This window comes from Streptomyces erythrochromogenes (assembly GCF_036170895.1).
In the GTDB taxonomy this organism is placed as follows: Bacteria; Actinomycetota; Actinomycetes; order Streptomycetales; family Streptomycetaceae; genus Streptomyces; species Streptomyces erythrochromogenes.
The window spans coordinates 7,489,158-7,711,776 of the sequence record NZ_CP108036.1 but is presented as its reverse complement, the minus strand read 5'-3'; the positions used below and the strand labels follow the sequence as shown (position 1 = coordinate 7,711,776).

Below are 222,619 nucleotides of genomic sequence, written 5' to 3'. Positions count from 1 at the left end.
GCTGCGGACGCGCACCACCGTGTGCGCGGGCCAGTACGTACGGGGCCGGAAGTGCAGGGTCGACCCGTCGACCCAGTGCCAGGCGCCCTCCACATGCGGCTCCGAGGTCACCTCCAGCGCCTGCTCCAGCCGGGCGCGCGCCACGGGGTCGTCGGCGGGGACGGGCCTGCTGAGGGCGGCCGTCACGATCTCCCCGGCTCCGTACGTACCGGGGCCCGGCCCGAACTCGACGGTCAGCCTGCCCCCGTCCGCGGGCGGCGCGGTCCGGAAGGCCATGGTCACGCCGACCGGGCTGCCGGCCGCGTCCTGCGCGCCGACCCGCACGGTGTACGTCTCCCCCGCGCGCAGCGACTCGGTGTTCAGCCAGCGGTCACCGTGCGGGCCGAGTTCACCGGAGAGGTGGCGGCCGTGCCCGTCGTGCACGGTCACGTCCGTGATGCGGCCCGGTTCGGTGAGCGTGATCTCCAGGGGCCCGCCGGCGTCGGTGGGCAGCGCCTCCGCCCAGGCGGCGTCGGCGACGGCGGGCTCCGCGAGTACGGATCCCACCCCGCGCGTGGTGGCCCGTACCCGCTGCTCCTGCCAGCCGTCGCACAGCCCGCGCCGGAACACCCGGGCCGCGCACCGCCCTTCACCGGCCCCGTGGGCCCCCTCCAGCACTCTCCCCACCAGCAGGGTGACCGCCGCTTCCCGCGGGCGGCCCCCCGGTTTCGCGTCCGCGGTGTCCGCATCGGGCGCTCTGCCGGGCGCTGCGGCGACGACCAGCATGGCCCCCGTCACCGCAGCCACCGCGCCCCACGCCTTGGTCGGTTGTGTCCGTCGCATTCGTGGCATAGCCGTATCAAACCGATGGAGAGCCAACCTGATGATCATGTGCTCGCCCCTGGGGCCGAACGGGCACCGGAAGTGAACTCGTACGGAGCACACACCGCCGCGACCGGACGGGACCGCGGAAACCCGCGTGCCCCCGGGCGGCTCCGTGCGGACAATGACCGCATGCCTGTACGCGTGGTACATCCGGACGAACTGACCGCCCTCCAGGACATCGAGAGGGAAGCCGGGCGCTGCTTCCGGGACATCGGCATGCCGGAGATCGCCGACGACGAGCCGCTGGCGCTCGGCGAGCTCGCCCCCTACCGGGAGGCGGGGCTCGCCTGGGTGGCGGTGGACGGGGCCGACACCCCGGTCGCCTATCTGATCGCCGAACGCGTGGAGGGCAACCTCCACGTCGAGCAGGTGTCCGTGCACCCGGACCACGCCCGCCGCGGCATCGGCAGGTCCCTGCTGGAGCACCTGGCGACGATCGCGGTGGGCGAGGGCGTGCCCGCGCTGACGCTCACCACCTTCACCGACGTCCCGTGGAACGCCCCGTACTACCTCCGCTGCGGCTTCCGCGCCCTCGGCGAGGACGCGCTCACTCCCGGCCTGCGGGAGATCCGCGCGCGCGAGACCGCACACGGCCTGGACCGGTGGCCCCGCGTGTGCATGCGGCGCGACCTGTGAGGCCGGGGCGGGCCCTCCGTCCTTCGCCGACCGCGAACCGGGGTCGCGGTCGCGGCGACGGTGTGCTGGGGTGGGCGGATGGATCTTCTGATACTGGGCGGGACCGCGTGGCTGGGCCGTGAGATCACTCGGCAGGCGGTGGGACGCGGGCACGACGTGACGTGCCTGGCGCGCGGCGAGAGCGGGGAAGTGGTGCCCGGTGCGCGGCTGGTGGCGGCCGACCGGAAGGACCGGTCCGCCTACGCCGGGCTCGTGGACCGCGACTGGGACGCCGTGCTGGAGGTGTCCTGGCAGCCGGCGTTCGTCCGCGACGCGCTCGTGGCGCTGGCGGATCGGACCCGGCACTGGACGTACGTGTCGTCCGTCAGCGCCTACGCCGACCACGGCGCGGTCGGCGCCGACGAGTCGGCGGCGCTCCTGGCGCCCACCGAGCAACAGTACGTGGGGCGGGAGGAGTACGGGGAGGCCAAGGTAGCCTGCGAGGCCGCGGTGCGCGCGGCGGTCGGCGACCGTCTCGTCGTCGCCCGGGCCGGCCTGATCGGCGGTCCGGGAGACCACACCGGGCGCTCGGGGTACTGGGTGGCCCGTGCCGCCCGCACGGTGGACCAGCCCATGCTCGTACCGCACTCCCCCGGCCTGCCGACACAGGTGGTGGACGTACACGATCTCGCGGGCTGGATGCTGGACCTCGCGCAGGAGGGAACGGTCGGGACCTTCGACGCCGTGGGGCCCGTCGTGCCGTTCGACGAGTGGGTCGACCTGTCGCGCCGCGTGGGTGGCCACACCGGGGACGTCGCGGAGGCTGACCCGCAGTGGCTCCTGGACCGGGAGGTCGCGCCGTTCATGGGGCCGGAGTCGCTGGCCATGTGGATGCCGGACCCGCAGTGGGCGGGCTTCTGCGCCCGCAGCGGAGCCGCGGCGCGCGCGGCCGGGCTGCGGCACCGGCCGCGTGCGGAGATGCTCGCGGACCTCTTGGAGTGGGAGCGCGGCCAGGGCCTGGACCGCTCCCGCCGGGCCGGCCTGAGCACCGGCCGCGAACGCGAACTCCTCGCCGCGCTCGGTCGCTAGGCCGGGCGGGATTCAGCGCCGGGGCCTGGTGGCGACGGCGGCCCCGATGCGGAGGGTCCGGGCGTACGTGCCGCGGGGGTCGTGGTCGAGCAGGGCCCGGCGCAGCTCCGTCTCGAAGGCGGCCATGCGGTCGCCCAGCTGGTCCGGGCCGGACGAGGAGAAGGAGAGCTGGAGGCCGATCACCTCGTCCACGGTGTGGCGGACGGGCTGGTCCCACTGGTGGGTCTCGACGCGGGAGAGCGGCGACTTCGCAAGGCAGTCGACCAGTTCACCCCAGTCGTCCCGGTCGGACTGCCCGGACTGCCCGGGCCGGCCGGGTCCGAGGAAGCGTTCGCGTACCTCCTCCACCACGGTGAGCCAGGCCGCCCGCGGGTCGCCGGGCCGGTACAGGGACTCGACCACGGCGACCCCGCCCCGGGGCGCGAGCACCTCGTCGAGGTCGGCGAGCACCCGCCCGCGGTCCATCCGGCGGAAGGCCCTGCCGATGACGCACAGGTCGATCCGGGGCAGGCACAGCCGGGTGATGCAGGCGTCGTCGCCGCGCAGCCACGAGATGTTCGTGATGCCGCGGTCCGCGGCGAGCCGGGCCCCCTCGGCGAGCATCGCCGGCTCCGGGTCGACGGCGTACACGTGGTCGGCCAGGGGGGCCACGGACAGGCCGAGCGTGCCGGGGCCGGCGCCGAGGTCCAGAACGGTCTGGGAGCCGTCGAGCGCGAAGCGGTCCGCGAGCAGGGTGTGGAACTCCCGCGGGTACGGGGGCCGGTAGCGGGCGTAGTAGGGGGCGGCGGACGCGAACGGGGTGCTCATGGGGTCCTCCCTCCGGGGTTGCACCCGCCGATCGTGGAGCACGCGGCCGGCTTCCGGGTGCGCCGGACGCCCCGAATCCCCCGAACGGATGCCTGCGCGACCCCCCTGGGACGCCGTACTCCCGTCATCCGGCGTTCCGACGGCGTTCGCCCGGCGTTTCCCGGCCTACGCCGGAAGGCGCTTCGGGTCGAGGGCCCGCCGGCGCGAGCTGATCGAGTCGGGGTCCCAGCCCGGGCGGGGCACCGACGCCAGCAGCAGCCGGGTGTACGGGTCGCGGGGCTCGGCGAGGAGTTCGGCGACCGGGCGGTGCTCCAGTGTCCGGCCCCGGTACATGACGAGGGCCTCGTCGCATACGTAGCGGACCACCGCAAGGTCGTGGCTGACGAAGACCAGCCCGATGCCGGTGTCGCGCCGGATGTCCGCCAGCAGGTTGAGGACCTGTGCCTGCACGGACACGTCGAGGGCGGACACCGCCTCGTCGAGCACGAGGACGGCGGGTTCGACCGCGAGGGCCCGGGCGATCGCGGCGCGCTGGCGCTGTCCGCCCGAGAGGTGGCGGGGCAGGGCGGCCGCCTCCCGGTCCCCCAGGCCCACTTGGGCCAGCAGCTCCCGGACCCGGGCCGCCCGGGCGGCGGGGTCGCGGGAGCCGTGCAGCCTCAGCACGCCGTCGATCGTCGCGCCGATGCCCATCCGGGCGTCCAGGGAGAGGTAGGGGTCCTGGAAGACGATCTGAACGGCCTTGGCCCGGGCCAGCCGCGCCGTCTTCCCGCGTACGGAGTCGGCCAGCGGCCGGCCCTGTACGAGGATCCGGCCCGCGTCGGGGCGTTCGAGGCCGATGAGCATTCTGGCGGTGGTGGTCTTCCCGGATCCGGATTCGCCGACGATACCGAGGGCGCCGCCGGGCCGGAGGGTGAAGGAGAGGTCGTCGACGGCGACGACCTCGGTGCCGCCCGTGCGGTAGGCCTTGCGCAGGCCGCTGACCTCGAGGAGTGCGGGGGTGGGGTCGGTGGTCAACGGTCCTCCTTGCAGGACGCGAGGGAAGCCGCCCCAGACGGCGGCTCCGCCCGGGTCGAGGGCAGTTCGGCGGTGCGGTGGCAGGACACCTCGGCCGGCCCGTGCCGCTCCGGCCGGGGTGCGGACCGGTCGCAGCGGCCCGGCTCGGCGAACCGGCAGCGGGGTGCGAAGGCGCATCCCGGGGCGGACTCCAGGAGGCCCATGGGGGCGCCGGGGATGGGGGTGAGGCGGGCGAGCGGACCGTGCAGGGGCGGGGAGGAGCCGAGCAGGCCCGCGGTGTACGGGTGGCGGGGTGCGGCGAAGAGCTCTCCGACGGGCCCCGTCTCGACGATCCTGCCCGCGTACATCACGTAGATCCGGTCGCTGACGGCGGCCGCGAGCTCGATGTCGTGGGTGATCAGGAGCAGGCCGAGGCCGCGTTCGCGCTGGAGCCGGCCCAGGACGGCGAGGATCTCGGCCTGGGTGCTGACGTCGAGGGCGGTGGTGGGTTCGTCGCAGAGCAGGAGCCGTGGTTCGGTGGTGAGGGCGGCGGCGATCACCACGCGCTGCAGCATGCCGCCGGACAGCTCGTGCGGGTACTGGTTCAGGTGCCGGGCAGGGTCGGGCAGGCCGACCGCGTCGAGCAGTTCGGCCGCCCGGGCCGCGGCCCGGGTCCTGGACCAGCCGTGGGCCAGGCGCAGCGGCTCGGTGAGGAAGTCCCCCACGCGGCGTACGGGGTTGATGGCGGCGCGGGGATCCTGGTAGATCATCGCGGCCTTGGCGGTGCGTACGTCGCGCAGGCTCGCGGCGTCGGCGCCGACGAGGCCGGTGCCGGCGACGCTCACCTGGCCCGTGACGTCGGCACCGGCGGGGAACAGGCCGAGGGCGGCGCGGGCGGTGACCGACTTGCCCGAGCCGGACTCGCCGACGAGGGCGACGACTTCGCCGGCGCCGACCCGCAGGTCGATGCCGTCCAGGATCGGCCGGGCCGTGGCGGGCAGGGTGACGCTGAGCGCGTCGTATTCGAGCAGCGGCATCAGGAGTCCCTCCCGGCGAGCCGGTCGCCGAGGCTCTCCCCGACGACGTTGAAGGCGACGACCACCAGGACGACCGCCACGGCCGGGGCGATCGCGGACAGCGGCTGCCCCTGGAGGACGGCGGCCTGGCCCTGGTTGATCATGGCGCCCCAGTCGGGGGTCGGCGGCTGGACGCCGAGCCCGAGGAAGGAGAGGGCGGCGAGGTCGAGCAGGGCGTACCCGAAGTTCACCGTCGACTGGGCGAGCAGGGTCGGGGCGATGTTGGGGAGCATCCTGCGGACCGTCACGAACAGGGCGGAGTGCCCCTGGACCCGGTATGCGGCGATGTAGGGCCGGGCCTTCTCCTGTACCGCCAGGCCGCGCACCAGGCGCGCGGTGTACGGCATGTAGGCGATGGCCATGGCGATGACGGGTGCGGTCATCCCCTTGCCGAAGAGGGCCACCGCGAGGATCGCGAGCAGCAGTGCGGGGAACGCGAACACGATGTCGAGGACCCGGCCGGTCATGGCGTCGATCCAGCCGCCGCGCCAGGCGGTGAACAGGCCGACGGCGATGCCCAGGACGGTGGAGAAGACCACGACGGCGAGGGGTCCGGCGAGGCTGGTGCGGGTGCCGGCGATCAGGGCCGAGAGGGTGTCGCGGCCGCCCTGGTCGGTGCCCAGCCAGTGGTCGGGGCCCGGGCCGAGGAGGGTGTCGCCGAGCCTGCCGAACGTCGGGTCGTGGGGGGTGAGCCACGGCGCCAGCAATGCCACCAGGACGAACAGGATCAGGAGTGCCAGGCAGGCCTGCCGGAGCGGGCCGCCGCCGAGGACGCGCAGCCGGGCCAGGGGGCGGCGGGCCCCGGCCGCCGGTGCGGTGTTCGCGCTCATCGTGCGCTCCCCGCCGCCGCCGTGCGCGGATCGATCAGCGGGTGCACCAGGTCCACGAGGGCGTTGACCACGACGAAGGCGGCCACGACCAGCAGCACGATCGCCTGGACGACCTGGAAGTCGAGCTGGTCCACCGACTGGACGAGCAGGGAGCCCACTCCGGACATCCCGAAGGCGGTCTCGACGATCGCGGTGCTGACCAGCATGCCGGACACCAGGAGGGCGGAGACCGTCACGATCGGGCCCAGTGCGTTGCGCAGGACGTGGCGCCGGATGACGGTCCGGCGGGGTGTTCCGCGGCTCAGGGCGACCTCGACGTGCTCGCGGCGCAGTTCGTCGAGCATCGCGGAGCGGGTCACGCGGGTCACCAGCGCCACGAAGGTCACGGACAGGGCGGCGGCCGGGAGGACGACGTGGTGGAGCCGGTCGAGGAGGCCGGTTCCGTTGCCGATGGTCGGGAACCAGCCCAGCTGCACGCCCAGTACCGACCGGAGCAGGAGGGCCGCGACGAAGGCGGGCGCGGCGGCCCCCACCGTCACCAGCAGCATCAGGGAGCGGTCGGTGCGCGATCCGCGGCGCAGGGCGCCGACGATGCCGGAGCCGATCCCGAAGACCGCGATCATCAGGGCCGATACGCCGATCAGCAGCAGGGACGCGGGCAGCCGCGACCAGATGACCGAGGCGACGTCCTGGTGCAGGAGGTACGAGCGGCCCAGGTCGCCCTGCAGGACGCCCTCCAGCCAGTGCCAGTACCGGACGAGGAACGGCTCGTCGAAGCCGTACTGGCGGCGGATCTCGACGAGTTCCTCGGGCCCGGCGCTGCGCCCCTTCACCAGGAAGGAGGCGGGGTCGCCGGGTGCCAGGAACAGGGAGGCGAAGACGAGGAAGGAGGTGACGAGCAGGGTGGCCGCCATGCCGGCCAGTCTGCGCAGGACGCGTGCGGCCCGTGCCGCCGCGGCCGTCATCCGCTCGCGCCGATCTCGGCGGCCCACGGGTAGTACAGGTAGGCGATGGAGGGCTGGACGCCGGTGATCCGCTTGCCGAGGAAGACGCTCACGGGCTGGGTGTACAGGGGCAGCCAGGGCAGTTCGCGCAGGGCGATGCGCTGGGCCTCGGCGTTGGCGGCGGTGTGCTCGACGGGGTCGTAGCTGGCGACGGCCCGGTCGACGGCCGCGTCGAAGGCGGGGTCGGACCAGCCGCCGTAGTTGCTGAACGCGTCGGTCCGCAGGACCCCGTACATGTCGAGCGGGTCGGTGATGGAGGTGTTCCAGAAGGTCAGGAAGAGGTCGATGCCCTCGCGTGCGGCCGGGTCGGTGAAGAGCGTCGTGTACTTCTCGGCGGAGACGGAGTCGATCTGCGGCTTGAGGCCGATGGCCGTGGCGGCCTGGACGACGGCCTGGGTGATGATCGTCGTCTGGGAGTCCAGCGGGCTCGTCGCGATCACGACCTTCTGGCCGTTCACTCCGGCTTCGGCGGCGAGCGCCTTGGCCTTGGCGGGGTCGTACGGGTAGCGGGGGAGGTCGCGCTGGATCGCCTCGCGGGTCGCGGCGGGCGCGTCGTTCCAGAGGTTGTCGGTGACCAGCGAGTGGGCGACTTCCCCGACGCCGCCGACGCCGGCCTTGAGGATGCCCTCGCGGTCGATGGCCATGAGGAGGGCCTGGCGCACCCGGGCGTCGCCCAGCGGGCCCTTGAGGTTGCTGACCACCTCGTCGGCGACGGTGGTGTTGCGGCCGAAGTAGAGCTTTCCCGCCGCGGTGTCGCGCAGCCCGGCGTACGCGTCCGCGGGGACCATCCAGCCGCCGTCGACCTCGCCGCTCTGGAAGGCGTTGACGCGGGTGGTCGCGTCGGCGAGGAAGACGAACTTCACCTGGCCCGCCCTGGCCTTGAGCGCCGGGTTCCAGTAGTCGTCGAAGCGCTTGAGCGTGAGCGACTGGCCGGAGGTCCACGAGCCGAAGGAGAAGGGGCCGGTGCAGTTCACTCCGGTCTGCGGATTGCCGTAGTCGTTGCCGGACTTGGCGAGGGTGGCGGCGGACTCGACGGTGCCGGGGCCGGCGGCGAGGTACTTGTTGAAGGTGGAGTCGGGCTGCGTCAGGGTGACGGTGACCTCCAGCGGCCCGGTGCGGTCGACCGACTTGACGTTGCGGAAGGGGTTGGCCCAGACGCTCGCCGTCTGCGGGTCGAGGTTGCGGCGCAGGGAGGCCACGACGTCGTCGGCGGTGAGCGTCGTCCCGTCGTGGAAGCGGACGCCGGGGCGGATCTGGTAGACCCAGGTGGTCGGGGTGGGGTTGGTGTACGAGGTCGCGAGGTTCGGCGAGGTCGTCAGGTCGGGGTTCCAGCGCAGCAGGCTCTCGCAGACGTTGGCGAGGATCTGGTTGGGCGGGAAGTCGTAGGCGTGCGCGTAGTCGATGGTGGTCGGCTCCGCGTAGATCGACCAGGTGAACGAGTCCACGTCGCCGACGGCGGCGGGCGTCTTGTCGGTGAGCTGGAAGGCGGTGGCCGGTCCCTTGCCCTGGCCGGTGGTGCCGGATCCGGTGCAGGCGGTGGTGACGAGCAGCATGCCGGCGGCGAGGGCGGCCGCCGCGGCGTTGCGGATCGCGCTGCGTCGGCGCAGCGGCGTTCCCGATGTGGCTGGTGACATCGTCTGGCTCCCTGAGGGGTGAGCATGGAGGGGTGGGTGCGCGGCCGGTGGCGGGCCGGCCGGTGACTGCCCGGGGGCTGCCGGGCAGGTGCGCGGTGTTCAGTCCTTCGCGGTGAAGACGGGTTCGCCGTCGAGGTAGGTCCGCAGCACGCGGGTGTCGGCGATCTCCTCCCCGGGGTGGGCGAAGGGGTCTCGGTCGAGGACGACGAGGTCGGCGTACTTGCCCGCCTCGACGGTGCCGGTGACGTCGTCGAGGTGGTTCACCCAGGCGCTGCCCGCGGTGTAGGCGGTCAGCGCCTGCGCGAGGGTCAGGGCCTGCTCCGGGAAGAACGGCGGCATGGGTCCGCAGGTCCGCACCGGGTCGAGGTCCTCGACGGGGACGGCGCGGTTGACGGCCACGTGGATGCCCCAGAGGGGGTTGGGGCTGCTGACGGACCAGTCGCTGCCGGCGACGAGGCGGGCGCCTGCTCGTCGCAGGTCACCGAACGGGTACTGGAGGGCGGCCCGTTCGGGTCCGAGGAAGGGGATGGTGAGCTCGTCCATCTGCGGTTCGTGGGCGGCCCAGAGCGCCTGGATGTTGGCGGCGGCGCCCAGGGCGGCGAACCTGCCGATGTCGTCGGGGTGGACGAGTTGCAGGTGGGCGAGGTGGTGGCGGTTGTCGTTGGCCCCGTTGGCGGTACGGGCCGCGGCGAGGGCGTCGAGCACCTCGCGCACGGCGCGGTCGCCGAGCGCGTGGAAGTGGAGCTGGAAGCCGGAGCGGTCGAGCCGGGTCACGGCCTCGGTGAGCAGCCCGGGGTCGATGAAGCTCAGACCCGAATTGGCCGTGGCGCAGCCGCAGCGGTCGAGGTAGGGCTCCAGCAGGCCGGCCGTGAAGTTCTCCGCGATGCCGTCCTGCATGATCTTGATGCTGGTGGCGTTGAAGCGGCCGGCCCGGCCGGTGCGGCGGCGTTCCTCCAGCTCGGGGATCTGTTCCAGGCCGCGTTCGCGGTCCCACCACAGGGCGCCGACGACGCGGGCGCGCAGCGAGCCCTCGCGGGCGGCGCGCAGGTAGACGTCGTAGTTGTCGGGGTTCCCGGGGAACGCACCGATCATGGCGTCCTGCCAGCTGGTCACGCCCAGGGAGAAGAGGTGTTCCTGCGCGGCGAGGAGGCCGGCGTGCGCCTCGTCCGGCGTGGCGATGGGCACGTGGCGGGCGACGAGGTCCATGGCGCCCTCCTGGAGGGTGCCGGCCGGGGTTCCGTCCGGCTCGCGCTCGATCCGGCCGTCGACCGGGTCCGGGGTGGTGCGGTCGACGCCGGACAGTTCGAACGCGCGGGTGTTGGCCCAGGCTCCGTGCCCGTCCCGGTTGGTGAGCATCACGGGCCGGTCGGGTACCACGGCGTCGAGCATGGTGCGCGTCGGAGTGCCTCCGGGGAAGGCGTCCATGGACCAGCCGCCGCCGCGGATCCACTCCGCGCCGGGGTGCCGCCGCGCGTGTCCGGCCACGACCGCGAGGTAGCCGTCGATGGTGCGCTCCGCGCTCAGGTCGCAGCCGAGCATCTGCACGCCGGCCACGACCGGGTGGACGTGCGCGTCCTGGAAGCCGGGGGCGAGCAGTCCGCCGCGCAGGTCGACCACCTCGGTGCCCGTGTCCGCGAGGGAGCGCACCTCGTTCTCGCCGGCGACGGCGAGGATCCGTCCGCCGGCCACGGCGACGGCGGCGTCGACCGGGGCCGGACCGGTCCCGGTGAACACCTTTCCGCCCACGAATACGGTGTCGGCCCGCTGCCTGTTCTTGGACATCGACGCATCCTCCGGCTCGGCGGGCGGACCCGCACGGCTTGTTTGTTGAGGAGGAGTGAACGGGAGCGCAACATTGTTGTCAACGGTGTTGCGCTCGCTCCGTTCCAAATCGATACACTGACCGCACCATGCCGAAGTCATCCGACACACCAGCCCGGTCCAAGCGCGCGGGCAGCCAGCTCACACCGGACGCGATCATCGAGGCGAGCCTGCGCATCGCGGCCCGCGGCAGCGAGGACGCCTTCACCGTCCGCCGCCTCGGCGAGGAGCTCGGCGCCGACCCCACGGCGATCTACCGGCACTTCCGCGACAAGGACGAACTCCTGCTGTCCGTCGCCGACCGCACCCTGGGCGAGGTCCTCGACAGCATCCCCGAGGGCCTCGACTGGAAGGGGCGGCTGCGGGCGCTCGCGGACGGCTCGCTGGAGGTCGCGCTGAAGTACCCGGTGGTCGGGTCGACCATGGCCAGCCGGACCACCCGGCGGCCGAACGAGTTCCGGGTGGTCGAGCTCATCCTGGGCGCCGTGATGGAGGCCGGGCTCGACGGCGCCGAGGCGGCCGTCCACTACCGCATGGTCGGCGACTCGCTCCTCGCGTACGTCGGCCAGCGCGCCGCCTACCTGTTGTTCGACCCGGACATCCGGGCGGCCGACGAGGCCTCCTGGAGCCGCGAATACCGCCTGGTCGACGCCGAGGGGTTCCCGAACATCACCCGACTGAGCACGCAGCTGGCCGAGGTGACGGACGATGAGATCTACCGGGCCCGGGTCGAGGCGCTGATCACCGCGATCGAGAAACGGGTCGAGACCCTCCGCACCCCTTAGGGGGTGCCCGTCCGGAGTGCGGTGGTCACGGCCGCGGTGCACGCTGGAGGTGACGAAGCACGGTGGCAGCCCCGGACGCCGCGGACCCTGGCGATCCCGGGCTGTCGCGGCACCGGGACACGGACCGGGAAGGCGCCACCCCGGCCACGTGCCGGATCCGGCCCGAGCGAGGGAGCCACGTGTGAACGCGTACCCGCCCATCGCCGACCACGGAATGGTCGGCGACCTCCAGACCGCCGCGCTCGTGTCCTCGCACGGCACGGTCGACTGGTGGTGCGCACCCCGGTTCGACTCCCCCAGCGTCTTCGGGTCCCTCCTCGACAGCGAGCGCGGCGGCTACTGCCGGCTCGCCGCCGACCTCGCCCACGAGCCCGGAACCGTGGTCCGCCAGCTCTACCAGGCGGACACGGCCGTCCTGGTCACCCGGTACATGGGCCCCGGAGGGGTCGGCGAGGTCGCCGACTTCATGGCTCCGCTGGAGACCACCGCGCCGACACAGCGGCACCGGCTGGTGCGGGTGGTGCGCGTGGTGCGGGGCAGTCTGGACTTCGACCTCGAATGCCGCCCGCGGTTCGACTACGGGCGCGCACCGCACACGTTCGAGGAGCTCGACCGGACGTCGGTCGTCTTCCGGGGTCCGGGCACGAAGCTGCACCTGCAGGTCGCCACGGTCGCCGGCCCCATCGTGCTGCGGCGCGACGGCGAGGACCTCACCTCCCGCTTCACCCTGGCCGCCGGGGAGGTGGCCGCCGTGGTGCTGACCAGCGACGCGGACGACGGCCCCGCGCCGCCTCCGCTGTCGGCCGAGGGGATCAGCGCCGAACTGCAGGCCTGCCGCACCTTCTGGCACACCTGGCTGCGCTCCTGCACCTACCGCGGCCGCTGGCGCGACATCGTGCACCGTTCGGCGATCACCCTCAAGCTGCTCACCTACGCCCCCACCGGCGCGCCGATCGCCGCGCTCACCATGGGGCTGCCCGAACAGGTCGGCGGCGAGCGCAACTGGGACTACCGCTTCACCTGGGTCCGGGACGCCTCCCTCTCCGTCAAGGCCCTGGTCGACCTCGGGTTCGTCGAGGAGGCCGCCGCCTTCCGCCGCTGGCTGCTCGACCGGCTCGCCGCCGGTGGCACCGCCTCGGGCGAGCCCCTGCAGATCATGTACCGCATCGACGGCGAACCCCATCTGACCGAGGAGATCCTGGACCACCTCGACGGCTACGAGGGCTCCAAGCCGGTCCGCGCCGGCAATGCGGCCGCCGACCAGATCCAGCTCGACATCTACGGCGAGGCCTCCGACGCCCTGGCCCAGACCCGCGACATGGGCGGGATCAAGGGATGGATGGCGTACGCCCACGTCCTGGACTGGCTCGCCGAGAACTGGGACCGTCCCGACGAGGGCATCTGGGAGACCCGGGGCGGCCGCCAGAACTTCACCTTCAGCCGCCTCATGACGTGGGTGGCCTTCGAGCGCGGCATCCACCTCGCCTCCGCGTTCGCGCGGCCCGCCGACATCGACCGGTGGAGGAAGGTCCGCGACACCGTCTTCGCGCAGATCGTCGAGCGCGGCTGGAACGCGGACAAGCAGGCCTTCGTCCAGCACTACGACACCGACGTGCTGGACGCCTCGCTCCTGCTCATGCCCCGGGTCGGATTCCTCTCCCCCACCGACCCGATCTGGCTCAGGACCCTTGAGGCCATGGACCGCGAACTGGTCAGCGACAGCCTGGTCTACCGCTACAACCCGGAGGCCTCCCCCGACGGGCTGCGCGGCTCGGAGGGCACCTTCAACCTCTGCAGCTTCCTCTACGTGGAGGCGCTGGCCCGCGCCGGCAAGCCGCAGGAAGCCCGGTACGCCTTCGACAAGATGCTCACCTACGCCAACCACGTCGGCCTGTTCGCCGAGGAGATCGGCCCGTCGGGCGAACAACTGGGCAACTTCCCCCAGGCGTTCACCCACCTCGCACTGATCGCGGCGGCCCTCGCCCTGGACGAGCAGCTCGACAGGGCGGAGGGAGGCGGCGCCGGTGGCTGAAGCCGCCGCTCCGGACCGGCCGCCGGGCGCGCCGCGCGGCGTACTGGCCCCGCTCGCCCTCGCGCAGTTCATCTGCAGCTTCGCCGGTTCCAACATGAACGTGATGATCAACGACATCAGCACGGACCTGGACACGACCGTCCAGGGCGTGCAGATCACCATCACGATCTTCCTCCTGGTGATGGCCGCGCTGATGATCCCGGGAGGCAAACTCACCGACCGCTACGGCCGCAAGCGGTGCTTCCTCGCCGGTCTCACGGTCTACGGCGTCGGCGCCCTGCTCAGCGCTGCCGCCCCGGGCCTGGGCGTCCTCATCCTCGGCAACTCGATCCTGGAGGGCGTCGGCACGGCGCTGCTCATCCCGCCCGTCTACATCCTCACGACGCTGCTCTTCACCGAAGTCTCCTCGCGCGCCCGCGCGTTCGGGACCATCATGGCGCTCGGCGGCGTCGGTGCGGCCGCGGGGCCGCTGATCGGGGGACTCATCACCTCGGGCATCGGCTGGCGGGCCGCCTTCGTCTTCCAGGCCCTGGTGATCGCCGTGATCATCCTGCTGAGCCGACGGATCGAAGACCCGCTGCCACCGGATCCCACGCGCCCCTTCGACACAGGCGGAGCCGTCCTGTCGGCCGTCGGCCTCATTCTCGTCGTCATGGGGATCCTGGCCGCCGACGACAACGTCTGGCTGATGGCCGGGCTGCTCGTCCTCGGTGCGCTGGTGCTGCTGTGGTTCTTCCGGTGGGTGCGCGCCAAGGAGCGGGCGGGGAAGGAGCCGCTCCTGTCGACGAGCCTGTTCCGCGACCGCACCTCCAACCTCGGTCTGGTCACGCAGAACATCCAGTGGCTGCTGCTCATGGGGACGTCGTTCACCGTGGCGGCCTATCTCCAGGTCGTGCGAGGCTACGACGCGATCCGGACCGGCGTGATCTTCACGGCCGCCACCCTGGGCCTGCTCGCCACGTCGCTGGCCGCCGAACGCCTGGCGCAGCGGTACGCGCAGCGCGCCCTCATCATGACGGGCTTCGTCGTGACGATCGCCGGCATCGCCCTGCTACTCGCCATGGTGAGCGGGTCCCCGAACCCCTGGGCGTTCGCACCCGGACTGCTGCTGATCGGCCTGGGCCTCGGCGTGATGCTGACCCCGTCGGTCAACATCGTGCAGTCGAGCTTCCCCGAGGAGCGGCAGGGCGAGATCTCCGGCCTGTCGCGCAGCGTGTCGAACCTGGGCTCCTCCCTCGGCACGGCGGTCGCCGGCACCATCCTCGTCGCCGGTCTCAGCACCCACGCCTACGGCGCCGCCATGGCCACCCTGGCGGTCCTGGGACTCGCCGGTCTCGCCGCCGCGGCCCTCCTCCCCCGGGGCCGGGCCCGGTCCCGGGCCGTCGCTTCCTGATCCTTCCGGGCCTGGCCGGGCACGCGGTGCGCGCGTGCGGGCCCGGCCCGGTGCTCACTTCGGCGGGGTCAGGCGCTCCCACAGGAAGGTGTGGACGAGGGCCTCGTTGAAGGCCGTCTGCCGGTGGTCGGTCGCGCCCGCGTGCCCGCCGCCGATGTGCTCGTGGAAGAACACGGGATGGCCGGCCTCGCGCAGCCGGGCGGCCATCTTGCGGGCGTGCCCCGGGTGGACGCGGTCGTCGCGGGTCGAGGTGAGCAGGAGCAGCGGCGGGTACGCGGGCCCGTCCGCCCGAATCCGGTGGTACGGGGAGATGTCCTGCAGGTGGGGCCGGTCCGCGGGGTCGTCGGGGTCGCCGTACTCGGCGATCCAGCTGGCGCCGGCGAGCAGCTTGTGGAAGCGGAGCATGTCCAGCAGCGGCACGTGCGCGACGACCGCGCCGAACAGTTCCGGTTCGCGGGTGAGCATCGCACCCATGAGGAGGCCGCCGTTGCTGCCGCCCTCGATGCCCAGCTGGGCATGGGTGGTGATGTCCCGGGCGACGAGGTCCCGGGCGACGGCGGCGAAGTCCTCGTACGCCCGGACCCGGTTCGCGCCGAGCGCCGCCCGGTGCCAGGCGGGCCCGTACTCGTGCCCGCCCCGGATGCCGGCGACGACGTAGGTGCCGCCGCGCGCGAGCCAGGCGCGGCCGGTGACCGCGCTGTACGACGGGACCATGGAGATCTCGAAGCCGCCGTACCCGTAGAGCAGGGTGGGGCCGGGGCCGGACCGCTCCCCGGGTCCGACGACGAAGTACGGGACCCGGGTGCCGTCCGCGGAGGTCGCGAAGAACTGGCTCACGGTGAGACCCGCGGTATCGAACAGCGCCGGGCTCTGCTTGACGGGCTCGCTGTCGTCCTCGCCGCCCGCCGTGCCCCGGTAGAGGGTGGAGGGCTGGAGGAAGCCGGTGACGAGGTGGAAGTACTCGTCGCCCACGTCCGGGTCGGTGCAGGTGACGGAGGCGGTGGACAGCGGCGGCAGGCCGGGCAGCGGTGCGCGGTGCCAGCCGTCGGGGCCGGGGGTGAGCAGCTCCAGGCTGGAGGAGACGTCGGCCCGGGTGCCGAGGATGAGGTGGTTGCGGGTCCAGCTGTATCCGCCGAGCGCGGTGCGCTCGTCCGGGGTGAACAGCACCTCGGCCTGCCGCGCTCCCGCCAGGAACGCCGCGAAGTCGAAGGCGAGCAGGCTGCCCGCGGGGTGGCCGAGCCACGGCGTCTTGGTGGTGACGGTCAGCCACTCCCGGTGGACGGAGGCGCTCGCGTCGTCCGGTACGTCGATCTTCACGGGCTCGGCGGAGGCGTCCTCGGGCAGGAGGAACAGCTCCTGGTTCCAGAAGTCGATCTGCCGGTGGACGAAGTCCCGCTCGAAGCCGGGGGTGTCGTCGTGCCAGCCGGAGGCGGACAGGTCGCCGGGGCGGCCCTCGTAGACGAGCTCGGCGGCTTCGAGGGGGGTGCCGCGGTGCCAGCGGCGCACCTGGAGCGGGTAGCCGGACGTGGACATCGAGCCGGCACCGAAGTCGGTGCCGATCCAGACCCGGTCGTGGTCGATCCACCCGATCCGGGTCTTGGCCTCGGCGACCGTGAACCCGTCCGTGACGAACTCCAGGGTCTCCAGGTCGAACTCGCGCACGACGCAGGCGTCGGCGCCGTCCCGGGAGAGCAGGACCAGGGCGCGGCGGTGCTCGGGGGCCAGGACCCTGCTGCCGGCCCACGCCCACTTCTCCCCTTCGGCCTCGGCCAGCGCGTCCAGGTCCAGGAGCACCTCCCAGGCCGGGCGGTCCGTGCGGTACTCCTCCAGCGTGGTGCGCCGCCACAGGCCCCGTACGTGGTCGGCGTCCTGCCAGAAGTTGTAGAGGTGGTGGCCGCGGCGGACGACGTAGGGGATCCGGCCGTCGTCGTCCAGCACCTCGCGCATCTCCTGCTCGAGCACCTTGAAGCCGGGGTCGCCGGTCAGCGCGTCCACGGTCTCGGCGTTGCGCTCCCGGACCCAGGCGAGGGCGTCCTCACCGGATACGTCTTCCAGCCACAGGTAGGGGTCTTCATCGCTCATCAGGCGATTGTGCAGGAAGCGACCGGCGGGGTCACTCGTCGGACGGGCGCCGGTCCTCGCGCAGGGCCTCGCGCCGGTCCTCGCGCCGGGCTTCGCGCAGGGCCGAGTGGACCGACCAGACGACGGAGACCAGCGGGACCGCGACCACGGCGCCGACCACGCCGGCGGCGATCGCGCCCGCGACCACCGAGATCGCGACGACCAACGGGTGGAGGCGGACGGCCCGGCTCATCACCAGCGGATGCAGCAGGTGGCCCTCGATCTGGCCGATGATCACGATCAGCGCGACGACGATCCCCGCGACGAGCGGGCCCTTCGCGGCGAGGGCCACGACCGCGGCGACCGCCAGCGCGACCGGTGACCCGATGAGGGGGATGAAGGCCGCGAAGAACTCCAGCAGCGCCAGCGGGACGGCCAGCGGGACCCCGAGGAGGTAGAGCGCCAGCCCGACGAGGACCGCGTTCGTCGCCGCGACCACGACGATCCCGTGGGTGTATCCGGTGAAGGTGCGCCAGCCCGCGCGCCCTGCGATCGTCACGCGCTCCCGCGCCGTCTCGGGCAGCTGGTCGCAGAACCACGCCCACTGCCGGTCGCCGCCGTGGAGGAAGAAGAACGAGCAGAAGACCGCCAGGGCGAGGACGGTCAGGACGTGGACGAGCCGCCCGGCTCCGCTGACCGCCTGGCTGAGCACCGTGGAGCGGTGGCTGGAGAGGTACTCGCCGATCCGGGACTGGACGTCGGAGAGCGCCTCCGGGTTCAGCCGGAAGGGGGGCTTCTCCAGCCACGCCTCGATGCTGGCCAGTCCCTCGCGGAACTCCCTGGCCAGGGTCGTGCTCTCCCCCGCCACCGCCTCGCCGACCAGGGTCAGCACGCCCAGCAGGATCAGCGCGCTGCCCATGAGGCCCAGGGCGACGGCGATCGTCCGGGGCACGGCCCGGGCCAGGTGCCGCGTGGGCACCCACAGCAGCGCGGTGACGACGAGGCCGAGGAAGACCGCGACCGCGATCTCGTGGAAGCGGCCGAGCAGGGCGAAGACCGCGTAGACGGCGGCGCCGACGACCAGCAGGCGCCAGGCGTACGACGCGGCCGTACGCAGGAACGGTGACACCGGCGGCATGGTCCATGGGTGCCACGGCGGGCCCGCGATGCCACGCACCGCGCCCCGGATTCGCCCGTCCGGGGCGGGCGGCCGGTGGAGGCGCAGGCGGAAGTGCAGGCGGAAGGGTCCGGCGGAGGGTGTCCGGTACGAGTCCGGAAAAACCCTTTGCCGGGGTCGGGGGCAGCCGCGCACGATGGCCTCCCGTGAGCACTTCCCGATGGGCAGCCGTACTGCCCGATCTGGCCCCGTGGCGTTCCAGCCGAGACTTCCGGCTCCTGTTCTACCAGGGGACGGTGACGTACTTCGGCTCCTTCATGGCGATGATCGCGCTGCCGCTGCAGATCAAGCACCTGACGGACTCGCCGCTGGCCGTCGGCGCGATGGGCGCGGTGGAGCTGGTACCGCTGGTGGTCTTCGGGCTGTACGGGGGCGCGCTCGCGGACGCGGTCGACCGGCGGCGGATGATCCTGCTGACCGAGGCGGCGCTCGGGGTGCTGGCCCTGGTGCTGCTGGTGAACGCGCTGCTGCCGGATCCGCTGCTGTGGCCGCTGTACGTGGTCGCGGCGGGCGTGTCGGCGCTGGCCGGGCTGCAGCGCCCGGCTCTGGACTCGCTGATGGCGCGGATCGTGCCGCACGACCAGCTGACCGCCGCGGCCGCGCTCAACGGGCTGCGCTACCAGTTCGGCGCGATCGTCGGCCCGGCGCTGGCCGGCCTGGTCGTCGCCTACGCCGGTCACGCCTCGGCCTATGCCGTCACCGTGGTGGGCTTCCTCGGGTCCGTTCTGCTGTGCGCGCGGCTCAGTCCGGCTCCGCCCGTCGAGGGCGCCGAGCGTCCGTCGCTGCACGGCATCGCCGAAGGTGCCCGCTACGCGTGGAGCAGGCCGGTGCTGCTGGGGACGTACGCCGTGGACCTCGCGGCGATGTTCTTCGCCTTCCCGAACACGATCTTTCCGTTCCTCGCGGACGAGCTGGACGCGGTGTGGGCACTGGGTCTGATGTACGCGGCGGGGGCGGTGGGCTCGCTGGTGCTGGGGCTGACCAGCGGCTGGGTGTCCCGGGTGCGCCGGCACGGGCTGCTGGTGGTGTTCGGTGCCACGGTGTGGGGTCTGGCGATCGCGGCGGGCGGCGTGGTGCCCGGCATCTGGCTGGTGCTGTTCTGCCTCGCCGTGGCGGGCGCCGGCGACATGCTGAGCGGGCTGGCCCGCGCCACGATCTGGAACCAGACGATCCCCGAGGAGCTGCGCGGCCGGCTCGCGGGCATCGAGGTGCTCTCGTACAGCGTGGGCCCGCAGCTCGGCCAGGTCCGTGCGGGCACCATGGCCGGCTGGACCGGGACCCGGCCGGCCTTCTGGAGCGGTGGTCTGGCCTGTGTGGCCTCGGTGGCGGTGCTGGCCGCGCTGCTGCCGAAGCTGATCTCGTACGACGCGGACACCGACGAGGACGCGCTGCGCCGCCGGGCCGCGCGGGAGGCCGAGCCGAGCGGTGCGCAGGCCGGCACGGCCGTGTGACGCGGCCCGGATGCGGGCCCTCAGCCCTCCTTGTCGGCGAGGATCCGGTCGGCCGCGTAGTGCGGGCAGTTCAGGGCGTGCCAGGTCACCGAGAGGGAGCCCGCCCCCGTCCGCAGCGTGCGCACCACCCCGTCGGCGGCGGTGGCCTTGCAGAAGGGGCACATGACGGTTTCCGGGCGTAGTAGATCGAACATGCCCAGTCCTTCCCGCAGGTTTCCAACACCGGACCTGTCCAGAACTATCAAATCCGGCGCCATTCGGCCGCAGTACCCACAAGTACGGATGGGTATTGAGTGACATGGCCGCGTCGGAACGGCCACGGGGAGGCGTCCGCGGCCCTTCCAACAGCGGCCCACCGGGCCGACCGTCACCCCGGCGGAGGGGACGGCGTCGTACGGGTTGCCCGGCATCACCGTGATGACGGCCGGGAGGGACCGCGGTGCAGAGGGGCTACGGTTCGAAAGTCGCGAGCATCTGTTCCAGCGCGGCCTGGTCCGGCCCCGTGAACGGGTCGAGGCCCGGTACCGCGGCGATGGTGTCGATGAGCTGCGGGGTGAGGCCCACCGCGGGTGGCAGGTGCGTGCACAGGACGGTGTGCGGGTCCATCACCCGCAGCGGGTCCACGGTGGCCAGGAACCGGTCCGGGTCCACCATCTGCACCCAGGGGCTGTCCACGCTCGCCCACAGCCGCTGGGACGCCCTCAGCTCCTCGGCCGGCACCTGCGCGACGTCGGTGCTCGTCGCCAGGTCCGCCGTGGGCATGGGCCCGCCGAAGCAGTCGGAGCTGAAACAGGTCCGCGAACGGTCGTCGTAGAAGCCCACGGTCGCCGGGTTGTCGAACAAGGGCGGCCGGAAGGCGTGGAGCGTGCGGTCGCCCACGTCCAGGGTCTGGCCGGGGTTGAGGAAGTACACCCGGTCCATGGGCAGCGGCCGCTCGGTGGACATGATCCCGGCACCGAGGAACGTCGTCACCAGGCGCGCCCCTGGAGCGGCTTCGAGCAGGGCGAACAGCCCTCCGGTGTGGTCGCGGTCGGGGTGGGTCAGCCAGATCCACTTCACGTCGGCGGGATCGATCACCGAACCGAGCGTGTCGAGGAAGTCCCGGTCGGGCAGGCCGAGGCCGGTGTCGACGACCACCGGCTGTTCGGCGTGCAGCACGAACGCGTTGATCGGGAGGAATCCGATGCCCGGAACCTCCAGACAGTCCGCGAGGACGGTGGTTTCGGGTCCCACCTTGTGCGTGCTCATGGCGATCTCCACGGCTGTGCGAGGTTCGGGTCCTCCCTCCATCGTGGCGCCGTCCGGGTGCCCCCGCGCGCGGGCGGCGGGCTCAGTTCGCGCAGTGCGTGTCCCGGGCGGGCCGCCGGCCGATGGTGAGGAACTCGGTGACGGCCCGGTCGCCGCACGCGTTGCCGTTGCCGAGGTAGAGCCCGTGCCCGCCCTGCTCGACGGTCACCATGCGGGCGCGGGCGCCGAGGGCCTCGCGCATCTTCAGGGCACCGGCCAGCGGCGTCGCCGGATCCCGGCGGCTCTGGAGCATGAGGACGTTGGACGGCCCGTCGTCGGTGATACGGGTGGGCGCCTCCTCGGGGGCGGTCTTCCAGAAGGAGCAGGGCAGCACGTTGGCGGGCATGCCGGCCGTGAGCGGGTAGCGGGCGCGGTCCTCCCGCACCGCGGCCCGGTAGCCGTTCGGGGAGGTGTGCGGCCAGGCGACGTCGTTGCAGATGACGCCGACCATGACCGCGGCGTCCTCGTCACGGAAGGGCTGTGCGAGCTCGGGCGGGAGCGCGGGGGTTCCCACCGGGTTCTGGGCGGCCTTGGCCAGTCGGGCGAACGCGGGGAAGGCGGCGTCGGCGTAGAGGGCGTTCTGGAGGACCTGGCGCAGCCCGTTGCCGGTCAGGGGCACCCCGGGCGTCGTCGACGGGCGCGGTTCCCGGTCGAGTCGGGCCGCGAGCGCGACGACCAGCGGTTCGACCTCCTCGGGCCGTGCTGCCAGGCGCAGGCCGTCCCGGTCCCGGTCGGGGTGCGCAGCCCAGGCCGCGAAGTCGGGGAAGCGCTCGTCGGCGCCGCGCGACATGTTCGCCAGCCAGCCGCGGGCGACCCGCTGCGGATCGGGGTCGCCCGTGCTGTCGAGGACCCAGCGGTCGGTGCGCCGCGGGTACTTCTGCGCGTACTCGGCCGCCACGTACGCCCCGTACGAGGTCCCCCAGGCGGAGAGCTTGCGTTCACCGAGGGCCTCGCGGAGGCGGTCGAGGTCCCGGACCTGGTTGGCGGTGGTGAAACTGCGCAGTTCGGTGCCCCCGTGGCGGGCACAGGCCTCGGCTATGCGGCGGGAGCGGGCGGTGTTCTCCGCGATCTCCCCGTCGGGGCCCGGCCAGGACCGCAGGGTGGTCAGGTACCGGTCCCCGGGGGCGAGGCCGCAGCTCGCGGTGGTGCTGGCGCCCACCCCGCGCGGGTCGAAGGCGACCAGGTCGTAGGCGCCGGCCAGCTCCCGCTGGAGGGCGGCGCCCTTCTGGGCCAGGCGCTGCACGCCGGATCCGCCGGGGCCGCCGGGGATAACGACGAGCGTGCCGCGGCGGGCCGCGGGGCGGTCGCTGAGGACGCGGGAGACGGCGACGTGGATCTGCCGGCCGTCGGGGTCGCCGTAGTCGAGCGGGACGGGCAGTACCGCGCACTCCTGGGCGGCCGGTCCGCCGGGTGTGGCGCAGGGCTTCCAGTCGAGCTTGGGGACGGCGGTGGTGGCGGGCCGGGCGACGGCCGGGGCGGCGGTCGCCGTGGGACCCGCCGCCACCGTGGCCGCGGCGAGGGCGAGGAGCAGGGCCTTCTTCGGGTGGGTCGTCATGGCGCAAGCCTTGTCGATCACACGCCGGGGCCCCATCCGGCAGGCCGGTCGGGCCGTGGTGGGGCCAACCCCCTTACGGCGGCGCCGGTTTGCCGGTTTCCGGCTTACGGCAGGGGCACGCCGCGGGCCGTGACCCAGAGCTCGTACCACTCCTCGTGCGTGAGGTCGGGTTCGCGCAGGGCCGCGTCCCGGCAGGCGCGGATCCGGTCCGGGCGGGCGGTGCCGATGACCGGTGCGATCCGCGACGGGTGCCGGATCAGCCACCACAGCAGGACGGTCTCGGGCGTCGTGCCCTTGCGCCGGGCCAGCTCGGCCAGCAGCTCGGCGGTGGCCCGCTCGGCCGGCGTCTGCTGGCGGCCGGTGAAACGGCCCTGGGCCAGCGCGCCCCAGGCCTGGAGGCGGATGCCGTGGTCACGGCAGTGTTCCAAGGTGCCGAAGGGGAATCCGTTGGCCGTGGCGGCGGGGGTGTTGAGCAGCACCCCTGCCTCCACCCAGTCGCGGCTGTGCAGGCTCATCTCCAGCTGGTTGGCCACGAGCGGCTGGTCCAGCCGGGCCTGGAGGTGGGCGATCTGCGCGGCGCCCATGTTGGACACGCCGAAGTGCCGTACGAGGCCCTGCCGGTGCAGGGAGGTCAGCGCCGAGGCGATGGAGTCCACGTCCGCCAGGGGATCGGGGCGGTGCAGCAGCAGGACGTCGATCACGTCGGTCCGCAGCCGGGTCAGGCTCTCCTCCACCCGGCGCGTGACGGTCTCCCCGCGCAGGTCGTACATGCCCGGGCGGTCCCCGTCGCCGAGCCGGATCCCGCACTTGGTCTGGAGCGTGATGCGGTCGCGCAGGCCGGGCGTCCGCGCGAGGACCTCGCCGAACACGGCCTCGGACTTGCCGTGCCGGTAGATGTCGGCGTGGTCGAAGACGGTGATCCCGCTGTCGAGGGCGGCCTCGACGGCCGCCTCGGCGGCATCGATGTCGCCCGGCCCGTACGGTTCCGGATCCCAGCTCCCGCCCAGGCCCATGCACCCGTACAGCACCCGGTCGTCGTCGCTCATGCCCACACCCTCGTTCGTCACCACGCCACCCTAGGCCGTGTCCTGCCGGTCTTGCCGGGCGGGCGGATCCGCGGGCGAACTCCTCGGCGAAGCGTGCTGCGCCGAGGGCCGCGCGGGCGGCAGGCCCGCGGCCCGTTCGGGACTCCCGGCCAGGGTGAGGGCGCACTGGCCTTGCACACCGTCGCCGCCGTTCCGCTTCGTCGTGTTGAAGCGGTCCCTGCAGTGGCCAGGGCCTGGCGGTGTGGTGGTTGCACATGCCGTAACGGCATGTGGTGTCGTCGAGGCACCACAGCACGAAAGGCTCCGTCTGCGATGTACCCCTCCGCCACACCTCCCCGGCAGGTCAAGATCGGCGATGCCGCCGCCTTCGCCGGGACCACCCCGCGCGCCATTCGCCACTACCACGAGATCGGGCTGCTGCCGGAGCCCGAGCGCGGTGGGGACGGCCGCCGCCGCTACGGCTACGACGACATGATCCGCCTCCTGTGGATCCGCAAGATGGCGGGAGTCGGGATCAGCCTGGACGACATGCGGGCCGCCTTCGATGAAGGCCGGGACGTCGAGGAGACCCTTTGCTGGCTGGAGGAAACCCTGGCCGCCCGGGAGGCGGACATCAAACGTCAGCGCGCGGCCGTCCAGCGCCTGCGCACCGTGGGCAGCCCGATGGGTCTGCTCTCCGAACTGGTGACGGACCGGATCAGCCACCTGCCCCCCGGCGCGCTGCGCCCCTCCGATCTGGAAGCCCTGCTGGTCACGGAACGAATCTTCGGGCCGCTGGGCGCCGCCCTCCAAGCCAGCGTGTTCATCGTGCTGGCCGCGCACTCCGACCTGCGTGCCGAGGCGGACCGCCTCGACGCGGCCGATACCGCCCTCGACGACAGCGTCGATCCCGATGACCCGCGCGTCGAAGCACTCGCCGAGCAGCACTGTGCCCACCACAGAGCCCTGCACCAGGCCATCGAGGCAGCCGGGCTGCACGCGGCCGAGGAGAGGCTCTTCGAGACCTACGACGCGGACCTGAAGGGCGAGGAAGACGCCCAGATGAGCGCCTTCGAGGCGGTTGCCAAGATGCCCTACGACTTCTCCCCCGCCCGGATGCGGTGCATGGAACTCACGGCACAGCTCCTCGGCCAGGACCTCTCCACGGACAGCTGATCACGTGCCCGGGGGCCATCATCGCCGGCGCGCATGTCCTGGACGCCTTGGCGATTCCACCGGTTCCGAACAGGAACTGGCCCAGAACCGCCGTCCCGGCCCCGGCCGACGCGCGGTCCAGAGCGTCGACGGCCCCGCGATGCCGGAAACAGTCCGCCTGCCGGGGAGTCACCCCGACCTGCCGTGGCCAGGAGAGCGGCCGCCGGGGTACGGCGTAGTGCGTCACCGAGTCGGCGCGACCGACCACGACGGCGCCACAAATCCGGCTCGACCGTATAGCTGCCGCTTGATCTTCTTGATCCGATTCACGGCGCCCTCGATGCTGCCCGAGCTCCAGTCCAGGGGGAGCCCGGCTGTCACAGCGTCAAGGTCCCGGAGCAGGCGGAGTGCGAAGCCGGTGAGACGCGCTGGCCGGAGCCCCGCGGAGGGTGGCGATGTGGGCGCGGACCATCTGGCAGGTGACGGGCGCGTTGTCGGCGACGAGTTCGCTGTGGCGGTGGGTGACGCTGGTGCAGCCTGCGGCGAAGCGTCGTTCCAGGTAGGGCTTGTAGGGGTCCAGTCTGCTGGGCCTGGCCGGCTTACTCGGATGGTGTTTCATGCCAGCGTGCGGCGTTCGCGTACGGCAGGGCGGTGTTGAGGCCCCAGCCCAGGTGTCGGGCGATCCCCAGAACGAAGAACGCATGTCGGCCGTTGCAGGCAGCGTTGCTGGCCTGAGGTGCCTGGAGATGTCGGTCAGAACCAGGAACGGCTGGAGGGTCAGGCACCGATTCGACGCATCCACCAGGGGAGGTGTTGGGGCGCGAAGGGATTGTTGAGGGTGCGGTCGAGCACGTGCTCGTCTGCGGGACCGATGACTGCGCTCAGCTCGCGTCGCGCCTTGGACTTCAGAGCACGGAGTGTCATCTCCAACAGGGTGGGGACGTGGTGGTCGCCGTTGCGGAGGTCTGTTTTCCTGGGGCGCTACCGACCCGGCCCCGACATCCGCTACCACCAGGCCCCCACCCCATGAACGAAGCGTGCGCCGCTGCGGCCCGGCCCGCTCCGGAGATCTGCCTCACCCGCGGCAGCAGCGCGTGCGGGCGGGCCCGCCGGGGTCAGGAGGCGGCGGACACGTAGTGGTCGGCGTACGCCTGGAGGCGGGGAGCGAGTGGGCTCTCGGCGCCGTCGGAGTGCGCCTGCATCCACAGCTCGTTCTCCACGACGAAGCGGTATGCGAACTCCTCGAAGGTGTCGGCGCACCGCACCATCGAGGAGGCCACCGCGGCCCGGACCTCCTCGGTCGGCTCCCCGTCCGCCCACCAGCCGGCGGACTCCAGCTCCACATGCGAGAAGACCACGAACGCCTCGCCGGAGGGGCGCAGGTACAGGTACCAGATGACGCAGTCCTGCTGGTCGCGCAGGAACCGCAGGAGACGGGCGCCGTCCTCGGCCGGGCTGTGCAGCGGACCGGAAAGGTGGCTCCAGCAGGCTGTCACCGAGACCTCGTCGAAGGTGCGGCAGAGGTGCTCGCTGCCGTAGAAGGCGGCGAAGCCCTCGGGGAGCGCCAGTCCGGCCTCGGTCAGTTCCCGCTCCAAGGCCGCGAGATGCTCCGCGTGCTCCGATCGCGGCCCGCCCGCCCCGCCCAACCAGTCGAACCCGTCATCGAGGTGCGCGGCCTCCAGCGGCGGCAGGCTCTCCAGGGGGTACACCTCGTATGTGGACGCGCAGGGCCGCAAGCTCCCGAGGTCCGTGGCGCACCAGCCGGTGGGGAAGGCGATGGCCGCGGCGTCGGCTGCGGGCCCGGAGACGGAAACGGACATGGAGAACCCTTCGGAAGGTGGCTGGTTCAGCGGTATGCCCGTATCCTCGCGCCCGCCACTGACAACGGCCGGCCGGACATCGCCCGGGGTCACGTACAGGGCTCCGCACCGGCCCTCTGCATCCCCGTGACGCTCCGCCTTCACGGGGGCGGGCTTTCCGTGGGGGCACGGGGTCGGCCGTGCCGACCCCGTGCCCGCGGTAGCGGCGCTTGCCGGTCAGCCCGTAGGTGTCGCCGTCCGCCGTCGCCGCCGCATGATCGAGTCTGAAGCCCCGTCCGCCGGCTTCGGGGTCGAGACGGTAGACGTCCGGCAAGGACGCCGGTGCGGTGATCGGCAGGAGTGCAAGACCGGCATCCTCTCCCCCAGCACCGACAGGTCGTGGACATGGCCCCTCCTGTACGCGTCCACTCCGGTACGGATGATGGTCCACGCTGCGGACGGGTCACGCCGTTCCCGCCGTGTCCGCACCACCCGCTGGCGGGGAGGAGACCGTCAGTGCGCGACGCCGACCAGGCTCGGCACCCGCACGTTTGCCCGGTCATGCCCCCAGGTCCTCCGTCACGGGCAGGCATTCGGCGAGCAGGTCGACGACGTCGCGCCAGGCTCGCTGCGCGTGCCGTCGGTGGTAGCCGACGCCGGGGACCACGGGGTGGTCGACCGGCGGGTGGTGGAAGGCGTGCAAGGCTCCGCCGTAGACCGTGAGGCGCCAGTCGACGCCCGCGGCCTGCATCTCAGTGGTGAACGCGTTTCGTTGCGCGGGCGGCATGATCGGGTCTTCCGACCCGACCCCGGCCCACACCGGGCAGCGAATGCGCGCCGCCTCGCCCGGTCGGCCCGTGGTAGTTGCGTTGACTGTCCCTATCGCGTGCAGGGTGGCGCCGCCTCGCCCGAGTTCCAGCGCGATGGCGCCCCCGGTTCCGTAGCCGATGGCGGCGATCCGGTCGGGGTCGGTCCGGGGCTCTGTGCGCAACACGTCGAGCGCCGCATGGCCGATCCCCCGCATCCGGTCGGGATCAGCGAGCAGTGGCATGCAACGGGCCAGCATCTCCTCGGGGTCTCCCAAATAGCGCCCCCCATGAAGGTCGAAGGCCAGCGCTACATATCCCAGCTCGGCAAGAGCGTCGGCCCGGCGGCGCTCGACATCGCTGAGCCCCATGCCCTCAGGTCCGAGCAGCACCGCGGGCCGGCGGTCGACACCGGCCGGGAGGGCGAGGTGCCCGATCATCGTCAAACCGTCGGCAGGGTACTCGACCGTACGCGTCGCAATCGTCGTCATGAGACTGGACCGTAGTGATCGTCGAGCCCGGTCCGGTCTGTGTTCTGCCGCTGGCAGAACAGCGCGGGTGTCCCGCTGCAGAAAGTGCCGCCACGATTGATCATGATCCGCGAGTTCCCACGGCGGCGATCCCTGCGGCAGGTCCGCACAGCAGGGCGAACACGCCACCGGCCGGGTTCCGACCTTCCTTGCGGGCCTCGCCGGCGGGGCGGCCGGTACCGTCGAAGCAGGCCACGACGTAGCCCGGGTGGCCGCGAGGCCGCCTACGCGGCCAGCGCGCCGCCCTGTGTCGCCTTGCGGTGGCGGGCGGTCAGCCGCGAGCCGGACTCGCGGCGGGCGGCGCGGCGCAGGAGCGGTACCGCGAGGAGGAATCCGAGGACCGCCCAGGCCGTGAGGACCAGGGCGACCATGGGCAGTTCCCATGAGCCGGCCGCCTCGGCGGCCCGTGCCGAATCCGGGAGCAGTGCCGAACGCAGGCCCTGTGCCATCCACTTGAGCGGAAAGACTGCGGCTACCTGCTGGACCGGCACGGGCAGTGCGGTGATCGGAAACACCGTCCCCGAGGTCAGCAGGAGGCCCATCGTCGGCAGCATGATCAACGCCAGGGCCTCGCGGGGGTTGGGCAGTACGGCGCCTATGGCCGCGCCGAGCGGTATGACGGCGAGCAGTCCGAGGGTGGTGACCCACAGCAGCGTCAGCCAGTCGCCCGGCCCGTGCGGCAGTGGCCCGTCCACCAGCAGCGCCCCGGCGATCAGGAGCAGCGCCAGGGTGCCGACGGCCAGGACGACCGTCAGCAGGCACTTGGCGACGAGGTAGGCAGGTATCCCGCCGGGCGTGGCGCGCAGCCGCAGCAGGGCACCCTCCTCCCGCTCGGTCACGAGGACCTGCGGCAGGTTGATCAGCCCGACCTGGAACAGCAGGTAGGCGGCGAAGCCCGCCAGCACCAGATGAGTCATCGGGGTTCGGGTCCCGGGCACGTCGTCGCTGACATAGCCGGCGACGAGCAGCGCGACGACCACGTTGGTCAGATGGCCGGTCATCTCCTTGCCGTTGCGCAGGAGGTGCCGCAGCTCGATTCCGCAGCGCTGGAGTCCGGCACCCCAGCTGTTCGTCCGGTTCGTCATGCGTGTCCCCCTCATGCGGCCGGTACCTCCTCGTCTGCGTCCCCGTCCGTGCCGTCGGCTCCGTCCGTGCCCTCGGCCTCCCGGTGCACCATGTGCAGGTAGGTGTCCTCCAGCGTCGGGCGGCGGACCTCCAGGTCGGCGATCGGGCCGTCCGCGTGCCGGTGGAGTTCCCAGACCAGCCGTGAGGGGTCCGCTGTGCGTTCGCGGCGGGGTGTCCCGTCCTCGGCCGTCCAGCGGACCTCGGCCTGGGCGGCGGCTTCCCGGGCCAGTTCCGCGGGTGTGCCACAGGCCCGGATCCGGCCGCCGACCAGCATGGCGATCCGGTCGGCGAGCCGCTCGGCCTCCGCCAGGTCGTGGGTGGTGAGCAGGACGGTGACGCCCTCGTCGCGGGCCAGCTGCTCGACCAGGAGGTGGAACTCGTGCCGCGCCTGGGGGTCGAAGCCGGTGGTCGGCTCGTCGAGGAAGAGGAGTTCGGGGCGGCCGACGATGCCGAGCGCGACGTCGAGGCGCCGGCGCTGGCCGCCGGACAGCCGGTCCACCTGCCGGCCGGCCTGATCGGTGAGGCCGACCAGGGCCAGCAGTTCGGCCGGGTCGTGCGGGTCGGGGTAGTAGGTCGCGAAGTGGGTCAGCAGCTCGGCGACCCGCCAGCGGCGGTGGTCCCGCCAGGACTGCAGGACCAGCCCGATCCGGGCCCGCCACGCGTCGCCGCCCCGCTCGGGATCCGTGCCGAGGACGCTCACCTCGCCGCCGGAGCGCTGCCGGAAGCCTTCCAGGATCTCGACGGTCGTGGTCTTCCCCGCACCGTTGGGCCCGAGCAGGGCGAAGACCTCGCCGCGGTGGATGTCCAGATCGACGCCGCGCAGGACGTCGGCATCGCCGTACGCCATGGCCAGCTCGCGCACCCGGATCACGGGCTGGACGCCGGTGCGCCCGAACGCCGTCATCGGTCCGCCTCCGCGTGGGGCTGCCGTTGCGCCGCCCCGGTCGCCGGCCCGGCGCTGTCTACGATGGCCCGGAGTGCCGCCACATGTCCCTCGAAGGCGGTGCGACCGCGGTCCGTCAGCCGCACCTTCGTACGGCGGTTGCGGCCGCCGCCCTCCTTCTGGATCTCCAGGTATCCGGCCCCCTCCAAGGTGTGCAGCTGCTTGGACAGCGCGGAGTCGCTGAGCGAGAGGCTGTCGCGGACGAACGCGAAGTCCGCCCACTCGGTGGCGGCCAGCAGCGCGACCACCGACAGTCGGGTGGCGGGGTGGATCAGCTCGTCGAAGCCGACGGGGGTGCTCATCGGCCCGCCGCCTGCTCGGCCGCCGGTTCGCCGCCGCTGCGCACCGAGTCGGCCGCCCAGCGGTTGGCGGGACCGAGGCAGAGCAGGTACACGGCCACCGCGGCCGTGGCCTGGACGGGGCCGGCGCAGATCGGCGCCAGCGGCTCGGTCACATGGTCCGCCAGCACGATCGTCCCGCCGACCAGCACCGCCGCCGCACCGAACGCGGCCCACATACGCCCGGGGCAGCGAGTGTGGTGCAGTTGCATCCGGTTCCTACGGCCGTTCATCACGACCAGCACGCTCAACAGGCCGACGTAGGCGGCCACGAACAGTCCGACGCCCCACCGGGGCAGGTCCATGCCGACGCCGGCAAGGAACACCCACATGAGCGCGGCCGTGCCGTAGGTCATGCCGCGCCCGCCGGACACGGAGCGCTCGAACTCGTCGTACACCCGCTCCTGCGGCACTCGGATGCGCTGGAGATCCTGCCATGCCCGTTCGGCATCCACCGGCATGCTCACGGTCGTCGCTCTCCCGTCCCCGATTACTTTCCTACAAGGAAAGTTACCCTTGGCTTTCCTGATGGGCAAGTCGGAGATTTGCCGGCACGGGGACGGCCTTGGGAACCGACGACCAGCCGTGGCACCGCACTGCGGCCGCACGCCGCCATTGGGCGAAGACTCCGGCCAGCCGGGCACCGGCCCGGCCGGCGAGCGCGAGGCCGACCGCGGCCGACGTCGACCGCAGCCGCTCGGTCCGCCTGCCGTAACGACGGGGCAACCACAAGCGACGGCGTGGGGAGGGCGGTGACGCGAACGGCATTGACGTCCCACTGGCGGACGGGCCGCGGCCGGGGGGAGGTCACTTCGGCGCACTGACTTGCCGCACCGGAAACTCGTCTCTTTCCGTATTGGAAACTAAGCGCTACTCTTTCCGACATGGAAACTGATGCGGTGCGCATGACCCCCGAGCAGGCCCGTTCCGCCCTGGCCGACAACGAGCACGTCCGAGCATCTGCCTCGGCGCTGTCGGCCACGCCGTGGCCGAACTGGTTCTTCCTTACGCTCACGCTCTACGCCGCCGCGTTGCCCGTCATCTACGGAGGCGTCACGGCCGACTCCGACTGGCTGCTGCCGCACTCGGCCTGGCTGGGGATCATGCTGGCGAGCGCCGCGGTGTACTGGGTGCTCTTCGTCGTCGCGGCCAAGGCCTGGCGCGACAAGACCGGGGTGGCCCTGCGGTTCGACGTGCTGCCGAAGCGGGCGACCTTGCCGCTCGCGGTGGGTCTGCCCGTGCTGGTGGTGGGAGCAGGATTCGCGTTCCGCCTCACGGGGCGGCCGGCGTGGCTGATCGCGGCCTCGCTGATCAGTGCGGCCGTGTCCGTCGGCTTCCACCTCGCCTTCGTCCGCCTGCACCGGCAGACCGTGTGAGCGCCGGGACCCCGGACCCGCTGGCGGGTTTCGACACCACCATCCACGCCCCGAACCGGCTGCGCATCTGCGCGCTGCTGGACGCCGCGGGCGAGGCGGAGTTCGTCCTGGTCCAGAGGCAACTCGACGTCTCCGCCTCGGTGCTGAGCAAGCACGTCACCGTGCTGATGGACGCCGACTACGTCGAGCAGCGCAGGGCCGTCCGCGACACCCGGCAACGGGTGTGGCTCCGCCTGACCCGGAAGGGCCGCGAGGCCTACCAGGGGCACCTCGCGGCGCTGCGGGCGATCGTGGGACCGCCGGAGCCGACTCCCTGATCACGGTCAGGGAGAGCTCCAGCAAGAAGACCGTGGCGAGGCGGTCGGGGCGGTCCTGGGCGAGCTGGGCCTGAGCGCCCGTGCCGCTGGAGTACCCGGCCACGTGCACGCGGCCGATACGGAGGTGGTCGAGGAGCGCGACGGCATCGGCCAAGAGCTCGCCGACTTCGCCAGGACCTCGCCTCGCCAGGCGGGAACAGGCCGAGCTCGAACGCGACTTCCTGATCAGCCAACTCTCCCGGGCCGTCGGGCTCGGAGGCCGCGACCGGCACGCCGGCGCGGCCCCGGAACGTGCCCGGGCCGCCGTCACCCAGGCCGCGCGCAAGGCCATCGGCCGTCACCAGCGGGGACCGGCCCTCGTCGGCGAACTGGGCGTAGAAGGCGGCGGAGTCGAACCGGCAGGCCTCAAAGTCGGGCACCCGGGCCCGCAGCGGCCGGTCCAGCTTCCGCAAGGCCTGAAGAGTGGGTTCCCCGGTCGGTGGGAGCTACGGCAGCGCGCCGGGGGCCCCGCGGGCGGCGGCACCCAGGCCGGCCACCTGCCGTAGGGTCCTGGCCCCGCCGGATGCCCGGTCCATGGCTCCGGGAACCGCTCGGTGCGACCGTCGGCACACCCCCTAGGCTGTGCGCGGGTCGGCCCCAGGCGCCGGGTCCCAGGGAGCGGGGAACAGGATGTCCGTAGAACGTCACATAGCGGGGATGCTCCAGCAGATCGCCCGTCAGCAGGGCATCGTCGAGATCGCCCCCCAGGGCTCCACGCCGAAGGCGGCGGCCCTGGCACACGTGGCGGAGCAGTACGGCTACACGTACGGCATGGCCTACAGGACCGGGTTCAAGAACTCGCTCGTCCAGGTCCGGATGTACCGGGACCCGGGGCCCGACGCGCGTGTCCGCGAGGCGGCCACCATCACCGCCCATCCGCAGGCGGGCAACGGCGGGACGGTGCCCGGGCTGGAGCAGGGCTCGCTGACGCCGCTCCCCGAAGCGGTCGGTGCCGTGGCCGTGCTGAAGGACCTCGTCACCTTCGACGTCATGGCCCTGTACGTCGCCGACCGGAGCCAGAAGCTGACGTGCTACCTCGCGTGTGCGGCCCTGACCGGCCTCATGCTCATCGACAGGTCACCGGTCGAAGCGGTCGCCTCCGGCGGGGCGGCCGCGCTGCTCCTCACCGTGGCGTTCCAGGTGGGCGCGATCCGACGCAGGAAGATCGCACAGCGGCTCACGGCCGCCGGGTTCCTCGCCGTCCGCGACGAACAGGGCGGCCAGCGGTTCCTGCGCCCGGGGCAGCAGTTGCCCGGCCACACCAACCCGTTCGCCGCCTGAGACCCTGGCCAGCGGCGCAGACAGGACGACCTCATGCACCGACTCGCCACGCTCTCCCGGGCCGAACGACACCGCCTGGTGTCCGACTTCCTCGGCGCCCCCTTCGAAGGCCCGCACCCGCACCTGCCGCCCTCCGCCGAAGGCGCGTCCCGTTCCGATTCGCCGGGCGTTCTCTACGCCTACGCGTTCGTGCGTGCCGGCGAGGGCGACCTGCGCCGCTGGCTCCCGGCCCGCCTCCGGACGACCGGCGACCCGGACGCCCGGCGCTGCTGGCGCCTCCTCGCAACGGTCAACGGCTGGCCCGCCCTCCACTCCTGGTTCCCCACCGGCTTCACCCGGAGCGGTGGCGGCCGTCGCGAAGGAGCCGTGCGATGAGGGCGCGACGCCTGAGGCTCGGCCTGTACGCGGACGAGCAGGGGCTGGCCTGGGTCCGGAGGCTCGTCGAGGACGCGATCGGTTCCCGGCACGCCCGGATCATCGGTGGGACTCTCGCGCACACGGTCGACGACGAGTTGGACTTCCTGGTGGAACAGTGGACGGTGGAACATCCCGGCCAGAACAGCGGATCACGGCAACCGGTGTACAGGGAAGTCCACTTGGGGTGTTCCCTGCGGACGTGGCGGGCGATCCGCAAGGCCGTACTGACCGCGCTGTGCCCGGAGGGATCGGGTCCGCACATCTGCCGGGTTCCCTGGACGGTGGGCTGAACACTGCCTCCGGCGGCGCTGCCGCACGCGCCGCGCCGCCGGAGGCGACCTGGTCGTCGCCGGCCGCCGCCGCACCGGCCAGGAGGCTCCGGAGGCGGCGTCCGCCCTCTGACGGACGGTCCCGGAGCCCCCACCGGGCGCGGGGCGCCGGTCAGTGCTCGTGCGGGGCGGCCGCAGCCGCCGAGCCCTCGGAGCCGATCGCCGGGATGTGGCGCAGCAGTACGGCGACCACCGCGGCCGTCGCAAGGGCCGGCACGGCGCTGACCGCCGGGGTGGTGTGGAAGCCCGCCGTGAAGGCGTCCCGGGCCGTGGCGAGCAGGTCCGCGCCGACGGTCTCGGACAGCCCGGCCGCCGCGTCGGCCGCTCCGCCGACCGTGTCCCGGGCCGCGTCCAGTGCCTGGGCGGGCACACCGGCCGGCGATGCCCAGGGCGAGGCCCAGGTCGCAGCGGTCTGCCCGGTGGCCGCCGCCGAGCCCGCCTTCTCCGCGGGGGCGGCGCCGACCGCGAGCGCGGTGCCCAGCACACTGATCGGAGCGACGCCTGGGTCACGGGCAGGAGCAGGACCGCCGGGCCCAGCCACTCCCGTGGCCCGGCCCGGTCCGGCAGCGTCCGGGAGGTCGCATGCGCAGTCGTGGACGTCATGTCCACACCGTCGCGGCAGCCGGCTCCGGAGCGGCTCGGACGGTGTTCCGGAACGGTTCCGACGGGGGCCGATTCGGCGGCTGACCGGCGCATACCCAATGATGTCGGAATGCAGATGCACAAGGAGGCCGGGTGGCGTTCGTTCCGCCGCCGGTTCGGCCGCACGGCGACGGCGCTCGGCCTGTTGACGGTGGTGGCGTGTACGTCCGCCCAGGCGCCGGCCTCGGTCGCGGGAGCCGGCCTCGGTCCGGCGAAGCCGGACGAGGTCTCCGTCGCGACCTGGAACATGTGCGGGGTGCGGCAGTGGAGCTGTGAGCGGACGGGCAGCCCGAAGGACAAGTTCCAGCAGCTGCGCGAGCTGATCGGCGACTCCGACGTACGCGTGCTGCTGCTCCAGGAGGTGTGCTCGGAGGACCTGTCGTCCTCGGCCGCGCGCCTGGGCCCGGAGTGGAACACCGTCTTCGAGCCGTACGCGAACGTGGACTCGGCGGGCACCCGTACCGCCGTGGAGTGCACCGGGCAAGGGCGGGGGCAGGCCGGCTTCGGGCTGCTGGCCGCTTCCCGGCTCGAGGACGTGGAGGTGATCCCGACCGAACAGCCGACGGTGGGACTGCACCGGGGGATCCTGTGCGCGCGCGTCCCGGCCCAGGGGCTGCGGGTGTGCAACGCGCACCTCTCGCTGCGCGAGAGCGACGACGAACACCCGGACTGGGACTTCCGCGACGACCAGCTGAGCTCGCTGGTCGCCGCCGCGTCGACGGACGACCGTACGGTCTTCGGCGGGGACTTCAACTCCCCGCCGCCGGTGGGCGACCGGAACAAGTCGGCCTGGATCTGGCCGTCGGAGGCGTACACGACGTTCCGCGAGTGCGAGCAGAAGGGCCGCTCCCGGACAGGACGCCCCACCCACACGGACGGGTCGAAGATCGACTACCTGTTCACCGCGCTGCCCCGCACCGGCTGCGACGTGGTGGACACCGGGGCCTCGGACCACCGGCCCCTCGTGATCCGGGTGAACCGCCCGGCCGAAGCGTCCGCCACTCCGCAGGTCAGTACCTCGCGTTGAAGTAGTTGCCCTGGGCGGGCGCCCCGTAGGTGCTCGTCGCGGTGAAGGGGACGGCCGTCCAGGGGGACGCGTTGCCGACGGGGTCCACGGCGATGGCCTCGACGAAGTGGTCGCCCTCGTTCCACGCCCAGCCGGGCTCCCACACCCAGCTTCCGTCGGAGCGCACGTCGCACGTCCCCAGACCCACCCCGCCCTCCTGGAAGTCCACGCGTACGGCGCCGGGTGCGTAGCCGGCGAAACCGACGACGGGACCGGGCACCTGCTGGTGGGCGGCCGGGGCGGTCACCGTCAGCACGAGACGCTGGGCCGGACGGGGCAGCGGCGCGGGTGCCGGTGCGTACTCGGGCAGGGGCTCGGAAGCGTGCTCCACTGCGGTGAAGACGACTTCGGTGCGCTCGGTCTGGTAGTTGTTCGCGTCCGCGGCGAACAGCCTGACGACGTGTCGGCCCTTGGCCCAGGGGGTGGTGCGTTCCCAGAACCAGGTGCCGTCGGCGGCGACGGGCGCCGAGCCCTTGTGCTTGCCGTCCTCCCAGAAGCTGACCCGCACCGCGCCCACGGCCGTACCCGCGAAGCGGACCAGGTTCGCCGGGACCCGCTCCTCCGGCGTCGGCGTCAGGACCACCGGCCGGGGGAAGGAGTCGCCGGCCTGCACCAGGGAGGTCTGCGTGAGGAACGCCTCGATCGCCGACTTGTCGCGCTCCGGCTGCTCGTAGCCGTTGCGGACCATGCCCAGGCGGGGGGCTATGCCCTCGACGAGGAGGTTGAGCAGCCCGATGAGGGTGGGGAGGTTGCGCAGGGTGACTTTCCCGTGGTCGGTGATGAGGGGCGAGTCGTTGTAGATGAAGTTGAAGTTCTCGCGCCCCTGGAAGTGCCCGATGAACGGCTCGACCTGACGTGCGTACTGCTCGTCCTGGGGTGAGGTAATCAGGTAGATGTTGGCCGACGGGTTCGCACCGCTGCGGACGAGGTCGGGCAGGACCGAGTCGAGGACGCGTACGTTCTGCTCCGTCGCCTCGCCCATCATCACGCGGACGGCGTCGGGGTTGCCCTCCATGACGCGGGTGCCGATCTGGAACTGGGGCACGCTGGCGACGATGTTCCTGAAGCCGTACTTCAGTCCGAAGAACAGGGCCGCGCTGCCGCCCTTGGAGCTGCCGAACATGGTCACCTGGTCCGGGGAGAGCTCCAGCGCGTTCATGACGCGCGAGATGAGCCCGGCGACGGACTGCTCCAGGGAGAAGTCCATCCCCTTGCACAGGTAGTAGGTGTTCGCGCCGTCGAACAGGTCGCGGACCCACAGGATGTTGGACCGGAGCAGGTCGAGCTTTCCCGTCGCCCAGCCCCACTCGCCGGGCGCGTAGCGGTTCGCGAAGACGACGACCAGGTGGCGGTTGCCGTTGCGCGCGTGCGAGAACTTGTACTCGATGGGCACCGCCCCGGCGGAGTCCACACCGCTGAAGACGCGGCGTGTGGTCTGGGCTGCCTTAGACATGCTCGGAATCCATTCTTCTCACCGGCTGGCGCGGCACCTGGCCGAGGGTGCCTCCGTTCCAGGGACCTGTCTGGCCTGCGGGGTGGCCCGCCGGGCCCGGGTGGGCCACTGCGCGGCCACCGACCGTTCCCACGGCCGGGGCCTGGGCCCGAGCGGGGTCGAGATCCCCGCCGGCGATCAGGATGCGGTCGGTCAGCCTGGCCGAGGCGTAGCCGTCGTCGAGGTCGCAGAACTCCTGCTGGAACCAGCGGTAGCGGGCGGCGTAGCCGTGTTGGATGCGGTCGACGTTGCGGATCGCCCCGATCAGCTCGGGGGAGGTGAACACCAGCGGCCCCGGCGCGGACTGCTCGAAGTCGAAGTAGAAGCCCCGCAGGGTGTCCCGGTAGTGGTCGAGGTCGTAGGTGAAGAAGAGGATCGGCCGCCCGGTGTTGACGAAGTCGAACATCAGGGAGGAGTAGTCCGTGATCATCACGTCGGCGATCAGGGAGAGGTCCGCCATGTCCGGGTAGTCGGACACGTCGAAGACGAAGCCGTCGCCGGCGCCCGGCACCGGGTCCACCACGTTCGGGTGGCGCCGCACGAGCAGGACGTGGTCGTGGCCGAGCCGCGCCCTGGCGTCGTCGAGGTCGATGCGGAAGTCGAGCTTGTACTTGCCGGGGGCGTAGAACTGGTCGTCGCGCCAGGTCGGCGCGTACATGACGACCCTCTTGCCCGGCGGCAGGCCGATGCGGCGGCGTACTTCCGCCGCCCGTCCGGAGTCCGCGCGTCGCAGGATGTCGTTGCGCGGGTAGCCGCTTTCGACCATCTCGCCCGGGAACTGGAAGGCACGCTTGAGGATCGGGGTGCTGAAGCTGTTCGGGGACACCAGCATGTCCCAGTTCTGCACCTCCTTCTCCACGCGCTCCAGGTAGCGCTTGTCCGCGAAGTGCACGGCCTCGATGTCGTGGCCGATGCGCTTGAGCGGGGTGCCGTGCCAGGTCTGCACGACGACCTGGCCGTCGCGCTTCTCGAACCAGTCGGGGAGGTGGTTGTTGGCGACGATGTACTTCGCCCGGCCCATGGCCTCGTACCAGTCCGGGGACCACATGCGTACGGGACGGGCGGTGGGCGGGACGGCGACCTGGTCGTCGCGCACCACCCACAGGTGTTCGAGGTCGGTGCCCCGGCGGACCATCTCCTCGTGGAGGGCGCGCGGGCTGTCGGAGTACTGGGTTCCCTTGAAGGCGTCGAAGAGCACGGCGGCGGTCACCGGCTTGCGGCGGGCGTCCGGGTACGTCTTGGTGCGCATGAGCTTCTGCCGGTACGGGCCGCGGGCCTCGTCCGGCATCGCCGAGTGCACCAGCAGCGAGAGCCGGTCGTAGGCCTCCGACTGGAGTTCGTAGCGCCGCTCGTTGCTGCTCATCTCACGGGGCAGGGTGGGGATCAGATCCTGCGTCATCTTGACCATGAGGTCGCCGGAGCGGTTCTCCGGGGTGACGGCGGAGGGGTCCTGGCGGCGCAGGAAGAAGTCCCAGCGGCCGGAGGCGAGCGGCACGTCGCCGGCCAGCGTGCGCATCGCGGCGGGCGTGACGACGAACCTGAAGTCGTCGCCGTGCCAGGTGATCGGGACGACACGTTCCGCCCCGTGGGCGCGGGAGCGTACGACGACGTGCGCCGTGGCGTACTCGGAGGCGTCGAGCATGTCCTGCGCGGCGTAGCCGACGACGACCTCGAGGGAGCCGTCCTGGCGCCAGGTGGCCGACTTGGCCAGCGGCAGGGTGTCGCGTTCGAACAGCACCACGTAGCCGGAGCCGTTGCGGTGCACGAAGACCTCGCGGTCCCCGCCTTCGGTCTGCAACCCTCCCGGCATCCGGTAGTGGCCGTCGGTGGCGTCCTCCGCCATGACGGGATAGATGGCGGCCTTGCGGCCCTCGACGTGGAAGGTGGTCTTCCAGCCGTTGGCGCCGGTGTTCCAGGTCTCCGGAACGCCTTCCGAGGCGTTGGTGCGGTGCCCGGGGACCAGCGCCTTGGTCGGGATGCGCGTGACGAAGGTGTACCACCCTTCGCCTCCGGGCTGGAAGTGGACCCACGAGTCGTGCCGGCCGGCGCCGCTCATGCTGGTCACCCGGAACTTTCCCCACTCGGGGAGGCGGGGACCGAGGTAGACGCCGCCGAGTTCGAGGTTGTCACCGACGATGCGGTGCCGGGTGATACGGCAACGGACCGTCTCGACGCGGAGCTTGAGCTTTCCCTGGAGGAAGAGTGGCACCACGCGGACGTTCTTGTCCACGTACCGGTAGGGCGGGTTGGCCGCGCTGCCCGCGCTGCCACGGGCTATGCCCTTGTAGCGGAACAGTCCTCGGCTCAGGACTCCGGCCGCCACGTCCCAGGTCCCCTCGACCCACTCTCCCTTGCGCTTGAGCCGGGAGACGTCGAAGCGGACCTGGAACCCGGACCAGTCGTAGCAGTAGCGGTTCTGGTTCGAGTACTCGGTGGCCTGCGGGTAGTAGGTGGTCTTCGCCTTGGCGACGACGACGCGGCCCTGCTTCTTGTTGCGGAGCGCGATCGCCTTCATGGACATGTGCCGCTTGTGCACGTTGATGAAGCGGACGTAGGCCGAGCCTTCCAGGGTGAGGTGGTCGGAGTCGTCCCACGCGGCGCGGGACAGCGAGCCGTGCAGCGAGAGTTCCTTGTCCAGCCGGTAGGCACTCTTGTCGAGGCCTATCGACCGGTCGCCCAGGTAGGGGTACTTGAGGTAGCGGTGGAAGCGCCGCTGGACGGGCATGGGGCCGCCCTTGCGCTCGAACTCGACGACGTCGAGGAGTTCCTTCAGCCGGCCCTCACGCACCAGCAGCCACTTCACGCGGGCATCGGCGGGCAGTTCGTTGATGATGTCGTCGTCGGCCTCGTCGAGGAACTCGTTCGCCCACTGCATGAACGCTTCGCGGTATTCCTCGTCGGCGTCCGGGAGCACCTTCAGGTGCAGCATCAGGTCCGACTTCAGGCAGGCGAGGTCGTACTTGCGCTTGTGGTCGGAATAGGACCTCGCGCGGTGTCCGGCGAGGAACCGGCTGACCGACTGGACGGCGGCGACACGGTCCTGGAGGTTGCTGAACTCGGTGTGCCGCTGGGTGATGGAGGGTGCGGCACCGCCCTCGCGCCGGCGCCAGAAGTAGACGATGTCCGTGAGGATGTCGACCTTGGCGGCCCGGAAGTGGGCGAACATGTTGACCCAGGAGTCCTCGTACATGACGCCTTCGGGGAAGGCGATGTAGTGGTAGTCCCAGAAGGACCGCCTGAACACCTTGTTCCACACGGTGCGGTCGTAGATGAGGTCGGGCAGCCTGGTGATGTGCGTGCCGCGCTTGCTGGCCCGCATGGGCGCCTTGTGCAGCGGCGACTGCCACCTCTTGGTGGAGTTCATCATCTGCACGTTGCCGGAGACGAAGTCGGAGCCGGAGGCCTCGAGGGTCTGCACGAGCAACTCGTAGGCGTATTCGGGTATGACGTCGTCGCCGTCGACGAAGGCGAGGAACTCGGCCTGCGGGTGCACAGCGCGGATGCCGACGTTCCGGGCGTGGCCCGGACCCATCGGTTCCTGCCGCAGCAGCCGGAAGCGCGGATCCCTGCGGGCGAAGTCCGAGGCGATCGCCGTCGAGGAGTCGGTGGAGCCGTCGTCCACCATGATGACTTCGAGGTCGCGGAACGTCTGCCTGGCAATCGACTCCAGGCACTCCTGGAGGTAGATCTCGACGTCCTGGAAGGGCACGACGACGCTCAGGCGGGGCATACCTGCCACTCAGCAAACTCCTCGGTAGACGCACTTGTCACGGCGCACCGGGAGATGCTGCGGCGTGCCGCCAGACCCGCCCCTGAATCTGGTCACCACCGCTCCCCGCACGCTCGACCCTCCCCACCCCCGTGACCGCACACTTATACGACCTTCACAGGGTGTGCGCAGCGTAGGCCAACTGCTCAACGCCGAGCAACTATTCACAAGCGCTCAAGCCCCCCAAACCTTCACGCATGCGAACGAGTGATGGCATCCGACGCGTGTTGGACGCGTCAACTACCCATCGGTTGGGGCGGCGTATGCGGGGGATGGCATTCCGGCGCCGGAGCGCCCCTGTACGCGGTGAGGTAGGTCACCCCACGTGGCACCAGGGCCCGAACACGAGGCCCGCGTCGGAAAGGTCCTGGCGGGCGATCCGCAACCCGCCGCCCGTGTCGATCATCGCGATCGTGACCGCGCCGCGGGCGTCGCGGGCGATGGCGGGCAACCCTGCACACCGATCCCCCACGGGTGCCCACCAGGCGCCGTACTGCTCACCCTCCGTGGGGTAAGCGGCGATCTCGGGATACCCCTCGGCGCCACGCTGGAGCAGGACGGTGCAGTCGTAGCCGTTGATCCGGGCACGGGTGATGCCCACGGGACCCACTCCGCCGGCGCCGCCCAACGGCATGAACATGGACGCAGCGCCGGCGCGGGCCTGCGGGCGGTAGGCGATCACGCCACCGTCCGCCGGGTGCCGCCAGAAGTAGGTGCCCGTGCCCGAGCCGGTCTCGAAGGAGCTGTGCGTCCCCTCGACGGCGTCGGCCTGCATGCGCCCGAACCACTTGAAGTCGGCGCCCGGTCCGCTCTGACCCCAGTACGAGGCCCCGCCCCGGAACGGAACCAGGAACTCCGCCCGCCCCAGGGTCGTCACCAGCGGAACGACGGCACCACGCACCCATTTGCCCTGATAATCCTGCCATTTACCCCATATGCCGTCAGGCCGACGGGTCCGGCCCCGTGCGCCGATCCCGAAGCGGGTGGCGAGCACGTGGAGCGCGCCGGCGCCGTCGGGCAGCACGATCGGGTCCCCCTGCACAGGCTGGGGCTCCTCCTCCTTCTCCGGGAACGGGTTGCCGACGGAGCGCCAGTCTCCGAGCGGGCGGCCGGTCTGGTACTGGGCGGCGACGACCAGTTCGCGACCGTTCGGCGCGCCCTCCCGGTAGCGGGTCCCGGCGAACCAGACGAAACCGTTCGCGTCCTGGGTGAGGGTGAAGCGGCCGCCCCACCCCTCCACGGGAAAGAGGTCGGGGCCGTGCCAGACGTCCGAGCCTGGTGCCGACTCGGTCCACCGCACCAGACCCTCGGCGCAGCTCGCGTAGGCGGTCAGCCGGCCGTCGCGTCCCAGGCGCAGCCAACCCGGCGCGAGGTGCCCGTCGTCGGCGGCCGCGGCTATCTCGGGGCCCGGGACGGCGGGCTCGACGGAGGTGACTCCGAGGTCCGCCCCGTCACGTCCGCGTCGTGCCATGTCCTGGCCACTCCTGCCCACACTCGCCCTATTTGTCCGTCCCGGCCCAGCGGGCCGTTGGACAATGTACGTCAGCGCTCCAACCCGTCGGCGCCAGGGGCGGAACATCCGGTTCCTCCCGCCGGCGCAGTCCTGACCATGCCTGGCGATACCGGGCGATGTCATACGGGTACTACGTGGGGAGTACGCCGAAAACGCTACGCCGGGGTGACGCGGGTGACGGCGGGGGCGGCATAGCGTGGCGGTATGGACGAGCTGCGCGAGCGCCCGGGTCCCCCGTGGCGGCAATGGGTGGAGCGGGCCGGGCGGGGCCCGGCCTGGCGCTCCGCGCTGCTCGTCGCGGTCTTCGCACAGGTCGGCGCCGGGTGGGCCGCCCACGCCCAGAGCGGGCGGATGGCCCACCCTGCGCCTGCTGCTCATCGGGCCCGCCCTGCTCGTGGTGCGGCACCGGTATCCGGCGGCCGTCGCCTATGGGGTCAGCGTGGTCACCCTGGTCTATGTGGCCTGCGGCTATCCGTACGGCCCCGTGTTCCTCAGCCTCGCCCTGGCCTGCTTCGCCGCCGTCGTCGCCGGGCGGCGCCGGGCCGCTTGGGGAGCCGTCGGCCTGCTCTGGGCCGGGCACCTGCTCATCGGGCACTGGCTGTACCGGTGGCTCCCGCCCGCCGGGGACGGCCCGACGCCCTGGGCGCAGGAAGTGGGCGTCACCGCCTGGGTGCTCGCGGTGCTCGCCGTCGCCGAGCTGGTCCGCGTACGCCGGGAGCAGTGGGCCCGCGAGCGCTCCGAGCGGGCCGCGGCCGCGAAACGCCGGGTGGACGAGGAGCGGCTGCGGATCGCCCGCGAGCTGCACGACGTCCTCGCCCACAGCATCTCGGTGATCAATGTGCAGGCCGGCGTCGGCCTGGCGCTGCTCGACTCCGATCCCGAACAGGCCCGTAGCGCCCTGTCCACCATCAAGGCGGCCAGCGAGGAGGCGCTGGGCGAGGTCCGGCAGGTCCTCGACACCCTCCGGTGCCCCGGCGAGGCACCCCGGACGCCCGCGCCCGGGCTCGACAGGCTCCCCGAGCTGGTCGAGCAGGCGGCCGCGGCCGGGCTCCGGGTGGAGGTGACGGCCGAGGGCGAGGCCCTGGCGCTGCCGCCCGGGGTGGATCTGGCCGCCTTCCGCATCCTCCAGGAGGCGCCCCGGCCGGTCGAGCCCCGCGAACCGGCTGCCGGGGCGGGCTCCACCGGCGCCGCAGGGAGTCGAGGCACCGGGCCTCCCGGGAAGACAGGGTCAGGGGAGGTCTCCGGTCGGCTGGTCCGCCTCGTAGACGTGCGGGGTGTCCGACTCCCACTCCACCAGTTCGGTGCCGCCGAGGACGACGTCGTCGGGGTCGGGCATGCCCGCCCGCCGCAGGAACTCGATGAGGTCCTCGTCCGAGCGGGCCAGGCCGAGGGGCTCCTCCCTGTTGGCGGTCCGCAGGGTGACCTGCCGGCCTCCCGACGGGAAGATGCGGTGTACGACGACGGGCGCATGATGCATACCCCCAGCCTCGCCCGGCCGGACCGGTCCGGCATCCCGGGGTCAGCGCGTTCGGCCTACGGAGGCGGCGGCGTCGGCCGACGCGCGGATGCGGAACGTGGCGGGGTCGGGGTAGGTCGCCTTCTCGGCGCGGATGACCTCCTCGATCTCTGCCTTGAAGGCGGGCTCGAAGAAGTCGACGTCGAGCAGCAGGCGCAGTCCCCGCAGCGTCGGGTCCAGCAGCGGGCGCGCCATCCGGGCGCCGCCGCCGCTGATGCCGGTGAAACCGGCCCGGGCGACCGCCGGCCGGGCGGGCACGCGGTCCTCGATGCCGGCCGTCGCGTAGCCGAGGATCAGCGCGAGCTCGGCGAGGAACTTCCGGGTGCCCAGGGCCATCTCCTCGGCGCCCTGGAGCGTCTGCACGGAGCCGCCCGCCACCTTGAAGTCGTCGCTGGTGCGCTTCAGGCCGCGCGACTCGTACGCCGCGAGCGCCTCCTCGAAGAGCCGCCCCGCCTCGTCGACCGCCTGCATCGCCGTCACCAGTTGGTCGATGTCCATGCCGATCTCGCGCTTCACGCTGCCTCCTGGTCCGGAACTGTGCTGCACAGACCGTAGGAGGCAAAGTCCCGCCGCGGAACACCTCTGCGCGATCGGATCTCGCGGGGCGCCGTGCGAGCGCAGGCGCGACCGACGGCGGGAGCGACGCACGGAGCGGACGCCGTCCCCACCGTCGGGGCCGAAAAGCCCCACGGGCGGGGGCGGGGCGGGGATACTCGGACGCGTGGAACTGCACATCGATCACCGCTGGCTGCTGGAGCGGCAGGAGGCGCTGTTCAAGGACGTGGAGGTGGCCGACCACTCCGCCCTGGTCGCCGCCGTGGCCCGGCACCGGGTCAACACGCCCAGCCTGGAAGTGGACGACCCCGACGCCTACTGGCGCGCGGCCGCCCTGCTCGACGCGATCGTGCTGCTCCGGCCGCTGCCCACCTCGAACGAGTACTTCGCCTACGGGGTGGCCGTCGCCTACATCGAGGCCTCCGGGAAGGCGGTCGAGGCCTCCTACGAGCAGTGGCGCGACCTCATCACCGACATCCGCATGCTGCGCGTCAGCGTCTTCGACGTCGCCGCCCGGCTGCGCTCGTGGCAGACCGCCTGAGGGCCGCTCCGGAGCCGCCGGTCAGCGCCGGCGCTGGGCGGGGGTGCCCACCAGGAGCGCGTCCGAGACCAGCCGCGCACCGCGGGCGAGGCGGCCCAGCTGCTCGAGCTCCAGGGCGTACATCCTGATCGAGTTCTCGATGACCGACTCGGCTATGCCCATCGTGGGCAGCTCGGCGCGGCTGGTCTGCAGGGCCGCCCGCACCGCGCGCATCTCGTGCTGGAGCTGGAGCTGGACGTGCCGGGCGAGGAGTGCGTGGTGACGGGTGAGGGTCAGGTAGCCGCCGTAGCGGGCCGGGAGGAGGTCCCGCAGCCAGCGCGTGGCCGTGCGCTCCCAGTCGTGGGTACCGGGCGCCTTGACCTGCAGGGGCCAGTCCGGGCTGAGCGTAAACGTGGCCGTCTGGGGCATTCTCGTCACTTCCGAGTGGTGTCGAAGCTCTGATCGAGACGTTCTGAGGGGCGGCCTCGGCCCAGGGGTTGACCGAGGCCGCCATGGGCGCTCTGCGGGATCCGAAAGCCTGGACTCGACCCGCGGTCGCGACGTGAGGAGGAGGTTCGTCGTACCGCGGCGCGTTCGAGAGGACGTGGGGTCGTCCTCCTTGGCATCTGGTGGATCAGGAGCGCCGTCCGTCAGTAAACATATATACCGTCGAGTAAGCAAGCGCATGAAAAATTTCATGCACTTCGAAGGCTGAATATCGCCTGGTGAACTCGCGCGGAGGGCCTGAAGAACGTCTACAGGAAGAAGCCGTGCTGGTCGGCCACGTGCTCGTAGTCCTCCAGACGGGCCTGGGTCCGCTCCGGATCCGCATCCGCCATCGCCTGCAGCAGGGCCGCCGAGAGCATCCCGGGCGCCGCGTAGGAGTCGAACACCAGGCGGGAACCGGTCGCCGCGGTCAGGGCGACGTCGGCCTCGTCCACCAGGGGCCCGAGGGTGGGGTCCGTGATCAGGACCACCCGCAGCCCGGTGCTGCGGGCCGCGCGGACGGCGGACAGGGTCTCCTTGGCGTGCCGCGGCATGGCGAACGCCAGCACCCAGGTCCCGCCGGCCGCCCTGGACTGGAGCAGCGCGTCGAAGGCCACGCTGCCGCCGCGCGTCACGAGGCGCACGTCGGGGTGGATGCGCCGCGCCGCGTACGCGAAGTACTCCGCGAGGGAGACCGAGATGCGCAGCCCGAGGATCGTCAGCGGCACCGATGCGGCCAGCTCTCGGCCGATGTCCAGCACCTGGTTGGTGTCGGCGAGCAGCCGGCGTACGTTCTCCAGGTTCTCGATCTCCGCGTCGACGGCCGCCTGGAGTTCGTTGCGGCGGATCTGCTCACGGGTGTCCGGGGCGCCGGCCACCGCGCTCAACGCGATCGGCTGGAGCACGTCGCGCAGGGCCGGGTAGCCGCTGAAACCGAGGGAGGCCGCGAACCGGGTGACGGAGGGCTGGCTGACGCCCACCCGTTCGGCGAGCTCGGTGATCGACAAGAACGCGGCCTCGGTGAGGTGGTCGATCAGGTACTGGGCGATGCGCCGCTGGCCCGGGGACAGGCGGCGGCCGTCGAAGAGCGCGAGGAGCCGGTCGGCCGGAGGGCGGACCTCCGTGGCCGACTGACCGCTCGGCGTGATCGCAGCCGCTTGCGCGCGTGCCTGCTGCCCCGATGACACCGGAGGGCCTCCTTCTCACGTCACTCGCGCCAAACATAGCTCACCCCCCGTGGCCGATGATGATCAGTCCTGGGCGCGGGAGGTGACCGGGGCGTCGGTGCGGTCGCCCAGGAACTCGTACCAGCGGCGCTGGAGGCACAGGTAGCGGGTGTCCGCCTCGACGAGGTCGAGGAAGGAGCCGATCGTCGCGCCGAGCCGCTCGCCGAGGTCCGCGTCGGTCAGGGCGCCGTCCTCGGTGAAGGCCTGGTGGGCGCCCGCCAGGCTGAACATGTCGGGGTAGACGCGGGCGCCGAGGTGTTCGAGGGGAACGCGCAGGGCCCACAGACCCCGGTTGCCGCCGACCATCGAGGGCGAAGCCGAGACCAGCAGGGTCTGCTTGTCCTTGAAGGGCTGCGGACGGTAGCGGGAGACCCAGTCGACGGCGTTCTTCAGGACGCCGGGCACGGAGGCGTTGTACTCGGGCGAGGCGATGATCAGCGCCTGCGCGGCCTCGATCCGCTTGCACAGGGCCAGGGCGCCCTCCGGCAGCCCCTCGCCGGCTTCGGCGTCGCCGTCGTAGGGCGGCATGGGGAAGTCGCGGAGGGTGACGGGTTCCGCGACGGCCCCGGCCTCGCGCACCATCGCGGCGACGAGGGCCGCGAGGCGGACGTTGACCGAGCCGGTACGGGAGGACCCGGACAGCACGAGCGCGCGCAGCGAGGTGCGCGGGTGCTCGCCGTCGTGCGGGCGGCCCGGATCCGCCGGGAAGTGGTCGGTGTCGGTCGGGTTCATGCCGTCTCCTGCTCGTCCGCTGCTTCTCTGCTGCTTCTCTGCTGCTCCGCTGCTCTGCCCTGTTTCCGTGGCCGGCCCACGCGCGGCGGGACCCGCACACGCCGGTGTGCGGGTCCCGTCCGGGCCGCCGGGTCACTTCGCGCCGGGGTTCTCCCAGCGGTAGAACTCGTGGGCCATGGCGTCCTTCGGACTGCGCCAGGTCTCCGGGTTGTGCGGACTGACGTACGCCGTGAGGCGCTCGCTCAGCATCCGGAACTCCGGGTGCTCGGTGACCTTGGCGATGGCCGGGCCGGGCGGCCGGTCCGCCTCGATGAAGTGCATGTAGACGTCGCCGAACTGGAAGAGGCTCCGGCGTGTGACCCCTACCAGGTGCGGCAGTTCACCCGCGTCCGAGTCCGCGAAGAGCTCGGCGATGTCGGGGCCCGATCCCGGCGCCATGCGGGCGACGATGAGAGCGCGGTGCGTGTCGTTCATCCGACTGCCTGCCTTTCGTTTCAGAGACGGCTGGCGGCCGGAGCGCGGCCCTCGCGTTCGCGCTGCTCGATCTTGTCGCGGATGAGCGCCATCTGGATCGGGGAGTTGCGGTTGATGTTGTCGGTCATCCAGTCGTCGTCCACGGGCGCCTCGGGCTTCATCGCGAAGTCCTGGGTCCACTTCATCCGGGTGCCGCCGGGCACCTTGAAGTACTGCCAGTGGATGTCCATGTGGGCGAAGGGGCCCGTCTCCACGCGCCGGGCGCGGACCGTGAGGCCCTGGCGGTCGACGGTGCGCTCCGAGACCCAGCTCCACACCTTGCCGTTCTCGTCGGGGTGCATGGTCAGGCGGAAGGTGGTGGTGTCCCCCTTCTGCTCGAGGATCTCCAGCGAGGAGTACTCGCTGAACAGCTGGGGCCAGTTGGGGAGATCGTTGGTCATCTCCCACACGAGCTCCACGGGCGCGTTGACGGTGATCTCGTTCTCGGTGTGTCCTGGCATGTCAGGCTCCGGTCATCAGGCTGTTGTTGACGAGGTCGAGGAATTCCCCGGGGGTCTTGCAGCGGTCGGCGTCGGTGGGCAGGGCCCGTCCGCGCCGGTTCTCCAGCTCACCGACGATGCCGAGCAGGCCCAGCGAATCGAGGCCGAACTCGTCGAAGGAGGAGTCCGGACGGCTCGCCATCTCGGTGGGATCGACGGTGATGCCGGCGGTCTTCATCAGGGCCGCCAGTTCCTCCACGGTCAGTCGGTCGGACATGTGTGCTCTCTTCCTGTGAGGGGCCGCTCGGGTCCAGCGGACTAGGAGGCCGTCGGGGAGCCCTTGCGGACGACGAGCGCGGAGTTCGAGCCCATCCGGCCGCGGCTGAGCACGAGCGCGGTGCGCAGTTCCGCCGACCGGGCGCTGCCCGTCACCACGTCGAGGTCGTGGCACACGTCGTAGACGTTCGGGGTCGGCGGGACGACGCCGTGCTCCAGGGCCAGGACCGCGGCCGCGGTGTCGAGCGCGGGAGCCGCGCAGTACGCCCTGCCGGTACCGGACTTGGGCGCCGTGACCGGCACCTTGCGTCCGTGGTCGCCGAGGGCGTGGAGGATCGCGGCCGCTTCGGCCGCGTCCGCCTCCGGGGTCCCGAGGGCGTCGGCGAAGACGACGTCGATGTCCTCGGGGGCGCAGCGGGCTTCCCGGAGGGCGCCGCGGACGGCGTGGGCCAGCCCCTCGCCGGCCTCGTCCCGCCGTCGGGTGCCGCTGAAGGTCGCGGCGTGCCCGGCCAGTACGGCGCGTACGGTGGCGCCGCGGCGGCGGGCCTCGTCCTCGGCCTCGACGACGAACATCGCGCCGCCCTCCGCAGGGACGTAGCCGCAGGCCTGGTCGGTGAACGGCCGGTAGGCGCGCTCCGGGTCGTCCCGGGTGCTCAGCCCCTCGTACTCCAGCTGGCAGACGATGGAGTACGGCGCGAGGGGCGCCTCCGTCGCTCCGACCAGCATGGCCCGGCTGCCCTGGCGGATCGCCCGGTCGGCGTGCGCGAAGGCGTCGAGCCCGCCCGCCTCGTCGCTGCAGACGACCCCGCAAGGCCCCTTCAGCCCGCGGCGGATGGAGATCTGGCCGGTGCTCGCGGCGTAGAACCAGGCGATCGACTGGTACGGGCCCACGAAACGCGGCCCCTGCTCCCAGAGGTGCTGCAGTTCGCGCTGGCCGAACTCACCGCCGCCGGAGCCGGCGGCGGTGACGACGCCGAAGGAGAACGGGTCGCCCTCGTAGTCGGCCCGGCCGAGCCGGGCGTCCTCCAGTGCGAGGTCGGCCGCGGCGAGGGCGTGGTGGGTGAACCGGTCGGTCTGGACGAGGAAGCGGTCCTCGACCAGGGCGCCGGGGTCGAAGCCCCTGACCTCGCCCGCGACGCGCAGCGGCAGGTGCTCGCAGCCCGACCTGGTGACGCGGTCCAGGACGCTGACGCCGGACTGGGTCGCCTTCCAGAAGGCGTCGGCGCCGACGCCGTTGGGCGCGACGACCCCGATGCCCGTGATGACCGTACGGCTGGTCACGAGACCTCCTCCTTCGGCCGGGTCATGACCACGGCGGACTGGAAGCCGCCGAAGCCGCTGCCCACGGAGAGCACGCTGCGCAGTTTCCGGTCCCGGGCGACCTTGGGCACGTAGTCCAGGTCGCATTCGGGGTCGGGGGTCTCGTAGTTGGCGGTCGGCGGCACCACCTGGTGGACCATGGCGAGGACGCAGGCCGCGAGTTCGATGGCCCCGATGGCGCCGAGGGAGTGACCCACCATGGACTTGATGGAGGTCATCGGCGTCTTGTATGCGTGGTCGCCCAGGACCCTCTTGACCGCCGCGGTCTCGTGGCGGTCGTTCTGCTTGGTGCCGGAGCCGTGCGCGTTGACGTAGTCGATCTCGTCGGCGGCGATCCCGGCCTGGGCGAGGGCGGTTTCGATGGCGCGGGCCATCTCCAGGCCCTCGGTGGTCAGCCCGGTCATGTGGTGGGCGTTGCCGAAGGTGGCGTAGCCGCCGATCTCGCAGTAGACGGTCGCACCGCGGGCGCGGGCGTGTTCCAGCTCTTCGAGGACGAGGACGGCGCCGCCCTCGCCGAGGACGAACCCGTCCCGGTCGGCGTCGAACGGACGGGAGGCGTGGGCCGGGTCGTCGTTGTTGGGCGAGGTCGCCTTGATGGCGTCGAAGCAGGCCACGGTGATCGGCGATATCGGCGAGTCCGAGGCTCCGGCGATGCACACGTCCATCCGGCCCTCGGCGATGGCGTGCACGGCGTACCCGATGGCGTCGAGTCCCGATGTGCAGCCGGTGGAGACGGTCTGGACGGGCCCGCGTGCTCCCGTCTGCTCCGCGACGGCGGAGGCGAGGGTGGCCGGCGTGAACGCCCGGTGCAAGTGCCGGCCGGCCAGCTTGTGGTCCACGTCCCACCAGGAGCCGGACTGGCTGACGGCGACGTAGTCGTGCTCCAGACGGGTGGTGCCGCCGACGGCGGTGCCGAGGGAGACACCGGTCCGCCAGACCTCGTCGGAGGTGAGGTCGAGTCCGGCGTCGCGCACCGCCTCGCGGGCGGCGACCAGGGCGAACTGGATGTACCGGTCCGCGCGGGCCGTCTCCTCGTCGTCGAGGCCGTGCGCGGCGGGGTCGAAGTCGACCTCCGCGGCTATCCGGGAGCGGAATCCCTTCGGGTCGAAGAGGCTGATGGCCCGCGTCGCCGTACGGCCGTTGGCCAGCAGGTCCCAGAAGTCGCGGACGCCGATGCCGCCGGGCGCGACGACGCCCACTCCGGTGACGGCCACCCGCCGGCGGGTCACGAGACCGCTCCTGTACGGTCCGGCGGCTGCTCCCATGCGGTTCCCTCCGGGTTCGGCGCCTGTTCGGTGTCCACGTGTCCCAGCTCGGGGCGCGGGGCGAGGGGGCCGAGGTGGAAGACCATGCGGGCCTCGGTGTCCCCGACGTTGCGGAAGCGGTGGCGGGTGTTCAGGGGGACGAGCAGTCCCTGGTCGGTGCGCAGCGGGTGGGGTTCCCCGTCGAGGTCGACCTCCAGCCGGCCGCTGACGACGTACACGAACTCCTCGGAGTACGGGTGGTAGTGCTCGGCGATCGACTCTCCGGGGGCCATGATGGCCAGGCCCATGAAGCCGCTGGTCGAACCCACCGAGGTCGGAGTGAGTACGGCCCTCAGGTCGCCACCGCGCCGGCGGTTGGGCGGCGTCTCGCTCAGGTCCACGATGCGTGGGCGCTGTTGGGTCATGGTGAGTGCCTCCTGGCGTGTGGGGAGAGCCTCGACGGAGATCGGGGTGGGGGGTCGAGGTGGGTGGGGCCGGACGGCCCGGGGGGATCAGGACTGCGCGGGTGCCCGGCGGTCGGTGATCAGGTTCATGGTGTGGTGCGCGGAGCGAGTCCGCCCGCCGGGCGCGAGCGTCAGCCGGTCGAGCACCGCGGCCTTGCGGGGGCCCGAGACTCCGTAGACGGTCTCGGGGTCGGCCTTCAGCGGGCCGCGCACGTCGATCAGCCGGACGACGATGTCGTCGCGCTGGAAGATGCTGCTGCTCCGAACGGGGCTCGTGGACCGGCGTGCGGCCGCCTCGTCCTGCCGGGCGAGGAACCTGGCGAGCGCCTGGCCGCAGCCGGGCTTCGCCGGGTAGTAGATCGCGTGCCGCTGCACCTCGGCGGACTCGGGCTCCGGTGCGGCGATGTGGTGGACGGCCGGGACGGCGGCGCGCATGAAGAACATGCGGGCCGACTCCGGGTCGCCGAGGTCGCGGTCCTGTTCGAGGTAGGGGTTGATGGCCTCCTCGACGGCGCGCACCTCGGGCTGTTCCGAGACGTGCCGCAGGGCTGCCATCAGGTCGCCCTGGACCTCGACCGTCCGCACCACCCGGTTGCCGTGCATGAACAGCGAGGTGCGGCACAGGCGGGTGTGGTCGTCGACGCGGGCCGCCGGGGAGGCGTAGCTGGACAGGATCGCCGCGACCTCCTTCTCACTGCCCGGCTTGACCGTGAAGGTCAGGGCGTGGCGAACGATGCCGGCGCCCAGGCGGGGCGTGGACTGCAGGCGCGCCGTGGAGGGGCGGGCCGCCTGGTCGTAGCCCCGGCCGGTCTCGCGCAGGACGGTGAACTTGAGCGGGCGCATGGAGCGCGCGCATGCGCCGAGCGGGCGTACCTGTTCGGCGTGGTGCTCGCTGTTGACCCAGGCGAGGTACTGCGGGGCGCTCTCCCACTCGCTCGTGATCAGCCACTGCGAGGGGTTCTCGAAGGACTGGCACAGCTGGTCGCTGATGTGGCCCGGGACCGACGCGATGTCGTTGCGGAGCTTTTCGTACGCCTCGAAGAACCGCTGCTGGGTCCCCTCGTGGAGGTCCATCAGAAGGACGACCCGGAGCATGGAGCCGTCGAAGGCTGACTGCGACACCCGTTCGGACAGGGTGGTTGTCATCTACTCACTCCTTCATGAGGGGGTGGAGATCCATCGCGTACGGACCCCTCGTCCGTCACCGGTGGCGTCCGCCCGGGCCGGCGGCCGCCGCGCCGGGGAAGGACAGGCCGGCGCGTCCCGGGGGGAGCCGCTGTCGCTCATCGTCATCCGGGTAGGGGCGTACCGCTACATGTCAGGATCAAGCGGGTGACAACCGGCGAATCAACTGGGCCTCATCCCGGATCGGGGGCATAAAGAGTCCACTCCCCCACACAGAAAACAGGAGCCCGCAGCTGATGGAAGACAACGCCGATGTTCGCGTACCGGTTCTCGTCGTGGGCGGCTCCCTCGTGGGCCTGTCCACCTCGCTTTTCCTGAGCCGCCACGGAGTGAGGCACCTGCTGGTCGAGAAGCACTCCGGTACCTCCGCGCACCCGCGCGGCCGTGGCATCAACGCCCGGACGATGGAGCTGTTCCGCACAGCAGGGGCGGAGCGCGCGATCCGCCGGGCGGCGTCCGTACTGGAGGGCATTCAGGGCATTCTGCAGGCGCGGTCGCTGACCGACGCCGCCGACCACAACTGGCTCATCAAGTCCATCGACCCGTCCGGCGCGCTGGCGCGTTTCAGCCCGACGGAGTGGTGTCTGTGCAGCCAGAACAACATCGAGCCGGTGCTGGCCGAGCAGAGCCGGGCGCAGGGCGCCGACATCCGCTTCGGCAACGAGCTGATGAGCTTCGACCAGGACTCCACCGGGGTGAACGCCGTGGTGAAGGACCGAACGACGGGCGAGCACATCACGGTGCGCGCGGACTTCCTGATCGCGGCGGACGGACCGCGCAGCCCCGTCCGCGAGCAGCTGCGGATCCCCCAGACCGGTAACGGCGAGCTGTTCCACAACGTGAGCGTCACCTTCCGCTCTGAGCGGCTGGTGAAGGTGCTGGGCGACCTGCGCTTCATCGTCTGCTACCTGATGCGCCCGGGTGCCGACGGGGCGCTGCTGCCGGTGGACAACGACACCCAGTGGGTCTTCCACGCCCCGTGGCACCCCGACCAGGGCGAGACCCTTGAGGACTTCACCGACGAGCGGTGCGTGGACCAGATCCGCGAGGCGATCGGCGTACCCGACCTGGACGTGGAGATCGGCGGGAAGGCACCGTGGCACGCGGCCGAACGGGTGGCCGAGCGGTATTCGTCCGGACGGGTGTTCCTGGCCGGGGACGCCGCCCACGAGATGTCGCCCACCGGGGCCTTCGGCTCCAACACGGGCATCCAGGACGCGCACAACCTGGCGTGGAAGATCGCCGCGGTGCTGAACGGGTCGGCGGGCATCGGGCTGCTCGACACCTACCAGGCCGAGCGGCTTCCGGTGGCCAGGGCCACGAGCGAGCGGGCGTCGGCCCGTTCGGCCGAACACAGCCACCCGGGATACGTGCCTCCGCCCACCATGGGCGGCGGGCCGGGCAGCGGTGTCCTCACCACGGCGATGGCCTACTGCTACACGCAGGGCGCGCTCGTCGGCGGCGACCCGGGGCGGCCCGTCATCCCGGAGACGCTGACGTCGATGGGCGACACCGGGACCCGGGCCCCGCACATGTGGCTGACCAGGGCCGGTGAGCGGATCTCCACCCTGGACCTGTACGAGCGTTCCTTCGTGCTGCTCAGCGGCGCGGGTACGCCGTGGCAGGCGGCCGCGGAGCAGGTGGCGGGACAGCTGAAGGTGCGGCTGGACGCGTACACGATCGGCTCCGGGCCGGCTGCGGACCTGGTTGCGCAGGGCGGCGCCCCCTGGACCGAGGTCCACCGGCTGGGCGCCGACGGCGCCGTGCTCGTACGCCCGGACGGGTTCGTGGCCTGGCGCTCGGAAGGTGCCGCGGCCGACCCGGAGGCGGCGTTGCGCGAGGTCCTCTCGACGGTGCTGCGCCGGGCGTGACCACCCACTCCCCCCGTCCGCCGGCCGTGCGCGCGGCCGGCGGACGGGGTTCAGCGGCAGGTCCAGCAACCTGCCCAGCAGCCGGCGTCGGACTGGACGGTACGGCGGCGGCCGGAGCCGCTGCCGGCCCCCTTCCCGGCGCCGCCCGTCGCGCCGCGGTCACGGTCGAGGGAGGTCCGGTTCGCGTAACAGGCGACGACGACCGCGATCGCGGCCAGTTCCTCCGGGGCGGCGACGCCCCTCTCCACACGCAGCAGGCTCGCTATCGGAACATCGTTCGACATCGGCACGGCCTCTCTCACGGGGGCTGCGCGTGCGCCCTGTCGCGTCGCGAGGGGCTGACCGGCTCGGCATCGACGCGGGCGGCACACGGGTGGCTCGGCGCGCTGACGGGACGTGTTCCGCATGCGCGAACCGGCCTGTGGGGTCCTCTTGGATCTCAAGGACTCCTGTCGCGACCGACGGTACAAGCGCCCGCCGGACGCGGCACGCCGAGTCGGCCGCACCCGGCGGGACGCCCGTGAAGGGCCACCAGCCCCTGCTCTGCCGGGGGTGCGCCGGCCACCTGTACGCCGTCTGCACGACGGACCACACGGGCGGGAACAAGGTCGGGCAGTGGGAGGTCGACCACGAGATGCCCGTGTCGTGCCCGCTGGCGGGGCTGTTGCCGCTGACCGGGCGGGGCGTCTGCGTCCACGACCTTCCCGGCGCCGAGGAGGTACTGGGCCCGCCCCGCTGAAATCCGGCGGATTGGGCCGCACGGGTGAGTTCCGTCCGCCGCCGCGATCGCCGCGGCGGCGGACGGAACGTGTCACGGGGCGCAGCGCGAGGACGGCGTTACTGCTCCGCCTCGGTCAGCTGGGCGAGGGTCGAGCCCGTGGTCGTCTTGCGGATGTGGAGGCGGTGGGTGATGCGCCGGCGGAGTTCCGGGACGTGGCTGATGACTCCGACCGTACGGTCGTGCGCGCGCAGGGAGTCCAGGACGTCGAGGACCTTGTGGAGGGTGTCCTCGTCGAGGGTGCCGAAGCCTTCGTCGATGAACAGGGTGTCGAGGGCCTGGCCGCCCGATTCGGCGGTGACGACGTCGGCCAGTCCGAGGGCGAGGGAGAGGGAGGCGAAGAAGGATTCGCCGCCGGAGAGGGTGTCGGTGTCACGCTCCTTGCCCGTCCAGGAGTCGGTGATCTTCAGGCCGAGGCCGGAGCGGGCGCCGTGCGAGGCCCTGCCGTCGGAGTGGACGAGGGTGTAGCGGTGGTCCGACATCCGGGTGAGGCGGGTGTTGGCGGCGGCGACGACCTCTTCGAGGCGGGCGGCCAGGACGTAGGCCTCCAGCTGCATGCGCAACCGGTTCCCTGGCGAGGTGCCGTTGATCAGGCCGTGGAGGTTGTCGACGGTGCGGTGGGCGTGTTCGGCCGGTTCCAGGTTCTCGATGTGGGTCGTGAGCTGGCCCAGCAGGTCCGCGAGGGCACTGGCGCGCGTGGCGGCGTGTACGGCTCGGGCGGCCGCGCCGGTGTGGCGGGCGGTGGCGGCGACGAGTCGCCCGGTCGCTTCCCCGGGGTCGGCGGGCGGCAGGGCCGCGGCCGCGGCGATGTCGGGTTCCTGCAGGCGCGCGGCGGCCACGGCGCGCTGTTCGCGCCACTGGTCGATCTCTTCTTCCAGGCTGCGGATCTCCTCGTCGGAGCGTCGCGCCCGTGCGGCGGCCTCCGGGGAGTCGAAGCCGGCCGAGCGGGCGGCCTGCTGCGCCGCTCGCGTGGACTCCTCGTGTTCGGCGGCCGTGCGCGCGGTGGCGCCGGAGTGTTCGGCCGCGGTGGTGAGGTGGTCGGCCGTCCGGGTGAGCCGCGCGATGCGCAGGGTGAGGGTCGGTTCGCCGGCGCGGGCGCCGGTGATCTTCCGGTCGAGGTCCTGGATGCGGTGGGCCAGTGCGTCGTAGGCGGCGTCGGCCGCTGCGAGCCTGGTGGCCGCTGCGGTCCGGGCCTCGTCGGTCTGGGCGTGCCGGCGTTCCAGCGCGACGAGTTCCTCGGTCGCCGGGCCGCTGTCGGCCGCGGCTTCGAGGGCTGCTGCCAGGAGGTCCCGCAGCGTGGCGTGTTCGGCTGTGAGGTCCGCCAGGGCGGTGTCCCCGCCCGCCTCGCCTCGGGCTGCCGCCGCCTGCTGGAGCAGGTGCTGCAGGCCGTCCCGGAGCCTGCGCTCGGTGTCCTGGGCCTGCGCGTGGCGGGTTTCGGCCTGCTTCTCGTCGGCGGCCGTGGGCTGGTCGGGGTGCGGGGCGGCCGGGTTCGGATGGACGGGTGAACCGCAGACCGCGCAGGGTTCGCCGTCGGTGAGCCCGAGGGCGAGTTCGGCGGCCATGCCGTCCGTGCGCCTGCGCCGGATGTCGATGTGTTCCCGCGCGGCCTCGCTCGCCGCGTCCTGCGCCGCCGCGAGGGCCTGCTCGGCCCCGCCGATCTCCTCGACGTGCGCGTCACGGCGTTTCGCCGCGTCGACGCGGGCGGCGAGCAGGTCCAGTGCGGCGGTGTGCCTTCGGCCCGCCTCCTCTGCGGTGCGTGCGGTTTCGAGCCGTGCGCGCAACTCCGTACGGCGCTGGGGCGCTTCGCCCAGCCAGGCCTCGGCGTCGTTCAGGTCCTGGGCGAGTTCCTGGCGTTCGTCGTCCAGTTTCCGCAGGTCCGTCATCTGCTGCTGGAGGGCGGTCTCGTCGGGCAGGAGTGCCTGCAGTGCGCCGATGTCGGCCCGCAGGCGCTGCCCGGCGCGGGTGAGGTCGGCGGCGCCGAGCGCCGCGTGCTCGGGGCTCAGGGCGGCACGCGCCCGGCGCTCGTCCTCCTGCGCGCGGACGTGCTGGCCGGCGGCGGTGGCCGCGGCTTCCAGGAGGGGGGCGACCTTCTGCCCCTGCAGGGCCTCTTGTCGTTGTCGGCCGAGGTCGGCCTGCAAGTCCGTCTGCTCGTCCAGGGCCTTGAGCCGCTCGCCGGCCTGGCGGTGGGCTTCCTGCCGGGAGGCGAGTTCGTGCACGGCGCGCTCGGCGTCGCGGAAGGCGGCCAGCTCCTCCTCTGCCAGCCCGGCGGCGGTGGCTGCGTCGCGCTCGTGGGCGACGGCCTTGGCGTGCAGGGCGGTTGCCCAGGCGAGGGCGGGGCCGGTGAGGGTGGCGGGGTCGGCGACGAGAGGGGCGCCCTCGTGGGGCTCCAGTTCCTTGCCCGCCTCCTGCTGGATGCGTTCCGTCAGGTGCACGACGGACGTACGGGCCTTGTCGCGCTGTGTGGCGAGGGCGTTCTTCCGTGCGGCCAGCCAGCTCTCGACGGATCCGAACCGGTGGGTGTGGAAGAGCTTGCCGAGCAGGTCCTTGCGGTCGGAGGCGCTTGCGCGCAGGAACTTGGTGAACTCGTTCTGCGGCAGGAGCACGACCTGGCAGAACTGCTGCCGGCTCATCCCCAGCAGTGTCTTGATCTCTTCCGCGGCTTCCCTGTGGGACCTGCTCAGGGCTTCCCAGTGGCCCTGTCCCGAGGGGCCCGGTGACCATTGGCTGAGGTGGGTCTCGGCCGGCTGCTGGGTGGTTCCCTCCCCTCGGACCTTGGGCTTCTGCTGGGCGGGTACGCGCCGGATCCGCAACCGCTTGCCGGCGAGGGTGACTTCGAGCGTCACCTCGGTGAGCAGGCCGGCGGGGGCGTGGTCGCTGCGCAGTTGGAGTTTGCGGTCGGTGGGGGGATCTCCGTAGAGGGCGACGCAGATTGCGGCGAAGAGGGTGCTCTTGCCGGCTCCGGTGTCGCCGTGGAGGAGGAACAGTCCGTCGCGGGTCAGGGCGTCGAAGTCGACGGTGTGGCTGCCGGCGAAGGGGCCGAACGCCTGCAGGTGCAGGGTGTGCAGGCGCATGTCAGACGGCTTCCTTCTCCTGGGCGCTGGTGCGGGAGTCGTCGATCGCTTCCTGGAGGAGCGCGCTCTCCTCGGCGGTGGGCTCGGTGCCGCGCACGGTGGTGATGAAGTCGTGGGTGATGTCGAGGTCGCCCCGGCCCCGCAGCCGCTCGCCGTAGGAGGTGGTGGCCTGGGCAGGGATGAAGGCGGGGGTGTGCTCGATGTGCAGGGTGTGGGGGAAGCGCTGCTTGAGGCGGGCCATCGGCTCGTACGGGTGGGCGGTGTCCGTGAGCGTGACGTGCAGCCAGGACTCGACCAGGGTCTCCTGGGCGGGGTCGGTCAGCAGGTCCTCCAGGTGGCCCGTCATGCGGGCCAGTGGAAGCTGCAGGTCCGGCGGTAACGCCGTGCGGGTCACGGTGGGTTCGGCGCTTCCCGGCAGGTCGACGAGCGTCAGCGACTTGTCGTGTCCGGCTTCGGAGAAGGAGTAGGCCAGTGGGGAGCCGCTGTAGTGGACGCGGTCGGTGACCCGTTGGGGCCGGTGCAGGTGTCCGAGGGCGGTGTAGTCGATGCCGTCGAACACGGAGGCTCCGGCGTGGGCGACGCCGCCGACACTGATGTTGCGTTCGCTGCCGGTCTCACTGGCCGGGGTGTCGCCCGCGGTGATGAAGGCGTGGGCGAGGACGACGGAGCGGGTGCCTTCGGGGCGGGTGGCGAGGTCGGCGCGGACGCGGTCCAGGGCGGAGGTGAGCACGGCCTGGTGGGACACCGTCTCGGCCCCGAGCTGGGTGTGTACGAGGGTGGGCTCCAGGTAGGGCACTGCGTAGACGGCGACGGGCCCTTCGGCGTCCTCGAGCAGGATCGGGGTGTCGATGTCGGCCGGGTCGGTCCGCAGGTGCACCCGGGCCCGGGCCAGCAGGCGGGCCCCGACGCCCAGCCGGTGGGCGGAGTCGTGGTTCCCACTGATCATGACGGTCGGTATGTCCAGGTCCGCCAGCTGGTGCAGGGCGTGGCTGAACAGGCGCACGGCGTCGAGGCCGGGGATGGCCCGGTCGTAGACGTCACCCGCGACGAGCAGCGCGTCCACCTGTTCGGTCCGGACGGTTTCGCAGATGTGGTCGAGGACTTTGCGCTGGGCGTCGATGAGGTCTTCTCCGTGGAACCGGCGGCCCAGGTGCCAGTCCGAGGTGTGCAGGAACTTCATGGGCCCAGACCGTAACCGCACCCACGGGGTCCCCGGACGGTTTTGCCGATAGGCGGAACCGCACACACCGGTGCGCCGGCGGGTGCGGGAAGGTTTCCTCCCTTGGGCCGCGGGCCACCGTCCCGGCGGAAAGAAAATGAGGGGCCGTGCCGGTTCGCCCGCCGGAAGCCGGCCTTGGCTCCCAGGTCACTGCACGACGGCGGAGTCGGGGGTCCGGAGGTCGTAGAGGTAGGAGCGGTCGTTCTTGAAGCTGCGCCAGACGGCGGCCGGGGGTTCGGGTCCGTCGGCGCGCCCGTCGAGGGGGTGGGCGGTGACGAGCCCGTCGGCGATCTCGCAGTGCCAGCCGTCGGCCGGGGACCAGACGCACGACACGTTCCCGTCCGTACGGCGGTAGGCGGGGCGGCCGTTGTGCTCGCCGTCGCGTTCGAAGCGGTGCCGGAGCCCGTCGAGGTGGCGCACGAAGGTGAAGGATGCGAGTGCCGTCATGGCTCCGGAACTGTACGGGACGCACACGTCCGGCGGCCGAGGAGTTCGGACCTGGCCCGGCAGTCCCGGCAGGTCGTGCGGGGACCGCCACCGTCAGCGAGAATCTCCTGGGTCGTCCCGCCGGTCAGGACCCGGAAGAGGCGGCCTGGCCCGCCATGTCGCCGCCACCGATCCCGGCATGCACCGTTCCGGCGTGGTCGCCGCAGGCATCGCGACCGGGGCGGCCCGAAGGAGACCCTGTGACCGGACAACCACCCATCACCACTGACCTGAGCGGCAGTTCGGACGTGGAGCGCTTCGAGACCAAGAGCCTGGCGCTCATGCCGGGCCAGCGGGTCCGGGCGAAAGTGCTGAGCCACCAGCCGTGGGGCCTGCTCGTCGCGATAGCCGGGTACGAGGAGGCGGGCGTCTCGGCCTCGGTCGACATGATCGCGCTGTACTCGCGGACCACGATCGGCCACGAGGACCTGACGGCGCTCTTCCCGCCCGTCGGGTCGGAGATCGACGCGGTGGTCCAGCAGGTCCGTCGATACCATCGGCCGGCCTCGGTCCGGCTCAGTATCCTCCCGGCCGACCTGGAGCGCTTCACCTGGCCGTGCGACTTCTGCGGTGAACGGACCACGGTCAGCCCGGGCGGAGACGCCCTGGTCCTGGACGTCCGCAGCAACGACGGGCCGGGGAGCCTCACCGTCATCGCGCACCGGCACTGTCTGGCCGAGCGGATCCGCCCGGAGAACGCCGGTGAGCGACTCCGAGCGCTACGGATCGGAAGGCAGTGACGGCCGCGCCCCGGCCGGTTCCCGGGCCGCCGCCGGTCAGCGCGCCCGCCGGACGGCGGTGGTTCCCGCGGTCCGTGTCCTCCACTGGTCCGCCGCCATCCGCCAGATGACGTCGATCCCCGACTCACCGGACGTGAGCGGCCCGTCAGGTGCCGGCACGCGCTCGATCTCGGTGAAACCCGAGCGCCGGGCGACGGCCCCGCTGGCGTGGTTCGCGGCGTCGTGGCGGATCTCGATGTGGTCGATGCCGTCCAGCCGGAAGCCCGCGTCGACGAGACCCGCGACGGCCATCGTGACCAGGCCCCGGCCGGTCCGGGCGGGGTGGATCCAGTAGCCGATTTCGAGGCCGCCCGCTCCGATGCGGCGCATGAGGCTGCAGCTGCCGATCACTTCGGCGTCCGAGGTGATCGCGTAGCTGAATTCTCCGCCCGTCTCCCACTTCTCGTGGCACTTGGCGAGGAATTCGGCGGTCTGCCGTCTGCCGGGGTCGGCAGCCCAGGGCATCCACGGCACCAGATGGTCCAGTGACTCGTGGATCGCGCGTTCCAGTGCGTCGAGATCGCTCATGCGCCACCGGCGCAGGTCGACTCGGTCCGAACGGATACTTTCGGCGGGCTCTTCCATGCACCGGATGTTCGCTCAGCCCGACTGCCCGCGACAACGCATTAAGGGCCGGCCTCCCCGGGGTGGCAGAGCGCGTACGCACGGGGGATGTCGACCAGCTCGTCCTCCCCGGACAGCCGGAGGAAGTGTTCCACCTGCCAGGCCTGCGTTCCGCGGGCCTGGCGGCTGGTGGTGGTCACCCACGGCGGGTAGACACGGAACGCCCGCTTCCCGCCGACGCCGTCCGTCGACACGATGTTCCGTTCGCGCAGCACCTCCCTCGGGAACACGAACTGCCCGAAGTCCTCGCCCTCGCGGGTGCTGATGACGAACAGGTCGACGGGATCCGCGGCGTCGAAGGGCTGGATCGGCCCGCCCGCGGACCGCTTCCACACCGTGACGAACTGGCCGGCCTTCGTCGGGGTCGTCCTGGCGACGCGGAACCTCACCGACAGTCCGTCCAGGGTGAACCCGCACGCCCCGTAGTCGGCGCTCTCCGCCTCGGGCACCGGCGGCGAGCACGTGAACCCGCCCGGGTCGTACGCCAGCGCCTTGGCCCGCAGCAGGTCGCCCGGGATCCGTGAAGAAGCCTCGCCCGCTCCACTCGCTTCGCCCCATCCACCCGCTTCGCGGACTCCGCGTTCCATCGCCATGCCCACATCCTGCCAGACCTCGAACATGCGAACGAATTCAACCGCCTCGCGACACGGGAACTCCTGTGCGACCGGACGATCACCGTTGGTATGCTCCGAAACGATCGGAGGGGGGCCGATCACGAAGAGTCAGGCCGACCGGCCCGCGAGAGCGGCTGCCCGGGGCCGGCTCCCTGATGCCCCCTTCCTGCCGTGTTCGCCCAGGAGAGGGTGGTTGTGGACCCAACCGTAAGACGAACGTCACGCCCGCACCGAGGGCTCGGAGCCGCCGCGCTGGCCCTGGTCACCGGGGCCGCACTGCTGGCCGCGGCCCCGCCCGGGGCGGCCGCCGCCCCGGCCGCCGGCGCCCCCGCCGAGCTCGTACTGCCCGCCGCCCCGCGCGGCCTCCCGGCCCGGGACCAGCTCTTCGTGGCCGGCGACACCGGCCTGCTGCACGCCCGCGAGGGCGGCGACCAACTGCTGTGGACCCGGTACGACACCGGCGCCACCACCGACACCGGGCTGCGCCTGCCCGCCCCCGTCAGCGGGGACTTGGACCAGGGCCGGCCCTCGGGCGGCTACCGGGGAGCTCCCGACCACCGCTACGGAACGTCCTCGGACACCGTGGCGGTCCCCGCGGCGGCCACGGCGCAGGCTCCCGCCAAGGTCGACCTGTTCGACCTCGGCGGCGGCAAGCCGGTCACGCTGGGCACCGTCACGATCCCCGCCGGGCAGACCTACTCGGGGACGTACGGGCGTACCGTGCTGACCTTCGAGGGCACCGCCTCGGCCGTCACCGGCTGGTTCCTGAACCGGTTGGACGGCGGCTCCACCGTCCGCACCAAGGTCGCACTGCCGGCCGGCGCTGCCCTCGCGCCCACGGTGCACGACGGCGACCAGAACTCACTGATCCTGCGTCACCGCCTGGACGACCTCAGCCACTCCGTCCTCGTGGACGTCGTGACGGGGCAGACCACCGCGCTGCCGGACGAGGGGGAGTTCGAGTTCTCGCACACCTTCCGGCTGGCCAAGGGCAAGGTGCTGCGCACCGGCGGCGGAAACATGGTCGACGCACTGGACCGGGCCCAGCCGCAGACGGTGCTCAGTTCCACCTATCTCAACCCGGTCTCGGGCGAACTGCGAATGCTGGGCGACTGGCTGATCGGCACCCAGTCCAGCGTGGGAAGCTCCGGCGACAACCGGGGCCGTCCGCTGCACTTCACCGGCATCGGCTCGAACACCGGAATCGTCGAATACCTGCTGGAGCTCGCCGACAGCCAGCTGCTGCCGGCCCCCGACGGCTCGCTCATCGCGGTCGGCAGCCCCAAGGCTCCCGCGTACGGCAACCAGCCCCAGGTCGCCGTCCAGCGGCTCACCGCGGCCGGCGACGCCAAGCCGCAGGCCGCCAAGCTGACGGACGTCCCCGCGGCACCGGCCACGGTCTTCGGGCTTTCGATCGGCGGCGGCGTGCTCACCACCGCCTCGGACACCGTCCAGTTCCAGCCGGGAGACATCACCGGCGCGTACCGCAGCTACCGGATCTCGAACGACCCGACCCCGGTCAAGACCTTCGAGTACCTCGACGGAACCCACTCCATCAGCAGCTGCTTCAGCCACAACCCCGGCTGCGTCGGAATCCGGTCCACCGGGGACGGCCGGTACCTGGAGCACGAGCCGGTGACGTGGAAGGCGGCCGCCATCCGCCAGGCCGGCAACCGCGACTGGGCCGGCAAGATCCCCACCGGTGACGTGGGCGGGCTCCAGACCGCGGACGCCGCCGGCCGCTACGTCGCACTCGCGCAGACCGCGTACGGCAACTGGACGTCCAACCACCAGGTCATCGTCGGCGATCTCGACGCCCGTGCCCAGGTGTTCACGACGCAGGCGACCGGCGTCGCGCTCCAGGGCGACACGCTCTGGCTCTCCAGGCAGAACGACAAGACCGTCTACGCCAGTGACATCAAGGGCGAGATGGACCGCGGCACCTTCACCACGCCGTGCCCGGCCACTCTGCTGGAGGCCGTCGGACGCTACGTCGCCTGGGCCTGCCAGGACGATCAGGGCACGGTGCGCACCAGCGGCGTGTACGACACCGCGACCCGCCAGACCCTCTCGGTTCCGGTGATGAGCAAGGACTGGACCAACAGCGTCCAGGGCCGGGAGTCGCTGCTCGGCGACGGCTATCTGGTGCGCCAGGACCTGGCCACCGGCAGGCTGCTGCTGCTCGACTTCCACGACGGCATCAAGACCTCGGGCGGCGAGAGCACCGTGCGGGTCCGCACGCTCGCCCAGGGCGAGGAGTGGAAGAGCCGGCGCCACCCGAACCGGTCCTGGGCGGTGGACCGTACCGGGTCGAACATCGTGTGGGCCGACGCCGACGGGCAGCGCGTCCACGTGGCCAACAACGGCATCCCGGCCGCGCAGGCCGGCGACCGCTTCACCACACTGTCCCCGGCGCGGCTGCTGGACACCCGGGCGGGCCTCGGCCGTGCCGGAACGGCTCCGGTGGCGGCCGGCGGCGAGGTGTCGCTGCAGGTCGCGGGCCGGGCGGGGGTACCGCAGTCCGGGGTGAAGGCCGTCGTGCTGAACGTGACGGTCACCGAGCCGCAGTCGGACGGGCACCTGACCGTCTGGCCCTCCGGCACCCCTCGACCCGACTCCTCCAACCTCAACTGGACGACCGGGCGGACCGTGCCGAACCAGGTCGTGGTACCGGTCGGCGAGGACGGCAAGGTCAACCTGCGCAACGCGGGCTGGGGCACGGCGCACCTGATCGCCGACGTCTTCGGCTACTACTCCGCCGACGCCTCCGGCAGCACCTTCACCGCGGCGGGCCCGGCCCGCCTGCTGGACTCCCGTGCGGCCGTGGGCCGGCCGGGCACCACCCCGGTGGCAGCCCGCAGTGAGGTGGCGCTGCAGGTCGCGGGCCGTGGCGGCGTGCCGCAGTCCGGGGTGAAGGCCGTCGTGCTGAACGTGACCGTCACGGACGCGAAGGACGCCGGGCACCTGACGGTGTGGCCGTCGGGCGTCGCCCGCCCCGAATCGTCCAGCCTCAACTGGACGGCGGGCCAGACCGTGCCCAACCACGTGGTGGTACCGGTCGGTTCGGACGGGACGGTGAAGCTGTTCAACGCGAGCTGGGGCACCACCCACCTGATCGCCGACGTGTTCGGCTACTACTCCGACGACCAGGCGGGTGCCGGTTTCCACACCGCCGGCCCCCAGCGCGTACTGGACACCCGGACCTCCGGTGCGGTCCCCGCGCGCGGCAGCACCGTGCTCGACCTCTCCGGGAACCCTGAACTCGGCCGGGCCAAGGCGGTCGTGCTGAACGTGACCGTGACCGACCCGAAGTCCGACGGCCACCTGACCGTCTGGCCCTCCGGCGTCGCCCGCCCCGACTCCTCCAACCTCAACTGGACGACCGGGCGGACCGTCGCCAATCTGGTCACGGTGCCGGTCGGCGCCGACGGCAAGGTGGAGATCGCCAACCTCGGCTGGGGCTCCGCCCACGTCGTCGTCGACCTCTTCGGCCACCTCGGCTGACCGTCCCCTCCCCCCGTCCCACCGTCTCCCCGCCGAGTCGTACTCGGCGGGGAGACGCTTGTTGCGGCTCTTGACGGTCGCGGGGGTGCAGAGCACAGTAGCCACCGTTCTGAGAGCGCTCTCAGAACGGTGGACCCGGCTCTACATCCCCCCGCACCCGCGCCTCGGCGCGCGCTTCAGAGAGGGCACCCATGCGCGAGACATCCGGCAGGAAACGAGCGACCTTACGGCGGGCAGTCCTGGCCGCGATCGGTACGGCCGCCCTGGTGGCGGCCGCCGCCGCGGGCGTCGTGCTGCCCGCCAGTGCAGCGGCTCCCCCCGCACCGGCGGGCTGGTCCCAGGTGTTCCTGGACGAGTTCGACGGGCCCGCCGGCTCCGGGGTGGACACCGCCGACTGGCAGTACACCACCGGCACCAGCTATCCCGGCGGTCCCGCCAACTTCGGGACGGGCGAGATCGAGACGATGACCGCCGACCCCGCCAACGTCTCCCTCGACGGCGCGGGCCACCTGCGCATCACCCCCCGCCGGGACGCCGCGGGCCGGTGGACGTCCGGTCGCGTCGAGACCCGGCGGGGCGATTTCGAGCCCCCGGCGGGCGGCACGCTCCGCACCGAGGCGCGCATCCAGATGCCGAACGTCACGGGGCCGGCCGCCAAGGGCTACTGGCCCGCCTTCTGGATGCTCGGCACCCCGTACCGCGGGAACTGGTGGAACTGGCCGGGCGTCGGCGAGATCGACATCATGGAGAACGTCCAGGGCCTCAACACCGTCTGGGCGACGGTGCACTGCGGCACGAGCCCGGGCGGTCCCTGCAACGAGACGTCCGGCATCGGCGGCCAGCGCGTCTGCCCCGGGGCCACCTGCCAGGCCGGCTTCCACACCTACGCCGTCGAGTGGGACCGCTCCACCGCGGTCGAGCAGATGCGCTTCTACGTCGACGGGCTCAACTTCCACACCGTGCGCGCCGATCAGGTCGACGCGACGACCTGGACCAACGCCACCAACCACGGCTACTTCATCATCCTGAACGTCGCCATGGGCGGCGGGTTCCCCGACGCCTTCGGGGGCGGACCCGACGCCGGCACCGAGCCCGGCCACGCCATGGTCGTCGACTACGTGTCCGTCCTGCGGTCCACGGGCGGCACGACACCGCCCACCACTCCCCCGACCACGCCGCCCACCACCCCGCCGTCCGGCAACCGCGACGCCTACGCCGCGATCCGGGCCGAGTCGTACGACGGCCAGTCGGGCGTGGCCAAGGAGGCTTCCGCGGACGCGGGCGGCGGCCAGAACCTCGCGGCGATCGGCAACGGCGACTGGGCCCTGTTCCGGGGCGTGGACTTCGGCTCCGCCCCGGCTCGGCAGTTCCACGGCCGGGTCGCGAGCGGGGCCGCCGGCGGGGTCAGCGGGCTCGTCGAGGTACGGCTCGACAGCCGGACCTCGCCCCCGGTCGGCAGCTTCTCCGTCGCGAACACCGGCGGTTGGCAGAGCTGGCGCACGATCCCGGCGAACATCACCGCGGTCACGGGCACGCACGACGTCTATCTGACCTTCACAAGCGGCCAGCCGGCGGACTTCGTGAACGTCAACTGGTTCGACTTCGGCCACTGACAGGACCCTGCCGGCGGGCGCGGCCGGCGCGAACCGGTCGCACCCGCGGGCAGGTGCTCACCTGGTCTTCCCGGCCAGGAACCGGCGCAGTCTCGTCAGCGGCCAGGCGTTGACGACGTCGTCCGCGGTCAGCCAGCCGCGCTGCGCCGTCCCCACCCCGTAGCGCATGTAGGGCAGATGCGTGGTGGCGTGGGCGTCCGAGTTCACCGCGAACTTCACCCCGTACCGCTTCGCCCGCAGGATGTCCTCGTCGCACAGGTCGAGCCGCTCGGGATGGGCGTTGATCTCCAGAGCCGTGCCCGTCCGCGCGCAGGCCTCGAAGACGGCGTCGAAGTCGGCGTCGATGCCCGGGCGTTTGCCGATCCGGCGGGTCGTGGGATGCCCGATCACGGCGACGTGCGGGTTCTCGCAGGCGCGGATGAGACGGCGCGTCAGCTCCGGCCTGCTCTGGTCGAAGTGAGAGTGCACCGAGGCCACGCAGATGTCGAAGTCCGCGAGGAACGCGTCGGGCCAGTCCAGCGAGCCGTCGGGGCCGATGTTGAGTTCCGTGCCGTGCAGCAGCCGCATCCTGTGGTGCCTGCCGTCCAGTTCGCGCACCCGCTCGCGCTGGGCGAGGATCTTCTCCCGGGTCATGCGCTGCATGGAGAGGTCCGGGGCGTGGTCGGTGACCGCGTAGTACGCGTATCCCCGGGCGGCAGCGGCGGCGACCATGTCCTCCAGCGGGGCGAGTCCGTCCGTGAGGTCGGTGTGGGTGTGCAGGTCGCCGCGGATGTCCTTGTCGTCGAGGAGGTCCGGGAGTTCGCCGCGCAGCCCGGCCGCGATCTCGCCGCGGTCCTCGCGCAGCGCCGGCGGTATCCAGGGCAGTCCGAGCCGGTCGTAGACGGACTCCTCGGTCTCCGAGGCGGTGCTCTCGCCGCTCTCGGCGTCGAAGAGCCCGTACTCGGAGAGCTTGAGGCCCTGGCGTACGGCGAGTTCGCGGGTGCGGATGTTGTGTGCCTTGGACCCGGTGAAGTACTGCAGCCCCGCGCCCCAGGAGGCGGGCGGAAGGACGCGCAGGTCCACCTGGAGGCCCGTGGAAGTCCGGACGGAGGTCTTCTTCTCACCGCGCGCGATGACCTCGGCGACGTACGGGAGGGAGGTCAGGGCCTCCATGAACGGCGCCGGCCTGCTCGCCGCCACCAGGACGTCGACGTCGCCGATGGTCTCCCGCATGCGGCGCAGGGACCCCGCGTACGTGCAGCGGACGCAGCCTCGGACGGCGGACAGCTCGGCGACGAGCTGTTCGGCGACGTCCATGGCGGCGCCGACGAGGATCCGGCCCCCACCCGCCTTCTGGAGCAGGGAGATGCCGTGCAGGATGTTCTCCTCGGTGCGCTCGCCGAAGCCCTTGAGGTCGCGCAGCCGTTCCTGGTGAACGGCTTCGAGGAGCTGGTCGACCGAGGTGACGCCCAGCTCCTCGTACAGGGCCATGGCCTTGCGCGGTCCGAGCCCGGGGATCGCGATCAGCTCGCGGACGCCGGACGGCACGGAGGCCCTGGCCTTGTCGACGACGGACATGCGGCCGGTCCGCAGGTACTCGAGGATCTTGTCGGCGACCGACCGGCCGACGCCCGGGATCTCGCGCAGGCCCTCGGCGTCGAGGGCGGCGACGTCCCGGGGGTGGCCCCCGACGGCGCGGGCGGCCTTCTCGTACGCGCGCGCCTTGAACCCCTCCCCGCCCCGGATCGCGATGAGGTCCGCGTACTCCCGGAGCATCGCCTCGACCTGGTCGTTGGCTCGGGCCATGCCTCCAGGGTGCCCCTCGGGCACCGGGCGGGCACGCGGGAGGGGCCCCTGCTGCGGGCCGCGGACGGCACGTACGGACACCGACGGACCGGCGAGGCGGGCGGCCGCGAAGGGTACGTCGTGGTTTGGCGCACCGCAGCGCGGGCAGCCGCGTGACACACGGACAAAGGCCCTGGAACGGACCACGGAATGGAGTGCGGACATGTCTACAACCACACTCGTAGTGGTGATCGTCATCGCGGCGGTCGTGGTGCTCGCGCTCATCGCGACGCTGTGGCTGTCGGCTCGGCGACGGCACCTGCGCGACCGGTTCGGCCCCGAGTACGAGCGCACCGTGCAGCAGGAAGGGGGCGCGATGGCCGCCGAGCGCGACCTGCGGGCCCGGGAACAGCGGCACGAGGAGCTCGACATCAAGGAACTCCCCGCCGAGCGGCGCCGTGAGTACGCCGAGGCCTGGAGCGATGTCCAGGAACACTTCGTGGACCGCCCGGAGAACTCCGTGGCGGAAGCGGACGACCTGGTCACCCGGCTGATGGACGAGCGCGGCTACCCCACCGCGGAGTACGAGGGCCGTCTCCGCGACCTATCCGTCGAGCACGGCCGCACCCTCGACCACTACCGGGCCGCACACGATGTCAAGGTGCGCAGCGGCGGGGGCCGGGCGACGACGGAGGAACTGCGCGGGGCGATGGTGCACTACCGCGCCCTGTTCGAAGAACTTCTGACAGACCAGAGGAGTCGTTGACATGCGGATGCCTGGAGATCAGGAGGCCCGGGACGCAGAATCCGGTCCGACCACGGAAGACATCATGAACTCGGGTACGGAAGGTACCGAAGGTACGGAAGGTACGGAAGGTACGGAAGGTACGGAGGGCGAGCGCGACCGCGGCGCAGCGGTCTACCCGGGCGAGGCCACCTCCGGGATGTCGGCCGGCTACCCGGCCGCGGACGCCGCCGGGCAGGGCGAGGAGGCAGCGGCCGAGCGGCAGGACGAGCGTGCCGAACCCCTTGGCGGCGAGGCCGAGGAGCCGCTGCTCGGCACGACGGAAACCGAGGAGTACCGCAAGAAGTGGAGTGACATCCAGGGACGCTTCGTCGACGACCCGCAGGACGCCGTGAGGTCGGCGGACACCCTGGTGGCGGAGGTCATGCAGGCCCTGGCGGGCACCTTCTCCACCCGCAAGCAGGGTCTGGAGGGCCAGTGGGACCGCGGCGAGCAGGTGGCTACGGAGGACCTGCGGGTGGCGTTGCAGCAGTACCGCTCGTTCTTCAACCGTCTTCTCAAGACCTGAACCAATGACCGTGGGCGGTGCGGCCGTCGGGGCCCCCGCCTGCGGTCAGGCCTCGTCCGGGACGTGGATGTCCAGGACGCAGATGTCGTCCCGGTTGGCCAGGCGCCGTCCCGCCAGCGTGCGGGCCAGTTCCTCGCCGACTCCCTCCCGCAGGAGTCTGAGGGCGTCCTTCGCGAGGCGGTCCAGTCCCAGGTCGATGTCCTCGCCCGGCTCCTCCACGAGCCCGTCGGTGTAGAGCAGCAGGCGGTCACCGGGCAGGAGGTCGATGACGGCCTGTTTGTAGGCGGAGTCGCGGGCGGCGCCCAGGAGGCAGCCGTCGGGCTGCGGGAGGAACCTGGCCCGGCCGCCGCGGATCAGCAACGGCGGCAGGTGTCCGGCCCGCGCCCAGGTCAGGCGCCGCCGTTCCGGCTCGTAGCGGCCGATGACCATCGTCGCGGTGGCGGACGGCTCCGAATCGGTATGGAGCAGCAGGTTGTTGAGTCGGCGCAGTACGTCGATGAGCGCCGATCCGGTGATGGCCATGCCCTTGGCGGTGAACCTCAGCTGGGCCATGGTGCCGACGGCCGCGAGGCCGTGGCCGGCCACGTCCCCGACGACGAAGAGCGCGCTCTTGTCGGGCAGTTCGATGGCGCTGTACCAGTCTCCGCCTACGTTGACCCCGCTGTCGGCGGGCGTGCAGGCCACGCCGACGCAGAGGCCGGCGAGTTCCAGGGACTGCTCGGAGATCGGCAGCAGCGTCGCCTGGAGCCGGGCGGCGAGTGCGCGTTCCGCCTGGAGCATGCCGCGCTGGACGAGGACGGCCCGCTCGCTCTCGCGCAAGGCGAGTTCGGCGTCGCGCAGGGCGGTGACGTCCTGGAAGAACCCGTGGACCTCGACCGGGGTGCCGCCCGCGTCGGTCTGTGCCTCCACGACGATCCGAAGGTGCCGCACCCCGTCCGCGGTGCTGATCCGGAAGGACTGGTTCACGGCATGTCCGAGACTCAGCAGCCGCCGGACGGCCGCACCGATCCCCGGCTGGTCCTCCGGCAGCACGTACCGGGGCAGTTCCTCGAGGCCGATCGGCCCCAGGGCTGCATCACGGTCGAATATGGCGTAGACCTGGTCGGACCAGACGACCCGGTCCGTCGTCAGGTTCCAGCCCGCCCAGCCGAGGTTGCCCAGCCGCTGCATGTCGGCCAGCCTGCGGATCTCACGCTCGCTGGTGTCGTGCCGGATCCAGGAGACGACCAGGCGCTCCCCGAGCCGGGTGGCCCGGACGGAGTACACGGACTCGTGCGGGAAACCGGCGCCCACCTCCTGGTACCGGAAGGGTTCGCCCTCGTACACCGCCCCGGTGGCGAGGGTGTCCTGGTACCCGTCCCACAAGGCCGTGCCCGCCACGGTGGGGTACGTCTCCAGGATCTTCCGGCCGATGAGCTCCTTGCCCCGGCGCCCGGCCACGTCGACCGACTCGGGGGCCGCCGCGTCGATCCGGTAGTCCTCGATCTCCCCCGTCGTCGAACGCAGCGGGGTGAGCAGGACCGCGGGGCCGGACAGCACGTCGAGGATCCGCTGGACCTGTTCCACGACACCGGGCGCGACCACGCCCTCGGGACCGGCGCCGCCGGTTCTGCCGAAGGCGCCCAGCAGCGCGCCGCACAGCCGCACCGCCTGGCTCAGCAGGGCCCGCGTGTCGGCGTCGAAGGGGCCGGGCCGGCTGCGCAGGAACCCCACCGCGGCCCTCGCGAGTCCGTCGGACGGTACGGGAATCCAGGCGCGCGAGGGCCACCGCTCGGGCGGATTGCCGATGAGCAGGTAGCGGCGTGCGTCCTCCGCGGGGTCCTCCAGCCACACGGCGTGCCGGGCGGCGATGGCCTCGAGGGCGGCGACACCGCTGAGCGGGGGAACGTGCCGCCATTGGTCGGCCAGCTCCTCGTCCACGCCGGCGTGTCCGGCCAGTTCCAGGCTGCCGGCGGCCGACACGGTGTAGATCATCACGGCGTCCACGCCGACCGCGTCGGCCAGCACGGCCCTCAGCAGTTCCGCCACGTCGCCCTCGTCGCACGCCTCGGCCAGGCCCTCCGCGATGCGGGGCAGCAGCGGGCGCCGCCAGTCCTCGCCCGGCGGGCCGTCGGTCCGCCTCCCGGCTCCGGCGTCCGGACCGGCCGGCTCGTTCCCGGCCCGGCCCCCGGCGGGCGCCGGCGGGAGAGGCGGAACGGCCGGGGGGCGGAGCGCCCGGCGGGGCCGGACCTGGCCCAGTGCGAGCCAGCACTCCTCCATGAGGGTCCTGCCCCGCTGGGCGGCGCGCTCGAGCAGCCTCTCGTAGGCCGCGTCGGCGGAGATCCCCGTCTGGGCCATCAGGACGCCCTTGGCGCGCTCCAGCACGGCCGTGGACGCGGCGACCCCCTCCAGGTCCGCGATCTCCGATCGCAGCCTGGCCACCACCTTGGCCAACGCGAGCACCTCGGGCGAGGCGCCTTCGTCGGGAGGCACGACGTCGTGCGTCATACCTTGAGGATGGCACGGCCGTACCCGGGTACGCGCCCGACTGCGGCCCCGCATGTGGGCCCGGCGCGCCCGCGGCCCCGCGGGAAGGGCGCCGCCCGCGGAGTTACCCTCGGAGCAAGCCGCGAAAGGGATGGTGCGCATGTGTCGGTGGCTCGCCTACTCGGGTACGCCCGTCCTGCTCGACACCGTGCTCTACCGCCCCGAGCACTCGCTGATCAACCAGAGCCTGCGTTCCCGCATGGGTGTGGAATCGACCAACGGCGACGGCTTCGGGCTCGGCTGGTACAGCGCCGACGGCAACGGCACGCCCGCGGTCTTCCGTGACATCGGGCCCGCCTGGAACAACCGGAACCTCCAGGAGCTCGCCGCGCACGTGCGCTCGCCGCTGTTCTTCGCGCACGTCCGGGCCTCGACCGGCTCGGCGATCCAGCAGACGAACTGCCATCCCTTCCGGCACGGCCGCTGGCTGTGGATGCACAACGGGGCGATCGGGGACTTCCACCGGCTCCAGCGCGATCTGTGCATGGCCGTCGACCCGGCCCTGTTCTCGTGCATCGAGGGGTCCACGGACTCCGAGGTGATGTTCTACCTCGCGGTCACCTACGGGCTCGACCAGGACCCCCCGGGGGCGGTGGCCAGGATGGCCGGGCTCGTGGAACGGCTCGGCAAGGAGCACGGCGTGGCGGAGCCGCTCCAGATGACGGTGGCGGTGAGCGACGGCGAGCGGGTGTGGGCGTTCCGGTACTCCAGCCAGGGCAAGTCGCGCTCCCTCTACTACAGCAGCAGGGCCGACACGGTCCGGCACCTCTATCCGGAGATCGACTACCTCAGGGAGGTGTCCGACGACACGCGCATCGTGGTCTCCGAGCCGCTGGGAGACCTACCGGGCGTGTGGAACGAACTCCCGGAGAGCAGCTACGCGGTCCTCCCGTCCGGTCCGGACGCGGACTACCTCCCTTTCATTCCGGAACTCTAGCCGCGGCCGTGCCCCCCCACCCCCCGAGTGAGGGGTGGTCCGGCGGGTAGGCGAACCTCGAGAGGAGGGGCTGGAAGGACGGCAGAACCGCCTCGGCCGGCCGGTCGCAACCGGTTGCCGGCGGCGCCACCCTCACGAGAGGACCCCCGATGTCACTGGCCGTGTCCACGTCGGCGCCCCGTCACGGGAGCCGGCCCCTCGCGCCCTTCGGACCGGGAAGCAGCAGCTCCGCAGCGGCCACCGTGCCGACCATGGGCGTGGAGGAGGAGTTCCTGCTCGTCGACCGTCTCACCAGGGCCCCCGTGGGCCGCGCGGCAGGGGTCATCGAGGCGGCCGCGGGCCGACTCGGCCCCCTGGTCCAGCCGGAGTTCTTCACCGCGCAGGTCGAATCGTGCACGAGCCCCACGTCGAGCACGGCCGTACTGCGGGCCGAGCTGGCGTGGCTGCGGGCCGAGCTGGTCCGGGCCGCGGAGGCACAGGACTGCCTGCTGGTCGGCACCGGTACGCCGGTGATCCCGCCGGAGCATCCGCTGACCATCACACCGGACGAACGGTACCGGCGGATGGCGGTCCGCTTCGCCTCGGCCGTGGGGGGCTACGACCAGCCGGTGTGCGGATGCCATGTGCACATCGGTGTGTCCTCCCGGGCGCAGGCGCTGGACCTGGCCAACCGGCTCCGGCCCTGGCTGCCCACCCTGCAGGCCCTGAGCGCGAACTCCCCCTTCGACCGCGGCAGGGACAGCGGCCATGCCAGCTGGCGGGCGGTCGAACACGCCCGCTGGCCCACGGTGGGGCCGGCTCCCTTCCTGGACGAGGCCTCGTACGAGCGCATCGCCCACGATCTGGTGCAGTGCGGGGCCCTGCTGGACCGGCGGATGATCTACTGGTACGCCCGCCCGTCCGAACACGTGCCGACGCTGGAGATCCGCGTCGCCGACGTGAACGCCCGGCTCGACACCGTCGTACTGCTGGCGGCGCTCGTCCGCGGGCTCGCCGGGGTGCTGCTGCCGGAGCGCGACGAGGGCAGGCCGCCGCCGTTCCTGGAGTGCGGGCGGCTGCGGGAGGCCCACCGGCTCGCGGCCCTGCACGGGCTGGGCGGCGGTGAAGGCCTCGATCCGGTCGGCGGAGCGCATGTGCCGGTGTGGGACATGCTGGACCGGCTGCGCGAGCGGGCCGCTCCGGGGCTCGCCGCGGCCGGCGACCTGCACATGGTGGACACGCTGCTCGACCGGCTGCGTACGGAGGGCGGCGGGGCGGCCCGTCAGCGTGCCGCCCATGTCAGGCGCGGAAGGCTGGCCGACGTGGTCGACAGCCTGGCGATGACGACGGCGGCCGCGTGAGCGGAGTGCCGCTCGAAGAGGGTTTCCCGTCCCCGCGGCCGGGCACCCGCCGGGTGAGGGGAGGCTCCGGCGACACGAGAGGAACTGTCATGGACGACCAGGGCGGAGCAGGCGGAGTACCGCTGCACCACGGCGATCACGGGGACGAAGGCCGGCGGCGCCGGGCACCGCGCGCCGGGAAGCCGGGCAAGGACGACGGGACCACGCGGGCCGCGGACACGGACGAGGCGAGCCGCCTCGACCGGCCGGTGGAGTCCGGCGGGTCCGGCCGGGGCACCCGCTGGACGGGACCGGACGACGACCGGCCCGCCACGTCCCGGCGGTCCCCCTGAGGAGGCCGGAGTGAACCGGAGCCACAAGCCCCCCACGGGCCGCGCCCCCACCTTCCTGGCCATCTACCTCAACGACCACCTGACCGGCGCGAACGGCGGCGTCGAGGTGCTCCGCCGGGCCGCAGGAGCCCACCGGGGCGGCGCCCTCGGCACGTCCCTGGAGTCGTTGGCCGAGCAGGTGGCCGAGGACCGGGAGAGCCTGCGCGCCCTGATGGCCGATCTCGACGTGCCCGTGATGCGGACGAGGGCGGCCCTCGGCCGGCTCGCCGAGAGGGTGGGCAGGCTGAAACTCAACGGACGGATCCTGTCCCGATCCCCGCTCAGCGACGTCCTGGAGCTCGAGGCGATGCGCATCGGCGTGGAGGGCAAGGCTGCCTGCTGGCGTTCGCTGCGCAGTCTGGCCCGCACCGACCCCCGGATCGACACCTCCCTGATCGAGGAGCTCATCCGGCGGGCCGAGCAGCAGATCCGCGCCCTGGAGGCCATGCGCAGCGCCTGCGCGTCACAGCTCTTCGCCCGCGAGGCGCGCGGCCGGGCCGCGACGCCGCACGCTGCGGAGGCCGTGTGGCGCCGAGGCCTGCGCGGCCTGCCCGGGCCGAGCTAGGCCGTCTCTTCCGGTCGTGCCGGACTCGCGCCGCCCGGCACGACCGGAAGGGACGGCCTTTACCCGACCTGAACGGGTGCACACCAGCCCGCCGGGCGCTTCAGATCTGCCCGCGGGACCTCGCGACGCGCCGGGCGGGCTTGGTGTCCGGGGCGAGCGGGGCGGTGTCCATGCCCGCTCCCGAACGGAGGCCGTCGAGGAACTCCTCGACGGCCTCCACCGAGGTGTACCGGGGCTCCCAGGACAGTTCCCCGCGCGCCCGCGAGGTGTCCATCAGCGGCAGCCTCAGCACGGCGTCGAACAGGTCCGGGGAGGCCGGGACCAGGTGCAGCCGCCACGCCGCGGCGAGGGCGGCCCGTACGGGCGCCGTCGGCATCGGCAGGCTCCGGGCGTCGAGGATCCGGGAGAGGACCTCCGCGTCCAGCGGCGGGTCGGCCGCCAGGTTGAAGGGCCCACGGACGGGGAGTGCGGCCGCTGCCCGGTAGGCGGCGGCAGCGTCGTCGGTGTGCAGGGCCTGGAACCGCAGCCCGGCCAGGTCGGGTACGGCGGGCAGGAGCTCGGGGCGCAGGAACCGGCTCGGGAGCAGCCGGCCCGCGAAGATGCGGCGCTGTTCGGAGGCGGACTGCCGCTTGAAGAGGAAGCCCGGCCGCATCCGCACGACCCGGATGTCCGGGTGGGTGCGTTCGTAGGTGTCGAGGACCCTTTCGAGATAGGCCTTCTCCCGGGTGTAGGCGGCCTGCGGCCAGCCGTGGGTGGGCCAGGACTCGTCGACGGCGCGGTCCTTCGGTCCCGGTGAGTAGGCGCCGACCGACGATGCGTGCACGAGGGCGGGTACGCCGGCGGCGGCCACGGCGTCGAAGACGCGGATGCTGCCCAGGACGTTGGTGCGCCAGGTCTCTGCGGGGTGGTGGGTGGGCTGGAACTTCCATGCGAGGTGGATGACGGCGTCGGCGCCGGTGAGGAGCGGGGCCAGGTCCGCACCGCCGGGTTCCACGTCCACGGCCTGCCAGCGCGTCTTCGGCGGCCGCCACTGGGGAAGCCTGCGGGCCAGGCCGAGGACGGAGCCGACCGAGGGGTCTTCGGCGAGGGCGAGCACCACGCTGGTCCCGACGTTGCCCGTGGCCCCGACGACCACGACGTGGGTGCCCTCACCTCGCCGTCCAGCCGTGCGTTCGGTGTTCTTCTCCGCCGGTGCGTGCCGCGTCATCGTGTCGGCTCCTCTCCGGGAGGGCGCTGGGGGTGTCGGGCGCCTACCCGTGCCGGCGCGGCGCATGCGCGGGCCCGGCGCGGCGGGCGCGCGGGAGCGTGATCGCTCCGGCAATCTGGGCGTGAGCCGGTCATTTGTGGGGAGGCGCCTGGTGGCACTCCCGTCCGGCTCCCGGGGCGGGCAGGTACTGGCACACGTACGGGTACAGAGAGGCGAGAGCCGTGAGTGAGAAGGACATCTGGGGATACCACGAGGACGCCGGCCACCAGAGCGGCATCGATCTCGTCGGCTACAAGGTCGAGGCGACCGACGGCCACATCGGAAAGGTCGACAAGCACTCCGCCGACTTCCAGGCCTCCCACATCGTCGTCGACACGGGCGTCTGGATCTTCGGCAAGCACGTCCTCCTGCCGGCGGGCGTCGTCGAGCGCATCGACACGGCCGAGGAGAAGGTCTACCTCAACCTGACCAAGGAGCAGATCAAGAACGCACCGGACTACGACGAGGCCAAGTACGCGGGTGAGCCGAACTTCATGGACCGGTTCGGCCACTACTACGGCCAGTCCCACATGTAGGCGGATCGCCCTCGGCCTGTCGGCGGAGCGGTCGGCGCACCACCCTGAGGGAGCCGCCGGCCGGGCCGGTTTCGCCGGGGCGCCGGTCTGCGCCGGGGAGGCCGCGCCGCCGGAACGCGCACCGCGGCCCACCTGACCTCACACCGTACGTTGATCACCCGTTACCCTTCTGTTCGGCGAGGCCACCGCCTGTGGATCATGGAGGAAATCACGTGCCCGAACCGCGTTCCGGCAGCCGTCCCACCCTGGAGGCCGTCGCGGCGCTCGCGGGCGTGTCGAGGGCCACGGTCTCCCGTGTGGTCAACGGCGGCGACGGGGTGCGCCCGCATCTGGCGGACCGGGTGCAGACGGCGATCCAGGAGCTGGGATACATCCCGAACCACGCGGCGCGCACGCTGGTCACCCGGCGCACCGGCGCCGTAGCAGTGATCATCCCCGAGCCCGAGGCCAGGATCTTCTCGGATCCCTTCTTCTCCCGTCAGATACGCGGTATCAGCAAGGAGTTGACCGCGCACGACACCCAGCTGGTGCTGCTGCTGGTGGAGGACCTCTGCGACTACGACCGCATCGAGCGGTACCTGGCCGGCGGCCACGTCGACGGGGCGCTCGCCTTCTCCTTGCACACCGACGATCCGCTGCCCGCCATCGCCAGCCGCATTGGCATGCCCATGGTCTACGGCGGCCGCCCCGGCTGGACCGCCGGGCCCGGTGAGGACGACAAGGTGACGTACGTCGACGCGGACAACCGCGGGGGCGCCCGGGACGCCGTACGGCACCTGCTCGCGCAGGGGCGGCGGCGGATCGCGCACATCTGCGGCCCGCTCGACCAGACTTCGGCGGCCGACCGGCTGAGCGGCTACCACGACGTGCTCCCGGCCGCGGAGCCCGAGTTGGTCTCCGTAGGAGACTTCACCGCGGCGGGCGGGGCCCGCGCGATGGCCGAACTGCTGGACCGGGACCCCTCGATCGACGCGGTGTTCGCCGGCAACGACCTGATGGCGACGGGTGCGCTGCGCGTGCTGCGGGAGCGCGGCCGGGCGGTTCCCGCGGAGGTGGCGGTGGTCGGCTTCGACGACGCCGAGCCGGTGGCGGAGAGCGCCGACCCGCCGCTGACGACCGTGCGTCAGGACATCGAGGGCATGGGGCGGATGATGGCGCGGCTGCTGATGGAGCGGCTGGCCGACGGCCGCGAGGGCAGGACCGTGCCGGGCCCGGTGATAACCGAGACGGCCCTGGTGCAGCGCGCGTCGGGCTGACGCGGGGCCCGTACGACGACGGGCCCCGGGTACGGCCCGGTCAGTGCCGTGCGCACTGCTTCCAGGAGAAGTGGTAGACGCTGTTGATGCTGCCGTCCGTCGAGTCGAGGGCCATGAAGCTGGTCTTCGACGGGTCGGACGTGCCCACTTCCGCTCGCAGTTCGGTGTTGATGTTGAAGTTGCGCTGCTCGCCGCAGGGCGACCAGGCCAGGGCCTCGATGCCCGTGGTGTCGGTGGCCTGCCAGTTGTCGTCGAGCGCGCCGTCGAACCGGTGGGTCCGGTAGGCGGTCTGGCTCATGCCCTGGAAGTAGTAGCTGGCCTTCTGCGTGCCGATCGCGCCCGGCTGGAGGCTGCCGAAGCCCCGGTAGTCGACCTTCGCGATGGCGTAGGTGTAGCCCTGCGGGACGTGCACGACGAGGGACAGGAGGCAGTTCTTGCGGCCCTCGACGGCGGGGGCTCCGCCGCCTGCCTGGGCCACGTACTCGCTGTAGGTGACGGTGAAGGCGGAGTTGTCGGGTGACACGGCGACGGTGGCGCTGCCGGGGCGGCACCCCGATCCGTTGACCGTGGCGACGTCCACGGTCACCTGGTCGAGGGGGGCCGAGGCGGAGGCCCCCGCGGAGGGGCTGAGCGTGACGAGCGTTGCGGTCACGGCGGCTGCGGTGAATCCGGTACGGAGCGACTTGATCACACCGACATGGATAGCGGTCCGCGACGTGCGGGGCCGGTCGGCGGGTACGCGGCCTCACCTTGACGGTCGAAACGATTCACCGCAGAAACGATAAACCGCACCATGTCCCCCCGCCGAACGGCCCCAAGAGGCCTTCGGGGAGCCCCGATCGCGTCGGGTCGCAGCCACCCAGGCATTCGCTTTGTCCTAATATCGCCGAGATCCTTCAGGCCATCAGCGGGTCCGGAGCCGGTCTCGGCGCCGGGCCCTCCTGCGGTGAGGAGTCCCATGTCCCGCGCACCACGGTCCGCCGTCCTGTCGGTGCTGGCCCTCGCCGCCGCCCTGGCCGTCCCGACGGCCGGGCCGCCCGCACCGGCCCGGGCCGCGGTCCACCACACCGGCGACGAGGCCGCCGTGCTGGGCGAGGACCACGCCCGCGCCCACGCGGGGCTGCGCCGGGCCGCCAAGGGGACCCAGCGGTATCCGCAGTCGAAGCGGACGGCGAGCCTGGCCTCGCTGGAGGAGTCCCAGCGCAGGGCCAACGCCGGTTTCGACGCGGCCCGGTTCGGCCGCTTCACGCAGTTCTTCCCCTCCCCCGACTTCGGCGTCCACGTGGCCCTGCTGCCCACGGGCAAGGTGCTGCTGTTCTCCTTCGAGCGCGTCGAGGCCGACCCCACGAAGGAGACCGGGCCGACGAACACCGTCGGCCGGACCAACGCGGGCCGCGCCTGGCTCTGGGACCCCGCCGAGGGGACCGGGGCCCGGGCCTTCCGGAACGTGCCGCCGCCGGTGGTGCTGATGCCCGACGGCACCTACTCCCCGCGCCCGGCCCCGTTCTTCTGCGCCGGGCACTCGTACCTGCCCAACGGGATGGTCGGGGTGTTCGGCGGCAACGTCGGCGGCAAGGGCGGCAGCGGCGCCAAACTGTCCTTCGTCTTCGACCCGTGGACCGAGAAGTGGTTCCGCAACCGCGACATGGCCGTCGGCCGCTGGTACCCCTCCGTCGTGACCGGGGCGGACGGCCGGCAGATCATCATGTCCGGCCAGTCCGAGCGCGGCACCGGCACCCCCACCCCGGTGGTGGAGCGCTTCCCCGCGCTGGGGCACCGCGTGCCCTGGCGGCCGTACGACATCCCGGCCGGCGTACCCGCCGAGCCCCTCCGCTCGGACGCCCCCTTCCGCAACGACTACCCGCACCTCTTCTCGCTGCGCGACGGGATGATCTACGGCCTCGGCCGCGACGCCGACCAGCAGTGGCTCTTCAACCCGGTCAAGGACGTACGCGGCGACCTGCCGCGGCGGCCCGCCGACTTCCGCGGATACGGCTCGGCCGTGCCGCTGCCGGCCGGCTTCCGCGGCCCGGACTCCGTCCTGGTCCTCGGCGGCGACCCGCGCGACCCGCACACCTACCGGCTGTCCGGCGGACGCTGGACGACCGAGGAGCCCAGGGCCTTCGGCCGCACCCAGGACGGCACCCTGATCCTGCCGGACGGCACGCTGCTCACCGTGAACGGAGCCCTGGACACCCGGGACTACGGCCACGGCCCGTTCAATCCGCAGGCCGATCTGAAGTACCGGCAGATCGAGGTGCGCGACGCGCGCGGCCGCTGGAAGCTGGGGCCGGCCCAGCGGCTGCCCCGCGGCTACCACTCCAACGCCCTGATCCTGCCGGACGGCCGGATGATGGTCACCGGCGACGAACTCCAGCAGATCGCCAACGATCCCGACATCAAGGACGGGATGGACGGGAGCATCGAGCTCTACGAGCCCGCCTACCTGCACCGGGGTGCCCGGCCGGCCCTCGACCGGGCCCCGGCGGGCGACCTCCGCTACGACACGGTGTTCCAGGTGTCCAGCTCGACGGCGAAGGACGTGGAGCGCGCCGTCCTGCTGGCCCCGACGACGGTCACGCACTCGGTGAACACCAGCCAGCGCCACCTGGACCTGCGGCTCACCGGTATCCAGGGCGACCGGATCGGGCTGCGGACCCCGCCCGGCGCGGCCGACGCCCCGCCGGGCTACTACATGCTCTTCCTGCTGGACGCGAAGGGGGTCCCCAGCACGGCGAAGTGGGTCAAGCTCGGCACCCGCTGAGCCCCGCCCGGGCCCCCGGCCGGCCCGGGATCTTCACCCGCTCGATCCGCACCGATCGCGGCATCACGGCCCCGCTCCTACGGTCGAGCGGGGAACCGACCGTCCCGGACAGAGGAGTCACCATGGGCGGCAACAACAAGAACGAGTTCACGTTCGTCGTCACCGGCGTCGAGCTGAGCGACGAGCAGCAGGAACGGATCGGCCGGGCCATCGCCCAGGCCGGCGCGCTGGCGCTGGGCGACTTCGGACCGCGCGACGCCGTCGCCGTGCGGCTGAACCCGAAGGTCTGGTGGCACGGCCTGCCCCGGGAGGTACTGGTGCAGGACCTCCAGAGGTTCGCCGAGGAAGAGGCCGGAATCCGGCGATGAGCCCGATGGCCGGCGGCGGCGAGGAGCGGCGGGCGGGGCCGCGCAGCTGTCCCAGCGGTGTCTGCCGCGAAGGCTCCGCGCTGCTGGGCGTGATGACCGGCGGCGGACGCCTGGCCTACCTGCCCGAGCCCGTGTTCGTCGACCGGGCCTTCGCCGACCGGCTCGACGCCGCGGGCCGCCCCGAGATGCGCTACCGGTTCACGGAACCCTGCGCGGAAGCCGCCTGCGCGCAGTGGACCGGGACCGCCTGCGGCGTCATCGACCACATCCTCGACGACCCGGACGCCACGGACGGCACGGACGTGGCGCAGGACGGCGGGGCACTGCCGGTCTGCGGCATCCGCCGCGACTGCCGCTGGTTCGCACAGCGCGGGGCGGCGGCCTGTGGCGTCTGCCCGACGGTCGTCGCGGACACCGGCGGCTCCGCCACGTACCGCTCGACGCACGGGTGACCGGCTACCGCAGGCGGACCACGGCCGCGCGGCCGTCGGTCCGTAGGCGTCCGGTGAACGGACCCCGCGCGAGGGCAGCGTCGTAGGGGCCCAGGGCGTGGCCCGGGCCCCACGCCGCTTCGAGCGTCGCCGGGCCGTCCAGGGCGACCACCAGCAGGGTCTCGCCGGGTTCGGCGGCCAGGGTGAGCCGGCCCCGTACGACGGCCGTCTCGGCCGTCGCCGCGCCGCGGCGGTACATCACGTTGAAGTTCACGACGGGGCCGGAGACGAGCCGGCAGTCGGTCGGCTCGTCCCCCGCGAAGTCCTGCGGTGCGAAACGTTCGGCCACGAGCCGGTGCGCGCCGCCCACGGCGAGGTCCATGCCCGCGCCCTCGGCGAGGGTGAGGGTGCGGTCGATCCCGGGGAAGGCCGAGAAGGGGCCGTCCGCGGCCACCTCGGCCAGACTCGCCCGCCACCGGAACGAGTCCATGTCGGCGTCCGCGGGCCAGGCGGCGATCTCCCGGGTGACTCCCCCGCCGTTCTTCCACACCGTGGCGGGGCGGTCGGCCGCGCGCAGGACGCGGACGTCGCCGCCGGTCACGCCCCGGTCCCGGTCAGCCGGGCACGCAGTTCCTCGGCGTCGGCGAGGAACCACGTCTGGCGGCCCCGGTTGCACTCGCGGACGAAGTCCCGCAGCGCCGTGCTGGCCGCCGTGTGGCGGGAGATGTCGCCGAGGACGACGATGCCCATCCGGTACTGGACGAACTTCTGGATGATCTCGCCCGCGACCCGGGTGCTCAGCCGGAAGAACGCCTCGTCGAAGCGCTCGACCGGGATGACCGCCCACTCGGCGCCCTGGTAGGAGGCGTTGCCGATGCAGTCCAGGGCCTCGCGTTCACCCGCGATGGTCTCGCCCTCGGCCCCGCACATCAGGACGGGCACGTCGTTGATCTTCTGAAGGGTGTCCACGGAGGTCGAGACTAGCTCTTCTCCATCGACGGCCGCAGGCGGGCCAGCAGGGCGTAGAGCGTCGCGCACTCGGTCTCGTCGAGGGTGTCGAGCGCGCCGTGCGCCGACTGCGTCTCCTGCCGTACCCGGCGGATGACGTCCCGGCCGGCCTCGGTGGCCACCACGTTCTTGACGCGGCGGTCGGCGGGGGACGCCTCCCGGCGCACGAGCTCGCGGGCCTCCAGGCGGTCCACGATGCCGGTCACGTTGGACGCGTCGCAGACCAGCAGGGCGGCGAGGCCGCGCATGGGCACCGGGCCGTCCAGCTGGGCGAGGACCCGGGCCTGGGTGGGGGTGAGGCCGTACTGGGCCGCGGCCGCGGCGAACTCGCGCCACTGGGCGGTGCCGATGGCGGCGAGCAGCTCCAGCAGCTGGACCTTCGTGGGGTGGGTGGCGGTCTCGCTCATGACTGGAGCGTACTCAGGATGGTTCACATTATCAATTGTTTACTTGACTACCTGAAATATCGACCTCTACCTTCGATCGAGTTACTTGATGACATCAAACATCTGGGTTCCGAAGCTCCTCAGCTCCGAAACACGAAGAAGGTCCCCCCGCCATGAGCACCCCATCCGCAGCCGCCCCTGCCTCCGGGCAGCGCAACGAGACGGTCATCGTCTTCGCCCTGAGCCTCGCCGCGATGGTCGTGTCGATGATGCAGACCCTGCCGGTCCCCATCCTCGGCCTGATCCGCGACGATCTCGGCACCTCGACCGCGAACGTGAGCTGGGTGACCACCGCCACCCTGCTGTCGGCGGCGGTCTTCACGCCGCTCCTCGGCCGGTTCGGCGACCAGCACGGCAAGAAGCCCACCCTGGTGGCCGTCCTCGGCGTGATGGTCGCGGGCTCCGTCCTCACGGCGCTGGCCTCTTCGCTCCCGCTGCTGATCCTGGGCCGCGTCCTCCAGGGCGCCGCCACCGCGATCTTCCCGCTCGCGCTCTCGGTGCTGCGTGAAGAGGTCCGCCCGCAGAAGCTGCCCGGTGCGATGGCACTGGTCAGCGGCACGCTCGCGTTCGGCAGCGGCCTCGCGCTCGTGGCCACCGGCCTGCTCACCTCGGGACCCGACGCGGACTACCGCAACGCCTTCTGGATGGCGACCGGCCTCGCGGTCCTCGCCCTGCTCGCCGTGGTCCTCCTGGTTCCCGCCACCCGCACCAAGACGGGCGGGCGCACCGACTTCCTCGGCGCCCTGACCCTCGGTGCCGCGCTGCTGCTGCTCCTGCTGGCGATCTCGCAGGGCCACGAGTGGGGTTGGACCTCCGGCCGTACGCTCGGCAGCTTCGCCGGCGCCGCCGTCATGGCCGCCGTCTGGGTGGTGACCGAGCTAAAGGTCCGCGAGCCCCTGGTCGACATGAAGATGTTCGTGCACCGCCCGGTGCTCATGGCCAACCTGGCCGGCCTCTTCGTCGGCTTCGGCATGTTCGCGAGCTTCCTCGGCGTGTCGTACCTGGTGCAGATGCCCGAGGCGCTCACCGGCTACGGCTTCGACGCCTCGATCCTGCGCGCCTCCGTGCAGTTCCTGCTGCCCAGCGCGATCGTCTCGTTGCTGGCCTCGCCCGTCGGCGGCCAGATCGTGCGCCACCGCGGTCCGCGCGTGGCCCTGGGCATGGCTGCCGTGCTGGGCGCGGTCGGCTTCGCCTGGCTCGCGGTGGACCACAGCCACGCGTTCTCGGTGATCGGCTCCGGCCTGGTCGTCGGTGCGGCCGTCAGCTTCGGCTACGCCGCCATGCCCGCCGTGATCATGTCCAGCGTCCCGCCGCACCAGAGCGGCATCGCCAACGGCATCAACTCGATCTCCCGCTCGACGGGCAGCGCGATCGGCAGCGCCGTCGTCACCACGATCCTGGCCTCCAAGACCATCGAGCACCTCCCCGCAGGGGTACCCCCGCTGCCCGCCGAGTCCGGGTTCACCCTCACATTCGTGATCGGCGCCGCCGCCTTCGCCCTGGTCGGGCTGATCGGCTGGCTCGGCCTGCGCGGCGGCAGGGGACCCGTCGCGGCAGCCCCCGGGCGGCCCGCCGCAGCCGAACCGGCCCGGACCGCCGAGCCCGAGAAGGCCGACGCCGTCGGCTGACCCCGTGACCGCCGGCCCGGCGGCCCGCCCCCGCGTGTCGTTCGCGCCGGGCGGGCCGCCGGGCCTTGCATGGTGGGTGCATGAAGGCTACGGACGTCATCGCGGACGGTTTCGGTCGGATCCGGGAGGTCGTGTACGAGGCCGTGGACGGGGTGCCGGCGGAACTGCTGGCCGCCCGCGTCGACCCGGCGGCGAACTCGATCACCTGGCTGGTCTGGCACCTGACCCGGATCCAGGACGACCACATCGCGGCCGCGGCGGGCCTTGAGCAGGTGTGGCAGGCCGGGGGCTGGGCGGACCGGTTCGACCTGCCGCTGCCCGCCGGGTCCACCGGCTACGGCCACTCGGCACGGCAGGCGGGCACGGTCCGGGTCGACTCGGGCGAGCTGCTCCTGGGCTACTTCGACGCGGTGCACGAGCAGAGCCTGGGCTTCGTCCGGGGGCTCGCGGCCGCCGACCTGGACCGGGTGGTCGACGAGCGCTGGGACCCGCCGGTCACCCTCGGCGTGCGCCTGGTCAGCGTGCTCGCCGACGACCTCCAGCACGCCGGCCAGGCGGCCTTCGTACGCGGCGTACTGGAGCGGGGCCGGGACTCCTGAGCCACCCGCCGGTCCGGTCCCGCCACTCGGAACCCGGAACTCAGAACGGGTCGACCGCCATGCGGCCGGCGGAGGCCGCGCAGACGTCCCAGCGGTCCCCGGTACGGCGCAGTTCCAGGAGCACCGCGACCGGGTCGCCGCCGGCCGGGTCGCCGCCGGCCGGGACGAGGTCCACGTTGACGGCGGCGCTGTCGCCGCTCTCGGTGGACGACACGATGTGGTGCCCGAAGCGCGGTGCGAGGCCCCGCAAGGCGTCCGCGGGGTCCGGGGCGCCGTCAGGGCACCCGCTTCCCGGTCCGGCGGCCGGTGCGGCTCCCCCACCGCCCACCGCTTCGAGGTACCGGTCCACCGCCCGGTGCAGCGGGCTGCGCCCCACGACACCGGTACCGGTGAACACGACCGCCATGACGATCGCGGCCACGAGCAGTGGCAGCCCCACCGCGAGGGCCACCAGCCCCGCTCCCGCCCCTCGGCGTTCCCGCACCGCCCCGCCCCTTTCGCCGCCGTCCGGTCGTCCCCCGGCCCGGCCCTCTCCGTCTGCCCCCGGAGACGCAGCATCGCGGGCCACCGTTCCCGCGGCCGGCAGGGCCCGTCCCGTTGCCCGGACAGGGGTTCCCGCCGGCCCGATCCAGTCAGCCGCGGAAGCCCTCCGGGCGCTCCGGGGAGGCCTCGGCGAGGGCCCGGGTGACTCCTTCGACGCCTTCCCGGAGCCCGTAGACGGGGGTGTCGGGCTGCTGTCGCCAGGAGTCGTCGAGGCCGCCCGAGTCGACCGTGTCGAAGCCGAGCTCCTCGATGAGGTCGCGCACGGCCTTCTTCGCCGCCTCGTCGTCGCCCGCGACGGGCAGCGCGATCCGGTCCGCGGCGCCGGCCGGGCGGTGCCGGTCGAGGATGTCCTGGGCGTAGGTGCCGTTGAAGGCCTTGATCACGGGGTGCCCGAGCTGCTTCTCGGTCCAGCGGCTCTCGGTCAGGCCCGCGTCCTCCACGCCGGCGATCCGGCCGTCGCGCTGCCGCGGGTAGTAGTTGCCGGTGTCGATGACCGCGAAGCCCGGGACGGCCCCGTCGAAGAGGCCGGCGGGCAGGTCGGGCACGTTCTTGAACGGGATGGTGACGACGACGATCTCGGCGCCGCGCGCCGCCTCGGCCACGGTGACGGCCGTGGCGCCGGTCTCTTCCACGAGGGCGGTCAGGGTCTCGGGCCCTCGTGAGTTGGCCACCGCGACCTCGTGTCCGAGGGCGGTGAGCCGGCGGGTGAGGTTGCCGCCGATGTTGCCCGCGCCGATGATGCCGATCTTCATGAGCTCTCCAGTGCCTCGGGGTCGTCCGTCGTGCTCGTGTCCAACTCCCTTGGGCGGCGCGGCATTCCGATCCGGCGCGATCATCCCCCGTACGAAGGGCGCCGCAGGCCGCTCGGGACAGCGGGGGCGACGCACAGGGGGCCGGGACCCGTACGGGTCCCGGCCCCCTGGTGGTCAGGCGCCGCTCGCGTCGAGCATTCCCTCGCGCTCCACGATCTTCACGCGCGCGCGGCCCTGGGGCTCGCCGAGGGCCTTCTCGGCCGCGTCCAGCCGGTACCAGCCCTCCCACGTGGTGTAGCGCACGCTGCGCTCGGCGAGGAAGGTCTCGACCGCTTCCGGCTCCGGCGACGCCGGCGCGGCCAGGCGGCCCTCGGCGTGGTCGGCGAGCAGGTTCGCGACGGTCTCGTTCGCGTCGCCCTTGGTGTGGCCGATCAGGCCGATCGGGCCGCGACGGATCCAGCCGGTCACGTACGTCGACTGCATGTGGCCGCCGGCGTCGATCACGCGGCCGCCCTCGTCCGGGACCGTGCCGGACTCGACGTCCCAGGGGAGCTTGGGCAGCTCGTCGGAGAGGTAGCCGACCGCGCGGTACACGGACTGCACGTCCCAGTCGGTGAACCGGCCGGTGCCCTTGACGTTGCCGGTGCCGTCCAGCTCGGTGCGCTCGGTCCGCAGGCCGACGACCTTGCCGTCCTCGCCGATGATCTCGGAGGGCGACTCGAAGAAGTGCAGGAACAGCTTGTGCGGCCGCTCTCCGATGTCGCGGATCGCCCAGTTCTCCAGGGTCTTGGCGACCATGTCGGTCTGCTTGTTCCCCCGCCGCTCGGCGATCGAGCCGTCGTCGTAGTCGATGTCCTCGGGGTTGACGATGACCTCGATGTTGGGCGAGTGGTCCAGCTCGCGCAGCTCCATCGGGCTGAACTTGGCCTGGGCCGGACCGCGACGGCCGAAGACGTGCACCTCGAGGGCCTTGTTGGCCTTGAGGCCGTCGTAGACGTTGGCCGGGATCTCGGTGGGCAGCAGCTCGTCGGCCGTCTTGGCGAGGATGCGCGCGACGTCGAGGGCGACGTTGCCGACGCCGAGGACGGCGACCTTCTCGGCCTCGAGCGGCCAGGTGCGCGGCACGTCCGGGTGGCCGTCGTACCAGGAGACGAAGTCGGCGGCGCCGTAGGAGCCGTCGAGGTCGACGCCGGGGATGTCGAGCGCGCGGTCGGCCGTGGCGCCGGTGGAGAAGATCACGGCGTCGTAGAAGGACCGCAGCTCGTCGAGGCTGATGTCGCCCGGGTAGTCGACGTTGCCGAAGAGGCGGACCTGCGGCTTGTCGAGCACCTGGTGCAGGGCGGTGATGATGCCCTTGATGCGCGGGTGGTCGGGGGCGACGCCGTAGCGGATCAGGCCGAAGGGCGCGGGCATGCGCTCGAAGAGGTCTATGGACACACCGGGATCAACGGCGGCCTCGGACTTCAGCAGCGCGTCGGCGGCATAGATGCCGGCCGGGCCGGCACCGACGATTGCTACCCGCAGAGGGCGAGGCATGGCAGAGGTTCCCTTCGAGCGACGGCAAGGTGGATCAAGTCGGATCAAAGGGAACCCTAAACGAAGGTAAGCCTAACTCAGCACCCGGTGTCGCTTTATGCCCCCATAACCTAAGCTTATAACCTCCCCAAGCCACCCTTGGAGTATCGAGGAACTCGCTGGTCAGCACGTACGGCGACTGACAGACTGGAGCGGCTTGATCACTCCAGGAGGACACATGGCTGACGAAACAGACGCTCCGCAGGACGAATCCCCGGCCGAAGCGGCCAAGCGCCGGTTCCGGGAGGCCCTGGAGCGCAACGCCGCGAAGGCCCATTCCCAGCAGGCGCACCAGAACCGGAACAAGGTCCAGGGCTCCAGCAGCGCCGCGAGCGGCAAGAACAAGAAGGTCCGCCGCAAGAGCGGCTGAGCCTCCGGATTCAGCGAGCCGGGCCCCGCCGCCACCGCGGCGGGGCCGGTCGGGCCTGCCCGCTTCCGGTCCGGGCTCGGCCCGGTCCGGCCCGACGGGCCATTGGGCCACTCGGGTGAGGGGGCATAACCCAGGGCACCGTCAGCAGTTGATCAGCGCGTCCCGCCGTGGGCAGCTATCTCATGCGACAGTGCGACCGAAGGATCCCCCAGATGCTCAAGAAGTTCATGGCCACCGCCGCCGCCACCGCCGCCGTGCTCGGCGCGGGCGCCGCCGCCGCCTCGCCCGCGATGGCGATCGGCAACGACAACGGCGTCAACACCGTGAACGGCAACGACTCGGCGCAGATCTACGGCAACGCGGAGACCCGCGGCAACCAGAGCCCGCAGCTCGCCCCGATCCAGGGCTCCCTCAACAAGCTCTGCGTCGGCCTGCCGGCCAAGGTCAACGCCCAGTCCCTGTTCGCGGTCCTCGCCAACATCGGCGTCCAGGACGTCAACGTCCTGTCCAACCCGCAGAACCAGCAGTGCGCCGAGAACTCCACCCAGGCCAAGGGTGACGAGGCCCTCTCGCACATCGCCAGCAACATCCCGGTCCTCTCCGGCAACGTCTCCGCCGGCAGCTGATCGGTTCTTCAGCGCCGGTGTCACGCGTCACGCGTGGCACCGGCGCTTCCTTTTGGTCTAGACCTTGACAGGTTCAGACCATTCCGTTTCAGTGGGCGCTGTTGCCCCCACGGCAAGTCCCCCCACTGAAGGAGCAGTTACGTGATACGTGCGCTTCGCCGCCGCGCCCTCAGCCTGGTCGCCGCCGCGGCCGTCACGGCCGTCACGGCCGGTCTCGCCATCGCCCTTCCCTCCTCCTCCGCCTCCGCGGCGGCCCCCTGCGCCTCCGCCTGGGCCTCGTCCGCCGTCTACACGAACGGCATGAGCGCCTCGTACGGCGGCCGCAACTGGCAGGCCAAGTGGTGGACCCAGGGCGAGACCCCCGGCACCACCGGCCAGTGGGGCGTCTGGGCGGACCAGGGCGTCTGCGGCGGCGGGGGCGGCCAGGACCCGGATCCCGACCCGTCCGGATTCGTGGTCTCCGAGGCCCAGTTCAACCAGATGTTCCCGAACCGGAATCCCTTCTACACCTACAACGGCCTGGTCGCCGCACTGTCCGCCTACCCCGGCTTCGCCAAGACCGGCGACGACACCGTGAAGCGCCGCGAGGCCGCCGCCTTCCTCGCGAACGTCTCCCACGAGACCGGCGGACTCGTGCACATCGTGGAGCAGAACACCGCCAACTACCCCCACTACTGCGACGCGAGCCAGCCCTACGGCTGTCCGGCGGGGCAGGCCGCCTACTACGGCCGCGGGCCCATCCAGCTCAGCTGGAACTTCAACTACAAGGCGGCCGGTGACGCCCTCGGCCTCAACCTGCTGGCCAACCCGTACCTCGTCGAGCAGGATCCGGCCGTCGCCATGAAGACGGCGCTCTGGTACTGGAACACCCAGAACGGTCCCGGCACCATGACGGCGCACGCCGCCATGGTGGGCGGCGCCGGCTTCGGCGAGACCATCCGCTCCATCAACGGCTCGCTGGAGTGCAACGGCGGCAACCCCGCCCAGGTCCAGAGCCGGATCTCGAAGTACCAGAGCTTCACCCAGCTGCTGGGCGTCACACCGGGGAACAACCTGAGCTGCTGACCCGGCGTGCCGTACGGTCACCGCGTGCGCAGCGCGGTGGCCAGCTGGGCCCGTGACCGTACGTCGAGCTTCTGGTAGATGCGGGTCAGCCGGGCCTCGACGGTCTTGACGCTCAGGAACAGCTTCGCCGCTGCCTCCTGGTTGCTGGCGCCCTGGCTGACCAGCAGCGCGAGGCGGGTCTCGGCCTCGGTGAGGGCCGCGGCCGCGGTGACCGGGGAGCCGGCTCCGTCACCCGGGGCCGGTTCCCGGGCGAGCTCCGTCCAGGGTGCGGCTCCGGCCAGCTCGAACACCCCGGCCGCGGCCCGGAGCGCCGCGCGGGCCGGTGCCCGCCGCCGGCGGCGGCGCTCCACCCGGGCGAGGGCGAGCAGCGTACGGCCCCGTTCCAGCGGCAGCCCGAGGGCTTCGAAGCGCTGCCCCGTGTCCTCCAGGAGCCGGACGGCCGCGTCCGCGTCGCCCTGCGCGGACAGGCACAGGGCGCGGGCCCGGTCGAGGGCGGCGACGACGCCGGTACGGCCGAGCTCGTGGGCGACCGCGCGGACGGGGTCGATCAGTTCGGCGGCGTCGCCGGGGGCGTCGGCGGCGATCAGGGCCTCGGCGAGTTCGCCGTGCCAGCGCAGGATCGACGGGTCCACCACCTGCTGGGCGGCCTCCAGTTCGGCGACGCGGCGCAGGGTGGCGACCGCCTTCGCCGCCTCGCCGGTGGCCAGTTCGATCAGTCCGAGCGCGTGCAGGCTGCGGGAGAGGAAGACCTGGTCCTGTTCCTCCTGGGAGGCCTGGATGCCGCGGCGCGCGAAGCTCTCGGCGCGCGCGAAGCTGCCGCCCATGGTCTCGGCCATCGCCGCCACGTACCAGGCGGGGCCGGGCGAGAGGCCTGCCTCGATGGTCAGCTCCAGGGCCCGGCGGGCGTGGGCGGAGGCGGCCTCACACCGGCCGCTGCGCAGCTCCACCTCGGTGAGGCTGCGCAGCACCTCGAAGACGTCCTCGGCCGAACCGGTGCGCTGGACGGCCGGCAGCAGCACCATCAGCTGGCGGCGGGCGTCGGCGAGGCGGTCGTCGAAGAGGGCGTGCCGCACCGCGAGGTACTGCGGGGCGTTGCGCATGCCGAGCGGCACCTCGGGCGCGGGCAGGGCGAGTGCCTCGGAGAGGATCTCCTCGGCTCCCGCGTCCCCGAGGATGCGGCCCATGCGGGCCCGTACGGTCAGGGCCATGGCCTCGGCCGTCTGGTCGCCGCCGAGCGCCGCGAGGGTGCCGGCCTCGGCCGCGGCGTCGCGGGAGCGGACGGGGTCGCCGTCGCTGAGGTTGTGCTTCCAGGCGATCCGCAGCTGGACGGCGGCCTGCAGGGCGGGGTCCCCGGCGGCCTCGTCCATGGCGTACGCGAAGGTCTCGTCGAGCGCGCCGAGGGCCTGGCCCGCGGCGTCGATCACGGCGAGCCGGGCGCGTACCCGGTCGGCGGGCGAGGCGTCGCGGGCCAGCACGGCCCGGGTGGCGCGCCGCGCGAGGTCGGCGCGGCCCGCCCAGCCGGCGTCTTCGGCGGCGGTGACGAGGCGGGACAGTTCCTCGCCGGCCAGCCGGGACGGCGTACGTTCGGCGGCGAGCAGGCCCAGTTCGGCGGCGAGGGCCCGCTGGCCGCGGCTGCGGCAGACCGCGGCCGCCTCGGTGATCTCGGCGGCGAGCCACTGGTCGGGGGTGTCGACGGCCAGTGCCCGGTGGCGTACGGCCTGGACGGGGTCGTCGACGGCGGCGGCCAGTGCCGCGTGCCCGGCGGCGCGTTCGGGCCAGCCGGCGTCGGCGGCGAGCGCGGTGGGCAGGGCGCCGGCGGTGAACTCGACGGTGCCGTCCTCCCCGACCCTGACCAGCGCGGCCCGTTCCGCCTCGGCCAGCTCGGCCTCGGCGTCGGGGCGGCCGGCCCGGCGCAGCAGGGAGATGGTGGGGCGGGAGGCGAGGGCGGCGAGCAGCAGGGTGCGGCGGGCCTGGGCGGGGGCTCCGGCGAGGAGGCGGCGGGCGACCTCGCGCGCCTGTCCGGAGACGGGCAGGGGGTCGGCGTGGTGGGCGCTGCAGTCGCGGGCCTCGGCGGCTTCGGCGAGGGAGTGGCCGAGGGCGAGGGCGAGGCGCGGGTTGCCGCCGCTGGCCTGGTGGATGCGGCCGGCGAGGCGGGCGGGCAGGCCGTGGCGCAGGAGGAGCTCGGCGACCTCGTCGGCGCCGAGCGGGGGCACCCGTACGGCGGGGACGCCCGGGCCCCAGAGGGGTTCGCCGACCGGGGCTCCGCCCTGGACGCGTTCGGCGGCGAGGACCCGCACGCGGGGCGGGGTGAGGCGCAGGGCGAAGCGGAGCAGGTCGGTGCTCTCGGCGTCGAGCCACTGGGCGTTGTCGATGACGAGGAGGACGGGCTGGCGGCCGGCGAGGGTGCGGAGCACCTCGACGACGGCCAGGCGCAGCGCGACGTGGTCGCGGCCGGCGCGGGGGGCGTCGGCCTCGCGGCGCAGGAGGGCGATCGCGGTGCGCTGGGGGCCGGCGAGTTCTTCCAGGGCGGCCGCGGGAACGGAGGCGAGGAGGGCCGCGGCGGAGGCCTCGGGTATCCATTGGTCCGCCGCCTCGGGAGCCAGGCGGAGAACGCTCTCACGGCGCGCTTCGGCCGCGGCCGAGACGGCGCGGACGACCTCGGTCTTGCCCGCGCCGGCGGGTCCGGTCAGGAGCGCCCGGCCGTGCGTGGTCAGCGCGCGGTCGACCGCCTTGATCAGTTCTCCGTGTCCGACACTTGTGTCAGCGTGCCCCGTCGCCGCCACCACGCACAGCCACCAGCCTTCCAGTCCCCAGCTTCTGTGCCCTTCCTGTGAGAGGCGAGAATACGAGGTCGGGCGGCTGGTGGACCCGCATTGTGACGCAGAATTCAGTCACGTGGCACGCAAAACCCGGCGGACCTGCCGATACCCGTAGTATCGGCAGGCCCGGGGATTCAATTGGTCCGTACTATCGCTCCGTCAGGCGGAGTTGGTACCGGACCCCGAGTCGGCGGGAGCCGTCTCAGAAGGTGAGATTCCAGGAGTCGATCTTGCCGGTGTCGCCGCCGGCGTTGTCGTTGACCCGGAGCTTCCAGGTGCCGTTCGCGACCTCGGAGGAGGCGTTGACGGTGTAGACCTGGTTGATGTTGTCGGTGCCGCTGCCCGTGCGGTTGTGGAGCGTGTAGACGCTGCCGTCCGGGGCGATCAGGTCGACCTTGAGGTCACCGATGTAGGTGTGGACGATGTTCACACCGACCTTGAGGGCGGCCGGGGCGTTGCCGGTCTTCCCGGTGACGGTGATCGGGCTCTCGACCGTGGTGTTGTCACCGATGGTGACGTCCGTGGTGTTCTCGAAGGCCGGGGCCGGCGGGGTCGAGGTCACGGCGGCGACGGTCGCGGCGGCGTCGGCGAGGCCCGCGCCGCAGCCACCGGTGCAGGTGCCGGCGAGCGGACGGGCGTTGTTCTTGATCGCCGTCTCGATCTGGGCCGGGGTCAGCGCGGAGTTCGCCGACTTCAGGAGCGCGGCGAGACCGGCGACGTGCGGGGCGGCCATGCTGGTGCCCTGGTAGGGCTTGTAGATCTCGGCGCCCGGGGTGGTGGTGCCCGCGTTCAGGGTCGAGAGGATCGCGTTCTCGGGGGTGGTGACGGTGCCGGGCGTGTCGGTGGCGCGGCGGGTCTCACCGCCCGGGGCGGCGATGTCGATGATCGAGCCGTAGTTGGAGTAGTAGGAGCGGTCCCCGGCGCGGTTGCTGGCGGCCACGTTGATCACGTTGTTGCAGCTGGCGGGCGAGTAGCCGGCCGCGTCGGCGTTGCTGTTGCCGGCGGCGACGACGACGGTCGTGCCGCGGGCGACGGCCGCGTTGATCGCGTTCTGGTAGCTGGTGCCGCAGGCACCGGGGCCGCCGAGGCTCATGTTGATGACCTTGGCCGGGGTGGCGTTGGCCGGCACGCCGGCGACGGATCCGCCGGAGGCCCAGGTGATGGCGTCGACGATGTCCGAGGTGGAACCGCCGCACTTGCCGAGGACGCGGACGTGCTGGACCTTCGCGCCGTAGGCGATGCCCGCGACGCCCTTGGAGTTGTTCGTGGCCGCAGCGATGGTGCCCGCGACGTGGGTGCCGTGCCAGGACGAGTTGCTGGCCTTGGAGCCGACGCCGCACTCGCCGTCGGTGGCGTTCCAGTCGCCCTCGTCGGCGGGGTTGCTGTCGCGGCCACCGCCGTCACGGGCGTAGGAGGCGGTGCTGATGAAGTCGTAGCCGGCGACGGTGTTCGACGCGAGGTCCGAGTGGGCGACGTAGCCGGTGTCGATCACGGCGACGGTGACGCCGGAGCCGGTGGTCTTGTCCCAGGCGGCCGGGACGTTCATGCCCGCGGTGGACTCGAAGAGGTCCCACTGCTTGGCGTACTCGGTGTCGTTCGGGGTCACGGCCGTGGCGTAGGCACGGGTGTCGGGCTCGACGTAGGCGACGTCCGGGTCGGCACGGAACTGGGCCATCACGTCGGCGGCCTCGGCCGGCGCGACGGTCCCGCCGAGGTTGACCAGCGCGGCACCGGTGCCCAGGCGGCGGTCGAACTTCGCCTTCTTGCCGGCCTTCTTGCCCTTGGCGGTGGCGTCGTCGGCGGCGGCGCTGTTGGAGCTGGCCTCGGAGGCGGACGACTTGTAGCCGACGATCAGGTTCTCGACCGGCGCGGTGGGGGCGAGCGCTGCCGCGGGGGCCGCGGCGGGCGTCTCGGAGGCCACGGCCACGGAGGCGGTGGCGGTGCCGGCGAGCAGGGTGACGGACATGGCCACCACGGATATGAGCCTGCGTCTCGTTGCGTGCACGTGATCCCTTTCGAGGGCCGGTTCCGGGCAGGCCGGAGCGGCCGGTTCGGTGCAGTGTGGGAGGTTCCGGCGGCCGCGGGGCCGGGAGCGAGGTGGTCGGTCTCGCCCCGGCTGCCGCCGCACGCCACGTTGTCCCGGCCGCAACGGCGAGGCAGGGGCAACGGCGGTCCCGGCGCGCTTCCCCCGGTGGGAGGCCTACACGCCATGTGGGGTTGGAGTGTGTACCACCCGGCCTGGGGAAGATCGCCGGTGGGCAGACAGTAGGCAACGCGGGGATGAACTGGATACGGGGAAAACCCTTGTCCGCCCCCTGCGACTCCCCCCGCGGGTCCCTCAGCAGGGTGTGTGATCAGGCCTTTTTCCGGTGCGCTCCGGCCACCGGCGGGCGAGGGCCGGCCCGGTGGGCGGGGGTGGTGTTCAGGACTCCTCCCGGTGGGGCGGGAAGCGCTTGCGGAAGTACGTCCAGCTCGTCTCGTTCGGTTCGCTCCATTTCTCCGGTGCATGGGCGAACTCGGGATGACGGTCGGCGATGTAGGCGCGGGTGCGTTCGGGGACCTGCGCGTAGGCGTCGAGCTTGCGGCCGCGGCAGTGGAAGGTGAGGCCGCCGGGGCGCGCGCCCTGTTCCATCCACGGAAGCCACGGGGACATGCGGGTCCAGGACATCGTGGCCGGGACACTCGCCTCGTCGGCCGTCAGGGCGGTAGCGGGTGCGAAGAACTGGAAGAGTTCCAGCGCCCGGTAGGTGTCGTCGGCGGAGTGGTCCGGGTACTCCTCGACCGGCAGCGGCGAGGGGTAGGCGAGCGGGATCTCCAGGCTGAAGCAGATCTGGTCGCCCAGCTCGGTCACGGGGATCGGGAAGGGGCGCCACTTCTGGTTGGCCGGGTCGTTCCAGACGTGGACCACGGGCCTGTCCTGCCAGGTCTCCATGATCTCGCGGGTCACCGGGTCCAGGTAGAACGCGGCCTCCCTGGACAGCAGCTGGTAGCCGCCGCTCTCCTCGTCCGCCACGAGGCGCGCGACGTTGAGCCCTTCGAAGCCGAAGATCCGCCGGTAGGGCTCGCCCGGTGCCCAGGAGTGGACGTCGCCGGTCCACCAGTAGGTGACCTCGCCGCCGTCGAGTCGGGCGCGGGTGCGGGCGAATGCGTGCAGGAGCTCGGCAGGTGTCGCGGCTGGCGTCATGCGCCCACTGTGTCCGGTCGCCGTGCGGCCGGACAAGCGGCTCCACGGACAACCCCCGGCCGCCTCGGGGACGGTTGGCCCGGACGCTCCTCCACGGCGGTCGCCGCCGCCCGGCGGGCCGGTGGCGCGATCCCTTGGAATCGGGCACTTGGGAGCCGCCCGGAAAGGGGGCGTACGCGGCCTCGGCGGGCCCGCGGCCGCGATTCGGCCGCGGTCGGCACCCCTGCGGCCGACCGGTGCCGGGCAGCCCCGCCCCCGCCCGACCAAGCCCTCGACAAACCCACCCTGACCTGCCGTTTTCCCGCTATTCGCCTAGCCTGGCGAGGTCTGTCGGACACCATCGGAGGGGGACCTCATGAGTGCGGAATCGACCGGGTACGACGCGGCACGGATCACGGTGCTGGAGGGACGGGAAGCCGTCCGGAAACGGGCCGGAATGTACGTCGGCTCGACCGGCCTCCGCGGCCTGCACCACATGCTCCTCGACGAGGTGGGCCGGGCGGTGAACGCGAGCCTGTCCGGCCGCGGCGGCCGGGTCGAGGTCACCCTCACGCCCGACGCAGGCGTGCGGGTGACGGACGACGGGCCCGGCATGCCCTTCGAGGACTGCGCGGACACCGGCCGTCCCGGTCTGGAAACGCAGTTGACCCAACTGTTCGCAGGAGCACAGGAACGCCACGGCCGCCGTACCGTGTTCATGGGTCCCTGGGCCGCCGCGCCCAGCGTCACCAACGCCCTGTCGAGCCGGCTGACGGCCGAGGTGCGGCGCGAGGGGGTGCGCCGGGTCCAGGAGTTCGCGCGGGGCGTCGCGCTCTGCCCGCCCACCGACGCGGGGCCGGCGGCCGAAAGCGGTACCACGCTCACGTTCCGGCCCGACGCCGCGATCTTCGAGACCGTCGAGTGCTCGTTCGCCGCGCTCGCGGCCCGCCTGACGGAGCTGGCCTTCCTCAACCCCGGCCTGGACCTCGTACTGACCGACGAGCGCTCCCCGGACGGTCCCCAGCGGGCGCGGCTGCGGTTCCTCGGCGGGGTGGGGGAGTTCGTCGCCCTCCTCGACGCCCAGGCGGGCGAACACCTCGGCGCGGACGTCATCGCCTTCGAACGGGAGGATCCGCGGATGGCGGGGAACATGGAGGTGGCCCTGTCCTGGTCCGGCACCCATGAGGAACGGGTCCGGGGATTCGTCAACAGCATGGCCACCCTCAACGGCGGCACCCATGAGACGGGGCTGCGGGAGGGCGTTGCGGCCGCAGTCGACGCGTACGCGCGGGCGCAGGGGCTGCTGACGGCCGCCGACCCCGAGGTCCGCGCGGACCGCGTCGGAGCGGACCTCACGGCGGTCGTGTCGGTCAAGCTGGACCATCCCGAACTCATCGACTGCACCCGCCGGAGTCTGGGCAACGTGGCCGTGCGCGCCTGTGTCGCCGAAGCCGTCCGGGAGCACCTCGGCACGTGGCTGGAGGAGCACCCGCGGGAGGCCGGGAAGGTCGTCGCCCGGATCCTGCGGGCCCCCGTCCGGGACTGACGGGGCGAACCGCCACACGTCACGGGACGGCCCCCGTCGGAACGCACGAACGCGGTGCGGCGACCGTCATACGGATGCCAGGTTGACGACGGGGTCGCCACCGGTAACCGTGACCGCCATGGGGAAAGAACGCCGACTGCTCACTCTCGTCATCTGCCTGGTCCTGGGGGGTGGGCTGACCGCCGCGGTGCTGGGCGCCACGCGCGCGGCCGGTCCGCACGCGGGCGTGGCGGCCGGCGCCCCGGCACCGTCCGACTATGTGGACATACGTGACGTTCCACCGGCCCCGGCCGTCCCTCCAGCCACGCCCGCCGATCGGAGCGACGGCTCGCCGGGGTCGGTGGCGGTGGACTGCGGCCGCAACGAGCAGAGGCACTACAACGAGGACAACCTGGTGGTCTCGCCCGGCCTGCGGGCCGGCGCCCACCACACGCACTCCTACGTGGGCAACCTGTCCACGGACGCCATGTCGACCGACGACTCGCTTGCTGCCGCCGCCACGAGCTGCGCGGGCGGCGACCGGTCGACGTACTACTGGCCCGTCCTGCGCCGCCTGGACCGGCCGGGCACACACCCCCACGAGACGTCCGCGGGGCACGGGAACGCCGGCGCGATCGTGCCCGAGACCTCGGTGCGGGTCGAGTTCCGGGGCAATCCGGTCAGCAAGGTCGTGGCGATGCCGCCCTTCCTGCGCGCGATGACGGGCGACGCGGTCGCCCGCACGGCGGGCAGCGACGCCCATGTCCGGGCCCGCTGGGGGTGTTCCGGCTCCCCGGACCGCTCCACCACCCTCTACCCGCGCTGTCCCGAGGGCGACCGCGTCACCCGCACCCTGATCTTCCCGAGCTGCTGGAACGGCCTCGACACCGCGAGCGCCGGGCACCGCTCGCACCTGCTGTTCCCCGGGGGCAACGGAGTCTGCCCCACCGACACCTTCCCCGTGCCCGAACTGCGCCTCTCCCTCGCCTACGAGGTCCCCGAGGGGGTGCCCGTGGCGATCGACTCCTTTCCCGAGCAACGGCACAGCCCCAGGACGGACCACGCGATGTTCGTGAACGCGATGACCGATCCGCAGATGGCCGCTGTCGTCGACTGCCTCAACGAGGGCCGCTCCTGCCGGACTTGAACATCCGAACCTTCGAGTGACGCAGGTCACATGAACCGTATCGGCCCCGCCGGCGTGTTCCGACCGCACCACGCAAGCGAGGAAGACGGAGAGGGTGAGATGGCCGGACCACTGTGGCCCCGAACTCGGCGGGGCTCGACCGATGAGGCACTGATCAAGTCGGTGTACGAGGAGCACGGTCACGCCCTGCTCGCGTACGCCACCCGGCTGACCGGGGACCGGGCCTCCGCCGAGGACGTCGTGCAGGAGACCCTCATACGTGCCTGGCGGCACTCCGAGGTCCTGGTCAACGGAAAGGGCTCGGTGCGCGGCTGGCTGCTCACCGTGGCCCGCAACATCATCACCGACCGGTACCGGGCCAGGGCGGCCCGGCCGCCGGAGGTCTCCGGTTCGGCCGCCGCTCCCCCGGTGGAGGCGGACCACGCCGACTCCGTGGTGGACAGCATGACCGTGCTGGGAGCCCTCGACCGGTTGTCCCCGGAACACCGGGACGTGTTGAAGGAGTTGTACTACCGCCAGCTGAGCGTGGCGGAGGCCGCCGACACCCTCGGCATCCCGGCGGGTACGGTCAAGTCGCGTTCGCACTACGCGCTCAAGGCCCTGCGCGACGTCTTCAGGGACGACGGCTTCCGGGAGAACGGCACAAGAGACGGAAAAAGATCGGGCAGGCCGCCCCAGCAGCCGGCCGGACTGCGTGAGGTGGTGGCATGAACCGGCAGCGGCACGAGGAGGAACTGCTCGGCCCGTACGTGCTCGGCGTCCTGGACGACGAGGAGGCCCGCCGGGTCGAGGGACACATGAGCGGATGCGTGCAGTGCCGGGAGGAGGTGGCCGCGTTGCGCGAGATGGAGGCGGCACTGGGCGAGGTGCCCGAGGAGGCGTTCCTCGACGGACCGCCGCAGGGCGGTGACCTGCTGCTCCAGCGCACCCTGCGGCAGATGCGGGGCGAGCGGGCCGGTGCGGCACGCCGTCGCGCGGCGTTCACGGGACTGGCGGTGGCGGCTTCGCTGGCCGCCGTGTTCTGGGCCGGTACGCAGTTGGGTGGAAGCGATCAGGGCGCGATCGCGCTGCCCGTGCCCCCGTCGCCGACCGCTTCGGCGGACCCCTCTCCCCCGCCCAAGGGGACCACGCTGCACTCCGCGACCGACGCGGGCACGGGTGCGCGGATGACCGTACAGATGACGCCGGCCACCAAGTGGGTGCGGTTGCGGGCGGCGGTCACGGGAGTGCCGCCGGGCGAGCGCTGCCGGCTGATCGTGGTGTCCAAGGACGGCAAGCGCACCACCGCGGGCAGCTGGGTCGTGGGAAGCCAGGAGAACGGCGAGGCCAAGGGCGCCGGGCTGGACGGTTCGGCGGCCGTCGACCGGGCGGACGTCAAGGCCGTCCTGGTCGAGAACGAGGCCGGCAGGACCTTCGTGTCCGTCCCCGTGTGACGCGTGACCGCGTGACCGTGGGGCGAACGTGACGGAGCCCGGGAGCATATCCAGCTCCCGGGCTCCTGTTTGCCACCCAATTGCGCACACCGGCACGTTTAAGAGTCGCGGATCATTCTGAGATCGACGTGTTCTACCTTTGAACTACCGCGCCATGGAAGAGGCGCAGGAGGGACTTGAACCCCCGTCCGTCGATGGTCGTCCACGCTCGGTCGATCCGGTGTTCGGCGGCGAATACTGAGACTGGAGCGAGAATCTGAGATTAACGGGGCCGCCTCTACCGGCTTGGGCCACCCCGGCACGAAATGCCGGGGGAGGGATTCGAACCCCCAACTGACACCCCTGTTCAGCTTCAACATCAGTTTCAGCTTGCGCTCTCGCGCACCTCCCGCAGACATACGGGAGGGGTTTCGTGGGCTACCTGAACAGGTAGCCGAACACCGCGTCCCCGACCCTCTGGTCGGTGACCTCGGCGCTGTTGGCCTCCTCGCGGGCGTACTTGACGGCCTGCTGGAGCTTCTCGACGCGGTCGAGCAGCTCGTTGACCCGCCGTGCGGGCAGCGCGCCGGAGAACTTCACGGTCGTCCAGTACCCGACCGGCACGTCCTCGTAGTACACCTCGACCTGGGCCGGGTGCTTCTCGGTGGCCTCGGCCTTGACGTGGTTGCGCGGCACCTTCTTGGTGCGGATCGTGCGCACCGGGTCCGTCTTCCAAGAGTCGGTGGACGGGTCCAGGTTCCAGGATTCGGAGGCGTCCAGCACCGGCAGCTTCCGCACGAAGGTGTGCAGGTCCGTGAGCTGCTTCTCCAGGAAGAGCAGGTACGGGACGGGCACCTGGGCAAGCAGGACGTTGCCGTCGACGACCACGTCCGCGGCCGCGCTGCGGTTCGCCCAGTCCTTGGTGGCCGTCACGTCGAAGAGCCGCGTGAGCGTCCCGGCCGTCGCGCGCAGCACGTCCTCCGCCTTGACCTGCACCCGGGTGGACTCGGGCGGCAGCTGCTCGCCCTCCTCGTCCTTGGGCTGGTACGTACGCGAGATGCCGGCCAGCAGGGCGGGCTTCTGCACGTCGTGGTGAGCCTGGGTGAGCTCCTGGAAGGACTTGGACTTGACGCCCTTTTCGACTGCGATGATCTGATTCAGCTTCGGCACGTGATCAACCTAGCAGCCGCTTGTCCGATCATTCACCCGGATTTCCGGCACCTGCGCCCGGCCCGGGAGGCGGCGTGCTCGGGCTCGCCCGAGCGGGAGGCCCACAGGTGGACCGATCGTCACATTGCGGTCCATGACATCCTGTGACGTCACAACTCGCCGGGCGGATTCGGCGGACGTCCGGGAATTTGGGGAAGGTCGATGAGGCTCTGCTTCCTGGTGGAGGAGCACTACCGTCACGACGGTATGCCGAACGAGGTGATCGGACAGCTGACCGCGTGGGGGCACCGCGTGGACGTCGTGCGGCCGGGCGGCTCGCTGCTGCGCATGACAGAGGCGGTGGACGCGGGCGCCCACGACGCCTGGGTCCTCAAGACGGTATCGGGCGGCCCGGGACTGACCCTCCTCGAAGCCGCCGCCGCGGCCGGGCTGACCACCGTCAACGACGCCCGGTCCATCCGCGGCGTACGCGACAAGGCGCTCGCCGCCGCCATCGGGCGCGGCCGCGGACTCCCGCTGCCGCCCACGTACGCCGTCGCCCGCCCCGAGTTGCTCGGGGAGATACCGGCGGCCGAGTACCCGCTCGTGGTCAAACCCGCCGACGGCAGCTCCGGTCGGGCCGTGCACCTGGTGCCCTCGCCCGAGCGGCTGGAGGCGCTGCTGCCCGCGCTCGCGGGCGAGGGCATGCTCATCGCCCAGCCGTACGTGCCCAACTCGGGTACGGACATCAAGGTGTACGCGGTCGGCGGGGAGCTGTTCGCGACCGAGCGCTGTTCCCCGCTGCACCCCGACCCCTCGGTGCGCGAGCGCCGGGTGCCGCTGTCGGCGGAAGTGGCGGCGATCGCCGCCCAGGTGGGGTCGGTCTACGGACTCGACCTGTACGGGGTGGACGTGCTGCTGGGCCCCGACGGGCCGGTGGTCGTCGACGTCAACGACTTCCCGAGCTTCCGGCAGGTGCCGGACGCGGCGGCGCGGGTGGCCCGCGCGGTACTGCACCTGGCGCGGGCCGGCGGCCCGGCGCCGGCGGCGCCCGCGACGCTGCCGTACACGCTGCCCCTGTCGATACCGGCCCAGGCCGCGGCGCAGGTCCCCGCCGCCGCGCAGGTCCCCGCCGCGGCGGGTGACGCCGGATGAGGATCGGCCTGATCACCCCGGAACCCGGGCATCCGCTGCTGGCGGACACCACCGCGCTGCTCGCTTCGGAGCACGAGGTGGAGGCGCTCGATCCGGTCGCTCTCGGGGACGACCTGCCTCTGCCCCTGGCCGATGTGTACCTGCTGAAGTCGCGGACGCCGCACGCGCTGGAACTCGCTCGGGACCTTGAGCGCCGGGGAGCGCCGGTGGTCAACACCGCGGCGGCCACGGCGCTGTGCCAGGACCGCACGGAGATGGCCGGGCTAGCCCTGCGGGCCGGTCTGCCGTTCGCCGCGACCCGTACCGTCGGCATCCTGGGGGCATGGGCGCGGGAGGCGCGGCCGTCCGCTCCCGTGGTGGTCAAGAGCCGGCTCAGCCGGCGCGGCGACCTCGTCGCCCGCGCCGACGGCACCGCGCGGCTGCGGGAGTTGGCGCGGGACTGGCCGCAGGAGCCGGTCGTGGTGCAGGAGTACGCGCCCAACAACGGCTGGGACCACAAACTGTGGGCCATCGGCGACCAGGTCTTCTCGGCCCTGCGCCGGTCCGAGCTCTCCCCCGGCGGACGCGGCCCCACCCACCCGCTCGCCCCGGACGAACTGCCCGCAGGCTGGGCCGATCTGGTGCGCCGGGTCGGAGCGGTGTTCGCGCTGGACGTCTACGGCGTGGACATCATCGACACCGGCGGCGGGACGCCCCTGATCGTGGACGTCAACGCCTTCCCCGGCATCCGCGGCCAGTCCGGCGCCCCGGAGGCCCTCGCGGCGCTGGCCCTGCGCCGGGCGTTGGCCGGCCGCACCTGACGCGGCTCTCCGGCAGGTCCGGACGGGGGAATGCGGGCGCCGCGGCGCCCGCGGCCCGGTGTCGTGACACGGACGGGCGGCGGACCCGGTGAGGATCGGGGCATGGGCGTCGTCCTGCCGGTCCTCTTCGCGCTGTTCGCGGCCTTCAGCAACGCGCTGGCCACCGTGCTCCAGCGCCGGGCCGCGCTCACCGTGCCGCAGAGCAAGGGCTTCCGCTTCGGTCTGGTCCTGGACCTGCTGCGCCGGCCCGTGTGGGTCGCGGGCATCCTGGCCGTGATCGCGGCCGGTGCCGGTCAGGCCGCGGCGCTGGCCACGGGCGCGCTGGCCCTCGTACAGCCGCTGTTCGTGCTGGAGCTGCCGCTCGCCCTGCTGATCGCCTCGCTGCTGACCCGGCAGCGGCTGCCGGGGGCGCTGTGGCTGGCCGTGGCGGGGGTGGTGGCGGGTCTCGGGGTCGCGCTGGTGGCCGCCTCGCCGGCGGGCAACCGCACCGACGTGCCGACCGAGCGGTGGGTGGTGGCGCTGCCGGCCTGCGCGGTGATCGTCGCACTCCTCGCCTTCGCCGGCCTGCGACGGCCGCCCGGCCGTTCGCGGGCCGGCTGTCTGGGCGCGGCCACCGCCGTCTGCTACGCGCTCACGGCCGCCCTGATGAAGTCCTCCATGCACGTCCTCGACGAGCACGGCATCGGCGCGTTCTTCACCTCCTGGGAGACGTACGCCTTCGGCGCGAGCGGCATCTGCGCCCTGCTGCTGCTCGAACACGCCATGCAGGGCGGCCCGCTGGTGGCGTCGCAGCCCGCCCTGACCCTCGGGGACGCGAGCCTCAGCATCGCGCTGGGGGTGGTCCTGTACGAGGAACACCTGCGCTCGGGCTGGTGGCTGCTCCCCCAGCTGCTGGGCGTGGCCCTGGTCTGCGCGGGGGTGTTCGCCCTGTCCCGGGCCGGGGAGGGCGCGCCGTGACGGCCTAAGGACGCGGGTGCCCCTGCGAGGAGGGCCAGACGTGGTTCTGCGGGCCCGGCGCCGCCGGGTGGGAAGCCCAGCCGGGGTCGGTGTCGTAGCCCCCGTACGGCACGCCGGGGTCGGCCCAGGTCTCGGCGGCCGGCGGGGCCTCGCTCCCGTACGGCCGCTCGGCGGGGGGCGCGGAGGCGGTGACGGGCACCTCGAGACTGCCGTACCGCTCCATCCGCTGCCAGCGCAGGCGGGAGCCGGCGACTGCGGTGAAGACCGACTGGATCACCACCAGGTACATGAGCTGGCGGTAGACGAACTGCTGGAGCGGCAGGCTCCACAGCGGTCCGGGGCGCTCGCCGTCCAGACGGAAGGCGTACAGGCCCATCAGTACTTGGAGCAGCAGGAAGGCCGTCCACAGGCCGAGGATGCGCAACGGGTCGAGGAAGACCAGCCCGTAGACGGCGAAGACGTCCACGATGGGCGCGAGCAGCGGCAGCAGGACCTGGAACATCAGGAGGTAGACCAGGCCCCGTCTGCCGAGCTTGCCGGCCTGTCCGCGCTGGGCGAGGGCCCCGCGGTGCTTCCACATGGCCTGGAGGGTGCCGTAGCACCACCGGTAGCGCTGCTTCCACAGGGCGCCGAGCGAGGCCGGGGCTTCCGTCCATGCCTTGGCCCGCTCCTCGTAGACCACGCGCCAGCCGTCCCGGCACAGGGCCATGGTCAGATCGGTGTCCTCCGCCAGGGTGGTGTCGCTGACGCCGCCGACCCTGAGCAGGGCCTCGCGTCGGAACGCCCCGACGGCACCGGGGACGGTGGGCATGCACTCGGCGAGGTCGAACAGACGGCGGTCGAGGTTGAACCCGACGACGTACTCGATGTGCTGCCAGCGGCCGAGCAGACCACCCCGGTTGACCACCTTGGCGTTGCCGGAGACCGCGCCCACCCGGCGGTGGGCGAAGGGCTGGACGATCATGCGGACCGCGTCGGGTTCGAAGACGGTGTCGCCGTCCACCATGACGAGCAGGTTGCAGGAGGCCGCGGCTATCCCCGTGTTGAGGGCGGCCGGCTTGCCCGCGTTCTGCTGCCGGATGACCCGTACGCCGGGCAGCCGGAGCGCCTCCACGATGTCGGCCGTGCCGTCGGTGGAGCCGTCGTCGACCACGATGACCTCGACGGGGTGGTCGGACGCGAGCAGGGAACGGACAGCCGCCTCGATCCCGGCGCTCTCGTTGTAGGCGGGCACGATCACGCTCACCGGCTCGGTCACCGGAGCGCCCCACGGCCTCCGCCGCATCCGCACGTGCCGCCGGGCGGCGACGAACACGGCGACCGCGCGGAGCAGGCTGATCCCGCCGGCCGCCCACAGCAGCCACGACAGCACGTCGAGGATCCAGCCGCTGGTGCGCATCGCGGTGATCAGTGCCAGTCCCTGCCACCGGTCGGCGGTGCCGGCGCTCTGCACGGTGGCGGGAAGAGCGACCGAGTCTCCTACTGTGGCGAACTTCCAGCCGGAGGCCTTCAGGCGCGGTACGAGCTGTTCCAGCGCGGCGACCGTCTGCGTGCGGTCCCCGCCCGCGTCGTGCATCAGCACGATCTGCCCGGCGGAATCCGCAGGGGTGGCGCCGGCGACGATCGCTTCGACACCGGGGCGCCGCCAGTCCTGGCTGTCCAGGGTCGTCAGGACGGTCAGGTATCCCTCTTGCCCGGCCTGGACGACCGCCTTCCAGTCTGCGTCTCCGAGCGCCTTGTTGGTGGAGGAGTAGGGCGGGCGCAGCAGCGGCGTGGTGACCCCGGTGGCACCGGCGATGACGAGCTGGGTCTCGCGCAGCTCCAGGGAACGGCGCCAGGCGGACGCAGTGCCGAGGTCGGTGTGCGTGAAGCTGTGCAGGCCGATCTGGTGGCCCTCGGCGACGATCCGGCGGGCCAGGTCCGGGTTCTCGGCGACGCGGGTACCGACGGTGAAGAAGGTCGCGCGCACGTCGTTGCGGCGCAGCACGTCGAGGATCTTCGGGGTCCAGAGGGGGTCGGGGCCGTCGTCGAAGGTCAGGGCGATGGTGCGGGGCGCCGGGGTGGCAGTGCGGCCGGCCGCCCCCTCGATCACCGGGCCACCGGAGCCGATCGCGGCCGGCACGGACGTTCCGGGTGCCTGCCCCCGGGGAGCCCCGTCGGGACGGTCGTCGAACAGGTGCTGGGTGTAGCCCTCGAGGAGCAGCGCCGCCGAGAGCGTGAGCACGAGGGTCGTGAGCAGCAGCCAGTGTGTGCGCAGGGGGACGTTGCGTACGGGGGTGTGCCGGCCTTGCGATCGGCGACGACGGTTCTTCGACACGGGGGTGGGGCTTCCTGACTGCTGCGTCGGACAATGCGACACGTGCGGTGTGGGCGGTACCGGGCTGCGGGCTCAGGGCCGGCCGGTGGGCTTGCCGCCGCCCTGGCCGGGCGGCGTGCTGAAGCGGCCTCGGCCCTGGGGGGACGGCTGAGCCGGGTTCGCCGGTCCGTTGGTGGCCTTCGTCGGGCCGGGTGCCGTGACGAGTGCGGTACTGCCCGCCCCGGGTGTGGCGGCGGCCGGTGCGGGTGCGCTGGGCAGCGAGGCGGCCGGAGTGGCCCGGGGGCGTCCGCTCACCGTGCCGCGGGGGGACGGGCCCGCTGTTCCGGCCTTGGCCGACTCCCCGGGCCCCGGGGTGTGCGGGGCCTGGGCGGAGGGGAGGAACGGCGATCGGAAGGTGGGGCCGCCCAACAGCGTGCTCAGGAGCAGGGTGACGTAGGCGGCGGCCGGTATCACCAGCAGGTAGCCCCATCGGCGCACGCGACGCTGCCTGCGCCCCGAGGTGTCCACGAAAACGGGGGCTGCGGCGAGGGGAGGGTCCGGCGGTCCCTGCGCCGTATGGGCCGCGCCCACATCACCGAGGAAGAGCTCCATCGTGTCTTCGTCCGGGGCGCCGGGGGCTGGGTGCATGCGTCGTGGCCTCTGGGGGTCGGGCGACGGGTGTCGGAAGTCGTGGCGGGAACGCGGTCACCGTGGGGCGACCCATGCCCCTCAGCGCTGGAGTCGCCCCTGGTGTCACTCCGGGGTGCCCGAACCGGGCCGTTTCCACACGATGTGGTGCGACGGGGGGCGCGCGGCCGGATGCGGCGCGCCCCGCTGGGCTACGATCACCCGACTCGGAGGACGGACGGACCCGTGAGCGGGAACGGCGGGTGGTGGATGTGGGTCCCAGGGGCAGGGTCACGGGTGTCGTGATCGTGGCGCTCGTCGGCGCCCTGGCGCTGGGCGGCTGCTCGGGCGAGCCGGCCGGGGCGAAGCCGGTGGTGCCGGCTCCCGCCTCCGCGTCGTCGACGGCCCCGTCGGCTCCCTCCCCCTCGGAGCCGGCGAGCGCGCAGCCGTCCACGCCGGCTGCGGAGCCGAGGCCTTCGGCCACGGGCGGGCCGGAGCCGGAGCGGACCCCGGCGGGTGCTTCGGACGTCCCGCAGAACCCGAACCGGGGACCCAACCCGCCGCCGGCGCCCGACCGGCCCCCGCTGCCGACGTGGAAGCCGGCGCCGTTCGACCCGAAGGACCCGTCGGTCCCGAACTACACGGTGCCGCCGCCCATGCGGTGACGCGCGGGCCCGGTCCCTGTACGCGACCGGGCCGACGCGGCCCTACGGCCGCCCGGGCAGCGGGGTCCTCGCGTACGCTCCGGAGAGCAGGTGGCCCGCCCCCGGGGCGACGGCGTCCAGATCCAGGGCCCGGAGCATCTGGTGGGCGGTGCAGACCGCCGCGGACACGACGGGCTTGCCCAGGAGCTGTTCGGCCTCCTCGATGGCTCCCAGGGACGGCATCTGCACGCACGCCGAGAGCACGACCGCGTCCGCGTCGGAGTACTCCAGCGCCCGTGCGAGGCCCGGCAGGCGGGCGGGGTCGTGGGCGGCGACGTCGAGGTTGTCCGCGATCTCCAGGGCCTCGTAGTCCAGTACCTCGATGCCCTCGTGCGTGAGGTAGTCCACGACGGTCCGCGTGAGCGGCCGCATGTAGGGCGCCAGCAGCGCGATCTTGCGGGCGCCGATGGTGTGCAGCCCGTGGACGAGCGCCCCGGCACTGGTGACGACGGGGGCGGGGGCACCGTTCTCGGCGGTCCGGGTGTGCAGCCGCTGCTCGGAGACCCGGTGGTAGCCGAGGCCCATGCTCATGATGGCGACCAGGCAGGCGTAGCCGAGTACGTCGACCCGGGCGTCGGAGAGCTCGACGGCGCAGCGGTCGGAGTCGGCGTCCATGGCCTTGAGCTGCTCGGGGGTGACGTGGGTCATGCGCATGCGGCTGGAGTGGAAGGTGAAGCGCTCGTCGGGTGCGACGGCCTGCCGCGCCCGGAGGACGGCGGGGACCTCGGTCTCCATCGTGACGTTGGAGCTCGGCACGATCTGGCCGATGCGGTAGGTGCGGGGTGACACGGGGGCGGCTCCTCTTGGCCTGGCGGGTCAGCGGGCGTCGACGACGGGGTTGGTGAGGGTTCCGATGCCTTCGACCGTTGCCTCGACGGTGTCACCGGGGCGCAGGAACTGCGGCGGAACCATGCCGGCGCCCACCCCGGACGGCGAGCCGGTGGCGATGACGTCGCCGGGTTCCAGGGTCATGCCGGAGCTGATGTCGGCGATGAGCCGGGCGATGGGGAAGAGCATGTGCCGGGTGTTCGACTTCTGCTTGGTGACTTTGTTGACGCGCAGCGAGAGGTCGAGGGCCATGGGGTCGCGGATCTCGTCGCGGGTCACGACCACCGGGCCGAAGGGGGCGTAGGAGTCCTGGCCCTTGGAGAAGAACCACTGGCCGGAGCGGCGCTGGTCGCGGGCGCTGATGTCGTTGAGGATGCTGAAGCCGAAGATGTGCTCGTACGCCTCCTCCTCGCTCACCCGGAAGGCGGTGCGGCCGATGACGACGGCCAGTTCGCATTCCCAGTCCAGCTGGGTGGTCAGGTCCGCGTTGTGCAGGATCGGCGCTCCGGGGCCGGTGACGGCGGTGGCGGGCTTGCCGAAGAGGACGGGGCGCGGCGGCAGGTCCTTGTCGGTGTCGAGGCTGCGGCTGGACTCCTCGACGTGCTCGATGTAGTTGAGGCCGACGCCGATGATCTTCCCGGGGCGCAGCGGGGCGCGCAGGGTCACGTCCTCCAGGCGGTGCACGGCCTCGGCGGGCCGGCCGGCCGGGTCGGCGGCGAGCAGTTCCCGGGCGGTCTCCCGGGCGGCCGGGCCTGCCTGGACGAAGGAGAGCAGGTCGTGCGGGAGCGGTACGCCGGCGTGGCGGGCCAGGACCGCGAGGTCGAGGACGGTGCCGTCGGTCTCGGCGCCGAGGCGTCCGGCCGCTCGGCCGGCTGTGGCGGCGGAGTCAGCGGCGTCGGACGTGTCGGCTGCGGCGGTGAAGGTCAGCAAGCGCATGCTGGGGGCTCCTTGCGGTTCAGGCGGCGGTGACGGGCTGGTGCCCGCCGTTGTCGGCGTACGCCTCTTCCCGGTGGAAGCCGAGCGAGCGCATGACGGGGAAGTCGTTGAAGGAGAAGAGGCAGGCGTCCTCTGCCGGGTCGAGGTTGTGGTGCTCGTGCCAGGCCCAGGAGGGGACGCAGAAGATGTCGCCCTGCTTCCACTCGAAGCGCCGTCCGGCGATGACGGAGACGCCGCGGCCCTTGGCCGCCGTGTAGATCACCGAGCCGGTGTGGCGGTGGGCGAGGGTGGCCTGGCCGGGGCGCAGGAGCTGCATGTGGGCGCCCATGGTGGGCATGACCGGGCCGCCCGTCACCGGGTTGGTGTACTCGGCGATGACCCCGTCGTACGGGGAGCCCTCGGTCGCCTTCGCCAGGTTCCGCAGGGCTTCGTAGGTGGGCTCCCAGGGGTAGGCGAGCAGCGGCGAGTAGGGCCGGGTCCACTTCTGCGCGCCGTAGGGCAGCAGGTTCGCCCCGTAGGTGAGGACCGAGGAGTTGATGACCTTCCCGGGCGTCTGGTACAGCTCGGGGTGGACCTCGTAGAAGCCGGCATCGAGGGCGTTGACCAGCGGGATGTCCAGGCCGTCCTGCCAGATGACGGGGGCGTCGTCGGCGTCGTTGCCGTGCTCGTGCCAGGTGCCGTTCGGGGTGATGGCGAAGTCGCGGGGGCCGACCTTCAGCTTCTGGCCGTCGACGATCGTCCAGGCGCCGGTGCCCTCGTGGACGAAGCGCAGGGCCGCGGCCTGGTGGCGGTGGGCGGTCATGGCCTCGCCGGGGCCCATGATCTGGAGTCCGGTGTAGAGGAGTCCGGCGGCGGCGCTGACGTCCCTGCGGCCCGGGTTGACGAGCATGACGACGCGGCGGCCGGCGTCGTCGGCCCGGACGAGGCCGAGGGCCTTGTGGACGAGGGGGCGCAGGTCGTCGTAGCGCCACAGGACGGGTACGGACCGGGGGTGCGGGTACCAGGGCTCGATGTCGTTGGCGACGGTCCACAGGGCGCCCGCGTCCAGGGCGCCGAGCTCGTCGTAGTAGGCGGTGAGTTCGGGGGTGTCGGACACGCGGGCGCGGCCGAGCGCGGTGTCGTCCTGCTCGATGGTCATGCGTCCTCCTCGGGGCTGGCGGTGCCGGCGGCGGGGGCCGCGGGCGCGGTGAAGGTCACGGGCGGGCGGGGGCGGTTGTCGACTTCGAGGCGGAAGATGTCGAAGCGGTTGTAGTGGCCGGTGATGTCGTGCATCTGCCGGGGCTGGATGCAGCGGGCGAGGTCGATCTCGGCGTAGACGATGCCCTCGTCGTCGACGAGGGGTTCGGTCACCGGGCGGCCGTCGGGGCCGAAGATGCCGGACAGGGCGCTGCGGGGGCGGGTGAACTGCTTCCGCAGTTCCTCGTCGTCCCCGGCGAGGGCGTCCACGATCTCCGGGGAGACGGTGGAGCAGGCGACGACGGAGAAGACCTTGCCCTCGAAGCTGTGGGCGGCGGTGCGGACGGCGATGGCGTCGGCCATGTCGTAGTCGGCGGGTGCGACGGGCAGGGCGATGTAGCAGGAGGCGTGGACGAGTTCGCCCTGGGCCAGGAGCGTGAAGCGGGCCAGGGTGTTGGTGTTCTCGCCGCAGGCCAGGGCGCCGAGCGGGCCGATCGGGGTGGGGTGGACGACCAGGGAGCTGCCGTCGCCGCCGGTCCAGGTGAGCTTCTCGGCCCAGGTGGGGACCAGTTTGCGGTGGACGCCGAGGAGTTCGCCGTCGGGGCCGATGGTGAGCAGGGTGTTGTAGAGGACGCCGAGGCTGTGCGGGGCGCGTTCGTTGACCCCGATGACGAGGACGACGCCGTGCAGGCGGGCCGCCGCGCGCAGGGCGTCGACGTGCGGGCCGGGGATGTCGACGGAGGCGCGCTGGAGCCGCTCGAACCAGGGGGATCCCTGGACGGGGTTCATCGTCCAGTTCCAGTAGGGGTAGCCGGGGACGAACACCTCGGGGAAGACGACGAGTCGGGCGCCGTTCGCCGCGGCCTCCGCGATCAGGGCGACGGCCTTGTCGACGGTGGCGGCGGGGTCGAGGTAGACGGGTGCGGCCTGGACGGCCGCGGCCGTGAACCGGGGTAGGTCGTCCCCGGGCCCGGCGGGGGGTGTGGGCTTGGGCATGGGCGTCTCCGCTAGGAGCGGGCGGGTGCGGCGGCCGCGCGGGGCAGCCAGCGGCGGTGGACGGACGCGGCGGGCTGCCGCAGGAGTTGGAGCCGGGGCGGGATCCGGTCGGTCCGGGCGGAGGGGGGCCGTCCGCTGCCTGCCCGCCAGGCGCGCGCCCACGGCGCGGCCGGGCCCTGGTAGCCCTGGGCGGCGGCCGCGTGCAGGGTCCACAGCGGGTCGTGGAGCTGGGCGCGGCCGACGCCGCACAGGTCGGCCCGCCCGGCCAGGACGATCGAGTTGACGTCGTCGTAGGTGGAGATCGCCCCGACGGCGATGGTGGGGATGCCGGTGGCGTTGCGGATGAGGTCGGCGTAGGGGGTCTGGTAGCTGCGGCCGTACCGGGGCTGTTCGTGGGCGACGACCTCGCCGGTGGAGACGTCGACGGCGTCGGCGCCCGCCCCGGCGAGGGCTCGGGCGATCGCGACGGCGTCGGCCTCGCTGGTGCCGCCTTCGGCCCAGTCCGCGGCGGAGATCCGTACGAGCAGCGCCTTGCCGGCCGGCCACACCTCCCGTACGGCGCGCAGCACTTCGAGCGGGAAGCGCAGTCTGCCGTCGAGGTCGCCGCCGTACTCGTCGGTCCGCCGGTTGGTGAGCGGGGACAGGAAGCCGGAGAGCAGGTGGCCGTGCCCGTACTGGAGTTCCAGCGCGTCGAAGCCGGCCCGGTCGGCGCGGCGGGCCGCGCTCGTGAAGTCCCGTACGACGGCGTCCATGTCGGCGCGGTCGGCCTCGCGCGGTACGGGGCTCCGCTGGTCCCAGGCCAGGGCCGAGGCGGCGACGGGCCGCGGGCCTGCGCCGGCGGCGCGGCGGCCGGCGTGCGTGAGCTGGATGCCCAGGCAGGTGTCGGACTGGCCGTGGACGAAGCCGGCGATGCGCCGCCAGGCCGCTTCCTGGTCGTCGCTCCACAGGCCGGGGCAGCCGGGGGTGGCCCGGCCGTCGGTGCTGACGGCCGTCATCCCGGCGAGGACGAGGCCGGCCCCGCCGAGGGCCTGGGTGCTGAGGTGGACGAGGTCGAAGTCGCCGGGGATCCCGTCGCGCGCGGTGTGCAGGGCGGTGGGCGGTACGACGACCCGGTTGCGCAGGAGCAGTCCGCCGAGCGGGAAGGGCCGGAACATGGGCGGCACGGCCGAGGAGCGGTTGACCGCGGCGGTGAAGCCCTCGTCCCGCACGCGCAGGTTGTCGTAGGTGACGCGGCGGCTGCGGGTCAGGAGGTTGAAGGCGAACTGGTGCGGGTCCTGGCCCGTGTAGCGGTCGATGCGCTCGAACCATTCGAGGCTGGCCTGGGCCGCCCGCTGGGTGGACTCCACGACCGGTCGGCGCTCCTCCTCGTACGCCGCGAGCGCGGCCGGCACGTCCGGGTGTTCGTGCAGGCTGGCGGCGAGGACGAGGGCGTCCTCCATGGCGAGCTTGGTGCCGGAGCCGATGGAGAAGTGCGCGGTGTGCGCGGCGTCCCCGAGGAGGACGACGTTGCCGTGCCGCCAGGTGCGGTTGCGGACGGTGGTGAAGCGCAGCCACTTGGAGTTGTTGGGCAGCAGGCGGTGGCCGTCGAGGTGGCTCGCGAGGAGCTCCTCGCAGCGCCGGATGCTGTCCTCGTCGCTGGTGCCCGGCGGATGGTCGCGGGCGGCGTGCTCCTCGAAGCCGGCGCGCCGCCAGGCCCCCTCCTCCAGCTCCACGATGAAGGTGGAGCGGGTCGCGTCGTAGGGATACGCGTGCACCTGGAGGGTGCCGAAGTCGTGCTCGTCGACGATGAACGTGAAGGCCTCGAAGACCTTGTCCGTGCCGAGCCACATGTAGCGGCCGGCGCGTTCGTCGAGTTCGGTCCCGAAGACGTCGGCGTGTGCGGTGCGCGTGGCCGACCGTACGCCGTCGCAGGCCACCACCAGGTCGTGGGTGGCGGCGAGTTCGGCGGCGGGCGGGGCCTGGGTCCGGTAGCGGACGTCGACCTGCAGGGCGGCGCAGCGCTCCTGGAGGATGCTCAGCAGGCGCCGGCGGCCGAGGGCGGCGAAGCCGTGGCCGCCGGAGGTGAGGGTGGTGCCGCGGTAGCGGACGTCGATGTCGGCCCAGCGCGCGAACTCGGCCGACATGGCCTGGTGGACCTCCCGGTCGGCGTGGGCGATCCCGTCGAGCGTCTCGTCGGAGAAGACGACGCCGAAGCCGAAGGTGTCGTCGGGGGCGTTCCGCTCCCAGACGGTGATCTCCCAGTGCGGGGAGAGCTGCTTGGCGAGGGCCGCGAAGTACAGTCCGCCGGGCCCTCCTCCTATGACTGCGACGCGCACGGCATGCCTCCTGGTGCTTCTGCGGTGGTGAGTAGTTCCGGTTGCTGGGGGCCGGCCGCGCCCAGCAGGTCCCGTACGTCGTCGGGCCAGGGGGTCGACCCGGTCGCGTGCGCCGCCGAGTGCGCGACGACCATGCGGCCGGTGGCGGCCTCGCCGCCCTGCTCGCCGCGGACGGTGAAGGCGTAGTGCAGGGAGGCGGAGCCGACCCTGGTGACCCTCAGCTCGGTACGGACGGTGTCGCCGAACCACAGGCGGGCCCGGTAGTCGGCCTCGAAGTGGACGCGGGGCGTGCTCCCGAACAGGTGGGACAGGCCCAGCCGGTGGAGCAGGACCGCCTCGGCCGCCTCGACCCAGCGCACGACGGTGGAGTGGTGGTAGTGGCCGGCGGCGTCGGTGTCGGTCCACTCGACGCGGCGTTCGACGACGACGCCGGCCGGCGCCGCCGACGGGTGCGGCGCGTGCATCGGCGCGGACGTCCGAGGTCCGGACGACTGCGGTCCGGACGGCGCGGGCGGTGCGCTCCCCGTATCGGTGCGGGCACGCTCGCGCAGGGCGCCGCGCCGCAGCTTTCCGGTGCCGGTGCGCGGGAGTTCGGTGACGAACTCGACGGCCCGCGGGTATTTGTACGGCGCGATGGACGCCTTGACGTGGGCCTGGAGCTCGCGGACGGTCGCCCCGTCCGCCGCGGCCCCGGCGGCGAGGACGACGTACGCCTTGACGAGCATGCCGCGCCGCTCGTCCGGGGCGCCGACGACGGCGCACTCCTCGACGTGGGGATGGGCGAGGAGGGCCTTCTCGACCTCGGGGCCCGCGATGTTGTAGCCGGAGGAGACGATCATGTCGTCGCTGCGGGCGACGTACCAGAAGTAGCCGTCGGCGTCGCGGACGTAGGTGTCGCCCGTGATGTTCCAGCCGTTCCTGACGTACGAGGTCTGGCGCGGGTCCGCGAGGTACCGGCAGCCGGTGGGTCCGGTGACCGCCAGCAGGCCGGGCTGCCCGTCGGGGACGGGGGCGCCGTGCTCGTCGACGACCGCGGCGCGGTAGCCGGGGACGGGGCGGCCGGTGGCTCCGGGCCGGATGTCCTCGTCGGCCGCCGAGATGAAGACGTGCAGCATCTCGGTGGCGCCGATGCCGTCGATGATCCGCAGGCCGGTGGCGGCGTGGAACTCCTGCCACACCGGGGCCGGCAGCGGTTCCCCGGCGGAGACGCAGCGGCGCAGTCCGGACAGCCGGTCCACCGCCCCGGCCTCCATGATCGCCCGGTAGGCCGTGGGCGCGGTGAAGAGCACGGTCGCTCCGTGGTCCGCGACCAGGTCGGCCAGTTGCAGCGGGGTCGTCTGCTCGATCAGCAGGGTCGCGGCTCCCACGGAAAGGGGGAAGACCACCAGGCCGCCGAGTCCGAAGGTGAAGGCGAGCGGCGGTGTGCCGGTGAAGACGTCGTCCGGGCGCGGCTTCAGGACGTGCCGGGAGAAGGTGTCGGCGTTGGCGAGGACGTCGCGGTGGAAGTGCAGGGTCGCCTTCGGCCGGCCGGTGGTGCCGGAGGTGAAGGCGATCAGCGCCACGTCGTCCGCGGCGGTGGCCACGGTGTCGAACCGGCCGTCCTTGGCCGCGCAGAGCGCGGCCAGGTCCGCGGGACCGGTGCCGCCATAGGTGATCACGGGGAGGGCGGGGAGATCAGGCAGAGCGGGGGCTGCGGACCCCGCCGCCGGGTCCGCGGGTACGGGCGGGCCGGCCGGCTCCGGCGCGCCGGGGCTGCGCAGGGCTTCGAGCTCGTCGGCGTAGCGGTGGTCGCACACGGCGACCGCGGGCCGGCTGATGTCGGCGAGCTCGGCGAGTTCACCGGCGCGCAGCATCGGCATCGTGGTGACGGCGACCCCGCCGGCCTTCAGTACGCCGAACCACGCGGCGACGAGCCAGGGGTTGTTGGGCCCGCGCAGCAGGACGCGGTTGCCGGGCCGGAGGCCGAAGTCCTCGGTGAGGACCTGGGCGACCTGGTTGGCGCGGTGCTGCAGTTCGCCGTAGGTCCAGCGCTCGGTCGGGGTGAGCAGGCAGGGACGGTCGGGGCCGTGCTGCTCGACGGCTTCGTCGAGCAGGCGACCGGCGCAGTTGAGGCGGTCCGGGTAGTCCAACTCCGGTAGGTCGAAGTGGAGTTCGGGCCAGAGGGCGAAAGGCGGAAGCCGATCCCTGCAGAAGGAGTCGGCATGCGCGGAAGGGGAGAGCTCCATGGGGCGGCACCTCGATCGGGGAGCAGCGGGGGGAGACGGGAGCAAGGTATGTCGAATATTTAGCGGCCGTCAACATTCCGCGACATCCTGAAGGCGAGACACCCTCCGACAGGGCCTTCCGCCCACACGGCGGCCGGCTCAGGCGGCGGGTATGCGCACCCGGACCGATTTGCCGAACTCGTGCGCCACAACCGAGAGTTCACCGCCCATCTCGGCGGCCATCAGCTGCACGATCAGCAGCCCGCGGCCACTCTCGGACTCCGGGTCGACCTCGGCGCGGGGAGCCGGCAGCCGCGGCAGACCGGCCCCCTGGTCTGCGACGTCGAGGCGCAGCCAGCCCGCACCAGCGGCGACCCCGACCCGCATCCGGCCGGCGCCGGCGTGGCGGACGACGTTGCCGACGAGTTCACTGACGGCCAGCAGCAGGACGTCCGCGGCGTCGAGCGGAACCGCCCAGGCTTCCAGCGTGGCGCGCACACGGGCCCTGACCTGCGGAACGCTCGTGACGTCCGGGTCTGCGACCCAGTGGACGAAGCGCCGGATCGCGGGGATCACGGGGATCGCGGGGATCACGGATGTGCCGGTGGTGGTGAGCATGAGGTGCTCCCGGGAGGGGGAAGGCGGCGCGACCACTTCAGTGACTCGTGTTACCGACCCTGAAGTCGGATCGTTTCTGGGCTTGTCATCAGCGGAAACGCGTCGCTAAAGTCCTTGATTACACGTGTAACACGCTACGCCTCCCCCGGCTGCTCGCGCAAGCATTTCGGACAAACGACGCGAAGCCTGCACCCGCCCCGCCGGGACCCCGCCGATTTGGAAGGGCCGCAATGACGCAATCTCCTCCGACCGCGTTCGACATCGCCGACATGACCTGGCCGCCCCCGCCGTACCGGCCCCCCGTACCGCCCGTGACGGCCGCGGACGGAGTGCGCCGCTTCGACGGGATCACCTACGCGACGACGCCCGGCTACCGTCCCCGGCTGCTCGACGTGCAGGTGCCGGCCGGCGAAGGGCCGTTCCCCGCCGTCGTCTGGATCCACGGCGGCGGCTGGCTGGACGGCGACCGCCGCTACCCGCCGCCGACCGTGCCCGCCGCGCTGCTGCACGGGGCGGTACTGGCGGCCGGGCTCGCGCTCGTCTCCGTCGACTACCGGCACAGCCTCGAGGCGCCCTTCCCGGCCCAGCTGCACGACGTGAAGGCCGCGATCCGCTACGTCCGCGCCTTCGCGGGGGACCTGGGCATCGACCCGGACCGGATCGGCGTGTGGGGCGAGTCCGCGGGCGGCCACCTGGCCGCGCTCGCCGGTCTCGTCGGGCCCGCGGACGGTACGGACGGCGTCGCGCTGGAGGGCACCCAGGGGGTCGGATCGGGCGAGACCGGCGTGCTCGCGGTCGTCGACTGGTACGGCGTCTCGGACCTGGTCGCCCTGGCTTCCCACCCGATGCCGCCGATGCCGCCGATGCCGTCCGGTGTGGAGTTCCCCGACCCCTACGAAGCCCTGCTCGGGGCTTCCGCGGCCGAGCGCCCGGACCTGGCACGGGCGGCGAGCCCGGTCACGTACACCGAGGGCTCGACCCCACCGCCGCCCTTCCTCCTGGTGCACGGGACCCGGGACGGCCTGGTGCCGTACAGCCAGAGCGAGGCCCTCGCCGGCGCCCTCGAGGGCGCCGGGGGCGAGGTCACCCTCCGGCCGGTGGACGGCGCGGACCACATCTTCCTCGGCTCCCCGGACATCGCGTCGATCGTCGAGGAGAGCGTCGCCTTCCTCGCCCGCCACCTCGGCGTAGGCGCCTGACGCCCGGACCCGCTCCACCGCGGGGGCCGCCTCAAGGCAGCCCCCGCCCCCTCCCCCGCATCCCTTCACAGCACACACGCCCGCGGGCGCCCCCGCGGGCGCGAGAGGCAGCCATGTCCGCCAACCCGGCCACCGAACCGGCCCTCACCCCGCACGACAGACCCGGCAGACCCGACGGGCCCGGAAGTCCCGACGGGCCCGGCGCCGGCAGAGCCGACGGGTCCCGGCGATCCCGCCGTCCCGACGCATCCCGGGTCCGCCGCAGCCCCGGCCTCCTCACGGCGGGCCTCCTGGCGCTGGCCGCCGCCGCGGCGACGGCCCTGGTCGTCCGCTCCGACATCACCGATCCGCCCTTCCAGCGGCTGGACGACCGCTGGCTGGGCTGGATGGGAGGCCCCCACGACGGGCCGTACCTGGCCGCGGCCACCGTCCTGAACTGGTTCGGCGGCCCGGTCGGCGCCGTCCTGCCGCTCTCCCTGTTGCTCCTGCTGCTCTTCCGCAGGCGCTGGACCTCGGCCGGCTTCCTGCTGGCCGCCTACCTCGGCGGCAACATGCTCGTCATCCAGGGGCTCAAGCACCTGGTGGACCGGCCCCGCCCGGCCGACCCGCTGGTGCGGGTGGACCACGGCTCCTTCCCGTCGGGCCACGCGGCCACCGCGGCGCTCCTCGTCGTCGTCGCGGGGGCGCTGCTTGTGCCGGCCGCCCGGCGGCGGGCGTGGTGGTACGGGGGCGCGGTCTTCACGCTGGCCATGATGTGGAGCCGTACTTGGCTGCACGCGCACTGGCTCACCGACACGGTGGCCGGGGCCGTGGCCGGCGCGGGAGCGGGGCTCCTGACGTGGTGGCTCCTCCAGCCCGCGCTCGCCCGGGAGAGCCTCCGCTCCCACGACCGCCGGGGGGCGGCCGCGGGGGCGGACCCGGGCGCGGCGGCGGTGCCCGACGGCGGCTGACCGCCCGCGGCGCCGTGACGCGGCCTCCGGAGGAGGCCCGCCCGGAAGCTCCGGGCGGGCCCCACTTCGTACCCGAGCCGGCTCGCGGGACTCCGCGCAGTGGCGGGGACCGGGGCGACCTCGCCGGTGGCGCGGGCTGTTTCGACCAGGCCCTTCGGCCACGCGTTCCGGGCGTTCACCGGGCCGGCGCCGACCCGGTACGCGTCGCAGTCCGGCGGCGGTTCCTGCGCGAACATCCCGGCCACGCGCCGGACGGCCGGCCGCGGCAGGCCCATTGATTCCTTCCGAGAGCGACCGCTCACGACGCGCTAGTTTGGGGCACCCCGCAGCAGAGGAGAGCCCCGTGGGCAAGGTGGTCATGTACAGCTCGGTGTCGGTGGACGGCTTCGTCGCGGACGAGAACGACCAGCCCGGACCCCTGTTCGACTGGTTGTCCAGCGGTGATGTCCCGTTGGACGAGAGCGGCGAGCTGAAGGTGTCGCAGACGTCCTACGACTACACCCGGCCGTACTGGGACCGGATCGGTGTCACGATCGTCGGCCGCCGCGTCTTCGACCTGACGGACGGCTGGGACGGGAAGCCGCCGGGCGGGATCGACCACGTGGTCGTCGTGACGCACCGGCCGGAGCCCGAGGGCTGGTACCCCGCGGCGCCGTTTCACTTCGTCGACGGCGTCGAGGCAGCCGTGGCCAAGGCGCAGGAGCTTGCGGGTGACCGCATGGTCGAGGTCGCCGCCGGCGACGCGGGTGGCCAGGTGCTCGCCGCGGGCCTGGTCGACGAGGTGCGCATGGACGTCGTACCCGTCGTGTTCGGGTCCGGCAAGCGCTACTTCGGGTCGGTCCAGGCGCAGCACCTGTTGGAGGATCCTGACGTGGTGATTCAGGGCAACCGGGTGCTTCACCTGCGCTATCGGGTGCGCCGTTGACCGATCTGAGCGGGTACGCGAAGAAGCTTGCGAGGACCTTGCGGGGCGGCGGCACCAGACGGTACCCGGCAGCTTCATCACCGTCCACGCCGCCTGCGCCACGGCGCCTTCGCCGCGGCGCTCGAACGCGCGCCCCTGGACGACGACACCCGGCCCGCCTACGACTCCCCGTCCGGACCTTCCTCGCCCGACTGGACGCCAGCGGCCCGGACGGCGCCCCCTCACCGACGCCCACGACGGCCACTTCGCGGTCCGCGACCGCAAGACCCGCATGAAGGCCGCCCTCGGCCTCGAGCATCGCGCGCGGCATCACGGTGCAGATCTTGGGTCAGATCGCTCCCGACGCGTGTGGCGTCACCGTAGTGATCACCCGCACGGCGCGCGACCGGACTGCGGGGCGGGCGGCGTCGCCGTAGGGGCGCTCAGGAGGTCTGGCGGTGGATCAGTACGGCGTCCACGGCCGGCAACGGCGCCGCCGTACCCGTCTCGACCAGCTCGTGCACGGCCTCGGCGATCCGCGCGGCCGACGGCAGTTCCAGCCGGACCGTGGTGAGCGCGGGCTGCTGCAGCGCGGCGAGCACGAGGTCGTCGCAGCCGACGATGGCGACCTCGTCCGGTACGCAGATGCCCTCGGCCTGGAAGGCGTGGAGCAGCAGCGCGGCGTACTCGTCGTTGTAGGCGAAGACGGAGTCGAGGCCGAGGCTCGGCCAGCGCCGGGCCAGATCGCGGGCGGACTCCCGGGTGTAGGCGAGCTCCAGCGGGGTGACGGTCGCCAGGTGCCGGGCGGCGACCGACTCGGCGCCCGCGAGGCGCGGCCGGGCCATGATGCCCAGGCCCCGCTCCTGGGGCATGACCACGCCGATCGCGGTGCGGCCTCGGGCGATGAGGTGCTCGGCCGCGGTGGCGCCGATGTGGGTGTGGTCGAAACCGATGGTGTGCACGCCCTCGACCGGGTGGGACGCGAAGGCGAGCAGGCCGCGCACCCCGGCCCGGGTCAGCACGTCGGCCGCGGCGGCGGTGAAGCGGTCGCCGTCCAGCGCGACGACGGCCGCCGGGCGCAGTTCGGCCCAGGCCCGGGCGGCGTCGACGGGGTCGGCGAAGCGGCCCGCGTGGAGCACGGCCGTGTAGCCGAGGCGGTCGAGTTCGCTGTGCAGGTCGTCGACCCAGTCGCTGACGAGGCGGCCCGCGGCGGAGATCGACGCCGGCATCAGGACGAGGTTGCTGCGGCCGGCGCGCAGGGAGCGGGCGGCGGCGTGCGGTACGTAGCCCAGCTGCTTGGCCGCGTCGAGCACCCGGGCGCGGGTGCTCGCGCTGACCCGGTGCCCCTGGGTGTCGTTGAGGACGAAGGAGACCGTGGCGCGCGACACCCCTGCGAGGCGGGCCACGTCGGCGCTGGTGATCGATGCGGGGACGTGAGTGTCTTTGGCCATGACGTCCCTCGACGCTCCTTGTGCTCGATGTTCCTGGTGCTCCTCCCTTCTCAGGTTACACGAGTTAAATCAAGGGAGCGCAGGGCTGCGCGGACGTGGGCGCGGGGCCGTGCAGCAGTCGCGAGGCCCCCGCCAGGTCGTCGAGGGCGGTCACGACCGCGTCGAAGCGCATCGTGGTGCGCGACTGCGCGTCGTACGGGCGCCAGTGCGGCAGGTCCGGGTGGTTCGGGTCGCCGGTGCGGACGAATGAGATCCAGGCCCGGTGCATCGCGTACGCGAGGCCGTCGCGGGCGGCCGGGTCCAGCCCGGCCAGGAAGGGGGCGTGCGCCCACTGGTCGAAGTTGTCGAAGGCGAAGGGGAGTTCGAGGCAGTGGGCGGCCCCGAGCCGGCCCTCGTACGCGGGCGTGGGCAGGTCGAACTGGTAGGCCCACACGGGGTGGCCCGACGCGGCCCTGGCCTCGGCCAGCCGGACGGCCGGCACCCGGAAGAGCTCGTCCGTGATCAGGTCCATGAGGACGTCGACGGGACGGGAGCCGGGCCGGGCCCGCGCGTACGCCGCGTACACGTCGGCGGCGGCCTCCGCCCCGAAGGTGTGGGCGATCCGGTCGGTGACCTGCTCGCGGGTGGCGCCGGCGTACCCCGCGTCGAGGGCGAAGCCGAAGTTGGCCTCCTCGCGCGTCCAGCCGATCATGACGTCGATGTCCGCAGAAGCCCCGTCCAGCAGGGCCAGGGCCGGATGGGTCCGCAGGGAGGTCCCGTCGACCACGGGCAGGAAGGGGGTCGGCCAGTACCCCCACGCCGCGGTCCGGGCGAAAAGGCCGGCGGCCGCTCCGATCAGCTCCTGCCAGGGCAGCGCACGCAGTTCCGCAGCGTCCTTGGCTCCGGCCAGCTCCAGGTAGGCGGCGGTGCGCTCCCGGTACGCGGCGGGCTCGGGGAGGTCGAGTCCGAGCGGCGGGCTCTGCAGGATCACCCGCCGGATCAGGCCCTGGGCGAGCGGGTGTCCGGCGAGGGCGGCGGTGGAGAGCGCACCACCGGACTGCCCGGCGACCGTGACGCGGTCGGGGTCGCCACCGAAGGCGGCGATGTGCGCGCCCACCCAGCACAGGGCGGCGATCTGGTCGCCGAGCCAGAGGTTGGCGCTCTCGTCGTCATCGTCCGGGTTGAGGTAACCCAGGGGGCCGAGGCGGTAGTTGATGCTCACGACGACGAGGTCGCCGTCGCGGGCGAAGGTCTCGCCGGAGTAGCCGGGCAGCGAGCCCGAGCCGGACACGAAGCCGCCGCCGTGGATCCACACGAGGACCGGACGGCGGGCACCGTCGGCGGCGGGGGTCCAGACGTTGAGGGTGAGGCAGTCGTCGTCGAAGGGCGGCGACCCGTGGCCACCGAGCACCGGGTCGCCGCCTTCCGCGTACATCTGGGGTGCGCTGGGGCCGTCGGCGGTGGCGTCGCGCGTACCGCTCCAGCCGGGGTGCGGCTGCGCGGGCCGCCAGCGCAGGTCGCCGACCGGCGGTGCGGCGTAGGGCACGGCGCGGAAGACGGCGACCCCGCCCTCGGTCGTGCCGCGCAGGCGCCCCGCGGGGAGCTGCACCTCCGGCTGGTCCTGGCCTGGGGAGTGGGGCATGGGCCGTTCCTTCTCTCTTCGTGACTGCCGCGCGCCGGGGGCGCCGGACCCTCCCGACGTTATGGCGTAAATTTGCCGTGCGTCAATGTGTCGAGATATCTGTGGAGGGGCGGCCGCCCCCGAGAGGTGGCGCGTCACAGCCACAGGCTGTTCGAGGCCATGCGCTGCGCCTCCGTCTCCAGCAGTGGCGCGAGGATCCGCCACAGCACGAGGCAGGTTCCGGCGCCGAGGAGCGCACCCGCGACGGTGTCGCTGAGCCACTGGGCGTGCAGCCAGGTCCGGCTGCCCATCATGGCCAGGACGTACGCACCCCCGAAGGCCCAACACCAGCGTCGCGCAGGGGGCGGGAACACCACCACCGCGACCACGATCACGAGCGTCACCGCACCGAAGACCTGTCCCGAGGGGTACGAGCCGTCGTTGACCAGCACCCACGGGTGCGGCGGCCGCGGTCGATCGGCGAGCTGCTTGACGGGCAGGACGACGAGGGCGTTGGAGACCACGGCAGCCAGGAGGACGAACAGCCCGGAGCGCCAGCGCCCGTAGACGCAGAGGCAGCCGAGGAGGACCAGCGGAAGGACCATGCCGAGGGGGCCGCCGAGCCGGTCGAGGACGACGAGGAATCCGCCGGGCTCCCCGGACGCACCGGCGGAGGAATGGTCGACGGCGGCGGCCCAGCGGTCGTCGACCCCCTGGAAGAAGGGCGTGCGGTCCCACCGGAGCAGCAGGGCGAACAAGAGCGACAGGAGCAGGAGCCCGATCCCGAGGGCGAGCGCACGCCGCGGCGGGGCGGCCGGCAGATGGTGCCGGGGCGGGTGGGGTGGCGGTACGTACGCGGGCGGGGGCGGGGAGGGGTGCGAGGAGAACACGGCGGGCCTTTCGGCGCCGCTGAGCGGGCGGTGGGGGCGCTCGGGGAGCGGCACGAAGCGGGGACGGAGGAAGCGGGGACGGGAGGAAGCGGGGACGGGGAGAATGCGGCCCGCACGGCCGAAGCACGCCGGACCGGGCGGAGTCCGGGGCCGGACAGGCCGAGCAGGCCAGGCAGGCCGACCGGACCGTCCGGCCCGGGCAGACCGAGGCAAGCAGGGCCGTTCCGGAACCGGACCGAGCAGGCAGGCAGGCAGGGCAGGCAGAACCGGGCGGTAGCCGGGCCGACCAGGTCGAACCGGCGGGCCGGCCAGGCCAACCGGACATGCCGGCGACACGGACCCCGGGCAGGCCGACCAGGTCGACCAGGTCGACCAGGTCGAGGCAAGCAGGGCTGCGCCCGAACCGGAACGAGCAGGCCGGGCCGGGCAGGCAGGCCGCCCGACGCAGGCAGGGCAGCCCGGCCGCGGCGACCCGTGGCCGGTCGGGACGTCCCGACCGGGACTGAGCCGGATCAGGCCGACCGGCCGGGTGGGCAGGACAGCGGAACGCAAGGAGGCGGTGCGGAGCAGGAGCGGGGTGGATCGGTGGAGCGGGGTAGCGGACGCACCCGGTCGGCGGCCACGACCCCGCCGCCCTGCACCGGCCCCGCCCGCCCGGCCGAGCGCCGCGAATCGGCGGAGGATCACCCCGCACCTTGGACACAATCGGGCGCCCGGCGGCACGGTGTGAGCCGCACCGGACGGTCCGAACGGCGGGCGCCGCCACCGGGTCGGGACCGGTCGTAGCGGCGCGGCACGGAGTATTGCCGATGCGTGACGGCCGCCACAAGAGCAAGAGGGATTTTCGACACATCACCCCTGCCCAGAGGCCGTGCGGTGGTGGTTACACGTCATGGCGGGACACCTGCCACCGTTCACCGCGGCCCATCACGATCCGCACAACAACCCATCTCAGGGCCTGGCGAGGCCCGGAAATGGGTGCTACACAGTCTCCAGCGCACTTGGTGACACGTGTAACAACATTGCCGTCCTCCCGGAACGCTTTCGGCACCCCACCCCCGGTGACAACCGTTCCCGGCCCCCGCCCGCCCCGCGCGGCGCCCCTCTCCCCCACGCTTCGCCACCTCCCCGCTCCGTCCCCCGAGGAGTCGTCATGGCCACGCACGAAGTAGTCGATCCACCCGTCCCTCCGGCCCCCGAGCCCGCCCGCCGCCGCGGGCTGATGCTCCTCCTCCTCGTCGCCAACTCCGCGATGATGGCGGTCTACATGGGTGTCGGATCCGTCCTCCTGCCCACTCAGGTCGCCGCGATCGCACCCGACGACAAGGTCGCCGTCCTGGGCGTGATCGGCGGAATCAGCTCGATCTTCGCGACCGCCTTCAACCCGATCGCCGGAGCCCTCTCCGACCGCAGCGGCCGCCGCAACCCCTGGATCCTGGGCGGCGCCCTCGCCTCGCTCGCCGGTCTGGCCTTCCTCGGCAGCGTGACCACCGCGCTGCTCGTCGGCATCGGCTGGTGTCTGGTCCAGGCCACCATGAACATCTACCAGGCCGCGGTCACCGCGATCGTGCCCGACCGGGTCCCGGCGGCCCGGCGCGGCACCGCGTCCGCCCTGGTGGGACTGGGCCTTCCGATCGGCGGCACCGTCGGCGTACTCGTCGCCTCCCAGACCGCCGAGCACCTGCGCACCGGCTACCTCGTCTTCGGCGCGATCGTCGCCGTGGCCGCGCTGCTGCTCACCGGCTCCTTCCGCGACGCACCGCGCACCGGGCCGGCGGCCGACAAGCCGCCAGTTCCCTTCCGCGCCCAACTGGCCGCGTTCCTCTCGTCCCTGGCCAGTCACGACTTCCGATGGGCCTTCATCGGTCGGGCCCTGATGGTCCTCGGCTACTTCTCGGTCGTCGGCTACCAGCTCTACATCCTCGGCGACCACATCGCGCTCCCCGAGGGCCTCACCCCGCCCGCCGCGATGGCGGTCCTCACCCCGGTGTCGATGGTCGCGATGGCCCTCTCCACCGTGCTGGGCGGTCTGCTGTCCGACCGCTGGAACCGCCGCAAGGTGTTCGTCGGGGTGTCGGCCGCCCTCGCCGGCCTCGTCATGGTGGTCCCCGTGGTCAGCCCGACCTGGACCGGCATGCTCGTCTTCAGCGCGCTGAACGGACTCGCCTTCGGCTGCTTCATGGCCGTGGACACCGCGCTGGTCACCCTGGTCCTCCCCCGCGCCGAGGACGCGGCCCGCGACATGGGCGTCCTGAACATCGCGAACGCCGGTCCGCAGATCATCGCCCCCTTCGTCGCCTCGGCCGTGGTCACCGCCCTGGGCGGCTACACACCGCTGTTCCTGGTCGGCGGAGCGCTCTCCCTGATCGGCGCGCTGGCCATCCTCCCGATCCGCAGCGTGCGCTGACGCCCTCCCCGGCCCGGAAAGACCCCTGCCGGGGCCCGTCGGGCCCCGTCGGAACCGGGCCGACCGGCCGAACCGGTCGCGACCGGTCGAGCACTCCGGCGGGCGCGTGCCGAGGGTCGCGCGCCCGCCGGTCACCCTCACCTCTCACCCCCACCCTCTTCCTCTCCTCCCACCCCTCTGAAGGAGCCCCCGTGAGACGCAAGCGAGTTCTGCCGCTGGCCGCCCTGCTGCTGTGCGCACCGGCCCTGGCCGGCACGGCGCCCGCGGCCGCCGCGCCGCAGACCGCGCCCGCTCCGGCTCCCGCCTCCGGCGGTCCGTTGCGGATCCTGCTCACCAACGACGACGGCTACGACGCCCCGGGCATCCGCAAGGCCTTCGAGCGCCTGACGGCCGCCGGACACGACGTCACGATCGTCGCCCCGCTCACCAACCAGAGCGGCACCGGCACGAAGGTGATGAACGCGCCCTCGGTCACGGTGAAGCACCCCGAGCCGAAGGTCTGGGCCGTCGACGGCACCCCGGGAGACTCCGTCGCCTTCGGGCTCGCCGAGGTCTTCGCCGGCAAGGCGCCCGACCTGGTCGTCTCCGGCACCAACTTCGGCCCGAACGTCGCCGGGCTCGCCACCCACTCCGGCACGGTCGGCGGCGCCGTCGCCGCGCTCGAACACGGCGTGCCGGCCATCGCGCTGAGCACGGGCGGCCTTTCCGTTCCCGACCCGGTCACCACGGTCAACGCGATGGGGCCGACGCTCGACTTCGCGGTCAAGCTGATCGACCGGCTGCGCTCGCGCGCCCGGTCCGGTCCGCTGCTGCCCCAGGGCGTCGGTCTGAACGTCAACCACCCGGTCGTCGGTACGGACGGCAAGGGCAAGGCCGCCGGCGTGTCCGCGACCTTCCAGGATCCGCAGACCGTCCTGGAGCCGGACTTCACCGACGCGGGCGACGGCACGTGGAGGATGACCGTGAAGGTGGCCCTGCGGCCCGCGGCCCGGGGCGGCGACGTCGAGGCCGTGAGCGCCGGCCGGATCGCCGTCAGCCCGATGAACGGCGACTGGAACACCGGTCCGGCCGACCAGGCCGTCACCTCCACCCTCATCTCGGGCCTGCGCCCGTAACACCCGGAAACCGGCAGGGGGCGGAGCGACCTGCGGCCCCGCCCCCTGCCCCTGCCCCTGCCCCTGCGAAGCGCCCGGAACGACGACCACGCGAGATTCCTGGAGGACGGATGAAGAGGCCCGGGAAGCGGCCGTCGCGGCTGTCTTCGGTGAGACCCCTGCTCGGCACGGCCCTGGCCCTGGCGGCCCTGGTCGCCGCGGTACCACCCGCCGCGGCGGCACCCGGCGGACCACCGCGTCCGGTGGTGACCGTCGCGCAGGGCACGCTGCGCGGCCAGGCACGGGACGGCGCCCAGGAGTTCCTCGGCGTCCCCTACGCCGCTCCCCCGGTCGGGACGCAGCGGCTGCGGGCGCCCCGGCCGCCGGCCCGCTGGCAGGGGGTGCGGGACGCCGCCCGACAGGCTCCGGCCTGCCTGCAGTTCTCGCCGTTCGGCCTGGGCGATTCGCAGGCCGTCAGTGAGGACTGCCTGTACCTGGACGTGTACCGCCCCCGGACCGCCCGGCCCGGAGCACGCCTCCCGGTGGTCTTCTGGATGCACGGGGGCGGGTACAGCCAGGGAACGGGAGCCCAGTTCGGCGGGCGCACCATGGCCGAGCTCACCGGGAGCGTGGTGGTGAGCATCAACTACCGCCTCGGGCAGCTCGGTTATCTGGCGCTGCCCGAACTGGGGCGTGAGAACGCCCTGCGGTCGGGGTCCTTCGGGCTGATGGACCAGCTGGAGGCCCTGCGGTGGACCCGGGAGAACATCGGCGCCTTCGGCGGTGATCCGGGAAGCGTCACGGTCTCCGGACAGTCCGCGGGCAGCGGCTCCGTCTGCGCGCTGCTGGCCGCCCCGCCGGCCGCCGGCCTCTTCCACCGGGCCGTGCTGCAGAGCGGTCCGTGCACCCTGCTGGCCACTCTGGAGAGCGCGGGCGCGGAGGCCCGCGCGCGGTCCTTCGCCGCCAGGGCGGGGTGTTCCGCCCCGGCGGAGGTGGCCGCCTGCCTGCGCGGCGCGTCCGGAGCGGCCCTGATCGAGGCGGCCCGTACGCTGCCCACGCCGGGCCCGACGTCCGGTGACGGGCTGCTGCCCGTCGCCCCCGTGCGGGCGATCGGCAGCTGGGCCTGGAACAAGGTGCCGGTCCTGATCGGGAGCACCCGCTCCGAGGCCCGCTTCTTCGTCGCGCTGACGCAGCCGCGGCTGACGGCCGAGGACTACGCGGCGCAGGTCCTCGCCGGGTACGGGGCCGCGGGACCGGAGGTGCTGGCCCGCTATCCGGTCGCGGAGCACGGCTCGCCGTACCTGGCGCTCTCGGCGCTGATGACGGACTCGACCTTCGCCTGTCACACCGCGTGGACCGCGCAGCTCTTCGCGTCCCAGGTGCCGACGTTCGTCTACGAGTTCGACGACCCCCGCTCGCCCACCCTGGCGGGTGCGCAGGTGCCGGGTCTGGACCAGTCGAACGCACACAGCGCGGAGCTGGCCTACCTGCACGACTTCACCATGGGCGAGCGCCCGCTGACCCCGGTCCAGGTCGCGCTCGGGAACCGGATGAAGCGCTACTGGGGCGCGTTCGCGCGGTTCGGCGCGCCGGTCGTTCCGGGCCAGGCCGCGTGGCCGACGGCGGGCACGGGTACCGGTACCAGTACCGTCCTGAGCCTGCATCCGTCGGCGACGCGGACGACCACGTCCTTCGATGCCGACCACCAGTGCGCGTTCTGGCGTACGCAGCCGCCCAGGGTCCTCTGAGCCCGGCCCCGAGTGTCGGCTCGTCGGTTCCGGTCGGCCCGCCGCCCGAAGGCGACGGTCGGGGTGGGGGTGGCCCCCGGGCCGGGGCGGGCGTCAGCGGGATGGGTGTCCGGGCGGTGGCCCGGCAGGCTGAGGGGCGAAAGGGCACAGCCGGCCGGAACGGGGGAGACCGATGAATTCAGCGGCGCGGGCAGCGGCGTTACGGGTGGGGACGCGAACCTGAGGAAGGAGCGGCCCGTCCCGTGCACCGAGGCGCTGGGCCGGGCACAGGCCGCGGCACTGTGCGACTGAGCCGGCGTGAGGCCGGCGTGGGGCTCCTCCGCCCCGGTGAGGGGGCGGAGGAGCCGGGACTCACTTGCCGAGGATGTTGCCCGTCCACTGGCCGGCGGCACCCTGCGTCAGGGCCTCGTTGCTCAGGACCTGGGTGCCCGGCAGGGCCGCCATGCCGATGTCACCGGCCGGCGCAGCGCCGTTGTGGGAGCCGACCGTGTTGTCGCGGCCGGCGTTGAAGACGTCGTCGCCCGCGACCTGGGTCAGGTCGCCGAAGACGATCGAGTACGTGTTGCTGACCGGGGCGTAGACGGTGAAGGTGTCGTCGGCGGAGGCGGCGGACGCGCCCGCCAGGATGATGCCGCCGGCGGCGAGAGCGGTCAGGGCGCAACGGATCGAACGCACGAGTGCTGCCTTTCGTGGAGGGGTGGAGGAAGCAGTGCGAAGGTAGGACGCTTCGCACGGCGAGGGCCCGTACCCGCCTCCGTACGGCCCGAGTCCATCCGTACGGCTCAGCCTCCCGGGCCGCGTCCGTGACCGTGAGATCCGGTCTGGGCCGTGAGCCCGGAGAGCCGACGGCTTCGGCGGCGGCGGGTCCGTGCGTAGGCGGCGGACGCGAGCGCCGCGGCGGCCGCCGTGACCGTCAGGAGCCAGACCGGGATGCCGCCGCCCACCGTGAGCAGCTCGTTGCGGTAGACGGCCCGGCGGTACGGGGTGTCCTTCGGCGTCGCGCGCAGTTCGTGGTCGGCGTCGATGCGGTCCGGCTCCGGGAACTCCTGCTCGATCGCGGTCAGGAACACCGGCTTTCCATCGGCGAGGGCGGCGAGCGGGCCGTCCTCCGGCTCGATGGTGCCCGCGAAGGTCACCTTGGGTGCGGAGCCGCCGATCCTCGTGGCGGGTTCCATGCGGTGGTCCGCCAGTACGTACAGGCCGAGTGACTGCGGCGTCTTCGCCATGCGGGAGAGCCGCATCGGGTAGACCAGCCGGTCGCTGTCGAAGCGGATCTTCAGCGGATCCAGGTCGCCCCGGAGCACCTTGCCCTTTCCGGCGTCGCGCGGGGCGAGGCGTATCGCCACGTACTCCCAGTGCTGGTCGACGTACGGCTTGACCTCGGTGGCGAGGCGGTCGGGGAGCTGGAAGCCGTTGCTCTCCAGCCAGTTCTTCAGGGCGTCGGGGTCGGTCGCGGTGAGCCGGGCCACGTCGAAGTCGCCGAGCTGCTCGCGGCCGACCACGCCCACGGGCGGGGCGGCGCCCGGCGCCGGGGCGCCCGCGCCGTCGCCCGTGTTGCGGGAGAAGGGCCAGTCGCCGTCGCGCGGCCAGAAGTAGCTGCGGGTCCTGCGCTCGGGCCGGGTCAGTTCGCGCAGTTCGTCGAACATGTCCCCGTCGCCCAGTTCCACGGTGGCGCGCCCCGGCACCGGCATGATCCAGGCGGCCCGCTGTGCGTTCCCGCCGACGGTGAAGCGCATCACGATCTGTTCCGTGCGCCCGTCCCAGCGCACGACGGAGGTCTCCCGGTCGACGCCGATGCGGGACTGGCCGTCGGGGATCATCGCCCCGCAGCCGCAGGCGTAGGCGGGGTTGACCAGCGCCCCCACCTGCGTCGCAAGCAGGGCGAACAGCAGAATCAGGATCCTTCGTTTCATCCACACGGGGTCTGGGACGGCCGACCGGGTGATCCGGTTCCGCCCCCTCTCGCTGCACGATCCGCCCTGGCTCATACTGTGGCGCATGAGGGGGAGTGAGAAGCAGCCGCACGCTCTGCGGCGCCAGAACGCGCTACCGCGCAGCCCGATGGTTCCGGACTCCGTGGTGGCGGAGATCGCCCGGCACGACTGGGAGGGCATCGAGTGCGGCTGCGGCCGGTCCGCGGGCCATCTGGTGGACGCCGTGCGCGACGCCGCCGAGGGGCATCCCGCCGCGTTCCACGCGCTGGAGGGCCATGTCTTCTTCGCACAGCATCTGAAACCGCCTGCTCCGGCGGTGTGCGCCGTGCTGATGGCGGTGTGGTCGGCGCGTCCGCCCCGGCGGGCGACCCGTGAGGCGCTGCTGTGGACCCTGCTGGCCCTGTTGTGCACGGTGGACGACGGCGGCACGCACGAGGCGGGGCTGCACGGGCAGTGCGCCGCCTTCATCCGCACCGGTGTAGACGGTTTCCGGCGGGAACTGGCCGCCGTACCGGGCTCCGGGACGGCCGCGTACGCGGAGGGCATCCTGGAGATCCTCGGCGTGCCGATGTCCTGACGCGACAGGTCGGCGACAGGTTTCGCTCCAGGCAGGCGAGGGGTCCGAGACGGGTCGGCGGCCGGCCCCGTCAGGCGGTGGCGCGTGCGGTCTCGGCGACCGCGCCGGGCAGCCAGTCGGCGACCCGGCCGAAGGTGAAGCCCAGGGCCGCGGCCCTGCCGTTGTCCATGGCGTAGGCGCGGTCGAAGGAGAACGGCGAGGCGTCGGCGCCCGCTTCGACGACCCGGTGGCGGGGCCGCCGTCCGAGCTGTTCCGCGACCGTCGCACAGAGTGCGAGCACGTCCGGGGCGCCGTGCGAGGCGGCGTTGACGGGCCCGGTGAAGGTCTCCCCCGCCGTCCACCGGAGGAAATCGGCCATCTCCAGGTGGTGGATGAACGAGGTGCCGTACGGGGACCGGTGGACGTCGACCGGGGTCCCGGCGCCGATCCGCTCCACGTAGTGCGCGAGGCGTCCGGTGAACTCCGCCCGGCCGCCGCCGAGGACGTGCGCGGTCCGCACGCTGACGTAGGGGAAGGGCGGCTCGTGCAGGAAGACGGCCTCGGCCCGACGCTTGCCCTCCGCGTAGGCGTGGGCGGCGTCGGCCCGCGAGGGACTGCCGGGCTCCTCCCCGAGCGGAAGCGGCGGGCGCGTGGGGTCCAGGGACTCCTCGGCGACGGGTACGGTGTGCGGCGCGGAGCCGGCGGGGAGGGTGGCCGGGTCGTACACCTCCATCGTCGAGGTCATCACGTAGCGCCCGGTCCTTCCGGCGAACACCCGGCGGGCGACGGCGGCCTGGAGCGGTGTGTAGCAGACCTGGTCGACGACCACGTCGAAGTCGCGCCGGCCCAGCGCCGCCCGCAGCCCGGCCTCGTCGTCGCGGTCGGCCAGGAGGAGGCCCACGCCGGGAGGTGGGGGGCTGGAGCCCCGGTTGAGGACCGTGACCGTGCTCCCCGCGTCGCGCAGCTGCGTGACCAGGGACTTCCCGAAGTACCGGCTACCGCCGATGACAAGAATCCGCTTCATGCGTCCGACTCTCGCGTTGTATCGTCCCCAGCGGAACCGACCAGCTGCTGAACGGGTCGTAAGGAAAACTGATGATCGATGTGCAGCGGTTGCGCGTCCTGCGGGCGGTGGCCGAGCACGGCAGTTTCAACAAGGCGGCCGGGGCACTGCTGCTGACCCCGTCGGCCGTCTCCCAGCACATCGCGGCGCTGGAGCGCACGCTCGGCCAGCCGGTGGCGGTGCGCAGCACGCGCGGTGTCACGCTCACGGAGCCGGGGCGGCTGCTGGTGGAGGCGGCGGAGACGATCTCCGCGGAACTGGACCAGGTGCGCCGGGCGATCGACCGGCTGGCGCAGGATCGGCCGCGGCTGACCGTCGCCACCTTCACCAGCGGGGGCCGGCATCTGCTGCCGGCGGCGCTCTCCCGGTTCGTGGAAGCGCACCCGGAGGTGGAGCTGACGGTGCTGGAGAGCGAACCGGAGGACGCCGTGCCGATGGTGCGTGGCGGGGCGGCGGACCTCGCACTCGCCTACCACTTCGACGGGCCGCCGCCGGTGCGTCCGGATGGGCGTCCGGGCCTCGCCTGGCGGCCGCTGGCGGAGGATCCGCTGTGGCTGGTGCTGCCGCGCGGCCACCGCCTGGCCGGCCGGCCCTCGGTGGACCTCGGCGAGCTGGCCGGCGACCGGTGGGTGCTCGGCTGCCTCAAGACGGAGGCCTTCCTGCGCCGTTATGCGGAGCTCGCCGGTTTCGACCTGCGCGTGGGTGCCTCCACCACCGACTACTTCTTCGCCCAGACACTGGTCGCGGCGGGGGTCGGGGTCTCCCTCGTCCCGCAGGTCGCGCTGGCCGGCGTCCCGGAGGCGGTCGCGGTCCGGGTCGAACCCCCGCGTCCCGCCCGGCACATCGGCCTGGTCCTGCCGCGCCGCCGCCACGCGAACCGCTGTGCCGAAGCGCTGGCCGATGCCCTCACGGCCGCCGCCGCCACCGCCGGCGCCACACCGATCGGAGCCCTTCCCTGAACCGCCTCCTGTGCGGCCTCGCCGCCAATCCCGCACTGCCGCCCGAGCTGGTCGACCGGCTGATCGCGCTTGCCACGGCGGCGCCCGACCCGTCGGACCCCGCCGACCCCTTCGACTATCTCGCCGACGTGCTGGTCTGGCACCTGTGCGAGCGCACCGACCTCGGCCCCGCGCAGGTGGCGGCCCTGGCCGCGCTCGACGAGGACACCCCGGCACGGCTCGCCCGCGACGGGCACCTGGGCGCCGACGACGTCGACCCGGCCGTGTGGCCGCTCGCGGCCCTCGCCCTCCTCGACGAGGGTCGCGGCCTCCCGGAGTGGGCCCGCCGGTTCGCCGCGGACCCCGACCCGTCGCTGCGCTGGCGGCTCGCCTCCTGCCCCGGGCTGCCCGCGGACGTCGAGGACGCCCTGGCCGCGGACCCGGACCCCGAGGTGGCAGCCGAGCTCGCGCTGTGGACGACGTCCGCCCCGGTGGCGGACCGCCTCGCTCGGCACCCGCACGCCGAGGTCCGGCGGGCGGTCGCCTACAACGAGGCCGTGCCGCCCGCCGCGCTGGCAGCTCTGCTCACCGGAGCCGGTCTGCCACCGGCCCGCTCCTGCCTGGTGTGCGACGGCCGGGAGATCCCCTTCATCCATGACCCGCACTGCCCGGACGCCGACTGCGATCTGCCGGCCGACGCCGCATGCGACGGGACACACGGCTCGACCGTCCACGGCACCCGGCAACGGGCCCTGGCCAACCCGGCCACTCCCCCGGAAGCCGTGGCGGCCTTCGCGGAACACCCCTCTGTGCTGCTGCGGTGGGCGGTCGCCGAGCACCCCGGTCTGCCGGCGGAGGTCTATGCCCGCCTCGCCGGTGATCCCGACCCCCGGGTACGGGCCTCGGTCGCGCGGAACCCGGGGAGCGGCCCGGAGGTGAGCCGCGTGCCGGCCACCGACCCCGAGGTCGAGGTACGACGGGCCGTGGCACACCATCCCCGGGTGCCGTTCGACGTACTGGAGCGGTTGACCTCCACGACCCGCCTGGGCCCGGAGCCGCTGCCGCGGATCTCCTGCGCCACCCCGGAGGAACTCGCGCAGGGGGCCGCGTCGGCGAACCCGCGCGTACGGATGCTCGTGGCGCACCGGCACGATCTGCCGCCGGAGCTGCGCGACCGGCTCGCCGCCGATCCCGACGCCTCGGTGGCCAAGGCCGTGGCCCCGCACCCGGGGCTGTCCCCTGAGCGGCTGCGGGCCATGGTCGCGCTGCACGGCCGACAGGTCCTCGCTCGGGTCGCGGCCAACCCGGACGCGCCCGGCGACCTGCTGGCGGAGCTGGCCCGCCACGAGCCGCCCGTACGACGGGCGTTGCGGGAGATCGCCTCGCACTCCAACGCGACCGCCGAGGCGCTGCTGCCCTGCCTGGGCGGCGGCAGGTCGCGGGTGCGCGCCGCCGCCCATCCGGCGCTCCCGGCGGCGGTCGTCGTCGGACTGCTCGACGATCCGGACCCGGAGGTGGTGGAGGCCGCGGCCGGCAACCCCTCGCTGCCGCCCGCCGTGATGGCCCAGCGGGTGCCGTGACGGCCGATCAGCCCCCCGAACCGGGTGTCACCAGGCCGGTCTCGTAGGCGAGGACCACGGCCTGGGCCCGGTCGCGCAGCGACAACTTCGCGAAGATGCGGGCCACATGGGTCTTCACCGTCGCTGCGCTGAGCGTCAGCTCCGCTGCCAGTTCGGAGTTGGAGCGGCCGTGGCCCATCAGGGTCAGCACCTCGCGTTCGCGCGGTGTCAGGGCGGCCAGCTCGCGGTGGCTGCCGGCCGTGCTCAGGCGGTCGCGGGCCGCCGCGCCGGGGGCGCAGCGCTCCACCAGGCGGCGGGTGATCGACGGGGCGAGCAGCGCGTCGCCGGTGCCGACCAGGCGGACGGCGGCGGCGAGGTGTTCGGGGGTGACGTCCTTGAGCAGGAAGCCGCTCGCCCCGGCGGCGAGGGCGGCGTACACGTACTGGTCGAGGTCGAAGGTGGTCAGCATGATCACCCGGCAGTGGGGGGCGTCGGCGAGGATGCGCCGGGCGGCCTCCAGGCCGTCCATGACGGGCATGCGGATGTCGAGGAGCACGACGTCGGGGCGCAGCCGGCGCACCTGGGCGACGGCCTCCGCGCCGTCGGCGGCGACGCCGACCACGTCGATCCCGCGGGCGGTCAGGATCAGCCGGAAGCCGGTGCGGACCAGGTCCTGGTCGTCGGCGATCACCACGCGGGGCGCCGGCCCGTCGGCCGCGGCGGGGGCGGCCGGGGCCGCGGGCGCGGTCACGGCCGGTCCAGGGGGAGGCGGGCGCGCACCCGGTAGCCGCCGCCGAGGCGGCGGCGGGCGTCGAGGTCTCCGCCGTAGACGGCGACCCGTTCGCGCAGGCCGAGCAGGCCCCGCCCGGTTCCCTCGGCCTTCGGCGCGCTGCCGCCCGCGGTGCGCGGACGGGGCCCGGGCGCACCTCCCGAGAGCACGCTCGTTCCGCCGCTCAGCACCTCCACGCGCAGCGCGTGTTCCGCGTACCGCACCGTCACCTGCGTCTTGCCTCCCTCTCCGTGTTTGAGCGCGTTCGTGAGCGCCTCCTGGACGATCCGGTACGCCGTGACGTCGATCCCGGCCGGCAGCGGGCGCGGGTCGCCGGACACGCGCACCTCCACCGGCAGGCCGGCGAAAGCGAACCGGTCGATGAGCGCGCTGAGCCGGGTCAGGCTCGGCTGCGGCGCCAGCCGGGTGGCAGCGGCCACCTGTTCTTCGTACGGGGCGTCCGCGCCGTCTTGCGCGGGCGCGAGCAGCCCCAGCAGGTGCCGCAGTTCGGTCATCGTGTTCCGCCCGGCCCGTTCCACCTCGCCCATGGCCGCCGCGGCCTCGTCCGGCAGGGTGGCGAGCACCTCGCGGGCGGCTCCGGCCTGGACCACCATCAGGCTGACGTTGTGGCTGACGATGTCGTGGAGTTCGGCCGCGATCCTGGCCCGTTCGGCGTCGACCGCGCTGCGCGCGGCGCTCTCCCGCTCCCGTTCCAGCAGCCAGCCGCGCTCCTCGATCGCCGCCCGGTGGGCGCGCCGGGCGCGCAGCAGGGCCGTGCCCAGTACCCCGCTCGCTGCCGCCGCGACGCAGGCGGCGGCCGTGGCGATGATCTGTCCCACCCTCAACTCCCCACCCTGCAAGCCCGGATGCCATTGTGCCGGACGGGCGTGTACATCCCCGGGATGACCTGCACCGGCCTTTACATCCGGGGGCTGACGCCCCGCCCCCGGCCTCCGCCTTAGGTTCGGGGCCATGACAACCGATCAGGACAGCGCACGTCAGGTCGTCGTACGACTGGACGACGTGCACAAGGAGTACGGCGACGCGAAGGCCCTGGACGGCCTCTCCCTGGAGATCCGGGCGGGCGACGCGGTGGCCGTGATGGGACCCTCCGGCTGCGGCAAGTCCACTCTGCTCAACATGGTGGCCGGGCTGGACCGGCCGACGTCGGGCACCGTCGAGGTGCAGGGGCATGACCTGGGCGGGCTCAACGAGACGGGGCTGGCGCTGTTCCGGCGCCGGCACATCGGCATGGTCTTCCAGTTCTTCAACCTCATCGACGACCTTCCCGCCCTGGACAACGTGGCGCTGGCCGCCCAGTTGACCGGCACCCCGGCCCGTCAGGCGCGCCGCCGGGCCCTGGAACTCCTCGACGAGCTCGGCGTGGCCGACCGCCGGAACAACTATCCGGCGACGCTGAGCGGTGGCGAACGCCAACGGGTCGCCGTGGCACGTGCCCTGATGAACCGTCCGGCGCTGCTGCTCGCGGACGAACCGACCGGCGCCCTCGACAGCCGGTCGGGCGAGCAGGTGATGGACCTGCTCATCGACCTCAACCAGATCGGCCAGACACTGCTGATCGTCACGCACGACCCGGAACTGGCCACCCGCTGCGCCAGCCGTCTGGTCGAGGTCGCCGACGGCCGCGTCGCCCGGCAGAGCCTGCTGGAGGCGACCGCGTGAGCGCCGTGTGGCGGGCCTCCCGCGCGGCCGTGAAGCGCCGCAGGCTCCAGACCTTCGTCATCGGGCTGGTCGTGCTCTGCTCGACCACGACCGTCCTGCTCGCCCTGGGGCTGCTCGACGTCGCCACCAGCCCGTTCGACAAGGCGTACGCCGCCCAGCGCGGCCCGCACACCGTGGCGGCGTTCGACACGGCGAAGGCCACCCCGGAGCAGCTGGCGCAGACCGCCCGGCAGCCCGGCGTCACGGCCGCGGCCGGGCCGTTCGGGCAGAGCGTCCTTGACGTGCCCAAGGGCTGGCTCTGGATGCCCGGCGGCTCCTTGAGAGTGGTGGGACGGGCCGACCCGGGCGGCCCGGTCGACCGGGTCCAGGTCCTGGAGGGCCGCTGGGCGACCGCGCCCGGCGAGATCGTCGTCGCCTGGCCGTCCGCGGGCACGCCCGGAACGAAACTGCTCGGAACCGCGCTGGAGGTCCCCGGATCGGCGCCGCTGACCGTCGTCGGATTCGCCGCGGGCATGGGCAAGTCGGCGGACGCCTGGGTCTCGCCCGAGCAGATGGCCACGCTGCGTCCGGCCACCGCGCAGATGCTGTACCGCTTCACCGACTCCTCGACGGACGCACAGCTGGGCGCCGCACTGGCACGGGCCACCGCCGGGCTGCCCGAGGGGGCACTGACCAGTGCGCACACCCACCTCGACCTGAGGAAGGCCTTCTCGTCGCTGGCGGACGCCTACCTCCCCTTCATGACGCTCTTCGGCGTGCTCGGCCTGCTGGTGTCCGCCCTGATCGTCGGGAACGTCGTCAGTGGCGCGGTCGTCTCCGGCTACCGGCACATCGGCGTGCTCAAGGCCCTGGGCTTCACCCCGAACCAGGTGGTCGCCGTCTACCTGGCGATGACGGCCGTGCCGGCCCTCGTCGGCTCCGCGGCCGGCACCCTGCTCGGCAACGCGCTGGCCGAACCCATCCTGAGGATCGCTTTCTCCGGCATCGAGACCGGCCGGGCCGCCGTAGGCGGTGTCTCCTCGTGGGTGTCGGCCGTCTGCCTCCTCGGGATGCCCGCGCTCGTCCTGCTCACCGCGCTGGTTCCCGCGCTGCGGGCGCACCGGCTGCCGGCGGCCCGGGCGATCAGCGCGGGCAGCGCCCCGCTGACCGGCCGCGGGCTGCGCGTCCAGCGCGTCCTCGGCGGCAGCCGGCTGCCTCGCGCCGTCAGCATGGGCCTGGGCCAGCCGTTCGCCCGCCCCGGCCGCACGCTGCTGACCCTGGCGGCCGTCCTCCTCGGCGTCACCACGGTGACCCTGGCGACCGGACTGACCAGCACGATGCTCGCGTACAGCCAGGCCGGACGCGGCGGCGGCGCCCTGGTCAGGGTGGACGCCGGGGGTCCGGCCGACGGCCGGTCCGCTCCCCTGCTGGGCGACGCCCAGATCGAGGAACGGCTGCGGTCCCTGCCCGGTGCGGCGGGGGTACGGGCCCGGGCGCTGGCCCAGGTGACCCTGGTCGGGCAGAGCCGGCCCGCCTTCGCCGACTTCTACCGCGGGGACGACGCCTCGTCCGCCGGTCGGATCGCCGAGGGACGGCTGCCCGAGGCGGCCGGCGAGCTCGTGGCCGGGCCGGCCTTCCTGACGCAGAACGGACTGCGGCTCGGCGACCGGGTCACCCTGGCGCTCAACGGCAGGCAGACCTCCGCGACCGTCGTGGGCGAGCTCATCGAGGGCAACGCCCGTGCCCTGGAGGCCTCCTGGCCGACCCTCCTGCCGCTGGCACCGGACGCCCGCCCGGTCGAGTACGAGGTGCGGCTGGATCCCGGAGCCGACGCCGGGGCGTACGCCGCGGCGGCCGAGGCCGCCGACCCGGGGCTGCGCGCCTCGGTGTCGGAGGGGGGGAACACCGCCACCACCACCGTCGTCGCCTTCTCCACGGTGTTCACGGTCCTGTTGAGCGCCGTCGCGTCGCTCGGCGTCTTCAACACCGTCCTCCTGGGCACCCGGGAGCGCCGCAGGGACCTCGGCATGCTCAAGTCCATCGGGATGACACCACGGCAGGTGGTGGCGATGACCCTGACCTCGGTGGCGGGGGTGGGCGCGGTCGGCGGGCTGCTGGGCATCCCGCTCGGGATCCTCGCGCACCGGCTGGTCGTGGACAACGTCGGGGTGGTCTCGTTCCCGGAGTCGATGAAGGACGTATGGGACGCACCGCAGTTGTCCGGCCTGCTGCTCGCGGGGGTGGCGATCGCCGTCGTGGGCGCGCTGGTTCCGGCCCGGGCGGCGGCCCGGACGACAATCGCGGCGGCCCTGCACACCGAATAGGCCCTCGAACAGGGAGGAATTGCGGATGCGGCCGGCGTCCGGGGCTTCGTAGGCTGCTCCCCCGGCACCCGGACATCCAGGAAAGGAGCCCCTGATGCCCCGCAATCCGAACAAGGCCCGGCGTCTGGTCGTGGACGGGCACACCTACACGCGGTCGGTGCGCCACTCCCACAGCAGACCGGGCGGACCCGACCGCGACTGCTGCGAGTCGCTCACCGTCCACCTGGCAGGGGCTCGCGGAGCCCTGCGCATCGTCTTCCGGGAAGGCCCCGGCAGGCTCGTCCCGACCGGCTACCCGATGGTCTCCGGGGAGGTGTCGCTCACCACGACCGAGTCCCTGTACCTGCACGAACCCGGCACCGTCCGGGCCCTGATGGAGGAGGCCCGGGACCGGGGGTGGCGTCCCGACGGCCCGTCCGGCCTGGAGATCGACGGCTGGACCCTCTTCGAGGCCGCCCTCCGCAGGCGGAAGGACCCCGCCGGCCCGCCGCCCGCCCCGCAGGAGTGATTCCGTCACTTCCCCGGGCCGGGGGTCGTTAGGGCCTGGGGGTTGACTCGGGGGCGAAGGGATGGCGGTATGCGGCAGTTTCCTCTGGAGATGCACCACGTGGCACCCGGCAGGGTGGTCGAGTGGCGGCTCAGGTCCACCGCGGCGGAGGGCGACGGGCCGGGTGACCCGGCGAGCCGGAAAGCGTCCTTCAACCAGGACAAGCACTTCACCGTCGCCGAGGAGAGCCGGGCCGCCGACGACCCCGTCGCGTCCTGGGTCGCAGTCACCTTCGAGGTGACCGGCCCTCTGGACGAACGGGCCCTGGCCCAGGCGCTGCTCTCCTTCGTCCAGCGGCACGAGGTCCTGCGCTGCGCGTTCCGGCGGCTGGCCGGTGAGGTGGCCTGCGAGCCGTTCGCCCCCGCCACGCTCACCCTCGATCCCGAGCTCGTGGGCACCTTCGAGGACGCCGGGGTGCTGAGCGACTTCCTCGTCGAACGGTTCAAGCGGAGCATCGACACCCTGTCCTGGCCGCTGTTCATCATGGGCGCGGTGGTCCGCGAGGACTCGGCGACCGTCTACCTGGCCTTCGACCACATCGTCTGCGACGGCATGTCGATGCCCATCGTGGCCCGCGAGGTGCTGACCGCCTACGAGGGCCTGTGCCGCGGCGAAGCAGCCGAACTGCCCCCGGCGCCCAGCTATCTCGACTTCGCCGAGGAGCAGCGCCGCCGCTACCTGTCCATCGACGCCGGCGACGGCCGTCTGGACTACTGGAAGGCGTTCATGGGGCCGGCGGGCGAGTTCTTCCCGCGCTTCCCCCTCGATCTCGGTGTGGAGCCGGGCCGCATGTACCCCATCGTCAACGAGGCGTCGATGCTGCTGGACGCCGGTGAGGCGGAGGTCTTCGAGAAGACCTGCCTGGCGGTCGGCGGGAAGCCCTTCATGGGCGTGCTCGGCTCGGTGGCCGTGTGTCTGCGCGAGGCCGGCGGGCCGGGCGTCTACCGGGGCTTCATGCCGGTCAGCGAGCGCGGCCGGAGCACCTGGACGAACTCGGTGGGCTGGTTCGTCAACACGCTGCCGATCGAGTTCGACGCCTCGCCCGGCCGGGACTTCGCCCAGGTGATGGCTTCGGTCCGGGCCGGGTTCGGCGAGATGATGACCCATCTCGACATTCCGTTCGTGCGCGCGTGGGAGCTGCTGGCGCCCGAGGAGTTCGCCGCCCGCTCCTGGCCGTACCCGGTGAACTTCTTCTCGTACATCGACATGCGCAAGTGCCCGGGCGCCGAGCGCCACGAGGACTGGCGGCCCACCACCCACGTGTGGTCGGCGCGGGCCAACGGGGCCTGCTCGTGGTTCCAGCGCGACACGGACGGCCTGCACATGAACTCCATCTACGTCGACACCCCGGCGGCCCGCCGCACCATGCGCGACTTCCAGGAGGCGCTGCGCCTGACGGTCCAGGAGGTCGCCCGCAGCGGTGGCTTCCGCCGGCCCGTCGCCCTGACCCCGCAGCGCCGGCCGGCACGGATGACCCCGCTGGACGTGGCCGCCTTCGCGCGTCGCGGCTGAGCGGGGCCTGGGGAGCGCGGATCAGAGGGCGGCCGCACGCCGCAGGAGCAGGGTGCGTTCCTGCTCGTTGCGGGTGAGCGAGGCCGCGCGTTCGAACTCGGCCCGGGCCTCGTCCGGCCGGCCGAGGCGCTCCAGCAGGTCGCCCCGTACGCTCGGCAGCAAGTGGTAGGAGTTCAGGGCCGGTTCGCGGGCCAGGGCGTCGACGAGCGGCAGGGCGGCCGCGGGTCCGTCGGCCATGGAGACCGCCACCGCCCGGTTGAGTTCCACGACCGGTGAGGGGGTCAGCTGGACCAGCCGTCCGTAGAGGGTGGCGATCCTGGCCCAGTCCGTGTCCTCGTAGCGGACGGCGGCCGCGTGGCAGCCGGCGATCGCGGCCTGGAGGGAGTACGGGCCGCTGCCGGCGCGGCTCATAGCCCGGGCGCCCCTGGCGATGAGCAGGCGGTTCCACCTGGCCCGGTTCTGGTCGGCGAGCAGCACCGGTTCGCCGTCGGGGCCGGTGCGGGTGGCGATCCGGGACGCCTGGAACTCCAGCAGCGCGGAGAGACCGTGCACCTCGCCCTCCTCGGGCATGAGGGACGCCAGGACGCGGGCCAGGCGCAGGGCGTCCTCGCAGAGGGCGGGCCGGACGAGGTCGTCGCCGGAGGTGGCCGAGTAGCCCTCGTTGAAGACCAGGTAGATGACCTCGAGGACCGACGACAGCCGGGCGCCGCGGTCGGCCCCGTACGGGACTTCGAAGGGCACCGCGGCCTTGGCGAGGGTCCGCTTGGCGCGCACGATGCGCTGGGCGACGGTGCTCTCGGAGGCGAGGAAGGCGCGGGCGATCTCCTGGGTCGTCAGTCCGCCGATCAGGCGCAGGGTGAGCGCGATGCGGGACTCGGTGGCCAGGACGGGGTGGCAGGCGGTGAAGATCAGGCGCAGCAGGTCGTCGTCGATGTCGTCGGGTTCGGCCGGTTCGGCGGGCGGCGGCTCGTCCTCCAGGGTGCGGCCGACCTCGGCGAGCTTGCGCGCGTACGTCTCCTTGCGGCGGACCAGGTCGATCGCGCGGTGCTTGGCGGTCGCCATGAGCCAGGCGCCCGGTCGGTCCGGGACACCCGACTCCGGCCACTGCTCCAGTGCGGTGACGAGGGCGTCCTGCGCGATCTCCTCGGCGATGCCGACGTCCCGCACGATGCGGGTGACGCCGGCGATGATCCGCGCCGACTCGATCCTGAACACCGCTTCGACCGCCCGGGCCGTATCCACTGCCGTCACGGCCACCCATCAGAGCAGCCGTGACGAGGCAGGGCAAACGCGGCACGAGCGGGCGGGATCACCTCTCCCGGATCACATCTCCTGGATCTCCCTGACCTCGGCGCTGACGTTCCATTCCGCCGGGTGGATCTCCAGGAACCGCCGGGTCCACTCGATCGCCTCGGCCTTGTCCTTGCACTGGCTGAGGGAGTAGCCGCCGACGACCTCCTTGGTCTCGGTGAAGGGTCCGTCGGTGTAGCTGATCTTCCCGCCGGACCAGCTGAGGCGGGTGGCCTCGGAGGTGGGGAGCAGTCCCGCGGTGTCGAGCATGACGCCGGCCTTGGTGATCTCCTCCAGCAGGGCGCCCATGCGCTGCTCGAACTCCGGCGGGAACTCGTTGGGGGGAAGGTCCTGCTCGTTGATGCGGATCATCGTCAGGAAGCGCGGCATGGTGACTCCTCGGTCGCGGGGGCGGGGTCCTTCCCCGCCTCTCACCCTTGCGTCGAACGGGAGGCGCCCGGATCGACAGCTCTCCGGAAATACTTCGAGGAATTTTTCGGGGCGGCCACCGGGGGCTCCGCCGGGTGCCCGGCGGGGCAGGCCAACGGCGGGGTCACCGGCAGGTCCGCGGCAGCTCAGCGACTGTCGCCGGTCCAGTCCCAGTGGCCCGGATCTCCCGCGCGGCGGCGGTAGTGGGCGCGGCCGCCCGCCCCGTAGCGCCCTATCTCGGTGGGGAGGCGGGCCTCCTCGTCGAGCTGGGGCGCGCTCCAGCCCGTGATGTCCAGGAGGAGCCCGTCGAGCGGGCCGCCGACCAGTTCGCCGTAGGTGTGGCCGGGGCGCGGGCCGGGGTCGGGGTCCTCGTGGTCGGCGCCGTAGACCCGGCGCCGGAGCATCCTGTCGTCCATGTCGATCAGCTTCACAGGCAGCACTGACAACGGCCCGGCGGCCGCCCGCCGGGCCGGCGGCGATGATGGAGGCCGCGCTCCCGGCGGAGGGGCGCACGAGCGAGGAGCGACACGCATGGCACACGGGGTGCACCGGCCACAGGAGGACGAGGAGTTCGACTTCGTCCTGTCGATGGCGAAGGGGCCCGTCCTGGCCTATTTCTGCGGCACCTGGCCCAAGGCGGTGGAGGCCTGCCGCGCGATGGACGCGGTCGTCGGCGAGCTGGTGCGGGAGTACGGGACGCGGTTGACGGCCGTCCGCACCGACATGACGCGCTGCCCCGGGCCGACGAAGCGGTACGGGGTGACCGGTGCGCCGACCGTCGTACTCATCGAGGACGGCGAGGCGGTCGCGAGCCAGGCGGGCCCGATGGACGTCGAGGAGTTCCGGGCGTTCCTGGACGCCCGCCTCTGACTGCGGGCCCTGCGGACCCGGCCGGCTCACAGGAGGGCGACGGCCCGGCGTTCCAGGGCCAGCGCCTGCTCCACGAGGGCGGCGAACTCGTCGAAGAGCGCGCGCCGGGCCGTGGCGCCCTGGTCCGGCCCGGCGGTGCGGGCCAGCTCCGCGAGCCGGGACCAGTGCCCGGCCGACTCGCGGAACAGCGCGGCCGCCCCTGGCCGCCCGACGAGGTCGAGGAAGTCGGCGTAGAGCGGCCGGGTGGCTCCGGGCGCGGTCCACTCCTGCTCCAGGCAGGCGTACAGCCGGCGGGTTCCCGCGAGGAAGGCCTCCGGGGCGGCGAAGCGGCGCTCCCAGCCGGTCCTGGTGCGGGTGTCGCGCAGGTGCGCGGCGAGCTTCTCCATGCCGGAGAAGCCGAAGTTGACGTCGAACCGGTTGCCGAGCACGGGTCCGGTGAGGCGTGCGGCCGTGGCGGCGAGGGCCCCTTCGACGTCGGGGTCCCCGGCGGCGGGGCCGGTGGGCACGATCATCTCGTGGCGGCCCTTGCGGTGCCCGGACCAGGCGGCGCCGAACTCCTCCTCTCTGATCCGGTACGGCGTCCGGGCCGCGTCCTCGACGTACAGGGTGTCGCCGTCGTACCCGGCGAGGACCACGGTGTACGGATCGGCGCCGGCCATCTCGTCGCCGGGGCCGTGCCACGGGAGCCCGGACCGGTCGACGGTGCAGAACACCGGGTGCCCGGCGTCGAGGGCCGCGTGCACGCGGTCCCAGCGCGGCCCGGCGCTGTGGGTCACGTCGTAGGGGACGCGGAGCCGGTCGAGCGCGGAGCGGATCCAGGGATCGGGGTGGGCCTGGGCGACGATCGTCAGCCGGGGCGGGCGGCCGGCGTAGTCGAAGACGAAGTACATGAAGCCGACGCCGCCTGCGAGGCCTGCGACGAGCGCCTCGTCGTGCGTGCTGCCGAGGGCGTGCCGGACGAGGGAGCTCTCGCGGTGGCGCCCGGTGCCGAAGTCCTCGTACAGGAGCATGCGGCCAGGGTAGCCGTGGGGCCGGACAGCGGACTTCCTGTACAGTTGTCCAGGAAGTTGCCCCGATACCCGTTCCTTCTCCCGAGAAGTGGAGGCGGCCATGCATGCGGTCGCTCAGATCCTGATCGGCCTGGTGGCCGCGCTGCACGCGTACTTCCTGGTCCTGGAGATGTTCCTGTGGCAGCGGCCCCCGGGCCGGGCGCTGCACGGCTTCGACGCGGACACCGCCCGGCTGACCGCGCCGCTCGCCGCCAACCAGGGCCTGTACAACGGCTTCCTCGCCGCCGGTCTGGTCTGGGGGCTGGTCATCGACTCGCTCGCCACGCAGGTGTTCTTCCTCGTCTGCGTGATCGTGGCCGGCGCGTTCGGTGCGGCGACGGCCAACCGCCGGATCCTCGTCGCCCAGGCCGTACCGGGCGCCCTCGCGCTCGGTGCCGCACTGCTGGCCGCATGAGCCCGGAGGATCCGCGTACGGCCCGGACGAAGGGGCGGCTGCGGGAGAGCCTGCTGGCCGAGTGCGCCGGCCGGACGCTCGCGGAGGTCAGCGTCTCGGCGGTGGTCCGCCGGGCCGGCGTCGGGCGGGCCACCTTCTACCTGCACTACGAGGACCTCACCGCGCTCGCCGTCGACGCCTGCGCGGACGTCGTGCACGCGGCGGTCGACGCCCTGCACGCCTGGCAGACCGGCCCCTCGGCGCTCCCCCCGGTGAAGCCCCCGGCCGCACTGGCCGGGTTCCTGGCGGGGGCGGCAACCCGCGCACCGCTCTACCGCACCCTGCTCCTCCCGGGCGGCGGCGGCCCCCTCGGCGACCGGCTGCACCGGGAGCTGCGCGCCCGCGCCCGCGCCGAGCGCGCGGCGGTGGGCGCGCCCCGGCCCGAGCTGGTGGCCTCGGCGGTCGCCGCGGCCTTCACCGGGGTCCTCGCGGACTGGCTGCACGAGGAGATCCCGGCGGACCCGACGGCCCTTGCGGATCACCTGTGGCAGCTGCTCCTGGCCCTGCACCGGGCCCCCACCGCCTGAGGCCGGGTCCGGGACGCCGAAAGCCCCGCCGGCGGACCGGCGGGGCTTCGTTCACGGCACGCGGCTCGTGGTGGTGGCTACCCGATGGGGACCACGTTCTCGGCCTGGGGGCCCTTCGGCCCCTGGGTGACGGTGTAGTCGACTCGCGCGTTCTCCTCCAGCGACTTGAATCCCTGGGTCTGGATCGCGGAGAAGTGCACGAACACATCAGGACCGCCGTCGTCCTGCTGGATGAAGCCGAACCCCTTCTCCGAGTTGAACCACTTCACGACACCTGTTGCCATCTTGCTGATCCTTCACAATGGTCCACTGCGGGCCGCACGCGCGGCCGTCTCGATCCTGCCCAACAGTCCCTCAGAGCACACGCCGGACGCGGCCAACCGGGGCGCGTCGCGCATTCGAACTTGCGCTCGCCTTGTCCGCGATACGAGGGATCGGGCCCGCCCGCCACGGGCTCACGCGCCCTCCCCGGCGGCCGGCAGCCGCGCCGCGGGGCGGGGCCGGGCGGCCGCGACGGCCCGGCGGGGTCCACCGGCCCGGCAGCCCAGGCAGTCGGCGTGCCCGGCACCGGCCGCGGTGTCGCGGGTGCGCCAGTCCCATTCGGATTCCGGGCGGGGGCCGCTCGGCTTGCCCCACCCGGCCAGGTGCAGCAGCCAGGTGACGACCCCGGCCAGGACGACGACGGCGAGGCCGATCAGGATCCCGGGCGGCCAGGCCGCGCAGACGGCGGCGCCCGCCCCGGCGAAGCCCAGCAGGGCCAACGTGGTTCCGGTCCAGCCGGCCACCGTGTGGCCGAGATCGACGTGACCGTGCGCGCTCATGGTTCTCCCTGGTCGAAGGGGCAGCAGTAGGCTCAGGACAAGGAGATTCTTATTTCGCGAGGTAAGTATCTCACCAGCTAAGTAACTTAGATGCTAAGGAGTATTTGCGTGCAGGGCAAGCCCCGCCCCGCGGCCACGGCCGCGGAGGCGCTTTCGCGCATGGACCAGTTCGTCGCCCTGGGCATCGTCGGCCAGCAGGAGGTGGCGCAGCGGCTCGGGCTCAACGTCACCGACCTGACCTGCCTCGGGCACGTCCTGGGCGCCGGGGAGAACCCCCTCGCCGCCGGCGACCTGGCCGAGCTGGTGGACCTCACCACGGGCGCCGTCACCGGCGTGCTCAACCGCCTCGAGAAGGCCGGCTACGCGCGCCGCCGGCCCGATCCGGCCGACCGGCGCCGGGTGCGCGTCGTGGCCGAGCCCGCCGCGGCGGCCCGCGTCTTCGCCGTCTACCAGCCGTTCTACGACCGGCTCGGCACGCTGTTCGCGGACTACACCCCCGACGAGACCGCCGTGATCGCCGACTTCTTCGAGCGCGCCGCGGCCGAGGTCCGCGCCCACTGCGCCCAGGTCCGCTCGGGCGAGCTGGACGCCCCCGGGGCCCTGCCCCCCGCTGGTACCATGGGCGGTTGACCATCTTCTTTTCTTCTTCTCCCCTTGCTTCGAAAGGTCCTGCATGAGGAACCCGTCAGCTCATGGCCGCTTCGGTGTGAAGGGCGGTGCCAAGGCCGGTTCCAAGACCGCCGCCAAGGCCCCCCGGAGCCTCGGGCCGCAGGGTGAGTTCGCGATGCCCGAGCCGAAGGCGCCGGCGCTCGCGCCGGTGGAGTCGTTCTCGGAGCTCGACCTGCCCGTGGAGCTGGCGGAGACCCTGGCCTCCCAGTCGGTGACGCAGCCGTTCCCGATCCAGGCCGCGACCCTCCCGAACGCCCTCGCCGGGCGCGACGTCCTCGGGCGCGGGCGGACCGGCTCCGGCAAGACGCTGGCCTTCGGCCTGGCCCTGCTGGCGCGCACGGCGGGACAGCAGGCCGACCCGAAGCGGCCGCTGGCGCTGGTCCTCGTACCGACGCGCGAGCTGGCGCAGCAGGTGACCGAGGCGCTGGAGCCGTACGCGGCGGCCCTGCGGCTGCGGATGGCCACGGTGGTGGGCGGGCTGTCCATCGGCCGGCAGGTGAGCGGCCTGCGGACCGGCGCCGAGGTCGTCGTGGCCACCCCGGGGCGCCTCAGCGACCTGGTCGGGCGGCGCGACGTCCACCTGGAGCGGGTACGGATCACCGTGCTCGACGAGGCCGACCAGATGTGCGACATGGGGTTCATGCCGCAGGTCACGGAGATCCTGGACCAGGTGCACCACGCGGGCCAGAAGATGCTCTTCTCGGCGACCCTGGACCGCAATGTCGACCAGCTGGTGCGCAGGTACCTGAAGGACCCGGTCTCGTCGTCCGTCGACCCGCAGGCGGGCGCCGTGACGACGATGGACCACCACGTCCTGCACATCCACGCGGCCGACAAGATCTCGGCGGCGACCGAGATCGCGGCCCGCGACAACCGGGTGCTGATGTTCCTCGACACCAAGCACGGCGTCGACCAGTTCGTGAAGCACCTGCGCGCGATGGGCGTACGGGCTGAGGGACTGCACAGCGGCAAGTCGCAGCCGCAGCGCACCCGGACCCTGGCCCAGTTCAAGACCGGGGCGGTCACCGTGCTGGTCGCGACGAACGTCGCCGCGCGCGGCATCCACATCGACGACCTCGACCTCGTCGTCAACGTCGACCCGCCGGCCGACCACAAGGACTACCTGCACCGAGGCGGCCGGACCGCCCGCGCCGGCGAGTCCGGCCGGGTCGTCACGCTCGTCACCCCGAACCAGCGCCGGGACATGGTGCGGCTGCTGTCCGACGCCCGGATCCGGCCGACGATCACGCAGGTGCGGTCCGGTGAGGCGGCGCTCAGCCGGATCACCGGCGCGAAGGCCCCTTCCGGCGTGCCGCTGGCCGGCTCCGCGCCGACCGATGCCAAGGGCAGGCCGTCGGGGACGGAGCTCGGCTTCCGCGGCATCGGCACGCGGCCGGGCCGGCCCGGCAAGGGCAAGGAGTCCCGCAAGACGCTGGAGGCCCGTCAGCAGGCCGAGGCGCGCCGCGCCGCCAGGGTGCGCCGCGGCATCTGACCGACTGGCCACACCCTGGGGGTGCCCACCCGGTCAGCCCCGTTCGAAGGCGTGCGAGTGGCCGATGACGCGGAAGCCGCGCCGCTCGTACCAGTGGCGCGGCCAGTCCGTCGCGTCGGCGGTCAGGAAGCGGGCGTCGCAGCCCGCGGCCGCGGCCAGACTCAGGGCGGTGGCCACGACGGCATCGGCGTGGCCGCGCCGGAAATGCGCCTCCGAGGTCATGAGGTCCTCGATCTGGGCCGTGCCGGCGGCCGGGTCGAGGTAGAGGTCGGCCCAGGAGGCCACCTCCCCTCCCTCGGCGCGGGAGCCGATGAAGCGGACGTCGTCGGCGCCGCGCAGGCGGGCCTCGCGCCGGTCGACGAGATGGCGCACGACTTCGTCGTCGACGTCCGGGAGGATGCCGCGCCAGCGGGTGGTGAGCGGGCCGCGCAGTGCGTCCAGGTCGACCTCCTGCGCGTCCGCGGGGGCCGGCACCGGTCCGGTGTGGAGCATCACGAGGTAGGCGGAGTGGGTGTAGCCGGCACGGACCAGCGGTCCGGCGCACGCCCGGGCGGTCTCGTCGTCGAGGACGGAGACCAGGCGGTGCGGCAGGTGGCCGAGGGCCTCCTCCGTGAGGGCGGGCAGCGCCTCGGGGTCGACGGCCCCGTCGATGACGACCTGGTTGTTCCCGCGGGAGTGGGCGAAGGCGTCGTCGTAGGCGGCGAACCCGCCGGGCAGCCGGACGGTACGGGCGGCCTGGCGGCGGGCGAAGGACGCCATGAAGCCGTTGATCCTGGAGAGGTGTTCGCTGGTCACCCGGGCAGCCTAAGCCGCGGGCCGACGGCGGGTCACCCGGGTTCAGGCGACCGTGCCCCGGCGCAGGCGCTCGGCGGCGGCGTTGCGGACGCGGCGGGTGCGGGCGTCGGCGGCCAGCAGTTCCAGGGCTTCGTGGGAGCCGAGCAGCCGGACCGCGGTGCGCTGGCACCAGTCGGACGCGCCCGTCAGCTCGGCGGCGGACCAGGGCTCGCCCCGGGTGACGGCCTTGAGCAGGCTCCACTCCCGCAGCCGGCGCTCGGGGAAGGCCCGGTCGGCGAGCACGCCGGACATGGCCCGCGCCCAGACCGTGAACCCGTCGTCGGCGAGCAGGCCCACCGCCCGGCGGTCGAGGTGGGTGACCACCGCGGCCTCGGCCATCACCCGGTCGGGATCGCCCAGTACGGCGGTCACGACCTCGGCCTCGGCCTCGGCGTTCCCGCCCGGCACCGCGGCCAGCGACTCCAGGTGGCGGGCGTAGCGCCAGTGCTCGGAGGGCGTGTCGGCGTCGGGAAGGCTCATCGGGCGGCCCCCTCGCGGACGTGTCCGGTCCGGCCGACACCCGTGACGGACATCGCCCGGCCCGCCCCCACCGGTATGACCAGCACCTCCGGCGGCATGCCCATGGCGGGTCGCCGCTGCTTCTTGCCCTTCCGCATGGCACCCATTCCACACGATCACCGCGGCGGGCCGGTGGTCAGGGTGCCGTCGAGGCGTTCAAGGGGCGTCCCGGGGGCGTTCTCAGGGTCCGGGCGGCCACATCAGGGCCTCCGCGCCGACCGGCCGGTATCCGGCCGCCTGGAAGGCGCGGATGCTGCGCGCGTTGCCGGTGGCCTGCTGGGACCAGACCGGCCGGCCGTCGGGGACGAGGTGGCGGGCGGCGAGCGCCAGTTGCCTGCCGAGCCCGCGGTGCCGGACGTCCTCGTCCACCTCGATCGCCGCCTCCCAGCGGCCCGCGAGGCCGCGGCCGAGGACGAGGACTCCCCCGTCGGCCGACCAGACCCGTACGTCGTGACGGCGGCGCAGGGCCCGGCGTACGCGCGGGTGATCGGGATCGGTCGTCTCGCGGAGCTCCAACGCGGGCCCGCCGGGCAGCGGGCCGGCGACGGTGAGCAGGTCGATGGTGTCGGTCCGGCGCCCGGTGCGGTCAAGGAGCGCGGCCAGGAAGTGCGGGTTCATGGTGGCGGCCAGCGGGTCGCAGTCCAGGAAGGCGAGGGTGGCGAGCACCCAGTCCGGGTCCTCGTCGGTGAACACGACGGAGTGCGCGGTGAAGGCGATGACGCCCGCGTCGCGGTGGTGTTCCTGCGGCACCACGGTCATGCCGCCGTCGGGGGGCGGGAAGAGCCCTTCGGCCGCCGCGTCCAGGATCTCGCTCAGGGTGCGGCCCATGCCGTCAGACCTGCTCGAAGTGGAAGGACTTGATGAAGCAGTCGCGGGGCTGGCCTATCGCGAAGAAGACGCAGTCGACCAGCGACTGCGCGGTGAGGGGGTCCTTCGCGGTGCGCGGGGCGCCCTCCCACGCGTGCGACAGCGGGTCGTGGTTGTCGAAGTCCGGCGGGTAGAGCGAGATCACGCGGACGCCACGGTCGCGCAGCCTGCGGGAGAGGATCTCGGTGAAACCGGCCTGGGCGCTCTTGGCGGCGTAGAAGGCGTCGTGGGCGTCGGAGCGGTGGTGGCCGGTCTCGCCGCAGCCGGACACCATGGTGACGATGTCCGGCTTGGCCGACTTCAGCAGCAGCGGGAGGAACGCCTTGGTGGCCAGTACGGTGCCGGTGGCTCCGGAGGCGAGGGTGTCGACGACGTCCTCGTCGGAGGCGGACAGCAGGTCGGTGCCGTGCTGGTAGCGGGAGCCGTTGTTGACGAGTACGTCGACGTGGTCCGTGCGCGCGGCCACCGCGGCGGCGAACTCCCGTACGGAGGCGGGGTCGGTGAGGTCGCAGGCGTAGGCGTGGACGCGGTCGGCGGCGTGGCCCTGCGACCGGATCTCGCCGCGGACGCGTTCGGCGGCTTCGAGGGTCCGGGCGGAGAGGTGGACCTCGGCCCCCCGGCTCGCGAACCGGAGGGCGAGGGTACGCCCGAAGTCGCGGCCGGCGGCGGTGATGACGACGCGATGGTGTTCGAGTGCCATGTCTGCGCTCCTGGTTCGTGGTCCGTACACATGATCTCAGGTGCGGTGCGCGGCAGTTCGGATGGGGCGGGCGAGGAGTGCGGAGGGCCGGGCTCCGGGCGGCCGCCCGCGGCGCCCGCCGGATCTCAGTGCCCCCTGATCAGCCCTCGCGGGTCCCGCGGCTCTCGTGTGCCTCGTATCCGCCGGCCCCCTGGCTCGTCTCGTGCTGCGGCTCGGGAAGCGGCGCCCCGGTCTCCAGCAGGGTCTTGAGGCTCGACGCCAGCATCGGCCAGGCCCGCCCGCACATGCCGATCAGGGTGCCGCCCGGCACGAAACCCTCGTGCCGGATCGTCAGCCGGGCGAGGGTGTCGCCGACCGGCTCGATCTCGTACGTCACCTTCGTGCGGGGCTCCTGCGCCAGCTCGGACCGCAGCTCCTCGTCGATCCCGACCGCGGCCGCCCACTGCGGGCTGAAGGTGTGCCAGGTGTAGGACAGCAGGCGGTCCGGGACGCAGCCGAGGACCAGCTGGCCGGGGTCACTGGTGCGGGTGCCCCGCTCGACCCAGTCCATCGCCGAGCCCACCGACCAGTCGGTCTCGAAGCTCAGGCCCCAGTACCGGCGGGTGAGGGCGGGGTCGGTGAGGGCCTGCCAGACCCGGGACGGGTCGGCCTGGATGTAGAGGGTGTAGGTGATCGCACTGTCGCTCATGGCCCCATGCTGCGGGACCGCGGACCGCGGACGAGGGATTTCCCGATCACGGCGGTGGCGGGCGGCCTCGCCGCCGGGTCACCAGCGCACGCCCTCCTCCGGGAGCTCCGCGAGCGGGGTGCGGGCGGGGGCCGGCAGGCCCAGCCGGGCGCGGGCCGCGTGGACCGCGGCGACCTCGTCCTCGCCGGCCCGGCCCCAGTCGCTGAGTTCGCGGACCTGCTCGGGGGTGGCCAGCAGCCGGGCGTACGCCGGGTCCGCGGCCGGCGGGAGCCCGGTGAGGCGGGCCGCGACGCGGGCGTGGGCGCCCTCCGTGCCGTACCGGTAGCCGAGGGGGACGGAGCACCCGGCGGCCGCGGCGGCGGCAGGGGTCGGGAGGTGGGCGGCGCCGGTGGCCCGGGCGATGAGGAGCAGGACCCGGCCGTCGGGGGCGAACAGCCAGGCGGAGACGTCCCGTACGGGCACCTGCGCGGGGACCGGGCCGCAGTGCCAGGCCCCGCGCTGCGGGATCCGGGGGGTGCGGAGCACGCCGAGCCGGTCGAGGGCGGTCGGTGCGGTGGGCCGGCCGTCCTCCAGCAGGGCGGCGCCGCAGCCGTTGATGCGGGCGCGCAGGGCGGACAGGGCGCGGCGGGCGTCGCCGGGGTCCATCAGGGCGGGCAGGTCGGCCGGCTCGGCGAAGTGGATGCCGGTGATCTCCTGCGCCGGGAGGCGGACGGCGTCGATCCGGTCCGGTGTCCAGGTCCCGCCGTCGTAGACGTGCAGGATCTCGCCGGGGAAGCGCATCTCGGGCGGGAAGCCGGGGGTGTCGGCCGGGATCCAGTCGACGGCCAGGCCGCGCGGGTAGCGGCCGTCGACGCCGAGCTCCTCGCGCAGCTCGCGGGCGGCCGCCGCGGAGGGAGCCTCGCCCGCGTCGATCGCCCCGCCGGGCAGGAGCCGGTCGGCGCGGTAGTCGACGCTCTGGACGAGGATCCGGCCGTCGGTGTCGGTGACGAGGACGACGGCCGCGGTCCAGACGGCGGCGCGCGAGGCTCCGTACTCCTCGGGGGTCATCCAGGTCCCCGGGGCGCACTCACGGTCGTCGGTCGCGCCGTGGTCGGTCAGCTGCGGCATCGGGACTCCGTTCACCTGGGTGGACCCGCCGCCTGTGCAACAGCGGGCACGGCCCCCGGGTTACGGCGGGCCGTGGAGCCGGAACCGGCAGACCCGCTTTGCCACCGCTATACCTCCTTATTACCTGGTTATGTCTTCGTTGGTACGGTGCGGGAGCGGGCTGGCGGCATGAACACCGCCGGTCCGACCAACTTCGGGGCGGAGCGGAACGGCAGTGGCGGGGACAGCGGTGGGAACAGGGGCCGGGACGGGTGCCGGAAACGGAGCGGGGGCGGACGGGCGGGGCGGCGGCCCCGGCCGGCTGGCCGGGGTCGACGCCGTGCGCGGCATAGCCGTCCTCGGCATGTTCGCCGTGCACGTGGGTCCCAGCCCGCAGCCCGAGGGCGCCGGGTACCTGCTCGTCGCGGCCGACGGGCGCGCCCCGGCCCTCTTCACCCTCCTCGCCGGGTTCTCCCTGGTCCTCGCGCAGCGCGCCACGGACCCGGCGCGGCGCCCCGAGGGCTGGGCGTCGCGGTGGCGTCCGCTGCTGATCCGCTGCGCCGTCCTGGCCGTACTCGGCCTGTACCTGGCCTCGTTGTGGCCCGGGATCCTGGTCATCCTCGCCTTCTTCGCCGTGTACTTCCTGGCGGCCGAACCCTTCACCCGGCTCTCCACCCCGGTGCTCACCGCCGTCGCGGGCGCGTCGGTGGTGGTGGGGCCGCTGCTGTCGTTCCTGCTGGGCCCGCTGTTCGGGTACGGGTCCTCCGGGCGCGGCCTGGTCCCCGAGGCCGCGGACCTGACCAGCTGGCCGGGGCTGGGCGCGGCGGTGTGCGAGCTGCTGCTGACCGGGGCGTATCCGCTGGCCACCTATTTCCCGTACGTCCTGGCCGGAATGGCCCTCGCCCGGCTGTGCGACGTGCGGGAGCGGGTGACGGCCCGGCGGATGGCGGTGTGGGGCACGGCGGCCGCGGTCGCCGGGTACGGCACCGCCTGGCTGGCCACCCATGTGTTCGGCACCCGGCAGCGGCTGCTGGAGGCGATAGCGGTCCACCATCCGGAGGCCATGGCCGCCGCCGACCCCGTCCGGGAGGTGCTGAGCGGCCAGTTCGGCGCCGTGCCGAGCACCTCCTGGGACTGGCTGCTGCTGGCCGACCCCTACAGCCAGACCCCGCTGGAGACCCTCGGCAACGCGGGGGTCGGGTGCGCCCTCATCGGCCTGTGCGCACTGGCCGCGCGGCACGCGGTGGGCGCCCGCCTGCTGCGGCCGCTCACGATGCTGGGGGCGATGGCACTGAGCGCGTACGTCGCCCACGCGCTGGTCCTGGCCGGCCCGGCCCACGGCGCCGCGTCCTGGTCCGCGTGGGTCGCCTTCAGCGGCGCGGCCCTGGCCCTGACCTGGGTCTGGCAGCGGATCTGGGCCGACAGCCCACTGCGCCGCGGCCCGGTGGAGCACGCCCTGCGGCTGGCCACCCGGGTGGGCGGCCGAGCCTAGGGAGTCACAGGGCCTAGCGTGGCGTGGTGTCGTCGGCCCGGAACGGGCCGCCGTGGCCGGGCACGATCAGGTCCGCGGCTGCCAGCACCCGGAGCCGGGAGGCGCGCAACACCTCACGGTCGGGGGCCACCGGGTCGTCCGCCGGGCCGTCCGCATGCCACCACAGGTCACCGGCGAAGGCGACCACGCCCGCGTCCGTGCCCGCCAGCAGGGAGATGTCCTCGGTGCTGTGGCCCGGGGTACGGATCAGACGCAGTGACGGGGTGAGTTCGTAGCCCTCGGCGTCCCGGTTCCTCCACTGGTCGCCGAGGTACTCCACCTTGTGATCGTGCACCCGGGCCCGCCCGAACAGGCCCACGTTCATGGTGTTGTCCGGGTGGTGGTGGCTGAGCACCACGTCGGTGATGTCGTCGGGTCCGAGCCCCAACTCCGCGAGCGGGGCAAGGATGCGGTCGGGGCTCGCCACCATGCCCGGGTCGAAGATCACATGTCGGCCGGCGTCGGAGATGTAGGAGACGGTGGCGGCGACCCCGGGCCCGGTGGAACCGACGTATCCGGTGGTCAGGATCGTGTACACGGCGCTGCGGCCGAGCGGTGCGTCTGTCATGGCCTCAATCCTTCCGGCCGGGACGGTCGTTCACGAGTGGCACAGCTGCCACCGATCGCAGGATTAGTGCCACACTGCGCGTGTGCCTCCCTTCGTCTCCGTCGCCGCGTACGCCCCGGCCGGAGTCGGCATGCTCGCCGTCGGCATCGTCAGCGAGGTCTTCGGCCCGCGCGGCGAGGACCTGCCGGGCTTCGACTTCACCCTGTGCACCGACCGGCCCGGGCCGGTCCCCACCGACCTCGGCGTGCCGCTCACCATCGCGCACGGCCTGGACCGGCTCGCCTCAGCCGATCTGGTGATCGCCCTGCCGTGGGCCGGCTTCCGCACGCCGCCCGCTCCCGCTGTGCTCGATGCGCTGTCGGCCGCACACGAGCGCGGCTCGCTGGTCGCGGCCCACTGCGTCGGTGCTTTCGCACTCGCCGCCGCCGGGCTGCTCGACGGCCGGCGGGCCACCACCCACTGGCGGTTCGCCGAGCTGCTCGCCCGCCGCCACCCCGAAGTCTGCGTCGAACCCGACGCCCTCTACATCGACGAAGGCCCGGTCCTCACGGGCGCCGGAGCCGCCGCGGGCTTCGACCTCTGCCTGCACCTGCTGCGGCGGGAGTACGGAGCCGCGGTGGCCAACACTGTTGCCCGTGACGTGGTGCTGCCCTCCCACCGCGACGGCGGGCAGGCACAGTACCTGGCCGCCCCCGTCCCCGAGGACTGCAGCGACGAGCGTCTCGCCGAGGTCCTCGCGTGGGCCGGCGCGAACCTCCACGAGCCGCTTCCCGTCGCGGAACTGGCCCGGCGTGCCTTGATGAGCAAACGCTCCTTCGCCCGCCGCTTCACCGCCGCGACCGGCACCACCCCCCACGCCTGGCTGCGGAACCTGCGTCTGAGCAGCGCCGAGGAGCTCCTGGAGACCACGGACCTGCCCGTCGAGGAGATCGCCCACCGCGTCGGATACGCGAGCGCGGCCATCCTGCGGGAACAGTTCGTGCGCCGCCGGGGAGTGCCGCCCCGCTCCTACCGCCGCTCCTTCACCAACACGCCGTAGCGAACAGGGCGGGCACCCACGTCAGTCGTCCAGGCGGACGGGCATCAGGATCGAGAACGTCTCCTCGGTGTCGGTCCGCCGGACGGCCAGCGGCGCCGTGGGGGCGCCGGCCTCGACGATCAGCTCGTCCCGGGCCCCGGCCGCGAGGGCCTGCAGCAGGAAGGCGCGGTTGACGGCGACACGGTCCGGGGCGCCGTGGCCGTCCTCGCAGACGGTCACCGCGCCGTCGGCCACCTGGAGCACGCTGAGGTCGAAGAGCGGGCCGTCCGGCCCGTGCATCTCGCTCTCCCGGACGGGGCCGGTCTCCACCGCGTGGCGGAGGGCCGCGACGTCGACGAGGGCCCGGCGCCCCGCGGGCAGGCGTACGAGGCGGCGGTAGTCGGGGAATTCCTGGTCGAGGCACTGGCCGCCCGCCTCGTGGTCCCCCGCCCGCAGGGCCACGCGGCCGCCGTCCAGGGTCAGCAGGACGGACGCGTCCTCACTCAGCAGGGCCCGCATGGCGTCCGTCAGCCGGGAGGGCACGACCGCCTGCACACGCGGTCCGTCGTACCCGGCGGCCCCGGCCCGGGCGACGGCCATCCGGTAGCGGTCGGTTGCCGCGAGCCGGAGCGTGCCGCCGTCGACGTCGAACAGGACGCCCCCGAGCATCGGCAACTCCGGGTCGGCGCCGGCGGCGAAGCGCACCGAGTCCAGGGCTTCGGCCAGCTCCGGTGCGCGGAGGGTGAGCCGGACGGTGGCGGTGCGGAGCGAAGTCATGGGGTTCTCCCTGCGTTCGAGTAGCGCTCGGACCGTGGAGAACTCGCCGCGGGCATCGTTCAGCCCCTGCTCCAGGCGGCGCAGGTGCGCCTGGAGGAGCCCCCGCACCAGGTCGGTGTCCGCACCGGACAGACCCGCCAGCACCAGCCGGATGTCCGCCAACGGCATGCCCGCACGGCGCAGCCGGGCCAGCACCCGGGACTCGTCGAGCTGTTCGGGTCCGTACCAACGGTAGCCGGTGACCGGATCCACCCGGGCCGGAACCAGCACGCCGGCACCGTCGTAGAACCGGAGCGCGCTCACGCTCAGGCCGCTGTCCCTGGCCATTTCACCGATGCTGCGCATGTCGTTCTCCACACCCGGAACTCTGCGCCCTCCACCAGGTCGAGGGTCAAACAGCGGGTCCGCAGCGAGGGACGGGAGGCGACTGCGCGTCATGGGTCCGAGCCCCCCACCCCCGTGGGGGGACTCCGATCCGGACGGGCGCTCCCGTACTCGTCTCCGGGTGCCGGGGCACCCGCGAGAACGATCACAACGCTAGGCCGGGGAGGCCTGATCGACCCATGGCAGCGGACGTCAGCAAGGGGACCGAACGCGCCAAGGAGGGACCCGCCACGCCGAATTGGGGACATCAGGACCCAAATCACGGCAATGAGCTGGCATTTCGTGCTCGTCTATGCTCACCACCTGTGGTCTCGCACGCGCACCCGGGGACGACGTCCTCCGCCCTCACCCGCCTGAACGTCAATGCCGCACGTCTGCTCGGGATACCCCCGACCGGGTACGCGCACCTGCTGGGCATGGCGCCCGAGCACCTCAACGACGACTTGTGCCGGCCCCCCGCCGTCACCAGCATCCGCATCGCGGAACTGGCCACCGTCCACGCCCCCTGGACCGAGGTGTCCCTGCTGCTGGCACAGCAGTCGGCCATCGGGAGCCTCGGGGTCTGGGACTACCTGATCACCTCCGCGCCCACTCCGCTCGAAGGGATCCGGGACGCCGCCGGCTACCTCGCCACCGTCGTCGACACCAGCACGGACGACCTCCGGATCGCCGAGGACGGCAACCGCGTCACCCTCAGCCACCTCAACAGGGCCGATCTGGCCCACGAGGCGGCCTGCGCCGTCCGCGCCTGCGCCCTCGGCCTGTACCTGCGCCGCCTGCGCGAGGCCGCGCAGCGGCCGCTCGTCCCCCTCCACGTGGCCCTGGCCGCCGAGGCGCCCCGCCGGCACGACGCACTGATCGAGCTCTACGGGACCCGCGCCATCGAGTTCGGCGCCCCGGTCAGCTCGATCACCTTCCGCACCGCCGACCTGACCGCCCCGACACCGCACGCCCAGCCGGGGCTGTCGGCCGTGCTCCGAAGGCACGCCGACCAGACGCTCGCCACGGCCGTCCCGCTGCGCGACTGGCTGGACCTCTTCCGCGGCGCGCTCGCCTCCGTACAGGACGAAGCAGCCCCGGCCCTGTCCACCGTCGCTCGGCGCATGGCCGTCAGCCCGCGGACCCTCCAGCGCCGCCTCGACGAGCACGGCACCACCTGGAGCGCCGAGGCCGAGGCCGTACGCCGGGACCACGTCTCACGGCTGCTCCACACCACCGGGCTGAGCATCGACGCGATCGCCGCCCGCAGCGGCTACGCCGACGCCCGCGCCCTGCGCCGGGCCGTCCAGCGCTGGTACGGCACCACGCCCGCCGCCCTGCGCCGCGCCGGCCACCCGCACGGCCAGGCCCTGGAGCCCGCCCGGTAGCCCGCCGCGCAGCCACCCGTGCCCGCGCTCCGGCAGGTCAGCGGTGCAGGCGGCGCGTCCAGTCCTCCGGCACCCGGTCGGCCGGTCCGGGGACAGGCTGGTCCGCGGGGTGCTCGCCCGGCGGGGCCAGCCGGGGCCCGGACTCGTACATCTCGTTGGCGTCGTAGTCCCAGAACCACCCCTCGCCCGGCTCGAAGCTCTGCACCAGCGGGTGTCCGGTGGCCTTCCAGTGGGCGGTGGCGTGTTGGGCGGGCGACGAGTCGCAGCAGCCGACGTGGCCGCACTGGGCGCAGCGCCGCAGGTGGAACCACCAGCCGCCCACCGCGTCGCAGTCGGTGCAGCCGGTGCCGGTCGGCGGGACGGTCGGTTCGATCCCCTTGATGTCGGTCATGCGGGCTCCTCGGCGGTCTCGGTTGCGGGCGCGGTTCCGGTTCCGGGGGCGTTCTCGGGTTCGGGTTCCGGTGCGGTCAGCGGCAGCAGTACCTGGAAGCGGGTGTCACCGGGGGCGGATTCGACCTGGAGGCTGCCGTGGTGCTTGTTGACGACGATGCGCCAGGAGATGTCCAGGCCGAGGCCGGTGCCCTCGCCGACCGGTTTGGTGGTGAAGAAGGGGTCGAAGATGCGGCCGCGGATGTCGGCCGGGATGCCGGGCCCGGTGTCGCGGAACTCCACCAGCAGCCGGTCCCCCTCGCGTGCCGTGCGGACCGTCAGGGTACCGTCGCCTCCGGTGCTGCCGATGGCGAAGACGGCGTTGTCGATGAGGTTGGTCCACACCTGGTTGAGCTCCGCCGGGTAGGCGGGTACGTCCGGCAGGGAGCGGTCGTAGTCCTTGACCACCTGCACCCGGGGGCCGATCTTGCCGGACAGCATCAGCAGGGTGCTGTCGAGGAGTTCGTGGACGTCGACGACCCGGGTCGGTGCCCGGTCGAGCTGCGAGTACTGCTTGGCGGCGTCGACGAGGTGGGAGATGCGGGTGGTGGAGTCGTCGATCTCGTCCATCAGCAGCTCGGTCTCGACCGAGTAGTTGAGCCAGCCGATGGCTCCGGGGAGGATGTCGTCGTCCACGGCCGCCGCGACCTGCTCCAGCCAGTCCACGTCCAGCCCGGCCTGGACGAAGGTCGGTGCGATCCGCCATCCCTCCGCGATGCCGTGGTCGTCGAGCCAGTCGGCGAGCTCGTCCTCCCGGTCGGAGGCCTCCAGCGGGCTGAGCGCCGTCGCCTTCGCGACGCGTTCCACCGTGCGCTCCTGGACCTCGATGAGGTCGGCGATCGCCTCGCGGGAATAGTGGCCCTGGGCGATGACGGCGAGCTTGTGGCGCATCTTGCCGACGCGTTCGCGCAGGGTCGCGGTGGCCCGGACGGCCGCCGCAGCCGGGTTGTTGAGCTCGTGGGTGAGACCGGCGGACAGCGATCCGAGGGCCAGCAGCCGTTCCCGCTGCCCGATGGCCCGCTGGGTGTTCTTCGCGCCGAAGAACAGCCCCTCCAGCAGGTGCGCGGCCATCGGGAACCACTCCTGCATGAAGTCCGAGAACGCCTGCGCGGGCAGCACGAAGAAACGGGTCGGCTCGGTCACCCGCATCGAGTTGGTGTACGTCTGGGGCACCCGGTCGCCGAGGTAGGCCTGCATGGCCCCCGCGTACACGCCGCGCTGCGAGGTCCGGCTCACTTCGACGTCGTCGCCGCCGACCCGGCGGGACAGTACGACGGTGCCCTCGATCATCACGTAGAAGCAGGAGGCCGGGTCGCCCTCGGCGTACACGGGACCGGTGTCGAAGCGCTCCACCCCGCCCTCGGCGCACAGTTGCCCGAGCTGCTGCGGGGTGAGCTTCTCGAACAGGAACAGCGAGGCGATCTCCTGCGGGTCGCAGTGCACGAACTGCCCGCTCATGACTGCTCCAGGTAGCGGTGGACGAGCATCACGGCCATGGCTCCTTCTCCGACCGCGGAGGCGACGCGTTTCGCGGACTGGGCCCGCGCGTCGCCCGCGACGAACACGCCGGGAACGTTGGTCTCCAGGTGGTAGGGCGGCCGGTCCAGCGCCCACTCGGCGGGCGGCCGCCCGTCCGGCGTGAGGTCGGGGCCGGCCAGGATGAACCCGCGGTCGTCGCGCAGCACCGTGCCGTCCAGCCAGTCGGTCAGCGGGGCCGCGCCGATGAAGACGAACATCCACTGCGCGTCGACGAGTTCCGTCGCCCCGCTGTCGACGTCGCGCAGGGCCAGCCGCTCCAGGTGCTCCTCGCCGTGCGCGGCCTCGACGACGGTCCGGGTCCGCACCGAGATGTTCGGCGCCTCCTCGATCTGCTGGACCAGGTAGTACGACATCGACGCCGTCAGGGACTGCCCGCGCACCAGCAGCGTCACCGACTTCGCGCCCCGCGACAGGTACATGGCCGCCTGGCCGGCGGAGTTGGCGCCGCCCACGATGTACACGTCGTGGCCCTGGCAGGAGGCGGCCTCGGTCAGCGAGGAGCCGTAGTACACCCCGCGGCCGGTCAGGTCGTCGCAGCCGGGCGCCCGGAGCTGCCGGTAGGACACTCCGGTGGCCAGGATGACGCTGTGGGCGGCGACGGAGGAGCCGTCGGAGAAGCGGACGACGCGCGCGGGGCCGTTGACCTCGAGTCCGGTGACCTCGCGCGCGGTGAGGATCTCGGCGCCGAACCTGCCGGCCTGGCGGCGGGCGCGTTCGGTGAGCTGGGCACCCGACACGCCGTCGGGGAAGCCGAGGTAGTTCTCGATGCGGGAGCTCTGCCCGGCCTGCCCGCCGGTCGCCGACCGCTCGACCAGTACGGTCCGCAGTCCTTCGGAGGCCCCGTACACGGCCGCGCCGAGCCCGGCCGGGCCGCCGCCGATCACGACGAGGTCGTAGAAGTCGGCGGCCGGTGTCGTCGCGAGCCCCACGTGGGCGGCCAGGTCGGCCGCCTCGGGCTCGATCAGCACGGTGCACTCCGGGGTGACGACCAGGGGCAGCCGCTGTCCGTCGGCCCCGGCCGCCTCCAGCAGCCGCCTCCCCTCGGGCTCGTCGGAGGAGTACCAGCGGTACGGCACCTGGTTGCGGGCCAGGAACTCCCGCACCTGCGAGGAGCGGGCCGACCAGCGGTGCCCGACGACCTTGGTGGCAGGGACGGGGCGGTAGTCGCTGGAGCGCCAGGCGGCGAGCAGGTCGTCGACTACCGGGTAGAGCTTCTCCTCGGGCGGGTCCCAGGGCTTGAGCAGGTAGTGGTCGAGGTCGACGACGTTGATCGCGTCGATCGCCGCGTTGGTGTCCGCGTAGGCGGTCAGCAGCACGCGCCGGGCGCCCGGGTACACGTTCACGGCCTGCTCGAGGAACTCGATGCCGTTCATCTGCGGCATGCGGTAGTCGGCGAGGATCACCGCCACCAGGTCGCCGCGCAGTTTCAGCTCGTGCAGTGCCTCCAGCGCGGACTCGCCGGACTCGGCGCGCACGATCCGGTACCCGGCGCCGTAGTGGCGCCGCAGGTCGCGGGCGACGGCACGGGAGACCCCGGGATCGTCGTCCACGGTCAGGATGACGGTCCGCGCCGGTTCGGCGGCCTGTGTCATGCGTCTCCCAGGGGCGGCCCGGTCCGGCGGCGCGGCGAGCCGCCCGCGCCGGTTCCCGCCCATCGTATGTTCGATCGCCCGGATCCGCTCCGGCGCAGCTCCGGATCCGCTCCGGGCCGTCACGCAGCGTGCGCGCCCGGTGCACGCCGAGCGGGCGTGACCGGTGCCGCCGGTGCGGTCGCCGAAGGGTTTCGGGTGGGAGGGCCGCCGTCACCCGACCGTGTGATCGGCGCGGCCCCCGCGGCGCGGGTGCGGCAGGGTGGTCGGATGCAGCTGCGCCGGGCCCTGCCCCTGACACTCGCCGCGCTCGTCATGGCCTCCGGATGCGTGACGGTGCATCCCGCTCCCGTCCCCGCGCCGGACCCGCCGCAGCCGGCGCCCGCCGGAAACCGCGGGCTGCAGCGTGAATCCATGGTCGCGGCCGGGCCGTTGGTCCTGCTGCCGTCCGCAGGGGCCGCGGAACCCGCGCCGGAGCCGGACGAACCCGTGTCCGTACCGGCGTCGGCGCCGCAGCGGCCGGCCGCCGCCGCCGAGCAGCCGGCCCGGCCGGTGCGTCCGCCGCGCAGGGCCGAGCCCCCCAGGACCGCGAAGCCGGGGAAGCCGGCGAAGCCCGCGCCCCGGGCGAAGGCCCGCCGACAGCCGGCGGCGCCGGCGAAGTCCCGCCCCGCCCCGGGCCGTTCGTACGACATGGCTCCCCTGTGCGAGGCGGCCAAGGGCACGGTGTCACCGGCCATCGTGGCCCTCTGCCGCTGAATTGGGTGGATCCACCCGCTCCCCGATACCTACAGTGACGGCGAACCACGTCGTCGAGCCGGAGCGGACCATGCGCACCCACTATCCCCGTACGCCTCATCTGCCCTGGTCGCCCGGGGCTTCGGCGGACGACGTCCGGGCCGTCGGGTCGGCGGGGCTGACCGGGCGGGAGGTCGTGGTCACCGAGAAGCTCGACGGGGAGAACACCACCCTGTACGCGGACGGGCTGCACGCCCGCTCGCTCGACTCCGGACACCACCCCTCACGGGCCTGGGTCAAGGGCCTCCAGGGCCGGATCGGCCCCGGCATCCCGGCCGGATGGCGGGTGTGCGGGGAGAACCTCTACGCCCGGCACTCGATCCCCTACGAGGACCTGGACAGCTGGTTCTACGGGTTCTCGGTCTGGGACGGGGAGCACTGTCTCGACTGGGACCGGACCGTAGGGTTCCTGCGCGGCCTGGGCGTGCCCACCCCGCGCGTGCTGTGGCGCGGCACCTTCGACGAGCGCGCGCTGCGCAGGCTGAGGCTCGACACCGCCCGTCAGGAGGGCTACGTCGTGCGCACGGCCGCCGCCTTCACCCGTGCGGACTTCGGGAGTTGCGTGGCCAAGTGGGTGCGGGGCGGCCACGTGCAGACCGACACCCACTGGATGTACGCGGAGGTCGTGCCCAACGGGCTCGGTCGGGCGGCCCCGTTGTGGGCGGTGCGCTCGGGCGCCGAGCCCGATGTCGCGGCCCTGTCGGCCGCCGTCGGCACGGACCGGGGCGAAGACACGGACGCGGTCCCGATCGCGGGCACGGTCGCCGAGGTCTCCGAGGCCGCCGCCCGGATCGACGCCTCGGGGCGGACCGGCGAGGACCGGCTGGCCGGGGTGCTCGCCGCCGCGCTGCGCCGCGAACCGCGGGCCCGGGTCGCCGCACGGCTCGCCGCGGGACCTGCCGGGATGGGACTCGCCCGGCGGGTGGGCGACCTGCTCGGGCTGTACCCGTACCTCCAGCGGCCGTTCCCCGACGCGGACCGGCGGGCCGGGCTCGTACGGATGGCCGCGGCGGCCGATCTCGGGGTGCTGCACGCGCTCGCCGGGACACTGGCCGACGGGCCCGAGGCGCGTGAGTACGTGGCGTGGTCCGCGCTGTGGGCCGAGGAGGCGGGCCTGCTCGGCGGCCCGGATCCGCTGGAGTCCCTGCGCGCCGCGCTGCGGGAGCCACTCGCCGGGCTGGACGCGGCCGCGGCCGACCGCTGCTGGGCGGAGGCCCGGCGCGCGTTCGCGGACGGCAGGATCTCCGGATCCTCGGTGGAGGAGGCCGTGGCGGCGACGTGGCAGTGGCGCGACGGATCGTTTCCCCGACTGGTGCAGCTGTGCGGTCCCTCGGGCAGCGGGAAGAGCACCTTCGGCCGCGGCCTGCCCGGCGTGGACGCGTACGTCTCCCTCGACGACCTGCGCACCGCACGGGGTTCGCGTACGGACCAGCGGGCCAACCAGGAGGTGCTCCGCGAAGGCCTGGACCGGCTCGACGCCGCCCTGGCCCGCGGCGGCACGGTGGTGTGGGACGCCACCTCGCTCACCGGACAGCAGCGCGGGCTGGCCGGTGCGGTGGCGCGCCGCCGCGACGCGCTGGTCACCCATGCCGTGGTGCTGGTCGAGAAGGCGGAACTGGAGCGCCGCAACGGTGTGCGCCCGCATCCGGTGCCGCCGCAGGTGCTGGCCGCGCAGCTGCGCCGGTTCAGCCCGCCGTGCGCGGGCCGGGCGCACCGTACGTGGTACGTCGGCGCGGGCGGGGACGTGGAGGACACGGCGGGCACCCTCGCGGCCGGCCCGGTCACGGCGGGCGGAGGTCGCGATGCGCACCAGTGAGCAGCTCTACCACCAGGTCCGCTGGGACCCCCGGTTCGATCCGGCGCGGTTCGTGCTCGGCCTGCTCCAGCGCGGAGCGCCGCCGAAGCGGGTCCCGCTGCCCTCCTTCGTGCCCGGCGGGGACATCCCCTGGCACCGGGTGCTGTTCGTCGAGGCGGACGGCGAGCTGGTGTGGGACCGGGCCACCGGCGTGGACCTGATCGACGTGACCGCGGCGGGCCGGGTCCGTGATCCGCGCTTGCTGCGGGCGCCCTTCTTCACGGCGCGGACCCCGTACGCGTGGGATCCGGCGGGCGGCGGCGCGTGGCGTCCCGCCCAGGCCGGCCCTGTGGACACTGCGGCGGCACCGTCCTCGGTGCGGCTGCTGACCTGGAACACCCTGTGGGACCGCTACGACGCCCCGCGCATCGCCACCGCCCGGCGCAGGCCGCTCCTGCTGGACGATCTGGCCGTCGCGGACGCCGACGTGATCGCGCTCCAGGAGGTCGAGCCGGAGCTGCTCGGCATGCTGCTGGCGGCGCCGTGGGTGCGGGCCGGGTACACCCTGGGCACGGATCCCGGCGGCCGGGACGTCGCCGAGTGCGGGCTGCTGGTGCTGAGCCGGCTGCCGCTACGGGAGGCGGGCCTGCACGTGTTCCGCCCGCACAAGGCGGTCACCGCCGTGACGGTGGACACCGCGGCCGGGCCGCTGGTCGTCGCCGCCACCCACCTGACCAGCGACCACACCGAGAACGGGCACGAGCGGCGGGAGGCCGAACTGGCCCGGCTCGCGGAGGGCCTGGGCGGCGTCGACGCCGGTGTGGCCCTTCTGGGCGACTTCAACGACGGCCGCCACGGGGCCGAGGGGCCGGCGCCCGCGCTCGGCATGCGGGACGCCTGGTGCGAGGTGCACGGGGCGGCGGACGCCACGCCGACCTTCGACCCGGTGGCCAATCCGCTGGCCGCGGTGGGTTCGCTGACGGGCCGCGCGGGGCGGCTGGACCGGATCCTGCTGGGCTCCGCCCCGGCCCGGGTGACACGGGCGGCGCTGCGCGGCGACTCCCCGGCCCCCGACGGACTGTTCGTCTCGGACCACTTCGGGGTGGAGGCGACGGTGGAGTTCGGGACGCCCGGCGACGGGCCGACGCGGCTCGACGTGCCGGCGACCGTGCGGACGGCGGTGGCGTGGCTGCCGCCGCGCCTCCCGGACGCGGTGCGGGAGGTGCGCCGGGACCACGACCCGGCGGACGCGCGCTGGCCCGCGCACGTGAACCTGCTCTTCGGTTTCGTGCCGGAGTCCTCCTTCGCCGAGGCCGTTCCGCTGCTGGCCGAAGTGGCCGCGGACAGCGCTCCGTTCGAGGCTCGGCTGGAGGGTGTGCACAGCTTCGGGCACCGTGAGGAGGCCACCGTCTGGCTGGATCCGGCGGCGGCCGGTGAGGCGCCGTGGCAGGAGCTCCGGCGCGCGCTGGCGGAGCGGTTCCCCGGATGCCGGGGGCGTTCCGGCGCGTACGGGGGGTACACGCCGCATCTGACGTTGGGGCGCAGCCGCGACCCGCAGCGGGCGGTCGCCGAGTTCGCGGCGCGTCTCGGCGGGGCGGTGTCCGCGCGGGTCGGGGAGCTCGCCGTGCTCTCGCGGCGCGGGGACGGGCCGATGCGGGTCCGGGCGACGGTGGCACTGGGGACGGGCGAGGTGCGCTGGACCCCGGAGCCGCTGCCCGAACCCCTGCCGGGGCACCTGCCGGGGCACCCGGCGGAGCGTCGGTCGGGGGCCGAGGCGGATCACGCCGAGTCGGTGGCCGCGCGCGTCGGGGCCGCGCTGCCCGGTGCGCGGGTGCACGTGGCCGGCTCCCGCCGGATGGGCTGCGACCTGCCGGGGGCCGATCTGGACCTGGTGGTGGCGCTGCCGGGACCGGTCGACGCGGCCTCGGTGCGCGAGCGGGTTGCGGCCGCGCTGCCGCAGGCCCGCGGGCTGCGCGAGGTGACGGGGGCCCGCGTGCCGGGCCTGCGCTTCAGTGTCGGGGCGCTGTCCGTCGATCTGGTGGTGGTCCCCACCGGCGATCTGGATCCGGCGCTGGCGGTGGCGCGCCGGGCGGAGCTGGGCGAGGCCGCCTCCGTCGCGCTGAGCGCGGTGAGCGACGCCGACGCCGTACGGGAGGCGGTGGGTGCGGAGCATGCCGCGTTCGCCGGACTCGCGCGGCGGGTGAAGGCGTGGGCGCGGGCCAGGGGGCTGGACTCGGCACCGTTCGGGGGGCTGCCGGGACTGGCCTGGTCGGTCCTCGCGGCGCGCACGGTCCGGGAGGCGGGGGCCCTGCCGCCGGACGCCCTGGTGCGGGAGTTCTTCGGGCGGTGGGCCGCCTGGGACTGGCGCGAGCCGGTCGCGTGGGCGGCGTCCGCCGCGGGGCCGGATCCGGTCACGGTCCTCACCCCGTCGGAGCCGGTGCGCAGTTGCACGGCCCAGGTGACACCGGGTCTGCGGGACCTCCTGGTGCAGGAGCTGTACGGGGCCTGGGAGCTGCTGGAGTCGGGGCTCGCTGCGGACGCCCTGGCCGCGGCCGCACCGCCGCCGCACCGCCGGCACGCCGCCTGGGCGGTGGTGACCGTACGGACGTCCGAGGCGGAGTTCGAGGAGGTACGGGGCCGGATGCGCGGGCGGTTGCGGGCGCTCCTCGGTGCGCTGGAGGAGGCCGGCGTCACCGGCGCGCACGCGTGGCCCCGTCCCTTCGAGTCCGGGCCGGGCCTGGCCCGGTACGTGATCGGCCTGGGTGCCGCGCCGCCGGACGCGGCGCGGCTGGCCGGGCCGGCCGACCACTGGCGGGCCGGCCTGCGGGGGGTCGAGGTGTCCTGGGCGGCGGGTGGTGAGGTGCCGGACCTGGGCGCCTGAACCGCAGGCCGGCGGCGCTGCTTCGCGGAGACGGTCCAGGGGTCAGACCTCGATGATGATCTTTCCCGCGGTGTGGCCGCCCTGGCTGAGCTCGAAGGCGGCCGCCAGCTCGGACAGCGGGAAGGTCTTGGCGACGGGCACCTTCAGCTGCCCGCTGTCGGCGAGCCGGCCCAGTTCGGCCAGGTCGCTGCCGACGGGGCGGACCCAGATCCATTCGCCGCCGGATCCGAGCACGCTGGGGTCGGCGATGGACGCGTGCCGGCCGTCGTCGTGGAGGACCTCCCGGGTGACTGCGCCGACGCCGCCGACGAAGTCCGCGACGACGGTGGGCCCGTCGGGCACGAGGGCGCGGACGCGGTCGGCCAGCCCGTCGCCGTATTCGACGGGCTCGGCGCCGAGTTCGCGCACCCGGTCGTGGTTGCGGGGGGACGCCGTGCCGATGACGCGGGCGCCGAGCGAGCGGGCGATCTGCACACCGAGGGAGCCGACGCCGCCGGCGGCGCCGTGGATGAGGACGATGTCGTCCTTGCCGGTGCCGAGGCGGGTGAGCAGCTGGTAGGCGGTGAGCCCGGCGAGCGGCAGTCCGGCCGCCTCCGCCCAGCTCAGCGAGGCGGGCTTGTGCGCGAGCGCGCGTACGGGCACGGTGACGAACTCGGCGAAGGTCCCGCCGTGGACGTAGTCCTTGCGGGCGTAGGCGATGACCTCGTCGCCCTCGGCGTACTCGGGGACGTCGATGCCGACCTTCTCGACCGTGCCGGCGACGTCCCAGCCGGGGACCACGGGGTAGACCACGTCCATGAGGGGGTCGAGGCCGCCCGCCATGATCTTCCAGTCGACGGGGTTGACTGCGGCGCACTTGACCCGGACGAGGACCTCGCCGGGGCCGAACTTGGGCCGTGGCAGCCGGGTCTCGGAGAGCACCTCCGTCCCGCCGTACGTCTCGTACGCCATCGCCCGCATGGTTTCCTGGCCGCTCCGGCCCGACTCGGACATGTACCCGACCTCTCCGTGTGCTGGTGGACCCCGCCCCGACCCATCCCACCACGCGCACGGCGCCCCGGCCGGTCGGACACGACCGCCCGCTCAGCGGTGCACGGGAAAGGCCGCCTGGAACCCGAGCCGCCCGTCCGCCCCCTCGGCGACCTCCCCGAGCACACCGTCGAGCTCCAGGTAGGCGGCCCAGCGCTCGGCGCCGGTCGCCGCGGGGGGACCGAGGCCGCGACGGCTGGCTATCGGGTCAAGTACGTCCTGGCGACCAAGCTGGTCAACGAGCTCGTCGAAGCCGCCGATGAGAAGCAGTCCCGGGCGGACCGGGCCGAGGGTGGCCTGCGGTCCTGCCCCGCGGTGATACGGCCTGCGGGTCCGGAATCGGTGTGGCCGCGATCTACACGGCGGCCATCTCGTGCGCCACCGGGCACCGCGAACCATTTCAGGCAGCCATCCATGGAACACGGCAGGTGTGGGGGGTCATTCCCTCTGGACACAAAGTCTTGATCACTGTCTTGCGGATCGCCCGCCATGTCCGCAGGGAACACACCAAGTGGACGCGCAGCTCGATCAGTTCCCGTGCGTCGCTGCTCTGAGCAGGATGTTCCACGGCCCACTGTTCCGCCAGAAAGTCGTACACGTCATCGGTTGACAGCCCACTCCTGGGAAAAGTGTGTGCGACGGTCTCACCGCTGATCCGGGCGCTGCGGGAGCCCACAGCGTCCTCAACGAGTTTCTTGACCCATGCCAGCCCCTGCTCGTCTGCGTACAGGCCGAACTTCAGCTCGCGCGTCCTCATCGCATCAGACGTTTGCGATCGTCGTCATCGCTCTTGGCGAAGACGGTGGTGAACCAGGAGTAAACGGGAGCAAGCGTTGGTGATGCGGGCCATCCATTGATCATTGCCAGGAGCTGCCAGTAGCGCTCCACGTGTGGGTCGGCGGTTGTCTGCAGGCGGGCGAGGAGCCAGCGGCGCAGATCGCTTTCGCCGGCACGCTCGAATGCGTGGGCGTAGAGGCCGCCCAGTGAGTCTGTAAGGGATGCGCCCTCGGCGGAGGCCGGCAGGAGGCCGGAGGATTCCGCTTCGTCGATTCGTTCACGCATCGCTTGGTTGAGAGCGTCGTGCAGGGTGCTGACGTCCTGCGGGGAAGGCTCTTCCGCCTGGTCCTCAGCTGTGCGGCGTATCGTGACACGGAAGTCTGCGTTCTGGCAGAGTCCGGCGAGTTCCACCCAGGCCTCGACCTGTTCGGGCGTGGGATCGTCGGGGAGTTCGGGCATGGAGGTTCGCATCAGGGACACGAACTCCGGGTTGGCGTGAAGGCCTTTGAAGGTGACGTCGACAAAGCCGGATACCAGACGGCGTCGTTCGGCCTGGGAGAGCGTGGCGAGTCGGTGCATGAGGTCCATCTCCATGGTGGTGGGGCCGCGTCTGGCGATTGCGCGGAGTACTGCCCGGCGCAGGCGGAGAGTCTGGATCTGCACGTCCAAGGCGTTGGCGTGTGCTTCCGTGACTTCCGGTACGGACGCCTCCCGGTCCAGCACCTTGCGCACGGTCGCCAGGTCGAGCCCAAGATCACGCAGTGTGCGGGCCAGGTCCAGGCGTGCGAGTGCGTCGAGGCCGTAGAGCCGGTATCCCGCCGGGCTCCGTTCGGTTGGCGGGACGATGCCCTTGTCGGAATAGAACCGGATGGTCTTCACCGTCAGGCCGGTCCGGCGGGATAGTTCTCCGATGGAATAGAGCGTGTCGCTGTCCATGCCCACAGCTTGATGTCTCCCCCCACGGGAGACTCAACCAGGGCCGAGACTTCCGGCGCAGCGCCGCGCACACGGCCGGCACCGCCTCCGCCCCAGGGGCGCTCTGCGGCGTCTCGAACCGGCGACAGCGTCACCGTCAGTACCCCTCGCAGGTGGCCCTCAGCCGGTGAGGAAGGCTCCCTCGCGACAAGGGCGGCAGACGAAGACGTAGCCCAGCTGACCGCCGAGGTTCATCGCGGTCTCCCGGGTTCTCCCCTCCTCCAGGTGTGCCGCGAACTCCATGGTGCCGGTGCAGGAGGGACACACGGGCAGGCGGTCGTCCTCAAGGTAGGAGGGGCTGCCTCCGAGTGACCCGAGCACTTCGCGCTGCTCCCCGAATCGCTCTTCGGGTTCCCGCTTCCATCCCGAGCGGGCCAGGTCGTAGGCGTCGGGCTCGATCCCTTCTTCGTCGCAGGCCTCTTCGGGGTCGATCGTCACGACGTGGGTGCGGATGGCCGAGGTGGCAGGCAGCAGCGTCAGTCCAGCCTCGGGTACGGCTACCGGCCGCAGTTCCTCCCGGGGAAACAGGTAGACCCTGTTCGCGCTGGAACTCGCGTCCCAGAACTCACACGCCCCGGGGTCGTTCTGGCACAGGAACACCGACAGGACACAGTCCTCGACGGGGAGATGGGCAAAGAACTGAAGCGGCCCCCCGCAGCCGCACAGGGGCCAGGCGAAGCCAGCAGGAGCCAGCGGCACGCCCCCGGTGCGCGGGACGTCGGAATCGGCCGGTGCGGAGCCGTCGTAGATCATCAGCGCTGTCTGCATGACGAGAGGCTACTGACCGCCTGTGACAGGCCTGGGGGGCACGTAGCGCGGAGCACCCCCCGTACCAGCAATCACTGAATCTGATCAACTGCCCAAGCTGCCTGATCACCCAGCTGCCTGCCTGACAAACCGCAGACCAGACACCCACTCAGGCTGCCCACACACCGCACCCACGCCACCCCAGGACAACCACAGGGCAACTGATCAGCCCAGGCCACCACACCAGCCACTGATCACAAAGACCGCTCATGGACAAGAATACTGGCCACCCTCGGACTGGACTGGGCTCGGTGAGGCCGGGATGTCAACGCTCCCTGAAATCTGACCCCAGGCGAGTCTCTGAAAACTGACCCCCATGTTGTTGGTCGCCGAGTGCCCTGCTCACCTCGGCAGGCTGTCAGCGGTGGATGCCAGAATCAGCGGCATGACTCTGTGCGACTACTTCTCCGCTGCTGACGACCAGGCTGCCGTCGCGGTCCTGCAATCTTCGGGAGGACCGGGTCGAGCAGGGTTCGACGTGTTCCTCCTCAAGAACATCGACCCGGTCGTCGCGATTGCCCAGCTCGAGGCCATCATGACGGGCTGCAGCTATGAGGAGGCCAGCGAGCGCCCACGGTCCGGGCAGCTGCTGTCATCGCCGGAGGACGGCCCGCCCTTTGTGGTCAGCTTGTCGGACATCCTGTTCGATGCCCTCGTCACGGCGGGGGACGACGATCTTGCTCGCTTTGCTGAGCCGTGGTCGAAGACCGACGAGCTCCGGCAGATTCGGATCAGCGTTGAGTCCGCGGCGGATGTCCTGAAGGGCCTGGTTGGACTGGCTCAGCGCGCTCAGGCCTCCGGTCAGCGGTTGTATTGCTGGTGGGCGCTGTGAATTACCGGCGTCCAGCGCCGTTTTCCTTGTTCAGCAGTTCGCGTCGTTGGCGGGTGCGGTAGGAGTCCCCGGTCAGCGTGAGGACCTCGGCATGGTGGACCAAGCGGTCGATCATCGCGGCGGCCACAACGTCATCCGAGAAGGTCTCTCCCCACCGACCGAAGGGGAGATTCGAGGTGACCATCACAGAGCCCTGCTCGTAGCGCGACGCGATGAGCTGGAAGAACAGGTTCGCCGCGTCCTGGTCGAACGGGATGTAGCCGACCTCGTCGATAATGATCAACTTGTAGCGGCGGATCTTCTTCAGCGCGGCCTCCAGGCGGCCGGCCTGGTGGGCTGTTGCGAGGCGGGCGATCCAGTTGCTGGCGGTGTCGAACAGGACCGAGTAGCCGGCCTGGGTGGCCTTGACCCCGAGGCCGATGGCCAAGTGGGTCTTCCCGATGCCGGGCGGCCCCAGCAGGATCACGTTCTCGGCCTTCGCGACGAACGTGCCGGTCGCAAGGTGGGCAAGGACGTCGCGCCGCAGCGATGGCAGGTGGTCGAGGTTGAAGTCCTCCAGTGTTTTGACCTGCGGAAAGTGGGCGGTGCGGATCCGCATCATGGTGCCCTTAGATTCGCGGTCGGCGACCTGCCGCTGCAGCAGGGCGGCCAGATACTCCTCGTGGGACCATTCTGGTCGAGGGCCTGCTCAGCGAGCTCTTCCCAGGTCGCGCCGATCGTGGGCACCTTCAGCACCCGGGTCAGGTAAGCCAGCATGGACGGCATGCCGTCCTTCGGCCCCGTCACCACGCTGGGCTGCTCGGGCTTGATGGCCGTGGTCATGGGTCACTTCGCTTTCGTGGACGGCGGGTTGAAGTCGACGCCGAACAGGGCGTCGTAGTCCGGCAGGGCCCGCAGCGCGACGCTGTGGCCGTCGGCGTGCTGGCGGGTGGCTGCCGCACGTCTTTCGCGGTCGAACGCCAGGGCCTGACGTAGTCGGGCGGCGGTTGCAACGTGGACCGGGTCGGTGACCACGCCCTGCTTGGCCCAGGACCTGGCGTGTCGGGCGACGAGCTGGCCCTCGCAGAGGACCCTGACCTCCTGCGGGGAGGCGGTGATGTCGACGAAGCGGCCGATGACCTGCGGGTCGACCGAGTAGTCGACGGTGTCGACGCGGACGTAGTAGTCACGGCTCAGCCGGATCCGGTGGTTCAGCCCGATGGGCGGGGTGATCGGCGGTAGCGGCAACATCGACAGGTAGTCGGTCTCCAGCAGGTCGACCGGGCGGCCCTGGATCGAGCGGACTGTCCGCGCGTTAGCCCTGATCAGCCAGTCGCCCAGCTGGTGATTGAAGTCGGCCGGGGAGGCGAACTGCCGGCCGGGGAGGAACGAGGTCTCCAGGTACTGGTTGTTGCGTTCAACGATTCCCTTGTATTCCGGGTCGCGGGGCGGCGCCAGCTTGATCTTGGTGGCAAGCCTCCAGCTAACGCCGCCGCGGGAGCGGTCACCCGCCCGGTCCCGCCGATCGCGGACTCGCGGTCCCAGACGGGTGTCTTCGTGACCCTGCCGATGCCGCTGATCAGTGACCACATGCCCGAGAGGATGTCGCCGGCCTGGCGGGTCGGAATCATCGTCGCAGTCATGAAGCGGGAGAACCCGAGCGACATCACCAGCACGGGCAGGACCCGTTCCTGTCCGGCAGCGACTCGCACCTTCGTCTCGGGGAACCACAGATCGCACTTGGCGATCTCGCCGGGCTCGTAGGTCACTCGGTCGACCGGGTCGATGCCGACGTACTCCGGCCGGATCACCGCCAGCCGCTTCCGCAGCGGCGGCAACGAGTACGGCCAGCCGATCCGCTCGGCGATGACCGGTGCCGGCATCCGCGGCCACTCGTTCAGCAGGACGCGGATCTGCGGTTCGAACGGGTCGACGACCGATCCCCGAAGTGTCCGCTGGTACTTAGGCGGTCGCTCTGAGGACAACGCGGCCCGCACCGTGTTGCGGGCCACCCCCAGTCGCCGCGAGATCTCCTTGATGGGCACACCTTCCGCTCGATGCAGCCGGCGTATCTCTGCCCAGTCCTCCACGTTCAGCACCCTCCAAGAGTCCGGAGGGGGTCAAGATTCGGAGACTGCCAGGGGGTCAGTTTTCACGCAGCAGCGACACGGGAAGCCTACGTGAGTCGTTTCACGGAGCGTCGAAGCCGATCGCTGCCGTTCTCACCAAGGGCTCCGCACCCTGACGCCGGAGGGCCCGGACCCGGCCCTGGGCCCGCGGGTCGAGCTTCAGCAGCAGGTCCTCGCCGACGACTCCGTCGCGCCGCCAGATGGTGCAGAGGGTCTCCAGACCCGCTTCGGCGACCTCCGGCTCTGCGTCGGCCGAGGTCTGCACCAGGGCTTCGACAACAACCCTGTCCGCAGTCCCGCGACCGCCCGCGCCATCCGGGCCCGCTGCTCCGCAGGGACGGCCGGGTCGGCGAGTGAGCGCAGCACCTCCGCCGTGTCGCGGGCGTCCTGGCAGGGCAGCACCCACCCCAGGTACACGAACTGCGCGCCGAGCACGATCAGATACTGCAGTGGCACGAGCAGGGCCACGGGCAGCAGCAGGACCAGAGGCAGCACGATCAGCCAGCCGCCCCGGATCCGCGAGGGACCGCCGGTCGGCGGCTCGAACCGCCGACCGGCCAGCAGGACGGACGAACATGGTCACGGTCGTCAGGAGCGGCACCCCGATCAGCCCCACTCCCAGCCCCGCGCCGAACGACGCCCAGAAGGGATCGTCGCCCAGAACCGGCAGTATCAGCGCCGCGGCCACCCAGCCGAGAGCCCCGGTCATGACGTAGCGCTGTAGGCAGACCCACAGCCATCTTCCCGTGCTCATAGCAGCTTCCTCATCTCACCAGCAGCTGTTCGTACAGGCAGACATGATTAACCATCACCCACATGGCGCACGTATCCCGCTGCCACGCCAACCCGTGATCCAGACATTCAGGGTGCCGAGAGATCGCAGCGACAATCTCGACCAGGCGCAACTCGCAGCCCTCGCCTGGCCCGGCGTGGAGCGGGCTGCTGGGTGACCGCGGCTGAACACGTCCTGAGCTGGGAAACACCTCGAGAACCGCTCAGCCTGACAAGGCCTTCAGCAGCGCGGCGGGAAGGTATGCGGACCTGCCCTGCAGGTCCCAGCCATGAACCTGCACGGCGAGTGCGGCCAAGGCGATCGCGCCCAGGGGGAGGAGGCTTCCGGGCGCGGGATCCCCGCCGACGCCGGCTCGGTGCTGCGCCAGGCGTTCGTCCAAGGCCCTTTCGAAGGCGGTCTGATCGTCGCGGAGCAGGACGCGCAGCAGCCGCTGATCGGGGCTCACCGCGTGGGCGGCGTCCAGGGCCAGGGCAGCGTCGAGGCGCGCGTCCGTCGACGGCTTGGTCAACGTCACTCGTGGCCAGTCCCGGGGCAGGTGACCGCGGGCCGGGGCCAAGTAGCCGCACAGGGCGTCCATGTGTGCGAGGTCGGCCGGCTGAGAGGCGGAGTCCCGGCGGGCGTGGGGCAGGTTGTTGTGGAGTGCGGGTGCGGCAGTGTGGGTGAAGGGCGGCGTAGCCCCCGGGGCCGAGGACGACGGCCAGGCTTGCTGGGGCTGCGGGCGGGATCAAGGGGCGGGACGTAAGTCGTCCTGATCCTTGAGGACGGTGGCCTGATCGCCGTCGGCGGTGTACGAGACCACGCCACTCCACCGACCGTCCCCGCCGCGCCGCCACTCGGTGAGCAGGCCGGGCAGCCACCGGCCGTTCTCACGGACCAGGCAGGGCTTGGCGGTGCGGGACGGCCTGTAGGCGGGGAAGCAGGGGATGCAGGCGCCGCGGCCCTGGGCCATGGCGTCGGCGAGTGCGGTACGGGTGGGCTGGTGAACTTCCCGGCCGAAACGTGCGGCGCGCGATTGGCCGTCGGCGAGAGCTTCGCAGGCGACCGTCCGGTGGAAGACGGAGCCGCCGCGGGTGGTCCAGACGTTGGCGGTGAGCCCGTGCGGCACCGGCTTGCAGTGCCCGCACTGGCCGACTATCAGTCCGTGGTCGCAGCGCTGGTCGGTCATTCCTGCATCGTGCCCCGGCAGCGCCTGGAGATCAATGACTGCTCGTCAGCCCATTGTCTTTGACGAACGGGTGGGGCGGCCGCATGCGGAGGTCCGGATGCTTCTTGGCGAACCAGCGGTGCTGTTCGGACAGGTCGTCGCCGGTCGCCGGCCGACCTGCGGGAGGGCGGCGAGCCGGCCGGTGCCGGAGCTGGAGGTCTGGCCCAGCTCGCGAGAGGGCCGGTACACCTGGATCCAGCACGCATGGCAGCCCGCGGACGGGCGGCGGTGCCGATTCAAGACGCCTCTTCATACGGGCGAAGGTGTTCTCTACGCGGGCCAGGACTCGTATGTGGGATCGGTTCCCGACCCCTTCACCCTCGCCCGGGACACCTTCTACCGGCGCCAGCCAGCCGTCGGAGGCTCGCGGAGGAGTACCGGCAGTGGTTCCGCGACTTCGACCAGCGACTCGATGGCCACATCGCCGTGGGCCTGACCGCCCCGGCTCACGTCTACGAACACGCCGTCCGCAGCCTGCACGCCACGTTTACCACACACCGCCTGCCCGACCAGGCGCTCCTCGGCCGTCTACTCCCCCACGGCCTCGACTCCCGGACCGGGCAGAGTCCGGAGGCCGCTATTCCGTTGAAGGGAGCCGTGCATGCACCCTGCTGACGCACCGTACGACGGCTTCGCCGACGCCTTTGCCCGCGAGGCCCCCGTCAGCCCTTACAACGCGCACTACGACCGCCCCACCGTCCTCGGTCTCCTTGGCGACGTGAACGGCGTGTGCATCCTGGACGGCGGCTGCGGCCCCGGCCCGTACCTCTCCGAGCTCGCCGCGCGCGGAGCCGACACTGTCGACATCGACCAGAGCGCGGACATGGTGGGCGCCTCGCCCGCGAGCGCCTCGGTTCGCTCGCCCAGATCCGACAGCATGACCTCGACGAGCCCCTCACCTGGGCCGCCGGCGCCAGCTTCGACATCGTCCTGCTCGCCCTGGTCCTCCGCTATGCCCACGACCGCTTCCGCGCCCTGACCGAGATCGCACGCCTCCTACGGCCCGGTGGGAGGATCATCATCTCCACCAGCCACCCCACCGCGGACTGGCTCGCAGACGGCGGCAGCTACTTCGACGCCCGCCACGTGGAGGAATCCCGGTCCGGCAGCATGACCCACCGCTACTGGCGTCAGCCCCTCCAGGCATGGTTCGACGAGTTCAGCGCCGCGGGCCTCGCCGTCGACCGCCTCATCGAACGCCGACCCGCCCATTCGATGACCCGCCGCCACGCGACCGAGTACGAGAAACTGGCCCACCAGCCCGGGTTCATCGCCTTCCAGCTCCACAAGCCGCCAGGCGCGCCCCTGATCTCCCCCCTGCCCAGTCGTGATGGCCTGCATCGGAGTGCAGCCCATGTAAAACCGCCCGACCCTCGTCGTAGTCAGCGGCCCTCCCGCCACAGGGAAGACCACCCTCGCCCGTGCGCTCGCCCAGCAGTTGGGCTGCCCGGCGATCTTGCCCAGCTGCCGCGGTCCGGCCGCGTCGAACGTGGTCGTCGTGCTCAGCTGGTGGGCGCTCGGCACTGGTCAGCTGGCCGATGCCCAGGTTGGCCTGTGCGGCCTGGACCGCGGGGCTCGCGCCCAGGGCCAGGGCCCGGTTGGCGGCCGAGAGCTCGCGGACGGTGTTGCCGTACTGGTCGTACTGGGTGGTGGTGATGTGTCCGCCGGGCGACGCGCTGTTGACGGGCCGGCCGGAGGCGCCCAGGTAGGTGGTCGCCGCCCGGGTGTAGGCCTAGGCGGCGAGTGCCGAACCGGAGTGGGACGAGGGGGAGCGCGTCGGCGGGCAACAGGGCGGTCGCGTCGGTGGGTGCGCCGGTCTGCCCCCAGGGCTTCGCGTCGGCCGTGCCCATCGGGTACGGGGCCGCGCCGCCGGTGAGCGGGACGCCGTAGACCACGCTGGTGGCCGAGGTGCCCTGCTCCTCGCCCGCCGTGCCCGGCTTCAGGCCGGACCGCGAGGACTTGAGGAGCATGCTGTCACCGGCGGTGGGCGAGGATCCCGCCTGGCCGTACGTGAACGACGAGGGCAGTTCGGACTTGGCCTGCAGCCGGTTGACGCGGTCCGCGGTGTCGTAGCCGTACTGCGCCTGGGTGCTCTGCGCCAGGTTGGGGTCCCACTGCTGGCGAAGGTTGCCGCCGGCGTCGTAGCGGTAGGTGGAGACCGCCTTCGAGGTGGCGTTCGCGGCGCCGGGCTCGGTGGACCACAGCCGGATCTCCTTGACCTGGCCGGCGAAGTCGGCGGAGGTGCTGTATCCGTTGGCGGTGGTGGCGGTCGCGTAGACGAACTCCAGCGAGCGGCATCCCTTGGTCTGCGGGGTGGTGGCGCAGGCCGAGGCGGTCGGGGCGGACGTCGGGGCGATGACCCGCTTGGGGCGGGCCAGTTTGGTGTCTGCGGTGACCGCTTCCGACACCACGGTGGTGGTCGAGTTGTCGACTCCGCCGACCTGGGTGCTGGAGACCTGCCAGGTGGTCATCGCCGGGTCGCCCCGGGGGGCTCGGTGACCGTGCCACCGTCGTCGGTCAGCGTGAACGAGCCGCTGACACTTCCGGTCAGGGTCATTGTGCCGGCGCCGGGCTCGGAGACCCAGCCGTTGCGTGTCGCGTTGGCGGTGAAGTGCAGCGCGCCACCCGAGGTGGTCACGACGTCCACGGCCGTGTCCGAGACCCGCGCGATGTGCGAGTAGTCGGACTGGACGATCTCGGCCGCCGTGCCGGAGGCCCACTCCTCGCCGAAGATCGCGGCCTGGCCCTCCTGCTTGGCGCCCTTGTGCGGGTCGCGCGAGGAGGTGGTGCGGGAGACGGACATGCCGAAGGCGGAGACGTCGGTGGCCGACACCTCGAAGTCGCCGGTCAGCAGGTTCAGCGTGCCCGGACCGACCGGACTGTGGCGGCGCCGCTCGCGTTGCGGTCGACGACCACGGCAAGGGGCTGGGTGGCGCCGGTGGCACCCGCCGGGCCGGTGAAGTCGGCCCTGATCTGGACGCTGCCGTCCGGGTCGACCGTGTCGGTGGTGTTCCATACCAGCGCGGGGGTGCGCCCCGAGGTCATGGACACGAGCCAGGCAGTGAGCGGCGTGCCGCCGTTGGTGACGTGCCCCGGCGGAATCTGGACCCAGGGGTCGGCCTCGGAGCGGCGCAGTCGGCCGCCGCCCCCGGCGGCCGGGGGCGGCTCACTCGCGTACAGGGGCACATCGGGCGAGGCGGGCGGGTGGAGCACATGCGGGCGCAGGGGACCGGTCGGAAAAAGCGGTAATTCCATATCATCGGGCTGCCCAGCTTCACGGAATAGCAAGTTCCGAATTGGCGGATTCTTTAATTCCGAATCAAAAGCCGGCTTCCCGGACCCCCTTAACTCAGATGATGCTCAAATAATTGAGGATCGATTGACGCCCCGCGGCCGCCCCGTGCAGTCTTTGTGCTGCGCGGCCGGCTGGGGAGCAAAGAGCCGGTCGCGCAATGCGGGGGGCGGGGGGATGACAGGGTGCGCATGCGTGCACTCCTCCCTTTCTGCCCGAATTCAACCAGGTGGCACGAAAGTCAAGAGAGAGAATTCAGCATGCGTTCCGCAATCAGGAAAAGCTTCGTCCCCACTGTCGTTCTCGCGGGTGTGACCCTGGCGCTGCTGCCCGGTTCGGCCCAGGCCGACGGCAACCCGGCCACGCAGGCTGCCCGCGTCGCGAAGTATCAGGCCTACCTCGCGACGAAGGTGGCCAAGGGGGACGAGCAGGCCAAGGAGACCGCCGACGGTTTCGCGGCCCTTTCGGCCGCCGAGAAGAAGCGGTTCCTCGACCTGATCGAGGACCGCGCCCTGATCAAGCAGCTCCTCGATTCGGGCGAGTCCGCGGCTCCGGGCGTCACCCGGAGGACGCTCGCGGCCGGCGACGTCGTCCAGGAGCGCGAGGCCGCCGGCGATGAGGACCTGGCGTCCCCCAACTCGACCTCGGCACTGCGGGCGTCGGGCTACCGCGACATGTGGGCCTCGTACTCGGTCACCGACAAGTTCCTCGGCGTGAAGGTCGCGCGCGTCACGGTCCGCACCAACTACCAGGTCAAGGGCAAGGACACCAGGAAGGTGTACCCGGGCAGCGCCGCCCACTACCTCTACGTGCCGGGCTGCGACTTCGACAACAGCCCGGTGAAGGAGTGGATCTCCTCCCCGCCGGCCGACAACGCCCAGAGCGAGACCACCTGGAAGGCGGACTGCTGGGGCAGCTCCTGGACCATGCGTGAGCGTGTCTGGGGCGACTACCGCGGCTTCGTCGGCGGCTACCTGAAGGAGGAGTAGAACGCCCCGAATTCCCACCTTCACCCTTGACCGGTAAATGATCCGCCGCACATGATGCAACCGGCCGCGACTGATGGTGCCGAAATGTACAGCGGCTCCTGATTGCCTGCCGATATTCCTGCCCCTCGACAAAGGCGGGAATATCGGCGCGCTCAGCCGTACATTCGGCGCATGGCGTGGTCGGCCATCTGTCGACCGCCTTCGCGGTGAAGTCCATCCGGTGGTCGCCCTTTACTACTTTCCTGGATAAGAGCCGCCGAGAGCGTGGCCGGAGCCTCGGCTTGGTCCGGCGCGATGCCGAGGGCGAGTTGGTCAGCCCCTCACAGCCTTCCTGTGTGGTCCTGCCCGGGTAGGCCGAGGTGGTGCTTGACCTGCTGTTTCACCGCACCATGGCGAGGCTTCTTCGGGATCTCCCCGGGCCGCCGTCTGCCGGAGCATCCGGCGGCTGCGTCCGCTGCGGGCGCTGGGGCCGACCCCTCGGCCAGGTGACAGGCACCGGCCGGCTGTGGACGTGGACGGCATCTTGACCCCGGTCCGCGACCGCACGGTCGGTGCCTCGTCGAACAACTACCGGTTCTCGGCGAACGTGCAGCTCATGCCTCCTACCCGATGATCGCATCGGCCCGGCCGGCGCCGGTGACAAGGGCGACGCCCACGTCTGGCGGGAGTCGGGCCTGCCCACAGCGGCCGCGGGGACGGCAGTGATCGCGGACGGCGCCTACTTCGGCACCGGCCTGATCGTCCCGCACCACAGAAGGGCCGGACGGCCCCTCCTGCGCGGCCAGGAGGAGGGCAACGCCGAACACCAGCGGGTCCGCGACCGCCAGAAAGGAGACGGCCTCCACCAGGCCGTCCGGGCCGTCGCCGTCATGCACAGCCTCGCCACGGCGCGGTGCCTTATGCAACGCCCTTTGGCCACGAGACCCCCGCGGGCCGCTCCCGCAGGGCGGGAGTCGGGCCCTGGTCAGATCGTGACCGGGCCGCGGGCGGTGGCGAACTCGACCGAGACCAGGCCCGGTTCCTCATCCTCGACCCAGGTGACGTCGATCTGGTCGAGGGGGTGGTCGGCCGGTTCGCCGAGGAATTCGGCGATGGATGCGGCGTCGCCGGCGATGGAGACCCCGTGGATGGTGGTGGAGGTGCGCGGGCCAGCGCTCGGGCGCTCCTCGGTGGGCACCAACCACTGCAGAAAGTAGGGAAGTTGCGGGTCTTCCAGCAGTTCCAGCAGGCCGATCTGCTTCCACCTCAGGTCGAACCCGTCGGGGCGGACACGGTGCCCCTCGGCCGAGGTGCGGCCGAGGCGGGCCTCGACCGGGGCGATGTCGTCGACGGAGACGACCCAACCGAGCCAGCCGCCGCCCTCGGCGGCGCGGCGCGCGACCGCCTGGCCGAAGGGTGCGCGGTCGGCGGCGGGGTGGTCGAGTGTGGTGACGACCTCGACGTAGGTGCCGCCGCTCAGCGGCAGAATGAAATTGCGGGTGCCGAATCGCGGGTGCACTCCCCCGTCGACGAACCCGGCGCCGAGGGCCGACCCGATCCACTGGACGGTCGAGACGAAGCTGTCGCGGGCCACCGCATAGGACACGTGATCAAGTCGCACCGCGCCATCATCACCCGACAACCCGCACAAATGCCGACGCCACGCCCGCCGCCCCGGCCGCGTAGGCTGTCCGGTCACCGGCACCTTCCCCTCAGCTCCGCCACGTTGGTGAACTTGCCGTCGTCGTCACCGGAGGCGACGAGCGAGTCGACCGACGGCGCACGGGAGAGGCGGCCCCGTCAGTCCTGGACAACCTCGTACAGCCCGGCAAGAAGGAGAGTCCGGCGGGACTCCTCCAGCGCCGCCGCCCACTCACGGTTTCGGCCTCGGAGCCGTTGGCAGAGGGATCCTCCGCGTTCGCATGCCAGTCCTCGAACAAGGACTCTTCGAAAAGCCTGGCGGGATGCCCGGCCAGCGCTGCCAGGCTCGGGAAGCAGCTCGGCGAGTTGTCGTGCGCGGTCAGCGAGCCGGGCGCGGCAGCCGGCGGCGTCCAGGTGGGTGTCCACGAGGTAGAGGGCGGCCTGGGACAGGGTGAGCGGCCACCAGATGCCTTCGACAGGTTGACCGAGCGGCCGCTATCGACCTCCGGTGCCGCGTCCACGCGGTGGGCGGGGACGGCAGCCGTGGGCATCGGCCGGGTCTCCGTCGGCGCTCGGCTATCGCTTGACTCGGCCACGAACGGCGAGCACCGCAAGCCCCAGCAGCGCGGGCTCGGTGAGACGGGATGCCATCTCGGCGTAGGTGCCGGTTGTGGTGAGGTTCTGGCCGGAGGCGCGGAAGACGACCGAGTTCACGACGATCCGCAGGGACTTCTCCCAGCGCTGGGGGGTCAGGCGGGAGGGCAGAGGGCCGGAAGGGTTCACGGGGGTGGGGTTTTCCGTGGCCAGTGAGATGTTCTGCCCGGTCAGGTGGCCGGTTGTCACGGTCAGTGGGGCGGGCTCGGGAATGCCCCACAGCATCATGATCAGGACGGTGGCGGCCATGGCTGCCACGAGCCAGCCAAGGGCCCTGGAAGCACGCAAACCGTAGCCGGATACGGCCCAGTACAGTGTCAGCAGCGCGCGCTCAGATCGGGGACGGTCGCCGTCGTGGCGGCGCATGTCCATCTCACCGTAGTAGAAGTCTGCTGCGTCGGGTTCGTTCTTGGCATCCTCGAAGGACTTCCGCAGCTGGCGGTACACGGGGGCGAGGGCGGCAGGCTGTTGGGTGGGCGTCCCGGAAGGTGCGGGTGTCCAGGCGGTCGAGCCGGTGGCAGCGCGCCAGTGGTGTTCCTCTGCGAGGGTACGGCGCTGTGTCCAGCGGACCGGAAAGGCTCCGTGCCGGTGGAGGCCGGCGGGGGCGGCCGCGAAGTCGCAGCGGCCTTCGAGGCGGAGCTGGTCGAGGTGGAAGGTGCCGGTGAATCGGCAGGCGGACAAGTCGACGTCGGTCAGCGCCAGGTGCGCCGCATCCACACCGCTCAGCGAGGTGATCCGGGCGCTCGGGTCCGCGCCGGCCAGACCGGACTCATCGACCGGTCGCCGCTCGTACGTGAAGTCAGACGGCCGCGTCGCCACGCTCAGCGGGTACTCCATGACGGCGTCTGTGAGATCCACGGTCGCGTAGCGCAGACGCAGCGTGGCCGTGGAGTCCCAGCGGGTCCTGACACATGTGAGGAAGGCCGTTGCCGCCTCGATGGTCACCGGACGGCCGAAGTGCGCGCCTGAGAGATCCAGCTGCCCCTGGCAGGCCAACGGGCCCAGTTGTGAAAGGGACTTGAAGGTCGCGCCGTTGAAGAGGGCCCCGGCGGAGAACGTCGCCGCGCCGAAGACGGCGTCGCCGGAGAAGGTCGCCCCGCTGAAGGCCGCCTCACCGGAGCAGATCGCCCCGCTGAAGTCGGCGCTGTCCGAGAACTCCGCCCCGACGAAGCGAGCGTCGCCGGAGAACGTCGTCCCGTGGAATGCCGCCTTCCCGGAGAACGTCGTAGCGTCGAAGCGGGCGTTTCCGGCGAGTGTCGCCGAGCTGAACCGGACGCTGCCGGAGAAGGTCACCACGCCGAACCAGGCGTCGCCGGCGAACGTCACGCCACGGAAGTCGGCGCTGCGGGAGAACGTCGCCGCGCCGAAACGGGTGTCGCCGACGAAGTGAGCTCCGCCGAATGCGGCATCACCGGAGAACACCGCCCCGCGCAGGCTGGCGCCGCCGGAGAACACCGCGTTGTCGAAGAGAGCCCTGCCGGAGAAGGCCGCTCCGCCGAACCCGGCGTTCCCGGAGAACCTCGCACGACGGAAGCTGGCTTCCGCGAACGTGGCATGGTCGAAATGGGCGTCGCGGGAGAATGTGGCCGCTCCGAACCATGCGTCGCCGGAGAAGGCCGCCCCCATGAACGCAGCGTCGGCGAAGGCCGCGTTGTCGAAGCGGGCGTCAAGGGCGAAGACCGCCCCGCCGAAGTCCGCAGCACGGGAGAACACCGCCTTGCTGAATCCGGCGCTGCCTTCGAACGTCGCGCTCCTGAACCCGGCGTTACCGGCGAACGATGCCCCGCGGAAGACGGCGTCGCCGGAGAACACCGCCCCGTCGAACCAGACGTCCGTGAAGGCCACTCCGCCGAAGCCAGCCGTATCGGAGAACGTGGCGGCTTCGAAGCGAGCATGGCTGACCAGCAGTTGCCCGCTGTTCGGGTCGCCGAGCGCGCGGAGCAGCCGCTGCAGCAGATCACCGGTGAAGGTGGTGCCGGAGTGATCGATCTCGCTGTCCGGGGCCAGGCGTGCCAGGTACGTCGCGCGGGAGGGTTCTGGCAGGTGGGTCAGGCAGGCGTCGTACGGGGCGACGATGAGGCCACGACAGCCCACGGGATCGTCCGGGCCTGCTCCGACGGCGCAGTGCGGCCAGGGCGGCGGATCCGGGTTCGGCAAGGTCGTGGCCCCCAGGAGAAGAGATCAAGCGGGCGTGGGTGATTGCAAGGACCGCGGCCGGCTTCCCGGCGCGCCAGTGGCGCTCCGGCGGGCGTGCGGCGCTGGGTGAAGTACGTTGGCTGCCGCCCCGCCGGTGTCTGCCGGACGGGACCACTCCGGCAGGTCGATGTCGGACAGGGCCAGGCGGTCGGGCAGGTGGTGGGGCGGCCCGGTGCTACTGCCGCCAGAGCGCTCTGGTCACCGGGCCTCGCCCGCGCACGCCCTATCGGCGCGGACTGCGCCCGACCATAGCCGCGGCCAGCCCTCGCCCCGCGACGGAAGAACCGCGTTCGGCACCCCGTGTGACATGCGCGGGCGAAGGTTGACCCCCGGCGCTGACGCCGCCACGCCGGAGCCCTGCATCAACTCCCCGGGTTGATGCTGAGCGTGTTGGGGATGGAGATCGTGCCGTACGTGCTGGGGCAGCTGACGCCCTGGGGGAAGTTGTTTTCAACGCAAGCGGCGCTGTTGTTGTTTCCGAAGTTCACTGTCACTTGGAACGCGGCGTTGTCAGTCTGTCGGAACACGGCAACACCGGTGGTTCCAGGGATGAGCGTGAATCTGCCGCTGGTGCCTCCTGCGGGGATCACCGAATTGACAGCCGGGGAGCCGGCGACACCGGATACGGACGCCAGGGTCAAAGACACGTCGAGGTTGTTCCGCACGACCCAGTTGTTGCTCACGGCGGTCAGGCCCACCAGGTGTCCCGCACCCGCCACATGTCCGCTCCCGACCAGGTTGTCCCGGCCCGCCGCGCTGTTCCCGTCACCGATGTTCGTCACGTTCCCGGAGCCGTTGTTGAACACCACCGTGCCAGGCTGGTCCAGCGGAACCAGCATGTCCGCCACCGCGGGCGACGACAACACCACAGCCGAAGCAAAGGCAACGGCAGCCGAAATGACACCAAGGCGTCGCATCCACAACTCCGTGACTCGATGTACGAATCCCTCGAAACCGAGAGCGCGGCAAGACAAACACGCACCACCACGCCCGGCCCAGCACCAACACGACTCAACAGCGAAACCGCCGAAAATTCCTTTCACCTTCTGGTCATGTTGAAGGCCTCTCGAAGGGCCTGACAGGAGGTCGGCCTTGCCGGACCGGACCAGCCCTTAGGGTTTGCCCATGACTTTGACAGCAGGTCACGGGGAAGGAGTCCTGCCCGGTCCGACGGCATCGGCGCGGGGCTGGCAGGCGCCGAGCGCGGTCGAGCGGGGGCTGTACGAGGCGAAGGCGCGCGGCGACTGGCCCGCGTACTACGACCTCGTCGCCCGGGCCGACCTGTACATGATGCAGTCGCGGGCGTACGTCGACGCGAACGCGGGCAACACCCGCTTCCACCCCTACTGGAACCCGCAGACCCAGACCGTGTGCCTGGCCGTCTACACCGGCGGCATGCTGCCGCCGCCCGTCGCCGACCCGGTCTACAACTGCTACGACCTGGGCTGGTTCGCGGAGGTCTGGAACGAGAACGATCCGCCCTACCTCGTCGTCAACCCCGGCAGCCCCTGCGAGGGCGTCCTGCCGGCCGGGCCGGAGGGCCGCGCCCTGTGGCAGCGCCACTCCGCCCCGGTCGAACGGCCGGGGCTGGCGCAGGACGTCGTCCACACCCTGGAGGTGGGCGGCCCCCGCACCGGCACCGTCGCCTTCGGTCTCGCGGTCGGCGCGCACATCAACGTGCGCAACGGGCGCTACTGGAATTCGATGGCCTACCACGGCTGCGGCTACCGAGAAGAGAAGCGCACGCTGGAACGCTGGTGGGGCGTCACCACCCGCGAGGACTGGCAGGAGACGCAGGAACAGCTGCTGCGCGCCGGGATGGTCAGCGGGGTATGGGAGTTCGCCCTGCAGCTTCGCCGGTCCATGGCCCTGGACTTCGCGGGCCCCGTCGACGTCGACCATTGGCGCCAGGCCACGGAGAATGTCGTGCGCCGACGTGCCGAGGCCGCCGCCGAACCCCGCGTGACCGCGGACGGCGTCACCCCGGGCCGCGCCGTCACCGATGCGGAGCTGGAGGGCCAAGTGACCGGCCTTCAGCGGCTGGTCGGCCGCATCGCCCGCTACGAGGCGCGGTTCCGCGCCGACGGCCTGCTGCCCGAGGGGGGCTTCGTCCGGAGCGTCGAGGCCTGGGACTACGGCCGGGCCTCCGGCATGGCCCGCTGGGGACTGGCCGCCCGCCTGTGCTCCCTGCAGGAGGCGGAGGCGGCCGTGGTGCGGGCCGGGCGTCTCGTCCAGCTCAACTACCGCTCGTGGGAGGACTTCTCGGCCGCCTACGTCCTGGGCCGCTGCCTCCACTTCGACGAGGAGGAGTTCGGCGAGTGGTACGAGACGGTCCTCGCGACCCACCGCGCCCTGACCACGGACCCGGCCAGCCCGTGGCGCACGCTCGACTGGACGTGAGGATCCCGCCGGGCAGCGGGTGGCCGGCCCCGTACCTCCTGGCCGGCTGCCCGGGCAGCCGGCCAGGAGGTACGGGTCCCGGTGCGGCGTCCGGGCCGGACCCGCCTGCGTCGGGGGCGGGCGCACCGCCTGACGGCCCGCAGGGACGACGCAGTCGACGGCCTCCGCGTGCATCGGGGCCTCGCCCGTCAGGTGGGGAAGGCCCGGGCGCCAGAACAGTGCGATCGCGATCGCCACGGCGTCGGGGACTTCTACCGGGCGCGGCCGAGGAGCGGCCCCCGCACCGTCCGGCCGTGGTTGCGCAGCATCGCGCTCGTGAGGGGGCGAGTCGTTACGGCCAGCCCTGCTTCACTTTGGCGGGCGCGGTGTTCCAGTCCTTGGGTATGAAGGTGACGATGTAGGTTCCGCGGTCGAAGTCCGTGTATCCGGACGACCAGTTGCGGAACTTGCTCTCGTATACCTGCATGGGCCCCATGCCGCCTTCCGGCGAGTGGTAGTGGTTGGCATGGGTCCATATGGTGTTGTCAGGGTTTGTTTCTTTTTGGTCCCCGAACCAGCCGTAGTCGAAGTTGACGAAGCTTTCGCCGGGCTTGGCGGGGCTGCGTGAGGTGTTCCTGTCCTTCGACATGTCGACGAGGCCGGTGTTCCGGTGGGGGCGGAAGGCGTCGGGGTCGCCGTACTTCCGCTTGTCGGAGGGGCTGCGGGGGTCCTGCCCGCTCCAGAAGTGCTTCGAGTAGATGACCGCCTTCATCTTGGACGGGTCGTGGTTGCCCCCGTTCCTGTCCTTGAAGGACGGGGTGTTCCTCAGGGCCGAGTAGAAGTTCGAACGGCTGTCCTCGGCGGCGAGGGCGTCGCCGTTCTTGGTGAGCTCCGCCTTGAGGTTGCTCAGGTAGGCGCTCTCGTCGTGGGCGCTTTCCAGGGCCTTGTTCATGACGGATGCGACATCTCGGGCCCGGTTGAATCCCTTTGTCTCGTCAAAGCTCTGCTTGGCGATGCGCCCCTCGAACTCCGCCCGCGTCTCGCCCGGCCGGGGGCCGGTGTTCTCCAGAGCGTTCCGGTGCTTCTCCTCGTCGAAGGACGCAAAGGCCAGTTTGTTCGTCGGATAGGGGCCTGAATTGACCCAGGTGACGCCGACGCACCCGTAGGACAGCTGCTCCCGCTGCTGTTCCGTCATCTGCTGCACTCGCCCGTCGCGGTGGCTGTAGACCTGCTGCCACTTGCGTATGTAGTTGCTGATGCCGGTCGTGGCCCTGTCCCCATGGGCCCGGTAGGCGTCGGGCATGCGGTCCAGCGGCTCGGCAGGCGGCGTCACCCTGTCGCCGGCCGCGGCGGAGGCCCTGAGGGACTCGGTGGCGCTCGGCAGGTCCCCGCCGGGGGTCTTGCCCGGTCGGCCCAGGTCAAGGGCCGCTTCGTTCAGCGCGTTGATGAGCCTGACGTCATCCGCTGTCAGGCCGTTGCTGTCGGCATAGGAACCCTTCCCGTCGCCGGTACCGCCGGCTGCCTGACTGACGGACGGCGTGAGACCAGCGGTGCACAGCACGATGCCCACTGTGGTGAGGGCGAGGAACCCTGAACGTTTGTACATGAAAGCCTGGAATTCCTTTCATTGAAAAGCGGCATGAGAGAGAGCGGAGCGTCTGCGCGGCGGCAGAAAAGAGCTTCCGAGGCCGACACGCTCCCGGCTCCCGCTTTTGCCTCGATGCGTCCGGGAGCGGCAAGAGTCCGGCACCGGCCGGGATTTCACTGCCCCTGCTCCGCTTCCCAAATGGATAGTCGGGTCGTGCGAGAAGTGATCATGTCCCGGCGCCGATTCCTCGACAACAGTGCGGCTCCACATTCGGCCAGCAGGCCAATGGGGTGGTATTCGGTCATGCGGACCGGGCCTGCCCTGCGCCGGTACATACGGCGGCAGCGTTCTCCCGGCCCCTGCCGCACGATCCGTGGCGCGACCGGAGCCGGCCGCCTCGAAAGCCCCGCGCAATCGTCTGTGGCGGCTCTGTCAGCCGCGCCGGGGAATGCCGGGCGCCGGCGGCGACACGGGCGCGGGAGCTCCGACCGACGCGTACGGAACTCCGGGATGACGCGGCTCTGCCCGCCGGGAGGACCGCAAGGTCTTCGCCACTCCCCCTCGCGAACCTCGGTCGGCTCGCTGCCGGCCCAGCCCTGTCATGAGCCGTCGGCTTCCGCAGAACGGCTGGTAAAGCCCTCTTCGCGCGGGGTTGTCGGCGAGGCCGCCGGCGGCGGCAGCGTGCGCGGTGTCCCGGGAAGACGGTGTGGGCTTCTGCGTGCGGGGTCAGCCGATGCGGACGGTGATCTCGGGGAGGGGGATGTCGGAGAGGTTCAGCTGGAGCCCGGTCAGGGTCAGGTGGGTCTGCGAGTCGGTCAGGGCGGAGGCGGTGGACGGCGCCCGGGACTTGTCCCGCGTGCTCACCACCAGGTACCAGCCCCCGCGCTTGTAACTGCGGGAGGCGTCGGGGCGGTCGCCCTTCGGGTTCCGGTTCAGCGTCCAGCCCTGGCGCTCCAGGTCCGCGCAGACCGCGTTCACCTCCGACTGTGCGGCACTCTTCTCGCGGACGGCCGTCCAGCCCGTCCTCTTCGAGTCGGCGCCGGCCGCGACGGTCGGGCGGCCCTGCGCCGGGTCGAGGCCCGCCGCGCCGACCGCGGTCCGGATCGCCTCGTCCACGGCGTCCCGGGTGAGGGGCGGTGACGTGGACTCCGGTGCGGGCTCCGCCGCGGACAAGGACGTCGTCGGCGCGGGCGCGGGCGCGCCCAGGTGGATGCGCCCGTCGTCGCCTATCTGAACGTGGTCCGGCGCGACCACGGCGGCCAGACTCACGATCAAGGTCGCGGCCAGCCCGATCCACACCCTCTTCAACAGCGCGTTCAACGCGAAACTCCCCCCGAGTGATCAATCAGAGGGAGTTTCACACATCCTGCTCGACGCCCGGCAGCCCTGACCTGTTCCCATCGAGGACCAGGGTGCCGGAGAACCGGCCGGACAACTTGCCGGGCAGCCGCGCCCTTTACGTGCCCCGTGCCGTCGCGGTTACCTGGAGCGCACACGGACGAGCCACGGAGGCGGGCATGGCGGGCCGGCACGGGGGATGGGCGCGCGGGCTCGGGCGGACCGCAGTGGCGCTGGCCGCACCGCCGCTGGCCGCGGCCCTGGCGTTCGCGGTGGCGTGGGAGTCGGCGTACGGGTCGTTGGGCGACTGGGGGTTCCTCCTCGGCGGGCTGCTGCTCCCGCTGGTCCTGCTCGGTTGGCACGCCGCCCTCGCCGCGCGGCGAGGGGCCCCGCTCATCGCACTGTCCGCCCTCCCTGCCGGTCTCGGCGCCATCCTGGCGCTCGCGTCCGTGGGGCACAGCGCGCTGGAGGACCGGGGCGTCGAGATCAGCTGCCTCGTGCTGAAGGTCACCGAGCACACCGAGACGGAATCCTCCATGGACGCCGAGGGCCACTGGACCTCCACGACCCGGACCTCGTACGACCACCGCCTGGGCTGCCCCGCGGGCGGCCCGGAACACCTGGACGCCTCCTCGCGGCTCGCGAAGGAGGGCGAGCCGCTGATGGTGGTGCACGACCCGCAGGGCAAGGTCTCGCCGAGGGCTGCCGGGGACGTCCACGGCCGGGGTCTGCGCACCGCGGCTGAGGTGGCGGTAGGGGTGGCGGTGCTCCTGGGGCTGGCCGGCGGAATCGGGGAGGCGTACCGGAAGCGGCGCCGCAGCCCGCGGGGGCCGGCCGGGTGGTGAGACGCCCGTCCGGGGGGCGGCGCCCTCCAGGCGTTCCGCCACACCCGCCCACGGCTCCTTCGACCGCGCCGTACGTGGTGGGAACGAGCGGGGCCGGCTCACCGTCGGGGGTGGCGAGGGAAGCGAACCCTGAGCCCTGGGCGGGCGGGTGACGAGACGTGAGCGGATCGACCTGTGATTGCCGCACCCGGGTGCACCCTGTGCGGTTGAGGCCGGCTCTCGGACGCGCTCCGGCGGCGACTCATCGGGAGGGGCGGAAAATGGGTCGCGCGGACGGGGCCGGATGAGAGAGCTTGCCCGGATGCAGAAGGCGAGCGGTCGTACGGTCGGCATCCACCTCACCCACGGGGGCGAGTACTTCGGCCTGCTGGGCCCGTACGAGGTGGACGGGGGTTGGTGGTCGTCCGCCGCGCCCGTTGTCGAGCGGGTTTCGCAGGAGCTGGGGGTGCCCGTGGTGGTGCTCCGGCTCGCCCACGCGCCGAGCGACGGCAGCAGCGGGCACGGCGGGCACGTGCTCTACCACGTCGAGGCGCTGGAGCGGCCGGCCGGCTCGACACCGCGTCAGGTGACGCCGGACGTCGCCGCGTTGCTGGGACCGGCCGAGCGCCGGGCCGGCTGGGCCACGACTGCGGGACTGCGGGAGGCCCTCGACTGGGCCGAGGAGATGCTGGACGAAGCGGGCCGGCCTGCCGCCGGCCGGCCCGAACAGGTCCGGACGTGGAACCTGTCCGGCCTCTTCCGCTTCCACACCGCCGACGGCGGCGAAGCCTGGCTGAAGACGGTCAACCCCGCCTTCAACGCCCCGGAGGGCCTGGTGATCGCGCTGCTCGGCTCCGTCGACCCCACGCTGGTGCCGACCGTCCTCGGCTCCGCCCCGGAACACGGCCGGCTGCTGCTCGACCACGTGTCCGGTGAGGACCTCTGGCGCCCGTCCGCCGAGGAGGTCGTCGCCGTGGTGCCCCGGTTGGTCGCCGCCCAGGCGGCCTTGGCCGCCGACGGCCGGGCCGCCGCGGCCGGACTTCGGGACCGTACCCTGCCCACGCTGGTCGCCCACGTGAACGCACTGCTCGACCGGCTCGTGGCCGAGCGGGCGACGTCGCCCGGGCCGGGGCCCGACGGGGCTGGGGAGCAGCCCGGGGACCGGCTGACGGCCGAGGAACTGGCGGCCGCCCGGGCGCTCGCCGCGCGGCTCCCCGCGCTGGTCGAGGAGCTGACGGCCTGCGGGCTGCCGAACACCCTGGTCCACGGCGACTTCCACCCCGGCAACTGGCGTTCCGACGGCACCCTGGCGGTGATCGTGGACTACGCCGACTCCGCGTTCGGTCACCCGGCCCTGGACGGGCTGCGCCCGCGTCAGTACGTGGACGGGGAACGATGGACGCAGATCGCCGAGGTGTGGGCGCGGGCATGGCGGGAGCACGTACCCGGCTCGGCGCCGGAACGCGCGCTGGAACTGGTCGAGCCGCTGTTCCATCTCGCGTACGCGGTGCGGTACCAGGAGTTCCTTGACCACATCGAGACCAGCGAGCGGCCGTACCACGAGACCGACCCGGTCAGCGAGGTCCGCAGGGCGCTCGCCTGCGTGAGGCCGGGCCTGACGGATCATTGATCTTGTGGCACGCCGGGGTGCGGTGACGGATCGGGCGTGGGAGCGCATGGATCCGTGCCGTTCCGGCGGCGGGTGCCCCTCGGCCGGGTCCTGCCTGGCGCATGCGCTGTTCACGCTCGCCTTCCCGGGCGAGCCCGCGGAACCGCCCCGGTCCTTCGGCGGCCTGAGCGACGTGCAACAGCGTGTCGTGCGCCTCGTCGCCGGGGGCGAGATCGGCCGGCCGTACACCGCCACGGACGCTCTGAACCGGTGGAAGATACCGACCCGGCACTCCGACCTGCGCTCCTACACCGCAATCGCCCAGACCGGCCGCGCGGCCTCGGGACGCGGAGTCCGGATCCGATGGCCTCTCCGGCTCGCCCCGACGGGGCAGGAGCTGTCGGCACACAGGGCGAGGCGGTGCGTGTCGGGGGCCGCGGCGGTATCAGGTGAGGGCGGCGGCCAGCAGGGCGAAGGCGCCGATGATGACGGCGACGCGGACGTAGTGGTAGCGCTCCCAGCGGTTCATCTGCTCCTTCCAGTCGGCAGGCCGGTTCTCAGGGGTCCAGGTCTTGCCCCGGTTGTTGATCGGGACGAGCAGCAGGAGCGACATGACCACGCTGAGGATCAGCAGCGCGCCTGCGGTGACGACGAGGCCGGCGCCGGGGCGGTGCCATCCGGCGACGGCCCAGACCGCGACGAGGGCGAGCGAGGCGATGTACCAGACGGGCATCACGGCGCCGAGCATCCGGCCCCCGTGGGAGCGGCCGAGTTGGCCGCTGTCCTCGGGAAGGGCGTTGAGGATCCGGTTGATGACGAAGGCGACGGAGAACTCCACCCCCACCATCACGCCGACGACCACGATGGTGAAGACCTCGAGCGCGTTGAGCATGACGACCCCTCCTGAAATCTAGCGTTGCTAGCCGATGAGGCAACGCTAGTACTACTGCCGCTCGATTGTCTAGCAGTGCTAGGATCGAATCATGTCGGTACAGGAACGCAAGCAGCGCGAACGGGCGGACCGCGAGCGCCTCATCGTGGCGACAGCCCGCGAACTCGCCGAGCAACAGGGCTGGGACGCGGTCACCACCCGCCGCCTCGCCGAGCGCATCGAATACAGCCAGCCCGTCCTCTACAGCCACTTCCGCGGCAAGCGCGAGATCATCGGCGCCGTCGCCCTCGAGGGCGCCGCCGAGATGGCCTCGGCAGTACGGGCCGCGGCCTCCGCCGCGGACGGCCCCCGCACCCGGGCCACCGCCCTCGCCCGCACCTACCTCGAGTTCGCCGAATGCAACCCGGCTGTCTACGACGCCATGTTCCAGCTCGACGGCGGCCTGGCGTTCGCGCACGAGGACACCCCGCAGCCGCTGAAGGACGCGTTCGCCGCCCTGTTGGAAAGCCTCGGCGACGTCGCCGGGGACGGCGTCCACCCGGGACTGTTCACCGAGGTGTTCTGGGCAGCCCTGCACGGGCTGGCCACCCTGACCCGGGCGGGACGGCTGCCGCCGGAGGACACCGAGCGGAGGGTAAAGCTCCTGGTGGACCGGCTCGCCGTGGTCTGACACACCGTCCCGGCGGGCACGCGGGCGCGGCCCCCGGTCCGCGCCGCCGCCTGGCCGGCTGCCTGGCTGCGGCGCGCAAGGCGTCCGAAGCCATCGGCTACCGGCCGTGGGGTGCGTGCGGCTCCTCCCCCGCGTACATCCCCGTGAGTTCGGCGGCGATCCGGGCCAGCCACTGCCGCACCTCCGGCGGCTCCAGCACCTCGACCCCCGCTCCCAGCCCGGCCAGATGTCCTGCCAGGGCCTTGGCGGCCGGGCCGTCGACCCACACCTCGGTCCAGCCGTCGGGCAGCGGACCGCCGACGCGCACGCGGCCGCCGAGGAACCGTTGCAGCAGCGCCAGCGTGTCGGGGTGGACGCGGGCCCGGGCGGTCACCGCGTGCATGCCGTCCTGGAAGGCTCCGGACAGCGTCCGCCACGCCGTGGCGAGGTCGAAGTCGGGCGGCCGGACCACCGGTTCGCCGGTCGGCTCGACGGAGGTGACCCGGCTGAGGCGGAAGGTGCGCAGGCCCTTGTCCGTACCGGCGACCAGGTAGTCCACGCCCGCCTTGGCCACGAGCCCGAGGGGGTCGACGGTGCGTTCGCCGACTGGTTTGCCGATGCCCGCGTACCCGAGGCGGACGCGGATCCCGTCCACGACGGCGCCCTGGAGCGCGGAGCGGTGGGCGGCATCGGCGGTGACGGCGTTGCGGGACCAGTCCGTGGCGTCGACGACACCCGCGCGGGTCGCGGCTTGGGCCTGCGCCCGCATGGTCGGCGGCAGGGCACGGACCAGCTTGCGCAGCGTGGTGCGCAGTTCGGGGGTGGCCGACAGGGGGCCGGTGGCGAGGAAGAGCGCCCGGGTCTCGTCGGCGGTCAGTCCGGTGAGGTCGGTACGGGCCCCGCCGACGAGGGACCAGCCGCCTCCGCGGCCGCGCTGCGAGTAGACGGGGATGCCGGCTGCGGCCAGGGCCTCCAGATCTCGGCGCGCGGTGCGCTCGGACACCTCCAGTTCGGCGGCCACTTCGGGGACGGTGACGCGGCCGCGTTCTTGGAGGAAGAGCAGGGTCGCCACCAGCCGGTCGGCTCTCATGTGCCCTTTTCCTCCTTCGGGGGTGCCGCGTCGCCACCTTTCATTCTCTTCGGAAAACAGGCCAGAAGATGGCCACTTCTGCTTACAGGATGAACCCATGAACAAGACCGAGCAGCTCATCGAGCCCCCGTCCGACTCCCCCGGTGCCGTCGCCGCCGCCCCCTTCTCCGTCGATCCGCGGACCGACCTCGCCGCGGCCGTCGAGCTGGCGGGCCGTACGCTAGCCGCCGTCCGGCCCGACCAGTACGACGCCCCGACCCCCTGCGAGGAGTTCGATGTCCGGCGGCTGTCGAGCCACCTCGTCGGCGTCGTCCGCCGGATCTCGGTGATCGGGCGCGGCGAGGACCCGTTCAGCGTCCCGTCCTTCGCCGACGAGATCGCCGACGGCGCATGGGCGGCGGCCTGGGTGCCGGGCGCCCGCGAGGTCGCGGAGGTGTGGGCGGATCCGGGCATCCTCGGCCGGCAGCTGCGCCTGCCGATGGGCGTCCTGCCGGGCGCGGCCGCCGCGGCCGTCTACACCCACGAACTCACGGTGCACACCTGGGACCTGGCCAGGGCGACCGGGCAGGAGCCGGACTGGGACCCGGCTCTCATCGAGCGTGTGATCGGCGTCGTACGCCGCGCGCTGCCGGCCGAAACCCGCGGCGGGCGGATCCCCTTCGCAGAAGTGGTGGCCTTGGACCCCGGGGCCCCGGCCATCGACCGGCTGGTGGCCTGGGCCGGGCGCCGGCCCTGAGGGCCCGCCCGGTGCGGGGGACAGCTTCCCGGGTCAGCTGGAAGGGGCTGCTCCGGGCCGGCCCCGCAACCCCTCCAGCTTCCCGATCCGGTGAAGAGGTTCCCGCAGACGGGACAGGTGCGGGCCGGGGCCGGGTTCCGCAGCAGCGGTCAGGCGGGATCCGGATCAGATGGGGCGGACCTGCTGCGCCTGGGGGCCCTTGGGGCCCTGGCCGGTGGTGAACTCCACCCGCTGGTTCTCCTCCAGCGACCGGAACCCGGCCGCATCGATCTCGGAGAAATGCACGAACACGTCCGGAGTACCGTCATCCGGCGCAATGAACCCGAACCCCTTCTCCGCGTTGAACCACTTCACAGTTCCCTGAGCCATGACACGCCTTCCCGATCTGCCCCGGTCCGCGCACACCGCGGCCGGCAGCAACCCGTTACTCCCCCACCCCGCACAGGCGAAACACCACTGGAGAGTGAAGGAGACGGGAGCCGACACGGGCAGGGGCGAGCCGGCCGAGTACGGCTCGTGGGTAGGCCCGCCCCGAACGCTGGGCAGAACGGGACTGGCGCAACGTGCCGGGTCGTTCTACGGGGCCGGGACGGACGACTGCTGGACGGGCCGGCTGATCGCCCCCGTGCACGTGCTCTACGACGACGAGTGGGGCGCCGAGTTCGTCTACCGGCAGCCCCGTGACACGGCGCAGGCGCTGGCGCTGCTGGGCGCGGTCGCGCAGGACTCGATGGCCGGGTACGCCTGCGACGGTGACGACCACTGGACTGCGGAGGTGTCCGCGACTGGTGGAGGGAGCGGGGCCGGGAGCGGGCCCGCGGCCCTGGACCGTACGTGGTCCGTCTCGCAGCGGGCGGAGGAACGCGAGGCGGCCGGCGGGGGCCGGGAGTACGTCGCGTACATCGACGGAGTCCTCGCGGAGGACCTCCGGCATTACCTCCTCTGGCTGTCCGAGGGCCGTCCGGCCGATCCCGGCGAACCCTTGCCGAACCTCTCCCCGTGCGGGGGCTGACAGGGGGCGGGGGCCGGGTTGTGCGCTCGGCAAAGGCTCGGGCCACGCAGCCGCGACTGCGCTGTCGTAGGTGCGTGGCAGGGTGTGTCACATGGAGTCGTCGAGAGTGGTGGAGGCGCTGTGGGACCGGATCCAGGCGCGGGACTGGGATGGCGTTGCCGGGCTGGTCGCGGAGGATGCCGTCGTCGAGTGGCCGGTCAGCGGTGAACGCATCGTGGGCAGGGAGAACTATGTTGCGGTGAACCGTGAGTATCCGGAGGGCTGGGCGATCCGGGTGCTGCGGATCGTCGCCGCAGGTGACGAGGTCGTCTCCGAGGTCGAGGTTCCGCATGAAGGCGTCGGGGTGTTCCGTGCGGCGTCGTTCTGGACCGTCCGCGACGGACGGATTGTCCGTGGGAGGGAGTACTGGACGACCTATGGCGCCGACCCGCGCCCGCAGTGGCGGGTTCCTTTCGTCGAACCGATGTAGACCACCGACGCGGCGGGCCGGCACCACGTGACGGTTGTGAAGGGATCCTGGGCTTTGCAGGCCGCTCCCGGAGTCGACCGTTTCCGGGCGGCGCGGGTCCGTGGTCAGTCGGCCACGGCTTCGATGAGGGAGTACGGGGCGGCGTCGGCGAGCGGGGTGACCGACGTGACGCGCAGGGCCGCCCGGCGGCACACCTCCTCGAAGTCGGCGCGGGTGCGTTCCCTGCCGCCGACGTTCACCATCATGTTGAGGTCGCTCAGGTAGGTGCCCTCGTCCTCCGCACCGACGACCTCCGGAAGTACGGGCTCCACGATCAGGACGACGCCGCCAGGCGGCAGCACCTGGCGGCAGTGGCGCAGGATCGTGGCCGCCTGGGCGTCCGTCCAGTCGTGCAGGACGCTCTTCAGGAGGTACACGTCCGAGCCCTGCGGGACCGACTGGAAGAAGTCCCCGGCGTTGAGGGAGCAGCGGTCCTCCAGCCCGTGCCGCGCCAGCGTCTTCGCGGCTTCTGCGAGGCCGTCGGCGGTATCGAAGAGCACGCCGGCGAGACCGGGGTGCGCTTCGAGGACGGCGGCCAGGAGGGTGCCGTTGCCTCCGCCGATGTCCGTGACCGAGGTGAACCGGCTGAAGTCGAAGGCTCGCGGCACGACAGCGGCGGTCTCGGAGGTGGCCTGGCTCATTGCCGCGTTGAAGTCGGTGGAGAGCTCGGGGTGTCGGGCGAGATGGCTGAAGAAGTCCGTGCCGAAGACGGAATCGAACGCGGTGTCTCCCGTACGGACGCTGGTCTCCAGGTGCTCCCAGGCGCGCACGATCGCCGGATCGGTGAACATGCGGACGAACGACGCGAGGGAGTCGGGGTGACCGGGGGCCAGAAGCGCGCCCGCCGGGGTCACCGAGAACGTGTCGGGGGCGTCTTCCGTGAGCAGGCCGAGGGCGGTCAGGGTGCGCAGCAGGCGTGTCATGGGCTGGTGCGCGGTTCCGGCTGCGACAGCCGCCTCGGCTGCTGTGCGCGGTCCGTCGCCGATCAGTTCCACGACTTCCAGGCGGACTGCCGCGCGCAGGGTGTGCGCGGCCATGCTCCCGAACGCGAGCCGGACGACGAGTTCCCGGCCTGCTGCCGTCTGTGCTGCTCGGGCCTCGGTGTTCATCACAGGTCGTGTTTCCTTCCTTCGGGTCGACCGATCACGATCGGTCTGGACAGGGGCGGTCAGGGCTCGGTGGACGCGGTCAGGCCGGCCAGTGCACCGGGCGTGCATCCGGCGAGGGCCTGGATGTCGCGGTGGAGGTGGGGCTGGTCGGCGTATCCGCACGCAGCGGCGACGTCGCCGGCGCGCTCGCCGGCGAGGAGTGCCCGAGCGGCGTGGTCGAAGCGGACGAGCATGGCAGCGCGTTTGGGGGTCAGGCCGATCTGGGCGCTGAACCTGGCCCAGAGCCGCTTGCGGCTCCATCCGCAGGAGGCGGCGAGGTCGGCGACGCGCACTCGGCCGCGGCCGGCCACGATGGCGTCCCAGGTGGCGGCGACCTCGGCCGCCATGGGCGGGGCTCCGGCGGCCCTGCGTCTGAGGAATCCCTCCGTGAGGGCGAGGCGTTCCTGCCAGGATGCGGTGTCGGTCAGCTGCTCGCGCAGCAGTCGGGCGTGCCGCCCCCAGAGGTCGTCGAGTCCGGTGATGGAGCCGTCCAGTTCGAGTGGGGACACGCCCAGCAGGGCGTAGGCGGCCCGGGGTGACAACGCCACTTCGACGCATTCGACGCCCTCGCCGCGGATACGGGCCGGACGTGGCGACAGGGAGGCGACGAGACCTCTCAGGGGCCGGCGCCCTGAGGCGCACTCCACCGTGATCGGGCCGGCTCCCAGTCCGATGACGACGATCACGGCGGGCTGCGGCAGCACCTGCATGTCCAGCCTGCTGCCCGTACGGTCCCGGTAGCCGGCCATCCGTACGCCGTCGAGGGAGGTTCCGCCGTGGGGGCGGGCGACCTCCCAGCGGTGGTGAGCAGTGCGCTCCGGGGGTGCGTCCCCCGCGTCGTCTCTGGGCATGCGTACAGGTTCGCCGAAGCCGCGGGCCGTTGTCTTGGACGAAAGTTCCGAGGCGTTCCGCGGTCCTGCCGTGTACGGGGCGGGGGCTCAGGGCGTGGTGCGGGTGCAGTTCGGCAGCTCTGTTGCTCGCCACCGTCCTGACAGGCGGCATGCGGTGCGTGAGGCGGGGTGGGGGGCAGTGGGGCGGGGCGGGTGGTTCTTAGACTCGTCCGGTGGATTCGATGAGATGTACGTACTGCGGTGGCGTCGGCCTGGAGCCGGGTTTCGTCGAGGATGCGGGCGAGGGGGCCCGGGGGTACGCCCGTTGGATCGCCGGGCCGTTGGAACGCGGCTTGTTCGGGGGTGCCAAACGGCTGGGCCGGCCCCGGCGCCGTATTGAGGCGTACCGCTGCCCGCACTGCTCCCACCTGGAGCTCTTCGCGACCGAAGCCGTCTGAGGGCCGGGCCGCGGGTGGCCGCGGCGCGGGCGGGTCGCGCGCGGCTGCGCCTGTACGTGCGCCCGCGCGCCTCCGCACGCCCCCTACGGGAGGGATGACCGCGTGCCCGCGCGCCAGGACCATGACGGTCACCACCACAGTCCGACAGCGACTCGACGGTCACGGGGGAACGAATGGGACGACGCTGGCTGGTCACAGGATGCTCCTCGGGCCTCGGGCAGGCGCTGGCCACGGCCGCGGCGCGGGCCGGGGACGAACTGGCGGTCACCGCGCGCAAGACCGCCGACCTGGAGGACCTCGCCGCCGCCTGGCCGGGCCGCATCGTGCCGATCCCGCTCGAACTGCGGGACGCCGCCTCCTGCGAGGAGGCCGTGCGCCGCGCCGCCGACCGGCTGGGCGGCATCGACGTCCTCGTCAACAATGCGGGCACCGGGCTGTTCGGCGCGGTCGAGGAGGTCTCGGACGCCGAACTGCGCGACCAGTTGGAGACGCTGGTGGTGGGCCCGTGGCGGCTCGCCCGCCTCGTCCTGCCGCTGATGCGGGCCCAGGGCCGCGGTCACATCGTCAACGTCTCCTCCGTGGTGGGCCGCATGGCGTTCCCGGGTCTGGCCGCCTACGTCGCCGGCAAGCACGCCCTGGAGGGGATGAGCCAGGCCCTGGCCGTCGAGGGCGCCCCCCACGGGATCCGTGTCACGGTGATCGAGCCGGGCATGTTCGCCACGCGCTACGGCACGTCCATGGCGCAGGCGCGCCGGCGGATCCCGGCCTACGACGTGACCAACCGCGAGATGCTCGAGGGTGCACGGGGCCTCGCGGACAACCCGGAGACCGGGCGCCCCGAGGACTTCGCCGCACGCGTCCTGGGCATCGTCGCGGCCGAGGGGCCCACTCCGCTGCGGATCCCGGTCGGTGAGGACGCGTACGGCTACCTGGAGGTGGCCGAGGAGGCCTGGCGCGAGGAGTTCGCCGCGGCCCGGATCCTCACGCAGAGCCCTCTCCCGCCATCGGCCTGACCGGCGGCAGGCTTCGAGGGGCGGGGGCCGGGGCCAGCGCGCGTGGTGCTGCATGCCCTGCCGCGGGGGCCCGGGTGGAGCGGAGGGGCGGCGACCACGCGGCGGCACGCAGTCGCGGCGCGGGGCCCGTACGTGGGCCTCGGCGCGCGGCCGGATGCGGGGCGCGCCGCTCAGCCCACCATGGTGCTCGCCTCAGGCGCGACCCACCCGGCCGCCGCCCGAGGCGGGAGGCCACACCTCGGATCGGCGGCGGGGGCGCGCTCCCACGTGCGGCCGCCTGTCAGGAGCAGTTGTACAGGGACTCGATGTCGTCCTCGGCCCAGAAGGGCAGCTGGTTCCACTTCTCCCACGGTCCCACCCTCATCACATCCCCGCCCAGAGCCTGATCAGTGGTGAGGCACCCCGCGTGGGACGTCCGGTTGGACACCGAGCTCGTCCGGTTGTCGAACAGGCCCAGAGTGCTCCGGCTGCTCGTCGACTCCGGGATGACGAGGCGGACGGAGGTCTCGATCTCGATGCCGAATGTGATGTCGTACAGGCACAGCCTGTTGGGAGGGCAGTTGGGTGCCGCGGGTGCCGGCGTTGGCGTGAGCACGCCCGCCGTCACCAAGGCCGCAACGGCAGCGCCGACGGCCGTGCCACGCCGGCGGAGGGCTTGATCGTACTCATCGGGTCTTCCTTTCATGAACCCTCGATCTGAGGTGTCCACACCGTAGGTCGGCCACCGCTGCCCTTCCTGCCTGCGCCTGCACGCCCCTTGCCCTTGCGTGCACATCCCGCCGACCGGGGGATGCGCACCCCCGCACTGCGGCGCACGTGACAGGACCGGCCGGCTCTGTGCCCGTCGAGCAGCTCTTCTGTACGGTCCGGGGGCTGGGCCTGGGTGAGCGTCTGCGAGTCATCACGCCAGAGCGCGCCGGCCGCCCCACAAGAAGCGACCGCCCCCGCCACGATCCGGCCCCCGGACCGGATGCGGTCCGGGGGTGTGGTGTCGGCTTCTTTTCGGTGTCAGCCCCTGCGGCGGCGGTTCCGGGCGACGATCGCGCGGGTGACCACGGGCGGGAGCAGGTCCTTGGCCAGCTTGCGCCAGCGGGCACCGGGCCTGCGCGCGGCGGCGGGGGCGGGGACCGGCGCCGGTTCCGGTTCCGCCGGCGGCGCGGGGTGGAGCGGCTGCGGGGGCTCCGGCGCGACCACGCCGTGGTCCCCGATGCGTACCAGGGGGCGGCCGTCGATCACGTCCACTCCGTGCCAGAGGTCGGTGCGCTCTTCCAGCCACGCGAGCAGTGCCGCCTGGTGGGGTGCCGGGTCGCCCCAGGTCGCGTAGAGCTTCGAGGCGGAGACGCAGACGGGGTGCAGTTCGCCCGTGACCACGGCGGTCCAGACGGCGGCCGCGACGCCGGGGCAGTGCTCGGAGCGGTAGTCGTCGAAGACCACCACGGCATCCGGGGTCGCGAGGAGGCGCGAGGACGCGATGTCCGTGACGACGTGCTCGTAGAGGTGCGAGGCGTCGACGTGCACGAACCGGCAGCTTGCCGGCTTGACCCGGTCGGCGACGACGGAGGTGGGGGCTTGGATCAGCGTCGGCAGCGTCTCGTGGAAGGCCAGGTAGTTCGTCTCGAAGCCGCGCCGCGTGAGCGTGGGGTAGGAGCTGCGGTTCTCCGCGACGTTGAAGTCGTCCGTCGCGGGCGAGTCGAAGAGGTCGCAGACCGTGAACTGCTCACCGGGCCGGAGGTACCGTCCGAGGAAGATCGCGCTCTTCCCCATGAAGGCGCCGAGCTCCAGCAGGTCGCCCGGCTGCCCCTCACCGCTGTTCTGACGTGTCAGGAACCAGTCGAAGAGCACCTGGTCGTACGCCGAGAACCAGCCTTTGACCTCGCCGTACGTGGTGGGGACGAGCGGGGCCGGCTCACCGTCGGGGGTGGTGACGGAAGCTTGTGAAACGTGCGACACGGAGAGTCATCCTCCAGCGGAGTGGCATCTGTTTTCGCGCTGATACCCGGCCGGGTAACGGCACCCTAAGCCCTGGCCGGACGTGTGACGAGACATGAGCGAAATCGAGCAGTGATTCACAAAGGGACTGCACGGCTCCGGAGAACGAACAACGGCTGAGGGATACTTGCCCTGACCGCGCCCCGGTACGGGACGCGGGTGCGTCCGACGACGAGGGAGCCGTACATGACCACGGCAAAAGACCTGTTCACCATTGCTCTGGAGCCCCGACCGGAGCGCTCGGTGGGACAGGGCGACCTGTCCCTGTCCCTCGCGGGCGCCGAACTGGTCGATCTCCTCGATGCCGAGGCCATCGGTCTGGACGGCGATCTCATCGTGCCGGGCCCTCAGCCGGACCTGGACGACCGGCTGCTCGGCGCAGCGGTGTCGGCACTCGTTCGGCAGGTGCCGTACGAGAACGTCGAGGACTGGCTGTGGCGCAGGGGCCGTGACCTCGCAGCGGCCTACCAGGCCGCGTTCGAAGCGGACGGCCTGCTGACGCGTGCGCGGCGTGGCGTCTTGAATTTCGGGGCCGAGCGCATGGAGCTGGTTGACACGCCCGCCCGGCGTCTTGCGCAGAGTCGCTGGCAGGAGGACGAACCCGTTCTCGGGGCCCTCGCCGCGGCCATCGGTATCCGCCGGGGTGAAGGCCCCCAGGACGATGCCGGCCCGGACGGCGAAGCGGTGGCGGCCGTGGTGGCCGCTGTCAACGACGCGGTGATGGAGCTGGAGGCTGTACGCCAGCGTCGTTCCATCGAGAACGCGGCTTTCGCCAATGTGTGGCGGGTCCCGTAGGCACCGCGCCATCCAGGCTGCGTCGCGGCGCATCGCGTCGTCGGCGCCACCGGAACCGGTGCCCCCCTCCCCCGCGGCCGCAGTGGCAGTGCCGTCGTCGAGGTCGAGGTCGAAGACCAGTTGCCACCGCCCGGTCCGTGCTCCAAGGGGCCGTCCCGCAGCCGCGCGGGCGGGACCTGTGGCGCGGTACGCGGTGGAAGGCCTCCCGCAGGCGGTCGGGCCGCCGCCGGCCGCGCGCTCTGCGGCCGCCGCGAGCAGGTCCTCGACCAGCGCGCCGGTGGCGGGAGCGTCCTGGGAAGAACGCATCGGCGCGCGCCTTGCTTGAGCGGCCGGCCTGGTTCCGGTCTGGGCCCGCTCCTGGCGGGTCAGCGGGCGAGGGAGACGGCGAAGGGCTTGAAGCCGTGTCGGCGCAGGATGTGGGGCACGACCAGGATCATGGCCTCGGTGGCGCGGGCTGTGCCGATGTCGCCGAGGTCCTCGACCTGTTCGGGCTGCCAGCCGAGGTCGCCGAGCAGGCCGGTGACGGCCTTCTTCGCGTTCTCGTCGTCGCCCGAGAGATAGGCGGTCGGTGGCGTGGCCAGGGTTTCGGGGGCGGTCATGACCGTGAACAGCATGGTGTTGAGGGTCTTGACCACACGGGTGTCGGGGAGCGCGGCCTGGAGTTTCTCGGCGAGGCTGCTGCCGGGATAGCACAGGTCTCCGGGCAGGCCGTCGGCGGCGTCGCGGGTGGCGTTGGAGACGTCGACGAGGATCTTGCCGGCGAGCTCGGCGCGCAGGCCGGCGAGGCGGTCCAGGGAGCTGTCGCCGGGCGTCGCGTTGATCACGATGTCCGTGGTGCGGGCGGTGGTGCGGTGGTCGGCGAAGGCGATCCGCGGCGCCGACGCGAGCCCGGTGGTGCGGGCGGCGGTGTCGTGCGGGCTCCGGTGGCCGAGGGTGACGTGGTGTCCGGCTGCGGAGAGCCTGCCGGCGAGGTTGGTTCCTACGCGACCGGTGCCCAGGATGCCGATGTCGGTCATGCGATGGTGCTCCTTGCGGTATCGGGGTGGGGAAGGACGGAGACACCCCAGGTCAGGCGATGGGCGCGAGGACCTTGAGGGCGGACGGGTGAATGCCGGGGGCGGCGGCCAGGAAGTCGCGGCCGGCGGTGCTCCAGGGTTCGCCCGCCAGGTCGGTGACGGTGCCTCCGGCCTCGGAGACCAGCAGGGCGCCGGCGACCAGGCCGGAGCGGACGTCGGAGAACTGCCAGAACGCGTCCATGCGTCCGGCGGCGACGTGGATGAGCTGCATCGTGGCGGGCACCGACACGCGCACGACCAGGCCGTTGATGAGCATGGCGGTGACGGAGTCGCCGATCCGCCGGAAGGTGCGCTCGTCCTCGCCGGGCTTGGCCTGGCCGGTGCCGGTGAGCGCGGCGCCCAGGTCGGTCTTGGCGGACACCATCAGGGGCCGGTCGTTGAGGCGGGCGCCGCCGCCGGCGACTGCGGTGTAGGTGTCGCCGGTCAGCGGCAGGTGGACGACGGTGAGTACCGGCAGGTTGTCGCGGACCAGGGTGGCGGTGACCGCCCAGTCCTCCATGCCGTGGACGTGGTTGATGTTGCCCTCGGCAGGGTCGACGACCCACCACTCCCCGGGCGGGAGCGCGCCGCCGGCCAGCTCGTCCTCGGCCCACTGCGACCCCGGCCGGGAGCGCAGCAGGGGTTCCCGCAGCACGTCCAGCACGGCGTCGTCGTTGGCGTGGATCTCGCCGACGACCTCGTCCAGGCTCACGCCCCGGGCGTGCGAGGTGTAGCGGTCGCGCAGCGTGACCCCGGCGGTCTTCACCGCGGCGGTCACCTCGGACAGGAGGGCCCCGTCGGCGGCGAAAGGCATGGCTGTGCTCATGGTGGGCTCCTTGGGGAATCGGTAGAGGCGGGGCGGTCGTTCGCCCCCGCACTTCGAAGGTAGGCCGCCCGATCATTAACAACAAGTGCATGCTTGTCACTTGTAGAGTTACCGTCATGCAACTGGATCTGAACCTGCTCACGGCCCTGGACGCCCTGTTGGAAGAGGGAAGCGTCGCCGGCGCGGCGGCCCGACTCCACGTCACCCCACCGGCGATGAGCCGCTCCCTGGGCCGCATCCGCAAGGCCACCGGCGACCAGATCCTGGTCCGCACCGGCCGCACCATGGTCCCCACCACCCGCGCGCTGGCCATGCGCGCCCAGGTCCACGCGCTCGTGCAGCAGGCCCACCTCCTTCTGTCCGCGCAGCGGGAACTCGACCTGGCGGCCCTGGAGCGGGTCTTCACGGTGCGCTGGCACGACGCACTGACCGCGGCCTGCGGCACCGCCCTGATCACCGCCGTCCGCCGGCAGGCCCCCGGCGTCCGGCTGCGGCTGCCCGCCGAACCCGGGACGGACGACGCCGAGTTGCGCCGGGGCGAGGTCGACCTCGAATCAAGTGCCGGCGCTCCGACGCTCCCCGACATCCGCCACCGCCTCGTCGGCAGGGACCGGCTGGTGCTCGCCGTCCGCCCGGGCCACCCGCTCACCGACGGCCCGCTGACTCCCGACCGCTACGCGGCCGCCGAACACCTCACCGTCTCGCGGCGCGGAAGCCTGCGCGACCCGATCGACGACGCCCTGACCGCGCGCGGCCTCGAACGACGCGTCGTCGCCGCCGGGCCCACCACCGCCTTCGCCCTGCAACTCGCGCTCGGCTCCGACCTGGTCGTCACCCTTCCCGACGCGGTCACCCGCACGGCCCGCGACCAACTCGGCCTGGTCACACTGCAGTCGCCGCTCCCGCTGCCCGACATCCCCCTGCACCTGCTGTGGCACCAGCGCTACGACGACGACCGCGCCCACACCTGGCTGCGCGAAACGGCCGCCGCAACCGTCCGGGCGCTCTTCGCTCCCCAGGCCGCCTCTCGACAGCCCCTCACCCCGCCCGGGTCCGGCGGCTGACGGCCCGGTGTCGGGCCTTCCCCGGCGCGCCGAGGGTGACCGGCGGCTCCGGGACGGCCTGGCCCCTGGGCCCTCGTGGCGGTCGGCGGTCCCCCGGTGGATCGGCCGCTACGTGGCTCGTGGCGCGGATTCGCGGGGGGCGGCCGGGTGGTGGTCCGCGGTGCGGGGGGCGTCTTCCTCCGCGCGCGGCCAGTAGCGTCCTTCGAGGGCCTCGGCGCTGCGGTTGAGCCGGACCAGGACGTCCTCCAGCTCCTGCACCTCCTCGGGGGACCAGTCGGCGATCACCCGGGCCAGGCAGGACCGGTTGGCCTCGCGGTCTGCGGTGAGCCGGCGGCCGCCTTCGGTGGTGATGCGCAGCTTGCGGGCCATGCCGCCGTCCGGGTCCGCGACGCGCTCGGCCAGTCCGCAGCGCAGCAGTGCGGCCGTCTGTCGGTTGACGGTCGAGGTGTCGAGCCCGAAGGCTTCCGCCAACTGTCCGATGGACATGGGGCCTTGTGTGTCGATGCGGCTGAGCAGCAGGTACGCCGACCGTTCCAGGCGTTCGGGGTCGCGCTCGCGCCGGCCAAGCACCTGGTGCCTCGAGAGCAGCATCAGCTCCCGCTCCAGTTTCTCCAGCACTGCGACTCCTACTCCGTCCGGCGCCCCATTATCACCGACCTGTCTGTGGGCGGTTCCGCGCGCGGGGCAGGTCGGGACCGGCGTCATATGCATGATACATATCGTGTGTAGTATGCACTTCTCGTTGCCGCCCCACCCCGACGAGCCACAGCCTCAATCCGGAGGACCCGCATGACCGTCACCACGTCCACTCCCTCCCGCGCGGCCGAGATCCTCTCCCGGCCCGTCACGCTGAACGGCCTGACCGTCCCCAACCGCATCGCGATGGCTCCGATGACGCGGATGTTCTCCCCCGGCGGTGTGCCCGGCGAGGACGTGCAGGCGTACTACGCGAGCCGGGCCGCCGCGGGTGTGGGCCTGATCGTCACCGAGGGCACCTACGTCGGTCACGAGTCCGCCGGGCAGAGCGACCGGGTGCCGCGGTTCCACGGCGAGGACCAGCTGGCGGGGTGGGCGAAGGTCGCCGCGGCCGTGCACGAGGCGGGCGGCACGATCGTGCCCCAGCTGTGGCACATAGGCATGGTGCGCAAGCAGGGCGAGGCACCGTACGCCGACGCACCCGCCGTCGGCCCCTCCGGCATCCGCGTCGACGGCACCGAGGGGACCGGCAGGGCGATGACCCGCGCCGACCTCGACGACGTCATCGGCGCGTTCGCCGACGCCGCCGCGGACGCCGCGCGGATCGGCTTCGACGGCGTGGAACTGCACGGTGCCCACGGCTACCTCCTCGACCAGTTCCTGTGGGAGCGGACCAACCGCCGCACCGACGCCTACGGCGGCGACGCGGTGGCCCGTACGAAGTTCGCCGCGGAGATCGTGGCAGCGGTCCGCGAACGCGTCCCGGCCGACTTCCCGGTGATCTTCCGCTACTCGCAGTGGAAGCAGGAGGCCTACGACGCCCGGCTCGCGCAGACCCCGCAGGAGCTGGAGGCGATCCTCGCCCCACTGGCGGCCGCCGGCGTCGACGCGTTCCACGCCTCCACCCGCCGCTACTGGCTCTCGGAGTTCGAGGGCTCGGACCTGAACCTCGCCGGCTGGACCAAGAAGCTCACCGGCCTGCCGGCCATCACCGTCGGCTCGGTCGGCCTCGACGGCGACTTCATCCGCGCCTTCGCCGGCGAGGGGGCGGCGATCGGCGACATCGACAACCTCCTGGACCGCATGGAACGCGACGAGTTCGACATGGTCGCCGTCGGCCGGGCGCTGCTCCAGGACCCGCAGTGGGCCGCGAAGGTCCTCGGCAACCGCTTCGACGAGCTGAAGCCGTACGACGCGGCGGCGCTCAGGTCGCTCAGCCGGTAGCCAGTGGCCGGCGGCCGTCCGGACGGCCGGTCCGAGCAGGCGCAGGCGGACCGGCCGATCGCCGTCCTGGACGCCGCCCGGGCCGCGTCGTGCCGCGGGCGACTGCCAGGAGGTCGCGACACGGTGCGGGAGCATCCACCCGCCCAAAAAGACAAATAAGTATAATTACGGCAAAATCGCGCGTAAGGGCGCCACCGCCCTACTGCCCGTCCTGCGGGGGTCCGCCGTGTACGACGTGCCCTATTGGCTGTGGATCGTCTTCGCCGTCACCGTCCTGCTGGCACTGACGGTCGATCTCCTTGCACACCGGAAGGCGCACGTCATCGGCTTCCGCGAGGCGGCCGCGTGGAGCGGGGTGTGGGTCGGCCTGGCCCTGGCCTTCGGCGGCCTCGTGTTCGCCGTCGTGGGCACGCAGGCCGGTGTGGAGTACACGACGGCGTGGCTGCTGGAGAAGAGCCTGTCGGTCGACAACCTGTTCGTCTTCGCCCTGATCTTCGGCTATTTCAAGGTCCCGCGGGCCTACCAGCACCGCGTGCTGTTCTTCGGGGTGCTGGGCGCGCTGGTGTTCCGGGGCGTGTTCCTCGCCGCCGGAGTGGCCGTCGTCAGCCGGTTCACGGCCGTCCTGTACGTCTTCGCCGCGATCCTCTTCTACAGCACGTACAAGATCCTCAAGGAGGAGGACGACAGCTTCGACCCGGGGCGCAGCCTCGTCGTCCGGCTGCTGCGGAAGGTCGTCCCGGTCAGCGACGACTACGTCGGGACGAAGTTCGTCGTGAAGGAGGCCGGCCGGCGCGTCGCCACGCCGCTGCTGGCCGTGGTGGCCGCGATCGAGGCGGCCGACCTGGTCTTCGCGGTCGACAGCGTGCCCGCCGTGCTCGCCGTCAGCAGTGACGCCTTCATCGTCTACAGCAGCAACGCCTTCGCCATCCTGGGGCTGCGGGCGCTCTACTTCATGCTGGCCGGCATGCTCGACCGTTTCCACTACCTGAGTACGGGACTCGCCCTGATCCTCGCGTTCATCGGCGTGAAGCTGGTCCTGCAGGCCTCGCACGAACTGATCAGCCCCTCGATTCCCGAGATCCCCTCGCCGGTGAGCCTCGCCGTGATCGTCGTCGTCCTCGCGGCGTCGGTCACCCTCAGCCTGCTCCGGCCACCGCCACCGCCACCGCCACCGCCCGACGAGGGCAGGCCGGCCCGCGGGGTGTGATCACCCGACCAAAAAGGAAGCTTCAAATCCGGGCAAAGTGGACGTAAAGTCGATTTATGGACGGAGAAAAGCATCCCGCAGCAGCCCACCCCGGACACCTTTGCCCCAGCTGCCACCAGCAATTGCCCGCGACGGTCCAGCGGCACAAGACGATGGGCGTCTATGTCCCCCTCTACGCCGACGCCCCCTGCACCAACCCCGCCTGCCCCCAAGCCGCACCCGCCGGCCGACCGGAACCGCAGGCGCAGGCGCTCACCGAGGACCGAACCGCCCCCTGAGACACGGCCCGGCGGCGCAGCCCGCACCTCCCCGGCACCCCCCGCTCTCGTCACAGCTGCGTCACGGGCCACTCCCCCGCCCTGCGCGGAGCCCACCATGTACTGATGCGCACACATGAAGCCGCCACCCTGCTGGCAGCCGTCACGCTCCTCGCCCTCGCCGGCTGCACCAGCGAGCCCGAGGCCGACGCCGAGCCCACCCCGGTCGCCACCGTGCCGACGACGCCCGCCGGCCCCGGCGCCACGGAAGCCGCCGGGATCCCGCCCGCGCCCACCGGCGAGAAGCGCGCCATCTACCTCGCCACGCTGACCGGCATCGACCCCGAGATCGTCAACGGCAAGGACGACCAGGCCATCAGCCGCGGCCGCGACCAGTGCACCGCCATGAAGGACGAGAAGGACCCCACCAAGCGCGTCGCCCAGGTCGAGCAGCGCTTCATCGGCCCCAACCACCCCAACGGCTTCGGCCCGACCAAGAGCGCACTCATCCTCGCCACGGTCCAGGCCAACATCTGCCCCACCTACTGACGGGCCCGCAGACCGCCCCCGGCGGGCCGGGCCGGACGGCCGCGGTGCCCGCCTCGGGGCGGATCGCGGAGGGCGACGGTCTCGTCGTGTCGCCGGTGCTGGCGGAAGCCGTTCCGCGCAGTAGGGCGAGACGGCCCACCAGGAGGTCCTCCAGGTCGTGGACGCGCTTGCCCTTCCACACCTTGTCGGCGGTGCCGACCAGCAGTTCCTCGACGCTCACGGCTCTCCCGTGCCAGGTGGCGCGGGTGGCGGCGAAGCGGGCCGGGTGCTCGGGAAACCCGTGCGCGAGCAGGAGTTCCCGGCCCGCCGGCTCATGTGCGGAGCCGGGGCCGCTGAGGAGCTCGGCGGTGGCACCGCCGGCGGCAACGGCCGCACGGGCGGTTCCCCCGGGCTTTCGAGCGCCCTGCTCAGGGCATCGACGGCAGGCATCTGATCACACTGGAGGGTGATCACTCGTACTCGGTGCCGCCCTTGCGGGTCAGGTAGGCCGGGCTGACCGCCTTGGCGATGGCACGGCCGCCCACGACCGGGCTGTACCGTTCGGCCGCCGGGCGGATGACCACGCCCTCCCGCAGGTGCACGGCCCGCCCGGACACCGTCTCGCGGCCGCTCGCGTGCTCCAGCACCGTGTCCAGGTCGTACGGGCCCTCGTAGAGCCTCGGCACCAGCGGCAGTTCGCCGTCCGTGAGGACGGCCGCCGGGTCCAGCCAGCGGACCTGTCCGTCGATCTCCGCGGACACGTCGAAGACGGCGTATCCGGGCGGCGTGTCGGCGGTGCGTACGTCGGTGCCGTACGCCAGGTCCTGGACGCCCGCCCCGTACACCTCTCCGAAGATCCCGACCCGGGTCGCCCCGAGGCGTTCGGCCAAGGCCTCGGCGACGGCGGGCACCCCGTGGCCGCGCACCGCGCGCCAGTAGAGGTTGCGCTCGTCCTCCTTGAGGGCCAGTCCCTTCGCGCCGAAGCCCTTCGAGGAGACGACGGAGCGTCCGCCCTCGACGACGTACGTGAACAGGCTGGCCGTTCCGTGCAGCTTCTCGGTGAGGACGACGGGCTCGCCGGGCTCGAAGATGTGCGGATAGCGCTGCAGGTTCTCGATGTCCACCCACGGCATCAGGTCGGCGGCGGCCTCGACGTCGCCGCTCATGGTGGTGGGTATGGGCGGGGCCCATTTGGTGATGCCGAGCAGCTCCGCGAAGTCGGTGCCCTCCTTGGCCGCCTGCGCGAGGTCGACGTCGGCGAGGGCGCGGGGCCGGCACACCAGGCCCTGCGAGAGCTCGCCGCGCAGCCGGACCGCCTTGACCCGGTCGGCGGAGCCGCCGGCGAGCCGTCCGGTGAGGCCGAGCTCCTCGATCAGGCCGGCGGGCAGCACGGCCTGTTCGGGTATGTAGAGCGCGAACTCTCCGGTGCGGTAGGCGCCCTTGGCGATCACCGCTCGGTAGAGGCCCACCTGGGCCAGCTCCAACGCGTCGGCGTTCGGATGGTCGTGGACGGTCAGCTCTTCGGCTGTGACGCGCAAGGTCGACATGGAGGGCTCCAACGGGTCGTCATGGACGGGACCGACACGCGCAATTGCGGCTGCGCGATCGTGCGGCGCATCGGTGACGCCACTTTCCGTCCCGCCATTTTCGCTGGTCCAGCGATTATCACGGTGTTAGCCTGCCGCACCGTGCGACGCGAAGGGCGCCCGCACGCGCCAGCTCCACGATCCGCGTCCCGCAGGAGGCTCACATGTCACGTCGTCCGGTCACCGTCGTCACGGGCGGCAGCAGGGGCATCGGTGCGGCGACCTGTCTGCGGCTGGCCGCCGACGGGCACGACCTGGTGCTGGGCTACGTCCGCGACGAGGCGTCGGCCGAGGCCGTCGCCGGGCGCGTACGGGCCGCCGGGGCCCGCTGCGTGACCGTACAGGTCGACACCTCGGAGGAATGCGGCGTCGAGCGGCTCTTCGACATCGCCGGCGCCGAACTCGGCACGGTGACGGGCCTGGTCAACAACGCCGGGGTGACAGGACCGCTGGGCCGGCTCGCCGACGCCCGCACCGAGGACCTGCGCCGGGTCGTCGAGGTCAACCTCCTCGGGTACCTGCTGTGCTGCCGCCGGGCCGCCCGCGACATGGCGGAGTCCGGAGGCGGGGCGATCGTGAACGTCTCCTCGGCGGCGGCCACCCTGGGCAGCCCCGGGGAGTACGTGCACTACGCGGCGACCAAGGCGGCCACCGACGCCCTGACGGTGGGGCTCGCGAAGGAGCTGGGCCCTGACGGGATCCGGGTCAACGCCGTGGCGCCCGGCACCATCGAGACCGACATGCACGCCGCGATGGGCGACCCCGACCGCCCGGCCCGCATCGGGGCCGAGACGCCGCTGCGGCGGCCCGGCCGGCCCGAGGAGATCGCCGGGGCGGTCTCCTGGCTGCTGTCCCCGGACGCCTCGTACACGACGGGCACCGTACTGCGGGTCGCGGGCGGCCGCTGAGGCACGAGGCGTCTGCTACTGCATGGCCGCCTGGGTGTTCGGCCCGTAGACGCCCTGGGGGTCGCCCTTGATGGAGCGGTCGCGCTGGAGCTGGCCGACACCGCGCTTGGTCTGGCCGTCGTAGACGCCGGTGACGGAGACGTACGTGAACCCCTGCCCGTAGAGCATCTCCTGGAGGGCGCGCACCTCGGGCCCGCTGTCACCCATGCGCAGGGTCACGTACGCGGTCGACGGCCTCGGGGCCGACGCGCTCGGTGTGGCGGGCGGTTTCGTAACCGGGCTCGTCGTCGCGTCCGACGCGCCGGTGGCCGTGGCCGACGGTTCGGCGGACCGGGCGGACGGCGCCGCCGGGCCGGGGGACTGCGTGCCGGCGTCCGGGCTGCGGCCCGGGAGCGCCGGCAGGGACAGGTCGGCCGGCGGGTCGGCCCGGGGCGGCTCCGGGTCGGGGCCGGTCAGCAGGAGCACGAGGGCACCGACGGCGGCGAGCGCGAGCAGGCCGGCCACGGCCACCGGGAGCCGGCTGCGGCGGCCGGCGCCTGCGGATGCCCGGGCTCCGCGAGCGGCAGGCGCGGGAGCCGCGGTGGGCACGCCCTCCGGCGCCGGAACTGCGGCGTCCGGGCCGAATGCGGAGCCGTGCGCTGCGCCGTGTGCGGGGCCGTGTGCGGGGCCGGGGAAGGCGAACGGCCCGGTCTGCGGCCAGGCGGGAGCCTCCGCCCGGGCCGACGGGCCGGAGGGGGCGACGTACGGGCGTACGAGCAGGGCGTCGTCGGGAGCGAGCCCGTTCTCATCGAGGTGCTGGGACATGGCTGTCTCCCGGCAGGGGTGGGAGCCGGCGCGGCGGTGCGGCGCCGGCCCCCACCCGGCCGGTCAGGCTCTGCGCCGCCGGGCGGCGGGAGCCTGGGCCGCGTCGGCGCCGTGGGCGCCGGGCCTGCCGGGTGCCGGAGAACCGCAGATCACGGGCGGGGCGAGGAGGAAACGAACCGGTATGGACATCTGCGTATCTCCGAGGTGCGGCTCGAACTGTGGTTCTTGATCGGGCGCACTCTTGCCCTCCGGCCCGGGCCGGGTCAAGCCCCATGTCCGGTCTGCTCCGGTTCATCCGTTCTGTCGGGCGCGATCCGTCAGCCGAGGCGGTCGGGCCGGCGGCGGATCGCCGTGGCCCAGACGGTGACGGCGGCCACGAGCATCAGGGCGGCTCCGCCGAGCGGGGCGGCAGGTGCGGAGATGCCGTCGACCGCGAGGCCGCCGAACAGCGCTCCGGCCGCTATGGCGAGGTTGAACATGGCCACCATCAGCGAGGACGCCGCCTCCGTGGCGGCCGGGGCGGCCTTGATCATCCAGCCCTGCACGCTCACCGAGACCCCTCCGTAGGCGAGTCCCCAGGCGAGCAGCAGGGTGGTCCCGGCGGCCGGTCCCGGCAGGACCGCGATGAGCGCGAGGATCACGGAGAGGGCGGCGCTGATCACGAGGAGCGTCCGGTAGGCGTCTCGCGCCCCGGCCAGGAAGTTGCCCGCGACGCCCGCGACGCCGTAGCCGAGGAGGAGGGTGCTGACGAACCCGGCGTCGACGCCGGAGACGTCCTGGAGGATCGGCCGGACGAAGGTGTAGGCGGCGAACTGCCCGGTCACCACGAGGAAGGTGACGAGGACTCCGGCGCGGACCGCGCGGTTCTCGCGGAGCAGGGCGGTGAGTTGGCGGAAGCCGATGTGCCGGGTCGGTGGCAGCGGGGGCAGCAGGACCACCAGGGCGGTCAGCGTGACGAGGCCGAGGACGCCGACCGCGGCGAAGGCGGTGCGCCAGCCCCCGAGTTCGCCGAGCAGGGTTCCGGCGGGGACGCCGAGCACGGAGGCGGTGGGCACGCCCCCGAAGACGAGGGCGGTGGCCCGGCCGACGTGGCGCTCGGGAACGAGCCGGACCGCGAGTCCCCCGGCGATGGCCCAGAAGCCGCCGACGCCGACTCCTACGAGCAGGCGCGCCGCCAGTACGACGGCGAAGCCCGGGGCGAGGGCGGCGGCGAGGTTGGCGGCGGCCGTCAGCGCGATGAGCACGCACAGGACGAGCCGCCGGTCCAGGCGGCCGGCTGCGACGGTGACCAGCGGCGCGCAGAACCCGGCCACCAGCCCGGGCACGGTGACCATCAGCCCGGCGGTCCCGTCGGACACCCCGAGGTCGGCCCCGACGGGGGTGAGCAGCCCGACGGGCAGCAGTTCGGAGGTGATCAGGCAGAAGATGCCGAGGGCGACGGCGCAGACGGCCGCCCAGCCCTTCCAGGGGGCGGGGCCGGAACCCGCCCGGCCGGGTATGGACCCTGCGGCGGGGGGTGGCGCGGACGCGGAGGACCCACCGGGTTCGGAGGACCCACCGGGCTCGGGGGACCCACCGGGCTCGGGGGACGGCGCGGGACTGCCGGGCGCGGCGGCTGCTGTCATGGATCGGTGCTCCGTACGGGTCGATCGGCGGGCAGTATTCGACGGCACGGGACGTCGGAGGTCGCGCCTCCCCCGCCGCCCGTGCGTGCGTGCGTGCCAATCTCCCACACGCCCCGTCCGTTCCCTCCGCCGCCCGCTGTCACCCGGACGCGTGAGGCGGTGAGCGGAACGCGCCGGGCCGTACGGCAAGGTGGTCGGATGCAGTTACGCCGGGCCCTGCCCCTCTCCCTCGTCGCGCTCCTGGCGAGCGCCGGCTGTGTCTCCGTCGGCCCGCAGGACCCGGCTGCGGTTCCGTCTCCCGTACGGGGGTCCGCGCCGTCGGCCGACGCGCCCGGGCGGGCCGCGCCGCCGGCCATGCCGCTGGGAGAACTGCCCGCGACAGTCCCGCCCGGGGCGTCCCCGGACACCGCCCGGGGACCGGCCGCGGACCCGGACCGGGACCGGGCTGCCGTCCCGGCCCCGCCCCGTGGGCGGCCGCGCGCGAAGCAGGCGGCCCCGCCCCGGCGGACGCGGGTGCCCGGGGCGGCGACCGCGCACCCGCGCCGCCGGCCGGCCCCGCCGCCCCGCCTGGACGAGCTGTGCGCGGCCGCCGACGGCGTCGTACCGCCGTCCATCGTCGACCTGTGCCTGCGGCAGTACGACCGCTGACCCGCTGACCTCAGCCGGTGTGGACGCGGCTCCGGGGACGGAGGCCGCGGGCCCGGGCGCAGCGGCGGGCCGTGTCGCGCCGGGCGGTGCGCAGCCGGTGCAGGGTGCTGTGGCCGCGCCGCTTCCACTCGCCCCGCGGCAGAGCGGCCCGCTGTCCGCCGCCCGCGATGAGGGCGTTGACCGGGGTCATCGGGTCGGCGGCCATCGCCTTGGCGAACAGGACGCCGACCACGAGCGGGACCAGCGCCACGGCCAGGGCCGAGCCGGCGGTGGTCACGTGCTGCATGCGCGGGCGGACGGTCTCGCTGCGCGGGGCGTCGTCGTTCATGGCCCCATTCGACCAGTGGCGGCGCTCCGGGGAATCGGGGCGGATACTCAGGCCGTTGGGCGTGAGGTACTCAGACGGGTGGGTGGTGGTGTGGTGACGGATCCGGGGCGGGGCTTCGAACCGGCGACCGGCGACGGTGCGGCCGCGCCGCCCGGGCGGCGGGAAGCCGAGCTGCGCACGGCCTACGAGGGGCTGCTGCAGATCCGCCGTCTGGTGGGCGGCCCCGCGGGCGCGGGGGTTCCCGCGCCGTGGGAGGTACGGCAGTTGCCGCGCGCGGTGGCCCTCGTACTGGAGGCGGCGGGGATCACGCCGTCGGCGCTGGACGCGGAGGGGCGCCGTACGCGGACGGGCTACCGGGTGGCCGCCGGGTCCGGGCCGGAACGGGTCGAGGTGACCTGGGTCGGCCCGCCGGGCGGTGGCGCGGCCGAGGAGGAGCGGGAGCGCCTGACGGCCTGCGCGGCGGTGCTGGAGGAGCTGGGGTGGGTGTGTCTGCTCTACCGGGGCCCTCGCCGGCGCCGTTTCCTGGAGGTGGAGCCCCCGCGCTGACCGCACCGGCCGGGACGCCAGCACCGGCCGGGACGTAATCCGGTGGCCGGAGAGCCGTGCGCGCGGCGAGACTTGCCCGATGGGCATGCTCGACACGCAGGCGGACCGCATCGGCCGCGGCGAAACCGTGGAATTCCGGCCGACCGGCGGGTCGATGGTGCCGCTGGTGCACAGCCGGCAGAAGGTGCGGGTCGCGCCGGCGGACCCGGCCCTGGTCGAGGTGGGCGACATCGTCCTGGCCCGTGTGGCGGGCACGGTCTACCTGCACCTCGTGTCGGCGGTGGACGTACCGCGCCGGCGGGTGCAGATCAGCAACAACCACGGCCGCGTCAACGGCTGGACCGGGCACGACCGGGTGCTGGGCATCTGTCTGGCCGTGGACGACGTGCCCCGGCCGGGGGCGGCCGCGAAGGTGCGCCGGCCACCGGTCCGGCCGGTCGCCCTCGCCACCGCCCGCCTGGAGCTGCTCCCGCTGCTGCCGGAGCACGCCGACGAGATGAGCCTCGTCCTCGCCGATCCGGCCCTGCACGCCTTCACCGGCGGCGTGCCCCTGTCACCGGACGCGCTGCGCGACCGTTGCGAGCGGCTCGCCGCGGGCTCCCCCGACCCGGCGGTCGTCTGGGCCAACTGGGTGCTGCGGCTGCGCGGGACGGGGAGGCTGGTGGGCACCGTCCAGGCCACGATCACCCCGGCGCACGGCCTCGCCGAGCTGGCCTGGGTCGTCGGTGTCCCCTGGCAGGGCAGGGGCTTCGCCTCGGAGGCCGCCCGCGCGCTCGCGGCCTGGCTGGAGCGGCTCCCCGTCGACCGTCTCGTCGCCCACGTCCATCCGGACCACGCCGCGTCGGCGGCGGTCGCGCGGGCCTGCGGACTCCGCCCTACCGGACAGCGCCAGGACGGCGAGGTCCGCTGGCAGTCCCCCGGCACCCGGCCCGGCGCTCACGCGTAGCGGTCGGCGAGGGCGGTCACCGTTTCGGCGAGGGCGCGGCGCAGTTCGGGCGGGCCGAGCACCTCGGCCTCCGTGCCCAGGCGCAGGAGGTCGCCGACGGCGACGGCCTCCGACTCCACGGCGAGGCTGATCCGGACCCAGCCGTCCGCGTCGGGCGGGCCGGCGTCGGCGAGCGCCCGGGTGCCCGCCGCCCCGAACTGCATCGGCAGCAGCTGTCGGCCGCGCGGGGAGAGCCGCAGCTGCGCGGTCCGCCGGCGCAGGGCTGCCTCGAGGCGGTCGGTGGAGTCCTGCCAGTACGCGGCGAGTTCGAAGCCGGCGGGGCGTTCGAAGCCGTCCTCGGCGGTGTCCACCGCGAGGAACCGGGCGACGCGGTAGGTCCGTACGGCGTCGTCGCCTACCCCGGCGACCAGGTACCAGATGCCGCCCTTGAGGACGAGGCCCAGCGGGTGGAGTTCGCGCCGTACCTCGCCGCGCCAGCGGCGGTAGTGGGCGTGCAGGACGCGCTGGTCCCAGACGGCCTGGGCGATCCGCGCGAGGTGCGGCACGGGGTCGGCGTCGCGGAACCAGGCGGTCGCGTCGAGGTGGAAGCGCTCCTGGACCTGCCGGGCCCGTCCGGCGAGCTGGGCGGGCAGCGCGGCCTGGAGCTTGAGCTGGGCGGCGGCCAGGTCGGCGCCCAGCCCGAGGTCCTGAGCCGGTCCGGGGACGCCGGCCAGGAAGAGCGAGCCGGCCTGGGCGTCGGTGAGGCCGGTGAGGCGCGTGCGGTAGCCGTCCGCCAGCCGGTAGCCGCCCGCGGGGCCCCGGTCGGCGAGGACGGGGACGCCCGAGGCTCCGAGGGCGTCGATGTCGCGGTAGACCGTGCGCACGGACACCTCCAGCTCGGCGGCGAGTTCGGGGGCGGTCGTCCGGCCGCGGTTCTGGAGCAGCAGAAGCAGGGAGAGGAGCCGGTCTGCGCGCATGGCAGCCATTGTCGCCGTACCTGACAGAAGGTGTCAGGTACGGCTGCCAGCCTGGGGGAACGCCGGGCGGAGGGACCGTCCGGCCGGCCGGGAGGACCCCATGCCCACGCCCGTAGAAACCCGTGGCCGCTTCACCTTCGCCGACTGGGAGGAGACCCCCGTCGGAGCAATGGACGCGCCCCCTCGGCTCGCCCGGGCCCACGTCGCCAACACCTTCACCGGCGGCGTCGAGGCCGTCGGCACCAGCTGTGACTACACGATCGCCTACACCGGCGAGAACACCGGGAGTTACAGCGGGATGGAGCTGCTGTCGGGCAGCGTGGACGGCCGCAAGGGCAGCTTCGTACTGGAGGAGCGCGGCACCTTCGACGCGGGCGGCACCGTCTGCCGTTTCGAGGTGGTCCCCGGCTCCGGCACGGGGGACCTCGTGGGCCTCACGGGGTCCGGCGGCTTCACCTACCGCCACGGCGACACCTCCGTGGAGTACGCCTTCACGTACGCCCTGTCCTGACCCCGCGCCCGGACGTGCCGGGGGGCGCGGACCGGTGTGGTCCGCGCCCCCCGGCTCCGGGTCGGCCTCAGGTCACGGCGCGCCGAAGGTGAGCGTGAGCTGCGGCGTGCCCTCGTTGGCCTGGGCCTCGGAGGACCACAGCCACAGGGCGTCCGTGCCGGAGCTGCTCAGCGCCAGGCCGATGCTGCCGCCGAGCGCCCCCGCGACGGATCCCGTCGTCAGGGTGGCGGTGTGCACCGCCGAGCCGTCCGGGATCCCCGGGTAGGCCCCGAGGGCCGGACCGCCCAGGGCGGGACGGTTGTTGTACGTCGTCCCTCCCTCGCTCCACCCGCCGGTGACCGGGACGACCGAGACGGTGTCCGTGGTG

211 protein-coding genes and 8 pseudogenes (2 of these 219 only partly in view) are annotated in these 222,619 nt (G+C 72.7%); 93 read left to right on the top strand and 126 right to left on the bottom strand.

Features of this window, described 5'->3' with window-relative positions; translation table 11 throughout:
• Positions 1–831, bottom strand: partial view of a L,D-transpeptidase gene (locus tag OHA91_RS35315; protein WP_328740711.1) — the 5' portion only. Its footprint begins 612 nt before the window's first position; only the first 831 of its 1,443 coding nucleotides appear in the window; it begins with the start codon at positions 829–831; its stop codon lies off the left edge, out of view.
• Between the two features lie 162 nt (positions 832–993).
• On the opposite strand from OHA91_RS35315, the gene OHA91_RS35310 reads away from it, so the two are divergent.
• Both OHA91_RS35310 and OHA91_RS35305 read left to right on the top strand, forming a co-directional pair.
• The gene (locus OHA91_RS35310; RefSeq protein ID WP_328740709.1) at positions 994–1,500 is read left to right on the top strand and encodes a GNAT family N-acetyltransferase; all 507 of its coding nucleotides are present in this window, start codon (positions 994–996) and stop codon (positions 1,498–1,500) included.
• Positions 1,501–1,578: 78 nt separating this feature from the next.
• Entirely contained in the window at positions 1,579–2,568 is a 990-nt protein-coding gene (locus OHA91_RS35305) for an NAD-dependent epimerase/dehydratase family protein (RefSeq protein ID WP_328740708.1), read from the top strand.
• Between the two features lie 12 nt (positions 2,569–2,580).
• On the opposite strand, the gene OHA91_RS35300 is transcribed toward OHA91_RS35305, so the two are convergent.
• The 7 genes from OHA91_RS35300 to OHA91_RS35270 form a co-directional block, all read right to left on the bottom strand.
• Positions 2,581–3,375, bottom strand: a complete 795-nt coding sequence (locus OHA91_RS35300) for a class I SAM-dependent methyltransferase (protein ID WP_328740707.1) — start codon at positions 3,373–3,375, stop codon at positions 2,581–2,583.
• 165 nt (positions 3,376–3,540) lie between these two features.
• A complete protein-coding gene (locus OHA91_RS35295; RefSeq protein WP_328740706.1) occupies positions 3,541–4,389 on the bottom strand; it encodes an ABC transporter ATP-binding protein in 849 nt (282 codons plus the stop codon).
• Complete coding sequence (locus OHA91_RS35290) at positions 4,386–5,405, bottom strand: ABC transporter ATP-binding protein (protein WP_266505390.1); 1,020 nt, start codon at positions 5,403–5,405, stop codon at positions 4,386–4,388. The genes OHA91_RS35295 and OHA91_RS35290 overlap by 4 nt, the downstream gene beginning before the upstream one ends.
• On the bottom strand, positions 5,405–6,274 hold the full coding sequence (locus OHA91_RS35285; protein ID WP_031157578.1) for an ABC transporter permease: 870 nt from the start codon (positions 6,272–6,274) through the stop codon (positions 5,405–5,407). The genes OHA91_RS35290 and OHA91_RS35285 overlap by 1 nt, the downstream gene beginning before the upstream one ends.
• The gene (locus OHA91_RS35280; protein ID WP_328740705.1) at positions 6,271–7,266 is read right to left on the bottom strand and encodes an ABC transporter permease; all 996 of its coding nucleotides are present in this window, start codon (positions 7,264–7,266) and stop codon (positions 6,271–6,273) included. The genes OHA91_RS35285 and OHA91_RS35280 overlap by 4 nt, the downstream gene beginning before the upstream one ends.
• Positions 7,236–8,912 carry an ABC transporter substrate-binding protein gene (locus tag OHA91_RS35275; protein WP_328740704.1) on the bottom strand — a complete coding sequence of 559 codons (1,677 nt, stop codon included), beginning with the start codon at positions 8,910–8,912 and terminating at the stop codon, positions 7,236–7,238. Before OHA91_RS35275 ends, OHA91_RS35280 begins: the two co-directional genes overlap by 31 nt.
• 99 nt (positions 8,913–9,011) lie before the next feature.
• On the bottom strand, positions 9,012–10,694 hold the full coding sequence (locus OHA91_RS35270; protein WP_328740703.1) for an amidohydrolase: 1,683 nt from the start codon (positions 10,692–10,694) through the stop codon (positions 9,012–9,014).
• A 128-nt stretch (positions 10,695–10,822) separates the two neighbouring features.
• On the opposite strand from OHA91_RS35270, the gene OHA91_RS35265 reads away from it, so the two are divergent.
• The 3 genes from OHA91_RS35265 (at position 10,823) to OHA91_RS35255 (ending at position 14,943) form a co-directional block, all read left to right on the top strand.
• Positions 10,823–11,518 (top strand): TetR/AcrR family transcriptional regulator, encoded by a 696-nt coding sequence (locus OHA91_RS35265; protein ID WP_051893792.1) that lies wholly within the window; start codon positions 10,823–10,825, stop codon positions 11,516–11,518.
• A gap of 181 nt (positions 11,519–11,699) precedes the next feature.
• A complete protein-coding gene (locus OHA91_RS35260; protein WP_031157573.1) occupies positions 11,700–13,550 on the top strand; it encodes a glycoside hydrolase family 15 protein in 1,851 nt (616 codons plus the stop codon).
• Positions 13,543–14,943 carry an MFS transporter gene (locus OHA91_RS35255; RefSeq protein WP_328740701.1) on the top strand — a complete coding sequence of 467 codons (1,401 nt, stop codon included), beginning with the start codon at positions 13,543–13,545 and terminating at the stop codon, positions 14,941–14,943. The genes OHA91_RS35260 and OHA91_RS35255 overlap by 8 nt, the downstream gene beginning before the upstream one ends.
• 54 nt (positions 14,944–14,997) lie before the next feature.
• On the opposite strand, the gene OHA91_RS35250 is transcribed toward OHA91_RS35255, so the two are convergent.
• Complete coding sequence (locus OHA91_RS35250) at positions 14,998–17,025, bottom strand: prolyl oligopeptidase family serine peptidase (RefSeq protein ID WP_328740700.1); 2,028 nt, start codon at positions 17,023–17,025, stop codon at positions 14,998–15,000.
• A 31-nt stretch (positions 17,026–17,056) separates the two neighbouring features.
• Entirely contained in the window at positions 17,057–18,142 is a 1,086-nt protein-coding gene (locus tag OHA91_RS35245) for an AI-2E family transporter (RefSeq protein WP_328740699.1), read from the bottom strand.
• Between the two features lie 185 nt (positions 18,143–18,327).
• Between OHA91_RS35245 and OHA91_RS35240 the strand changes: the two genes are divergently transcribed.
• Positions 18,328–19,632, top strand: a complete 1,305-nt coding sequence (locus OHA91_RS35240) for an MFS transporter (protein ID WP_328740698.1) — start codon at positions 18,328–18,330, stop codon at positions 19,630–19,632.
• Positions 19,633–19,652: 20 nt separating this feature from the next.
• Here the strand turns inward: OHA91_RS35240 and OHA91_RS35235 are convergent, their stop codons facing one another.
• The 4 genes from OHA91_RS35235 to OHA91_RS35220 form a co-directional block, all read right to left on the bottom strand.
• Positions 19,653–19,826, bottom strand: coding sequence for a hypothetical protein (locus OHA91_RS35235; protein WP_158714903.1), 174 nt, complete (start codon positions 19,824–19,826; stop codon positions 19,653–19,655).
• 256 nt (positions 19,827–20,082) lie between these two features.
• Complete coding sequence (locus OHA91_RS35230) at positions 20,083–20,880, bottom strand: MBL fold metallo-hydrolase (RefSeq protein WP_328740696.1); 798 nt, start codon at positions 20,878–20,880, stop codon at positions 20,083–20,085.
• Between the two features lie 82 nt (positions 20,881–20,962).
• Positions 20,963–22,474, bottom strand: a complete 1,512-nt coding sequence (locus OHA91_RS35225) for an alpha/beta hydrolase (protein WP_328740695.1) — start codon at positions 22,472–22,474, stop codon at positions 20,963–20,965.
• Positions 22,475–22,578: 104 nt separating this feature from the next.
• Positions 22,579–23,541, bottom strand: coding sequence for an aldo/keto reductase (locus OHA91_RS35220; RefSeq protein ID WP_245240277.1), 963 nt, complete (start codon positions 23,539–23,541; stop codon positions 22,579–22,581).
• Positions 23,542–23,832: 291 nt separating this feature from the next.
• On the opposite strand from OHA91_RS35220, the gene OHA91_RS35215 reads away from it, so the two are divergent.
• Entirely contained in the window at positions 23,833–24,675 is an 843-nt protein-coding gene (locus OHA91_RS35215; RefSeq protein ID WP_328740694.1) for a MerR family transcriptional regulator, read from the top strand.
• Between the two features lie 222 nt (positions 24,676–24,897).
• Here the strand turns inward: OHA91_RS35215 and OHA91_RS40055 are convergent.
• From OHA91_RS40055 to OHA91_RS35180, 8 genes and pseudogenes are all read right to left on the bottom strand, one after another.
• Positions 24,898–25,077, bottom strand: a pseudogene (locus OHA91_RS40055) (hypothetical protein); the annotation flags it as partial.
• Positions 25,078–25,431: 354 nt separating this feature from the next.
• Positions 25,432–25,578, bottom strand: a complete 147-nt coding sequence (locus OHA91_RS35210; protein ID WP_266505408.1) for a hypothetical protein — start codon at positions 25,576–25,578, stop codon at positions 25,432–25,434.
• Between the two features lie 191 nt (positions 25,579–25,769).
• Positions 25,770–26,474, bottom strand: a complete 705-nt coding sequence (locus OHA91_RS35205) for a hypothetical protein (RefSeq protein ID WP_031157563.1) — start codon at positions 26,472–26,474, stop codon at positions 25,770–25,772.
• Between the two features lie 538 nt (positions 26,475–27,012).
• A complete protein-coding gene (locus OHA91_RS35200; protein WP_031157562.1) occupies positions 27,013–27,750 on the bottom strand; it encodes a dienelactone hydrolase family protein in 738 nt (245 codons plus the stop codon).
• Positions 27,751–28,013: 263 nt separating this feature from the next.
• Positions 28,014–28,874, bottom strand: coding sequence for an ABC transporter permease (locus OHA91_RS35195; RefSeq protein ID WP_037633832.1), 861 nt, complete (start codon positions 28,872–28,874; stop codon positions 28,014–28,016).
• 11 nt (positions 28,875–28,885) lie between these two features.
• Positions 28,886–29,818: an ABC transporter ATP-binding protein gene (locus tag OHA91_RS35190; protein WP_031157560.1), complete on the bottom strand. Its 933-nt coding sequence runs from the start codon at positions 29,816–29,818 to the stop codon at positions 28,886–28,888.
• Entirely contained in the window at positions 29,815–30,159 is a 345-nt protein-coding gene (locus OHA91_RS35185) for a transcriptional regulator (RefSeq protein WP_037633831.1), read from the bottom strand. The genes OHA91_RS35190 and OHA91_RS35185 overlap by 4 nt, the downstream gene beginning before the upstream one ends.
• On the bottom strand, positions 30,156–30,656 hold the full coding sequence (locus OHA91_RS35180) for a hypothetical protein (RefSeq protein WP_031157558.1): 501 nt from the start codon (positions 30,654–30,656) through the stop codon (positions 30,156–30,158). Before OHA91_RS35180 ends, OHA91_RS35185 begins: the two co-directional genes overlap by 4 nt.
• 423 nt (positions 30,657–31,079) lie before the next feature.
• Here OHA91_RS35180 and OHA91_RS35175 point away from each other — a divergent pair, with 423 nt between their 5' ends.
• The 5 genes from OHA91_RS35175 to OHA91_RS35155 all read left to right on the top strand — a co-directional run bounded on the left by OHA91_RS35175 (position 31,080) and on the right by OHA91_RS35155 (position 33,915).
• Positions 31,080–31,571 carry a hypothetical protein gene (locus OHA91_RS35175; RefSeq protein WP_266505412.1) on the top strand — a complete coding sequence of 164 codons (492 nt, stop codon included), beginning with the start codon at positions 31,080–31,082 and terminating at the stop codon, positions 31,569–31,571.
• The gene (locus tag OHA91_RS35170; RefSeq protein WP_031157556.1) at positions 31,568–31,888 is read left to right on the top strand and encodes a transcriptional regulator; all 321 of its coding nucleotides are present in this window, start codon (positions 31,568–31,570) and stop codon (positions 31,886–31,888) included. The genes OHA91_RS35175 and OHA91_RS35170 overlap by 4 nt, the downstream gene beginning before the upstream one ends.
• A 669-nt stretch (positions 31,889–32,557) precedes the next feature.
• Complete coding sequence (locus tag OHA91_RS35165; RefSeq protein WP_063835659.1) at positions 32,558–33,208, top strand: hypothetical protein; 651 nt, start codon at positions 32,558–32,560, stop codon at positions 33,206–33,208.
• A gap of 33 nt (positions 33,209–33,241) precedes the next feature.
• On the top strand, positions 33,242–33,583 hold the full coding sequence (locus tag OHA91_RS35160) for a hypothetical protein (protein WP_328740693.1): 342 nt from the start codon (positions 33,242–33,244) through the stop codon (positions 33,581–33,583).
• Entirely contained in the window at positions 33,580–33,915 is a 336-nt protein-coding gene (locus OHA91_RS35155; protein ID WP_266505421.1) for a hypothetical protein, read from the top strand. Before OHA91_RS35160 ends, OHA91_RS35155 begins: the two co-directional genes overlap by 4 nt.
• Positions 33,916–34,066: 151 nt before the next feature.
• Here OHA91_RS35155 and OHA91_RS35150 read toward each other — a convergent pair whose 3' ends face one another.
• Positions 34,067–34,438: a hypothetical protein gene (locus OHA91_RS35150; RefSeq protein WP_031157553.1), complete on the bottom strand. Its 372-nt coding sequence runs from the start codon at positions 34,436–34,438 to the stop codon at positions 34,067–34,069.
• 228 nt (positions 34,439–34,666) lie between these two features.
• Here OHA91_RS35150 and OHA91_RS35145 point away from each other — a divergent pair, with 228 nt between their 5' ends.
• Positions 34,667–35,623 (top strand): endonuclease/exonuclease/phosphatase family protein, encoded by a 957-nt coding sequence (locus OHA91_RS35145; protein ID WP_266505424.1) that lies wholly within the window; start codon positions 34,667–34,669, stop codon positions 35,621–35,623.
• On the opposite strand, the gene OHA91_RS35140 is transcribed toward OHA91_RS35145, so the two are convergent.
• From OHA91_RS35140 to OHA91_RS35130, 3 genes are all read right to left on the bottom strand, one after another.
• Positions 35,607–37,115, bottom strand: coding sequence for an Ig-like domain-containing protein (locus OHA91_RS35140; RefSeq protein WP_031157551.1), 1,509 nt, complete (start codon positions 37,113–37,115; stop codon positions 35,607–35,609). The two genes, OHA91_RS35145 and OHA91_RS35140, sit on opposite strands and share 17 nt — an antisense overlap.
• Positions 37,108–40,884 (bottom strand): bifunctional glycosyltransferase/CDP-glycerol:glycerophosphate glycerophosphotransferase, encoded by a 3,777-nt coding sequence (locus tag OHA91_RS35135; protein ID WP_078959595.1) that lies wholly within the window; start codon positions 40,882–40,884, stop codon positions 37,108–37,110. The genes OHA91_RS35140 and OHA91_RS35135 overlap by 8 nt, the downstream gene beginning before the upstream one ends.
• 355 nt (positions 40,885–41,239) lie before the next feature.
• Positions 41,240–42,394, bottom strand: a complete 1,155-nt coding sequence (locus tag OHA91_RS35130; RefSeq protein WP_051893786.1) for a hypothetical protein — start codon at positions 42,392–42,394, stop codon at positions 41,240–41,242.
• 246 nt (positions 42,395–42,640) lie between these two features.
• On the opposite strand from OHA91_RS35130, the pseudogene OHA91_RS35125 reads away from it, so the two are divergent.
• Positions 42,641–43,571 (top strand): annotated as a pseudogene (locus tag OHA91_RS35125) (histidine kinase); the annotation flags it as partial.
• Positions 43,572–43,664: 93 nt separating this feature from the next.
• Here the strand turns inward: OHA91_RS35125 and OHA91_RS35120 are convergent.
• Together OHA91_RS35120 and OHA91_RS35115 are read right to left on the bottom strand one after the other, a co-directional pair.
• Positions 43,665–43,913, bottom strand: a complete 249-nt coding sequence (locus OHA91_RS35120; RefSeq protein WP_031157546.1) for a hypothetical protein — start codon at positions 43,911–43,913, stop codon at positions 43,665–43,667.
• A gap of 42 nt (positions 43,914–43,955) precedes the next feature.
• The gene (locus tag OHA91_RS35115) at positions 43,956–44,468 is read right to left on the bottom strand and encodes a hypothetical protein (RefSeq protein ID WP_031157545.1); all 513 of its coding nucleotides are present in this window, start codon (positions 44,466–44,468) and stop codon (positions 43,956–43,958) included.
• Positions 44,469–44,673: 205 nt separating this feature from the next.
• Here OHA91_RS35115 and OHA91_RS35110 point away from each other — a divergent pair, with 205 nt between their 5' ends.
• Complete coding sequence (locus tag OHA91_RS35110) at positions 44,674–45,048, top strand: hypothetical protein (RefSeq protein ID WP_031157544.1); 375 nt, start codon at positions 44,674–44,676, stop codon at positions 45,046–45,048.
• Positions 45,049–45,069: 21 nt separating this feature from the next.
• On the opposite strand, the gene OHA91_RS35105 is transcribed toward OHA91_RS35110, so the two are convergent.
• The 10 genes from OHA91_RS35105 to OHA91_RS35060 all read right to left on the bottom strand — a co-directional run bounded on the left by OHA91_RS35105 (position 45,070) and on the right by OHA91_RS35060 (position 52,874).
• The gene (locus tag OHA91_RS35105) at positions 45,070–45,456 is read right to left on the bottom strand and encodes a hypothetical protein (RefSeq protein ID WP_030848295.1); all 387 of its coding nucleotides are present in this window, start codon (positions 45,454–45,456) and stop codon (positions 45,070–45,072) included.
• A gap of 326 nt (positions 45,457–45,782) precedes the next feature.
• A complete protein-coding gene (locus tag OHA91_RS35100) occupies positions 45,783–46,700 on the bottom strand; it encodes a MurR/RpiR family transcriptional regulator (protein WP_031157543.1) in 918 nt (305 codons plus the stop codon).
• A gap of 63 nt (positions 46,701–46,763) precedes the next feature.
• Positions 46,764–47,396: an NADPH-dependent FMN reductase gene (locus OHA91_RS35095; RefSeq protein ID WP_031157542.1), complete on the bottom strand. Its 633-nt coding sequence runs from the start codon at positions 47,394–47,396 to the stop codon at positions 46,764–46,766.
• A gap of 207 nt (positions 47,397–47,603) precedes the next feature.
• Positions 47,604–47,945, bottom strand: coding sequence for a TcmI family type II polyketide cyclase (locus OHA91_RS35090; protein ID WP_031157540.1), 342 nt, complete (start codon positions 47,943–47,945; stop codon positions 47,604–47,606).
• A gap of 20 nt (positions 47,946–47,965) precedes the next feature.
• Complete coding sequence (locus tag OHA91_RS35085) at positions 47,966–48,445, bottom strand: SRPBCC family protein (protein ID WP_031157538.1); 480 nt, start codon at positions 48,443–48,445, stop codon at positions 47,966–47,968.
• 1 nt (position 48,446) lies between these two features.
• Positions 48,447–48,701 (bottom strand): acyl carrier protein, encoded by a 255-nt coding sequence (locus OHA91_RS35080; protein WP_031157536.1) that lies wholly within the window; start codon positions 48,699–48,701, stop codon positions 48,447–48,449.
• 41 nt (positions 48,702–48,742) lie between these two features.
• A complete protein-coding gene (locus OHA91_RS35075; RefSeq protein WP_031157534.1) occupies positions 48,743–49,981 on the bottom strand; it encodes a beta-ketoacyl synthase N-terminal-like domain-containing protein in 1,239 nt (412 codons plus the stop codon).
• Positions 49,978–51,249 carry a beta-ketoacyl-[acyl-carrier-protein] synthase family protein gene (locus tag OHA91_RS35070; protein WP_031157532.1) on the bottom strand — a complete coding sequence of 424 codons (1,272 nt, stop codon included), beginning with the start codon at positions 51,247–51,249 and terminating at the stop codon, positions 49,978–49,980. The genes OHA91_RS35075 and OHA91_RS35070 overlap by 4 nt, the downstream gene beginning before the upstream one ends.
• A complete protein-coding gene (locus OHA91_RS35065) occupies positions 51,246–51,689 on the bottom strand; it encodes a cupin domain-containing protein (RefSeq protein WP_030965476.1) in 444 nt (147 codons plus the stop codon). The genes OHA91_RS35070 and OHA91_RS35065 overlap by 4 nt, the downstream gene beginning before the upstream one ends.
• An 87-nt stretch (positions 51,690–51,776) precedes the next feature.
• A complete protein-coding gene (locus tag OHA91_RS35060; RefSeq protein WP_266505443.1) occupies positions 51,777–52,874 on the bottom strand; it encodes a SchA/CurD-like domain-containing protein in 1,098 nt (365 codons plus the stop codon).
• A 275-nt stretch (positions 52,875–53,149) separates the two neighbouring features.
• Here OHA91_RS35060 and OHA91_RS35055 point away from each other — a divergent pair, with 275 nt between their 5' ends.
• Positions 53,150–54,784: an FAD-dependent oxidoreductase gene (locus tag OHA91_RS35055; RefSeq protein WP_031157528.1), complete on the top strand. Its 1,635-nt coding sequence runs from the start codon at positions 53,150–53,152 to the stop codon at positions 54,782–54,784.
• Between the two features lie 50 nt (positions 54,785–54,834).
• Here OHA91_RS35055 and OHA91_RS35050 read toward each other — a convergent pair whose 3' ends face one another.
• Complete coding sequence (locus OHA91_RS35050; RefSeq protein ID WP_063835657.1) at positions 54,835–55,068, bottom strand: acyl-CoA carboxylase epsilon subunit; 234 nt, start codon at positions 55,066–55,068, stop codon at positions 54,835–54,837.
• A gap of 236 nt (positions 55,069–55,304) precedes the next feature.
• On the opposite strand from OHA91_RS35050, the gene OHA91_RS35045 reads away from it, so the two are divergent.
• Positions 55,305–55,523 (top strand): hypothetical protein, encoded by a 219-nt coding sequence (locus OHA91_RS35045; protein WP_031157523.1) that lies wholly within the window; start codon positions 55,305–55,307, stop codon positions 55,521–55,523.
• 98 nt (positions 55,524–55,621) lie between these two features.
• Here OHA91_RS35045 and OHA91_RS35040 read toward each other — a convergent pair whose 3' ends face one another.
• The 3 genes from OHA91_RS35040 to OHA91_RS35030 all read right to left on the bottom strand — a co-directional run bounded on the left by OHA91_RS35040 (position 55,622) and on the right by OHA91_RS35030 (position 60,299).
• Positions 55,622–58,633: an SMC family ATPase gene (locus OHA91_RS35040; protein WP_328740692.1), complete on the bottom strand. Its 3,012-nt coding sequence runs from the start codon at positions 58,631–58,633 to the stop codon at positions 55,622–55,624.
• A 1-nt stretch (position 58,634) separates the two neighbouring features.
• Positions 58,635–59,813 carry an exonuclease SbcCD subunit D gene (locus tag OHA91_RS35035; RefSeq protein ID WP_328740691.1) on the bottom strand — a complete coding sequence of 393 codons (1,179 nt, stop codon included), beginning with the start codon at positions 59,811–59,813 and terminating at the stop codon, positions 58,635–58,637.
• A 186-nt stretch (positions 59,814–59,999) separates the two neighbouring features.
• Positions 60,000–60,299 carry a hypothetical protein gene (locus OHA91_RS35030; RefSeq protein WP_266505453.1) on the bottom strand — a complete coding sequence of 100 codons (300 nt, stop codon included), beginning with the start codon at positions 60,297–60,299 and terminating at the stop codon, positions 60,000–60,002.
• Between the two features lie 239 nt (positions 60,300–60,538).
• On the opposite strand from OHA91_RS35030, the gene OHA91_RS35025 reads away from it, so the two are divergent.
• Positions 60,539–61,078: a hypothetical protein gene (locus tag OHA91_RS35025; RefSeq protein WP_328740690.1), complete on the top strand. Its 540-nt coding sequence runs from the start codon at positions 60,539–60,541 to the stop codon at positions 61,076–61,078.
• A 36-nt stretch (positions 61,079–61,114) separates the two neighbouring features.
• Here OHA91_RS35025 and OHA91_RS35020 read toward each other — a convergent pair whose 3' ends face one another.
• On the bottom strand, positions 61,115–61,702 hold the full coding sequence (locus OHA91_RS35020; RefSeq protein WP_031157512.1) for a GNAT family N-acetyltransferase: 588 nt from the start codon (positions 61,700–61,702) through the stop codon (positions 61,115–61,117).
• Positions 61,703–61,743: 41 nt separating this feature from the next.
• Positions 61,744–62,334, bottom strand: a complete 591-nt coding sequence (locus tag OHA91_RS35015) for a MepB family protein (RefSeq protein ID WP_328740689.1) — start codon at positions 62,332–62,334, stop codon at positions 61,744–61,746.
• A 216-nt stretch (positions 62,335–62,550) separates the two neighbouring features.
• On the opposite strand from OHA91_RS35015, the gene OHA91_RS35010 reads away from it, so the two are divergent.
• Positions 62,551–65,859 (top strand): hypothetical protein, encoded by a 3,309-nt coding sequence (locus tag OHA91_RS35010; protein ID WP_328740688.1) that lies wholly within the window; start codon positions 62,551–62,553, stop codon positions 65,857–65,859.
• A gap of 191 nt (positions 65,860–66,050) precedes the next feature.
• Positions 66,051–67,472, top strand: a complete 1,422-nt coding sequence (locus OHA91_RS35005) for a glycoside hydrolase family 16 protein (RefSeq protein WP_266505467.1) — start codon at positions 66,051–66,053, stop codon at positions 67,470–67,472.
• Between the two features lie 57 nt (positions 67,473–67,529).
• Here the strand turns inward: OHA91_RS35005 and polX are convergent, their stop codons facing one another.
• A complete protein-coding gene (gene polX, locus OHA91_RS35000; RefSeq protein ID WP_031157501.1) occupies positions 67,530–69,257 on the bottom strand; it encodes a DNA polymerase/3'-5' exonuclease PolX in 1,728 nt (575 codons plus the stop codon).
• A gap of 202 nt (positions 69,258–69,459) precedes the next feature.
• Between polX and OHA91_RS34995 the strand changes: the two genes are divergently transcribed.
• Complete coding sequence (locus OHA91_RS34995) at positions 69,460–70,002, top strand: hypothetical protein (RefSeq protein WP_031157499.1); 543 nt, start codon at positions 69,460–69,462, stop codon at positions 70,000–70,002.
• 64 nt (positions 70,003–70,066) lie between these two features.
• Entirely contained in the window at positions 70,067–70,549 is a 483-nt protein-coding gene (locus OHA91_RS34990; RefSeq protein ID WP_328740687.1) for a hypothetical protein, read from the top strand.
• Between the two features lie 45 nt (positions 70,550–70,594).
• Here the strand turns inward: OHA91_RS34990 and OHA91_RS34985 are convergent, their stop codons facing one another.
• A complete protein-coding gene (locus tag OHA91_RS34985) occupies positions 70,595–73,036 on the bottom strand; it encodes a SpoIIE family protein phosphatase (RefSeq protein WP_031157495.1) in 2,442 nt (813 codons plus the stop codon).
• Between the two features lie 139 nt (positions 73,037–73,175).
• Between OHA91_RS34985 and OHA91_RS34980 the strand changes: the two genes are divergently transcribed.
• From OHA91_RS34980 to OHA91_RS34965, 4 genes are all read left to right on the top strand, one after another.
• Entirely contained in the window at positions 73,176–74,012 is an 837-nt protein-coding gene (locus OHA91_RS34980; RefSeq protein WP_031157493.1) for a class II glutamine amidotransferase, read from the top strand.
• A gap of 149 nt (positions 74,013–74,161) precedes the next feature.
• Positions 74,162–75,352, top strand: a complete 1,191-nt coding sequence (locus tag OHA91_RS34975; RefSeq protein WP_328740686.1) for a carboxylate-amine ligase — start codon at positions 74,162–74,164, stop codon at positions 75,350–75,352.
• A gap of 89 nt (positions 75,353–75,441) precedes the next feature.
• Entirely contained in the window at positions 75,442–75,684 is a 243-nt protein-coding gene (locus OHA91_RS34970) for a hypothetical protein (RefSeq protein WP_031157487.1), read from the top strand.
• 10 nt (positions 75,685–75,694) lie between these two features.
• Positions 75,695–76,288, top strand: a complete 594-nt coding sequence (locus tag OHA91_RS34965) for a hypothetical protein (protein WP_051893780.1) — start codon at positions 75,695–75,697, stop codon at positions 76,286–76,288.
• 100 nt (positions 76,289–76,388) lie between these two features.
• Here OHA91_RS34965 and OHA91_RS34960 read toward each other — a convergent pair whose 3' ends face one another.
• Positions 76,389–77,495, bottom strand: coding sequence for an NAD-dependent epimerase/dehydratase family protein (locus OHA91_RS34960; RefSeq protein ID WP_328740685.1), 1,107 nt, complete (start codon positions 77,493–77,495; stop codon positions 76,389–76,391).
• Positions 77,496–77,716: 221 nt separating this feature from the next.
• On the opposite strand from OHA91_RS34960, the gene OHA91_RS34955 reads away from it, so the two are divergent.
• The gene (locus OHA91_RS34955; protein ID WP_266505491.1) at positions 77,717–78,070 is read left to right on the top strand and encodes a PRC-barrel domain-containing protein; all 354 of its coding nucleotides are present in this window, start codon (positions 77,717–77,719) and stop codon (positions 78,068–78,070) included.
• Between the two features lie 212 nt (positions 78,071–78,282).
• On the top strand, positions 78,283–79,326 hold the full coding sequence (locus tag OHA91_RS34950) for a LacI family DNA-binding transcriptional regulator (RefSeq protein WP_031157478.1): 1,044 nt from the start codon (positions 78,283–78,285) through the stop codon (positions 79,324–79,326).
• A 40-nt stretch (positions 79,327–79,366) separates the two neighbouring features.
• Here OHA91_RS34950 and OHA91_RS34945 read toward each other — a convergent pair whose 3' ends face one another.
• Entirely contained in the window at positions 79,367–80,017 is a 651-nt protein-coding gene (locus OHA91_RS34945) for a DUF4360 domain-containing protein (protein ID WP_031157476.1), read from the bottom strand.
• A 267-nt stretch (positions 80,018–80,284) separates the two neighbouring features.
• On the opposite strand from OHA91_RS34945, the gene OHA91_RS34940 reads away from it, so the two are divergent.
• The 3 genes from OHA91_RS34940 to OHA91_RS34930 all read left to right on the top strand — a co-directional run bounded on the left by OHA91_RS34940 (position 80,285) and on the right by OHA91_RS34930 (position 82,910).
• A complete protein-coding gene (locus tag OHA91_RS34940) occupies positions 80,285–82,090 on the top strand; it encodes a galactose oxidase-like domain-containing protein (RefSeq protein ID WP_328740684.1) in 1,806 nt (601 codons plus the stop codon).
• Positions 82,091–82,212: 122 nt separating this feature from the next.
• Positions 82,213–82,458 carry a hypothetical protein gene (locus OHA91_RS34935; protein ID WP_031157472.1) on the top strand — a complete coding sequence of 82 codons (246 nt, stop codon included), beginning with the start codon at positions 82,213–82,215 and terminating at the stop codon, positions 82,456–82,458.
• On the top strand, positions 82,455–82,910 hold the full coding sequence (locus OHA91_RS34930) for a hypothetical protein (RefSeq protein ID WP_158714898.1): 456 nt from the start codon (positions 82,455–82,457) through the stop codon (positions 82,908–82,910). The genes OHA91_RS34935 and OHA91_RS34930 overlap by 4 nt, the downstream gene beginning before the upstream one ends.
• Before the next feature lie 4 nt (positions 82,911–82,914).
• Here OHA91_RS34930 and OHA91_RS34925 read toward each other — a convergent pair whose 3' ends face one another.
• The 3 genes from OHA91_RS34925 to OHA91_RS34915 are packed head-to-tail and all read right to left on the bottom strand — an operon-like array spanning position 82,915 to position 84,304.
• Positions 82,915–83,490: a HutD/Ves family protein gene (locus OHA91_RS34925; protein WP_328740683.1), complete on the bottom strand. Its 576-nt coding sequence runs from the start codon at positions 83,488–83,490 to the stop codon at positions 82,915–82,917.
• On the bottom strand, positions 83,487–83,858 hold the full coding sequence (locus OHA91_RS34920) for a DUF4180 domain-containing protein (RefSeq protein ID WP_031157463.1): 372 nt from the start codon (positions 83,856–83,858) through the stop codon (positions 83,487–83,489). Before OHA91_RS34920 ends, OHA91_RS34925 begins: the two co-directional genes overlap by 4 nt.
• Before the next feature lie 11 nt (positions 83,859–83,869).
• A complete protein-coding gene (locus tag OHA91_RS34915; protein WP_328740682.1) occupies positions 83,870–84,304 on the bottom strand; it encodes a MarR family winged helix-turn-helix transcriptional regulator in 435 nt (144 codons plus the stop codon).
• A gap of 152 nt (positions 84,305–84,456) precedes the next feature.
• On the opposite strand from OHA91_RS34915, the gene OHA91_RS34910 reads away from it, so the two are divergent.
• Positions 84,457–85,971, top strand: a complete 1,515-nt coding sequence (locus OHA91_RS34910) for an MFS transporter (protein ID WP_266505503.1) — start codon at positions 84,457–84,459, stop codon at positions 85,969–85,971.
• Positions 85,972–86,051: 80 nt separating this feature from the next.
• Positions 86,052–86,570 carry a mycothiol transferase gene (locus OHA91_RS34905; protein ID WP_031157455.1) on the top strand — a complete coding sequence of 173 codons (519 nt, stop codon included), beginning with the start codon at positions 86,052–86,054 and terminating at the stop codon, positions 86,568–86,570.
• 40 nt (positions 86,571–86,610) lie between these two features.
• On the opposite strand, the gene OHA91_RS34900 is transcribed toward OHA91_RS34905, so the two are convergent.
• The 3 genes from OHA91_RS34900 to OHA91_RS34890 form a co-directional block, all read right to left on the bottom strand.
• Positions 86,611–87,054 carry a hypothetical protein gene (locus tag OHA91_RS34900; RefSeq protein ID WP_266505505.1) on the bottom strand — a complete coding sequence of 148 codons (444 nt, stop codon included), beginning with the start codon at positions 87,052–87,054 and terminating at the stop codon, positions 86,611–86,613.
• A gap of 148 nt (positions 87,055–87,202) precedes the next feature.
• Positions 87,203–87,865, bottom strand: a complete 663-nt coding sequence (locus OHA91_RS34895; RefSeq protein WP_328740681.1) for an NADPH-dependent F420 reductase — start codon at positions 87,863–87,865, stop codon at positions 87,203–87,205.
• Between the two features lie 174 nt (positions 87,866–88,039).
• Entirely contained in the window at positions 88,040–89,401 is a 1,362-nt protein-coding gene (locus tag OHA91_RS34890; RefSeq protein ID WP_031157448.1) for an FAD-dependent oxidoreductase, read from the bottom strand.
• 217 nt (positions 89,402–89,618) lie between these two features.
• On the opposite strand from OHA91_RS34890, the gene OHA91_RS34885 reads away from it, so the two are divergent.
• The 3 genes from OHA91_RS34885 to OHA91_RS34875 all read left to right on the top strand — a co-directional run bounded on the left by OHA91_RS34885 (position 89,619) and on the right by OHA91_RS34875 (position 91,501).
• Positions 89,619–89,810: a DUF5302 domain-containing protein gene (locus OHA91_RS34885; protein WP_031157445.1), complete on the top strand. Its 192-nt coding sequence runs from the start codon at positions 89,619–89,621 to the stop codon at positions 89,808–89,810.
• A gap of 212 nt (positions 89,811–90,022) precedes the next feature.
• The gene (locus tag OHA91_RS34880) at positions 90,023–90,436 is read left to right on the top strand and encodes a rodlin (protein ID WP_031157442.1); all 414 of its coding nucleotides are present in this window, start codon (positions 90,023–90,025) and stop codon (positions 90,434–90,436) included.
• Between the two features lie 141 nt (positions 90,437–90,577).
• Complete coding sequence (locus OHA91_RS34875) at positions 90,578–91,501, top strand: glycoside hydrolase family 19 protein (protein WP_381702556.1); 924 nt, start codon at positions 90,578–90,580, stop codon at positions 91,499–91,501.
• 17 nt (positions 91,502–91,518) lie between these two features.
• Here OHA91_RS34875 and OHA91_RS34870 read toward each other — a convergent pair whose 3' ends face one another.
• The 3 genes from OHA91_RS34870 to OHA91_RS34860 all read right to left on the bottom strand — a co-directional run bounded on the left by OHA91_RS34870 (position 91,519) and on the right by OHA91_RS34860 (position 97,504).
• Positions 91,519–94,287, bottom strand: a complete 2,769-nt coding sequence (locus OHA91_RS34870) for an AAA family ATPase (RefSeq protein WP_328740680.1) — start codon at positions 94,285–94,287, stop codon at positions 91,519–91,521.
• Positions 94,288–94,522: 235 nt separating this feature from the next.
• Positions 94,523–96,286, bottom strand: a complete 1,764-nt coding sequence (locus OHA91_RS34865) for a S8 family peptidase (RefSeq protein WP_031157435.1) — start codon at positions 96,284–96,286, stop codon at positions 94,523–94,525.
• A gap of 456 nt (positions 96,287–96,742) precedes the next feature.
• Positions 96,743–97,504 carry a DUF1838 family protein gene (locus OHA91_RS34860; RefSeq protein WP_266505512.1) on the bottom strand — a complete coding sequence of 254 codons (762 nt, stop codon included), beginning with the start codon at positions 97,502–97,504 and terminating at the stop codon, positions 96,743–96,745.
• A 355-nt stretch (positions 97,505–97,859) separates the two neighbouring features.
• Here OHA91_RS34860 and OHA91_RS34855 point away from each other — a divergent pair, with 355 nt between their 5' ends.
• The 4 genes from OHA91_RS34855 (at position 97,860) to OHA91_RS34840 (ending at position 101,588) form a co-directional block, all read left to right on the top strand.
• Positions 97,860–99,029, top strand: a complete 1,170-nt coding sequence (locus OHA91_RS34855; protein WP_031157430.1) for a DNA topoisomerase subunit B — start codon at positions 97,860–97,862, stop codon at positions 99,027–99,029.
• A 118-nt stretch (positions 99,030–99,147) separates the two neighbouring features.
• Positions 99,148–100,155 carry a DUF1996 domain-containing protein gene (locus tag OHA91_RS34850; protein ID WP_266505517.1) on the top strand — a complete coding sequence of 336 codons (1,008 nt, stop codon included), beginning with the start codon at positions 99,148–99,150 and terminating at the stop codon, positions 100,153–100,155.
• Between the two features lie 99 nt (positions 100,156–100,254).
• A complete protein-coding gene (locus OHA91_RS34845; protein ID WP_266505519.1) occupies positions 100,255–100,866 on the top strand; it encodes a sigma-70 family RNA polymerase sigma factor in 612 nt (203 codons plus the stop codon).
• Positions 100,863–101,588 (top strand): zf-HC2 domain-containing protein, encoded by a 726-nt coding sequence (locus OHA91_RS34840; RefSeq protein WP_031157424.1) that lies wholly within the window; start codon positions 100,863–100,865, stop codon positions 101,586–101,588. Before OHA91_RS34845 ends, OHA91_RS34840 begins: the two co-directional genes overlap by 4 nt.
• 417 nt (positions 101,589–102,005) lie before the next feature.
• Here OHA91_RS34840 and OHA91_RS34835 read toward each other — a convergent pair whose 3' ends face one another.
• Positions 102,006–102,737 (bottom strand): DUF7873 family protein, encoded by a 732-nt coding sequence (locus OHA91_RS34835; protein ID WP_031157422.1) that lies wholly within the window; start codon positions 102,735–102,737, stop codon positions 102,006–102,008.
• A 201-nt stretch (positions 102,738–102,938) separates the two neighbouring features.
• Here OHA91_RS34835 and OHA91_RS34830 point away from each other — a divergent pair, with 201 nt between their 5' ends.
• The 3 genes from OHA91_RS34830 to OHA91_RS34820 all read left to right on the top strand — a co-directional run bounded on the left by OHA91_RS34830 (position 102,939) and on the right by OHA91_RS34820 (position 105,628).
• The gene (locus OHA91_RS34830) at positions 102,939–103,871 is read left to right on the top strand and encodes an ATP-grasp domain-containing protein (protein ID WP_328740679.1); all 933 of its coding nucleotides are present in this window, start codon (positions 102,939–102,941) and stop codon (positions 103,869–103,871) included.
• Positions 103,868–104,671, top strand: a complete 804-nt coding sequence (locus OHA91_RS34825; protein WP_031157417.1) for an ATP-grasp domain-containing protein — start codon at positions 103,868–103,870, stop codon at positions 104,669–104,671. Before OHA91_RS34830 ends, OHA91_RS34825 begins: the two co-directional genes overlap by 4 nt.
• 102 nt (positions 104,672–104,773) lie before the next feature.
• A complete protein-coding gene (locus OHA91_RS34820) occupies positions 104,774–105,628 on the top strand; it encodes a DMT family transporter (RefSeq protein ID WP_031157415.1) in 855 nt (284 codons plus the stop codon).
• A 4-nt stretch (positions 105,629–105,632) separates the two neighbouring features.
• Here OHA91_RS34820 and OHA91_RS34815 read toward each other — a convergent pair whose 3' ends face one another.
• Positions 105,633–107,945, bottom strand: a complete 2,313-nt coding sequence (locus OHA91_RS34815) for a bifunctional polysaccharide deacetylase/glycosyltransferase family 2 protein (protein WP_245240274.1) — start codon at positions 107,943–107,945, stop codon at positions 105,633–105,635.
• A 72-nt stretch (positions 107,946–108,017) separates the two neighbouring features.
• The gene (locus tag OHA91_RS34810) at positions 108,018–108,572 is read right to left on the bottom strand and encodes a hypothetical protein (protein WP_266505528.1); all 555 of its coding nucleotides are present in this window, start codon (positions 108,570–108,572) and stop codon (positions 108,018–108,020) included.
• A gap of 242 nt (positions 108,573–108,814) precedes the next feature.
• On the opposite strand from OHA91_RS34810, the gene OHA91_RS34805 reads away from it, so the two are divergent.
• Positions 108,815–109,216: a hypothetical protein gene (locus tag OHA91_RS34805; protein WP_328740677.1), complete on the top strand. Its 402-nt coding sequence runs from the start codon at positions 108,815–108,817 to the stop codon at positions 109,214–109,216.
• A 42-nt stretch (positions 109,217–109,258) separates the two neighbouring features.
• On the opposite strand, the gene OHA91_RS34800 is transcribed toward OHA91_RS34805, so the two are convergent.
• From OHA91_RS34800 to OHA91_RS34765, 8 genes and pseudogenes are all read right to left on the bottom strand, one after another.
• The gene (locus tag OHA91_RS34800; protein ID WP_051893864.1) at positions 109,259–109,990 is read right to left on the bottom strand and encodes a maleate cis-trans isomerase family protein; all 732 of its coding nucleotides are present in this window, start codon (positions 109,988–109,990) and stop codon (positions 109,259–109,261) included.
• Positions 109,991–110,071: 81 nt separating this feature from the next.
• Positions 110,072–111,019 (bottom strand): fumarylacetoacetate hydrolase family protein, encoded by a 948-nt coding sequence (locus tag OHA91_RS34795; RefSeq protein WP_266505534.1) that lies wholly within the window; start codon positions 111,017–111,019, stop codon positions 110,072–110,074.
• Between the two features lie 19 nt (positions 111,020–111,038).
• Positions 111,039–112,157 carry a cupin domain-containing protein gene (locus OHA91_RS34790; protein ID WP_031157402.1) on the bottom strand — a complete coding sequence of 373 codons (1,119 nt, stop codon included), beginning with the start codon at positions 112,155–112,157 and terminating at the stop codon, positions 111,039–111,041.
• On the bottom strand, positions 112,154–113,191 hold the full coding sequence (locus OHA91_RS34785) for a carbon-nitrogen hydrolase family protein (RefSeq protein ID WP_031157400.1): 1,038 nt from the start codon (positions 113,189–113,191) through the stop codon (positions 112,154–112,156). The genes OHA91_RS34790 and OHA91_RS34785 overlap by 4 nt, the downstream gene beginning before the upstream one ends.
• Before the next feature lie 11 nt (positions 113,192–113,202).
• Positions 113,203–115,506 (bottom strand): oxidoreductase, encoded by a 2,304-nt coding sequence (locus OHA91_RS34780; RefSeq protein WP_031157398.1) that lies wholly within the window; start codon positions 115,504–115,506, stop codon positions 113,203–113,205.
• Positions 115,488–115,856: pseudogene (locus tag OHA91_RS34775) on the bottom strand (acyl-CoA thioesterase); the annotation flags it as partial. The gene OHA91_RS34780 and the pseudogene OHA91_RS34775, both read right to left, overlap by 19 nt.
• Before the next feature lie 168 nt (positions 115,857–116,024).
• A pseudogene (locus OHA91_RS34770) lies at positions 116,025–117,731 on the bottom strand (AMP-binding protein); the annotation flags it as partial.
• 138 nt (positions 117,732–117,869) lie between these two features.
• Complete coding sequence (locus OHA91_RS34765) at positions 117,870–118,328, bottom strand: ATP-binding protein (protein WP_266505540.1); 459 nt, start codon at positions 118,326–118,328, stop codon at positions 117,870–117,872.
• Positions 118,329–118,558: 230 nt separating this feature from the next.
• On the opposite strand from OHA91_RS34765, the gene OHA91_RS34760 reads away from it, so the two are divergent.
• The 3 genes from OHA91_RS34760 to OHA91_RS34750 all read left to right on the top strand — a co-directional run bounded on the left by OHA91_RS34760 (position 118,559) and on the right by OHA91_RS34750 (position 121,402).
• On the top strand, positions 118,559–119,527 hold the full coding sequence (locus OHA91_RS34760) for an alpha/beta hydrolase (RefSeq protein WP_328740675.1): 969 nt from the start codon (positions 118,559–118,561) through the stop codon (positions 119,525–119,527).
• Between the two features lie 113 nt (positions 119,528–119,640).
• Positions 119,641–120,477: a phosphatase PAP2 family protein gene (locus OHA91_RS34755; RefSeq protein ID WP_328740674.1), complete on the top strand. Its 837-nt coding sequence runs from the start codon at positions 119,641–119,643 to the stop codon at positions 120,475–120,477.
• A gap of 343 nt (positions 120,478–120,820) precedes the next feature.
• Positions 120,821–121,402: a dihydrofolate reductase family protein gene (locus tag OHA91_RS34750; RefSeq protein WP_266505547.1), complete on the top strand. Its 582-nt coding sequence runs from the start codon at positions 120,821–120,823 to the stop codon at positions 121,400–121,402.
• A 422-nt stretch (positions 121,403–121,824) separates the two neighbouring features.
• Here the strand turns inward: OHA91_RS34750 and OHA91_RS34745 are convergent, their stop codons facing one another.
• The 3 genes from OHA91_RS34745 to OHA91_RS34735 form a co-directional block, all read right to left on the bottom strand.
• Positions 121,825–122,832 carry a LacI family DNA-binding transcriptional regulator gene (locus OHA91_RS34745; RefSeq protein ID WP_328740673.1) on the bottom strand — a complete coding sequence of 336 codons (1,008 nt, stop codon included), beginning with the start codon at positions 122,830–122,832 and terminating at the stop codon, positions 121,825–121,827.
• Positions 122,833–122,896: 64 nt separating this feature from the next.
• The gene (locus OHA91_RS34740) at positions 122,897–124,453 is read right to left on the bottom strand and encodes a carboxylesterase/lipase family protein (RefSeq protein WP_266505553.1); all 1,557 of its coding nucleotides are present in this window, start codon (positions 124,451–124,453) and stop codon (positions 122,897–122,899) included.
• 134 nt (positions 124,454–124,587) lie between these two features.
• Positions 124,588–125,376 (bottom strand): phosphatase PAP2 family protein, encoded by a 789-nt coding sequence (locus tag OHA91_RS34735; RefSeq protein ID WP_266505556.1) that lies wholly within the window; start codon positions 125,374–125,376, stop codon positions 124,588–124,590.
• A 1,099-nt stretch (positions 125,377–126,475) separates the two neighbouring features.
• Here OHA91_RS34735 and OHA91_RS34730 point away from each other — a divergent pair.
• From OHA91_RS34730 to OHA91_RS34720, 3 genes are all read left to right on the top strand, one after another.
• Entirely contained in the window at positions 126,476–127,729 is a 1,254-nt protein-coding gene (locus OHA91_RS34730; RefSeq protein WP_031157378.1) for an MFS transporter, read from the top strand.
• Positions 127,730–127,920: 191 nt separating this feature from the next.
• Complete coding sequence (surE, locus tag OHA91_RS34725) at positions 127,921–128,844, top strand: 5'/3'-nucleotidase SurE (RefSeq protein WP_051893760.1); 924 nt, start codon at positions 127,921–127,923, stop codon at positions 128,842–128,844.
• A gap of 149 nt (positions 128,845–128,993) precedes the next feature.
• A complete protein-coding gene (locus tag OHA91_RS34720) occupies positions 128,994–130,571 on the top strand; it encodes a carboxylesterase/lipase family protein (protein WP_328740672.1) in 1,578 nt (525 codons plus the stop codon).
• Positions 130,572–130,922: 351 nt separating this feature from the next.
• Here OHA91_RS34720 and OHA91_RS34715 read toward each other — a convergent pair whose 3' ends face one another.
• Both OHA91_RS34715 and OHA91_RS34710 read right to left on the bottom strand, forming a co-directional pair.
• On the bottom strand, positions 130,923–131,246 hold the full coding sequence (locus OHA91_RS34715) for a hypothetical protein (protein WP_031157373.1): 324 nt from the start codon (positions 131,244–131,246) through the stop codon (positions 130,923–130,925).
• A 107-nt stretch (positions 131,247–131,353) separates the two neighbouring features.
• The gene (locus tag OHA91_RS34710) at positions 131,354–132,484 is read right to left on the bottom strand and encodes a DUF2330 domain-containing protein (protein ID WP_051893863.1); all 1,131 of its coding nucleotides are present in this window, start codon (positions 132,482–132,484) and stop codon (positions 131,354–131,356) included.
• 85 nt (positions 132,485–132,569) lie between these two features.
• Here OHA91_RS34710 and OHA91_RS34705 point away from each other — a divergent pair, with 85 nt between their 5' ends.
• Positions 132,570–133,082, top strand: coding sequence for a hypothetical protein (locus OHA91_RS34705; protein WP_158714893.1), 513 nt, complete (start codon positions 132,570–132,572; stop codon positions 133,080–133,082).
• 70 nt (positions 133,083–133,152) lie between these two features.
• On the opposite strand, the gene OHA91_RS34700 is transcribed toward OHA91_RS34705, so the two are convergent.
• A complete protein-coding gene (locus OHA91_RS34700; protein ID WP_031157369.1) occupies positions 133,153–134,085 on the bottom strand; it encodes an NAD-dependent epimerase/dehydratase family protein in 933 nt (310 codons plus the stop codon).
• A 71-nt stretch (positions 134,086–134,156) separates the two neighbouring features.
• Here OHA91_RS34700 and OHA91_RS34695 point away from each other — a divergent pair, with 71 nt between their 5' ends.
• The gene (locus OHA91_RS34695) at positions 134,157–135,083 is read left to right on the top strand and encodes a LysR family transcriptional regulator (protein WP_037633814.1); all 927 of its coding nucleotides are present in this window, start codon (positions 134,157–134,159) and stop codon (positions 135,081–135,083) included.
• The gene (locus tag OHA91_RS34690) at positions 135,080–136,642 is read left to right on the top strand and encodes a hypothetical protein (protein WP_328741204.1); all 1,563 of its coding nucleotides are present in this window, start codon (positions 135,080–135,082) and stop codon (positions 136,640–136,642) included. Before OHA91_RS34695 ends, OHA91_RS34690 begins: the two co-directional genes overlap by 4 nt.
• 7 nt (positions 136,643–136,649) lie before the next feature.
• Here the strand turns inward: OHA91_RS34690 and OHA91_RS34685 are convergent, their stop codons facing one another.
• Complete coding sequence (locus OHA91_RS34685; RefSeq protein ID WP_328740671.1) at positions 136,650–137,372, bottom strand: response regulator transcription factor; 723 nt, start codon at positions 137,370–137,372, stop codon at positions 136,650–136,652.
• Complete coding sequence (locus OHA91_RS34680; RefSeq protein WP_266505581.1) at positions 137,369–138,229, bottom strand: sensor histidine kinase; 861 nt, start codon at positions 138,227–138,229, stop codon at positions 137,369–137,371. The genes OHA91_RS34685 and OHA91_RS34680 overlap by 4 nt, the downstream gene beginning before the upstream one ends.
• Positions 138,230–138,362: 133 nt before the next feature.
• On the opposite strand from OHA91_RS34680, the gene OHA91_RS34675 reads away from it, so the two are divergent.
• From OHA91_RS34675 to OHA91_RS34660, 4 genes are all read left to right on the top strand, one after another.
• Positions 138,363–139,073 carry an ABC transporter ATP-binding protein gene (locus OHA91_RS34675; RefSeq protein ID WP_031157357.1) on the top strand — a complete coding sequence of 237 codons (711 nt, stop codon included), beginning with the start codon at positions 138,363–138,365 and terminating at the stop codon, positions 139,071–139,073.
• A complete protein-coding gene (locus OHA91_RS34670; protein ID WP_266505585.1) occupies positions 139,070–141,376 on the top strand; it encodes an ABC transporter permease in 2,307 nt (768 codons plus the stop codon). The genes OHA91_RS34675 and OHA91_RS34670 overlap by 4 nt, the downstream gene beginning before the upstream one ends.
• Before the next feature lie 94 nt (positions 141,377–141,470).
• A complete protein-coding gene (locus tag OHA91_RS34665) occupies positions 141,471–141,884 on the top strand; it encodes a hypothetical protein (protein ID WP_031157351.1) in 414 nt (137 codons plus the stop codon).
• Between the two features lie 69 nt (positions 141,885–141,953).
• The gene (locus OHA91_RS34660) at positions 141,954–143,435 is read left to right on the top strand and encodes a condensation domain-containing protein (protein ID WP_051893755.1); all 1,482 of its coding nucleotides are present in this window, start codon (positions 141,954–141,956) and stop codon (positions 143,433–143,435) included.
• Between the two features lie 21 nt (positions 143,436–143,456).
• Here the strand turns inward: OHA91_RS34660 and OHA91_RS34655 are convergent, their stop codons facing one another.
• The 3 genes from OHA91_RS34655 to OHA91_RS34645 all read right to left on the bottom strand — a co-directional run bounded on the left by OHA91_RS34655 (position 143,457) and on the right by OHA91_RS34645 (position 145,570).
• Entirely contained in the window at positions 143,457–144,677 is a 1,221-nt protein-coding gene (locus tag OHA91_RS34655; protein ID WP_266505710.1) for an RNA polymerase sigma factor, read from the bottom strand.
• Positions 144,678–144,758: 81 nt separating this feature from the next.
• On the bottom strand, positions 144,759–145,115 hold the full coding sequence (locus OHA91_RS34650) for a YciI family protein (protein WP_030654218.1): 357 nt from the start codon (positions 145,113–145,115) through the stop codon (positions 144,759–144,761).
• 185 nt (positions 145,116–145,300) lie between these two features.
• The gene (locus OHA91_RS34645) at positions 145,301–145,570 is read right to left on the bottom strand and encodes a hypothetical protein (protein ID WP_031157343.1); all 270 of its coding nucleotides are present in this window, start codon (positions 145,568–145,570) and stop codon (positions 145,301–145,303) included.
• Between the two features lie 115 nt (positions 145,571–145,685).
• Between OHA91_RS34645 and OHA91_RS34640 the strand changes: the two genes are divergently transcribed.
• Positions 145,686–146,024 carry a thioredoxin family protein gene (locus OHA91_RS34640; protein WP_031157341.1) on the top strand — a complete coding sequence of 113 codons (339 nt, stop codon included), beginning with the start codon at positions 145,686–145,688 and terminating at the stop codon, positions 146,022–146,024.
• A 26-nt stretch (positions 146,025–146,050) separates the two neighbouring features.
• On the opposite strand, the gene OHA91_RS34635 is transcribed toward OHA91_RS34640, so the two are convergent.
• A complete protein-coding gene (locus OHA91_RS34635) occupies positions 146,051–147,034 on the bottom strand; it encodes a BtrH N-terminal domain-containing protein (RefSeq protein ID WP_266505602.1) in 984 nt (327 codons plus the stop codon).
• A 100-nt stretch (positions 147,035–147,134) separates the two neighbouring features.
• On the opposite strand from OHA91_RS34635, the gene OHA91_RS34630 reads away from it, so the two are divergent.
• Positions 147,135–147,488, top strand: a complete 354-nt coding sequence (locus OHA91_RS34630; protein WP_266505605.1) for a DUF1304 domain-containing protein — start codon at positions 147,135–147,137, stop codon at positions 147,486–147,488.
• The gene (locus tag OHA91_RS34625) at positions 147,485–148,054 is read left to right on the top strand and encodes a TetR/AcrR family transcriptional regulator (RefSeq protein WP_031157334.1); all 570 of its coding nucleotides are present in this window, start codon (positions 147,485–147,487) and stop codon (positions 148,052–148,054) included. Before OHA91_RS34630 ends, OHA91_RS34625 begins: the two co-directional genes overlap by 4 nt.
• 77 nt (positions 148,055–148,131) lie before the next feature.
• Here the strand turns inward: OHA91_RS34625 and OHA91_RS34620 are convergent, their stop codons facing one another.
• On the bottom strand, positions 148,132–148,338 hold the full coding sequence (locus tag OHA91_RS34620) for a cold-shock protein (protein WP_030848526.1): 207 nt from the start codon (positions 148,336–148,338) through the stop codon (positions 148,132–148,134).
• Positions 148,339–148,509: 171 nt separating this feature from the next.
• Entirely contained in the window at positions 148,510–148,875 is a 366-nt protein-coding gene (locus tag OHA91_RS34615) for an HGxxPAAW family protein (RefSeq protein WP_328740670.1), read from the bottom strand.
• Positions 148,876–148,983: 108 nt separating this feature from the next.
• Between OHA91_RS34615 and OHA91_RS34610 the strand changes: the two genes are divergently transcribed.
• Together OHA91_RS34610 and OHA91_RS34605 are read left to right on the top strand one after the other, a co-directional pair.
• Positions 148,984–149,505: a MarR family winged helix-turn-helix transcriptional regulator gene (locus OHA91_RS34610; RefSeq protein WP_328740669.1), complete on the top strand. Its 522-nt coding sequence runs from the start codon at positions 148,984–148,986 to the stop codon at positions 149,503–149,505.
• A gap of 43 nt (positions 149,506–149,548) precedes the next feature.
• A complete protein-coding gene (locus OHA91_RS34605) occupies positions 149,549–151,036 on the top strand; it encodes a DEAD/DEAH box helicase (RefSeq protein WP_408059211.1) in 1,488 nt (495 codons plus the stop codon).
• A gap of 33 nt (positions 151,037–151,069) precedes the next feature.
• Here OHA91_RS34605 and OHA91_RS34600 read toward each other — a convergent pair whose 3' ends face one another.
• The 7 genes from OHA91_RS34600 to OHA91_RS34570 form a co-directional block, all read right to left on the bottom strand.
• Positions 151,070–151,795 carry a GNAT family N-acetyltransferase gene (locus OHA91_RS34600; protein ID WP_408059249.1) on the bottom strand — a complete coding sequence of 242 codons (726 nt, stop codon included), beginning with the start codon at positions 151,793–151,795 and terminating at the stop codon, positions 151,070–151,072.
• Between the two features lie 78 nt (positions 151,796–151,873).
• Positions 151,874–152,350 (bottom strand): hypothetical protein, encoded by a 477-nt coding sequence (locus tag OHA91_RS34595; protein ID WP_266505617.1) that lies wholly within the window; start codon positions 152,348–152,350, stop codon positions 151,874–151,876.
• Positions 152,347–152,487, bottom strand: a complete 141-nt coding sequence (locus OHA91_RS34590; RefSeq protein WP_158714892.1) for a hypothetical protein — start codon at positions 152,485–152,487, stop codon at positions 152,347–152,349. Before OHA91_RS34590 ends, OHA91_RS34595 begins: the two co-directional genes overlap by 4 nt.
• Positions 152,488–152,569: 82 nt before the next feature.
• The gene (locus OHA91_RS34585) at positions 152,570–153,217 is read right to left on the bottom strand and encodes a GNAT family protein (RefSeq protein ID WP_328740667.1); all 648 of its coding nucleotides are present in this window, start codon (positions 153,215–153,217) and stop codon (positions 152,570–152,572) included.
• Between the two features lie 4 nt (positions 153,218–153,221).
• Complete coding sequence (locus OHA91_RS34580) at positions 153,222–153,956, bottom strand: SDR family oxidoreductase (RefSeq protein ID WP_031157315.1); 735 nt, start codon at positions 153,954–153,956, stop codon at positions 153,222–153,224.
• Between the two features lie 139 nt (positions 153,957–154,095).
• Positions 154,096–154,644, bottom strand: coding sequence for an SRPBCC domain-containing protein (locus OHA91_RS34575; RefSeq protein ID WP_051893752.1), 549 nt, complete (start codon positions 154,642–154,644; stop codon positions 154,096–154,098).
• Positions 154,645–154,722: 78 nt separating this feature from the next.
• Entirely contained in the window at positions 154,723–155,751 is a 1,029-nt protein-coding gene (locus tag OHA91_RS34570; RefSeq protein WP_051893749.1) for an NUDIX domain-containing protein, read from the bottom strand.
• Positions 155,752–155,980: 229 nt separating this feature from the next.
• On the opposite strand from OHA91_RS34570, the gene OHA91_RS34565 reads away from it, so the two are divergent.
• Positions 155,981–157,222 carry a DUF418 domain-containing protein gene (locus OHA91_RS34565; RefSeq protein WP_266505625.1) on the top strand — a complete coding sequence of 414 codons (1,242 nt, stop codon included), beginning with the start codon at positions 155,981–155,983 and terminating at the stop codon, positions 157,220–157,222.
• Positions 157,223–157,235: 13 nt separating this feature from the next.
• Here the strand turns inward: OHA91_RS34565 and OHA91_RS34560 are convergent, their stop codons facing one another.
• Complete coding sequence (locus OHA91_RS34560) at positions 157,236–157,829, bottom strand: MBL fold metallo-hydrolase (protein ID WP_031157307.1); 594 nt, start codon at positions 157,827–157,829, stop codon at positions 157,236–157,238.
• Positions 157,830–157,959: 130 nt separating this feature from the next.
• Here OHA91_RS34560 and OHA91_RS34555 point away from each other — a divergent pair, with 130 nt between their 5' ends.
• Entirely contained in the window at positions 157,960–158,868 is a 909-nt protein-coding gene (locus OHA91_RS34555; RefSeq protein WP_051893857.1) for a GlxA family transcriptional regulator, read from the top strand.
• Between the two features lie 21 nt (positions 158,869–158,889).
• Here the strand turns inward: OHA91_RS34555 and OHA91_RS34550 are convergent, their stop codons facing one another.
• Complete coding sequence (locus OHA91_RS34550; RefSeq protein WP_078959622.1) at positions 158,890–159,969, bottom strand: DNA polymerase III subunit beta family protein; 1,080 nt, start codon at positions 159,967–159,969, stop codon at positions 158,890–158,892.
• A gap of 344 nt (positions 159,970–160,313) precedes the next feature.
• Here OHA91_RS34550 and OHA91_RS34545 point away from each other — a divergent pair, with 344 nt between their 5' ends.
• Complete coding sequence (locus OHA91_RS34545; protein ID WP_051893745.1) at positions 160,314–161,375, top strand: AraC family transcriptional regulator; 1,062 nt, start codon at positions 160,314–160,316, stop codon at positions 161,373–161,375.
• Between the two features lie 37 nt (positions 161,376–161,412).
• Here OHA91_RS34545 and OHA91_RS34540 read toward each other — a convergent pair whose 3' ends face one another.
• Genes OHA91_RS34540 through OHA91_RS34530 form a run of 3 tightly spaced genes read right to left on the bottom strand, consistent with a single transcriptional unit; the run spans position 161,413 to position 164,935 of the window.
• On the bottom strand, positions 161,413–161,766 hold the full coding sequence (locus tag OHA91_RS34540) for a UBP-type zinc finger domain-containing protein (protein WP_031157299.1): 354 nt from the start codon (positions 161,764–161,766) through the stop codon (positions 161,413–161,415).
• Positions 161,763–163,262 (bottom strand): ATP-binding protein, encoded by a 1,500-nt coding sequence (locus OHA91_RS34535; protein WP_031157297.1) that lies wholly within the window; start codon positions 163,260–163,262, stop codon positions 161,763–161,765. The genes OHA91_RS34540 and OHA91_RS34535 overlap by 4 nt, the downstream gene beginning before the upstream one ends.
• Complete coding sequence (locus OHA91_RS34530) at positions 163,259–164,935, bottom strand: FAD-dependent oxidoreductase (protein WP_031157295.1); 1,677 nt, start codon at positions 164,933–164,935, stop codon at positions 163,259–163,261. The genes OHA91_RS34535 and OHA91_RS34530 overlap by 4 nt, the downstream gene beginning before the upstream one ends.
• 267 nt (positions 164,936–165,202) lie before the next feature.
• On the opposite strand from OHA91_RS34530, the gene OHA91_RS34525 reads away from it, so the two are divergent.
• The 3 genes from OHA91_RS34525 (at position 165,203) to OHA91_RS34515 (ending at position 170,403) form a co-directional block, all read left to right on the top strand.
• On the top strand, positions 165,203–165,688 hold the full coding sequence (locus OHA91_RS34525; protein ID WP_328740666.1) for a hypothetical protein: 486 nt from the start codon (positions 165,203–165,205) through the stop codon (positions 165,686–165,688).
• 70 nt (positions 165,689–165,758) lie between these two features.
• Positions 165,759–167,543, top strand: a complete 1,785-nt coding sequence (locus tag OHA91_RS34520; RefSeq protein WP_328741202.1) for an RNA ligase family protein — start codon at positions 165,759–165,761, stop codon at positions 167,541–167,543.
• Positions 167,530–170,403, top strand: a complete 2,874-nt coding sequence (locus OHA91_RS34515) for a poly(A) polymerase (RefSeq protein ID WP_328740665.1) — start codon at positions 167,530–167,532, stop codon at positions 170,401–170,403. Before OHA91_RS34520 ends, OHA91_RS34515 begins: the two co-directional genes overlap by 14 nt.
• A 42-nt stretch (positions 170,404–170,445) precedes the next feature.
• Here OHA91_RS34515 and OHA91_RS34510 read toward each other — a convergent pair whose 3' ends face one another.
• Positions 170,446–171,363 (bottom strand): NADP-dependent oxidoreductase, encoded by a 918-nt coding sequence (locus tag OHA91_RS34510; protein ID WP_031157286.1) that lies wholly within the window; start codon positions 171,361–171,363, stop codon positions 170,446–170,448.
• A gap of 246 nt (positions 171,364–171,609) precedes the next feature.
• Between OHA91_RS34510 and OHA91_RS34505 the strand changes: the two are divergent.
• Positions 171,610–171,702 (top strand): annotated as a pseudogene (locus tag OHA91_RS34505) (IS21-like element helper ATPase IstB); the annotation flags it as partial.
• A 483-nt stretch (positions 171,703–172,185) separates the two neighbouring features.
• Here the strand turns inward: OHA91_RS34505 and OHA91_RS34500 are convergent.
• Together OHA91_RS34500 and OHA91_RS34495 are read right to left on the bottom strand one after the other, a co-directional pair.
• Positions 172,186–173,145 (bottom strand): MerR family transcriptional regulator, encoded by a 960-nt coding sequence (locus OHA91_RS34500; protein WP_328740664.1) that lies wholly within the window; start codon positions 173,143–173,145, stop codon positions 172,186–172,188.
• Between the two features lie 159 nt (positions 173,146–173,304).
• Positions 173,305–173,952, bottom strand: coding sequence for a YwqG family protein (locus tag OHA91_RS34495; protein ID WP_328740663.1), 648 nt, complete (start codon positions 173,950–173,952; stop codon positions 173,305–173,307).
• Between the two features lie 403 nt (positions 173,953–174,355).
• Between OHA91_RS34495 and OHA91_RS34490 the strand changes: the two genes are divergently transcribed.
• On the top strand, positions 174,356–174,823 hold the full coding sequence (locus OHA91_RS34490; RefSeq protein ID WP_328740662.1) for a hypothetical protein: 468 nt from the start codon (positions 174,356–174,358) through the stop codon (positions 174,821–174,823).
• 1 nt (position 174,824) lies between these two features.
• Here the strand turns inward: OHA91_RS34490 and istB are convergent, their stop codons facing one another.
• The 6 genes and pseudogenes from istB to OHA91_RS34460 form a co-directional block, all read right to left on the bottom strand.
• Complete coding sequence (istB, locus tag OHA91_RS34485) at positions 174,825–175,463, bottom strand: IS21-like element helper ATPase IstB (protein ID WP_328741200.1); 639 nt, start codon at positions 175,461–175,463, stop codon at positions 174,825–174,827.
• The gene (locus OHA91_RS34480; protein ID WP_328740661.1) at positions 175,421–175,645 is read right to left on the bottom strand and encodes a hypothetical protein; all 225 of its coding nucleotides are present in this window, start codon (positions 175,643–175,645) and stop codon (positions 175,421–175,423) included. Before OHA91_RS34480 ends, istB begins: the two co-directional genes overlap by 43 nt.
• 3 nt (positions 175,646–175,648) lie before the next feature.
• Positions 175,649–176,901 (bottom strand): annotated as a pseudogene (istA, locus tag OHA91_RS34475) (IS21 family transposase).
• 91 nt (positions 176,902–176,992) lie between these two features.
• Positions 176,993–177,196, bottom strand: a complete 204-nt coding sequence (locus OHA91_RS34470) for a hypothetical protein (RefSeq protein WP_328740660.1) — start codon at positions 177,194–177,196, stop codon at positions 176,993–176,995.
• Between the two features lie 730 nt (positions 177,197–177,926).
• Entirely contained in the window at positions 177,927–178,352 is a 426-nt protein-coding gene (locus tag OHA91_RS34465) for an Imm49 family immunity protein (protein ID WP_328741199.1), read from the bottom strand.
• Positions 178,353–178,448: 96 nt separating this feature from the next.
• Positions 178,449–178,889 (bottom strand): hypothetical protein, encoded by a 441-nt coding sequence (locus OHA91_RS34460; protein WP_328740658.1) that lies wholly within the window; start codon positions 178,887–178,889, stop codon positions 178,449–178,451.
• A 768-nt stretch (positions 178,890–179,657) separates the two neighbouring features.
• Here OHA91_RS34460 and OHA91_RS39950 point away from each other — a divergent pair.
• Positions 179,658–179,891, top strand: a pseudogene (locus OHA91_RS39950) (hypothetical protein); the annotation flags it as partial.
• 498 nt (positions 179,892–180,389) lie between these two features.
• Here OHA91_RS39950 and OHA91_RS40050 read toward each other — a convergent pair.
• Positions 180,390–182,060, bottom strand: a pseudogene (locus tag OHA91_RS40050) (sugar-binding protein); the annotation flags it as partial.
• A gap of 420 nt (positions 182,061–182,480) precedes the next feature.
• On the opposite strand from OHA91_RS40050, the gene OHA91_RS34440 reads away from it, so the two are divergent.
• Positions 182,481–183,209 carry a hypothetical protein gene (locus OHA91_RS34440; protein ID WP_158714891.1) on the top strand — a complete coding sequence of 243 codons (729 nt, stop codon included), beginning with the start codon at positions 182,481–182,483 and terminating at the stop codon, positions 183,207–183,209.
• A gap of 602 nt (positions 183,210–183,811) precedes the next feature.
• Here the strand turns inward: OHA91_RS34440 and OHA91_RS34435 are convergent.
• From OHA91_RS34435 to OHA91_RS34420, 4 genes are all read right to left on the bottom strand, one after another.
• Positions 183,812–184,084 (bottom strand): hypothetical protein, encoded by a 273-nt coding sequence (locus OHA91_RS34435; RefSeq protein WP_266504220.1) that lies wholly within the window; start codon positions 184,082–184,084, stop codon positions 183,812–183,814.
• An 89-nt stretch (positions 184,085–184,173) separates the two neighbouring features.
• The gene (locus OHA91_RS34430; RefSeq protein ID WP_031157260.1) at positions 184,174–184,809 is read right to left on the bottom strand and encodes a VOC family protein; all 636 of its coding nucleotides are present in this window, start codon (positions 184,807–184,809) and stop codon (positions 184,174–184,176) included.
• A 596-nt stretch (positions 184,810–185,405) separates the two neighbouring features.
• Positions 185,406–187,577: a pentapeptide repeat-containing protein gene (locus OHA91_RS34425; RefSeq protein ID WP_328740656.1), complete on the bottom strand. Its 2,172-nt coding sequence runs from the start codon at positions 187,575–187,577 to the stop codon at positions 185,406–185,408.
• A 464-nt stretch (positions 187,578–188,041) separates the two neighbouring features.
• The gene (locus OHA91_RS34420; protein WP_266504211.1) at positions 188,042–188,596 is read right to left on the bottom strand and encodes a hypothetical protein; all 555 of its coding nucleotides are present in this window, start codon (positions 188,594–188,596) and stop codon (positions 188,042–188,044) included.
• A gap of 208 nt (positions 188,597–188,804) precedes the next feature.
• On the opposite strand from OHA91_RS34420, the gene OHA91_RS34415 reads away from it, so the two are divergent.
• Positions 188,805–190,079: a DUF1266 domain-containing protein gene (locus tag OHA91_RS34415; protein WP_328740655.1), complete on the top strand. Its 1,275-nt coding sequence runs from the start codon at positions 188,805–188,807 to the stop codon at positions 190,077–190,079.
• Positions 190,080–190,410: 331 nt separating this feature from the next.
• On the opposite strand, the gene OHA91_RS34410 is transcribed toward OHA91_RS34415, so the two are convergent.
• Together OHA91_RS34410 and OHA91_RS34405 are read right to left on the bottom strand one after the other, a co-directional pair.
• The gene (locus tag OHA91_RS34410) at positions 190,411–191,664 is read right to left on the bottom strand and encodes a protein-glutamine gamma-glutamyltransferase (RefSeq protein ID WP_266504205.1); all 1,254 of its coding nucleotides are present in this window, start codon (positions 191,662–191,664) and stop codon (positions 190,411–190,413) included.
• A 708-nt stretch (positions 191,665–192,372) separates the two neighbouring features.
• Positions 192,373–192,966 carry a hypothetical protein gene (locus OHA91_RS34405; RefSeq protein ID WP_031157249.1) on the bottom strand — a complete coding sequence of 198 codons (594 nt, stop codon included), beginning with the start codon at positions 192,964–192,966 and terminating at the stop codon, positions 192,373–192,375.
• A gap of 197 nt (positions 192,967–193,163) precedes the next feature.
• Here OHA91_RS34405 and OHA91_RS34400 point away from each other — a divergent pair, with 197 nt between their 5' ends.
• Entirely contained in the window at positions 193,164–193,829 is a 666-nt protein-coding gene (locus OHA91_RS34400) for a hypothetical protein (protein WP_328740654.1), read from the top strand.
• A 283-nt stretch (positions 193,830–194,112) separates the two neighbouring features.
• Entirely contained in the window at positions 194,113–195,438 is a 1,326-nt protein-coding gene (locus tag OHA91_RS34395) for a phosphotransferase (RefSeq protein ID WP_328740653.1), read from the top strand.
• A 424-nt stretch (positions 195,439–195,862) separates the two neighbouring features.
• Here the strand turns inward: OHA91_RS34395 and OHA91_RS34390 are convergent, their stop codons facing one another.
• Complete coding sequence (locus OHA91_RS34390) at positions 195,863–196,309, bottom strand: DUF1772 domain-containing protein (RefSeq protein WP_031157246.1); 447 nt, start codon at positions 196,307–196,309, stop codon at positions 195,863–195,865.
• Positions 196,310–196,400: 91 nt separating this feature from the next.
• Between OHA91_RS34390 and OHA91_RS34385 the strand changes: the two genes are divergently transcribed.
• Positions 196,401–196,979 carry a TetR/AcrR family transcriptional regulator gene (locus tag OHA91_RS34385; protein WP_328740652.1) on the top strand — a complete coding sequence of 193 codons (579 nt, stop codon included), beginning with the start codon at positions 196,401–196,403 and terminating at the stop codon, positions 196,977–196,979.
• A gap of 97 nt (positions 196,980–197,076) precedes the next feature.
• Here the strand turns inward: OHA91_RS34385 and OHA91_RS34380 are convergent, their stop codons facing one another.
• The gene (locus OHA91_RS34380; RefSeq protein ID WP_328740651.1) at positions 197,077–198,048 is read right to left on the bottom strand and encodes a helix-turn-helix transcriptional regulator; all 972 of its coding nucleotides are present in this window, start codon (positions 198,046–198,048) and stop codon (positions 197,077–197,079) included.
• A gap of 97 nt (positions 198,049–198,145) precedes the next feature.
• On the opposite strand from OHA91_RS34380, the gene OHA91_RS34375 reads away from it, so the two are divergent.
• Complete coding sequence (locus OHA91_RS34375; RefSeq protein WP_266504192.1) at positions 198,146–198,784, top strand: TIGR03086 family metal-binding protein; 639 nt, start codon at positions 198,146–198,148, stop codon at positions 198,782–198,784.
• Between the two features lie 165 nt (positions 198,785–198,949).
• Here the strand turns inward: OHA91_RS34375 and OHA91_RS34370 are convergent, their stop codons facing one another.
• On the bottom strand, positions 198,950–199,153 hold the full coding sequence (locus OHA91_RS34370; protein WP_031157242.1) for a cold-shock protein: 204 nt from the start codon (positions 199,151–199,153) through the stop codon (positions 198,950–198,952).
• Between the two features lie 94 nt (positions 199,154–199,247).
• Between OHA91_RS34370 and OHA91_RS34365 the strand changes: the two genes are divergently transcribed.
• Both OHA91_RS34365 and OHA91_RS34360 read left to right on the top strand, forming a co-directional pair.
• Positions 199,248–199,796, top strand: a complete 549-nt coding sequence (locus OHA91_RS34365; protein ID WP_328740650.1) for a hypothetical protein — start codon at positions 199,248–199,250, stop codon at positions 199,794–199,796.
• Positions 199,797–199,887: 91 nt separating this feature from the next.
• Positions 199,888–200,265 carry a nuclear transport factor 2 family protein gene (locus tag OHA91_RS34360; RefSeq protein ID WP_031157241.1) on the top strand — a complete coding sequence of 126 codons (378 nt, stop codon included), beginning with the start codon at positions 199,888–199,890 and terminating at the stop codon, positions 200,263–200,265.
• Positions 200,266–200,369: 104 nt separating this feature from the next.
• Here the strand turns inward: OHA91_RS34360 and OHA91_RS34355 are convergent, their stop codons facing one another.
• Both OHA91_RS34355 and OHA91_RS34350 read right to left on the bottom strand, forming a co-directional pair.
• Positions 200,370–201,413, bottom strand: coding sequence for a methyltransferase (locus tag OHA91_RS34355; protein WP_408059206.1), 1,044 nt, complete (start codon positions 201,411–201,413; stop codon positions 200,370–200,372).
• A 59-nt stretch (positions 201,414–201,472) separates the two neighbouring features.
• Positions 201,473–202,303 carry a helix-turn-helix transcriptional regulator gene (locus OHA91_RS34350; RefSeq protein ID WP_266504183.1) on the bottom strand — a complete coding sequence of 277 codons (831 nt, stop codon included), beginning with the start codon at positions 202,301–202,303 and terminating at the stop codon, positions 201,473–201,475.
• Positions 202,304–202,524: 221 nt separating this feature from the next.
• On the opposite strand from OHA91_RS34350, the gene OHA91_RS34345 reads away from it, so the two are divergent.
• Together OHA91_RS34345 and OHA91_RS34340 are read left to right on the top strand one after the other, a co-directional pair.
• Positions 202,525–202,740 (top strand): hypothetical protein, encoded by a 216-nt coding sequence (locus OHA91_RS34345; protein ID WP_037698246.1) that lies wholly within the window; start codon positions 202,525–202,527, stop codon positions 202,738–202,740.
• A 173-nt stretch (positions 202,741–202,913) separates the two neighbouring features.
• Positions 202,914–203,753 (top strand): SDR family oxidoreductase, encoded by an 840-nt coding sequence (locus OHA91_RS34340; protein ID WP_328740648.1) that lies wholly within the window; start codon positions 202,914–202,916, stop codon positions 203,751–203,753.
• A gap of 280 nt (positions 203,754–204,033) precedes the next feature.
• Here the strand turns inward: OHA91_RS34340 and OHA91_RS34335 are convergent, their stop codons facing one another.
• On the bottom strand, positions 204,034–204,348 hold the full coding sequence (locus OHA91_RS34335) for a peptidase inhibitor family I36 protein (protein ID WP_158714888.1): 315 nt from the start codon (positions 204,346–204,348) through the stop codon (positions 204,034–204,036).
• Positions 204,349–204,761: 413 nt separating this feature from the next.
• Positions 204,762–205,703: a class I SAM-dependent methyltransferase gene (locus OHA91_RS34330; protein ID WP_031157229.1), complete on the bottom strand. Its 942-nt coding sequence runs from the start codon at positions 205,701–205,703 to the stop codon at positions 204,762–204,764.
• A gap of 225 nt (positions 205,704–205,928) precedes the next feature.
• Here OHA91_RS34330 and OHA91_RS34325 point away from each other — a divergent pair, with 225 nt between their 5' ends.
• The gene (locus OHA91_RS34325) at positions 205,929–206,537 is read left to right on the top strand and encodes a GPP34 family phosphoprotein (protein ID WP_031157226.1); all 609 of its coding nucleotides are present in this window, start codon (positions 205,929–205,931) and stop codon (positions 206,535–206,537) included.
• A gap of 365 nt (positions 206,538–206,902) precedes the next feature.
• Here OHA91_RS34325 and OHA91_RS34320 read toward each other — a convergent pair whose 3' ends face one another.
• Both OHA91_RS34320 and OHA91_RS34315 read right to left on the bottom strand, forming a co-directional pair.
• Positions 206,903–207,553, bottom strand: a complete 651-nt coding sequence (locus OHA91_RS34320) for an NADPH-dependent F420 reductase (RefSeq protein ID WP_031157224.1) — start codon at positions 207,551–207,553, stop codon at positions 206,903–206,905.
• Positions 207,554–207,605: 52 nt separating this feature from the next.
• A complete protein-coding gene (locus tag OHA91_RS34315) occupies positions 207,606–208,418 on the bottom strand; it encodes an inositol monophosphatase family protein (protein WP_266504175.1) in 813 nt (270 codons plus the stop codon).
• A 116-nt stretch (positions 208,419–208,534) separates the two neighbouring features.
• On the opposite strand from OHA91_RS34315, the gene OHA91_RS34310 reads away from it, so the two are divergent.
• The gene (locus tag OHA91_RS34310) at positions 208,535–209,482 is read left to right on the top strand and encodes a LysR family transcriptional regulator (RefSeq protein WP_037633798.1); all 948 of its coding nucleotides are present in this window, start codon (positions 208,535–208,537) and stop codon (positions 209,480–209,482) included.
• Between the two features lie 108 nt (positions 209,483–209,590).
• Here the strand turns inward: OHA91_RS34310 and OHA91_RS34305 are convergent, their stop codons facing one another.
• Positions 209,591–210,073 (bottom strand): MarR family winged helix-turn-helix transcriptional regulator, encoded by a 483-nt coding sequence (locus OHA91_RS34305; protein ID WP_266504336.1) that lies wholly within the window; start codon positions 210,071–210,073, stop codon positions 209,591–209,593.
• A 198-nt stretch (positions 210,074–210,271) separates the two neighbouring features.
• Here OHA91_RS34305 and OHA91_RS34300 point away from each other — a divergent pair, with 198 nt between their 5' ends.
• From OHA91_RS34300 to OHA91_RS34280, 5 genes are all read left to right on the top strand, one after another.
• The gene (locus OHA91_RS34300) at positions 210,272–211,402 is read left to right on the top strand and encodes an NADH:flavin oxidoreductase (protein WP_266504172.1); all 1,131 of its coding nucleotides are present in this window, start codon (positions 210,272–210,274) and stop codon (positions 211,400–211,402) included.
• Between the two features lie 226 nt (positions 211,403–211,628).
• Positions 211,629–212,609 (top strand): TerC family protein, encoded by a 981-nt coding sequence (locus OHA91_RS34295; protein ID WP_266504170.1) that lies wholly within the window; start codon positions 211,629–211,631, stop codon positions 212,607–212,609.
• A 56-nt stretch (positions 212,610–212,665) separates the two neighbouring features.
• Positions 212,666–212,887: a hypothetical protein gene (locus OHA91_RS34290; RefSeq protein WP_037633797.1), complete on the top strand. Its 222-nt coding sequence runs from the start codon at positions 212,666–212,668 to the stop codon at positions 212,885–212,887.
• A gap of 105 nt (positions 212,888–212,992) precedes the next feature.
• On the top strand, positions 212,993–213,415 hold the full coding sequence (locus OHA91_RS34285) for a DUF732 domain-containing protein (RefSeq protein ID WP_328740646.1): 423 nt from the start codon (positions 212,993–212,995) through the stop codon (positions 213,413–213,415).
• Positions 213,416–213,572: 157 nt separating this feature from the next.
• The gene (locus tag OHA91_RS34280) at positions 213,573–213,848 is read left to right on the top strand and encodes a hypothetical protein (RefSeq protein WP_328740645.1); all 276 of its coding nucleotides are present in this window, start codon (positions 213,573–213,575) and stop codon (positions 213,846–213,848) included.
• Positions 213,849–213,864: 16 nt separating this feature from the next.
• On the opposite strand, the gene OHA91_RS34275 is transcribed toward OHA91_RS34280, so the two are convergent.
• Positions 213,865–214,941, bottom strand: coding sequence for an RNA ligase (ATP) (locus OHA91_RS34275; protein WP_328740644.1), 1,077 nt, complete (start codon positions 214,939–214,941; stop codon positions 213,865–213,867).
• Between the two features lie 203 nt (positions 214,942–215,144).
• On the opposite strand from OHA91_RS34275, the gene OHA91_RS34270 reads away from it, so the two are divergent.
• Complete coding sequence (locus OHA91_RS34270) at positions 215,145–215,888, top strand: SDR family NAD(P)-dependent oxidoreductase (protein ID WP_031157204.1); 744 nt, start codon at positions 215,145–215,147, stop codon at positions 215,886–215,888.
• Between the two features lie 15 nt (positions 215,889–215,903).
• On the opposite strand, the gene OHA91_RS34265 is transcribed toward OHA91_RS34270, so the two are convergent.
• Together OHA91_RS34265 and OHA91_RS34260 are read right to left on the bottom strand one after the other, a co-directional pair.
• Entirely contained in the window at positions 215,904–216,692 is a 789-nt protein-coding gene (locus tag OHA91_RS34265; protein WP_031157202.1) for a peptidoglycan-binding protein, read from the bottom strand.
• A 317-nt stretch (positions 216,693–217,009) separates the two neighbouring features.
• Positions 217,010–218,317 (bottom strand): MFS transporter, encoded by a 1,308-nt coding sequence (locus OHA91_RS34260; protein WP_328740643.1) that lies wholly within the window; start codon positions 218,315–218,317, stop codon positions 217,010–217,012.
• Positions 218,318–218,515: 198 nt separating this feature from the next.
• On the opposite strand from OHA91_RS34260, the gene OHA91_RS34255 reads away from it, so the two are divergent.
• The gene (locus OHA91_RS34255; RefSeq protein WP_031157196.1) at positions 218,516–218,965 is read left to right on the top strand and encodes a hypothetical protein; all 450 of its coding nucleotides are present in this window, start codon (positions 218,516–218,518) and stop codon (positions 218,963–218,965) included.
• A gap of 10 nt (positions 218,966–218,975) precedes the next feature.
• Here the strand turns inward: OHA91_RS34255 and OHA91_RS34250 are convergent, their stop codons facing one another.
• A complete protein-coding gene (locus OHA91_RS34250; RefSeq protein ID WP_037633792.1) occupies positions 218,976–219,293 on the bottom strand; it encodes a hypothetical protein in 318 nt (105 codons plus the stop codon).
• 90 nt (positions 219,294–219,383) lie between these two features.
• Between OHA91_RS34250 and OHA91_RS34245 the strand changes: the two genes are divergently transcribed.
• Positions 219,384–219,839: a hypothetical protein gene (locus OHA91_RS34245; RefSeq protein ID WP_031157192.1), complete on the top strand. Its 456-nt coding sequence runs from the start codon at positions 219,384–219,386 to the stop codon at positions 219,837–219,839.
• A 412-nt stretch (positions 219,840–220,251) separates the two neighbouring features.
• A complete protein-coding gene (locus OHA91_RS34240) occupies positions 220,252–220,785 on the top strand; it encodes a GNAT family N-acetyltransferase (protein ID WP_031157190.1) in 534 nt (177 codons plus the stop codon).
• On the opposite strand, the gene OHA91_RS34235 is transcribed toward OHA91_RS34240, so the two are convergent.
• A complete protein-coding gene (locus OHA91_RS34235) occupies positions 220,776–221,741 on the bottom strand; it encodes a helix-turn-helix transcriptional regulator (protein ID WP_031157188.1) in 966 nt (321 codons plus the stop codon). The two genes, OHA91_RS34240 and OHA91_RS34235, sit on opposite strands and share 10 nt — an antisense overlap.
• Positions 221,742–221,841: 100 nt before the next feature.
• Between OHA91_RS34235 and OHA91_RS34230 the strand changes: the two genes are divergently transcribed.
• Positions 221,842–222,252: a DUF3224 domain-containing protein gene (locus OHA91_RS34230; RefSeq protein ID WP_266504152.1), complete on the top strand. Its 411-nt coding sequence runs from the start codon at positions 221,842–221,844 to the stop codon at positions 222,250–222,252.
• 72 nt (positions 222,253–222,324) lie between these two features.
• Here the strand turns inward: OHA91_RS34230 and OHA91_RS34225 are convergent, their stop codons facing one another.
• Positions 222,325–222,619: the 3' portion of a DNRLRE domain-containing protein gene (locus tag OHA91_RS34225; protein WP_328740642.1), read on the bottom strand. The gene runs 2,444 nt beyond the window's last position; 295 of the gene's 2,739 nt are visible here — the last part of the coding sequence; the start codon falls outside the window, past its right edge; its stop codon occupies positions 222,325–222,327.

Bases quoted from the DNA above. Each gene is read 5' to 3' on its own strand.
- OHA91_RS35310 (WP_328740709.1), top strand. From the start codon at position 994: ATGCCTGTACGCGTGGTACATCCGGACGAACTGACCGCCCTCCAGGAC.
- OHA91_RS35305 (WP_328740708.1), top strand. From the start codon at position 1,579: ATGGATCTTCTGATACTGGGCGGGACCGCGTGGCTGGGCCGTGAGATC.
- OHA91_RS35300 (WP_328740707.1), bottom strand. From the start codon at position 3,375: ATGAGCACCCCGTTCGCGTCCGCCGCCCCCTACTACGCCCGCTACCGG.
- OHA91_RS35290 (WP_266505390.1), bottom strand. From the start codon at position 5,405: ATGCCGCTGCTCGAATACGACGCGCTCAGCGTCACCCTGCCCGCCACG.
- OHA91_RS35285 (WP_031157578.1), bottom strand. From the start codon at position 6,274: ATGAGCGCGAACACCGCACCGGCGGCCGGGGCCCGCCGCCCCCTGGCC.
- OHA91_RS35275 (WP_328740704.1), bottom strand. From the start codon at position 8,912: ATGTCACCAGCCACATCGGGAACGCCGCTGCGCCGACGCAGCGCGATC.
- OHA91_RS35270 (WP_328740703.1), bottom strand. From the start codon at position 10,694: ATGTCCAAGAACAGGCAGCGGGCCGACACCGTATTCGTGGGCGGAAAG.
- OHA91_RS35265 (WP_051893792.1), top strand. From the start codon at position 10,823: ATGCCGAAGTCATCCGACACACCAGCCCGGTCCAAGCGCGCGGGCAGC.
- OHA91_RS35250 (WP_328740700.1), bottom strand. From the start codon at position 17,025: ATGAGCGATGAAGACCCCTACCTGTGGCTGGAAGACGTATCCGGTGAG.
- OHA91_RS35245 (WP_328740699.1), bottom strand. From the start codon at position 18,142: ATGCCGCCGGTGTCACCGTTCCTGCGTACGGCCGCGTCGTACGCCTGG.
- OHA91_RS35235 (WP_158714903.1), bottom strand. From the start codon at position 19,826: ATGTTCGATCTACTACGCCCGGAAACCGTCATGTGCCCCTTCTGCAAG.
- OHA91_RS35230 (WP_328740696.1), bottom strand. From the start codon at position 20,880: ATGAGCACGCACAAGGTGGGACCCGAAACCACCGTCCTCGCGGACTGT.
- OHA91_RS35225 (WP_328740695.1), bottom strand. From the start codon at position 22,474: ATGACGACCCACCCGAAGAAGGCCCTGCTCCTCGCCCTCGCCGCGGCC.
- OHA91_RS35215 (WP_328740694.1), top strand. From the start codon at position 23,833: ATGTACCCCTCCGCCACACCTCCCCGGCAGGTCAAGATCGGCGATGCC.
- OHA91_RS35210 (WP_266505408.1), bottom strand. From the start codon at position 25,578: ATGACACTCCGTGCTCTGAAGTCCAAGGCGCGACGCGAGCTGAGCGCA.
- OHA91_RS35205 (WP_031157563.1), bottom strand. From the start codon at position 26,474: ATGTCCGTTTCCGTCTCCGGGCCCGCAGCCGACGCCGCGGCCATCGCC.
- OHA91_RS35200 (WP_031157562.1), bottom strand. From the start codon at position 27,750: ATGACGACGATTGCGACGCGTACGGTCGAGTACCCTGCCGACGGTTTG.
- OHA91_RS35195 (WP_037633832.1), bottom strand. From the start codon at position 28,874: ATGACGAACCGGACGAACAGCTGGGGTGCCGGACTCCAGCGCTGCGGA.
- OHA91_RS35190 (WP_031157560.1), bottom strand. From the start codon at position 29,818: ATGACGGCGTTCGGGCGCACCGGCGTCCAGCCCGTGATCCGGGTGCGC.
- OHA91_RS35185 (WP_037633831.1), bottom strand. From the start codon at position 30,159: ATGAGCACCCCCGTCGGCTTCGACGAGCTGATCCACCCCGCCACCCGA.
- OHA91_RS35180 (WP_031157558.1), bottom strand. From the start codon at position 30,656: ATGCCGGTGGATGCCGAACGGGCATGGCAGGATCTCCAGCGCATCCGA.
- OHA91_RS35175 (WP_266505412.1), top strand. From the start codon at position 31,080: ATGGAAACTGATGCGGTGCGCATGACCCCCGAGCAGGCCCGTTCCGCC.
- OHA91_RS35165 (WP_063835659.1), top strand. From the start codon at position 32,558: ATGTCCGTAGAACGTCACATAGCGGGGATGCTCCAGCAGATCGCCCGT.
- OHA91_RS35160 (WP_328740693.1), top strand. From the start codon at position 33,242: ATGCACCGACTCGCCACGCTCTCCCGGGCCGAACGACACCGCCTGGTG.
- OHA91_RS35155 (WP_266505421.1), top strand. From the start codon at position 33,580: ATGAGGGCGCGACGCCTGAGGCTCGGCCTGTACGCGGACGAGCAGGGG.
- OHA91_RS35145 (WP_266505424.1), top strand. From the start codon at position 34,667: ATGCAGATGCACAAGGAGGCCGGGTGGCGTTCGTTCCGCCGCCGGTTC.
- OHA91_RS35140 (WP_031157551.1), bottom strand. From the start codon at position 37,115: ATGTCTAAGGCAGCCCAGACCACACGCCGCGTCTTCAGCGGTGTGGAC.
- OHA91_RS35135 (WP_078959595.1), bottom strand. From the start codon at position 40,884: ATGCCCCGCCTGAGCGTCGTCGTGCCCTTCCAGGACGTCGAGATCTAC.
- OHA91_RS35130 (WP_051893786.1), bottom strand. From the start codon at position 42,394: ATGGCACGACGCGGACGTGACGGGGCGGACCTCGGAGTCACCTCCGTC.
- OHA91_RS35120 (WP_031157546.1), bottom strand. From the start codon at position 43,913: ATGCATCATGCGCCCGTCGTCGTACACCGCATCTTCCCGTCGGGAGGC.
- OHA91_RS35105 (WP_030848295.1), bottom strand. From the start codon at position 45,456: ATGCCCCAGACGGCCACGTTTACGCTCAGCCCGGACTGGCCCCTGCAG.
- OHA91_RS35090 (WP_031157540.1), bottom strand. From the start codon at position 47,945: ATGAACGACACGCACCGCGCTCTCATCGTCGCCCGCATGGCGCCGGGA.
- OHA91_RS35085 (WP_031157538.1), bottom strand. From the start codon at position 48,445: ATGCCAGGACACACCGAGAACGAGATCACCGTCAACGCGCCCGTGGAG.
- OHA91_RS35080 (WP_031157536.1), bottom strand. From the start codon at position 48,701: ATGTCCGACCGACTGACCGTGGAGGAACTGGCGGCCCTGATGAAGACC.
- OHA91_RS35065 (WP_030965476.1), bottom strand. From the start codon at position 51,689: ATGACCCAACAGCGCCCACGCATCGTGGACCTGAGCGAGACGCCGCCC.
- OHA91_RS35060 (WP_266505443.1), bottom strand. From the start codon at position 52,874: ATGACAACCACCCTGTCCGAACGGGTGTCGCAGTCAGCCTTCGACGGC.
- OHA91_RS35055 (WP_031157528.1), top strand. From the start codon at position 53,150: ATGGAAGACAACGCCGATGTTCGCGTACCGGTTCTCGTCGTGGGCGGC.
- OHA91_RS35050 (WP_063835657.1), bottom strand. From the start codon at position 55,068: ATGTCGAACGATGTTCCGATAGCGAGCCTGCTGCGTGTGGAGAGGGGC.
- OHA91_RS35040 (WP_328740692.1), bottom strand. From the start codon at position 58,633: ATGCGCCTGCACACCCTGCACCTGCAGGCGTTCGGCCCCTTCGCCGGC.
- OHA91_RS35035 (WP_328740691.1), bottom strand. From the start codon at position 59,813: ATGAAGTTCCTGCACACCTCGGACTGGCACCTGGGCCGCCGGTTCCAC.
- OHA91_RS35030 (WP_266505453.1), bottom strand. From the start codon at position 60,299: ATGACGGCACTCGCATCCTTCACCTTCGTGCGCCACCTCGACGGGCTC.
- OHA91_RS35020 (WP_031157512.1), bottom strand. From the start codon at position 61,702: ATGGAAGAGCCCGCCGAAAGTATCCGTTCGGACCGAGTCGACCTGCGC.
- OHA91_RS35015 (WP_328740689.1), bottom strand. From the start codon at position 62,334: ATGGCGATGGAACGCGGAGTCCGCGAAGCGGGTGGATGGGGCGAAGCG.
- OHA91_RS35005 (WP_266505467.1), top strand. From the start codon at position 66,051: ATGCGCGAGACATCCGGCAGGAAACGAGCGACCTTACGGCGGGCAGTC.
- polX (WP_031157501.1), bottom strand. From the start codon at position 69,257: ATGGCCCGAGCCAACGACCAGGTCGAGGCGATGCTCCGGGAGTACGCG.
- OHA91_RS34995 (WP_031157499.1), top strand. From the start codon at position 69,460: ATGTCTACAACCACACTCGTAGTGGTGATCGTCATCGCGGCGGTCGTG.
- OHA91_RS34990 (WP_328740687.1), top strand. From the start codon at position 70,067: ATGAACTCGGGTACGGAAGGTACCGAAGGTACGGAAGGTACGGAAGGT.
- OHA91_RS34985 (WP_031157495.1), bottom strand. From the start codon at position 73,036: ATGACGCACGACGTCGTGCCTCCCGACGAAGGCGCCTCGCCCGAGGTG.
- OHA91_RS34980 (WP_031157493.1), top strand. From the start codon at position 73,176: ATGTGTCGGTGGCTCGCCTACTCGGGTACGCCCGTCCTGCTCGACACC.
- OHA91_RS34975 (WP_328740686.1), top strand. From the start codon at position 74,162: ATGTCACTGGCCGTGTCCACGTCGGCGCCCCGTCACGGGAGCCGGCCC.
- OHA91_RS34970 (WP_031157487.1), top strand. From the start codon at position 75,442: ATGGACGACCAGGGCGGAGCAGGCGGAGTACCGCTGCACCACGGCGAT.
- OHA91_RS34960 (WP_328740685.1), bottom strand. From the start codon at position 77,495: ATGACGCGGCACGCACCGGCGGAGAAGAACACCGAACGCACGGCTGGA.
- OHA91_RS34940 (WP_328740684.1), top strand. From the start codon at position 80,285: ATGTCCCGCGCACCACGGTCCGCCGTCCTGTCGGTGCTGGCCCTCGCC.
- OHA91_RS34935 (WP_031157472.1), top strand. From the start codon at position 82,213: ATGGGCGGCAACAACAAGAACGAGTTCACGTTCGTCGTCACCGGCGTC.
- OHA91_RS34930 (WP_158714898.1), top strand. From the start codon at position 82,455: ATGAGCCCGATGGCCGGCGGCGGCGAGGAGCGGCGGGCGGGGCCGCGC.
- OHA91_RS34915 (WP_328740682.1), bottom strand. From the start codon at position 84,304: ATGAGCGAGACCGCCACCCACCCCACGAAGGTCCAGCTGCTGGAGCTG.
- OHA91_RS34910 (WP_266505503.1), top strand. From the start codon at position 84,457: ATGAGCACCCCATCCGCAGCCGCCCCTGCCTCCGGGCAGCGCAACGAG.
- OHA91_RS34905 (WP_031157455.1), top strand. From the start codon at position 86,052: ATGAAGGCTACGGACGTCATCGCGGACGGTTTCGGTCGGATCCGGGAG.
- OHA91_RS34895 (WP_328740681.1), bottom strand. From the start codon at position 87,865: ATGAAGATCGGCATCATCGGCGCGGGCAACATCGGCGGCAACCTCACC.
- OHA91_RS34890 (WP_031157448.1), bottom strand. From the start codon at position 89,401: ATGCCTCGCCCTCTGCGGGTAGCAATCGTCGGTGCCGGCCCGGCCGGC.
- OHA91_RS34885 (WP_031157445.1), top strand. From the start codon at position 89,619: ATGGCTGACGAAACAGACGCTCCGCAGGACGAATCCCCGGCCGAAGCG.
- OHA91_RS34880 (WP_031157442.1), top strand. From the start codon at position 90,023: ATGCTCAAGAAGTTCATGGCCACCGCCGCCGCCACCGCCGCCGTGCTC.
- OHA91_RS34865 (WP_031157435.1), bottom strand. From the start codon at position 96,286: ATGTCCGTCACCCTGCTCGCCGGCACCGCCACCGCCTCCGTGGCCGTG.
- OHA91_RS34860 (WP_266505512.1), bottom strand. From the start codon at position 97,504: ATGACGCCAGCCGCGACACCTGCCGAGCTCCTGCACGCATTCGCCCGC.
- OHA91_RS34855 (WP_031157430.1), top strand. From the start codon at position 97,860: ATGAGTGCGGAATCGACCGGGTACGACGCGGCACGGATCACGGTGCTG.
- OHA91_RS34850 (WP_266505517.1), top strand. From the start codon at position 99,148: ATGGGGAAAGAACGCCGACTGCTCACTCTCGTCATCTGCCTGGTCCTG.
- OHA91_RS34845 (WP_266505519.1), top strand. From the start codon at position 100,255: ATGGCCGGACCACTGTGGCCCCGAACTCGGCGGGGCTCGACCGATGAG.
- OHA91_RS34840 (WP_031157424.1), top strand. From the start codon at position 100,863: ATGAACCGGCAGCGGCACGAGGAGGAACTGCTCGGCCCGTACGTGCTC.
- OHA91_RS34830 (WP_328740679.1), top strand. From the start codon at position 102,939: ATGAGGCTCTGCTTCCTGGTGGAGGAGCACTACCGTCACGACGGTATG.
- OHA91_RS34825 (WP_031157417.1), top strand. From the start codon at position 103,868: ATGAGGATCGGCCTGATCACCCCGGAACCCGGGCATCCGCTGCTGGCG.
- OHA91_RS34820 (WP_031157415.1), top strand. From the start codon at position 104,774: ATGGGCGTCGTCCTGCCGGTCCTCTTCGCGCTGTTCGCGGCCTTCAGC.
- OHA91_RS34810 (WP_266505528.1), bottom strand. From the start codon at position 108,572: ATGCACCCAGCCCCCGGCGCCCCGGACGAAGACACGATGGAGCTCTTC.
- OHA91_RS34800 (WP_051893864.1), bottom strand. From the start codon at position 109,990: ATGGAGACCGAGGTCCCCGCCGTCCTCCGGGCGCGGCAGGCCGTCGCA.
- OHA91_RS34795 (WP_266505534.1), bottom strand. From the start codon at position 111,019: ATGCGCTTGCTGACCTTCACCGCCGCAGCCGACACGTCCGACGCCGCT.
- OHA91_RS34790 (WP_031157402.1), bottom strand. From the start codon at position 112,157: ATGACCATCGAGCAGGACGACACCGCGCTCGGCCGCGCCCGCGTGTCC.
- OHA91_RS34785 (WP_031157400.1), bottom strand. From the start codon at position 113,191: ATGCCCAAGCCCACACCCCCCGCCGGGCCCGGGGACGACCTACCCCGG.
- OHA91_RS34765 (WP_266505540.1), bottom strand. From the start codon at position 118,328: ATGCTCACCACCACCGGCACATCCGTGATCCCCGCGATCCCCGTGATC.
- OHA91_RS34760 (WP_328740675.1), top strand. From the start codon at position 118,559: ATGACGCAATCTCCTCCGACCGCGTTCGACATCGCCGACATGACCTGG.
- OHA91_RS34755 (WP_328740674.1), top strand. From the start codon at position 119,641: ATGTCCGCCAACCCGGCCACCGAACCGGCCCTCACCCCGCACGACAGA.
- OHA91_RS34745 (WP_328740673.1), bottom strand. From the start codon at position 122,832: ATGGCCAAAGACACTCACGTCCCCGCATCGATCACCAGCGCCGACGTG.
- OHA91_RS34740 (WP_266505553.1), bottom strand. From the start codon at position 124,453: ATGCCCCACTCCCCAGGCCAGGACCAGCCGGAGGTGCAGCTCCCCGCG.
- OHA91_RS34730 (WP_031157378.1), top strand. From the start codon at position 126,476: ATGGCCACGCACGAAGTAGTCGATCCACCCGTCCCTCCGGCCCCCGAG.
- OHA91_RS34710 (WP_051893863.1), bottom strand. From the start codon at position 132,484: ATGAAACGAAGGATCCTGATTCTGCTGTTCGCCCTGCTTGCGACGCAG.
- OHA91_RS34705 (WP_158714893.1), top strand. From the start codon at position 132,570: ATGAGGGGGAGTGAGAAGCAGCCGCACGCTCTGCGGCGCCAGAACGCG.
- OHA91_RS34700 (WP_031157369.1), bottom strand. From the start codon at position 134,085: ATGAAGCGGATTCTTGTCATCGGCGGTAGCCGGTACTTCGGGAAGTCC.
- OHA91_RS34695 (WP_037633814.1), top strand. From the start codon at position 134,157: ATGATCGATGTGCAGCGGTTGCGCGTCCTGCGGGCGGTGGCCGAGCAC.
- OHA91_RS34675 (WP_031157357.1), top strand. From the start codon at position 138,363: ATGACAACCGATCAGGACAGCGCACGTCAGGTCGTCGTACGACTGGAC.
- OHA91_RS34665 (WP_031157351.1), top strand. From the start codon at position 141,471: ATGCCCCGCAATCCGAACAAGGCCCGGCGTCTGGTCGTGGACGGGCAC.
- OHA91_RS34660 (WP_051893755.1), top strand. From the start codon at position 141,954: ATGCGGCAGTTTCCTCTGGAGATGCACCACGTGGCACCCGGCAGGGTG.
- OHA91_RS34650 (WP_030654218.1), bottom strand. From the start codon at position 145,115: ATGCCGCGCTTCCTGACGATGATCCGCATCAACGAGCAGGACCTTCCC.
- OHA91_RS34645 (WP_031157343.1), bottom strand. From the start codon at position 145,570: ATGGACGACAGGATGCTCCGGCGCCGGGTCTACGGCGCCGACCACGAG.
- OHA91_RS34640 (WP_031157341.1), top strand. From the start codon at position 145,686: ATGGCACACGGGGTGCACCGGCCACAGGAGGACGAGGAGTTCGACTTC.
- OHA91_RS34635 (WP_266505602.1), bottom strand. From the start codon at position 147,034: ATGCTCCTGTACGAGGACTTCGGCACCGGGCGCCACCGCGAGAGCTCC.
- OHA91_RS34630 (WP_266505605.1), top strand. From the start codon at position 147,135: ATGCATGCGGTCGCTCAGATCCTGATCGGCCTGGTGGCCGCGCTGCAC.
- OHA91_RS34625 (WP_031157334.1), top strand. From the start codon at position 147,485: ATGAGCCCGGAGGATCCGCGTACGGCCCGGACGAAGGGGCGGCTGCGG.
- OHA91_RS34620 (WP_030848526.1), bottom strand. From the start codon at position 148,338: ATGGCAACAGGTGTCGTGAAGTGGTTCAACTCGGAGAAGGGGTTCGGC.
- OHA91_RS34615 (WP_328740670.1), bottom strand. From the start codon at position 148,875: ATGAGCGCGCACGGTCACGTCGATCTCGGCCACACGGTGGCCGGCTGG.
- OHA91_RS34605 (WP_408059211.1), top strand. From the start codon at position 149,549: ATGAGGAACCCGTCAGCTCATGGCCGCTTCGGTGTGAAGGGCGGTGCC.
- OHA91_RS34600 (WP_408059249.1), bottom strand. From the start codon at position 151,795: ATGGCGTCCTTCGCCCGCCGCCAGGCCGCCCGTACCGTCCGGCTGCCC.
- OHA91_RS34595 (WP_266505617.1), bottom strand. From the start codon at position 152,350: ATGAGCCTTCCCGACGCCGACACGCCCTCCGAGCACTGGCGCTACGCC.
- OHA91_RS34590 (WP_158714892.1), bottom strand. From the start codon at position 152,487: ATGCGGAAGGGCAAGAAGCAGCGGCGACCCGCCATGGGCATGCCGCCG.
- OHA91_RS34585 (WP_328740667.1), bottom strand. From the start codon at position 153,217: ATGGGCCGCACCCTGAGCGAGATCCTGGACGCGGCGGCCGAAGGGCTC.
- OHA91_RS34580 (WP_031157315.1), bottom strand. From the start codon at position 153,956: ATGGCACTCGAACACCATCGCGTCGTCATCACCGCCGCCGGCCGCGAC.
- OHA91_RS34575 (WP_051893752.1), bottom strand. From the start codon at position 154,644: ATGAGCGACAGTGCGATCACCTACACCCTCTACATCCAGGCCGACCCG.
- OHA91_RS34570 (WP_051893749.1), bottom strand. From the start codon at position 155,751: ATGCCGCAGCTGACCGACCACGGCGCGACCGACGACCGTGAGTGCGCC.
- OHA91_RS34560 (WP_031157307.1), bottom strand. From the start codon at position 157,829: ATGACAGACGCACCGCTCGGCCGCAGCGCCGTGTACACGATCCTGACC.
- OHA91_RS34555 (WP_051893857.1), top strand. From the start codon at position 157,960: ATGCTCGCCGTCGGCATCGTCAGCGAGGTCTTCGGCCCGCGCGGCGAG.
- OHA91_RS34550 (WP_078959622.1), bottom strand. From the start codon at position 159,969: ATGCGCAGCATCGGTGAAATGGCCAGGGACAGCGGCCTGAGCGTGAGC.
- OHA91_RS34540 (WP_031157299.1), bottom strand. From the start codon at position 161,766: ATGACCGACATCAAGGGGATCGAACCGACCGTCCCGCCGACCGGCACC.
- OHA91_RS34535 (WP_031157297.1), bottom strand. From the start codon at position 163,262: ATGAGCGGGCAGTTCGTGCACTGCGACCCGCAGGAGATCGCCTCGCTG.
- OHA91_RS34530 (WP_031157295.1), bottom strand. From the start codon at position 164,935: ATGACACAGGCCGCCGAACCGGCGCGGACCGTCATCCTGACCGTGGAC.
- OHA91_RS34525 (WP_328740666.1), top strand. From the start codon at position 165,203: ATGCAGCTGCGCCGGGCCCTGCCCCTGACACTCGCCGCGCTCGTCATG.
- OHA91_RS34520 (WP_328741202.1), top strand. From the start codon at position 165,759: ATGCGCACCCACTATCCCCGTACGCCTCATCTGCCCTGGTCGCCCGGG.
- OHA91_RS34515 (WP_328740665.1), top strand. From the start codon at position 167,530: ATGCGCACCAGTGAGCAGCTCTACCACCAGGTCCGCTGGGACCCCCGG.
- OHA91_RS34510 (WP_031157286.1), bottom strand. From the start codon at position 171,363: ATGCGGGCGATGGCGTACGAGACGTACGGCGGGACGGAGGTGCTCTCC.
- OHA91_RS34500 (WP_328740664.1), bottom strand. From the start codon at position 173,145: ATGGACAGCGACACGCTCTATTCCATCGGAGAACTATCCCGCCGGACC.
- OHA91_RS34495 (WP_328740663.1), bottom strand. From the start codon at position 173,952: ATGCAGACAGCGCTGATGATCTACGACGGCTCCGCACCGGCCGATTCC.
- OHA91_RS34480 (WP_328740661.1), bottom strand. From the start codon at position 175,645: ATGACCACGGCCATCAAGCCCGAGCAGCCCAGCGTGGTGACGGGGCCG.
- OHA91_RS34460 (WP_328740658.1), bottom strand. From the start codon at position 178,889: ATGACCGACCAGCGCTGCGACCACGGACTGATAGTCGGCCAGTGCGGG.
- OHA91_RS34440 (WP_158714891.1), top strand. From the start codon at position 182,481: ATGCGTTCCGCAATCAGGAAAAGCTTCGTCCCCACTGTCGTTCTCGCG.
- OHA91_RS34420 (WP_266504211.1), bottom strand. From the start codon at position 188,596: ATGCGACGCCTTGGTGTCATTTCGGCTGCCGTTGCCTTTGCTTCGGCT.
- OHA91_RS34415 (WP_328740655.1), top strand. From the start codon at position 188,805: ATGACTTTGACAGCAGGTCACGGGGAAGGAGTCCTGCCCGGTCCGACG.
- OHA91_RS34410 (WP_266504205.1), bottom strand. From the start codon at position 191,664: ATGTACAAACGTTCAGGGTTCCTCGCCCTCACCACAGTGGGCATCGTG.
- OHA91_RS34400 (WP_328740654.1), top strand. From the start codon at position 193,164: ATGGCGGGCCGGCACGGGGGATGGGCGCGCGGGCTCGGGCGGACCGCA.
- OHA91_RS34395 (WP_328740653.1), top strand. From the start codon at position 194,113: ATGAGAGAGCTTGCCCGGATGCAGAAGGCGAGCGGTCGTACGGTCGGC.
- OHA91_RS34390 (WP_031157246.1), bottom strand. From the start codon at position 196,309: ATGCTCAACGCGCTCGAGGTCTTCACCATCGTGGTCGTCGGCGTGATG.
- OHA91_RS34385 (WP_328740652.1), top strand. From the start codon at position 196,401: ATGTCGGTACAGGAACGCAAGCAGCGCGAACGGGCGGACCGCGAGCGC.
- OHA91_RS34380 (WP_328740651.1), bottom strand. From the start codon at position 198,048: ATGAGAGCCGACCGGCTGGTGGCGACCCTGCTCTTCCTCCAAGAACGC.
- OHA91_RS34375 (WP_266504192.1), top strand. From the start codon at position 198,146: ATGAACAAGACCGAGCAGCTCATCGAGCCCCCGTCCGACTCCCCCGGT.
- OHA91_RS34370 (WP_031157242.1), bottom strand. From the start codon at position 199,153: ATGGCTCAGGGAACTGTGAAGTGGTTCAACGCGGAGAAGGGGTTCGGG.
- OHA91_RS34360 (WP_031157241.1), top strand. From the start codon at position 199,888: ATGGAGTCGTCGAGAGTGGTGGAGGCGCTGTGGGACCGGATCCAGGCG.
- OHA91_RS34355 (WP_408059206.1), bottom strand. From the start codon at position 201,413: ATGAACACCGAGGCCCGAGCAGCACAGACGGCAGCAGGCCGGGAACTC.
- OHA91_RS34350 (WP_266504183.1), bottom strand. From the start codon at position 202,303: ATGCCCAGAGACGACGCGGGGGACGCACCCCCGGAGCGCACTGCTCAC.
- OHA91_RS34345 (WP_037698246.1), top strand. From the start codon at position 202,525: ATGAGATGTACGTACTGCGGTGGCGTCGGCCTGGAGCCGGGTTTCGTC.
- OHA91_RS34340 (WP_328740648.1), top strand. From the start codon at position 202,914: ATGGGACGACGCTGGCTGGTCACAGGATGCTCCTCGGGCCTCGGGCAG.
- OHA91_RS34325 (WP_031157226.1), top strand. From the start codon at position 205,929: ATGACCACGGCAAAAGACCTGTTCACCATTGCTCTGGAGCCCCGACCG.
- OHA91_RS34320 (WP_031157224.1), bottom strand. From the start codon at position 207,553: ATGACCGACATCGGCATCCTGGGCACCGGTCGCGTAGGAACCAACCTC.
- OHA91_RS34315 (WP_266504175.1), bottom strand. From the start codon at position 208,418: ATGAGCACAGCCATGCCTTTCGCCGCCGACGGGGCCCTCCTGTCCGAG.
- OHA91_RS34310 (WP_037633798.1), top strand. From the start codon at position 208,535: ATGCAACTGGATCTGAACCTGCTCACGGCCCTGGACGCCCTGTTGGAA.
- OHA91_RS34305 (WP_266504336.1), bottom strand. From the start codon at position 210,073: ATGCTGCTCTCGAGGCACCAGGTGCTTGGCCGGCGCGAGCGCGACCCC.
- OHA91_RS34300 (WP_266504172.1), top strand. From the start codon at position 210,272: ATGACCGTCACCACGTCCACTCCCTCCCGCGCGGCCGAGATCCTCTCC.
- OHA91_RS34290 (WP_037633797.1), top strand. From the start codon at position 212,666: ATGGACGGAGAAAAGCATCCCGCAGCAGCCCACCCCGGACACCTTTGC.
- OHA91_RS34285 (WP_328740646.1), top strand. From the start codon at position 212,993: ATGCGCACACATGAAGCCGCCACCCTGCTGGCAGCCGTCACGCTCCTC.
- OHA91_RS34275 (WP_328740644.1), bottom strand. From the start codon at position 214,941: ATGTCGACCTTGCGCGTCACAGCCGAAGAGCTGACCGTCCACGACCAT.
- OHA91_RS34270 (WP_031157204.1), top strand. From the start codon at position 215,145: ATGTCACGTCGTCCGGTCACCGTCGTCACGGGCGGCAGCAGGGGCATC.
- OHA91_RS34265 (WP_031157202.1), bottom strand. From the start codon at position 216,692: ATGTCCCAGCACCTCGATGAGAACGGGCTCGCTCCCGACGACGCCCTG.
- OHA91_RS34260 (WP_328740643.1), bottom strand. From the start codon at position 218,317: ATGACAGCAGCCGCCGCGCCCGGCAGTCCCGCGCCGTCCCCCGAGCCC.
- OHA91_RS34255 (WP_031157196.1), top strand. From the start codon at position 218,516: ATGCAGTTACGCCGGGCCCTGCCCCTCTCCCTCGTCGCGCTCCTGGCG.
- OHA91_RS34250 (WP_037633792.1), bottom strand. From the start codon at position 219,293: ATGAACGACGACGCCCCGCGCAGCGAGACCGTCCGCCCGCGCATGCAG.
- OHA91_RS34235 (WP_031157188.1), bottom strand. From the start codon at position 221,741: ATGCGCGCAGACCGGCTCCTCTCCCTGCTTCTGCTGCTCCAGAACCGC.
- OHA91_RS34230 (WP_266504152.1), top strand. From the start codon at position 221,842: ATGCCCACGCCCGTAGAAACCCGTGGCCGCTTCACCTTCGCCGACTGG.